The organism is Labrenzia sp. OB1 (genome assembly GCF_001624695.1).
Classification (GTDB): domain Bacteria; phylum Pseudomonadota; class Alphaproteobacteria; order Rhizobiales; family Stappiaceae; genus Roseibium.
Map to the genome: position 1 here is coordinate 170,837 of NZ_JSEP01000003.1, position 227,544 is coordinate 398,380.

219 protein-coding genes (2 of these 219 only partly in view) are annotated in these 227,544 nt (G+C 60.0%); 99 read left to right on the forward strand and 120 right to left on the reverse strand.

Annotated features, from left to right (window positions below; translation table 11 throughout):
- Positions 1–1,091 carry the 5' portion of a multicopper oxidase family protein gene (locus tag OA90_RS05270; protein WP_068408245.1) on the reverse strand. 295 nt of this gene lie to the left of the window's left edge, so the window shows 1,091 of its 1,386 coding nt (coding positions 1–1,091); the start codon lies at positions 1,089–1,091; its stop codon lies beyond the left edge, outside the window.
- 106 nt (positions 1,092–1,197) lie between these two features.
- On the reverse strand, positions 1,198–2,802 hold the full coding sequence (gene ggt, locus OA90_RS05275) for a gamma-glutamyltransferase (RefSeq protein WP_244274546.1): 1,605 nt from the start codon (positions 2,800–2,802) through the stop codon (positions 1,198–1,200).
- Between the two features lie 116 nt (positions 2,803–2,918).
- Here ggt and OA90_RS05280 point away from each other — a divergent pair, with 116 nt between their 5' ends.
- Complete coding sequence (locus OA90_RS05280) at positions 2,919–3,350, forward strand: heme-binding protein (protein ID WP_068408247.1); 432 nt, start codon at positions 2,919–2,921, stop codon at positions 3,348–3,350.
- Between the two features lie 104 nt (positions 3,351–3,454).
- On the opposite strand, the gene phaR is transcribed toward OA90_RS05280, so the two are convergent.
- Positions 3,455–4,042, reverse strand: coding sequence for a polyhydroxyalkanoate synthesis repressor PhaR (gene phaR, locus OA90_RS05285; RefSeq protein WP_068408249.1), 588 nt, complete (start codon positions 4,040–4,042; stop codon positions 3,455–3,457).
- A 297-nt stretch (positions 4,043–4,339) separates the two neighbouring features.
- Here phaR and OA90_RS05290 point away from each other — a divergent pair, with 297 nt between their 5' ends.
- From OA90_RS05290 to OA90_RS05300, 3 genes are all read left to right on the forward strand, one after another.
- Positions 4,340–5,521, forward strand: a complete 1,182-nt coding sequence (locus tag OA90_RS05290) for an acetyl-CoA C-acetyltransferase (protein ID WP_068408250.1) — start codon at positions 4,340–4,342, stop codon at positions 5,519–5,521.
- Positions 5,522–5,778: 257 nt separating this feature from the next.
- Entirely contained in the window at positions 5,779–6,507 is a 729-nt protein-coding gene (phbB, locus tag OA90_RS05295; RefSeq protein WP_068408252.1) for an acetoacetyl-CoA reductase, read from the forward strand.
- A 182-nt stretch (positions 6,508–6,689) separates the two neighbouring features.
- Entirely contained in the window at positions 6,690–7,331 is a 642-nt protein-coding gene (locus OA90_RS05300; protein WP_068408254.1) for a septation protein A, read from the forward strand.
- A 169-nt stretch (positions 7,332–7,500) separates the two neighbouring features.
- Here the strand turns inward: OA90_RS05300 and OA90_RS05305 are convergent, their stop codons facing one another.
- The 4 genes from OA90_RS05305 to OA90_RS05320 all read right to left on the reverse strand — a co-directional run bounded on the left by OA90_RS05305 (position 7,501) and on the right by OA90_RS05320 (position 10,450).
- Positions 7,501–7,923: a hypothetical protein gene (locus tag OA90_RS05305; protein WP_068408256.1), complete on the reverse strand. Its 423-nt coding sequence runs from the start codon at positions 7,921–7,923 to the stop codon at positions 7,501–7,503.
- A 211-nt stretch (positions 7,924–8,134) separates the two neighbouring features.
- Complete coding sequence (gene rpmF / locus OA90_RS05310) at positions 8,135–8,320, reverse strand: 50S ribosomal protein L32 (RefSeq protein ID WP_068408258.1); 186 nt, start codon at positions 8,318–8,320, stop codon at positions 8,135–8,137.
- 185 nt (positions 8,321–8,505) lie between these two features.
- On the reverse strand, positions 8,506–9,243 hold the full coding sequence (gene mtgA, locus OA90_RS05315; RefSeq protein WP_082836858.1) for a monofunctional biosynthetic peptidoglycan transglycosylase: 738 nt from the start codon (positions 9,241–9,243) through the stop codon (positions 8,506–8,508).
- Positions 9,230–10,450, reverse strand: a complete 1,221-nt coding sequence (locus tag OA90_RS05320; protein WP_068408743.1) for a cyclopropane-fatty-acyl-phospholipid synthase family protein — start codon at positions 10,448–10,450, stop codon at positions 9,230–9,232. Before OA90_RS05320 ends, mtgA begins: the two co-directional genes overlap by 14 nt.
- A 149-nt stretch (positions 10,451–10,599) precedes the next feature.
- Between OA90_RS05320 and OA90_RS05325 the strand changes: the two genes are divergently transcribed.
- Complete coding sequence (locus OA90_RS05325) at positions 10,600–11,505, forward strand: polyprenyl synthetase family protein (RefSeq protein WP_068408747.1); 906 nt, start codon at positions 10,600–10,602, stop codon at positions 11,503–11,505.
- Between the two features lie 264 nt (positions 11,506–11,769).
- Here OA90_RS05325 and OA90_RS05330 read toward each other — a convergent pair whose 3' ends face one another.
- The 3 genes from OA90_RS05330 to OA90_RS05340 are packed head-to-tail and all read right to left on the reverse strand — an operon-like array spanning position 11,770 to position 14,734.
- Positions 11,770–12,693 (reverse strand): prephenate/arogenate dehydrogenase family protein, encoded by a 924-nt coding sequence (locus OA90_RS05330; RefSeq protein ID WP_068408259.1) that lies wholly within the window; start codon positions 12,691–12,693, stop codon positions 11,770–11,772.
- Positions 12,694–12,710: 17 nt separating this feature from the next.
- Entirely contained in the window at positions 12,711–13,847 is a 1,137-nt protein-coding gene (locus OA90_RS05335; RefSeq protein ID WP_068408261.1) for a histidinol-phosphate transaminase, read from the reverse strand.
- Positions 13,844–14,734 (reverse strand): chorismate mutase, encoded by an 891-nt coding sequence (locus OA90_RS05340; RefSeq protein WP_068408263.1) that lies wholly within the window; start codon positions 14,732–14,734, stop codon positions 13,844–13,846. Before OA90_RS05340 ends, OA90_RS05335 begins: the two co-directional genes overlap by 4 nt.
- 197 nt (positions 14,735–14,931) lie before the next feature.
- Between OA90_RS05340 and OA90_RS05345 the strand changes: the two genes are divergently transcribed.
- Complete coding sequence (locus OA90_RS05345) at positions 14,932–16,146, forward strand: homoserine O-acetyltransferase (protein WP_068408265.1); 1,215 nt, start codon at positions 14,932–14,934, stop codon at positions 16,144–16,146.
- Positions 16,143–16,775 (forward strand): methionine biosynthesis protein MetW, encoded by a 633-nt coding sequence (gene metW, locus OA90_RS05350; protein ID WP_068408267.1) that lies wholly within the window; start codon positions 16,143–16,145, stop codon positions 16,773–16,775. Before OA90_RS05345 ends, metW begins: the two co-directional genes overlap by 4 nt.
- Before the next feature lie 13 nt (positions 16,776–16,788).
- Here the strand turns inward: metW and OA90_RS05355 are convergent, their stop codons facing one another.
- Complete coding sequence (locus tag OA90_RS05355) at positions 16,789–17,571, reverse strand: class I SAM-dependent methyltransferase (RefSeq protein WP_068408269.1); 783 nt, start codon at positions 17,569–17,571, stop codon at positions 16,789–16,791.
- Between the two features lie 150 nt (positions 17,572–17,721).
- Between OA90_RS05355 and gloB the strand changes: the two genes are divergently transcribed.
- The 3 genes from gloB to OA90_RS05370 all read left to right on the forward strand — a co-directional run bounded on the left by gloB (position 17,722) and on the right by OA90_RS05370 (position 19,325).
- Positions 17,722–18,504 (forward strand): hydroxyacylglutathione hydrolase, encoded by a 783-nt coding sequence (gene gloB, locus OA90_RS05360; RefSeq protein WP_068408270.1) that lies wholly within the window; start codon positions 17,722–17,724, stop codon positions 18,502–18,504.
- Positions 18,505–18,621: 117 nt separating this feature from the next.
- A complete protein-coding gene (locus OA90_RS05365) occupies positions 18,622–18,837 on the forward strand; it encodes a hypothetical protein (protein WP_068408272.1) in 216 nt (71 codons plus the stop codon).
- A gap of 44 nt (positions 18,838–18,881) precedes the next feature.
- Complete coding sequence (locus tag OA90_RS05370; RefSeq protein WP_068408273.1) at positions 18,882–19,325, forward strand: cupin domain-containing protein; 444 nt, start codon at positions 18,882–18,884, stop codon at positions 19,323–19,325.
- A gap of 343 nt (positions 19,326–19,668) precedes the next feature.
- Here the strand turns inward: OA90_RS05370 and ftsY are convergent, their stop codons facing one another.
- The 4 genes from ftsY to OA90_RS05390 form a co-directional block, all read right to left on the reverse strand.
- Positions 19,669–20,970 (reverse strand): signal recognition particle-docking protein FtsY, encoded by a 1,302-nt coding sequence (gene ftsY / locus OA90_RS05375; protein WP_068408275.1) that lies wholly within the window; start codon positions 20,968–20,970, stop codon positions 19,669–19,671.
- A 30-nt stretch (positions 20,971–21,000) separates the two neighbouring features.
- On the reverse strand, positions 21,001–22,269 hold the full coding sequence (gene mtaB / locus OA90_RS05380) for a tRNA (N(6)-L-threonylcarbamoyladenosine(37)-C(2))-methylthiotransferase MtaB (RefSeq protein WP_068408277.1): 1,269 nt from the start codon (positions 22,267–22,269) through the stop codon (positions 21,001–21,003).
- Complete coding sequence (gene dapF / locus OA90_RS05385; RefSeq protein WP_068408279.1) at positions 22,266–23,180, reverse strand: diaminopimelate epimerase; 915 nt, start codon at positions 23,178–23,180, stop codon at positions 22,266–22,268. Before dapF ends, mtaB begins: the two co-directional genes overlap by 4 nt.
- Before the next feature lie 157 nt (positions 23,181–23,337).
- Complete coding sequence (locus OA90_RS05390; protein ID WP_068408281.1) at positions 23,338–24,225, reverse strand: neutral zinc metallopeptidase; 888 nt, start codon at positions 24,223–24,225, stop codon at positions 23,338–23,340.
- 187 nt (positions 24,226–24,412) lie between these two features.
- On the opposite strand from OA90_RS05390, the gene OA90_RS05395 reads away from it, so the two are divergent.
- Positions 24,413–24,892 (forward strand): hypothetical protein, encoded by a 480-nt coding sequence (locus tag OA90_RS05395; RefSeq protein WP_156510396.1) that lies wholly within the window; start codon positions 24,413–24,415, stop codon positions 24,890–24,892.
- A gap of 21 nt (positions 24,893–24,913) precedes the next feature.
- Here the strand turns inward: OA90_RS05395 and OA90_RS05400 are convergent, their stop codons facing one another.
- Complete coding sequence (locus OA90_RS05400; RefSeq protein WP_068408285.1) at positions 24,914–25,453, reverse strand: L,D-transpeptidase family protein; 540 nt, start codon at positions 25,451–25,453, stop codon at positions 24,914–24,916.
- 192 nt (positions 25,454–25,645) lie between these two features.
- Between OA90_RS05400 and OA90_RS05405 the strand changes: the two genes are divergently transcribed.
- Together OA90_RS05405 and OA90_RS05410 are read left to right on the forward strand one after the other, a co-directional pair.
- Positions 25,646–26,329, forward strand: coding sequence for a response regulator transcription factor (locus OA90_RS05405; RefSeq protein ID WP_068408287.1), 684 nt, complete (start codon positions 25,646–25,648; stop codon positions 26,327–26,329).
- 25 nt (positions 26,330–26,354) lie between these two features.
- The gene (locus OA90_RS05410; protein WP_068408289.1) at positions 26,355–26,861 is read left to right on the forward strand and encodes a cyclic nucleotide-binding domain-containing protein; all 507 of its coding nucleotides are present in this window, start codon (positions 26,355–26,357) and stop codon (positions 26,859–26,861) included.
- Positions 26,862–26,870: 9 nt separating this feature from the next.
- Here OA90_RS05410 and OA90_RS05415 read toward each other — a convergent pair whose 3' ends face one another.
- From OA90_RS05415 to OA90_RS05430, 4 genes are all read right to left on the reverse strand, one after another.
- Complete coding sequence (locus OA90_RS05415) at positions 26,871–27,758, reverse strand: protein-methionine-sulfoxide reductase heme-binding subunit MsrQ (protein WP_068408291.1); 888 nt, start codon at positions 27,756–27,758, stop codon at positions 26,871–26,873.
- Between the two features lie 144 nt (positions 27,759–27,902).
- Entirely contained in the window at positions 27,903–28,508 is a 606-nt protein-coding gene (leuD, locus tag OA90_RS05420; protein WP_068408294.1) for a 3-isopropylmalate dehydratase small subunit, read from the reverse strand.
- A gap of 37 nt (positions 28,509–28,545) precedes the next feature.
- Positions 28,546–29,493, reverse strand: coding sequence for an N-acetyl-gamma-glutamyl-phosphate reductase (gene argC / locus OA90_RS05425; RefSeq protein ID WP_068408296.1), 948 nt, complete (start codon positions 29,491–29,493; stop codon positions 28,546–28,548).
- 84 nt (positions 29,494–29,577) lie between these two features.
- Entirely contained in the window at positions 29,578–30,144 is a 567-nt protein-coding gene (locus tag OA90_RS05430; protein ID WP_068408297.1) for a peroxidase-related enzyme, read from the reverse strand.
- 94 nt (positions 30,145–30,238) lie between these two features.
- On the opposite strand from OA90_RS05430, the gene OA90_RS05435 reads away from it, so the two are divergent.
- Both OA90_RS05435 and OA90_RS05440 read left to right on the forward strand, forming a co-directional pair.
- Positions 30,239–35,050, forward strand: coding sequence for an NAD-glutamate dehydrogenase (locus OA90_RS05435; protein WP_068408750.1), 4,812 nt, complete (start codon positions 30,239–30,241; stop codon positions 35,048–35,050).
- 143 nt (positions 35,051–35,193) lie between these two features.
- Positions 35,194–36,588, forward strand: coding sequence for an MFS transporter (locus OA90_RS05440; protein ID WP_068408299.1), 1,395 nt, complete (start codon positions 35,194–35,196; stop codon positions 36,586–36,588).
- 56 nt (positions 36,589–36,644) lie between these two features.
- On the opposite strand, the gene OA90_RS05445 is transcribed toward OA90_RS05440, so the two are convergent.
- The 5 genes from OA90_RS05445 to htpX form a co-directional block, all read right to left on the reverse strand.
- Entirely contained in the window at positions 36,645–38,756 is a 2,112-nt protein-coding gene (locus tag OA90_RS05445; protein ID WP_068408753.1) for a methyl-accepting chemotaxis protein, read from the reverse strand.
- Between the two features lie 181 nt (positions 38,757–38,937).
- Positions 38,938–40,554: a bifunctional phosphoribosylaminoimidazolecarboxamide formyltransferase/IMP cyclohydrolase gene (gene purH, locus OA90_RS05450; protein ID WP_068408301.1), complete on the reverse strand. Its 1,617-nt coding sequence runs from the start codon at positions 40,552–40,554 to the stop codon at positions 38,938–38,940.
- A 96-nt stretch (positions 40,555–40,650) separates the two neighbouring features.
- Positions 40,651–42,426 carry a heparinase II/III family protein gene (locus tag OA90_RS05455; RefSeq protein WP_068408755.1) on the reverse strand — a complete coding sequence of 592 codons (1,776 nt, stop codon included), beginning with the start codon at positions 42,424–42,426 and terminating at the stop codon, positions 40,651–40,653.
- 128 nt (positions 42,427–42,554) lie between these two features.
- On the reverse strand, positions 42,555–43,844 hold the full coding sequence (locus OA90_RS05460; RefSeq protein ID WP_347876831.1) for a transcription antitermination factor NusB: 1,290 nt from the start codon (positions 43,842–43,844) through the stop codon (positions 42,555–42,557).
- 258 nt (positions 43,845–44,102) lie between these two features.
- Complete coding sequence (htpX, locus tag OA90_RS05465; RefSeq protein WP_068408305.1) at positions 44,103–45,065, reverse strand: zinc metalloprotease HtpX; 963 nt, start codon at positions 45,063–45,065, stop codon at positions 44,103–44,105.
- A gap of 157 nt (positions 45,066–45,222) precedes the next feature.
- Between htpX and OA90_RS05470 the strand changes: the two genes are divergently transcribed.
- Positions 45,223–45,477 carry a DUF1674 domain-containing protein gene (locus OA90_RS05470; RefSeq protein ID WP_068408307.1) on the forward strand — a complete coding sequence of 85 codons (255 nt, stop codon included), beginning with the start codon at positions 45,223–45,225 and terminating at the stop codon, positions 45,475–45,477.
- A gap of 28 nt (positions 45,478–45,505) precedes the next feature.
- Here the strand turns inward: OA90_RS05470 and OA90_RS05475 are convergent, their stop codons facing one another.
- On the reverse strand, positions 45,506–46,162 hold the full coding sequence (locus OA90_RS05475; RefSeq protein ID WP_068408309.1) for an SGNH/GDSL hydrolase family protein: 657 nt from the start codon (positions 46,160–46,162) through the stop codon (positions 45,506–45,508).
- A gap of 176 nt (positions 46,163–46,338) precedes the next feature.
- Between OA90_RS05475 and OA90_RS05480 the strand changes: the two genes are divergently transcribed.
- The 4 genes from OA90_RS05480 to OA90_RS05495 all read left to right on the forward strand — a co-directional run bounded on the left by OA90_RS05480 (position 46,339) and on the right by OA90_RS05495 (position 52,118).
- Positions 46,339–47,562 carry an aminotransferase class I/II-fold pyridoxal phosphate-dependent enzyme gene (locus tag OA90_RS05480; RefSeq protein WP_068408310.1) on the forward strand — a complete coding sequence of 408 codons (1,224 nt, stop codon included), beginning with the start codon at positions 46,339–46,341 and terminating at the stop codon, positions 47,560–47,562.
- Positions 47,559–50,327 (forward strand): DNA translocase FtsK, encoded by a 2,769-nt coding sequence (locus OA90_RS05485; RefSeq protein ID WP_068408312.1) that lies wholly within the window; start codon positions 47,559–47,561, stop codon positions 50,325–50,327. The genes OA90_RS05480 and OA90_RS05485 overlap by 4 nt, the downstream gene beginning before the upstream one ends.
- Before the next feature lie 95 nt (positions 50,328–50,422).
- On the forward strand, positions 50,423–51,070 hold the full coding sequence (locus OA90_RS05490; RefSeq protein ID WP_068408314.1) for an outer-membrane lipoprotein carrier protein LolA: 648 nt from the start codon (positions 50,423–50,425) through the stop codon (positions 51,068–51,070).
- A 73-nt stretch (positions 51,071–51,143) separates the two neighbouring features.
- The gene (locus tag OA90_RS05495) at positions 51,144–52,118 is read left to right on the forward strand and encodes a hypothetical protein (protein ID WP_068408316.1); all 975 of its coding nucleotides are present in this window, start codon (positions 51,144–51,146) and stop codon (positions 52,116–52,118) included.
- A 151-nt stretch (positions 52,119–52,269) separates the two neighbouring features.
- Here the strand turns inward: OA90_RS05495 and hflC are convergent, their stop codons facing one another.
- From hflC to OA90_RS05525, 6 genes are all read right to left on the reverse strand, one after another.
- Entirely contained in the window at positions 52,270–53,304 is a 1,035-nt protein-coding gene (hflC, locus tag OA90_RS05500) for a protease modulator HflC (RefSeq protein ID WP_068408318.1), read from the reverse strand.
- A complete protein-coding gene (gene hflK, locus OA90_RS05505) occupies positions 53,301–54,245 on the reverse strand; it encodes an FtsH protease activity modulator HflK (RefSeq protein WP_208985979.1) in 945 nt (314 codons plus the stop codon). The genes hflC and hflK overlap by 4 nt, the downstream gene beginning before the upstream one ends.
- A 310-nt stretch (positions 54,246–54,555) precedes the next feature.
- On the reverse strand, positions 54,556–54,909 hold the full coding sequence (locus tag OA90_RS05510) for a hypothetical protein (protein ID WP_068408322.1): 354 nt from the start codon (positions 54,907–54,909) through the stop codon (positions 54,556–54,558).
- Between the two features lie 39 nt (positions 54,910–54,948).
- Positions 54,949–55,221, reverse strand: coding sequence for a hypothetical protein (locus OA90_RS05515; RefSeq protein WP_068408324.1), 273 nt, complete (start codon positions 55,219–55,221; stop codon positions 54,949–54,951).
- 275 nt (positions 55,222–55,496) lie between these two features.
- Positions 55,497–56,303: a transglutaminase family protein gene (locus tag OA90_RS05520; protein WP_068408326.1), complete on the reverse strand. Its 807-nt coding sequence runs from the start codon at positions 56,301–56,303 to the stop codon at positions 55,497–55,499.
- A 169-nt stretch (positions 56,304–56,472) separates the two neighbouring features.
- A complete protein-coding gene (locus OA90_RS05525; RefSeq protein WP_068408756.1) occupies positions 56,473–57,207 on the reverse strand; it encodes a Crp/Fnr family transcriptional regulator in 735 nt (244 codons plus the stop codon).
- 149 nt (positions 57,208–57,356) lie between these two features.
- On the opposite strand from OA90_RS05525, the gene OA90_RS05530 reads away from it, so the two are divergent.
- Positions 57,357–57,596, forward strand: coding sequence for a hypothetical protein (locus tag OA90_RS05530; protein ID WP_208985980.1), 240 nt, complete (start codon positions 57,357–57,359; stop codon positions 57,594–57,596).
- A 178-nt stretch (positions 57,597–57,774) separates the two neighbouring features.
- Here the strand turns inward: OA90_RS05530 and OA90_RS05535 are convergent, their stop codons facing one another.
- From OA90_RS05535 to OA90_RS05545, 3 genes are all read right to left on the reverse strand, one after another.
- Positions 57,775–57,978, reverse strand: a complete 204-nt coding sequence (locus OA90_RS05535; protein ID WP_068408328.1) for a DUF1737 domain-containing protein — start codon at positions 57,976–57,978, stop codon at positions 57,775–57,777.
- Positions 57,979–58,000: 22 nt separating this feature from the next.
- The gene (locus OA90_RS05540; RefSeq protein WP_068408760.1) at positions 58,001–58,885 is read right to left on the reverse strand and encodes a CoA ester lyase; all 885 of its coding nucleotides are present in this window, start codon (positions 58,883–58,885) and stop codon (positions 58,001–58,003) included.
- A 101-nt stretch (positions 58,886–58,986) separates the two neighbouring features.
- Complete coding sequence (locus tag OA90_RS05545; protein ID WP_068408330.1) at positions 58,987–59,880, reverse strand: EamA family transporter; 894 nt, start codon at positions 59,878–59,880, stop codon at positions 58,987–58,989.
- A 152-nt stretch (positions 59,881–60,032) separates the two neighbouring features.
- Here OA90_RS05545 and OA90_RS05550 point away from each other — a divergent pair, with 152 nt between their 5' ends.
- Positions 60,033–60,494: a GNAT family N-acetyltransferase gene (locus OA90_RS05550; protein ID WP_068408762.1), complete on the forward strand. Its 462-nt coding sequence runs from the start codon at positions 60,033–60,035 to the stop codon at positions 60,492–60,494.
- 66 nt (positions 60,495–60,560) lie between these two features.
- Here the strand turns inward: OA90_RS05550 and OA90_RS05555 are convergent, their stop codons facing one another.
- Positions 60,561–61,595, reverse strand: a complete 1,035-nt coding sequence (locus OA90_RS05555) for a DUF2125 domain-containing protein (protein ID WP_068408332.1) — start codon at positions 61,593–61,595, stop codon at positions 60,561–60,563.
- 186 nt (positions 61,596–61,781) lie between these two features.
- Between OA90_RS05555 and OA90_RS05560 the strand changes: the two genes are divergently transcribed.
- Positions 61,782–62,312 (forward strand): gamma-glutamylcyclotransferase, encoded by a 531-nt coding sequence (locus tag OA90_RS05560; protein ID WP_068408333.1) that lies wholly within the window; start codon positions 61,782–61,784, stop codon positions 62,310–62,312.
- 137 nt (positions 62,313–62,449) lie between these two features.
- Here the strand turns inward: OA90_RS05560 and OA90_RS05565 are convergent, their stop codons facing one another.
- From OA90_RS05565 to ftsE, 4 genes are all read right to left on the reverse strand, one after another.
- The gene (locus OA90_RS05565; RefSeq protein ID WP_068408335.1) at positions 62,450–63,244 is read right to left on the reverse strand and encodes a lysophospholipid acyltransferase family protein; all 795 of its coding nucleotides are present in this window, start codon (positions 63,242–63,244) and stop codon (positions 62,450–62,452) included.
- Positions 63,245–63,321: 77 nt separating this feature from the next.
- Positions 63,322–63,939, reverse strand: coding sequence for a YdcF family protein (locus tag OA90_RS05570; protein WP_208985981.1), 618 nt, complete (start codon positions 63,937–63,939; stop codon positions 63,322–63,324).
- Positions 63,940–64,267: 328 nt separating this feature from the next.
- On the reverse strand, positions 64,268–65,308 hold the full coding sequence (locus tag OA90_RS05575; protein WP_068408337.1) for an ABC transporter permease: 1,041 nt from the start codon (positions 65,306–65,308) through the stop codon (positions 64,268–64,270).
- Positions 65,309–65,315: 7 nt separating this feature from the next.
- Positions 65,316–65,975 carry a cell division ATP-binding protein FtsE gene (ftsE, locus tag OA90_RS05580; protein ID WP_068408339.1) on the reverse strand — a complete coding sequence of 220 codons (660 nt, stop codon included), beginning with the start codon at positions 65,973–65,975 and terminating at the stop codon, positions 65,316–65,318.
- A gap of 588 nt (positions 65,976–66,563) precedes the next feature.
- On the opposite strand from ftsE, the gene OA90_RS05590 reads away from it, so the two are divergent.
- Genes OA90_RS05590 through OA90_RS05600 form a run of 3 tightly spaced genes read left to right on the forward strand, consistent with a single transcriptional unit; the run spans position 66,564 to position 68,472 of the window.
- A complete protein-coding gene (locus OA90_RS05590) occupies positions 66,564–67,508 on the forward strand; it encodes a zinc-ribbon domain-containing protein (protein ID WP_068408343.1) in 945 nt (314 codons plus the stop codon).
- 2 nt (positions 67,509–67,510) lie between these two features.
- The gene (gene hpt, locus OA90_RS05595) at positions 67,511–68,074 is read left to right on the forward strand and encodes a hypoxanthine phosphoribosyltransferase (protein WP_068408345.1); all 564 of its coding nucleotides are present in this window, start codon (positions 67,511–67,513) and stop codon (positions 68,072–68,074) included.
- Positions 68,075–68,076: 2 nt separating this feature from the next.
- Positions 68,077–68,472: a response regulator gene (locus OA90_RS05600; protein ID WP_068408347.1), complete on the forward strand. Its 396-nt coding sequence runs from the start codon at positions 68,077–68,079 to the stop codon at positions 68,470–68,472.
- A 278-nt stretch (positions 68,473–68,750) separates the two neighbouring features.
- Here OA90_RS05600 and OA90_RS05605 read toward each other — a convergent pair whose 3' ends face one another.
- The 4 genes from OA90_RS05605 to argH all read right to left on the reverse strand — a co-directional run bounded on the left by OA90_RS05605 (position 68,751) and on the right by argH (position 74,481).
- Entirely contained in the window at positions 68,751–71,333 is a 2,583-nt protein-coding gene (locus OA90_RS05605) for a TIGR02302 family protein (protein ID WP_208985982.1), read from the reverse strand.
- A 135-nt stretch (positions 71,334–71,468) separates the two neighbouring features.
- Positions 71,469–72,743 carry a diaminopimelate decarboxylase gene (gene lysA / locus OA90_RS05610; protein WP_068408349.1) on the reverse strand — a complete coding sequence of 425 codons (1,275 nt, stop codon included), beginning with the start codon at positions 72,741–72,743 and terminating at the stop codon, positions 71,469–71,471.
- Between the two features lie 44 nt (positions 72,744–72,787).
- A complete protein-coding gene (locus OA90_RS05615) occupies positions 72,788–72,991 on the reverse strand; it encodes a lipoprotein (protein ID WP_199823619.1) in 204 nt (67 codons plus the stop codon).
- Positions 72,992–73,095: 104 nt separating this feature from the next.
- Entirely contained in the window at positions 73,096–74,481 is a 1,386-nt protein-coding gene (gene argH, locus OA90_RS05620) for an argininosuccinate lyase (protein WP_068408353.1), read from the reverse strand.
- A 41-nt stretch (positions 74,482–74,522) separates the two neighbouring features.
- On the opposite strand from argH, the gene OA90_RS05625 reads away from it, so the two are divergent.
- Positions 74,523–75,185 (forward strand): TlpA disulfide reductase family protein, encoded by a 663-nt coding sequence (locus tag OA90_RS05625; RefSeq protein ID WP_068408355.1) that lies wholly within the window; start codon positions 74,523–74,525, stop codon positions 75,183–75,185.
- Positions 75,186–75,227: 42 nt separating this feature from the next.
- Here OA90_RS05625 and OA90_RS05630 read toward each other — a convergent pair whose 3' ends face one another.
- From OA90_RS05630 to OA90_RS05685, 12 genes are all read right to left on the reverse strand, one after another.
- Positions 75,228–75,434 (reverse strand): hypothetical protein, encoded by a 207-nt coding sequence (locus OA90_RS05630; RefSeq protein WP_068408357.1) that lies wholly within the window; start codon positions 75,432–75,434, stop codon positions 75,228–75,230.
- Positions 75,435–75,520: 86 nt separating this feature from the next.
- Positions 75,521–75,781, reverse strand: coding sequence for a hypothetical protein (locus OA90_RS05635; protein WP_156510398.1), 261 nt, complete (start codon positions 75,779–75,781; stop codon positions 75,521–75,523).
- A gap of 298 nt (positions 75,782–76,079) precedes the next feature.
- Entirely contained in the window at positions 76,080–76,283 is a 204-nt protein-coding gene (locus OA90_RS05640) for a hypothetical protein (protein ID WP_068408362.1), read from the reverse strand.
- Positions 76,284–76,359: 76 nt separating this feature from the next.
- Positions 76,360–77,856 carry a class I adenylate-forming enzyme family protein gene (locus OA90_RS05645; RefSeq protein WP_068408364.1) on the reverse strand — a complete coding sequence of 499 codons (1,497 nt, stop codon included), beginning with the start codon at positions 77,854–77,856 and terminating at the stop codon, positions 76,360–76,362.
- A 6-nt stretch (positions 77,857–77,862) separates the two neighbouring features.
- The gene (locus tag OA90_RS05650) at positions 77,863–78,744 is read right to left on the reverse strand and encodes a 3-hydroxybutyryl-CoA dehydrogenase (RefSeq protein WP_068408366.1); all 882 of its coding nucleotides are present in this window, start codon (positions 78,742–78,744) and stop codon (positions 77,863–77,865) included.
- 151 nt (positions 78,745–78,895) lie between these two features.
- A complete protein-coding gene (locus OA90_RS05655; RefSeq protein WP_068408368.1) occupies positions 78,896–79,828 on the reverse strand; it encodes an electron transfer flavoprotein subunit alpha/FixB family protein in 933 nt (310 codons plus the stop codon).
- Between the two features lie 21 nt (positions 79,829–79,849).
- Positions 79,850–80,599, reverse strand: coding sequence for an electron transfer flavoprotein subunit beta/FixA family protein (locus OA90_RS05660; RefSeq protein ID WP_068408370.1), 750 nt, complete (start codon positions 80,597–80,599; stop codon positions 79,850–79,852).
- Between the two features lie 285 nt (positions 80,600–80,884).
- Positions 80,885–81,577: a rhomboid family intramembrane serine protease gene (locus OA90_RS05665; RefSeq protein ID WP_068408372.1), complete on the reverse strand. Its 693-nt coding sequence runs from the start codon at positions 81,575–81,577 to the stop codon at positions 80,885–80,887.
- 46 nt (positions 81,578–81,623) lie between these two features.
- On the reverse strand, positions 81,624–82,199 hold the full coding sequence (locus tag OA90_RS05670; RefSeq protein WP_068408374.1) for a cob(I)yrinic acid a,c-diamide adenosyltransferase: 576 nt from the start codon (positions 82,197–82,199) through the stop codon (positions 81,624–81,626).
- A gap of 37 nt (positions 82,200–82,236) precedes the next feature.
- Positions 82,237–82,431, reverse strand: a complete 195-nt coding sequence (locus OA90_RS05675; protein ID WP_068408376.1) for a twin transmembrane helix small protein — start codon at positions 82,429–82,431, stop codon at positions 82,237–82,239.
- Between the two features lie 64 nt (positions 82,432–82,495).
- A complete protein-coding gene (locus OA90_RS05680) occupies positions 82,496–83,368 on the reverse strand; it encodes an SDR family oxidoreductase (protein WP_068408378.1) in 873 nt (290 codons plus the stop codon).
- Positions 83,369–83,412: 44 nt separating this feature from the next.
- Positions 83,413–84,660 (reverse strand): ubiquinone biosynthesis hydroxylase, encoded by a 1,248-nt coding sequence (locus tag OA90_RS05685; protein WP_068408380.1) that lies wholly within the window; start codon positions 84,658–84,660, stop codon positions 83,413–83,415.
- A 132-nt stretch (positions 84,661–84,792) separates the two neighbouring features.
- On the opposite strand from OA90_RS05685, the gene tesB reads away from it, so the two are divergent.
- Positions 84,793–85,659 (forward strand): acyl-CoA thioesterase II, encoded by an 867-nt coding sequence (gene tesB, locus OA90_RS05690; protein ID WP_068408768.1) that lies wholly within the window; start codon positions 84,793–84,795, stop codon positions 85,657–85,659.
- A gap of 446 nt (positions 85,660–86,105) precedes the next feature.
- On the opposite strand, the gene OA90_RS05695 is transcribed toward tesB, so the two are convergent.
- The gene (locus OA90_RS05695) at positions 86,106–87,587 is read right to left on the reverse strand and encodes an aldo/keto reductase (RefSeq protein WP_068408381.1); all 1,482 of its coding nucleotides are present in this window, start codon (positions 87,585–87,587) and stop codon (positions 86,106–86,108) included.
- Positions 87,588–87,597: 10 nt separating this feature from the next.
- Positions 87,598–88,248 (reverse strand): GntR family transcriptional regulator, encoded by a 651-nt coding sequence (locus tag OA90_RS05700; protein ID WP_068408383.1) that lies wholly within the window; start codon positions 88,246–88,248, stop codon positions 87,598–87,600.
- A 112-nt stretch (positions 88,249–88,360) separates the two neighbouring features.
- On the opposite strand from OA90_RS05700, the gene OA90_RS05705 reads away from it, so the two are divergent.
- From OA90_RS05705 to OA90_RS05735, 7 genes are read left to right on the forward strand one after another with little or no spacing between them, the layout of a single operon-like run.
- Positions 88,361–88,771, forward strand: coding sequence for a TIGR04076 family protein (locus OA90_RS05705; RefSeq protein WP_068408385.1), 411 nt, complete (start codon positions 88,361–88,363; stop codon positions 88,769–88,771).
- A complete protein-coding gene (locus OA90_RS05710; protein ID WP_068408387.1) occupies positions 88,768–89,874 on the forward strand; it encodes an aldo/keto reductase in 1,107 nt (368 codons plus the stop codon). The genes OA90_RS05705 and OA90_RS05710 overlap by 4 nt, the downstream gene beginning before the upstream one ends.
- Complete coding sequence (locus OA90_RS05715; RefSeq protein ID WP_068408389.1) at positions 89,867–90,640, forward strand: ABC transporter ATP-binding protein; 774 nt, start codon at positions 89,867–89,869, stop codon at positions 90,638–90,640. Before OA90_RS05710 ends, OA90_RS05715 begins: the two co-directional genes overlap by 8 nt.
- Positions 90,633–91,361 carry an ABC transporter ATP-binding protein gene (locus OA90_RS05720; protein WP_068408391.1) on the forward strand — a complete coding sequence of 243 codons (729 nt, stop codon included), beginning with the start codon at positions 90,633–90,635 and terminating at the stop codon, positions 91,359–91,361. Before OA90_RS05715 ends, OA90_RS05720 begins: the two co-directional genes overlap by 8 nt.
- On the forward strand, positions 91,358–92,272 hold the full coding sequence (locus OA90_RS05725) for a branched-chain amino acid ABC transporter permease (RefSeq protein ID WP_068408393.1): 915 nt from the start codon (positions 91,358–91,360) through the stop codon (positions 92,270–92,272). Before OA90_RS05720 ends, OA90_RS05725 begins: the two co-directional genes overlap by 4 nt.
- Entirely contained in the window at positions 92,269–93,237 is a 969-nt protein-coding gene (locus tag OA90_RS05730; RefSeq protein WP_068408395.1) for a branched-chain amino acid ABC transporter permease, read from the forward strand. Before OA90_RS05725 ends, OA90_RS05730 begins: the two co-directional genes overlap by 4 nt.
- Position 93,238: 1 nt before the next feature.
- Positions 93,239–94,492, forward strand: a complete 1,254-nt coding sequence (locus tag OA90_RS05735; protein WP_068408397.1) for an ABC transporter substrate-binding protein — start codon at positions 93,239–93,241, stop codon at positions 94,490–94,492.
- 220 nt (positions 94,493–94,712) lie between these two features.
- Here OA90_RS05735 and OA90_RS05740 read toward each other — a convergent pair whose 3' ends face one another.
- From OA90_RS05740 to OA90_RS05750, 3 genes are all read right to left on the reverse strand, one after another.
- Complete coding sequence (locus OA90_RS05740; protein WP_068408399.1) at positions 94,713–95,930, reverse strand: GTP-binding protein; 1,218 nt, start codon at positions 95,928–95,930, stop codon at positions 94,713–94,715.
- A 148-nt stretch (positions 95,931–96,078) separates the two neighbouring features.
- Positions 96,079–96,378, reverse strand: coding sequence for a hypothetical protein (locus OA90_RS05745; protein WP_068408401.1), 300 nt, complete (start codon positions 96,376–96,378; stop codon positions 96,079–96,081).
- Between the two features lie 284 nt (positions 96,379–96,662).
- Positions 96,663–98,000, reverse strand: a complete 1,338-nt coding sequence (locus OA90_RS05750; protein ID WP_208985983.1) for a D-alanyl-D-alanine carboxypeptidase family protein — start codon at positions 97,998–98,000, stop codon at positions 96,663–96,665.
- A 474-nt stretch (positions 98,001–98,474) separates the two neighbouring features.
- Here OA90_RS05750 and OA90_RS05755 point away from each other — a divergent pair, with 474 nt between their 5' ends.
- The 13 genes from OA90_RS05755 (at position 98,475) to acs (ending at position 108,604) form a co-directional block, all read left to right on the forward strand.
- A complete protein-coding gene (locus OA90_RS05755) occupies positions 98,475–99,296 on the forward strand; it encodes an urease accessory protein UreD (protein WP_208985984.1) in 822 nt (273 codons plus the stop codon).
- A 34-nt stretch (positions 99,297–99,330) separates the two neighbouring features.
- The gene (locus OA90_RS05760; RefSeq protein ID WP_068408407.1) at positions 99,331–99,633 is read left to right on the forward strand and encodes an urease subunit gamma; all 303 of its coding nucleotides are present in this window, start codon (positions 99,331–99,333) and stop codon (positions 99,631–99,633) included.
- A gap of 20 nt (positions 99,634–99,653) precedes the next feature.
- Positions 99,654–99,959 carry an urease subunit beta gene (locus tag OA90_RS05765; RefSeq protein WP_068408409.1) on the forward strand — a complete coding sequence of 102 codons (306 nt, stop codon included), beginning with the start codon at positions 99,654–99,656 and terminating at the stop codon, positions 99,957–99,959.
- Positions 99,956–100,375: a lysozyme inhibitor LprI family protein gene (locus OA90_RS05770; RefSeq protein ID WP_082836863.1), complete on the forward strand. Its 420-nt coding sequence runs from the start codon at positions 99,956–99,958 to the stop codon at positions 100,373–100,375. The genes OA90_RS05765 and OA90_RS05770 overlap by 4 nt, the downstream gene beginning before the upstream one ends.
- Entirely contained in the window at positions 100,375–100,800 is a 426-nt protein-coding gene (locus OA90_RS05775) for a lysozyme inhibitor LprI family protein (RefSeq protein ID WP_068408411.1), read from the forward strand. The genes OA90_RS05770 and OA90_RS05775 overlap by 1 nt, the downstream gene beginning before the upstream one ends.
- 26 nt (positions 100,801–100,826) lie before the next feature.
- The gene (gene ureC, locus OA90_RS05780) at positions 100,827–102,539 is read left to right on the forward strand and encodes an urease subunit alpha (RefSeq protein WP_068408413.1); all 1,713 of its coding nucleotides are present in this window, start codon (positions 100,827–100,829) and stop codon (positions 102,537–102,539) included.
- A 30-nt stretch (positions 102,540–102,569) separates the two neighbouring features.
- On the forward strand, positions 102,570–103,175 hold the full coding sequence (locus tag OA90_RS05785) for a glutathione S-transferase family protein (RefSeq protein WP_068408415.1): 606 nt from the start codon (positions 102,570–102,572) through the stop codon (positions 103,173–103,175).
- On the forward strand, positions 103,172–103,750 hold the full coding sequence (locus tag OA90_RS05790; protein WP_082836864.1) for an urease accessory protein UreE: 579 nt from the start codon (positions 103,172–103,174) through the stop codon (positions 103,748–103,750). The genes OA90_RS05785 and OA90_RS05790 overlap by 4 nt, the downstream gene beginning before the upstream one ends.
- Positions 103,743–104,468, forward strand: coding sequence for an urease accessory protein UreF (locus OA90_RS05795; protein ID WP_068408417.1), 726 nt, complete (start codon positions 103,743–103,745; stop codon positions 104,466–104,468). The genes OA90_RS05790 and OA90_RS05795 overlap by 8 nt, the downstream gene beginning before the upstream one ends.
- Complete coding sequence (gene ureG, locus OA90_RS05800) at positions 104,465–105,082, forward strand: urease accessory protein UreG (protein ID WP_068408419.1); 618 nt, start codon at positions 104,465–104,467, stop codon at positions 105,080–105,082. The genes OA90_RS05795 and ureG overlap by 4 nt, the downstream gene beginning before the upstream one ends.
- A gap of 46 nt (positions 105,083–105,128) precedes the next feature.
- Positions 105,129–105,857: a hypothetical protein gene (locus tag OA90_RS05805; RefSeq protein WP_068408421.1), complete on the forward strand. Its 729-nt coding sequence runs from the start codon at positions 105,129–105,131 to the stop codon at positions 105,855–105,857.
- Between the two features lie 53 nt (positions 105,858–105,910).
- Positions 105,911–106,309: a DUF1761 domain-containing protein gene (locus OA90_RS05810; RefSeq protein ID WP_068408423.1), complete on the forward strand. Its 399-nt coding sequence runs from the start codon at positions 105,911–105,913 to the stop codon at positions 106,307–106,309.
- Between the two features lie 357 nt (positions 106,310–106,666).
- The gene (gene acs / locus OA90_RS05815) at positions 106,667–108,604 is read left to right on the forward strand and encodes an acetate--CoA ligase (protein WP_068408774.1); all 1,938 of its coding nucleotides are present in this window, start codon (positions 106,667–106,669) and stop codon (positions 108,602–108,604) included.
- Between the two features lie 51 nt (positions 108,605–108,655).
- Here acs and OA90_RS05820 read toward each other — a convergent pair whose 3' ends face one another.
- The 5 genes from OA90_RS05820 to trmD form a co-directional block, all read right to left on the reverse strand.
- Entirely contained in the window at positions 108,656–110,095 is a 1,440-nt protein-coding gene (locus tag OA90_RS05820) for a TadE/TadG family type IV pilus assembly protein (RefSeq protein WP_068408425.1), read from the reverse strand.
- Between the two features lie 243 nt (positions 110,096–110,338).
- Complete coding sequence (locus OA90_RS05825) at positions 110,339–110,896, reverse strand: HNH endonuclease (protein WP_068408426.1); 558 nt, start codon at positions 110,894–110,896, stop codon at positions 110,339–110,341.
- A gap of 391 nt (positions 110,897–111,287) precedes the next feature.
- Positions 111,288–112,700, reverse strand: coding sequence for a 3-isopropylmalate dehydratase large subunit (gene leuC / locus OA90_RS05830; RefSeq protein ID WP_068408429.1), 1,413 nt, complete (start codon positions 112,698–112,700; stop codon positions 111,288–111,290).
- Between the two features lie 265 nt (positions 112,701–112,965).
- Positions 112,966–113,436 carry a 50S ribosomal protein L19 gene (gene rplS, locus OA90_RS05835; protein ID WP_068408431.1) on the reverse strand — a complete coding sequence of 157 codons (471 nt, stop codon included), beginning with the start codon at positions 113,434–113,436 and terminating at the stop codon, positions 112,966–112,968.
- A 223-nt stretch (positions 113,437–113,659) separates the two neighbouring features.
- On the reverse strand, positions 113,660–114,370 hold the full coding sequence (gene trmD, locus OA90_RS05840) for a tRNA (guanosine(37)-N1)-methyltransferase TrmD (protein WP_068408433.1): 711 nt from the start codon (positions 114,368–114,370) through the stop codon (positions 113,660–113,662).
- A 269-nt stretch (positions 114,371–114,639) separates the two neighbouring features.
- Between trmD and OA90_RS05845 the strand changes: the two genes are divergently transcribed.
- Positions 114,640–115,161, forward strand: a complete 522-nt coding sequence (locus OA90_RS05845) for an antibiotic resistance protein VanZ (protein WP_068408435.1) — start codon at positions 114,640–114,642, stop codon at positions 115,159–115,161.
- Here OA90_RS05845 and rimM read toward each other — a convergent pair.
- The 8 genes from rimM to dctP form a co-directional block, all read right to left on the reverse strand.
- A complete protein-coding gene (gene rimM / locus OA90_RS05850; RefSeq protein WP_068408437.1) occupies positions 115,122–115,664 on the reverse strand; it encodes a ribosome maturation factor RimM in 543 nt (180 codons plus the stop codon). The genes OA90_RS05845 and rimM overlap by 40 nt on opposite strands.
- 87 nt (positions 115,665–115,751) lie before the next feature.
- On the reverse strand, positions 115,752–116,168 hold the full coding sequence (gene rpsP / locus OA90_RS05855; protein WP_068408439.1) for a 30S ribosomal protein S16: 417 nt from the start codon (positions 116,166–116,168) through the stop codon (positions 115,752–115,754).
- An 18-nt stretch (positions 116,169–116,186) separates the two neighbouring features.
- Positions 116,187–116,471 carry a chorismate mutase gene (locus tag OA90_RS05860; protein ID WP_068408777.1) on the reverse strand — a complete coding sequence of 95 codons (285 nt, stop codon included), beginning with the start codon at positions 116,469–116,471 and terminating at the stop codon, positions 116,187–116,189.
- Positions 116,472–116,512: 41 nt separating this feature from the next.
- A complete protein-coding gene (gene ffh / locus OA90_RS05865; RefSeq protein WP_068408776.1) occupies positions 116,513–118,072 on the reverse strand; it encodes a signal recognition particle protein in 1,560 nt (519 codons plus the stop codon).
- A 315-nt stretch (positions 118,073–118,387) separates the two neighbouring features.
- Complete coding sequence (locus tag OA90_RS05870; RefSeq protein WP_068408440.1) at positions 118,388–119,266, reverse strand: isocitrate lyase/PEP mutase family protein; 879 nt, start codon at positions 119,264–119,266, stop codon at positions 118,388–118,390.
- 12 nt (positions 119,267–119,278) lie between these two features.
- On the reverse strand, positions 119,279–120,550 hold the full coding sequence (locus OA90_RS05875; protein ID WP_068408442.1) for a TRAP transporter large permease: 1,272 nt from the start codon (positions 120,548–120,550) through the stop codon (positions 119,279–119,281).
- On the reverse strand, positions 120,547–121,056 hold the full coding sequence (locus OA90_RS05880) for a TRAP transporter small permease (protein ID WP_068408444.1): 510 nt from the start codon (positions 121,054–121,056) through the stop codon (positions 120,547–120,549). The genes OA90_RS05875 and OA90_RS05880 overlap by 4 nt, the downstream gene beginning before the upstream one ends.
- Before the next feature lie 117 nt (positions 121,057–121,173).
- A complete protein-coding gene (dctP, locus tag OA90_RS05885) occupies positions 121,174–122,166 on the reverse strand; it encodes a TRAP transporter substrate-binding protein DctP (RefSeq protein WP_068408446.1) in 993 nt (330 codons plus the stop codon).
- A 229-nt stretch (positions 122,167–122,395) separates the two neighbouring features.
- On the opposite strand from dctP, the gene OA90_RS05890 reads away from it, so the two are divergent.
- Positions 122,396–123,835, forward strand: a complete 1,440-nt coding sequence (locus OA90_RS05890) for a TrkH family potassium uptake protein (protein ID WP_068408448.1) — start codon at positions 122,396–122,398, stop codon at positions 123,833–123,835.
- Positions 123,836–123,930: 95 nt separating this feature from the next.
- On the opposite strand, the gene OA90_RS05895 is transcribed toward OA90_RS05890, so the two are convergent.
- A complete protein-coding gene (locus OA90_RS05895; protein WP_068408779.1) occupies positions 123,931–124,161 on the reverse strand; it encodes a hypothetical protein in 231 nt (76 codons plus the stop codon).
- Between the two features lie 310 nt (positions 124,162–124,471).
- A complete protein-coding gene (locus tag OA90_RS05900) occupies positions 124,472–125,143 on the reverse strand; it encodes a YggS family pyridoxal phosphate-dependent enzyme (RefSeq protein WP_068408450.1) in 672 nt (223 codons plus the stop codon).
- Positions 125,144–125,358: 215 nt separating this feature from the next.
- On the opposite strand from OA90_RS05900, the gene OA90_RS05905 reads away from it, so the two are divergent.
- From OA90_RS05905 to OA90_RS05925, 5 genes are all read left to right on the forward strand, one after another.
- On the forward strand, positions 125,359–126,099 hold the full coding sequence (locus OA90_RS05905) for a hypothetical protein (RefSeq protein ID WP_068408452.1): 741 nt from the start codon (positions 125,359–125,361) through the stop codon (positions 126,097–126,099).
- Between the two features lie 152 nt (positions 126,100–126,251).
- Positions 126,252–128,873 (forward strand): leucine--tRNA ligase, encoded by a 2,622-nt coding sequence (gene leuS, locus OA90_RS05910; protein ID WP_068408781.1) that lies wholly within the window; start codon positions 126,252–126,254, stop codon positions 128,871–128,873.
- Positions 128,860–129,438, forward strand: coding sequence for a hypothetical protein (locus OA90_RS05915; RefSeq protein ID WP_068408454.1), 579 nt, complete (start codon positions 128,860–128,862; stop codon positions 129,436–129,438). Before leuS ends, OA90_RS05915 begins: the two co-directional genes overlap by 14 nt.
- Positions 129,439–129,569: 131 nt before the next feature.
- A complete protein-coding gene (holA, locus tag OA90_RS05920) occupies positions 129,570–130,610 on the forward strand; it encodes a DNA polymerase III subunit delta (protein ID WP_082836867.1) in 1,041 nt (346 codons plus the stop codon).
- Positions 130,611–130,723: 113 nt separating this feature from the next.
- Positions 130,724–131,917 (forward strand): hypothetical protein, encoded by a 1,194-nt coding sequence (locus OA90_RS05925; RefSeq protein ID WP_068408458.1) that lies wholly within the window; start codon positions 130,724–130,726, stop codon positions 131,915–131,917.
- A gap of 107 nt (positions 131,918–132,024) precedes the next feature.
- On the opposite strand, the gene OA90_RS05930 is transcribed toward OA90_RS05925, so the two are convergent.
- The 9 genes from OA90_RS05930 to hemE form a co-directional block, all read right to left on the reverse strand.
- A complete protein-coding gene (locus OA90_RS05930) occupies positions 132,025–132,930 on the reverse strand; it encodes a ParB/RepB/Spo0J family partition protein (protein WP_068408461.1) in 906 nt (301 codons plus the stop codon).
- Between the two features lie 103 nt (positions 132,931–133,033).
- A complete protein-coding gene (locus OA90_RS05935; protein ID WP_068408464.1) occupies positions 133,034–133,858 on the reverse strand; it encodes a ParA family protein in 825 nt (274 codons plus the stop codon).
- A 20-nt stretch (positions 133,859–133,878) separates the two neighbouring features.
- Positions 133,879–134,535, reverse strand: coding sequence for a 16S rRNA (guanine(527)-N(7))-methyltransferase RsmG (gene rsmG / locus OA90_RS05940; protein ID WP_068408466.1), 657 nt, complete (start codon positions 134,533–134,535; stop codon positions 133,879–133,881).
- Positions 134,535–136,421, reverse strand: coding sequence for a tRNA uridine-5-carboxymethylaminomethyl(34) synthesis enzyme MnmG (gene mnmG / locus OA90_RS05945; RefSeq protein ID WP_068408468.1), 1,887 nt, complete (start codon positions 136,419–136,421; stop codon positions 134,535–134,537). The genes rsmG and mnmG overlap by 1 nt, the downstream gene beginning before the upstream one ends.
- Positions 136,422–136,717: 296 nt before the next feature.
- On the reverse strand, positions 136,718–138,067 hold the full coding sequence (gene mnmE, locus OA90_RS05950; protein WP_068408470.1) for a tRNA uridine-5-carboxymethylaminomethyl(34) synthesis GTPase MnmE: 1,350 nt from the start codon (positions 138,065–138,067) through the stop codon (positions 136,718–136,720).
- A gap of 552 nt (positions 138,068–138,619) precedes the next feature.
- Complete coding sequence (locus tag OA90_RS05955) at positions 138,620–139,240, reverse strand: GNAT family N-acetyltransferase (protein WP_208985985.1); 621 nt, start codon at positions 139,238–139,240, stop codon at positions 138,620–138,622.
- A gap of 79 nt (positions 139,241–139,319) precedes the next feature.
- On the reverse strand, positions 139,320–140,585 hold the full coding sequence (gene rho, locus OA90_RS05960) for a transcription termination factor Rho (protein ID WP_068408474.1): 1,266 nt from the start codon (positions 140,583–140,585) through the stop codon (positions 139,320–139,322).
- A gap of 301 nt (positions 140,586–140,886) precedes the next feature.
- The gene (hemJ, locus tag OA90_RS05965; RefSeq protein ID WP_068408476.1) at positions 140,887–141,315 is read right to left on the reverse strand and encodes a protoporphyrinogen oxidase HemJ; all 429 of its coding nucleotides are present in this window, start codon (positions 141,313–141,315) and stop codon (positions 140,887–140,889) included.
- A 5-nt stretch (positions 141,316–141,320) separates the two neighbouring features.
- Complete coding sequence (gene hemE, locus OA90_RS05970) at positions 141,321–142,349, reverse strand: uroporphyrinogen decarboxylase (RefSeq protein WP_068408478.1); 1,029 nt, start codon at positions 142,347–142,349, stop codon at positions 141,321–141,323.
- Between the two features lie 427 nt (positions 142,350–142,776).
- On the opposite strand from hemE, the gene OA90_RS05975 reads away from it, so the two are divergent.
- The 5 genes from OA90_RS05975 (at position 142,777) to dnaQ (ending at position 146,492) form a co-directional block, all read left to right on the forward strand.
- The gene (locus tag OA90_RS05975) at positions 142,777–143,625 is read left to right on the forward strand and encodes a pyruvate, water dikinase regulatory protein (protein ID WP_199823621.1); all 849 of its coding nucleotides are present in this window, start codon (positions 142,777–142,779) and stop codon (positions 143,623–143,625) included.
- A 38-nt stretch (positions 143,626–143,663) separates the two neighbouring features.
- Positions 143,664–144,257, forward strand: a complete 594-nt coding sequence (locus tag OA90_RS05980; RefSeq protein WP_068408480.1) for a Maf-like protein — start codon at positions 143,664–143,666, stop codon at positions 144,255–144,257.
- Positions 144,254–145,102 carry a shikimate dehydrogenase gene (locus OA90_RS05985; RefSeq protein WP_068408482.1) on the forward strand — a complete coding sequence of 283 codons (849 nt, stop codon included), beginning with the start codon at positions 144,254–144,256 and terminating at the stop codon, positions 145,100–145,102. Before OA90_RS05980 ends, OA90_RS05985 begins: the two co-directional genes overlap by 4 nt.
- Positions 145,099–145,686: a dephospho-CoA kinase gene (gene coaE / locus OA90_RS05990; RefSeq protein ID WP_068408483.1), complete on the forward strand. Its 588-nt coding sequence runs from the start codon at positions 145,099–145,101 to the stop codon at positions 145,684–145,686. The genes OA90_RS05985 and coaE overlap by 4 nt, the downstream gene beginning before the upstream one ends.
- A 92-nt stretch (positions 145,687–145,778) precedes the next feature.
- Positions 145,779–146,492, forward strand: a complete 714-nt coding sequence (gene dnaQ / locus OA90_RS05995; RefSeq protein WP_068408485.1) for a DNA polymerase III subunit epsilon — start codon at positions 145,779–145,781, stop codon at positions 146,490–146,492.
- A 122-nt stretch (positions 146,493–146,614) separates the two neighbouring features.
- On the opposite strand, the gene OA90_RS06000 is transcribed toward dnaQ, so the two are convergent.
- Positions 146,615–147,487: an aminoglycoside phosphotransferase family protein gene (locus OA90_RS06000; RefSeq protein WP_068408487.1), complete on the reverse strand. Its 873-nt coding sequence runs from the start codon at positions 147,485–147,487 to the stop codon at positions 146,615–146,617.
- 74 nt (positions 147,488–147,561) lie between these two features.
- Positions 147,562–148,548, reverse strand: coding sequence for a D-glycerate dehydrogenase (locus OA90_RS06005; RefSeq protein WP_068408489.1), 987 nt, complete (start codon positions 148,546–148,548; stop codon positions 147,562–147,564).
- A gap of 314 nt (positions 148,549–148,862) precedes the next feature.
- Between OA90_RS06005 and OA90_RS06010 the strand changes: the two genes are divergently transcribed.
- Positions 148,863–149,360 (forward strand): SH3 domain-containing protein, encoded by a 498-nt coding sequence (locus OA90_RS06010; protein WP_068408491.1) that lies wholly within the window; start codon positions 148,863–148,865, stop codon positions 149,358–149,360.
- Positions 149,361–149,445: 85 nt separating this feature from the next.
- Here the strand turns inward: OA90_RS06010 and fabI are convergent, their stop codons facing one another.
- The 3 genes from fabI to fabA all read right to left on the reverse strand — a co-directional run bounded on the left by fabI (position 149,446) and on the right by fabA (position 152,234).
- Positions 149,446–150,258 (reverse strand): enoyl-ACP reductase FabI, encoded by an 813-nt coding sequence (fabI, locus tag OA90_RS06015; protein ID WP_068408493.1) that lies wholly within the window; start codon positions 150,256–150,258, stop codon positions 149,446–149,448.
- Between the two features lie 10 nt (positions 150,259–150,268).
- Positions 150,269–151,492, reverse strand: a complete 1,224-nt coding sequence (gene fabB, locus OA90_RS06020; RefSeq protein WP_068408495.1) for a beta-ketoacyl-ACP synthase I — start codon at positions 151,490–151,492, stop codon at positions 150,269–150,271.
- 235 nt (positions 151,493–151,727) lie between these two features.
- The gene (gene fabA, locus OA90_RS06025; RefSeq protein WP_068408497.1) at positions 151,728–152,234 is read right to left on the reverse strand and encodes a 3-hydroxyacyl-[acyl-carrier-protein] dehydratase FabA; all 507 of its coding nucleotides are present in this window, start codon (positions 152,232–152,234) and stop codon (positions 151,728–151,730) included.
- 355 nt (positions 152,235–152,589) lie between these two features.
- On the opposite strand from fabA, the gene irrA reads away from it, so the two are divergent.
- Positions 152,590–153,009, forward strand: a complete 420-nt coding sequence (gene irrA, locus OA90_RS06030) for an iron response transcriptional regulator IrrA (protein ID WP_208985986.1) — start codon at positions 152,590–152,592, stop codon at positions 153,007–153,009.
- Positions 153,010–153,029: 20 nt separating this feature from the next.
- Here the strand turns inward: irrA and OA90_RS06035 are convergent, their stop codons facing one another.
- Together OA90_RS06035 and nth are read right to left on the reverse strand one after the other, a co-directional pair.
- Positions 153,030–153,578 (reverse strand): GNAT family N-acetyltransferase, encoded by a 549-nt coding sequence (locus OA90_RS06035; RefSeq protein WP_199823622.1) that lies wholly within the window; start codon positions 153,576–153,578, stop codon positions 153,030–153,032.
- A complete protein-coding gene (gene nth / locus OA90_RS06040; protein ID WP_068408501.1) occupies positions 153,575–154,384 on the reverse strand; it encodes an endonuclease III in 810 nt (269 codons plus the stop codon). Before nth ends, OA90_RS06035 begins: the two co-directional genes overlap by 4 nt.
- 22 nt (positions 154,385–154,406) lie before the next feature.
- Here nth and OA90_RS06045 point away from each other — a divergent pair, with 22 nt between their 5' ends.
- A complete protein-coding gene (locus OA90_RS06045) occupies positions 154,407–154,928 on the forward strand; it encodes a DUF2244 domain-containing protein (protein ID WP_068408503.1) in 522 nt (173 codons plus the stop codon).
- On the opposite strand, the gene OA90_RS06050 is transcribed toward OA90_RS06045, so the two are convergent.
- Positions 154,929–156,116 (reverse strand): MFS transporter, encoded by a 1,188-nt coding sequence (locus tag OA90_RS06050; protein WP_068408788.1) that lies wholly within the window; start codon positions 156,114–156,116, stop codon positions 154,929–154,931.
- A gap of 228 nt (positions 156,117–156,344) precedes the next feature.
- Positions 156,345–159,065 (reverse strand): DNA mismatch repair protein MutS, encoded by a 2,721-nt coding sequence (gene mutS / locus OA90_RS06055; protein WP_068408505.1) that lies wholly within the window; start codon positions 159,063–159,065, stop codon positions 156,345–156,347.
- A 251-nt stretch (positions 159,066–159,316) separates the two neighbouring features.
- Between mutS and OA90_RS06060 the strand changes: the two genes are divergently transcribed.
- On the forward strand, positions 159,317–161,599 hold the full coding sequence (locus OA90_RS06060; protein ID WP_068408507.1) for an NADP-dependent malic enzyme: 2,283 nt from the start codon (positions 159,317–159,319) through the stop codon (positions 161,597–161,599).
- Positions 161,600–161,661: 62 nt separating this feature from the next.
- Here OA90_RS06060 and OA90_RS06065 read toward each other — a convergent pair whose 3' ends face one another.
- Positions 161,662–162,438, reverse strand: a complete 777-nt coding sequence (locus OA90_RS06065; RefSeq protein WP_068408509.1) for an alpha/beta hydrolase — start codon at positions 162,436–162,438, stop codon at positions 161,662–161,664.
- 177 nt (positions 162,439–162,615) lie between these two features.
- Here OA90_RS06065 and OA90_RS06070 point away from each other — a divergent pair, with 177 nt between their 5' ends.
- Together OA90_RS06070 and trpB are read left to right on the forward strand one after the other, a co-directional pair.
- Positions 162,616–163,260: a phosphoribosylanthranilate isomerase gene (locus OA90_RS06070; RefSeq protein WP_068408791.1), complete on the forward strand. Its 645-nt coding sequence runs from the start codon at positions 162,616–162,618 to the stop codon at positions 163,258–163,260.
- A 47-nt stretch (positions 163,261–163,307) separates the two neighbouring features.
- Entirely contained in the window at positions 163,308–164,513 is a 1,206-nt protein-coding gene (gene trpB / locus OA90_RS06075) for a tryptophan synthase subunit beta (RefSeq protein WP_199823629.1), read from the forward strand.
- Between the two features lie 49 nt (positions 164,514–164,562).
- Here trpB and OA90_RS06080 read toward each other — a convergent pair whose 3' ends face one another.
- Positions 164,563–164,802 (reverse strand): hypothetical protein, encoded by a 240-nt coding sequence (locus tag OA90_RS06080; protein ID WP_068408512.1) that lies wholly within the window; start codon positions 164,800–164,802, stop codon positions 164,563–164,565.
- A 270-nt stretch (positions 164,803–165,072) separates the two neighbouring features.
- Between OA90_RS06080 and trpA the strand changes: the two genes are divergently transcribed.
- From trpA to OA90_RS06100, 4 genes are all read left to right on the forward strand, one after another.
- On the forward strand, positions 165,073–165,906 hold the full coding sequence (gene trpA, locus OA90_RS06085) for a tryptophan synthase subunit alpha (RefSeq protein WP_068408514.1): 834 nt from the start codon (positions 165,073–165,075) through the stop codon (positions 165,904–165,906).
- A gap of 143 nt (positions 165,907–166,049) precedes the next feature.
- Positions 166,050–167,012, forward strand: coding sequence for an acetyl-CoA carboxylase, carboxyltransferase subunit beta (accD, locus tag OA90_RS06090; RefSeq protein WP_068408516.1), 963 nt, complete (start codon positions 166,050–166,052; stop codon positions 167,010–167,012).
- Positions 167,013–167,151: 139 nt separating this feature from the next.
- Positions 167,152–168,468, forward strand: coding sequence for a folylpolyglutamate synthase/dihydrofolate synthase family protein (locus OA90_RS06095; protein WP_244274549.1), 1,317 nt, complete (start codon positions 167,152–167,154; stop codon positions 168,466–168,468).
- 52 nt (positions 168,469–168,520) lie between these two features.
- Positions 168,521–169,783, forward strand: a complete 1,263-nt coding sequence (locus OA90_RS06100; RefSeq protein WP_208985987.1) for a hypothetical protein — start codon at positions 168,521–168,523, stop codon at positions 169,781–169,783.
- Positions 169,784–169,882: 99 nt separating this feature from the next.
- Here the strand turns inward: OA90_RS06100 and OA90_RS06105 are convergent, their stop codons facing one another.
- Positions 169,883–170,800 (reverse strand): bifunctional helix-turn-helix domain-containing protein/methylated-DNA--[protein]-cysteine S-methyltransferase, encoded by a 918-nt coding sequence (locus tag OA90_RS06105; RefSeq protein ID WP_068408520.1) that lies wholly within the window; start codon positions 170,798–170,800, stop codon positions 169,883–169,885.
- 86 nt (positions 170,801–170,886) lie between these two features.
- A complete protein-coding gene (locus tag OA90_RS06110; RefSeq protein WP_068408522.1) occupies positions 170,887–171,348 on the reverse strand; it encodes an Lrp/AsnC family transcriptional regulator in 462 nt (153 codons plus the stop codon).
- A gap of 129 nt (positions 171,349–171,477) precedes the next feature.
- Between OA90_RS06110 and rocF the strand changes: the two genes are divergently transcribed.
- The 3 genes from rocF (at position 171,478) to OA90_RS06125 (ending at position 174,215) form a co-directional block, all read left to right on the forward strand.
- Positions 171,478–172,419 (forward strand): arginase, encoded by a 942-nt coding sequence (gene rocF, locus OA90_RS06115; protein WP_082836869.1) that lies wholly within the window; start codon positions 171,478–171,480, stop codon positions 172,417–172,419.
- Between the two features lie 12 nt (positions 172,420–172,431).
- Positions 172,432–173,517: an ornithine cyclodeaminase gene (locus OA90_RS06120; RefSeq protein ID WP_068408524.1), complete on the forward strand. Its 1,086-nt coding sequence runs from the start codon at positions 172,432–172,434 to the stop codon at positions 173,515–173,517.
- A 149-nt stretch (positions 173,518–173,666) separates the two neighbouring features.
- Positions 173,667–174,215, forward strand: coding sequence for a hypothetical protein (locus OA90_RS06125; protein ID WP_068408526.1), 549 nt, complete (start codon positions 173,667–173,669; stop codon positions 174,213–174,215).
- A 155-nt stretch (positions 174,216–174,370) separates the two neighbouring features.
- Here the strand turns inward: OA90_RS06125 and pyrF are convergent, their stop codons facing one another.
- Together pyrF and OA90_RS06135 are read right to left on the reverse strand one after the other, a co-directional pair.
- On the reverse strand, positions 174,371–175,111 hold the full coding sequence (gene pyrF, locus OA90_RS06130) for an orotidine-5'-phosphate decarboxylase (RefSeq protein WP_068408528.1): 741 nt from the start codon (positions 175,109–175,111) through the stop codon (positions 174,371–174,373).
- A 114-nt stretch (positions 175,112–175,225) separates the two neighbouring features.
- The gene (locus OA90_RS06135; RefSeq protein WP_068408530.1) at positions 175,226–176,074 is read right to left on the reverse strand and encodes an SDR family NAD(P)-dependent oxidoreductase; all 849 of its coding nucleotides are present in this window, start codon (positions 176,072–176,074) and stop codon (positions 175,226–175,228) included.
- Between the two features lie 140 nt (positions 176,075–176,214).
- Here OA90_RS06135 and hisB point away from each other — a divergent pair, with 140 nt between their 5' ends.
- From hisB to coaA, 8 genes are read left to right on the forward strand one after another with little or no spacing between them, the layout of a single operon-like run.
- Positions 176,215–176,808: an imidazoleglycerol-phosphate dehydratase HisB gene (gene hisB, locus OA90_RS06140; protein WP_068408532.1), complete on the forward strand. Its 594-nt coding sequence runs from the start codon at positions 176,215–176,217 to the stop codon at positions 176,806–176,808.
- A 13-nt stretch (positions 176,809–176,821) separates the two neighbouring features.
- On the forward strand, positions 176,822–177,322 hold the full coding sequence (locus tag OA90_RS06145; RefSeq protein WP_068408534.1) for a DUF2628 domain-containing protein: 501 nt from the start codon (positions 176,822–176,824) through the stop codon (positions 177,320–177,322).
- Positions 177,319–177,972: an imidazole glycerol phosphate synthase subunit HisH gene (hisH, locus tag OA90_RS06150; protein WP_068408536.1), complete on the forward strand. Its 654-nt coding sequence runs from the start codon at positions 177,319–177,321 to the stop codon at positions 177,970–177,972. The genes OA90_RS06145 and hisH overlap by 4 nt, the downstream gene beginning before the upstream one ends.
- 21 nt (positions 177,973–177,993) lie before the next feature.
- Positions 177,994–178,281: a DUF1330 domain-containing protein gene (locus OA90_RS06155; RefSeq protein ID WP_068408538.1), complete on the forward strand. Its 288-nt coding sequence runs from the start codon at positions 177,994–177,996 to the stop codon at positions 178,279–178,281.
- Between the two features lie 6 nt (positions 178,282–178,287).
- The gene (hisA, locus tag OA90_RS06160; protein ID WP_068408539.1) at positions 178,288–179,031 is read left to right on the forward strand and encodes a 1-(5-phosphoribosyl)-5-[(5-phosphoribosylamino)methylideneamino]imidazole-4-carboxamide isomerase; all 744 of its coding nucleotides are present in this window, start codon (positions 178,288–178,290) and stop codon (positions 179,029–179,031) included.
- Positions 179,028–179,807, forward strand: a complete 780-nt coding sequence (gene hisF / locus OA90_RS06165; RefSeq protein WP_068408541.1) for an imidazole glycerol phosphate synthase subunit HisF — start codon at positions 179,028–179,030, stop codon at positions 179,805–179,807. The genes hisA and hisF overlap by 4 nt, the downstream gene beginning before the upstream one ends.
- Positions 179,808–179,824: 17 nt before the next feature.
- On the forward strand, positions 179,825–180,148 hold the full coding sequence (locus tag OA90_RS06170) for a phosphoribosyl-ATP diphosphatase (protein ID WP_068408543.1): 324 nt from the start codon (positions 179,825–179,827) through the stop codon (positions 180,146–180,148).
- A 46-nt stretch (positions 180,149–180,194) separates the two neighbouring features.
- Positions 180,195–181,160 carry a type I pantothenate kinase gene (gene coaA / locus OA90_RS06175; protein ID WP_068408545.1) on the forward strand — a complete coding sequence of 322 codons (966 nt, stop codon included), beginning with the start codon at positions 180,195–180,197 and terminating at the stop codon, positions 181,158–181,160.
- An 81-nt stretch (positions 181,161–181,241) separates the two neighbouring features.
- Here coaA and OA90_RS06180 read toward each other — a convergent pair whose 3' ends face one another.
- The 5 genes from OA90_RS06180 to OA90_RS06200 all read right to left on the reverse strand — a co-directional run bounded on the left by OA90_RS06180 (position 181,242) and on the right by OA90_RS06200 (position 189,163).
- Entirely contained in the window at positions 181,242–182,933 is a 1,692-nt protein-coding gene (locus tag OA90_RS06180) for a cache domain-containing protein (RefSeq protein ID WP_068408546.1), read from the reverse strand.
- A gap of 322 nt (positions 182,934–183,255) precedes the next feature.
- Positions 183,256–184,947: a cache domain-containing protein gene (locus tag OA90_RS06185; protein ID WP_068408548.1), complete on the reverse strand. Its 1,692-nt coding sequence runs from the start codon at positions 184,945–184,947 to the stop codon at positions 183,256–183,258.
- Between the two features lie 182 nt (positions 184,948–185,129).
- Positions 185,130–186,968 carry a hypothetical protein gene (locus tag OA90_RS06190; protein ID WP_068408550.1) on the reverse strand — a complete coding sequence of 613 codons (1,839 nt, stop codon included), beginning with the start codon at positions 186,966–186,968 and terminating at the stop codon, positions 185,130–185,132.
- A gap of 225 nt (positions 186,969–187,193) precedes the next feature.
- Complete coding sequence (locus OA90_RS06195; RefSeq protein ID WP_068408552.1) at positions 187,194–187,751, reverse strand: ActR/PrrA/RegA family redox response regulator transcription factor; 558 nt, start codon at positions 187,749–187,751, stop codon at positions 187,194–187,196.
- Between the two features lie 65 nt (positions 187,752–187,816).
- Positions 187,817–189,163 (reverse strand): ActS/PrrB/RegB family redox-sensitive histidine kinase, encoded by a 1,347-nt coding sequence (locus OA90_RS06200; RefSeq protein ID WP_068408554.1) that lies wholly within the window; start codon positions 189,161–189,163, stop codon positions 187,817–187,819.
- Between the two features lie 175 nt (positions 189,164–189,338).
- On the opposite strand from OA90_RS06200, the gene secB reads away from it, so the two are divergent.
- Positions 189,339–189,839 carry a protein-export chaperone SecB gene (secB, locus tag OA90_RS06205; protein ID WP_068408556.1) on the forward strand — a complete coding sequence of 167 codons (501 nt, stop codon included), beginning with the start codon at positions 189,339–189,341 and terminating at the stop codon, positions 189,837–189,839.
- A gap of 100 nt (positions 189,840–189,939) precedes the next feature.
- Here secB and moeB read toward each other — a convergent pair whose 3' ends face one another.
- Together moeB and hrcA are read right to left on the reverse strand one after the other, a co-directional pair.
- A complete protein-coding gene (gene moeB / locus OA90_RS06210) occupies positions 189,940–190,743 on the reverse strand; it encodes a molybdopterin-synthase adenylyltransferase MoeB (protein WP_068408558.1) in 804 nt (267 codons plus the stop codon).
- A gap of 57 nt (positions 190,744–190,800) precedes the next feature.
- On the reverse strand, positions 190,801–191,889 hold the full coding sequence (gene hrcA / locus OA90_RS06215) for a heat-inducible transcriptional repressor HrcA (protein ID WP_068408560.1): 1,089 nt from the start codon (positions 191,887–191,889) through the stop codon (positions 190,801–190,803).
- 145 nt (positions 191,890–192,034) lie between these two features.
- On the opposite strand from hrcA, the gene rph reads away from it, so the two are divergent.
- The 8 genes from rph to OA90_RS06255 all read left to right on the forward strand — a co-directional run bounded on the left by rph (position 192,035) and on the right by OA90_RS06255 (position 199,554).
- Positions 192,035–192,748, forward strand: coding sequence for a ribonuclease PH (gene rph / locus OA90_RS06220; protein WP_068408562.1), 714 nt, complete (start codon positions 192,035–192,037; stop codon positions 192,746–192,748).
- Positions 192,749–192,760: 12 nt separating this feature from the next.
- Positions 192,761–193,399: an RdgB/HAM1 family non-canonical purine NTP pyrophosphatase gene (gene rdgB, locus OA90_RS06225; RefSeq protein WP_068408564.1), complete on the forward strand. Its 639-nt coding sequence runs from the start codon at positions 192,761–192,763 to the stop codon at positions 193,397–193,399.
- Positions 193,396–194,568: a radical SAM family heme chaperone HemW gene (gene hemW / locus OA90_RS06230; protein ID WP_156510400.1), complete on the forward strand. Its 1,173-nt coding sequence runs from the start codon at positions 193,396–193,398 to the stop codon at positions 194,566–194,568. Before rdgB ends, hemW begins: the two co-directional genes overlap by 4 nt.
- 369 nt (positions 194,569–194,937) lie before the next feature.
- The gene (gene phaZ / locus OA90_RS06235; protein ID WP_082836870.1) at positions 194,938–196,533 is read left to right on the forward strand and encodes a polyhydroxyalkanoate depolymerase; all 1,596 of its coding nucleotides are present in this window, start codon (positions 194,938–194,940) and stop codon (positions 196,531–196,533) included.
- A gap of 245 nt (positions 196,534–196,778) precedes the next feature.
- On the forward strand, positions 196,779–197,471 hold the full coding sequence (locus tag OA90_RS06240) for a glycosyltransferase (RefSeq protein ID WP_068408568.1): 693 nt from the start codon (positions 196,779–196,781) through the stop codon (positions 197,469–197,471).
- 164 nt (positions 197,472–197,635) lie between these two features.
- Complete coding sequence (locus OA90_RS06245) at positions 197,636–198,064, forward strand: DUF2852 domain-containing protein (RefSeq protein ID WP_082836871.1); 429 nt, start codon at positions 197,636–197,638, stop codon at positions 198,062–198,064.
- Positions 198,065–198,322: 258 nt separating this feature from the next.
- Positions 198,323–199,060 carry a SprT family zinc-dependent metalloprotease gene (locus tag OA90_RS06250; RefSeq protein ID WP_068408570.1) on the forward strand — a complete coding sequence of 246 codons (738 nt, stop codon included), beginning with the start codon at positions 198,323–198,325 and terminating at the stop codon, positions 199,058–199,060.
- Positions 199,061–199,119: 59 nt separating this feature from the next.
- Positions 199,120–199,554 (forward strand): hypothetical protein, encoded by a 435-nt coding sequence (locus OA90_RS06255; protein ID WP_156510401.1) that lies wholly within the window; start codon positions 199,120–199,122, stop codon positions 199,552–199,554.
- Positions 199,555–199,590: 36 nt separating this feature from the next.
- On the opposite strand, the gene OA90_RS06260 is transcribed toward OA90_RS06255, so the two are convergent.
- From OA90_RS06260 to OA90_RS06310, 11 genes are all read right to left on the reverse strand, one after another.
- Positions 199,591–201,858, reverse strand: coding sequence for a transglycosylase domain-containing protein (locus OA90_RS06260; protein ID WP_068408572.1), 2,268 nt, complete (start codon positions 201,856–201,858; stop codon positions 199,591–199,593).
- Positions 201,859–202,025: 167 nt separating this feature from the next.
- Positions 202,026–202,892: a GNAT family N-acetyltransferase gene (locus OA90_RS06265; RefSeq protein ID WP_068408805.1), complete on the reverse strand. Its 867-nt coding sequence runs from the start codon at positions 202,890–202,892 to the stop codon at positions 202,026–202,028.
- A 471-nt stretch (positions 202,893–203,363) separates the two neighbouring features.
- On the reverse strand, positions 203,364–205,814 hold the full coding sequence (locus OA90_RS06270) for a response regulator (RefSeq protein ID WP_068408806.1): 2,451 nt from the start codon (positions 205,812–205,814) through the stop codon (positions 203,364–203,366).
- Positions 205,815–205,942: 128 nt separating this feature from the next.
- Positions 205,943–206,332: a hypothetical protein gene (locus OA90_RS06275; protein ID WP_068408574.1), complete on the reverse strand. Its 390-nt coding sequence runs from the start codon at positions 206,330–206,332 to the stop codon at positions 205,943–205,945.
- Between the two features lie 153 nt (positions 206,333–206,485).
- Complete coding sequence (gene trpS / locus OA90_RS06280) at positions 206,486–207,565, reverse strand: tryptophan--tRNA ligase (RefSeq protein ID WP_082836872.1); 1,080 nt, start codon at positions 207,563–207,565, stop codon at positions 206,486–206,488.
- Between the two features lie 121 nt (positions 207,566–207,686).
- The gene (gene murJ / locus OA90_RS06285) at positions 207,687–209,249 is read right to left on the reverse strand and encodes a murein biosynthesis integral membrane protein MurJ (protein WP_068408578.1); all 1,563 of its coding nucleotides are present in this window, start codon (positions 209,247–209,249) and stop codon (positions 207,687–207,689) included.
- Positions 209,250–209,282: 33 nt separating this feature from the next.
- Positions 209,283–212,117 carry a [protein-PII] uridylyltransferase gene (locus OA90_RS06290; RefSeq protein WP_068408580.1) on the reverse strand — a complete coding sequence of 945 codons (2,835 nt, stop codon included), beginning with the start codon at positions 212,115–212,117 and terminating at the stop codon, positions 209,283–209,285.
- Positions 212,118–212,335: 218 nt separating this feature from the next.
- Positions 212,336–212,707: a helix-turn-helix transcriptional regulator gene (locus OA90_RS06295; protein ID WP_068408582.1), complete on the reverse strand. Its 372-nt coding sequence runs from the start codon at positions 212,705–212,707 to the stop codon at positions 212,336–212,338.
- Between the two features lie 4 nt (positions 212,708–212,711).
- Positions 212,712–213,284 (reverse strand): Smr/MutS family protein, encoded by a 573-nt coding sequence (locus OA90_RS06300; protein ID WP_068408584.1) that lies wholly within the window; start codon positions 213,282–213,284, stop codon positions 212,712–212,714.
- A 3-nt stretch (positions 213,285–213,287) separates the two neighbouring features.
- On the reverse strand, positions 213,288–214,517 hold the full coding sequence (locus tag OA90_RS06305) for an MltA domain-containing protein (RefSeq protein WP_208985990.1): 1,230 nt from the start codon (positions 214,515–214,517) through the stop codon (positions 213,288–213,290).
- 2 nt (positions 214,518–214,519) lie between these two features.
- Complete coding sequence (locus OA90_RS06310; RefSeq protein ID WP_068408586.1) at positions 214,520–215,242, reverse strand: Tim44/TimA family putative adaptor protein; 723 nt, start codon at positions 215,240–215,242, stop codon at positions 214,520–214,522.
- 236 nt (positions 215,243–215,478) lie between these two features.
- On the opposite strand from OA90_RS06310, the gene OA90_RS06315 reads away from it, so the two are divergent.
- The 3 genes from OA90_RS06315 to polA all read left to right on the forward strand — a co-directional run bounded on the left by OA90_RS06315 (position 215,479) and on the right by polA (position 220,226).
- Positions 215,479–216,000 carry an FxsA family protein gene (locus tag OA90_RS06315; RefSeq protein WP_068408588.1) on the forward strand — a complete coding sequence of 174 codons (522 nt, stop codon included), beginning with the start codon at positions 215,479–215,481 and terminating at the stop codon, positions 215,998–216,000.
- A 111-nt stretch (positions 216,001–216,111) separates the two neighbouring features.
- A complete protein-coding gene (locus tag OA90_RS06320) occupies positions 216,112–217,173 on the forward strand; it encodes an acyltransferase family protein (RefSeq protein WP_208985992.1) in 1,062 nt (353 codons plus the stop codon).
- A gap of 56 nt (positions 217,174–217,229) precedes the next feature.
- Positions 217,230–220,226 (forward strand): DNA polymerase I, encoded by a 2,997-nt coding sequence (gene polA / locus OA90_RS06325; RefSeq protein WP_068408592.1) that lies wholly within the window; start codon positions 217,230–217,232, stop codon positions 220,224–220,226.
- Between the two features lie 158 nt (positions 220,227–220,384).
- Here polA and OA90_RS06330 read toward each other — a convergent pair whose 3' ends face one another.
- Positions 220,385–221,293, reverse strand: a complete 909-nt coding sequence (locus OA90_RS06330; RefSeq protein ID WP_068408594.1) for a LysR family transcriptional regulator — start codon at positions 221,291–221,293, stop codon at positions 220,385–220,387.
- Positions 221,294–221,458: 165 nt separating this feature from the next.
- Between OA90_RS06330 and OA90_RS06335 the strand changes: the two genes are divergently transcribed.
- The 6 genes from OA90_RS06335 (at position 221,459) to OA90_RS06360 (ending at position 227,416) form a co-directional block, all read left to right on the forward strand.
- Positions 221,459–222,493 (forward strand): hypothetical protein, encoded by a 1,035-nt coding sequence (locus OA90_RS06335; protein ID WP_156510402.1) that lies wholly within the window; start codon positions 221,459–221,461, stop codon positions 222,491–222,493.
- 13 nt (positions 222,494–222,506) lie between these two features.
- Positions 222,507–223,628, forward strand: coding sequence for an MFS transporter (locus OA90_RS06340; RefSeq protein ID WP_068408598.1), 1,122 nt, complete (start codon positions 222,507–222,509; stop codon positions 223,626–223,628).
- Between the two features lie 129 nt (positions 223,629–223,757).
- Positions 223,758–223,982 (forward strand): hypothetical protein, encoded by a 225-nt coding sequence (locus OA90_RS06345; protein WP_208985994.1) that lies wholly within the window; start codon positions 223,758–223,760, stop codon positions 223,980–223,982.
- Between the two features lie 276 nt (positions 223,983–224,258).
- On the forward strand, positions 224,259–225,785 hold the full coding sequence (locus OA90_RS06350) for a YifB family Mg chelatase-like AAA ATPase (RefSeq protein WP_068408602.1): 1,527 nt from the start codon (positions 224,259–224,261) through the stop codon (positions 225,783–225,785).
- A 243-nt stretch (positions 225,786–226,028) separates the two neighbouring features.
- Complete coding sequence (locus OA90_RS06355) at positions 226,029–226,268, forward strand: BrnA antitoxin family protein (RefSeq protein WP_068408604.1); 240 nt, start codon at positions 226,029–226,031, stop codon at positions 226,266–226,268.
- A gap of 176 nt (positions 226,269–226,444) precedes the next feature.
- A complete protein-coding gene (locus OA90_RS06360; protein ID WP_156510403.1) occupies positions 226,445–227,416 on the forward strand; it encodes an agmatinase in 972 nt (323 codons plus the stop codon).
- Between the two features lie 35 nt (positions 227,417–227,451).
- Here OA90_RS06360 and cysK read toward each other — a convergent pair whose 3' ends face one another.
- Positions 227,452–227,544 carry the end of a cysteine synthase A gene (cysK, locus tag OA90_RS06365; protein ID WP_068408605.1) on the reverse strand. It continues 867 nt past the right edge of the window, so only the last 93 of its 960 coding nucleotides appear in the window; the start codon falls outside the window, past its right edge — the gene reads right to left on this strand; the stop codon is at positions 227,452–227,454.

Consider the following 227,544-nt stretch of genomic DNA (forward strand, 5'->3'; position numbering starts at 1 on the left):
AGATCGCCGGGCCAGGCAACCCGGTTGATCGACCAGAACGTATAGCCGAGCGACCCGCACAGGCTCGATTGCGGCGCATCGCCTTCCGGCGACCATCCGAAGACAAAATCCAGGACATCCGCATTTTCCAGGTCTGGTTCGGCGACAGGATTGAGCGGCAAGGCCCTCAGCTCTCGCAAATCCCGATGAAGGCTTGATCCCCCGGGTCGAAACCGAGCCAGGACCTTCGCGCCGTTCGGCCGGTTCAAGACCAGACGCACCTCCTCGCTCTCATCGTCCGGCACGCGCAAGGCGATGTCGGCGCGCTGTCCAGGCGCCAGAAGCAGGTCCGACGCAGGCAGCGGCATGGGCAGAGGATTGGAATCGAGCGCGATCACCTGCGCTTCCGCTCCATCAATTTCAAAGCTGCCCACCCGGGTAACGTCGGTTACCGCCAGCCTCAGCCGCACAAGACTGCCGGCCTCCAGGTCGTAGACCGGGTCAACCTGCCAGTTGACCGTCGACACCGTGCCGTAGGACCCGCCGCGGGCGGCGTTGCGAGGTTTGAAGAGATCGATGAACTGGCCGTCCCCACCCAATCGGAAGTCGCGGATGTTCAGGGGCAGATCGCGGTCGAACCCCGGATCCTGCTCCTCTTCCACGACAAGAACGCCCGTCAACCCGCGCGCCATCTGCTCCAGCGTGTTGCAATGGGGGTGATACCAGTACGTTCCGGCATCCGGCGGGGTGAACGCATAGCGGAACGTCTGCCCGGCCTCAATTGGGTGCTGCGTCAGATAAGGCACGCCATCCATCCGGTTGGCGATCCTCAAACCGTGCCAGTGAACAACCGAAGCTTCCTGAAGCGCGTTCGTGACGTCGATTGTCGTTTTCACGCCCTGTTTGAACCGCAAGACGGGCGGCGGTCCATCCGGGGAGAAACTCATCATTCCCCGGGTAAGCATCTCCGGCAGAATGCGATAATCGAGCCCGGCAAGGGTAAGAGCATGGTCGGCGGCCTGCGCCTGACGAGCACCGAAGCTTCCGGCGGCAAAAGCCGCAAGGCTTGCGGCGCCGCCAAGCAGAAATTCTCGCCTCGAAGGACCGAGCATCTGAAGACCTCATCTCACGCGGGCGCGTCCAGCTGCACTCAACACCCGGCAACCGGATTTCTCAAGGTTCAAATTGACGCGGCGGATGAGGACAGGGGGGGGCCGGTCAATACCCGGCCGCGTGGCCGTCCTTGCGTGGATCGGAACCGGCCGTGAGCAGGCGGCGGGGTTTGTCGATCATGATTGCCTGGCTGCCGCCGATCGCCTCAGGGGCCGAAACGACGGAATGCCCCAGCGCCTTCAAACCGTCGAGCGTCAAGGATGGTATCCGGTGTTCCGCCTCCAGCTCATGGCTGTCCATGTTGAAGAACATGCGCGGGAAATCGATTGCCGCCTGCACATCCATTCCGTAGTCGATGATGTTGGTCAGCACATGGGCGTGGCCGCAGGCCTGATACTGACCACCCATCACTCCGAAGGACAGCCAGGGAGCGCCGTCTTTCAGAGCCATGGCCGGAATGATCGTGTGCATTGGCCGTTTGCCGCCGTCTATCGAATTCGCGTGGCCGGGTTCCGCCTTGAAGGACTTCCCTCGGCAATGCAGCAGGACGCCGCTCTCCGGAGCGACAATGCCGCTGCCGAAGCTGCTGAACAGCGAATTGATGAGAGAGACCGCGAGGCCGTCCTTGTCCACCACCGTGAGATAGACGGTGTCGGTCTGCGGCGCCAGCTGCGCATGCGGCACGGAGGCCATGCGCCCGCCGGCCGAAATCTGCTTTGCGAGCCGATCGAGATAGTCTTCGCCGATCAGGTGGGAATGGCAGACATCCATGTAACCCGGGTCGGTGACGAACCTGTCGCGCACGCCATAGGCAAGTCGGGCCGCTTCCATCTCCAGGTGGAAACGTTCCGCACCGAGGGGATCCATCTTCTCCAGATCGAACCGCTCCAGAAGACCGAGCATGACCAGCGCGATGATGCCCTGCCCATTGGGCGGCAATTCGGCGATCGTGTGCCCCTTGTAGTCGCGCAGCACTGGTGAAACCGCCGTGGTGTGACAGGCTGCCAGATCGTCCCGGGTCATCAGTCCGCCCCGGGAACGAAGCGCGGTGACGATGTCGTCGGCGATGTCCCCGCCATAGAATGCGTCGGCACCGCCTTCGGCGACTTTCTCCAGCGTATCGGCCAGGCGCGGGTATTTCAGGATCGTTCCGACCTTCGGCGCTTTACCGTCAACCAGGTAGCTGGCGGCCGACAGCGGATCACCGGCGAGTTTACCGACTTCCCCCATCCAGTCGTGGGCGACACGCGGGGCGACCGGAAAACCGTCGCGGGCATAGCGAATGGCGCGGCTGAACAGGGGTTTGAAATCCCGCGTGCCATGGGCCTTAAGCAAGGTCTCCCAGGCCCGGATCGCACCGGGCACAGTAACTGCGTGCGGCGAGGTATCAGTGATTTGCGTAACGCCGAGTTCGGCCAGCTTTTGAGGCGTCGCTGCACGCGGCGCAGCCCCTGAACCGTTGAAGCCGGTCAGGCGGCCATCGGGCTCCATGACGATTGCGAAACAATCGCCACCGATACCGGTCATATGTGGTTCGACGACACACTGCACTGCAACGGCGGCTATGGCCGCATCGACGGCGTTGCCGCCACCCTGGAGAACTTCAAGCGCCGCGCTTGTCGCCAGCGGGTGCGATGTGGAGGCCATCGCTTCGCGCGCATGGACCGGAGACCGGCCCGGCATCTGGAAATCCCGATTCACTGAATGCATTCCGCCGATCTTTTCCGTTTTGCGCTAATTGCTTGTCGGCGAATACGCCTAGCCTGCAATGCGCGGTTCTGGTAGCAAACCTTCTTTGCGACAGCACCTTAAGGAGAAGCGGCGAAATGCGCAAACTCACACTTTCAATAGCAGAGACAATCACTTCCGCCGCGTTTGAAAAAGCCGCCGAGTTGAATTTGAAGCCGCTGACGGTCGCGGTTCTGGATGCCGGTGGCCACGCGATCATCGTCAAACGTCAGGACGGGTCCTCGATCATGCGCCCGCAGATCGCCACCGGCAAGGCGATCGGCGCGCTGGCGGTCGGAACCGGAACGCGATGGCTGAATGCCAATGCGGAGTCCCGGCCGCATTTCGTCAACGCCCTGAACGGCGTATCCGGCGGCGCAATCGTTCCGGTGCCCGGTGGAGTGCTGATCAGGAATGCGGATGGCGAAACGCTCGGCGCAATCGGCATCACAGGCGACACCTCGGACAATGACGAAGCCTGCGCGGTTGCCGGTGTCGAAGCGGTGAAGCTCGTTGCGGACTGCGGTTAAGGCATCTCCGGTTGAGCGCACCCGACAGGGGCGTTCAACCGGGATTCGATCAAGGCCGGAGGTATGTTCGCGTTAACGTCGGAACCCGCCGATCGCTGCACACGTCAGGGTTTGTCGGAAAGCTTGCTGATTTTCTTCTGCATTTCCTCAAGCTGACGCTTCATGTCGTCCAGGTCAGACGCCTCCGTCTTGCCGGGTTTTGCCTCGTCGGAGGAAGTTTCCGGAGACGCACCGGCTTCGCCGGTAGGAAACGGCATGAACATCTTCATTGCCCGTTCGAACATCTCGGTGTTGCGCTTGACCTGATCCTCGATGGCATCGAAGGCAGTTGCGCCGAACGCACCACTCATCTTCGCGCGCAGCTTTTCCTGTTCCTGCGTCAGTGACGTCATCGAATATTCCAGGAAACTCGGCACGATCCCCTGCATGCTGTCTCCGTAAAAACGGATCAACTGGCGCAGGAACGTCACCGGAAGCAGGTTCTGCCCCTTGCCTTCCTGCTCGAAAATGATCTGAGTCAGCACGGACCGTGTAATGTCGTCGCCGCTTTTCGCGTCGAAGACCACAAAGTCCTCTTCCCCCTTCACCATCACCGCCAGATCCTCGAGGGTCACATAGGTGCTGGTGCCCGTATTGTAGAGCCGCCGGTTGGCGTATTTCTTGATGATTGTCGGCTCGTTGGTCTTGGCCATTCGTCACTTCCGCCTGTCAGCCTTACGGCTCGTTTCCCATTTGACGACAAGGCCTTCGCCGTTCTGCCGTCACCTCCATACCTGAGACTAAGCCAATCATATCGGATCGTGCCACTCTTTTTATGGACGCCACCGAAAGGATGAGGCCGCAAATGCGAAAACAGCCTGTCGATAAGGAGTGTTACGGTTGACACGAATGCTGGTGCGGTTTCTAGTCCATGCATCGTCAAGGGTCACAAGTTTCCGCAGAGCAACCAGTCTGCTGCGGCCAATAGACCTCAAGTTCTGGAGAGTATGATGAGCGCTTCCACCGATATTGTCATTGTCAGCGCGACCCGCACGCCTGTCGGGTCCTTCAATGGAGCTTATGCAAACACACCGGCGCATGATCTGGGTGCCGCCGTCATGAAAGCCGCCCTGGAAAAGGCTGGCATTGAAGCAGGCGACATCGACGAAGTCGTCTTCGGTCAGGTGCTGACGGCAGGGCAGGGACAGAACCCGGCACGCCAGGCGGCCATCCATGCCGGCATCCCCGACAGCGCCTCGGCATGGACGCTCAACCAGGTGTGCGGCTCCGGCCTGCGCACCGTCGCAATCGCCGCGCAGCAGATCATGGCCGGCGACGCCACGATCATGATGGCCGGTGGTCAGGAAAACATGTCGATGTCCCCGCACTGCGCCCATATGCGCGCCGGTCACAAAATGGGCGACTACAAGATGATCGACACCATGATCAAGGACGGCCTCTGGGATGCCTTCAATGGCTACCACATGGGCCAGACCGCCGAGAATGTCGCCCAGAAGTGGCAGATCAACCGCGAGCAGCAGGACGAATTCGCCGTCGCATCCCAGAACAAGGCCGAAGCCGCCCAGAAGGCCGGCAAGTTCAAGGACGAGATCACGCCGGTCACCGTCACCGAACGCCGGGCCGAGCGTGTGGTCGAGGACGATGAGTACATCCGTCATGGCGTCACGCTCGAGAGTGTTGCCAAGCTCCGCCCGGCCTTCAGCAAGGAAGGATCGGTCACCGCGGGGAACGCTTCCGGCCTTAACGACGGCGCCGCTGCGCTGGTGGTCATGAGCGCGGCAGAAGCGGAAAAGCGCGGCCTTACCCCGCTCGCCCGCATCGCCTCCTGGGCAACCGCCGGCGTCGACCCTGCAATCATGGGCTCCGGCCCGATCCCGTCTTCCCGCAAAGCACTGGAAAAGGCCGGCTGGTCGGCCGCCGATCTTGATCTTGTCGAAGCCAACGAAGCCTTCGCCGCGCAGGCATGCGCCGTCAACAAGGACATGGGCTGGAACCCGGACATCGTCAACGTCAATGGCGGCGCGATCGCCATCGGCCATCCGATCGGCGCGTCCGGAGCCCGCATCCTCACAACTCTGACACACGAGATGGGCCGGCGCGACGCCAAGAAAGGTCTCGCGACCCTGTGCATCGGCGGCGGCATGGGTGTCGCCATGTGTCTGGAAAGATGATCGGCTGAAACACCGGAGGTTCAATCGGAATCGAATGAACTTTCGCTGATCGAATTGACGTGGGTCATGGCCGGGTTCCCCCGGCCATGTCTCAAGAACAGAAGTCAGGCACAACCTGGCAGTCAAGCTCTGGCAGCTATCCAGCAACGCGGACAGGTGGCTCAAGAAGGGTGAAATCGATCAATGCCACTTTCATGTGGCTTTACATGAAGGCAAGTTGGTCAGAGGGTCCGAACCGGAAGTTGAGGAGGAAGGGAATGAGCAAGGTCGCATTGGTCACTGGTGGGACACGGGGCATCGGCGAAGCTATTTCGCGTGGCCTGAAGGACGCAGGCTACACTGTGGCGGCCACCTATGCCGGCAACACCGAAAAAGCGGAGGCCTTCAAGGCCGAAACCGGCATTCACGTATACAAATGGGATGTTGGCGATCCTGAGGCCTGCGCGGCAGGCGTGGCCAAGGTGGAAGCGGATCTGGGTCCCGTCGAAGTTCTCGTCAACAATGCCGGCATCACTCGCGACGGCATGTTCCACAAGATGGATTTCGAACAGTGGCGCGCGGTTCTGTCGACCAACCTCGACAGCATGTTCACCATGACGCATCCGGTGATCAACGGCATGCGCGGCCGCAGCGCCGGACGCATCATCAACATTTCGTCCATCAACGGCCAGAAAGGCCAGATGGGCCAGACCAATTATTCCGCCGCCAAGGCGGGCGTGATAGGTTTCACCAAGGCGCTGGCACAGGAAAATGCCTTCAAGGGCATTACCGTCAACTGCATCTGCCCGGGCTACATCAACACCGACATGGTCGCGGCCATGCCGGAAAAGGTGCTTGAATCGATCGTCGCCAACATCCCGGTAGGCCGTCTTGGCCATCCGGAGGAAATCGCCCAGACGGTGGTTTACCTCGCGTCCGACGCGGCCGCCTTCATGACCGGCGCCGTCATGACCATCAACGGTGGCCAGTACATCGCCAACGGCTGAACGGTTGCGAAGACAGCTCGAAAAGGCGCCCCGTCCGGGCGCCTTTTTTATGGGCGGCAGAACCGGCGGGGCCCGTGAATAGACAGGCACCAGTCCGGATCCGGACCACAAAGCTTGACCCCGGCACATGGCATCACCTATGTCCGGTGCAGTGAAATCCAGCAACCGGATGAGACACCAAGATGGAATTTGAACACGGCCCGAACGATCCGACCCGCAAGGAAATGGCTCCGCTTCTGAAGCTGGCGCTGGAACTCGGTCCGCTCGGGGTATTCTTCCTGTTCAATGCCAGGGGCGAGCAGATCGCGGCCGCGTTTCCTGCGCTGCAAGCCATCGGCAAGCCGATTTTCCTGGCAACCGCCGCCTTCATGGTGGCGATCACAATCTCTCTCGTCGTGTCGTTGTTGTTGACCAGGCGCCTGCCGATCATGCCGCTGGTGTCCGGCGTCGTCGTGCTGGTGTTCGGAGCCCTGACGCTCTGGCTCCACGATGACCTGTTCATCAAGCTGAAGCCGACCATCGTCAATTGCCTGTTCGGCTCCATCCTCCTGGGCGGCCTGCTGTTTGGCAAAGCCCTTCTCGGTTATGTGTTCGACAGCGCCTTCCAGCTGACCGACGAGGGCTGGCGCAAGCTGACATTCCGCTGGGGCATATTCTTTTTCGTGCTGGCCGCAATCAATGAGATTGTCTGGCGCAGCTTCTCGACCGACTTCTGGGTCAGCTTCAAGGTTTTTGGCATCCTGCCGATCACCCTTCTCTTCACCCTGACCCAACTTCCGCTGATTCAGAAATACGCGCTTCCGGAGAAATCCGGCGACGCTTGAAGCGGCCGCCTTCCATACTTTTTCAATTGGGAACCCTTGACTACAACGTTCGGGTTTTAAAGCGTGTCGCGTTTAGACGGGTTCACCTATTCTGGAAAACGCCCAAGGCAGCATTTGCATTGCAAATGCGTTCGGGTGGGTTCCTGAATTCAATTTAACGCGACAGGCACTAATGCATGTCCCCATGCCCGAAGGACACGTCCCGCCGGGCACCGGTGATGGAGATGGAAAAGCCGGCGATCACGTCAATCAGGGCAATCGCCATCAGGATGAAGAACACGGATGTCGCGGCCTCCTGCACCACCAGGAACTCCACCAGATAGGCAACAAAAACCAGAACCGAGAACATGTGGTCGAGCAGAGCCGTCGTACCGATGCGCGTGGCTTTCAGAATTTCTATGAACAGAAAGAACAGGCCGGCGGTAATAAGCAGGTCGCTGGCCAGTAGCTCGAAAGTCGCGCCGGAGACCATCCCGATATTGATCACGGGCCGGGTCCAGAAGGCAGGATCGGCCGCACCCGCCGTGAAGGCGAACCCGTTGTAGATCAGAAGCGCGAACAGCGTGAAAGGAATGGCGGAGAAAAGACGCATGCGGCGGCTCCCGGAATGAATGGACCCCGATTGGGCGGAATGGCGGGAGCTGACACGATCTTGAGGGCCAATTCAAGACGTTCTGTCATTCATGGATCGGAGGGAACGCTCATCCTGAAGCGCCCCGCGCAAGAAAAAGGCCGGCCTGTCGTGCAAGCCAGCCTCAATCCTGTTGTGCCATGCGGCGATCCGGAACGAAAAAGTCGGGGCTTTACGCCTCTTCTTTCGCAGTCAGGATCTGACGGCCCCGGTACATGCCGGTCTTCAGGTCAACGTGATGCGGACGGCGAAGTTCGCCCGAATCCTTGTCCTCGACGTAAGTCGGCTGCTTCAGGGCGTCCGTGGAACGACGAAAACCGCGCTTGGAACGCGACGTTTTTCTCTTTGGAACGGCCATTTTGTTTTTCTCCGTGGTCCATAACCGCGCGGCCCGGACCGGGTTGCCCGGGGCGTGGTAGCACGCAACGTGTTGGAATGGGCGGCGTTATACAGGCAACGCCGGTGTTTTGCCACCCCAAAGACAAAAAATTCTTTTTCCCAAGCAAACAAGCCGTTTTGATGGTCGAAACCATCGCTCTATTTCTACAGGACGCACCCGAAAATCGGCCCTGCCGCGGTGACCCTGGCAAGATTGGTCGCGGCCAGCCGCCGGTGCCCGGGCGCCGGCTTAGCAGAATTCCGGGCGAGCGGATTGGGAAGCGCCGTCGCAAGCCGGGCCGCCTCCACCCGCGTGAGATCCTTTGCCGGTTTACCGAACCAGGCCTGGGCAGCCGCCTCCGCACCGAAAATACCCTCGCCCCATTCGGCAATGTTCAGATAGATTTCCAGGACACGCTTCTTGGAAAGAATGGCATTGAGCGTCAGCGCCAGCGGCAGTTCCAGAGCCTTGCGGAAATAGGAGCGGTCGCCCCAGAGAAACAGGTTTTTCGCCGTCTGCATGGTCAAAGTGCTGGCCCCGCGCGGCTTTTCTCCCTCGCTCAAGGCCTCGACCTGATCCTGCAAGGCATCCCATTCCACCCCGTGATTTTCACAAAACCCGCTGTCCTCGGAGGTAATCACGGACTTTATCAGGTTGGGTGAAATCTGGTCGAGGGGCACCCATTGCCGGTCGACCCAGAGAAACTGAATGTAGCGGCCGAGCATCAGCGTGCTCACCGGCGGCACCACCGAATAGATCACCGTCAGGACCGGCGGCAGCAGGACCAGGACGAGGAATATCTGGAGGATCCGGATGCGGAGGGATTTCCACAGACCGCGATTGCGGCCGGATCTCCGGCCAGCCCCCGATGCTCCACCTTTCGCCGGCTTAACCTTCGCCATTCAAGTCCCGTTCGTTGTCGACGATGAAATCCCGGACAACCGGCACGGCATCGCGTTCTTTTGACAGCAGAAGCTGGAAGACCATATTGGATCCGTGCAGGAAACCCAATTCGACCGCACAGAGGTAAAATTCCCACATCCGGCAGAAGGTTTCATCGTAGAGATCCGCGGCCGCCGCGCGGTTGTCCTCGAAACGCCGGCGCCAGTCACGAATGGTGTAATAGTAGTGCAGCCGCAGGATTTCCGCATCGCAGACCCATAGTCCAAGCCGCTCGGTCGATGCAAAGACTTCCGACAGGGCCGGCACGTAGCCCCCGGGAAAAATATGTTTGCGGATAAAAGGACCTGTGGTCCCCGGCGGCGTCATGCGTCCGATGGAATGCACGACCGCATAGCCGTTTTGCGTCAGACAGCCACGGATCTGGCCGAAGTAGGCGTCCAGATGACCGATGCCGACATGTTCCATCATACCGACCGAAACAATCCGGTCGAACTGGCCCTCGAATTCCCTGTAGTCCTTCAGCACGAAAGTGACACGATCCTCAAGGCCGGCCGCCCGGACGCGCTCCTCGGCGATTTTCACCTGCTCGGGAGACACGTTCAACGAAGTGACCCGCGCCCCGGCCTCGGCCATACGGATTGCCAGGGATCCCCAGCCACCACCGATCTCGAGCACCTCCATGTCAGGCTTGAGGTCGAGCTTGGCCACAAGATGGGTCAGCTTCGCCGCCTGGGCCGTCTCCAGTGAGTCATCCGGATTCGAATAATAGGCGCAGCTGTAGTTGAGCCCTTCGTCCAGGAACAGTCTGTAGAGATCGGTCGAAAGGTCATAGTGGTGCCGGGCCTGGGACTTCGCCCGCTCCACATTGTTCTTCTGCTGATGCCGTCTGAAGAGCTTCCAGCCCTTGCGCAGCATCCCCTGAACCGGATTGGCTCCGAGCGGCGCCCTGTTGATGGAGAACAGGAACATGAAGTCGTAGCAGGTGGACCCCTCCTCCATGGTAAGCGTGCCGTCCATATAGGCTTCACCGGCCGCCAGCTCCGGGTTCAGGAACAGCGATCTGTAGAGCGCCTTGTCATGCAGGCGGATCGTGACCGTCGGCCCGTCTTCCCCGGACCCGAATTCATGCACCGCACCGGCGACGTCAATCACGCGCATTTGCCCACGCTTGATGAAGGATCGCAGCAGGCTAGACAGCAATTTCATGAGAAAAATCTCCAAATAGAGTGGTTTCCAGGTGCCAAACGGACAATCAAACGGTCTTTTTCAAATTCGAGTCTTGACGATACAGGCAATTGGTCTCAGGGAAACCCGGTCCTTGCAATAGTTATCGATCGACGTTCTGGAGCACATTGGTGACATTTGACCTGAAACGGCATCTTGCAACGCGGGCCGAACGTATCGAAGCGGTTCTGGATTGCGTATTGAGCGATGCCGCCTCCGACGGGGAAACCGCCCGCCCGCCGCGGCTGGTGGCAGCGATGCGACACGGCGCTCTCAACGGCGGCAAACGCCTGCGTCCGATCCTCGTATGGGAAACAGCAGGACTGTTCGGCCGCGAAGATGACGGCGTGCTCAAGGCCGCCTGCGCCCTGGAACTCATCCATTGTTATTCGCTCGTGCATGACGATCTGCCCGCGATGGACGACGACGACCTGCGCCGCGGCCAGCCGACGGTACACAGGGCCTATGACGAGGCGACCGCCATCCTTGCCGGGGACGCACTGCTGACGCTCGCCTTCGACGTGATCGCCGAAGAGGCCGTGCATTCCGATGCCGCGATTCGCCTGCGCCTCTCCCGGGACCTGGCGCGCGCCGCCGGCATCGGCGGCATGGCCGGCGGACAGATGCTCGACCTTGAATCGGAGCACAGACAGCGGACCGACGCTGAGATCCGCCAGTTGCAATCGATGAAAACCGGTGCCCTGTTGCGCTATGCCTGCCGTGCCGGTGGACTGCTGGCGGGCGCACCGCCCGAGGATCTCGATCGCCTGACCCGCTTTGGCGAAGTCATCGGGCTGGCTTTTCAATTGGCCGACGATCTGCTCGATGTCGAGGCAAGCCCGGAGGCAACCGGCAAGGCAACCGGCAAGGACGCCGAAGCGGGCAAGGCGACGCTGGTCGGGCTGTGGGGAGCGGAACAAACACGGCAGGAACTCGGCCGTCTGCTGCAGGAAGCCGAAACCCTGCTGAAGCCCTATGGCGCAAAGGCGCAGACCCTGACGGCCATCGCCGAATTCATCGTCAACCGCACGAATTGACCAAAGGCCAACCAGGCTGCTGACCCCCCTTCAGGTCGTCATCAACTCAGTTGAATGAAGAAGAGGCTGAGCACCACTCTCGGCTGTCACCCCGGCCTAGCGCAGCGCTGAGCCGGGGCCGGCTCGTTCGCAGAGCCTCTGTTGTGTGTCTCCAAGGCCGCTTCACACACAGTCCCCGGGACAAACAATACGGCGCGCAGGCCCGAAGCAGGTAGCGGCCGCCGATGAACAATCAACTCTGTCAACATCTCGACCGACCGTCGGTCAGTCCTTAGCGTGCCGCCCGAAGTCCGGCGCGTCGGTTTCCTGACCGGCCTCGATGATCGACCGGCGGATGCCCCGGGTGCGGGTGAAGAGATCGAACAGCATTTCTCCGTCACCCCAGCGGATGGCCCTCTGCATGGCGGACAGGTCCTCGGAAAACCGCGACAGCATCTCCAGGATCGCGTCCCTGTTGTTCAGGCAGACATCCCGCCACATGGTCGGGTCGGAGGCCGCAAGACGGGTAAAGTCACGAAAGCCCGATGCGGAATATTTGATCACTTCCGATTTGGTGACGGTTTCCAGATCGTCCGCCGTGCCGACGATGTTGTAGGCGATCAGATGCGGAAGATGCGAGACGATGGCCAGCACCAGATCGTGATGCTTGGCGTCCATCTGATCGACGTCGGAGCCACATCCGCGCCAGAAGGCGGCCAGCTTCTCCAGCGCCTGCTCATTGACGCCGGCCGGCGGTGTCAGGATGCACCAGCGTTGATCGAACAGCGAGGCGAATCCGGCGTCCGGACCGGATTGTTCCGTCCCGGCGATCGGGTGCCCTGGGATGAAATGCACGCCATCGGGCACATGTGGGTTGACCTGCTCCATCACCGAACCCTTGGTCGAGCCGACATCCGTAAGGATGGCGCCCTTCTTGAGGGCCGGCGCGATCCATTTCGCTACGGCTTCATTCGCCCCCACCGGCACGCATAGAATAACCAGGTCGGCATCTTCCACCGCAACGGCGGCGTCCAGGCAGTAGATGTCCCCGAGGTTCAGTTCCTCGGCTCTCCGCAGGGTTTCAGGTGACCGTGTGGAAATCGCGATTTCCCCGACCAGGCCACGCTCGCGGGCGGCCTGCGCAAGGGAAGAACCGATCAGTCCGATCCCGATCAGGGCCATACGTTCAAAGAGGGGGGTACCGGTCATTGTGTCTCGTATTGCTTTCAGGCTGATCCCAGGAAGTCTTTCAGATGCGCGACAACGGTCCGGTTGGCGTCTTCCGATCCGACGGACATGCGCAGGGCATTCGGCAGGCCGTAGTTTCCGACAAGACGCAACACGCAGCCGCGCTCCAGGAGATAGCCATCCGCGTCCACCGCCCGCTTGCCGTCTTCGTCCGGGAAGTGGATCAGCACGAAATTGCCGACGCTCGGAGTAACCGTCAGGCCGAGCGCCTCCAGCTCCGATGTCAGCCAGGGAAGCCATTTTTCGTTATGATCCACGGCGAGTTCCACAAACTCACGATCACTGACGGCTTCAATGCCGGCAGCAATAGCCACGCCGGAGACGTTGAACGGCCCCCGGATGCGATTGAGAGCATCGATGACGTGCGCCGGGCCGAACCCCCAGCCGAGGCGCAGATTGGCAAGCCCGTAGATCTTCGAAAAGGTTCGGGTCATGAAGACGTTGTCGTCGGTCGCGGCAAGTTCGATGCCGCTTTCATAGTCGTTGCGGCGAACATACTCTCCATAGGCTGCATCCAGCACCAGCAGCACGTCGGCAGGCAGGCCTTCATGCAGGCGTCTGACTTCCGCGAAAGGCAGATAGGTGCCTGTGGGATTGTTCGGGTTGGCGATGAACACCATTCGTGTCTTTTCCGTCACCCGGGCAAGGATCGCGTCGACATCCGTCGTCAGGTTGCTTTCCGGGGCAACCACAGGGGTCGCTCCCGCGGCCCGGATGGCTATATCGTAAACCAGAAAGCCGTGTTCGCAATAAATCGCCTCATCCCCCGGCCCGAGATAACCGTAGGCGAGCATGCTAAGCACCTCATCCGATCCGGCGCCGCAGATGATCCGATCCGGATTAAGCCCGTAGACGTCGCCAATGGCCGCCCGCAGTTCGGACGCGGCTCCATCCGGGTAGAGTTCCAGATGCCGCGCAACATCCTCGATGGCCGCCCTGGCCGCTGCACTGGATCCAAGGGGTGTCTCGTTGGACGAAAGCTTGTGCACGGTTTTGCCGTGCGAACCTTTGGACTTTCCGGGCACATAGGCCGCGATATCCAGAACCCCCGCTCTCGGCCGGGGACGCCGCGTCGCCGTTTCTTCGGCTTGTGTCACTGTTGCCATGTCGTTCATTTCAGAACGCCCTCTTTCACTAATCCTGCGTCACCTTCCGGCTCGAATGTCTCGTCCGGATCGCCGTTTCCGTCGATCGGCGCAGCGTATCCGCCCACACGTCTCAAGACGTTGGGTTCAGCCCCCGCCGCGGCGCAGGCCTTGTAAACATCTTCTTCCGTCACATCCGCCGAGATCGCGATCAACGCGTCGACGCCACTGGCGGAGCGGAAGAAACTCAACACCTCGATACCCTGGTCCATCAGCTTGCCGGGCAGTAGATCCGTCCAGCGTGCGTCGTAAACGGCGATATCCGCCGTCTCGACCAGACCGTCCGCCTGAGCGAGGACCAGCGCCGGAAGATCCGCAGGTCTTTCGTCCAGAACCAGGAAAGGAAGCCGCGCCCGCACCAGGGCCCCGGCCTCGCCCAGTTCCCGCCACCAGGGTATCTCCGCGCGGTCGGTCAGCGCGACAAGGCCCAGATCGCCCTTTGAGGCGGCGACGGCACCGACAACATCGACCGCATCGCTGCCGGGAACCAGTTCAACCGAAAACCCGAAGTAGAATCGGGCCAGATCCAGCATGTCGATCAGTTCGGCGCTGCCATCCAGATGCACGGCCGCCTGCGACTGAAGATTGGTGCATGCGCAGATAATGTCACGCCACAGATGCTCCACGGTCACCAGCGGCAGATCACCCTCGTGCCGCTCCACCATCTGGCGCATCATGTCCGCTTCACGTTCGGGATGAAACAGGGCAGCGGTTCCACCTGCGGAAACAGAAGCGGCAGCGATCCCGGCTTCGGCTTGCGCGCGCTCCATCAAAGAAGCATGAATGCGCGCGTCGATAGCATCGATGCGGTTCCGCAGATCGTCCAGCGCCCGTCCGCTGTCCGGCATTTGAGACATGTGAGGCTCCGGCCTTCTTTTTCAGTTCAGCGGCGGATAGTCATAGGCATGTGATCGTTCGAACGCAAAAGAAAACATTGACTCCGGCGACTTCGCGCGGCTAGGTCGCCAGTCTGGCTGGCGCAGCCGTCAGGCCCGGATCTTTGCAATCGGTCAGGAAACCCGCCCGGAACGATAAAGAGCAAATTCAAAAAAACATGTCCGCCGACAAAGCCAATTCCGCTGCCACCGAAGATCTCAAGGCGAGCGAAGTCGAAACACCTTCCAGCAAGCTTGTGCGCTTTTCGGCGGACGAGGCGCTGGAGCTGGATTCAGGTGTCAGGCTCGGGCCCTGGCAGATCGCCTATGAGACCTATGGCGAGCTTAATGCCGACAAGACCAACGCCGTCATGGTCTGTCATGCACTGACCGGTGACCAGTATGCCGCGTCGACCAATCCGGTGACCGGCAAGCCCGGTTGGTGGAGCCTTATGGTCGGTCCCGGCCGATCGATTGACACAAACCACTATTTCGTCATCTGCGCCAACGTGCTGGGCGGCTGTCTTGGCACGACCGGCCCGGCGACCCAGAACCCGGAGACCGGCGCGCCTTACGGACTGGATCTTCCGGTGGTCACGATTCGTGACATGGTCCGTGCCCAGGCGCGGCTGCTGGATTATCTGGAAATAGACACACTGTTCGCGGCGATCGGCGGGTCCATGGGCGGCATGCAGGTGCTGCAATGGGCGGTGAGCTATCCGGAGCGGGTCTTTGCCGCCGTGCCGATTGCCGCGGCCGCCCGCCATACTTCACAGAACATCGCTTTTCACGAGGTCGGCCGTCAGGCGATCATGGCCGACCCGGACTGGCGCGCCGGCAGCTACATACGGGAAGGCGTCCGCCCGACCAAAGGCCTCGCCATCGCGCGCATGGCGGCCCACGTCACCTATATGTCCGACGAGTCCCTGCATCAGAAATTCGGCCGCAACCTGCAGGACCGGGACCACCTGACATTCGGGTTCGACGCCGATTTCCAGATCGAGAGCTACCTGCGCCATCAGGGCATGACGTTCGTCGACCGCTTTGACGCGAATTCCTATCTCTATGTGACACGCGCCATGGACTACTTCGACCTGGCCCAGGAATTCGGCGGATCGCTGGCGAATGCCTTCAAGGACACCAGGACCCGTTTCTGCGTCATGTCCTTCACGTCCGACTGGCTGTTTCCGACATCCGAAAGCCGTCAGGTCGTCAAAGCCCTGAACGCCGCCGCCGCGAACGTTTCCTTTGTCGAGATCGAAAGCGACCGCGGGCACGATTCCTTTCTTCTGGACGTGCCGGAAATGTTTCAGACCATCGGCGGCTTCATAACCGGTGCGGCCCGCGCCCGGGGCCTTCCGGCACCGGGTGAAGAGCTGGAGACACGGCCATGAACCTGTCCCCGATAAAGACCGGACCCGGCGAGATCCGCAGCGATCACAAGGTGGTGGCCTCCCTGGTGCCGCAAGGCGCCCGCGTGCTCGACATCGGGTCGGAAGACGGTGCGCTCCTCGATCTGCTTGCCCGGGAGCGGCAGGTGGACGGACGCGGCATCGAGCTTTCCCAGGAAGGCGTCAACCGCTGCGTCGCACGCGGTCTTTCTGTCATCCAGGGGGATGCGGACACGGATCTGGCCGACTATCCCGACCGGGCCTTCGATGTCGTCATTCTCAGCCAGACCCTGCAGGCGACCCGCGAACCGAAACGGGTGATGAGTGAACTTCTGCGCATCGGCAAGGAAGTGATCGTCTCGATTCCGAATTTCGCCCATTGGCGCAACCGGGCGCAGCTTCTGTTTCGCGGCAGCATGCCGGTGACCAAATATCTGCCCTACGAATGGTACGACACGCCAAACATTCATTTCTGTTCGCTCAGGGATTTCGTCGCGCTCTGCCACGAACTGGATGCCAAGGTCGACAAAGCGGTCGCCCTGAGCGGCAAGGGCAACAAGATTCCGGTCAACGCCCCCTGGTGGGTCTGGAACATCGTTGCCGAACAGGCCGTCTTTTTGCTGAAGCGCTAGGGTCTGTGGACAATTAGGATTTGGTCGCGGCCGGCTGCTGCAAGGCGCGGACGGGTTTCAGCCCGGTGGCGACGCCTTCGGGAAGGAAGACAGGCCGCAGCACCCTCAACCGGCTCTTCTTGCCGTCCGCCGGCAGGCTCTTGAACACCAGTTTTTCCGCTTCCATGATCAATATGCCACCGAAGGCGGGCCAGATGCGACGTCCGATTCCTTCCCACGTCCGCGCCGCCCGCAAAATGAACCGGGCCCTTGAAGGCGGCATGAACAGGGCTTCCCTGTCCTGCACGACATTGAACTGGCTGGTCTTCAGAAGCTCCTTGAGCTGACTGCCCGAATACGGTCGCCCGTATCCGAAGGGCGACAGCTCCGACTGCGCCCACAACCCGCGCCGATTCGGTACCACGGCAATCAGCCTCCCGCCGGGCGCGAGTACCCGCCAGGCCTCACGCAGGAGAGCCGCCGGATCCGCACAGTGATCGAGCGCATGCACCAGCATGATCCGGTCGAAGTAGGCATCGGGAAACGGCAGGGCATCGTCTTCGACGAGCACGCAGGCGCTGCTGTTTCTTTCCCGGGGCCAGGGAACGGCGCCCTGTGGCGCAGGCATCGCCGCGATCACCCGCTCGGCCTTGTCGAGATAGGGGCGCATGAACGGTCCGGCGTAACCGATGCCCAGAACGCTCTGCCCGTTCAGGTCGGGCCACATCTTGCGGATAGGCGTCCCGATCAGGCCCCGCAGCAGCCGTCCAAGAGGCAAATCGTAAAAAGCGCGCAGGTGGACGACGTCGAGATACATCAGGTCGTGGACCTATCCATGCCCTTGAGGTTACAGCCGGTCGCGATTGAACAGGGAACGAGGCAAAAGCGCAAGCTCTCTCACCTTGCCCTTCAGGCATCTCTTTGACAGTGTAGGCTTCAATACGCCAACCATTGCAGGAGCCTTCTCATGGCCGTGAACGACACCACCCAAATCCATCAGTTCACTTGCCTGGAGGCAAATTTCGGCGTGCTCCTTCATGATACGGACAGCGGCACGACCATCGCGTTCGACGTGCCCGATGCGGGCGCTTACGAAGACGCGCTTGAGGAAAAGGGCTGGAAACTCACCCATATTCTCATTACCCATCACCATTGGGATCACGTGCAGGGGCTTGGAGAACTCAAACAGAAAACCGGGGCTCGGGTGATCGGACCGGAGCGTTCCCGCCAGAAGATCGCCGAACTCGACCGCACAGTGGAGGACGGAGACGGCGTGTTGTGCGGTCCCTATGAGGTGATGGCGCTCGCGACACCCGGACACACGCTCGACCAGATTTCCTGGCATATCCCGGCCATCAGCTTCGCCCATACCGGGGACACGTTGTTTTCGCTGGGTTGCGGACGGGTCTTTGAAGGCGACATGGAGATGATGTGGTCGTCGCTGTCCAAGCTGGCCCGAAAACTGCCGGACGACACCGTCATCTATTGCGGCCATGAATATACCGAGGCCAATGCAAGATTCGCCCTGACCATCGAACCTGAAAACGCAGACCTGAAGGCACGCGCGCAGGAAGTCGCGGAACTGCGCTCCAGAAACGCCGCGACACTGCCAACCACGATAGGCCGGGAAAAAGCAACCAACCCTTTTTTGCGCGCTGCCGAGCCTTCCGTGGCTGCGGCCCTTGGCATGACAGGCAAGTCCGCCGCCGAGATCTTCGCCGAAATCCGCACCCGCAAGGACAACGCCTGATCGTCGCCGGGTTTTCTCATCCGGATCGCGCAGGCATCTTTTATGCAACCTGAGTCTTAAAACCCCGGTCTTTGCCCCCATATGCACTGTTATCGTGATCATGAAGGGGCAGATGCCATGACACTTTCGACCAGCGAAAATCATCTTTCGCGATCGGCCGAACAACGGGCAAAGGACGTGGTAAGTCGCATCGTGAACCAGGCCGAACCCATCCCGCTTCAGCAGGGCGGCGGACACAAGCTGGACATGCAGCTTATCTACGAGGAAGTGGTCGCGGCCTTGCGCGAAACCATTGACGATCTCGCCTTTTGCAGCGAAAACAAATCCAGCTGAGCGGAGCGCGACCCGAAGCCCGCTCTCCGGTTCAAGGACGCCAGATGCCCGTCAGCCCTGATTTGACCGCCGAGCAGATTGTCACCCTTCTGCGGATGCAGCCTCATCCCGAGGGCGGCTTTTATGCCGAAACCTTTCGCGACGAGGTGACCGACGAAAGCGGCCGCGCGGCCTCGACGCTGATCTACTTCCTGCTGCCGGAAGGCGTGCTCTCCCGCTGGCACAAGGTCGATGCGGTCGAGACCTGGCATTGGTACGCAGGCGCTCCCCTGGAGCTCTCCATCAGCCCGGACGGCCGGGCAAAACAGGTCCTTGCCGTCGGGAACGATCTTGCAGCCGGGCAGCGCCCGCAAGGCGTGGTTCCCCGTGACGCCTGGCAGCAGGCGCGCTCGCTCGGGTCCTGGACACTCGTTGGCTGCACCGTGGCACCGGGGTTCCAATTCGAAGGCTTTGAAATGGCTCCCGAGGGTTGGGAACCGGGCGAATAAAGCAACTTCCGGTCACATTGACCCGCTGAAATTCGCCGCTCTTCTTGTTTCGACAAAAAATCTGCAGCCGTGGGACCAATTTGCCGCTGGCACGTTCTCTTTTCGGAACATGGAGACAGAAATGCACAACGCCATCCATCTCATCGGCCTCGTTGTCGCCGTCGACGCGAACCCGTCCTTCATCGGACTGGCCTGATCGCCTACCCGTACCCGCCCCAAGATTGCCTGGCGGACTGCTAAACAAAAAATTCACCGGTTTTCTCCCAGCCGTTCAATCGGCATCCGGCCTCAAGATTTTTTCAACAAACCCCCACAAGTCTACGACGAATTCGATCCGGATTCGTCAGGCCATGCCGGCGATCGCACCGGCGAAATCCTTTGCGGAAAACGCTTCCAGATCGGCAACCCCTTCTCCGACACCGATGAAATGCACCGGCAGGCCGTGTTTGGCGGCAATCGCCACCAGGATGCCACCGCGCGCTGTGCCGTCGAGCTTGGTCATCACCAGACCTGTGACACCGGCGACCTTGCCGAAGATCTCGACCTGGTTGAGGGCGTTCTGGCCGGTCGTTGCGTCCAGGGTCAGAAGAACCGTATGCGGTGCCACCGGGTCGAGTTTGCGGATCACGCGGATGACCTTTTCCAGCTCATCCATCAGTTCGGCCCGGTTCTGCAGGCGACCGGCGGTGTCGATCAGAAGAACGTCGATATCCTTTTCCACGGCCTCCTTCATGGCATCATAGGCAAGGCCGGCCGCATCGGCGCCGGTATCGCGCGCAACAACGAGTGCGCCGGTGCGCTCCGCCCAGATCCTGAGCTGTTCAACGGCGGCCGCACGGAAGGTGTCTCCCGCCGCCATCATGACCTTCTTGCCTTCCGAGCGCAGTTTCTGCGACAGCTTGCCGATGGTGGTGGTCTTGCCCGTGCCGTTCACACCGACCATCAGCACCACATGCGGCTTCTTGCCGGAGGAAAGGTCCAGGGGCCGGGCCACCGGTTCCAGAACCTTCTCGACTTCCTCCGCGAGAACGACCCGCACCTCATCTGTCGAGATTTCCTTGTCGAACCGGCCTTGTGACAGCCGTTCCGTGATCGCCATCGCCGTATCGACACCGAGATCCGCCTGGATCAGCACATCTTCCAGTTCCTCCAGCATGGAGGCATCCAGCTTGCGCTTGGTGAAAATCGACGAAATTCCCTCCGTCAGCGACGATGAGGACCGGGAAAGGCCCTTCTTCAGCCGCTGCACCCAGGAGATTTTAGGTTCCTCCATCGCGGGGACAGGATCCGGCGCTGCTTCGCCGCCCGGCTCCTTGCCCGGTTCAGTGCCTGGCTCATTGTCTGGCGCGGCAACGGGTTCAGGTGCCAGATCGGTCGAGACCGGTTCGTCGATAGTGACCGGAACAGACGGCGGCACGTCCGGCAAATGCCCGAGAGTCGCGTCCAGATGAATCGGCCGGAAGGGGTCATTTACCGCCGCTGCCGGCCTGACGTCCATTTCCACATCGAGTTCGGGGGCATCCGCGGCGGATTCAGAAGCGTCAGTCTCAGCCGCAGCCGTTTCAGCTACCGGCGGCTCCTGGCCGTCCGCTGTCTCCTTGCCGCCGAAGAGGCGACCCAGAAACCCGCGCTTTTTCTCGCTCATGAAATCGCCTCAAGAATTCGACTCAGCCGCTCAGGCGGCTTTGGAAAGGGCTTCGCCCAAAAGATGGCGTCCGGTATGGCCGATAATCCTGGTTTCGACAATCTCTCCGGCCTGTCCAGCACTCAGTTCCACCTGGGTGAACTGCTCCGTGCGGCCGAGGCCTTCCTTTTCGATCAGCACCGGACGGATCTTGCCGACCTCGGCCGCCAGATGCCTGCCGAGCGCGTCCTCGCCCTTGGCCCTTAGACGCGCGCCACGTTCCTTGACGATGGAACGGTCAAGTTGCGGCATGCGGGCGGCCGGTGTTCCCGGACGCGGAGAGAACGGAAACACATGCAGATGCGTCAGACCGCACTCATCGACGATCTTCAGGGAATTCTCGAACATTTCCTCGGTTTCTGTCGGGAACCCGGCAATGATATCGGCTCCGAAAACCACATCCGGCCGCATGCGGCGCACATCCTCGCAGAAACGGATGGTATCGGCGCGCAGATGCCGCCGTTTCATCCGCTTCAGGATCATGTCGTCACCCGCCTGCAGTGACAGATGGAAATGCGGCATAAGGCGCTCGTCTTCCGCAATCACCCGCATCAGATCGTCATCCGCCTCGATGGAATCGATGGAGGAAAGCCGCAGCCTTTTCAACTGCGGCACCATTTTCAGGATCTTGGCACTCAATGTGCCCAGCTTCGGTGTCCCTGGCAAATCCGCGCCGTAAGAGGTGATATCGACGCCGGTCAGAACGATTTCATTGTAGCCGTTGGCGACGAGCCGCGAGATCTGGTCGATCACCACACCCATCGGCACCGAACGGGAGTTTCCGCGGCCGTAGGGAATGATGCAGAAGGTGCAGCGGTGATCGCAGCCGTTCTGCACCTGAACAAAGGCACGGGCACGCCCTGCCAGTCCGTCGATCAGATGGCCCGCCGTCTCCTCGACGCTCATGATGTCGTTGACACGCACCTTCTCGGTTTCCGAGATGCCGAAGGCGGCAACGTCCTGATAGGACTTGCGCTCCAGCTTCTCCGTGTTGCCGAGCACCAGGTCGACTTCCTCCATCGAAGAGAAAGTATCGGCCTCGGTCTGGGCGGCGCAGCCTGTCACGATCACCCTGGCCTGCGGATTGTCGCGCCGTGCCCTGCGCACAGCCTGACGCGCCTGACGCACGGCTTCGCTGGTGACCGCGCAGGTGTTGATGAGGATCGCGTCCTTGAGACCAGCCGCCTCTGCCTCGCGCTTCATGACTTCCGACTCGTAGGAATTGAGCCGGCAGCCGAATGTAACCACATCGATGCTCATGACGCGGCTCCGGCGGCTTCCGGTGTCACATCGCCCCCGGCGGTCCTGCGCCAGGACAGTGTTTCGAGGTCAACCTCGCCCTCGAATTCAACTTCCGTCGGACCGGTCATCAGGACGTGGCCGTCTGCCTCGCGCCATTCGATCAGCAGCGGTCCGCCTGGAAGATGGATCGTGCTCTTGCGGTCCGTCTTGCCGTCGCGCGTTGCGGCAACCCCGACGGCACAGGCCGCCGTGCCGCAGGCAAGTGTCAGCCCGACGCCCCGCTCCCACACTTTGACGCGGATCTCATCCTCGCCGAAGACATGCGCAAGCGAGATATTGGCCCCTTCGGGAAAGATCGGATGATGTTCCAGCAGCGGCCCTGCCCGTTCAAGGTCATAGGCCTCCACGTCGTCCACCCAGAAGATCGCATGGGGATTTCCCATATTGGCAACGGCGGGCGTATGAAGGATCGGCTCGTCGATCGGACCGATCTGCAGTTCGATCGCGCGCGTGTCGGCGAACTCCTCAGCCAGCGGAATCTGGTCCCACTCAAGGCGCGGCACACCCATGTCCACCGTGACGTTGTGCACCCCGGCAGCATCGAAGACATGTAGAAGCCCGGCACTTGTTTCGATCGTCACCACATCCTTGCCGGTTTCCGCCATCAGGAGACGGCCGATGCAGCGCGTGGCGTTGCCGCAGGCGGACACTTCTCCACCATCCCGGTTGTGGATACGCATGAACGCATCGACCCCGAGAGACGAGCGTTCCACGGTGATCATCTGGTCGAAGCCGATTCCGCTGTTCCGGTCGCCCAATCCGGCGATCGCTTCCCTGTCGAGAGGCAGCGGCTTTTCGCGCGCGTCCCAGACCACGAAATCGTTGCCGAGGCCGTTCATTTTCAAAAAGGGTCTGGTGTCCGACGCCATACCGGGTGCACTTCGTTCCTGGGTTTGTTGGATAGCGAGCCCGCTCATTGGCGGTCAATCGCCCTTATATGGCGGAAAACACCGGAAATTACCAGTGGTTCGAATTCCGGACTGCCGGGCCGCATCGCACCATGTGACGCGGGAGCTCCAGCGAAGATCAGAGGCTCTCCGCCCTGAAAGTGTCACAGGCCTCGATGCGGCCGGACTGAAAGCCCTTCTTGAACCATCTGGCGCGCTGCGCAGATGTGCCGTGGTTGAAGGTTTCCGGCACGACATACCCCTGCGACTGCCGTTGCAGCGTGTCGTCGCCGATCCGGCTTGCGGCGTTCAGCGCCTCGTCAATATCGCCTTCCTCGACGAACCCTTGCTGGCGGGCGGCGTAATGCGCCCAGATCCCGGCAAAACAGTCCGCCTGCAGCTCGACACGCACGGACAGAGCGTTGCCGTCCTCCTTGCTCATGGTCCGCTTCGCCTTGTGGAACTCCGGCAGAATGCCGAGCACGTTCTGGATATGATGACCGACCTCATGCGCCAGAACATAGGCCTGGGCGAAATCGCCCGGGGCATTCAGCTGCGAGGCAAGTTCCTGATAAAAGGACAGATCGATGTAGAGCTTGCTGTCCGCGCCGCAATAGAAGGGGCCAGTGGCCGAGCTGGCGTAGCCGCAGGCGGAAGACACCGAGCCGGAAAACAGCACCAGCGTCGGCTCCGGATAATCGGCTCCGTGCCGATCAAGCAGTTGCCCCCAGGTATTTTCCGTATCGGCAAGGACAACCGAGACGAATTGCGCCGTCTCGTCATCCGCTGCCGAGCGTGGTGCCTGAGTCTGGCTCTGCGTTGTATCGAAACCGCCGCCGTCCAGTTGCTCGAGCAGCGTCAATGGATTGATTCCCAGGAACCAGGCTATCCCGGCGACCACGACAATGCCGGTCAGGCCCAGTCCACCACCGGCGCGCGCCCGGCGGCCGGAGGGTATGCGCATGCGCCGGCCCGGGCCACGCCTGTCATCAATGTTACTGCTGCCGCGGCGTCCCTTCCAGCGCATGTCTTTTCCATTTCGTCTGACCGATCTGCCTTGTGAATAACAGACCCTGGTGACAACACCCAATGCAAAAGACGCGACGCGGCAAGGCAAACCCGCGCAAATGTGATGCCGGTTACAGCTTCCGGCCCACAACTTCAGCAGACTCGTCAAGCGCTGGCACCAACCAGACACAACAAGGATGATGCAGATGCCCGACGTTACCGAACAGCAGGCAGGTCGTTTGATCGCTTTCGCGATTCAACGAATGGGACAGGTGGAAGGAAATGGCCAGTGCTGGACGCTGGTCAACAACGGTTTTCGCAGTCTCGGGTTCCACAAGCCCTCGGCGACCTATCGCTGGGGACGCGTCGTGGACCAACTTTCCAGCGCCCGGCCAGGCGACGTTTTCCAGTTCTCCAATTTTCGAGTGACCGTCAGGACCGACAGCTCCGACGGCAGCTGGAACGAGAGCAGTCAGGCCCGGGGCGCCCCGCGTCACACCGCGATTCTGGAAAGTATCGACGCCAATGGTCTCGCCACGTTTCTGGAAAGCAATGTCAACGACAGTTTCAACGTCCAGCGCAACCGCTTTAACGTCAGAACGGCGGATATCGAAGAAGGCGGCAACCGGACGGCCATTCGTGTCAGCGGCTCCTTCACGATCTACCGGCCACAGATTTCGGAATAATATTGTTGCGCGACAGGGTTTTCAGGCGTGAATCAACATTACTGCGTCCGGTGCGATCCTGGAAAGGATCAACCGCATATGGTTCGCCGCGACGGCGACGCAGCCCTCCGTCGACCGGTAGTCCTCCCGTGCGATATGAAAGAAGATGGCGCTGCCTTTTCCCTTCACCGCAGGACCCATATTGCAATCCAGCACCACGACGATGTCGTAGAGCCTGTCCTCACGCCACATTTTCTCGTGACTGGCTGCAAAAGGCAGGTCGACCGGGCGGTTATAGCGGCCATGTCCGGGATCGTCACACCAGCCCGAGCGGGGCGTGAGCGGTTCGACCGGCAGACGCGTCGCCGGAGGCAGTTGCCTGTCCGGCCGATAATAGACGTGAAGCAGACCGAAACGGCCGGCCGGGGTTCCCCCGTCGCCTTCCTTTTTGCGGGTCAGCACCCCGGATCGGCCCAGGGCACACGGAACCGTGATCCCTCCAAGGCGCAGAATTCCCTTGCTGCGGTCGCGCGTCAAAGCCCGGACTTCAAGGCAATCCGCCGATTTTTGCTGTTTCCTCATCTTTGTCCCGTCGCATTTGCCGCTCACCGTGGAAACCATTGATAAACCGGTCCTAAACCCCGCGTGAAGAAGAATTGACGAAGCAATGCTTGTATGGCGAGTATTTCCCGCGCACATAGAGGCAGGAACACGCTTGTGTCATTCACACAAATCGACGTGATCAGTATTTAGCATTTGGCGAGGACAGCGACGATGACCGCCCGCACAATCTTGATTGTCGACGACGATACCGAACTGCGCGAGGCGCTGGTTGAACAGCTTTCCCTCTACGACGAGTTCGAAACCATTCAGGCGGATTCGGCAAGCTCGGGCATTGCCCTGGCGAAGGACGAGCATATCGACCTGCTGCTGATGGATGTCGGCCTGCCGGATATCGATGGCCGTGAGGCGGTCAAATTGTTGCGCAAGAACGGCTTCAAGTCTCCGATCATCATGTTGACCGGCCACGACGGCGACAGCGACACGATCCTCGGCCTGGAGGCGGGGGCCAACGACTATGTCACCAAGCCGTTCAAATTCGCGGTGTTGCTCGCCAGGGTCCGGGCCCATCTTCGCCAACATGAGCAGAGCGAGGACGCCACATTCGCCATCGGCCGCTATTCGTTTCGTCCGGCGGCGAAGATCATGCAAGACGATGCCGGCTCCAAGGTGCGTCTGACGGAAAAGGAAACCTCGATCCTCAAGTTCCTGTATCGCGCCGGAGAAAAGCCCGTGACACGGGATGTGCTCTTGCATGAGGTCTGGGGGTATAATTCCGGCGTCACCACCCATACGCTGGAAACCCACATTTACCGTCTCAGGCAGAAAATCGAACGCGATCCGTCCAATGCCGAGCTCCTGGTGACAGAAGCCGGTGGATATAAGCTTGTGCCGTAACAGATAATCATCGTAAATCTGGGGCATGAGCCTTGCCCAAGACATAGCGATTCTCAAACAAATCCCGATGCTTTCGGACTTCGCTGACGATCAGCTCCGCCTGCTCGCCTTCAGTGCCGAAAGCATGGATTACGGTAACGGACAGCGTTTGTTCGAGGAGGACGAGCGGGCCGATGGCGGGCTGGTGATCACCAGCGGCACCGTCAGCCTGCAAAAACGGGGCAAGGACGGGTTTTACGAAGTCAACCGCGTCGGCGAGGGAACCCTTCTGGGCGAAACCGCGCTGCTTGCCGAAAACAAGCGCCCCTGCCGCGCCGAGGCTGTTGGCCTGGTGCGCATCATCCGCATTCGCCGGGCGCTTTTCAAACGCATGATCCAGGAGTACCCCGAACTCGCCCAGCGTCTGCTCGACGTCCATGCCGCCCGCTACCGGCAGACCGTTGCTGCTCTTCGCCCGATTGGTGAGAAGATGGCGGAACTGGAACAGGTCAACGCCGAACGGCGCCGTCGCAACGACGAAACACAGTCGTAATTAACAACCTCACGCCTTTTTCAGACGCAATCTGTTGCCAGCAAGTTTACTGACGGACTGCAGGAGCGCCGCCGCACTGACCGCAAGTCCCGAGATTCCGACCCAGACAGCCGGGCGAATGCTGCCGGCGACGTTGAAATTCGCCTGGAACACCCTGTCGGCGGGAATGCCGGTCGCAAGCGCATACCACGCATATTCAATGGCTGCCGTTGCTGCCGCGCCGAGCAAGGCGCAGGCGGCCAGCACGAGAAAGTTCGACAGCGGAAAACCCGTCCTGACCGCCAGCCGGTACATCATCAACAGCGCGAAGATCCCGGCCATCAGCGTTGCCTGACCGACATCGGATTTCGACTGCAGGAAGAAATGAAAGAGGGCAAGCAGCGCAATCGGATATACCAGCAGGTGAAGTCTGTTCCAGTTGCGGCCCAGCCGGCGGACAGCGCTGTCGAAGGATGTCGCTCCCAGAAGCGCAAGTCCGGCGAGGGCGCTAAACCCGACGAGCAGATAGACCCTGATAAAGATCTCCGAAACGACCTTGGACAGGTTCCAGTGTTCCGAGGCGGCGTATAGCCCCAGATGCAGAAGCGCATAGGCAAGGACCGAGACGCCGACCATGCGCCGGAGACCGACGACCTTGTTCCAATGGAAAATCCGCCTGAGCGGCGTGACTGCGAGTGTCAGCAGCAGGAAACGTACAGCCCATGTGCCGCTCTCATGCAGCGCCAGTTCGTAAGGTTCCGGATAGACAGGCCCGAACGCCAGATCGAAAAAGATCCAGGCGGCCGGGAGCAGCAAACCAAGAAACACGCCCAGCCGAAGACCGGAGAGATTTCCCCGTCTGTCGGTCCAGGGCGCATAATGCCGAAGCATGAAGGATATCTCGGTAGCCGATGCCATGTTCCGGATCTAATACCAACTTCAATAAAAAAGAACCTGTTCGCTGAAGTTGGTATAATCCGCCGGTCCGCATCTTTCACTGCACAGCTTTTCAAGCCTGTGTGAAGAAAGGCGAACAGCCGCTCCGATCCAGGGCTGTCCGGATCACACCCAGGGACGGTTTTCGTCCAGCTTGCCTTCGTAGGTCTCGATCTGCTCCGCCTTGGCCATTGTCAGACCGATGTCGTCGAGACCGTTCATCAGGCAGTGCTTGCGGAACTGGTCGAGATCGAAGGCGATGTCGCCGCTTTCCAAGCCCTGGATCTTCTGGTTTTCCAGATCGATGGTCAACGTGAAATTGGCGCCGCGTTCCGAGGCGGTCATCAGCGTGTCCAGCTCGTCCTCGGACACCTGGATCGGCAGAATTCCGTTCTTGAAGCAGTTGTTGTAGAAAATATCGGCGAAAGACGTCGAGATCACGCAACGGATGCCGAAATCAAGAAGCGCCCAGGGTGCATGTTCGCGCGACGAGCCGCAGCCGAAGTTGTCGCCGGCGATCAGGATTCGGGCATCGCGGTAGGCCGGCTTGTTGAGCACGAAGCCCGGGTTTTCCGACCCGTCGTCATTGGTGCGCATTTCGTGAAACAGCGCGGTTCCAAGACCCGTGCGCTTGATTGTCTTCAAGAACTGCTTCGGAATTATCATGTCCGTGTCAATGTTGACGATCGGCATGGGAGCCGCGACACCGGTCAGGGTCTCGAATTTTTCCATTATGTTTCTCCTGAAAGGCCGGAAGGCGAAGATAGCCTCAGGCGGCCAGGCTCGTGGCCTGGTCAACGCCGAGCATCAGATTGAGGTTCTGGACAGCCGCCCCGGACGCCCCCTTGCCCAGGTTGTCATAGACCGCAAGGATCGCAGCCTGGGCCCGTGCGTCATTGGCGAACACATGCAGGCGCAGACGGTTGGTGTCGTTGAGCGCCTGCGGGTCGAGAAATTCGGCCCGGTCCATAGCTTCCAGCGGAGCGACATCGACAAAGCCGTCGGGGCCGGCAAAATGATCGGCCAGAGCATCGTGGATCTGTTCGCCCGTCGGCACCTTGTCCAGTCCGGCCAGATTCAGCGGCAGAACCGTGAGCATGCCCTTGTAGTAGTTGCCGACCGACGGAGCGAACAGCGGCGCGGCGTCCAGCAGCGCATATTCACCCATTTCCGGCAGATGCTTGTGATTGAAAGTAAGCCCGTAAGGTGCAAATGCGCTGGCACCCGCGCCGCGAAGCTCGTAATCGGCGATCATGGTCTTGCCACCACCGGAATAACCGGAAATGCCGTGATAGGTGAGCGGAAAGTCGGCCGGAATCAAATCGGCGGCGACAAGCGGACGGGCCGCCGCGATCAGACCCTGCGGCCAGCAGCCCGGGTTTGCGACCCGCATTGCGGCGGCGATGATATCGCCCTGATCCGCATCCATTTCCGCGAACCCGTAGGTCCAGCCTTCGGCGACCCGGTGGGCGCTGGAGGCATCGATCACCCGCGTGGTATCGTTTTCGATCAGCGCGACGCTTTCCTTTGCCGCGGCATCCGGGAGGCAGAGAATGGCGACATCGGCGGTGTTGAGATACTCCGCCCGGGCGGCCGGATCCTTCCGGCTTTCCTCCGGAATGGAGATCAGCTCCAGGTCGCGGCGCATGGCAAGGCGTTCGCGGATCTGCAGACCCGTCGTTCCGGCTTCACCATCTATGAATACGCGCGCAACCATCGCCCGCTCCTCTCCTCGTTACAAAGTTGATGCGTCATACACCCAATTCCCGGGTTTGTCACCGCTTGCGGATGTGCCGTGAGCTCAACGGGCCCTTGAATGATACTCATCATTCGGCCGCATGTCCGAGGCGGCCGCCACCCGGTTGGTCATGTTGAAAAACGCCGCCACCGAGGAGATATCCCAGATGTCCCGGTCGCCGAACCCCGCATCCCGGAGCAACTGGCGGTCGGCTTCGACGATCTCCGCGGGCGTTTGCGTCAGTTTGACGGCGAAGTCGAGCATCGCACGCTGGCGGCTGCTCAGGTCCGCAGCACGGTAGTTCATCACCATCATTTCACCCAGAATAGGATCGCCCGAAAGCTCCCGAACCGCCGCCCCGTGCGCGGCTAGGCAATAAAAACAGTGATTGACGGAAGATACCGTAACGGCAATCATTTCACGCTCAAGCTTTGTCAGCCCTGACTCCGCCAGCATGAGCTCGTTGTACATGTCGGTGAAAGCGCGCAGTTTCGTTTCGTCAAAGGAATAAGCCTTGAGCACATTGGGCACCATTCCCAGCTTTTCCTGGCAAAGATCGAAATATGCCTGCGTCTTTTCGCTGAGAGCCTCACCGGGCTTGATTTGCAGGGCCGTGACTTTACCTGTCAATTTGTTACTCCCGTTATGAAAGATTCAATGTCGCCGTAATAAACAAGACTACCATGCGACTGAGCCAACCATAAGATCGTCTAGGGGGATGATTATGCCGGACAAACACGACGTCGAGAAACTCAAGCTCATCGACGCGGTCCAAGCAGGCCTGAGTAAGGAAAACTCCGACCTCGCCGAATTCGCCCGGGCCTTTTATGACCGGGGTGCGGCGGAAGATCTTGTCACCTACAGCCCCGAGGAACTGACCGGCTTTGCACGCCATGCATGGCAGGACTTCCAGAATCACGAACTGGGCACGCACCGGGTCTCCATCTCAGACCCCTCCTTCAATGCGAAAGGTGGCAAGGCCGGCAACCTGACGGTTATCGAGATCGTCAACGACAACATGCCGTTTCTGGTCGAATCGGTGATGGACGAGCTGCAGGAAAGCAAGCTCGAGGTTCATCTGGTTCTGCATCCGATCTTCATTGTCGAGCGCGAGGACAACGGCAAGCTTTCTTCGGCGGTCGGCCGCAAGAAACCGCCGAAGCGCAAGGACCGTCAGGAAAGCCTGATCCATATTCACGTAACGCGCATTGATTCCGACAAGACACGCGAAGAGCTGAAAGCCCGCATGGACGGCGTCCTCAGCAGCGTCCGCGCCGTGGTCACCGACTTCAAGCCGATGCAGGAACGCCTCGGAGAGGCGATCGATACATACAAGACCACACAGATCCCCGGCAGCAGCGACGAATTGTGGGAGGCCATCCATTTTCTGGAGTGGATGGAGAACGACAACTTCATTTTCCTCGGCATGCGCGAATACAAGTTCGAGGGCGGTGTGGAAGAAGGAGAGTTGTCCCCGCATGAGGGAACGGGGCTCGGGCTTCTGGCGGACCCGGATGTCCGGGTGCTGCGCCGGGGCAGCGAGTTCGTCCAGATCACGCCGGAAATCCGAGAATTCCTGAAGAAACCGGAGCCGCTCATCATCGCCAAGGCGAATGTGAAGAGCAATGTGCACCGCCGGGTTCACATGGATTACGTAGGCGCCAAGCTCTACGACGATGACGGCAACATGATGGGCGAGTTGCGCATCGTCGGCCTGTTCGCCTCGACCGCGTATACCGAACCGACCAGCACCATTCCGTTCCTGCGTCGCAAGGTGGCAAGTGTGCTGGCGCGCGCCGGTTACGATTCGGAAAGCCACTCCGGGCGGGCCCTCAGAAACGTCCTGGAAGCCTATCCGCGCGACGAACTTTTCCAGATCGACCGCGACCGCCTGTTCGAGTTCTCCATTTCCATCCTGCAACTGGACGAGCGTCCGCGCATCCGCGTGCTCTCGCGGCCGGACAAATTCGACCGCTACGTCTCCATCCTCGTCTTCATACCGCGGGATCGCTATACGACGGAGGTGCGCCTGAATGTCGGCACCTATCTCGCCTCCGTCTATGAGGGCCGCGTCTCCGCCTGGTATGTAACCTACCTGGAAGGTCCGCTGGCGCGGGTCCACTACATCGTCGGCCGCGACAGGGGAGAAACGCCCACGCCGGACCAGGAGGACCTCGAAGCCGCGGTCGCTGAAATGGTTCGCACCTGGTCCGACAGCGTCCGCGACGCGCTCAAGACCCAGTTTGCACCGCCGCAGGCGCGCAAGCTCGCCGACCGCTATGCCCTCTCCTTCCACGGCGGCTACAAGGAAGTCTACAACGCGCAGAACGCGCTGTTCGATATCGTCAAGCTTGAAACGTTGTCCGAGAGCACCGAGACAACCATTACCTTCCACCGGCCCTCCGGAACAAAAGAAAACCGGCTGGCCTTGAAGGTCTATCACCGCGGCTCGCCCATTCCCCTGTCCGCCCGCGTCCCGCTTCTGGAGAATATGGGTTTCAGGGTGATCAACGAACGCACCTACCGGGTCACCCCCGCGGATGCGCCGCTCTCCTATCTTCACGAGATGACGCTTGAAACCCGCGCCGGAGAGGATTTCGACTTTTCCGACCAGCTTCAGGCGCGGCTGGAAGCCATGTTCCTGGCTGTGTGGAACGGCAGCGCGGAGGATGACGGCTATAACCGCCTCGTCCTGACGGCGGACCTCGCCTGGCGGGATGTCGCCGTGGTCCGGGCCCTGTCGAAATATCTGCGTCAGACCGGCATTCCGTTCTCCGAAGATTACATGTGGTCGACCCTCAACAACTATCCGGCCATCGCCGCCAAGCTGGTGGAGATGTTCCACCTTCGCTTCAACCCGGATGTGACCGAAAAGGATCGCGATCTTGGCACGGTGCGCCTGCAGGGCGAGCTCAACGCCGATCTGGAAGACGTCTCTAGCCTCGATGACGACCGCATTCTGCGGCGCTTCCAGAACACCATCGAATCGATCCTGCGGACGAATTTCTATCAGCTCGAAGACGACGGTCAGCCCAAAAGGACCTTTGCCTTCAAGATAGACAGCCGCCAGATCGACGACCTGCCGCAACCACGGCCGTTCCGTGAGATTTCCGTCTACAGCCCGCGTATCGAAGGCGTTCACCTGCGGTTCGGCAAAGTTGCGCGCGGCGGCCTGCGCTGGTCCGACCGTCCACAGGATTTCCGCACGGAGGTGCTCGGTCTCGTCAAGGCTCAGCAGGTCAAGAACGCCGTCATCGTCCCGGTGGGCGCAAAGGGGGGCTTTGTTCCCAAAATGCTGCCGCCCATGACCGATCGGGACGCCTGGTTCAAGGAAGGCACCGAGAGCTACAAGATTTTCATTAACGCGCTTCTGGACGTGACCGACAATCTGGACGAGGACACGGTTCTGCCTCCGGAGCGGGTGCAACGCTTCGACGGTGACGATCCCTATCTCGTCGTCGCCGCGGACAAGGGCACGGCCACGTTCTCCGATACGGCCAACGGCATTTCCGAAAGCCGCAACTTCTGGCTGGGCGACGCCTTCGCCTCAGGCGGCTCCGCCGGCTATGACCACAAAAAGATGGGCATCACGGCGCGCGGCGCCTGGGAAGCGGTCAAGCGCCACTTCCGGGAAATGAACCGGGACATCCAGAGCGAACCCTTCACGGCCGCGGGTGTCGGCGACATGTCGGGAGACGTTTTCGGCAACGGCATGCTGCTGTCGAAGACCACCCGGCTCGTTGCCGCTTTCGATCACCGGGACATCTTCATCGATCCGGATCCGGACCCGGCCACGACCTGGAAAGAGCGCAAGCGCATCTTCGATATGGGACGGTCCTCCTGGAACGACTATGACACCGGCCTTTTGTCCAAAGGCGGCGGTATTTTCTCAAGGCAGCTAAAGTCCATTCCGCTGACGCCGGAAATCAAGGCGCTCTTGAACCTTTCGAAGTCCAGCGCCACGCCGCAGGAAGTCATGACCGCTATCTTGAAGATGGAAGTGGATCTGCTCTGGTTCGGCGGGATCGGCACCTATATCCGCGCAACGGGCCAGACCGATGCCGAGGCCGGCGACCGGGCCAATGACCCGATTCGCATCACAGCCCCCGAGGTCGGCGCGAAGGTCATCGGCGAGGGGGCGAATCTCGGCCTCACCCAACTCGCCCGCATCGAGTTCAACAAGAAGGGCGGCCGTTGTAACTCCGATGCGATCGACAATTCCGCCGGGGTGAATTCCTCGGACATGGAGGTCAACATCAAGATCGCCCTTGGTGCCGCGGTCAAATCAGGCAAGCTGAATCTCAAGCAGCGCAACCAGCTGCTCGCGAAAATGACCGACGAAGTCGCTGATCTGGTTCTGAGAAACAACTACCTCCAGACGCTGGCGGTCTCCATGACCCAGCTTCGCGGCTCGGAGGATTTCGGCTACCAGGTCCGCATGATGCGCCAACTGGAACAGGCGGGACTTCTCGACCGGGCGGTGGAACAATTGCCGGATGAGGCAACACTCGCCGCGATGCGCAAGGCCGGCCAGTTGCTGACCCGCGCCGAGCTCGGCGTTCTGCTGGCTTATGCGAAGCTCACATTCTACGACGCCTTGCTGGAAAGCTCGGTTCCCGATGACGATTATCTGGCCCGGGAACTGTTCCGCTATTTCCCGGATCAGATGGCGAGCAAATACCACGAAGAGATCAACGGTCATCGGCTGCGCCGCGAAATCATCGCGACCATGCTGGCGAACTCGATGATCAACCGGGGCGGGGCGACGTTCCTGACCCGTCTGATGGACCAGACCGGGGCAACGCCGACGGATATCGCCCAGAGCTTCGTCGCCGTGCGCAACAGCTACGACCTCACCAATCTCAATTCCGAGATCGACGCACTCGATACCCGGATCGACGGTGCACTTCAGCTCGAGCTCTATCTGGAAGTGCAGACACTGCTTCTGGAAAGGGTTGTCTGGTTCAAGCGCAATGTCTCCTTCGAAAAGGGTCTGTCCGCCGTTGTCGACCGCTTCGGCTCCGGCATCACCGCCCTCAGAGACCGACTGGAAAGCCTGCTTCCGGAGGAACAGGCTGCATTCCTCAACAACACGGCTGCGGAATACGTCGCCCAGGGCGTTCCGGACACCCTTGCGAAACGTATTGCCTGGCTGCCCGCGGAACGAACCATTCCCGATATCGTCATCGTCTCGGAGGAAACCGACGCCGATCTCAATACCGCCGCCACGGCCTATTTCGAGATCGGCCACCATTTCCGCATCGGCGCAATGCACGAGCTCGCCAACGACCTCAATGTCCACGATTACTACGACGGTCTCGCCCTCGACAGGGCACGGGCCACCCTGGTCTCCGCACACCGCTCGCTTGCAATCGAAGCAGTGAAATGCGGCGGCTTTGCCATCTGGCTCGAAAGACATGAGGTCGAGGTCGGCCGCCGCCAGCGTGCGGTCACCGAGATGCTCGATGGCGGCTTGAGCGTCTCCAAGTTCTCCGTCGCGGCCAGCCTGTTGTCGGAAATCTACACGCACGCCTGAATGCGCAAAACATGATAGGGCTTGAAAAGGCCGGCAGTTCCGCTGCCGGCCTTTTCATCGACCTGTCGCTTCGGGCATAACGACGAGGAAAGTCTGGTGATTTCCGGCAGATATTAAGGCCCAACCCCTGAGATGAGCATCACATGACAGTCGTTCCGGATATGTTTCCCGAGAAAACCGACCGGCGCGCCATTCTTTCCTGGGCGCTTTTCGACTGGGCGGGGCAGCCTTTCTTCACGCTGATCACGACATTTGTCTTCGCGCCCTATTTTGCATCGACACTGGCCGCGACCCCGGCGCAAGGACAATCCCTGTGGGGATATGCGACCGCTGCTGCCGGACTGTGCATTGCGCTTCTGGCGCCAGTGCTCGGCTCCGTCGCCGACGCCAGCGGCCGCCGCAAACGCTGGATCCTTGTTTTTTCCGTTCCCTTTCTCATCTGCTGCTGGGCCATCTGGTATGCCGCTCCCGGCAACCCGCACGCGGTTGCCATCGCACTGACGGCCTTTGCCATCGGAACGCTTTGCGTCGAGATCGCAACGGTCTTCAACAACGCCATGATGCCCTCTCTCGTGCCGGCTGCCCGGATCGGGCGCCTGTCGAGCTTCGGCTGGGCCATGGGCTATGCGAGTGGGCTCGTGACTCTGGTGATAGCGCTCGGCTTTTTCGCCGCCAGCCCCGAAACCGGCAAGACGCTCCTTGGGTTCAAGCCCGTTCTGGGTCTTGATCCGGCAACCCGGGAGGGCGACCGTGTCGTCGGGCCGTTCTCCGCGCTCTGGTATCTCGTTTTCGTATTGCCGATGTTCCTGTTTGTGCCCGACATGCCACACAAGGCCAGACTGGGGCCGGCCATTCGCAAGGGGCTGAGCGATCTTGCGGACAACCTCTCCCGTGCCCGGTCCAACCGGAATATTTTCGTGTTCCTGCTTGCCAACATGATTTTCAAGGACGGCCTGGTCGCACTGTTTGCCTTTGGCGGCATCTACGCTGCGGGTCAGCTTGGCTGGGGATCGATCGAAATCGGCACATTCGGCATCATTCTCACAATCACCGGAGTGCTTGGACTTATGCTGGGCGGACCCATGGACGACCGGTTCGGAGCCCGTCCGGTCATCGTGTTTTCGCTAATCGTGCTGATGATCTGCGGCCTCGGCATGATCTCCATCGACAGGACCACGGTGTTTTTCGTCATCACGACGAAAGCCGCGCCGGAAGGCGCCCTGCTCGCGTCCCTGCCGGAACAGGTCTTCATCGGTCTCGGTGCGGCGATCGGCGCCGTATCCGGCCCCTTGCAGGCCTGCTGCCGCAGCCTGCTGGTCCGTCTCGCTCCTCATGAACACATGACACAGTATTTCGGCCTTCTGGCCCTTTCCGGCAAGGTCACCAGCTTTCTCGCCCCGCTCGCCGTCGGTGTGGTCACCGCGCTCACCGCCAGCCAGCCAGCCGGAATGTCGGTCATTCTGGTGTTTTTCGCAGTCGGACTCACGCTGCTGCTGCTGGTGAAGGAAAGACCCGGCAGTTCAGAACAACCGGCATAAAAAACGCGCCGGCGAAAACACCGGCGCGTCTGATTTTCCAGGCAGTTGCGAAACGGTCAGCCGACCTCGCGCACGTTCCCCAGGAAGCCTTCGACTTCCTGCTGCAGCCTGTTGGCTTCCGCCTGCAGAACGTTGGCCGAGGCGCTGACCTGACGGGCGGCATTGCCGGTGTCGTCGGCGGAGGCGGCAACCTTGACGATGTTCTGCGCGACATCCTGGGTGCCGTTGGAGGCCTCCTGAATGTTGCGGGCGATCTCATCCGTTGCAAGACCCTGTTGTTCGACAGAGGTCTGGATGCTCGAGGAAATCTCGTTCATTTTCTCGATGGTTTCCGAAATTCCCTTGATCGCGTCCACGGAACCGGCGGTTTCGGTCTGCACGGACTGAATCTGCTGAGAGATTTCTTCCGTCGCATTGGCGGTCTGGGTGGCGAGTTCCTTCACTTCGGCGGCAACGACCGCGAAGCCCCTGCCGGCTTCTCCGGCGCGGGCCGCCTCGATGGTCGCATTCAGCGCCAGGAGATTGGTCTGCTCGGCGATGTCGGTAATCAGCTTGACCACTTCGCTGATCCGGTTGGCCGCCATGGCCAGCCCCTCGATCTTGATGTTGGTGGCATGGGCCTGATCGACCGCATGGGCGGCGATTTCCGTGGACCGGGTCATCTGGCGGGAGATCTCGCTGACAGATGCCATGAGTTCTTCCGCCGCGGAGGCGACCGTTTCCACATTGGACGACGCTTCTTCGGAGGCGGCGGCGACCGCCGTACTTTTCTCACTTGTTTCGTCCGCACCGGCGGTCAGTGAGCCGGAAGCCGCATTCAGGTCCTGCACCTGCAACAAGACCGTCTCTGTCAGCTCCGAGATCTGTATATCAAAACTGTGGGACAATTCGCTGATGCGCTCGGCCCGGGCCGTCTGCTGATGCCGGATCTCTTCCTGCTGGGCGGACAGTTCTTCGGCCTGAAGTGCTTTTTCGCGGAAAACCTCGAGTGCCTTGCTGATCTCGCCGATTTCGTCTTCCCTGTCCGTATCCTCGATCGGCTCGTCGTATCGCCGGTCGATCAGTGCCTGGATGCTGGCAACCGCCCGCTTGAGCGGTTGGCGGACGATGCTGTTGCCGACCAGGTAGATCGACAGGGCGACAACAAGAAGCAGGACCACTCCGACACCGGCGATCATTATCGTGATCTGTCTGGAAGCCGCATTCAGAGTTTCGCTCGGAACGTTGACGACGACCGCCAGCCTCGCATCGGTGCCACCAACAGCAACCGGCATGACAATGCGATAAACATCAGCGCTGAGGGAATTCGAATAGCCCTCATAGGCAAACGGCTCCCCGTTCCGGACCGCCTTCAGCAACTGGTCCTGAACCGCCAGATCCGCTTCGGACCGCCGTTCCGACCACGCTTTGCCAAGAACCTCTGCATCGGGATGAGCGATCCACATGCCGTTTTGCGACAGGAGATGAACCGAACCGGTGTCGAGAGGTTTTTGCTGACCAAGCACTTCGGAAAGCGGCGTCAGCAGAATATCCCCGCCGGCAACTCCGATCACCTTGCCGCCGTTCCGGACCGGAATGCCGAAGGAAACACCGGTGACGGTCTTGCCGTCGGCTTCCCAGCTGTAGGGTTCGGTCATATAGTCTTTTTTCGCCACATAAGCGCCGTTGAACCACAGCTGCGATTCGTCACTCATATCGCCGACATTGATTTCATCGATTGGCCGGTAGGCAAGGCTGCCGTCCGCCTTGCGGAAATAATACGGCTGCCAGGCGCCGTTCTCTGCCCAGGTCTTGTCACCGGCGAATTCCGCATCCTTGCCGTCAAGCTGGTCGCCGATGACCGCGCCCCAGGCTCCGGACAGATCCCGGTTGGTCAGCGCCAGGTTCTCGACAACCGCGTTCCAGGCCTGCCGGTCGACGACTTCGGCTTTTTTCAAGCCGCTGAGCACGCTGGCAAGCGCCTGTGCCGATTTCAGGCCTTTTTCCAGGTTGCGCTGAACGAGCTGCGCCTGCTCGTGGGCGACTGTTTCCGCCTCCGCCCGCGCCAGATCACCCGTGATCCGCGAAGCCTGCCAGCCGATGGCACTGATACCAACCACCAAAGCCACAGTCATCGTCGCTGCACTCGCGACAATCAGCTTCGTCGTTACCTTCGCTTTCCTAAACACAGGGCAGTCTCCGCGCATTGCAAAAATGGGCAGATGGGTCATCTACCGCAACTTCACACACGCTACCCCCCGGTCGTTAACAAGACCTTCAAAACTAGGTAATTATGACAGTAATATAGTGAATTGTCACAATACTTTCATATTGGATAGCTGAATCGGTAACAGCGAAATCTAAGCGGTATCAGTGCCGGAAATGCCGCATGCCTGTCAGGACCATGGCAAGCCCGGCTTCGTCCGCCGCGGCAATGACGTCTTCGTCGCGCATGGAGCCGCCCGGCTGGATAACGGCGGTTGCCCCGGCTTCCGCCGCTGACAGAAGTCCATCCGCGAAGGGGAAGAACGCATCCGAGGCAACCACACAGCCTTTGGTGAGCGGTTCCGCAAGACCTGCGGCCTCGGTTGCGTCCAGCGCCTTGCGGGCGGCGATCCGGGCGGAATCGACCCGGCTCATCTGCCCGGCGCCGACGCCAACCGTCGCCCCGTCCTTCGCGTAGACGATGGCGTTGGACTTGACGTGCTTGGCAATCCGGAAGGCGAATTTGAGATCCGCCAGCTCCCGCTCGCTCGGCGCGCGTTTCGTGACCACCTTCAGGTCGAGATCATCAACCACGCCATTGTCACGCGACTGGACCAGAAGACCCCCTGCGACGGATTTGACGAACAGCCCCTTGGCGCGGGCATCCGCGAGACCGCCGGTGACGAGCAGCCTGAGGTTTTTCTTTGCCGCGATGATTTCGAGGGCCGCGTCATCCACGCCGGGCGCTATGATCACTTCGGTAAAGATCTTGACGATTTCTTCCGCCGCCGCCGCATCCAGCGTCCTGTTCAGGGCAACGATACCGCCGAAGGCGGAGACCGGGTCGCAGCGGAGCGCCTTCTCATAGGCGTCCTTCAGGGTCGCCCCTTCGGCGACACCGCACGGATTGGCGTGCTTGATGATGGCGACCGCACCGGTACGGGCCGGATCGAACTCGCTGACCAGCTCAAAAGCCGCATCCGTATCGTTGATGTTGTTGTAGGAAAGTGTCTTGCCCTGAAGCTGCCGCGCGGTCGCCACTCCCGGGCGTTTTTCGCCGGTCTTGTAGAAACCTGCCGTCTGGTGCGGATTCTCGCCATACCGCATGACTTCGGCCAATTCACCGCCAACTGCCCTATGGGCAGGGGTAGCCTCGTCAAGCTGGTCTGCCATCCAGTTGGAAACCGCCGCGTCGTAAGCCGCTGTGCGGGCAAAGGCCTTCAGCGCCAGTTTCTTGCGCAGAACAACCGGCGCCTGCCCGTTATTTGCGTCGAGTTCGGCGATAACGGTGACGTAATCCGCCGGATCGGTCACGACTGTCACATAGGCGTGGTTCTTCGCTGCGGCCCGCGTCATCGCCGGCCCGCCGATGTCGATGTTCTCGATGCCGGCGGCATAATCGGCACCGGAAGCGACAACCTCTTCAAAGGGATAAAGATTGCCGCAAAACAGATCGATGCCGGAAATGCCGTGCGCCGCCATGGCTGCCTGATGATCGCCATCGCCCCGGATGGCCAGGAGCCCGCCATGGACCATCGGGTGCAGCGTCTTCACCCGGCCATCCATGATTTCCGGAAATCCCGTGACTTCGGAAATGTCCAGAACCGCCAGCCCGGCGTCCTTCAGCGCCTTGTGCGACCCGCCGGTCGACACCAGTTCGACACCACGGTCCGCAAGGGCCCGGGCGAAGTCGACGAGACCGGTTTTGTCATAAACCGAAAGCAGCGCGCGCTTGACGGGAACCAGGTCGGGAACAGGAACGGCTTTGGACACAATGGCCATGAATTTGCCTCGCGATAAGGAAGATCCGGGAAGAAGGGTCGCCCTAACACGTCTTCAGGCAAATCGAAAGATCCCAGATCTTTTTCCGGCGAGATCTCAGGACGCGTCCGACTCCGGTTCTTCAAGCGGCAATTCAGCCGGTTCGTCGAAATCGCTGGTGCCGCGCCTGCTCAGCCTGGCAGCAGCCGTCTTGCGGAATTGCCAGCCAACGGACGGCTCTTCTTGCACGGAGCCCGCGATCACGATCTGCTCGGCCTTCCGGTGACCGTACACATCCGACAGATAGATGCTTTCTTCCAGAAGCGGCTCGCTTCCATGAGCGTCGAACTCCCAGGCTTCACCGTCGCGGCACACCAGCAGAATCGCCGTTCCACCGCGAATGAGCGATGCTTTCGTTCCCGGATAAAGATGAAATCGGATTGCGTAGTGGTGCTCCGGATCGATGGCTCCTACCGCGGAGAACGTGTCGATGCCGTCGAGCACCGTTCCGTCGCCCGACAGACGCAGATCCCTTTGATGCATCACTCTGAAATGCGAGGCATAGCCGTCATGTGACGCGATGATGCGGCTTCCGGCCTGGTCGTCCTCGCGTTCCACCGGAACCTTGACTGGGCCGGAGAGTATCGGCGCACCGAGCAGGTGACCGAAAGGCCTGTCAGACAGGAAATGGCAGGAGGACGTATCCTCGATGGTCGCGGTGGAATGCGCGGCGGTCGACCGGCTCACCTTGCGCCAGAGCGGATTGGACTTCGGCGACACACCACAATTCACGACGATGCGGTTCTGTCCGGAGGAAAACTCGAAGGACAGGCACCCGGCATGGGCATCGCCGGACACACCGGGTTCGGGGGCGGGGCCGGTATCGACCAGAACGACGGAGTTCCCGCCGCTCAACCTTTGATATCCGGAATGCGGAGCGTTGAGGGGCGGCGCGCCCCTTGCATCGTCATAGGCCAGGATCGTCGCCACAAGATCGTTCGGCGTGGAGCCCATGCCGTTGAAATGGGCCAGGGCGCCGTCACCATGGCGGAAGAACCGCAGCAGCGGCATCATCCTGTCCACCGACTGCAGCATGGCGGGCGGCATTTCAAGACCCTGGGCGACAAACGCCTGCCGAACAGGCAGAAGATCGGCGAGAATGTCGATAAGCGCGCGCGGATTGCGGGAGATATGCCCTCCGTCGGGGAGGATCTGCCGGTTCAGTTCATGCTCCAGACGGCGAATGCTCTGCCGGGCGAACCGGCCCTGACCCGCCATGGAGATACAGGCCGAGGAGATCGCCAAAGCCGCGTGAAGCCGTTCGACGCCGTCTTCCGTTTCGTTGATGGTCTGGCGCAGGTAACGGATCTGCCGGGCGAGAGACTTGACGAAACCGCGATAAAATTCGTGATCGCCGTCCTGAAGTATGAAAGGGGAATGCGCCAGCCACGAAAGGATGCGCCGCGTCACGACCGAGGCTTCCCAGCCGATGGGGTGCCAGCGTCCGCAGTAGCGGATCCAGTCCTCGACCAGCGCCCGGGCGTTCTGCCGGGCAATGTGGCTGTCGGCGGCCCGCAGGTCGCGCAGCCAGCCGAAGGAATGCAGTTCGCGCTGCCAGTCCTCGTGCGCGGCCTCCAGTTCGAAGGGAGACCGCCCCTGGGTTTCGATCAGATGGCCGGAAAACAGGAAACGCCCACCGTAAATGTCGGCGGCATTGGTCGCATCGGCGGTGCGCAGATCCTGCGGGGCAAGAAGCAGACGCGACGGCACGGCCGAAAACGGCTGCATGCGAAAGATCGGTCCGCCATGCATCCATTTAAGGGAACGTTGCCAAACATGCAGTGCCACAAGACGCCAGACGAGACTTCTTTCATTGAGGCTAGCGATATTCACCAAACCATCCCCGCAACTGATGGTTTATGCGTGTTTATTGGGTATCTCCGGCTTCGTAGTTTGAAAACAATGCATTAAGGTTAGCATTTCATTTAGATGAACATTGCAAGTGAACAGTTTATGCCGCGTTAAAGCCGTCTGAATCTCGCAGCGAAAAACCCGTCCATACCTTTCAGGTCCGTACCGGCGCCCGCCTCATGGCATGGAAGGCAGCGCAAATAACCGGTCTCGGTGATCAGATGGCCGAGGCCGCCGACTTCTGAAGCCTCAATCGGCTCAAGCCTGACCTGCCCCGCCCGACGCTCGGCAAACGCCGCCGCCTGCGCTTCGCCTTCTTCCGGTTCCAGCGAACAGGTGCAATAGACGATCACCCCGCCCGGCTTTACCCAGCCGACAGTCCTGTCCAGGAGATCGGACTGGATTTCACTCAGTTTTTCAATATCGTACGCCTGTTTGGTCCAGGGGAGGTCCGGATGACGGCGGATTGTCCCCGTTGCTCCGCAAGGCGCATCGAGCAGGACCGCATCGAACGGCTCATCCGGTGCGAAGTTCCTGAGGTCGGACGCGATCGTGCGTACCGTCAGGCCCAGACGGGCCATGTTCTCGGTGAGGCGCTTGAGCCGTCCCTTGGAAATATCGACCGCCGTCACCTCGGCCCCGGCCGCGGCGAGCTGCGCTGTCTTGCCTCCGGGCGCGGCGCAAAGATCGGCAGCCTTGACACCCCGGAGATCGCCGAGGAGATGCACGGGCAGCGCGGCGGCCGCGTCCTGGACCCACCATTCGCCGTCTTCAAAGCCCTCAATGGCTTCCACCGGCCCTTTTCGCGTAAGCCGCACGCTGCCGGCGCCGACAATCTGACCACCGAGCCTTTCGGCCCAGCCTTGCGGGTCCGACTTCACTGTCAGATCCAGCGCCGCTTCAGTTTGATGTGCCCTGGCGATCTCGCGCGCCGTCTCCGCTCCGTAAGCTGCCAGCCAGCTTTCCATGAGCCAGTCCGGGGTATTCACCGTGTCCGCGTCGATATCCGCCGTGACATCTTCCCGTTCCCGTCCCAGGCGCCGCAGCACTCCATTGACAAGTCCCTTGTAGGGCCGTGCCCGGCGATCCGCCCCGGCATGTTCGACCGCCAGCGAAACGGCGGCCCTGTCCGGAATGTCGAGATAAAGCATCTGCGCGATCGCCACATGCAGGATGTCCAGCACCCGGCCGGTCTTTTCCGGAATGCCCCGGTCCAGCAGCCTGTCCAGAATGATGGAAATCTCTCCGCGATGCCTCAGGGCGGCTCCCAGGATCGCTCGCACCAGCGAGCGGTCATTACCTGCGAGCGCCCGCAGGCCCGAATGACCGGAGGCGGCATCGAACTCGCCGTCCAGCGGCCGCTTTTTATAAACGACATTCCCAAGGATATCCGCTGCCACCTTGCGGGCTGCGTATCCGGGGTTTTCGGATCTCTCCTGATCCTGCTTCCCGGCGGGTCCCGGGGATCTTTTCGACGGACTTCTCAACTACCTGTCCTACTTGCGGTCCGGACAACCGGACCTGCATGAAAACCAAGCGCCGCAGACCGGTCGTCCGGCTGCGGCGCAATAAGTGCATTCTAGATCAACGTGCTTTCATGTGAAAGCGCTACATAGCAGAAAACCAGGCCTGATTGCGCACGTTACCCCGGCGGAGCCTTATCCCCACGGCCCTTTTGGCCGGGTCACGGTTGCGGAACGGGTCGTCCGTTCGGAACGGCCCCATGGTCCGGAAGAACCCGGGGCGGGCTCGCCGCTGAAGGCGGCCCGGCCACCGGTGCCCAGGCCGGCGGCCGCAAGCTTGCGCAGCTCGTCGATGCGGTTCTGGGTGTTGGGATGCGTGGAAAACAGATTGTCCATCCGCTCGCCGGACAGCGGGTTCATGATGAACATATGCGCCGTTGCCGGATTGGCCTCCGCGTCAGGATTGTGGATCCGTTCAACGCCCCCCGCGATCTTGCCGAGCGCCGAGGCAAGCCACAGAGGCTCGCCGCAGATCTGCGCACCCATCCGGTCGGCCGCATATTCCCGCGTTCGCGAAATCGCCATCTGAACGACCATCGCCGCCATGGGGGCAACGATCATCATCAGGATGACTCCGACGAGTCCAAGTGGATTGTTCCGGTTGCCGCCGAAAAAGAAAGCGAAATTGGCCAGCATGGAGATCGCACCGGCAATCGTCGCGGTGATCGTCATGATCAGCGTGTCATGGTTCTTCACATGCGCAAGTTCATGCGCCATCACCCCGGCGACTTCCTCCGGAGAAAGCATGTTCAAGAGGCCTGTCGTGGCCGCAACCGCAGCATTCTGCGGGTTTCGGCCGGTGGCGAAGGCGTTCGGCTGGGGATTGTCGATGATATAGACCTTGGGCATCGGCAGACCGGCATTGCGCGCGAGCCCCTGCACCATACGGTAATAGTCCGGTGCGCTGCGTTCATCAACCTCGCGCGCATGATGCATGCGCAGGACCATCTTGTCCGCATTCCAGTAGCTGAACAGGTTCATGGCTGCAGCCACTGCCAGGGCAATAATCATGCCCGACTGGCCACCGATCATGAAGCCTATCCCCATGAAAAGGGCGGTCATCCCCGCCAAAAGCATCGCTGTGCGAACGTAGTTCATCGCCGCTGTGATCCGTTTCCTGTTCAGGGGTCAAATATAGCCGGAGAAGAGCGCCCTGAACGCCCGCCTCAGGATTGAAGATGGGGATTGCTGCCATTCTTGGCAAGATTGACCTATATGTGTGTGACAGAAGCCTAATGTTGAAGACAATGAGCCGATGACAGATAAAACCACCTCTGCCTATACATCGACCGAAGTTCCCTCACTGAAAGCGGAAAACGAAAACGCGCCGAAAAGGAACTTCGAGGATCTGCCGCCCGCGGCCCAGAGGGCCCTGCGCGAAGCCGAGGAACGGCGCAAGCAGATCGATGCGAAACAGAAGGCCATGCCGGAAGAACTCAACGGCCGCGGCGGACTCGAGCCGACGCGCTATGACGACTGGGAAATCAAGGGTCTTACGGTGGATTTCTGAGAGCCGGGCTTCACACGGTAATACCGGCTCACGCTTCCGCCAGCTTGCGGACTTCGCAGGCAACCGCCCTGGCCAGATCCGCCTGCGGTTCGGCATCGAAGTGAATGGCGTCGATCGGACTGGCCGAAATCACGGTACCCGTATCGAAAAACGCCGCACCGTATTCCGCCGCCTTGTCCCGGTAGCAGCCGGCAAGCCGGTGGGATTCCCTGTAACTCCTGTCATCGAATTGCGCCGCGAAGGGCGTTCCCTCCAGGCGACCCAGCGGTGGCGGCGACATCAGCAGCACTTTCGGTGCCCGGCCTTCGGTGTCATCGGTCGGCCTGCGGGCGAAATCCAAAAGGCGGCCCATGGAAGCTGCGATGGTCTCCGCATTTGTCGAAAACCGCGTCTTGAGATCGTTCGTTCCCAGCATGATGATCAGGATATCGATGGGCATATGGGTCCGGCGTACGGTTCCCAGGTGCTCAAGACCGTTCCTGTCGCCCATCACAGAATCGTCGTAAACGGTGGTGCGCCCGTTGACGCCTTCTTCCAGGACGTAGAACTCGCGCCCGAGTTCACCTTGCATCCGCCGCGTCCAGCGAATGCTATGGCCGTAGCGGGACTTGTCTACCGGATTGAAGCCCCAGGTGAGGGAATCTCCGAAACAGACCACGGAAATCGGTTCATTTCCTTCCGGCATGAGAAACCTTCTTTATCGGATCAAGATGCTGCGCCGTGGAGTAGAGCGGTTCCCGGCACTTCCGTGCCCGAAATTTCATGAAAGAACCACTGACATTTATCCTTGGTTAATAAGAGATTTACCAAGGACACGCTAGGGTCGGCTCAAAGTTTTGCGTAACGACTGCCGGATCGTTCATGATTGTCAGCCAGAAAGCCTACAGGCGGGGAGCTTCCCTTCCGCATTCCAATCCTTTTCAACGCCTTGCCGCACTCCTGGACGGCGAGACGCCCGGTCGCGACCCGATCGTCATGACAATCGGTGAACCGCAGCACGCGATTCCCGCCTTCACGGCGGACGTGCTCATGGAAAACATCGACGGTTTCCGTCGCTATCCGCCGATCACCGGCACGCCGGAGTTCCGCACCGCAGTCGCCTCCTGGCTGGAACGGCGCTACACTCTGGGTGGCATGATCGATGCGGAGCACGGGGTCCTGCCGCTCAACGGCTCCCGTGAGGGCTTGTCCTTCGGCGCCATCGCCGCACGGGACCAGCTCGACAAGGGGCTGGATCATCCGGTGGTGATACTGCCCAACCCCTTCTACCAGACCTACGCCGCCGCGGCTCATGTGGCCGATGCCGAAGCCGTCCTGCTGGATGCGGTGGCCGCCAACGGTTTTCTGCCCGATCTCGACAGTCTCGATGCGGACCTCCTTGAAAGAACTGTCGCATTCTACATCGCCTCACCGACCAACCCGGAAGGCTATGTCGCCGATATCGCCTATTGGCAGCGCCTGATCGGACTGGCGCGCAAGCACCGGTTTTTCATTTTCGCCGACGAGTGTTATTCGGAAATCTACCGCGAGACCCCGCCCCCCGGCATTCTGGAAGCGGCAAAAGTGATGGGCGGCGGTTTTTCCAATGTCATTGTGCTCAATTCGTTGTCGAAACGATCCAATCTGGCCGGGCTACGCTGTGGTTTTGCAGCAGGCGACCCGGATTTTTTAACGAAATGGGCCCGCTTCCGCGGCCTGGCCGCGCCGCAGGTTCCGCTGCCGGCGCAGGCCGTTGCGGTCCGGGCCTACCAGGACGAGGACCATGTCATCGACAACCGCCGGCTCTACAACGAGAAATTCAAGGCGGCGGAGCGGCATTTGAACCCGATCCTCGGCCCCGTCACCCCGGAAGCAGGGTTCTTCCTGTGGCTCGATACCGGCAGATGGGGGGACTCCGTGACCGTGACCCGCGATCTGTGGCGAACGACCGGCGTCAAGGTCCTGCCGGGAAGTTACCTGGCATCGGATCAGCCCGATGGCAGCAATCCGGCACGAAATTACATTCGCGTCGGTCTGGTCGCACCGCTTGAGAAGACCGAAATCGCACTTGAACGCATGGCAACCTGGTTGGGAGAAAACGCATGAGACGGGCGAGCGCAGTCCGCGGAAACGGCCGCCGGTCTTCAGTGAACCTGCTGGACACCGAAAGCCCGATCAAACGCTTCCTCCGGCGCAATCTTGTCGGAGCGGCAGGTCTTGCCATCATCGCCGTCGCGGCGATGCTGGCAGCAGCGCTGGCGACATGGTCAGTCAGCGACCCGAGCCTCAATCACGCAACGGGTGGACCGGTTCGCAACGCGCTCGGCGCGCCCGGCGCGGTCCTTGCCGATATCGTCATGCAGACCATCGGTCTGGCGACCGCTGTCTTTCTGATCCCCCTGGTCCTGTGGGGGTGGCGCCTGCTCACAGGCCACGACCTGGGCATCGGCCGCAAACGCCTTTTCTACTGGCTGATCGGTTCCGGCCTTGCCGCGGGCGCTCTTGCCGCGCTGCCGGTTCCCGATAGCTGGCCGCTGCCTACTGGCCTTGGCGGCTTCTTCGGGGATATGGTCCACAAGGTTCCGGCGTTGATCACCTCCAACATGACCGGTGGCGCCGCCACCATCGTCGGCGGCCTCGGCCTGGGCGTTCCCTCCGTGCTTTTCCTGCTGGCGGCAGCCGGCTGGCTCGGCTCCGCCGGCCGCCCTGCGGAGCGCACCGAACCCTCCGCAGCGCCCAAGGGTCACGGCAAGTCGCTGGAAGAGGATCTTGGCCTCGACGACGAAGATGGCGAATCCCGCCTCAGCCTCATGGCAAGCGCCTTTGTCGGCCAGTTGGCGCACTGGGGACTGCAGTCCGTCGCCCAGCTTCGCCGTATGACGGGTTTGAAACGCTCTTCGCATCCTGAGGAAGAGATCTGGGATGAAGACGAGGACGTTGATGACGATGACGATCTTGAGGCCGACGACACACATCACGGCAGCCGTCTGAAGGCATTCCGCCGCGCCCTGACCGGCCGTCTGCTCCCCGGCGGGGACGATGACGGCCTGGACGAATTCTACCAGCGTGGGCGCTATGCCGATGGCGAGGAAATCTATGCCGATGATCCGCTCGAGGACGAAGGCGATACATTCGCGCCGGACGAACTTCTGATCGACAAGGGACCGGTTTCCGGCCGCCCGGCGGTCCCGATCGGCATTGCCGCACCTGAACCGGCCCCTAAGGCCTCCGCACCGCAGTCTACCGGACAGGCACCTCAAGCCGGCCGGGTCATCCCTCCTGCTCCGCGTCCGAAACAGAGCAAGCGCGCTATCGACGAGGCCCAGCCCTCCTTTCTCGGCGCGCCGGAGGAATACGAGCTTCCGCCTCTGCACCTTCTCTCAGAGCCGAAGGTGGGGGGCAAGGTGCCCGGGCTCTCCCCGGACGCACTGGAGCAGAATGCCCGTATCCTGGAAGGCGTGCTGGAAGATTTCGGCGTGCGCGGCGAAATCCTCGAGGTGCGCCCCGGACCCGTCGTCACCCTGTACGAACTGGAACCGGCGCCGGGTATCAAGTCTTCCCGTGTCATCGGGCTTGCGGACGACATCGCCCGTTCCATGAGCGCGATTTCCGCTCGCGTTGCGGTCATTCCGGGCAAGAACGCCATCGGCATCGAACTGCCGAACGCCCGCCGCGAGACGGTCTATCTGCGTGAATTGCTGGCGGCCCAGGACTTCGAGAAATCCAAATCGAAACTGGCGCTTGCGCTTGGCAAGACAATCAACGGAGAGAGCGTCGTCGCGGACCTGGCCCGCATGCCGCACCTGCTGGTGGCGGGGACCACCGGTTCGGGTAAATCCGTCTCGATCAACACCATGATCCTCTCCCTGCTCTACCGGCTGACCCCCGAACAGTGCAAGATGATCATGATCGACCCGAAAATGCTGGAACTGTCCATTTATGACGGCATTCCGCACCTCCTGACACCGGTCGTGACCGATCCGAAGAAAGCCGTCGTCGCCTTGAAGTGGACCGTCCGCGAGATGGAGGACCGCTACAGGAAAATGTCCAAGATGGGCGTCCGCAACATCGACGGCTTCAACACCCGCATCAAGCAGGCGCTGGAAAAGGGCGAAAGCTTCACCCGCACCGTCCAGACCGGGTTCGACCGCGACACCGGGCAACCGATTTACGAGGACGAGGACCTGCCGCTCGAGACGATGCCTTATATCGTCGTTGTGGTCGACGAGATGGCCGACCTGATGATGGTTGCCGGAAAGGACATCGAAGGCGCGATCCAGCGGCTCGCCCAGATGGCCCGTGCCGCCGGTATTCACCTGATCATGGCGACCCAGCGTCCGTCCGTGGACGTCATCACCGGCACCATCAAGGCGAACTTCCCGACCCGTATCTCCTTCCAGGTGACGTCGAAGATCGACAGCCGCACGATTCTTGGCGAGATGGGCGCCGAACAGCTGCTCGGCATGGGCGACATGCTGTTCATGGCCGGCGGTGGCCGCATCCAGCGCGTCCACGGGCCTTTCGTGGCCGACGATGAGGTCGAGGACATCGTCAAGCACCTGAAGGTTCAGGGCACACCGCAATATCTGGAAGCCGTCACCGAAGAGGACGAAGGCGGCGACAGCCCCTATGACGGCGGTGGAAGCTCGGGCGGCGGCGACGAGAGCAACGACCTCTACGACAGGGCGGTCGCCATCGTGCTCAAGGACAAGAAGGCTTCGACCTCCTATATCCAGCGACGCCTGTCGATCGGCTACAACCGCGCCGCGTCTCTCATTGAACGCATGGAGCAGGAAGGTCTGATCAGTTCCGCGAACCACGCCGGGAAACGCGAGATTCTCGTGCAAAACGGTGTTGAGGACGATTTTTAGGCCGCATTTGCCAAAGCTTCGCCACACACGGTGACTAGCTAGACTGTAGTGTTAAGATACCGGTTGGCGACGCTAACGACTTAGGGAACTGTCTCATGCTGAAACGCTTCGCTCAATGCCTGCTCAAGCCACTCCTGCGGACGGCGCTTGCCGTGATCCTGTCTGTAACGGCAATGACGGCCGCGCAAGCCCTGACCGCCGAGGAACAGGAAACCCTTCAGGACCTGAATGCCTACTTCAATTCCGTGAAGACCATGCATGGCGACTTCATCCAGTTCGGCCCTGACGGCAGCCAGTCGGACGGAAAGTTCTACATGGCCCGTCCCGGCAAGGTCCGGTTCTACTACAACAAGCCGTCGGTCCTTGACATCGTGGCGGACGGGACGTCCGTTTCCGTGCGCGACCGCAAACTGAACACCCAGGACATCTGGCCGCTGGGCCAGACCCCGCTGCGCTTCTTGCTGTCCGACGACATCAATCTTCAGAAGGACACGAACGTCACCAACGTTCTGGTTGAAGAGGATCTCGTCACCGTGACGATCTTCGACAAGACCAAGTTCAATTCCGGCACGCTGACGCTGATTTTCGATGCCAAGGACTATGCCCTCAAGCAATGGACCGTCACCGACCAGCAGGGCTATGACACCTCCGTCGCGGTCTATAACGTTGTCTCCAATGGCCCGACCAATCCGGACCTCTTCAAGATCGACTACCTGTCCAACGCCCGCCAGAACCAGAACTGACGGGCCGACATCGCCCTGGGCTCTGCGGTCCGTCGAACCGCAAACTCGCCAGCCCTGCAGGATCCTGCAAAGCATGACCGAGACACCCACAGCCCAAACCCGCTCACTGGTGTTCCGGTTGCTGGAAACCTATTGCCAACGCAACGGACTGCGCCTGACGGCCGCCGACCCGCATGGGCATGCGGGACAAGTCGAAAGTCCCGCTGGTAGGCGCTGGTTCTTCAAGGGTACGCGCTTCGATCTCAACAGCTACGGCGCGGCGGAAATCGCCAATGACAAGGCCTATGCCGCCATGTTCCTGAAGCAGGCCGGACTGGCGGTCCCGGCCGGGCAGTTCATTTCCGCCGCCGAGATCCGCGACTGCACACGCTTGCCGGACAGTGTTCTGGATTTCGCCAAACAAACCGGCTTCCCGTTGTTCGTAAAGCCGAATACCGGACGCGAAGGCAGGGACGTGATGCGAATCGACACACGTCACGCGCTTCAGAAAGCCCTGCCTATGCTGGCAAAGCGTCACGACCAGCTGCTGCTGCAGGAAGAGATCGTCGGAACGGAGCTGCGGGTGATCGTGCTGGACGGCGAGATCCTTGCCGCTGTCGAAAGGCATCCACCGAAGGTGAAAGGCGACGGCCAGCGAACCCTCGCCGAACTGATCGAGGCGGAGCCGCGCATCGATGGCGCTGACGGTCGACTTGATTTCGAGCTGTCGCAACATGGCTGGCATCCGGAAACCGTGCTGGCCCCCGGACAAACCGTCACGCTCTTGCCTGTCGCCAATCTTTCATCCGGTGGCACTGCCCGGATCGCCCCCTCGGATCTCTCTCCCGGCCTGACCACCATCGCCCGGCGCGCGGCCGAGGTTCTGAACCTGCGCTATGCCGCGGTGGACCTGATCCTGCCGGATGACAGCCACCCGGACACTCCCGCCATTATTCTTGAAGTCAACGCCGCGCCGGGCCTGAGCAACCTGTCCCGGCAGGGTGCCCAGGAAGCCGCGCTGGTTGAAAAGACTTATGAAGCGCTTTTCGCGGCGCTTTTTGTCATGTGAAGGATATTGGCGAAAAGCGGCGGAGCCCGGTTCCAGAACCCGGCGCCACGGTCGACTTCGATCCGTCTCCTCATTTCATCAGACCTCCAATCAGATTTGAATGGAGGTCTGATGAACGATTTCTACGTGACAGAGTGGAAGAACGCCTGGATCATTCTTCGGAAGCACCAACCTTGCTTGAGATTGCCGGGCTGAAAGCGGGGTGTTGATTTGGGGCATTTGAATCTTCCGGCCCCACTCCCTTCAGGAATTTGAAGAGATCGCTTTCCGTTGACAGAACAAGCGTCGTCCCCCCGGAGATCATGTCCTTGTAGGCCTGCATGGTTCGCGTGAACTCGTAGAACTCCGCTGCGCGGGGATCGATGTTGTATGCCCGCGCATAGATGTCAGCCGCCGAGGCATCGGCCACCCCCCGGATTTCCTCAACCGCCCGGTAGGCTTCGGACTGGACCTTGTTCAGATCCCGCACCCTGTTGCCGCGAATTCTCGCCGCTTCGCCATTACCCTCGGACAGGAAACGTTCGGCGATCTGGCGCCGTTCGGACACCATCCGATCATAGATCTTCGGCCGCACACTTTCGTTGTAGTTGATCCTCTTGAACCGGATATCGAGAAGGGAAATCCCGAAGACGCGGACCTTTTCCGCCGCGGCTGCAAAGATTTCCTGCTCGACGAGAGCGCGCCCTTTCTGGATCGGAAGCAACGCGCCGATATCCTGCGCGAGCTCGTCATCGGTCAGAAGCGAATCCCTCAACGGGGTTCGTCCTTTTGTGGTGCGGATGATCTCGATCAGTTCGTGCTTGGCAACCGCATTTCGTGTCTCGCTACCCAGAATGTCATCGAGACGCGACTGAGCGCTGCGTTCGTCGCGAAGACGCAGGAAGTACTGCAGTGGTTCCGTGATCTTCCAGCGCGCGAACAGATCGACGGAAATGTAGAGCTTGTCCTTGGTGGGCATGTCGGATGGATTGCCGTCCCACTCCAGAACCCGGCGATCGATCCGGTTGACGACCTGGACAAACGGCAGCTTGAACTTGAGACCTGCCGTCGTGACAGGCGCGCCGACAGGTTTGCCGAACTGGGTGATTATAGCCTGTTCGACTTCGTTGACCGTATAAGCGGCGGCAAAGGCGGTCACGACGGCAGCGGCGGCGACTACGGCAAGAATTCCCCAAACGAGCTTCATGGTTTTACCCCCTGTTGCTGGGCACCCTGTTGCCGGTCGAGGTTGAGAAGAGGCAGAATGCTTCCGGTCGATCCGTCGACAATGATCTTCGACTGAATCGAGGGCAGTACATCCTGAAGCGTCTCGATGTAGATCCGCCGCTTTGTGACCGCGGGTGCCTTGACATATTCAGCCAGAAGCGAGCTGAATCGTGCTGCATCGCCTTCAGCTTCATTGATGCGCTTCAGCCGGTAACCGTCGGCTTCGCGGATACGCTGGTCCTTTTCGCCTTCTGCCAGCGGAATGACCTTGCTGTATTCCCGACGTGCCTCGTTGATCAGACGCTCCTTCTCCTGCTGCGCCTGATTGACTTCGTTGAAGGACGCCTGGACAGGTTCAGGAGGATTGATGTTTTTAAGCTGTACCTGGTCGATGCTGATGCCCATGGCATATTTTGTCGTCAGGGTTTGCATCTTCAATAGCGCTTCGGTCTCGATTTCCTGCCGGCCGATGGTGATAACTTCATCGACAGTCCGGTCGCCAACCACTTCGCGCATCACGGACTCCGACACATATCGGAGCGTCGCACCGGGTTCGCGCACTTCGAAAAGGAACTTCAACGGCTCGGAAATCCGGTATTGCACCACCCATTCCACAAGGGCGGCGTTCAGGTCACCGGTGACCATTTCCGTCTCGCGGCGGCCGTCCGCCGGGCTTTGATAGGGATCAACCGCACCGGGTGTCGAAAAGCCGAATTCCTGCTTGAGCTGGCGCTCCACCGGAACGATTGTGGCGACGTCGATACCCATCGGGAATTTGAAATGCAGTCCTGGCGGAACTTCCGAAATGTATTTGCCGAAACGCTGGACAACCGCGACCGAATCGCTGGGAACAGTGTAATACGAAGACCATGCGGCAATCGCTGCAATGGCAATCACGCCGATTGCCAGAATTCTTTTCAAGGACGGCGGGCCCCCGGACCCCATCCCGCCAAACAGTTGCCTGCCTTGCCGGAAAAGGGCTTCGATTTCGGGCGGTGCGCGAGGGGTGGTGTTATTCCACGGTCCCTGGTTTTCCGATGCGGAATTCTGTGAAGCCAAGAGGTTTCTTCCTGCTGTTTTCGGGGAATAAGAGGCAGCGGATGGCACTTTTCGGCGCCATCTTGTCAACGTGCTCTGCAATCCGGAGTCAGGCGCGCCCGTTTGCCGCCAAACCGGATTTTTGACCCATGCGCCGCCGGCCGCGGTTTCGCGGCTGTTCAGCCAGTCCCGATTACGACTTGTCGATCTCGAGCGCCGTCAGGCAAGCCTTTGCCAAATCCCGGCTGGGAGCATCAGAACCGGGGACCGTCGCCCAACCCGTTTCCATGAGAACATCACGGCGCTTGTAGGTGGAGGCTTCGCGGATCGCGGCCAGCTTGCTGACACGTTCCGCGTCGGAACGGGAAATGTCGACACAAACGGGCACCAAAGCCGCGACAACGCTGTCTTCCGACATCGAGTTCGCCATCTTGCTCGCGCTTGCGCCGGTGACCCAGCCACCCCAGGAAAAACCGAGGATAGCGAGGGCCACCGCCCCAGCGCCTGCGCCAACAATCGCGGGTTTCAACCATTCGGGAGTATTCATTTCAAGTCCTCCTGCGGAGAAAGCGCCGCATCGCTCTTTTTAGGTATTTTCGGGAATGTCCCGGTCCTGGCTGAGCATTGTTTCCAGGTCTGTCCCGGAAACATCGAGTTTCTCCATCCTGCCGGCTTTGCCGCCCTTGCCGGCGACGAACACGTAAGTCGCCGTCTTCCGGTAGGCGAGGAAACCCCGGCCTTCCAGACGTTCTTCTTCAATAAGAACCTCGTAGTCGCCGGCGGGAATCACGTCAGGATTGCCCGCCAGTGTGAACGGGCGGAAAAAGGTCACTATCGATCTGGATGACCGTGTTTTCATCGCCGGACTCCATCAACTTGCTGTAGATTTTTCTGAAACGCCCCCACCGACATCCGCCCGCCAGATCGTCGCAGCGCATGAAGATTTCAATGAACGTATTAAGTAATCAGGCGTTTCGCCCTGATCGACGTTAGCGTCCGCCGAAATCTTTCCTGTCGATACACAGGACTGGCGGCTTCTTGCGTCGACCGGAGAGACGGTCATTGCCAATGCTGCCATGGCGAGGATCAAGGGGCGTGTGGCAATTTCACCTTGAAACAAAAACCGGATAGGCGTTATCGCGCATCTTCCGTCCACACCTTGAAATCTGTCAGTGTGTTCTGTCCGAAGGTCTGGGTCAAAGGTACATCGGAAGCATCACGTCCGTGAGCGATAAGAACCCGGGCGAACCTGGGCACATTGTTGCGCGGATCGAACATCCACCATTGACCGTCGAGATAGACCTCCATCCACGCGGCGAAATCTCCGGGAGGATGCGGCTCCGGCTCGCCGATATCGCTGAGATAACCGGTGCAGTAGCGCGCCGGAATGTTCATGCAGCGGCAGAAGCTGATCGCCAGATGCGTGAAGTCGCGGCAAACCCCGCGCCCTTCAGCGAGCGCCTGGGAGGCGGTGCGGGTGGATCGCGCATGCTCGTACCCGAAAGTGATATGACGGTGGACGTAGTCGCAGATGGCCTGAACCCGCGCCCAACCGGAGGGCGTACCTTCGAACAGTCTCCAGGCTTCATCCGACAGAAGGTCCGTATCGCAATACCGGCTTCCCAGCAGGTAGACGAGTGTCTCGAACGGTAAATCCTGAACGGTGTGCTGCTTGGCACCGGGAGATACCGGATCCTGCTGTCCAAGGTCACGGATGATGCCGTCGGTGGTCAGCGTGAAAACACCTGGCGGCGCAACCAGCCGCGTACACCAGTTCCCGAAGCCGTCGCGATAGCTTTCCAGCGGCACACTGGGGGAGGTCGTCAGATAATCCGGGCGCTCGAGGTCGCCGAAACGGGAATAATGCACGTTAAGCATCGCGATCATCGGTGTCGCTTGTGGTAACTGATAACTAAGACGGCAACCCAGACTTATTCTCATTTATCTATTCCTCACGCGGTCCGGCGCCCGAACGATCCGGCAGGCATGCCCGGGCTGGCGGTACTGAGGATAGCGTGAAACCAGCGCGCGGCATGCTGATCGGTGTTAGGGTGTGGACCCAAACAAGGTCAGAATCGGGTATGACTGCGGTTTGCCGGTTGACCGGCTTTCACAACAACAACGGCCCGGCCTGATCCAGATATGCGGGATCGAATTCGGCAAAATCGATCAGCCGGTCATAGTCATCGAATGTCACATGGCCGTTGCGGAAAGTGACCAGTCCGTCTTCCCGCAAATGCCGCAGAACCCTGTTTACATGAACCGCGCTGAGCCCCAGCGCGTCCGCAAGGTGATACTGCGTGAGCGGGCAGGCATATCCCGACTTGTCCCCCAGACCGACCAGCAGCAGCCGGGCTCCAAGCTCGAGCAGGAAATGCGCCATACGCGCGTTGGCGGGGCGGCGTCCGAGACCCACGAGATGCTCGACCACCATCGCCTCGTCTCTTGACGCCGCCCATAAAATGGCGGTCGCCAGCCGGGGGGTCTGCGCGAATGCCTCCAAAAGGTCGCCGGCCGACACTTCGGCCGCCTGAATATCCGTGATCGGCTCAAAGCTATGGTCCGAGGCCCGAAGCAAAACACTGCGCAACCCGAGAAAATCACCGGGTATCTGGAAATCAACGATCTGTCGCGTTCCATCGCGCTGGATCTTGTAGGAGCACACCCAGCCCTCCGACAGGATATACGCCGTCTGTTCGGATTGTCCCTGGTGCACGAGGTCAACTCCGACCCTGAAGGATTTGCGCCGCTCGTGCAGACGCTCCAGCACAGAGAGTTCATTCTTTGAAAGAACCACAAATGCGGCGAGCTTCCGGGTGAAGGGGCTCTCTTCATATGCGTGCAAAGGCCACTCCCAACCCGTTGAAAAACTGTCGAAGACGTCTGCACAGGGACTGCTTTCGATCAGTTCACCATACCGCACTTTCTGCGACTGTAGTGAAGTTCGTCAGGCTCCCGACCGGTCCTGAAGCTTAATTCCCAAGAGGGGCGACCATGATGCCCGACCAGAAAGACCTTTCAGGCATGGCAGCTCTCTCGATTTGCGAGGCACTGCTGCTTGCCCTGGGCGATCAAAACCTTCTTCCCGAGCACGAAATCGAGGGGGTTCTGCGTGATGCGGCCGCCACACACGAGAACGCCGTCGGTCCCGATGAGGTCAGGCAAACTCATCTGGCCGTTGCCGAACTGATCAATCGGATCATCGACAACGGAAGCTCTGTAAGGCGGCCTTAGACCGGAGCGAGCACTGCGCCTTCACCTGCGAGACATCCTGTCTGTCCCACGCCGGCCCATGCCCGGACTCCTCAAGTGTCAACCCGGCCGCTTCAGCGTCGATGCGCTTACAGAACGGCCCTGCCCGAAGCCTTTGAATTCAGGAAAACGCTTTACGGCTTCCGGAAGGCCCCGAGCTTCAGTAATCGCCGAGTTTCATGTCCCGCGAGTAGTCGCCCGGAACTTCCTTCGTCACCGCCTGACCGCAGATGGTCGCGCCCCGTGTGGCGTCATAAGTCAGCGACGGGGAACCGGAGAGATCCCAGCCCTTGTTGAGCGCCTGGGTCACACGGTGGCAGAATTCGCTGTCGTCGATGCCGGTGATGAACCGATAAAGCTTCATGGATATCTCTCGCTTCCTGCAGTCAGCCTCGGGCCACAATCGCATCGGCGATGGCAATCGCCCGGCGGCCCATTTCCGCATGTAGCCGTTCCACCATCTTGCCGTCCACCTGGATCGCACCCTTGTCGGCATTTTCCGGTTTGTCGAATTCCGCATTGATCCGGCGCGCCCAGGCGACTTCTTCTTCCGAAGGGCTGAAAGCCGCGTGGCAGGGGCCGATCTGCTTCGGGTGGATCAGAGTCTTGCCGTCCATGCCCATCTCGACACCCTGCGCGCATTCGGCCTTGAAACCTTCCTCGTCCTGAAAGGCGTTGAAGACACTGTCGAGGATGTCGATACCGCCTGCCCGCGCCGCCGCGAGGCAGGTCATAAGCCAGGGCGTCATGGCCGCCCGGCCCGGGATCAGGCGGGCACGGGTTTCCTTGGCCAGATCGTTGGTGCCCATGACAACGCAGGATAGCCGCACTTCCGGATCCTTGCCGCAGGCACCGATCGCCCCGGCGTTCAGCATCGCTTCCGGCGTTTCCATCATCGCCCAGAGTTTCAAGTCGTGAGACGCCCCGTGAACGGACAACTTGTGGGCAATGCGCTGCAAATCGGCGGGGTTGTTGACCTTCGGCACCAGGATCGCATCCGGCCCGGCCTTGACGGCCGCCGCAAGATCATCCTCTCCCCAGGGCGTACCCAGACCGTTGATCCGGACGACCACCTCGCGCTCGCCGTAACCGCCCGCACTCACCGCATCGACGATCTGCGTCCGGGCCAGTTCCTTCGCATCCGGCACAACAGCGTCTTCCAGATCCAGAATGAGACAATCGACATCCAGCGTTCTGGCCTTTTCCAGCGCACGGGCATTTGACCCCGGCATGTAAAGAGCAGAGCGGCGGGGCTTGAAAACTGCGGTCATCGTCGGGTCCTGCTGGCTGTCGAAACAGAATTCGGTCAACCTAGAGGATCATGAGACGAAGTGGAATGCTCCGAAGGGGGAAGGCCGGCATCGCCCCCGGCTCAGCGGCGCTTGTCTTGCCGCTTTCTGAAGAGCATGTCCTTCGCCGCGATGACCGCGCCGACGGTTATGGCCACGCAGGCGATGGCAACCGAAAACGTCAGCGCGCCGAACCCGAACGCGATCAGGAGAAGCGTGGACAGGAGCGGCGCCGAATAGGCTGCCGCGCCCAGAACCTGGATGTCGCCGCGCTTCACGCCGATATCCCAGGTGAAGAAGGCAAGCCCCACCGGAAAGAGGGCAAGCCCGAGCAGGGACGCCCATTCCAGCGCCCCCGAAGGCCAGACTGTCTGTTCCAGCATAACATGGCACAGCGCCGAAAGGAGCGCGGTCAGCAGACAAAAACCGGCGACGGCTTCCGTCGGCACGGCCCCGAGACGCCGAGACAGGACGGAGTAACTCGACCAGAAGAGCGAGGAGGTGACCGCGGCAGCATACCCGAGAGCCGATCCACCCGAAAACGAAAGACCTTCGCCGCCGGAGATAAGCAGAACTGCCCCTGCCAGCCCCAGGACCGTTCCGGCGATATGGTGAAGGCGCAGCCTCTCGCCCGGCAGGAAGGCAGAAAACAGAACGATCAGCAACGGCCATGTGTAGTTGATCAGGTTGGCTTCCACCGGCGGAGCGTTGCGGATTGCGGTGAAATAGAAAAAATGAAATCCGAACAGACCAAAGGTGCCAAAAGCCCAGACGCGGAGCGGCTGGCGCAGCAGCTTCAGCTTGCCTGTTGCCAGAAGCCAGACAAGCGCCAGACTTCCCGAAATTCCAAAGCACAGCGCATTGAGCAGAAAGGGCGGAACCTGGCCGGAGCCGGCACCGAAAAGACCGAGAGTCGCCCACATCAGAACGGCGCTCAATCCGATGATCGTTGCTTTCACCCGTTTTGCGTCCGTCATGGCAACCCTGCTTGATGTCCGGCCCGAGCACATCGCATGAAACTGGAAGCGGCGAAAGAGTTGACGCGAATTTTCTCGAAGTCCTTGATCCTTGCTCCGGTTTCGGGACATGGTGCGATTTGCTTCAACGATTTGTCACTTCCGGGGAATTCATGTCTAAGACGGAAATCAGGGCCCTTGGTCTGGATGATGCCCACCAGCTTGCCCCGCTTATCGCCGAAAACGCCCAGGCGCTGAAACGCGGTGCGCCGCGCCGTCCGGACGAGTATTACGCGGAGCGGATCCTTGGCGACAAGACGGCCGAGGTCGTCGGAGCCTTTGAAGGCGAAAAACTGGTCGGCTTTGCGGTTTTCTTCGATCTGCCCGAACTGATCACAGGCCTGCGGATCGGGCAGCTGGACGACATATATGTTCATCCCGATCACCGCAACCAAGGCATCGGCCGACGGATCATTGAAACCCTGGTCGTCGTAGGCCAGAGCCGTGGCTGGCTGCATTTGCGCTGGATCGTACCGGGCAAGAACACTCCCGCCGTCGCGCTATATGAAAAGATCGCCGAGCCTGATCATCGCAAGAGCTATCTCATCCCGATTGACCGTCTCGCAGGAGATTGAGCCGGGGATTTCCGGCTCCGTTATCGCGGATTGTCTTTCGGATCGGCCTCGTTTGACAGGCGGTGTCTACATGCCCGCCGGAAACAGCGCCGGGATTCGTCCAAGTGGCATGAAACCCACGCTCGCGGCGCCACGATCTATCTTCACCGGCAGAGTGATCAGGGCAACGCCATCCGCGCTTTGTGCAGTCTTCAGGCTGCCGATAAAGCTTTCCAGAAGCGCGAAGGTTTGATCCTTCGGCGGGAACAATGGCTTGAGCGACTGCAGCAAAGCCGTTGCATTGCCAAGTGTCAGCGCAACGCTGCCTGACAGCGTCCCGTCACCGTGAACCAGTATTTCGCCGCTGGACGAGACGGAACTGCTCCCCATGGACGCTTCGAGGAGATCCAGTCTTACGGGCAGGTCTTCACCGTTCATGCGGACGAGAGTGGCAAGATCCGCACCCGCCAGCAGGACGGTTCCTCCAACAATCCGGATGCTGCCGCGCAGATCGACCGTGTCCAGAAGATCCGGCAGGGACACCAGCTTCAGCGCATCAATCGAGACATAACCATCCAGTGCACCGGCCAGATCCGGTGCTTCGCGTATATGAACTTCGGCCTTCTCTGCTGAAAACACACCCGCGGAGACGGCATTTTCAATGGCAGCTTCCGGCTTCCGGACAACCGCATTGAGCTCGCCCAGCGCGTTCTCTCGAAATTTCAGGCTGGCCCGGCCAGTCTCCCATGCGATGTTACCGGAAACACCTGTCATCGGACTGATCAAAGCCGCCGGCGTCTTGGCCTCGAAGATCACGTGTCGGGGATTATAGACCAATGCAACCGCATGCAGTCCACCGAGCGATGCGGCAGTCCCGTCGCGGTCACGCGAGCGCATGTCCGTGCAACTGACTTCATAACGGAAGGGATAACCGCGTATGGCAAGATCCGCGCAGGAGACCACCAGTCCGGCTCCCGCCATCCGGGTCAATTGCAGGTCGAGTTGATCGGCCAGGACCGAACGGCCGTAAACCCAGGCGGCGGACCAGCCGGCCGTCACCAGGACAACGGCGGCCAACAGGAAAATGTAGCGGCGTTTCGTTGATTTTGTTGACTTTTTCACGGCAGACGTCACCTTTCGAGCACTCCCTGTTGCATTGGGCGGTCACGATCGATGCGCCGTATCGCGCGGTGCGCCTTGCCAAGTGAACTGTTTATCGCCATCAAATGAATCCATATTGGTGGGACATGCTCCAAAGGCTTGCGTCGATGTGACTCGATACGCCTGCGGAAACTATGACAGGACGATATGAGCGATTTTTGGGTATTTGGCTACGGATCATTGATGTGGAATCCGGGATTTGACCACCTGCGCACCGAGCAGGCGCTCCTGAGGGGAGCTCATCGGGCGCTGTGTGTTTATTCCTGGGTTCACCGCGGCACCCAGGAACGGCCTGGGCTTGTCTTCGGCCTCGACAATGGCGGTGCCTGTCATGGCAAGGCCTATCAGGTGTCCGCCGACATCTGGCCGCAAACGCTCGATTATCTGCGTGCCCGCGAGCAGGCCACGATGGTTTACAAGGAGCATTGGCATCCGGTCGAGCTCGTAAGCGGTGAAAAGGTGGAAGCACTCGTCTACATGGTCGATCACGGCCACCCGCAATATGCCGGCGCTCTGCCGCTGGAAGAGCAACTGGGCATCGTGAGCGGTGCGGTCGGACAATCCGGTGCAAATCCGGAATATGTCCTCAACACCGCCGCCCACCTTGAGAAGTTGGGCATCACGGACACCGCTCTGGCTTCCCTTGCCGCACGGCTGAACGGCAAATCGGAGACTTAAGGCGTGTCGCGTTTAGACGGATTCACCTAGTTCTGGAAAACGCTCGAGGCAGCGTTTGAATTGCAAATGCGTTCGGGTGGGTTCCTGAACTAAATTTAACGCGACAGGCACCGGCACCAAGTTCAACAAACAAGAACTTATTTGTTGAGCTCGGTACCCGTTTCGCGGGCCTGCCTGAGCTTGTCCGCCTGTTCCAGCACCGGCGACGGGGTTGCCGCCTGCCGCGCTTCCTCAAGCAGACGGTCGCTTGCCGTTTCAATGTCCGCCACAATACGCGTCTGAAAGACATCGGCCGGGAGCCCGGGCTCGATTTGCGGCAGAATTTCCACAATCACCGTTCCCGGATAGACCCTCCAGGACGATCGCGGCCAATACAGCCCTGCATTATGGGCAATCGGCACGACAGGACACTTCAGATCCCGGTAGAGATGCGCGATGCCGAACTTGTATTTGGGTTCCGCACCGGCCGGACGGCGGGTGCCTTCCGGGAAGATCAGGATCTGTCGCCCTTCCGCGATGGCCTGCTTGGCCGACAGCATCATCGCTGCCAGGGCTTCCGAACGTTTGCCGCGGTTGATGGCGATCTGTCGGTACTTCGCGGTGTACCAGCCGAAAATCGGTATCCAGCGCAACTCACGCTTGAGAATGAAGGTGGGGCTGGAAAAGAGCGGAATGAGCGCAACCGTTTCCCAGGCCGACTGGTGTTTCATGGCGGCAATAAACCCGCCCGGAGGAAGGTTCTCCCGGCCGCGCAGCTCCACCTTGATGCCTGCGACAAGGCGCATAAGAAGCTGCAAGGCTTTGGACCAGAGCGGCACGACCCACCAGCCCCATTTGCGCGGCAGCAGCAGCACGGGAGAAAACAGGATCATCAGAACCAGATTGAGAACGTAAAAAAGGATCTGGAACAGGGTGGAGCGCAGAAGAATCATGGCACCTGAATTACTGGAACAGTCAGCTCACGGCAAGATGTCCCCGGGACCGAGTCAGGCCATCGTCCCGACGGCTGTCAGTTCACGCCCTGCAGGGTCAACCGGAGTCGGGCGACGCTATACTTCACATACTCGCGCATGAGAAGCCAGATCGTTGCCGGTTCCCTGTACCATTCCTCCAGTTTCAGGTCCTTGGAGAAGACGGGATAGGCAATGAGTTCGACTTTCGGCAGGGCACCGGACAGTTCCACCCTGGCCCGTGGCAGGTGATAGGCGCTGGTAACGACCAGAAGCGAGGAAAATCCGTTTTTGCGGACCCAGCTTGCCGTTTCCGTTGCATTTCCGGCGGTATTGAGCGCAACCCTGTCGAGCTCAACGGTGCTTTTTTTCAGCGGCATGCGCGAGGAAGTGACGGCGGCAAGCTGCTCCCGGGTCGTCCCCGGATGAACGCCGGAGATCAGCAGCCGGTTCGCCCTGCCTTCTTCCAGAAGACGCACAGCTTCGTTAACCCGGGCGTGTCCGCCCGTCAGAACGACGATTGCATCGGCGTTTGCCGTATGAGGAACCTGAACCCCTGCGATCCTGTTGGCAAAAAGCACGAAATGGACGACAGTCCCGGCCAGCAAAGCCGTCACCAGAGTGACAGCCAACACGCGCAGCCCGAACCGTCTCTTGCGCCTTTCCCCAGACTGCATCTCGGTCCTGCTGTCCGAAACCGCAGCCTGCGATGCGGACGCACGACGTTCCGCAGCGATGGAAACACCATCGTCCAAAGCGGGGTCTATGGCTGTGTCGGCATGTATCATCACGCAACTATGATAAGTGATTCGGCCAATTTCGCGGCATAGGTCGGTATTGATGTATCAGCGATTCGCCTCGTGCAAGTAGCGACCGATCCCGAACCGGACGAACGCGCAAGCAATGTTGGCCGGTTTTCCAGCGCAATGGAAGCGTTGAGGACTACCAAACCCGCAATTCAATCGGGATTTCCGGACGATACCCGTTTTTTTCCGCCCCGCAGGGTCAGTCCACTTTGGCCAGATGCGCCTTCACGGCCAGGCCGGAAGTGAGCGCGGTTAAAATGGCCACGAGAAAAACAACACCGAAGACGCCGAAGTACCCCGGCAGGCTGACGGATATGCCACCGAAGAGCGCCGACATCTGGTCGGAACCGGCCTGACCCGACCCTTGCCGGGTGAGCATGTCCATGATGACGAAACTGACGATCGCGGCGACACCTCCCGACACGCCTCCCTTCAGCCCGAGCATCAGGAAATGCCGTTGAAACTCTCGTGCGATGAAGCCGTCTTCCGCACCGACGAAATGCAGCACAGAAACAACATCCTTGTTGCCCGCCATGGCCGACTGAGTGGCGAAGACGACGCTGAGCACCATGGAGCTGAGGACGAGGATCATGATGGCGATACCGGCGGCGACCACCGCGCCCGCCATGGCTGAAAGACGTGAGGTCCAGATCGAATGATCGTCGACACTCGCACCGGTCACATTCCGGCTCACCGTTTGCTTGAGCTGTTCCAGGTTCAACTCTGCCGGGTCGCCGACGTTGATCTGGATAAGCCGGGGGACCGGAAGTCCGTCGAGTTGCAGACCTTCTCCCAGCCAGGGCTCCAGAAGTGCCTTGGTTTCCGCATCCGACAGGGCGCGAACCGAATCGATGCCCGGAAACTCCTGGGCCAGGGCGACCGCCTTGTCGATCTCGCGCAGCATGTCGACGCCTTCTGTCGGACGGATCTGGATGGTGATTTCGCGCACCAGATCGTTCTGCCAGGCATCGGCGGCGTCCCAGACGACGGACACCCCGCCGACGGTCAGGCAGGCAAGAAAGCTCATGATGGCGACGACAAGGGTCAACGCCCGCCCGGCGACCGATTGCGGCGGAACGATTGCGGCGGCCGGGCGAAGCCGGGCGTCGTCGCTCCCATCCGGATCCTTCGGTCTCGGTGACGCCTTGCGCTTCGGACGTTTCGGCCGCTCCTTGCGGCGCGGCGACTTGACGTCCGCAGCGCTCGCCCGGCGCTTTTTTGTATCGTCCGGCTGTGCCATTTCCTGCCTAGTCAAAGATCGCGAGACGCCCGTCCGTGAGAACCATGCGTCTGGCATCAACCTGTTCCAGAAGAGTGATGTCGTGCGTCGCTATCACCACGGAAGTGCCGAGTTTGTTCAATTCGATGAAAAGACGCAACAACCGTCGCGCCAGCGGTGGATCGACATTTCCCGTGGGCTCATCCGCCAGCAACACCTCGGGCCGGGTAATCAGTGCGCGGGCGATCGCCGCACGCTGCTTTTCGCCCCCGGACAGAACCGGCGGCAGGACGTGCATGCGCTCACCCAGGCCCACCCACTTGAGGAGGTCGATCACGTCCGACCGGTATTCGCTCTCCTCCTTGCCACCCACCCGCAGCGGCAGGGCGACATTTTCGTAGGTCGTCAGATGGTTGAGCAGGCGGAAATCCTGGAAAACCACCCCGATCTTGCGCCGCAGCGCCGGCAGTTCCTGCTTCTCGATGATACTCAGGTCGCGGTTGAAAACCTTGATCAGGCCGCGTGTCGGCCGCAGCGACATGAACAGAAGTCTGATCAGGCTGGTTTTTCCGGCCCCGGAAGGACCGGTCAGGAACTGAAACGACTGCTGTTCGATCTGAAATGTCAGATCCTGCAGGATCTCGGGACCCATCCCATATCTCAATCCGACATTTTCGAAGCGGATCACAAGTGCGACTCCTGTTGATGGACCGACGCTACGACCTGGGCGTTAACGCTGCATTAATCATATAAAGGTCCATTGGACAGCTGAAACCCCGTCACGGGATTTGCCGGTCTTTGTCCAGTATTTCCTGCCGAAAGGCGACCTTCGCCGGCCGGACCGCCCTGACAAGACCGCCCTGACAAGACGAGGGAGAGCGCACCGCATGAAACAGAATCTGTTTGAGGAGCGCGCGGAAAAACCATGCAAGCGATAGATCAAGTTGCGCAGCCCGTGAAGCGTCAAGTCGCCTGCCGCGCTTTCGAACCGGCGAGGGAACCGTGGGGTCGTTCAGCACGCTTTCGCCGTTCCGGCGCGATACCATCGTGGAAAACACCGGGAAGCAGCCGCACTTTCCTGTGCTTTTCTTCAATTGAAGACCGATCCGCGGCGCAATCATGATAACCGTTAACCTGACTTGGTTGCGATCTGGTGGACAATGGCAGGGTGTTCCCGCACTTGAGAGCGATCGATCTGCTTTCCCGTGAATTGCATGAAGCATGTGATGTTGATGAACGAACCGTTTGAGCAAGCCATGACGAAAGGTCTTCGCCGATGAAGATCACCTGTCCGGACTGCAGTACGTCCTACGAGATCAAGGCGGAAGCGGTCGGCCCGGAAGGCCGCAGCGTGAAATGCGCCAAATGCGGAAATCGCTGGTTTGTCTCTTCCGAAGACGAAGAAGGCACAATAGACTTCGAAGCTGCGGACGAGCCCGTTGAAGCTGCCGCACCGGAGGACGCTGGCGAAGCCGCCGAGGAAGCGGACTGGACAGCCGACGCCGAAGAGGATTCCGGCGCCTCTGCTCTTGAGGAAGAACCGGCCGATCCCGACATGGGGGGAGAAGATCCTCCCGATATCACATCGCCTTCACCGGTCGCCATGTCACCCGCCACATCCGACGAAGGCAAGTTCGCCGAGGACCTGCGGGAGGAAGAAGGGGCCGGAGACGATATTGAATCGCTTGCCAAGCGTCCCAAGATTATCGTCAACCCGAACAAGTTTCGCCGCGACCACATAAGCACGGTGATCAACTGGCTCTTCCGGCGCAATTTCCGACGACTGGGTGGATTCACCCTGTTCGGCTTCGCGCTGGTCGCCTGCCTCCTGCTCGTGCTGATGCGGGACAATATTGTCAAGCAATCGCCGGATCTGGCCAGCCTGTTCCAGATGATCGGCTTCGACGTCAACCTGCGCGGTCTGGAATTCAGGAACCTCAGGACCTTTACCGAAGTCGAAGACGGTAATCGTGTGCTTGTCGTCGAGGGTTCGATCCGTAACATTCTCGAAGAGACCAACGTGGTTCCCGCGATCCGGCTCGCCATTCGCAGCGACGATATGCAGGAAGTTTACGCCTGGACCGTGGAGCCCCGCACCAGATCCCTTAACGCCCTTGATGAAACAAGGTTCAGAACCATCCTTTCCGATCCGCCCACAGGGGCGACCGATATACAGGTCCGGTTCGTGGACCGCGGCAACAAGCAAATAGTTCTCGAGTGACCATGACAACCGATATTCTCACTTTGTTCGATGAAGACGCCATCGCCGTGCGGGTCGCCTCGCTGGCGGAGGAAATCGCCGAAGGGCACGCGAAGGATCTGCTGGTCGTAGCCGTGCTCAAGGGCAGCTTCATCTTTGCGGCCGATCTTGTCCGCGCCATGCACCGGGCGGGCCTGGAGCCGGAAATGGAATTCATCCATCTGTCGTCCTACGGCGCCGGAACGGAAGGCTCGGAGGCCATCCGGGTCCTGCGCGATGTCGAAAGTGATGTTAACGACCGCGATATCATTTTGGTGGATGATATTCTCGAATCAGGCCGCACGCTCGCTTTTGCCAAGGAACGGCTCATGAGCCGCGGCGCCCGCTCGGTTAAAATAGCGGCGTTACTCGACAAACCCGAGCGCCGCAAAGCTGCCATATCTGCAGACTATGTCGGTTTTGCTTGTCCAGATAAGTTCGTCGTCGGATATGGCATGGATATGGGTCACGCTTGGCGGCAGTTGCCCTATATTGGATACGTCGTTGCCTCGGACGAGGCGTCAGCAGACGGAAAGACAGGAGAGTGAGCATGGCTCGCATTCTTCTTACGGAAGACGATGAGGCGGTCCGCAGCTTCGTGAAGCGTGCCCTGGAACTTGACGGGCATAGCGTCGAAGCGGCTGAAGACGGTGGAGAAGCGGTGGAAATCCTGACCCGCAACAAGGGCGGTTACGATCTCCTGCTATCCGACATCAAGATGCCCGTCATGGACGGCATCGCGCTCGCACTTCAGGCCGCGCGCGACTATCCGCGCATGCCTATCCTGCTGATGACCGGTTTCGCCGACCAGAGGGAACGGGCAAACGGCCTGGACGCACTGGTGCATGACGTGGTCACCAAGCCGTTTTCGCTCGCCGATATCCGCAGGGCGGTGCGCAACGCCATCGCGGGAGAGACGATACGGGAGACCCGTCGCTACGCTTGAGGTCCGGACAGGTCTGCCAATAGAAATTGATCCCGCCTGAACAATCTATTCCGGCGGGTTTTTTCTATTGTGAAAGCGTTGCACGTTTGCGAAGTCTCGCGCTCAAACGCATTCAAGGTTCAGGATAATTCCCGAGACAGCGTTTGCCTTGCGAATGCCGTCGGACGATCTCCTGGGTTCGCCTTTTGACGCAACATGCCCAAGAGCGAGCTACCGGGCGGTTTTCACAACCCCGCGAACGTCCGGCAATGCAGGTACCAGAGACACTCCGGACCCGGTCAGTACCGCTTCAACAGCCGCTCCAGATAATCCAGTTCCAGCTTCGGCCGCGATGGATCTGAAAAGCGGCGGCGGAGTTCCTCGAGGATCCGTCTGGCCCGCTGGACGTCGATTTCATCGGGAATGCGCACCCGATTGTTGAAATCCGGACCTTCGGTGCGGCGCGGACGGCCGAGCGGGTCTTCGTCAAGCGGCGAGGGGCCGTTGGGAGAGCCCATCCCTTCGCCTTGCCCCATCATCTGTTCGCTCAGGCTCTGCGCCCCGCGCCGCAATGCATCCAGGGCATTGCCCTGCTCGCCGACAGCCTGCTGGCCCTGACCCTGTCCGAGCGAATCTTGCGCCTCGCCCATGGACTCCCCGGCCTGGCCCAGCGCCTCATTCTGACCCATGCCGTTCTGGCCAAGCTGCTCCATGAGCTGTTCAAGCTGCTGAGCGAGGTCGCCCTGGCCCTGCTGAAGCTGCTGCAGCATCTGCTCCAGCTGTTCCATGGTCAGTTGCTGCCCCTGGCCCTGTTGACCCTCTCCCTGCTGACCAGGCTGCTGCTGCCCTTGCTGTTGCTGATCCTGATTGAACTTGTGCGTCTCATCCATCAGCTGTTGCTGCCGCTGGATCATCTCGCCGAGCTGGTTCAGCATTTCCATCATTTCGCTCGACATGGCGTTCGGCGTCATCTGCGGCCGGCCGGCCTGAAGGTTTTCCAGCATCCGCTGCATCTCCGCCAGCAGTTCACGGGCCGCATCCCGCGATCCCGTGCGTGCCAGTTCCTCGATCCTGTCCAGCAATTCGCTCAGATCGTTCTGACTGAGTGTTTGCTGGTTGCTCTCGAAGTTCTGCATGGCCTGAGGGTTCTGACGCATCTGTTCGGCCAGCGCCTGCATGAATTCCTGAAGGGCTTCGCGAACGTCCTGGGTCAGCTTGGCGATCTCCTCGTCACTCGCCCCCTCTTCAAGAGCCTTGCGCAAGGCCTCTTGCGCGTCCCTCAGCTTGCGTTCGGCCTCGGACAGGTCTCCATCCTCGATCGACAGTGCAAGGTCCCACAGAAGCGGCAAAAGCGCTTTCAGCTCTTCATCCGTGCGCGCGCTTGTCAGCTCGCCATAGGCATACCGCATGCCGAGATAGTCGCGCGCCTTGTAATCGAAGGTTTCCGGCGCGAGCAGCAGTGCGTCGAAAGCGGTGATGATCTGCGGATGATTTTGCGCGTCGAGCGCCAGATTGCGGCGCTGCTCGACAACCGCCCGTGCCAGCGGCTTGCCGAAACGGCGCTGGGGCAGGGTTATCCTGTAGGCGGGAGACAATCCCTCCTGCTCCGCCTGGTCCCGTGCCATCAGCGTCAGGTCAACCTCGGCGCCGGCCCACGGATGCGATGTCAGGTCGCGGATGGTTTCCGCCGTCTTGGCGGTGCCCGCGCGCGCAGGTAGCGACAAGGGGAAGACCGGAGCCTCGACCAGCGGCCGCGCAACCCGGTTTTCGTGCTCGAGATCCGGCAACGGCGAAATGCGTCCCTCCGCAGCCACCACCCCGTAATCGTCCTTGACCAGATAGGAAAACTTCAGCGCACCGCTGAGCTGTTCTTCCGGGTCGTCCGTCAGACGGATTTCCGGCGCATGATCCGGACGGACCGCGAATACAAAGCCCATGATCGGCTCGTCGCCGTTCAAAAGCTCGACAATCCCCGTGGTTTCGAGTTCGAGGCGCCGCTCGACCGGCAGGAGTTCGCTGAGGGCCGGTTCCCCGGTTACACCTGTCTCTTCCGGTTCTATGACACGCGGTTCCGTGTCATCAGCCCCGGCGAATGTCATCGACAGCTGGCGCGCGCCCTGTGACCTGACCACGAGAACCGACCCTTCCGGAACGGACACGGGCGCGCCGGGCTCGCGGAGCTGCGCGCTCTCCCCGGTAAGATAGATCGGTGCTTCGCTGGTATACAGGGGAGGGGTCACCCAGGCGTCGAGGCGGCTCGGCGCTTCAACCGTGTTGAAAGGATTTTGAAAAGCGGACCCAAGACGGGACAGGCGGTCGCCGCTCGCGGTGGAAAATCCGATGATGAGCAGGCTCGCCGCCAGCACGCGGAACGCCCAGGGGTCCTTGCGGTAGGCTTGGGGATCCGGCGCCCGTGAGCGGATGGCTGCGACCGCTTCCGCCGTACGGCGCAGATGCAGCGCCCACATAGCCTGGCTTTCCGGGTTTCCCGACCCGACCGAAAGATCATCCTCGAGAGTGGTCAGGGGCCGGTGCGCATAGCCGGAGGATGTCTCGACCCGGGACAGCGCCTCGTCGCGCGTCGGCCAGGCAAGCCTGAACAAGCCCCTTGCCGCCCGGATCGCTGCAATCGCAAAAAGGATTACGCCCACCGGTCCCGCCCAGACGGGCAATATCAGCCACAGACCAAGCCATGAGAGACCTACGAAGATACCGGCGACCACCAGCACCGGCAGCAGCGCACGCCAGAAACGTTCCAGGAACAGGGCCCGCCGGCTGAAGCGGACAAGTTTCTCCAGACGGGTCGTGATGAAACTCCGGCGCTCATTCGTCCCGGGCGTTACCGGACGCTTGATATCCTGCTGGCTGTCATTCGGGCTCAAGAGCACCTCCGGTTCATATCCCGCAAATGCCGTTCCCCTGAAAGGCGCAGCGCAGGACCTGCCCACCTGATACAAGGTGAGGCAAAGGAGCCTTGGCGGCAACCTGTACAATCAACTAATTGTCGGAAGTATCGGTCACGAACCCTTGAACCAGTCGGGAATTCGGTCAAGGCCGAGCAGGTCCTCGTAAGTGGTTCTGGGTCGAACGACCGCAAATTCATCAGCGTTTACGAGGACTTCCGGCACAAGCAATCGGGAATTGTAGGTGCTGGACTGCACTGCACCGTAAGCGCCGGCGGAATAGACCGCCAACATATCCCCAGCATTCACCCTCGCCATGTCCCGGTTCTGGGCAAGAAAATCACCCGTTTCGCATACGGGACCGACGATATCCGCCTTGATTCGGCCGCTTTCAGCCGCGTTTTCGCGGACCGGGCGGACCTCGTGATAGGCCTCATAAAGGGTCGGGCGGATGAGATCGTTCATCGCACCGTCAACGATCACGAACGTCTTGTCCGCGCCTTCCTTCACATAGATGACGCTGGTCACCAGGATGCCCGCGTTGCCCGCGATCATGCGGCCGGGTTCGAACATCACCCGGCAATCCAGTTCCCGCACGTGCTTCTTGACCACCTGTGCATAGGCACCCGGGTCCGGTGGCGGATCGTTGTCCGTGACATAGGGAATGCCGAGCCCACCGCCGAGATCGACATGATCGATCTGGTGGCCTTCCGCCCGCAAGCCGGAAATCAGGTCGCCCAGCCGGGCGAACGCCTGGTCGAACGGTTCCAGCTCCGTGATCTGCGAGCCGATGTGCATATCGATGCCGGTGACCCTCAAACCGGGCAGATCGGCGGCTTCCGCATAAACCTCATGCGCCCTCTGCCAGGGAATACCGAACTTGTTTTCCGCCTTGCCGGTTGCGATCTTGGCATGTGTTCTTGCATCCACATCCGGATTGATGCGCACCGAAATACGCGCGGTTTTCCCCATTTCGCTGGCGACCCGTGAAAGTTGCCGCAATTCAGGTTCGGATTCGACATTGAAGCAGAGAATGTCCTCTTCAAGCGCAAGAGCCTGCTCCGCCTCGGTCTTGCCGACCCCTGAAAAAACGATCTTGTCGGCCGGCACACCCGCCGCTCGTGCACGGCGCAGCTCGCCTTCGGACACAACGTCCATGCCTGCGCCGAGGTCAGCCAGCGTCTTCAGCACCGCCTGGTTCGAATTGGCCTTCATGGCATAGCAGACCAGCGAGGGAATATCGTCGAATGCGGATGCAAAGACCTGATAATGCCGGGTCAAAGTCGCCGTGGAGTAGCAATAGAACGGCGTGCCGACCTCACGGGCGATCTCCTCGATCGCCACGTCTTCGGCAAACAGTTCTCCGTTTTTATAGGCGAAGTGATGCAAGTCGTGCCCTCATGCGGGTGAACGCGCTGAAAGTGCAGGCGTCCTTAGTTGATCAGAAAGTCCAGAAAGAACGGTTCGTCGCTTTCCGGTTCCTGCGACTGCACGGCAGCGACGGCCGGATCGGCCGCAGCACCTTGCTGCGCCGGGGGAGCTCCCGGGTCGTCCAGCGCGCCCTTCCGTCCACAACCGGTCAGGGTCAGGCCCAGGCAAAGACCGAGCAACGTCAGAATTTTTATTCGGGATTTCATGACCATCCGTGCCCTTTTCGCAAAACCCTTGTCGGTCTTCTCCTCGCATGACAGACCGAATTCGGCAAGCTCACACCGCCTTGTCATGCCAAGATTGAACGCCTTCACCCTCTGGACAGCTCTTTCAGCCAGCGGCGCGCCTGTTTGCGCACGTTCACAGGCGAGGTTCCGCCGTAGCTTGTACGGCTGCGGACCGACTTGTCGACGGACAGCACCGAGAAGATTTCCGCACTGATCTTCGGCTCTACCGATTGCATGTCTTCCAGCGGAATCTTGTGCAGCTCGACATTCCGCTCAACAGCCAGGGCAACGATCCGGCCGGTTACATGATGCGCATCCCTGAAGGGCAGACCGAGCACCCTTACAAGCCAGTCGGCCAGGTCCGTTGCGGTGGAATAGCCGGACCCGGCAGCCTTTTTCATGACTTTCGTCACCGGCTCCAGATCCCGCACCATGCCGGTCATGGCCGCAAGCGCCAGGGAAATGCTGGCAAGTCCGTCGAATGCCTGTTCCTTGTCTTCCTGCATGTCCTTGGAATAAGCGAGCGGCAGACCCTTCATCATCACCAGAAGCGCCTGAAGAGAGCCGTAGATCCTGCCGGTCTTGGCGCGCACGAGCTCCGCAGCGTCCGGATTCTTCTTCTGCGGCATGATCGAAGAGCCCGTTGAGAACTTGTCCGACAGCTTGACGAACCCGAACTGCGCGGAGCACCAGATGACGATCTCTTCAGCAAGGCGGGAAAGATGCATTGCGGCAAGGGACGCCGCAGCAAGTGCCTCAATGACGAAGTCCCGGTCGGAAACCGCGTCCAGCGAATTTGCCGCCGGCCGGTCGAACCCGAGGGCTTCGGCCGTCATCTTCCGGTCGATCGGGAAAGACGTCCCGGCCAGAGCGGCCGCACCCAGCGGGCTTTCGTTCATGCGCCTGCGCGCATCGCGTACGCGGCCCCGGTCACGGGAGAACATCTCCACATAGGCAAGCAGATGATGCCCGAAGGTAACCGGCTGGGCAGATTGCAGATGCGTGAACCCGGGCATGACATCGCCCGCATGGATTTCCGCCTTTTCGGCGAGCACCTGCATCAGTTCACTGAGCTGGTTGTCCAGAGTGTCCAGGGTGTCCCGCACCCAGAGGCGGAAGTCTGTGGCGACCTGGTCGTTTCTGGAACGCGCGGTGTGCAGGCGTCCGGCGGCAGGTCCGACCAGTTCGGCCAGCCGGGACTCTATGTTCATGTGGATGTCTTCCAGCGCCCGCGAAAAGACAAACTCGCCGCTTTCGATCTCTGACAGAATTGTGTCTAGACCTTGAACGATCTTGTCTGCATCGTCCTGCGTGACAATGTCTTTCTCGGCGAGCATGCGCACATGGGCTTTCGAGCCGTCGATGTCTTGCTTATAAAGTTTCCGGTCATAGTCGATGGAGGCGTTGATCTCCTCCATGATGGCGTCCGGTCCTTCTGCGAACCGGCCTCCCCACATGCGATTGCTCATGTCCTGTCCCTTAAGAGGCGCCTCTTGCGAGGTGTGAACGAATGACGAAGCCAACCGAACCCGCAAAACGCTCCGGACGCGGCCTTGTGGCCGCCGGGCTTGCAGGCACCGTAGCTGCTGTAGCGGCTCTATACGTGATCGCCGGACCCGATGGCAACATTGCAGGCGCTGAAACCTGCTCGGCCACCCTGGAGACGGCGGCGGAGGCGAAACCCCACGCCACCGGCGAAGTAGCCGCATTCCTGCCCGCGAGCCAGCCGCTTGATCTCAAGGACCTGACCTTCATGGGACCGGACGGGGCGCAGGTCAGCATCGCCGACTTCGGCGACAGGACTGTTCTTCTCAATCTATGGGCAACATGGTGCGCGCCTTGCCGAAAGGAGATGCCGGCACTTGACCGGCTTCAGGCCGATATGGGCGACGAAAACTTCGAAGTGGTCGCGGTCAACCTGGATCGCGGCGGGCCGGACAAACCCAGGGCCTTTCTTGAGGATATCGGCGTCAGCCACCTGACCTACTACCAGGACAGCTCGAACGGGCTCCTGAAAGACCTGAGAAAAGTCGCCCGCGCGACGGGTCTGCCGACAACCATTCTGGTGAGTCCGGAAGGCTGCGAGATCGGAACCATGTACGGCCCCGCCGAATGGGCTTCGGGCGAGGCGAAGGAGCTGGTTCGAAGCGCAGTCAAAAAACCGGCGGGCTGAGCGCACGCCGGAATATCGATCTGCAAAAGTTGCAAATAAAATTCAGACAGAGATATCGACCGCTTCGCCGAGGCCCGGAATCTTGCGGGCTTCGCGGCGCGTTTGTTCCGTTTCCTGCGCCTCGTCAAGCCGGCTGGCTACCTGGCGTTCCTGTTCATTCTGATCGCGAATGGCATTGGCCGCAAGCTGGCTGCGCGTGTCGGCAGCGCTGTAGGCGGCGGAAGAAGACGTTTCGGATATACTCGACATAAACCGTACTCCTTGGACGCGGTGAAAAAGTCTCACCGGATTTGGCTTGCCGAGAGCCACCTGCTCTCAGCTGTAACCAGAATTCTTTAGACCGTGATATCGACCTGACCGCCGAGCCCTTTTCCGGGATCCTGCGATTGCACGCGATTCTCCATCTGTTCGGCCTGCCGCGACAGGACCTCAGCCCGGTTCGAACTGAAATTGGCCTGACGTTTGACCGTTTCGGCCACAGCTTCGGACTGCCGGATCTTGGCCGCTTCCGCCTGAGCCGCAGCCTTTTCCGTTCGCGCCGAACTCAGCGAGGGTTGATAAGCCTGAGATGTTCCAGTCCCTATTGAAGCGGGCATGGCCATTCCAATCCATGAAATTATTCAAAGGCTATTTTGCATCAGACAACCGGATTTAAAGGTAAATTTAAAAATGAAACGCTTCGGTTGATTGAAGATATCTTCATAGACAAAAGAAGTTTTTTCTAAATTTTTAATCACTGTCGAACAATGTCTTGAAGTTACTCAACATCCAGGAAAACGTGCAGCCGTTCCTTATCGGTCATTCACCACCCGAACGAGATGCCTGAACGCAAGAAACCGCCTTCCGAAGGGCTCGGAACACGGCTGCTGTTAAGAACTTGAAGAAGGAAAGGTATCAGGCGGTGACGTCGACCTGGGTCCCCAGACCCTCGGCAGGAGCTGCCTGGACCGCCTGAAGATTGTCAGCGCCTTCCTGCAGGAGAGCAACCAGGCTGGCGTCCTGCTCGGCCGCCATTTTCATCATGGCGGACTGCAACTGCTGACCCGTCTGGGCTTGAGTCATGGCAACATAGGTGTTGGCAATTCCAGCGCTGTCCATAGCGAACGGGTTCCCCTGATTGAAACCGCACCGTAACTTTCAGCCCTTAAACAAGCGTTAACAAACGCTTACCCTGTCAATTCCCGTCTTTGCCGAGCGCTTTCCGGCGTATCTTGCCGGACGGTGTGCGCGGCAACTGGTCGACAACCCGGTAGACCTTGGGGCGCTTGTAGTCGGCAAGGGCGGACATGGCGTGGCCGGCAAGGCGATCCGTATCGAAACTGTCGCGATCTCGAGGGACGACAAATGCCGTGATCAGGCTAACGCCTGCACTTGCCGCCACCGATTTGACGGCCACTTCCAGCACCTGCGGATCCGCCGCCAGAACCCGTTCCACCTCCTCCGGCGCGACGCGGTAGCCGAAGGCATTCATCAGATCGTCGCAACGCCCTTCATACCAGTAGTAGCCATCCTCATCCCTGCGGGCCCGGTCTCCCGTCAAAAACCAGTCACCATTGAACGCCGCCGCCGTTTCCTCCGGGCGGTTCCAGTATCCCAGCATCAAACCGGGCTCGTCGCGGTGAATGGCCAGAAGACCGGTTTCCCCCGCCACCACGAACTCCGTGTCTGCGGACGGGTCCTCGTTCACAATCGCCACCTTGCGTCCGGCCTGTGGCTTTCCCGGCGATCCCGGTTTCACCGGCACATCGGGGCCGCTGGAAAGATAGGTCGAAATCTCGCTCATGCCGAGGGCTTCATAAAGTTCGCGGCCCGACCGCTCCCTCCAGTCGCGATAAAGCCCGGCCGAAAGCGCCTCCCCGGCAGTCAATCCGTGACGCAGCGCCGGAAAGGCAGCAGCCGAGACGTCTCCGTATTTCAGGATCCGCCGGTAGAGGCTCGGAACGGCGGCGAAAAGGCTGGCGTGGCTGGCCTCCAGAATCAGCGGCCAGATCTCCGGGTCGCGGGGACCATCATAGACAATACTGGTCGCGCCATTTGCCCAGGGGTCCATCAGTCCGACACCAAGCGTGTAGGTCCAGTTGAAGGCACCCGCATGCAACAGCCGGTCTGTGCGGGAGATGCCATACCAGCCACGATACATCGGCGCACGGGCCGCAGCCGCCCGATGTGCGTGCCGAACGCCCTTCGGTGCACCGCTCGTTCCGGAGGTGTAGATCAGAAAAGCCGGATCATCCCGGCCGGTATCCGCGAAATCGGCAGCGGAGAAACGTTTCAACGCGTCGACGTCCTCGGGACCCAGGAAAGGAACTTCCGCGCTCATCGGCAGTGTAGTCTTGCCGTCATGCAGCACCATCGACGCGCCGCTATCTTTCAGGATCGCCTCTGTCTCAAAGGACGTCAGCAGCGTGGATGTCGGCACCGGAACGAAGCCACCGGCGATCGCGCCGAAAAACAGCAGCGGAAAATCGCTCGAATGCCCAATGCGCAGTAAAACCCTGTCTCCGGCCTGAAGACCGGCGGCCGCAAGTCCTCCCGCGACGGACAGAACCGATTGCGTGATCGCTTCGAATGTGTGGACTTCCAGAAGTTCCCCGCCTGACCCGACCACTTCCAGCGCCGTCTTGCCCGGGTCGGCGCCCGCCCCGGTCAGACAGTACCGTGCGAGATTCATCGGGACCTATCGCGTCGGGACAGGTGTCTCGCCACGATAATCGTAAAATCCGCGCTGGGTCTTGCGGCCGAGCCAGCCGGCCTCGACATATTTCACCAGCAGCGGACACGGGCGGTATTTGGTATCCGCCAGGCCCTCATAGAGCACCTGCATGATCGACAGACAGGTGTCCAGGCCGATGAAATCCGCCAGTTGCAGCGGACCCATCGGGTGGTTCGCACCCAGACGCATGGCCTTGTCGATCGACTCGACCGAACCGACGCCTTCGTAGAGCGTATAGATCGCTTCGTTGATCATCGGCAGAAGGATCCGGTTGACCATGAAGCCCGGGAAATCCTCGGCGACCGCAACCTGTTTGCCGAGACGGTCGCAGAACTCCCTTGAGGCGTCGAAGGTTTCGTCCTCGGTGGCGATGCCGCGCACCAGCTCCACGAGCTCCATCAAGGGAACCGGGTTCATGAAGTGGATGCCGATGAAGCGTTCCGGACGATCGGTTGTCGCGGCAAGGCGGGTGATGGAAATCGACGACGTGTTTGTCGCCAGAATGGCTTCCGGTTTCAGGATCGGGCAAAGCTGCGAAAATATCTTCCGCTTGACCTGCTCGTTTTCGACCGCGGATTCAATCACCAGATCGGCATCGCTGACGAGGTCGAGGTCCTCGGCGGGCTTGATCCGGTCGAGCGCCGCCTTTCTGACTTCTTCGGTGATAAGCGATTTGGAAACCTGGCGCGCCATGTTGCCGTTGATCGAAGCCAGCCCCGACTCTATCCGCTCCATGGAAATGTCGCTCAAGGCGACATCATAGCCGGCGAGCGCGCACACATGCGCAATACCGCTGCCCATTTGACCCGAGCCAATAATGCCGACTTTTTTGATTTCGACAGCCATCCTGAGATTCCGATCTTTAAAAAAAATACCCTGATCGCCGGCCCGATCACCGTGTTGAGGCTATTTTTGGCAAGTCTTGCGCCGAACAGCAAGGACCCCGAAGCGAAAACTGTCAATCGCAACGGGGTCCGTGTTGAATTTGCCGCAGGCGTTACTCAACGGCAGCTTTCAATTCGGGCAGCACATCGAACAGATCGGCGACGAGACCGTAGTCGGCTACCTGGAAGATCGGCGCTTCTTCATCCTTGTTGATCGCGACGATCACCTTGGAATCCTTCATGCCTGCCAGATGCTGGATCGCTCCGGAAATACCGCAGGCAATGTAGAGATCCGGTGCGACGACCTTGCCGGTCTGACCCACCTGCCAGTCGTTCGGAGCATAGCCGGCATCGACCGCGGCACGGGAAGCGCCGACGGCTGCGCCGAGCGCATCGGCCACCGGCATGATGACTTCCTGGAACTTTTCTTCCGATCCAAGGGCGCGGCCACCGGAAATGATGATCTTCGCGGAGGTCAGTTCCGGACGATCGGATTTGGAAAGTTCCTCTCCGACGAATTCCGACAATCCGTCCGATGCTGTACCCGCAATGGCTTCAATGGCCGCCGAACCGCCGTCTTCCGCTGCCGCGAAAGTGGAGGTCCGCACCGTGATGACCTTTTTCGGGTCCCCGGACTTGACGGTCTGAAGGGCGTTGCCGGCATAGATCGGACGCTCGAATGTGTCCGCATCGACAACGGCGGTGATGTCGGAGATCTGCATCACGTCCAGAAGAGCGGCGACGCGCGGCAGCGTGTTTTTGCCGTTGGCGGTCGCCGGCGCGACGATGGCGTCGTAATCGCCCGCCAGTCCGACAATCAGGTCAGCGGTCGGCTCGGCAAGCTGGTGCTCCAGAGCGTCGTCTTCGGCGACGAGCACCTTGGCAGCGCCGGAAAGTTTCGCGGCGGCTTCCGCGACACTTTGAACGCCTTTGCCGACCACAAGAATATGGACATCGGAGCCCAGCGCAACGGCCGCCGTCAGCGCCTTGGCCGTCATATCGTTCAGTGCGCCGCCGGCGTGTTCAGCCACAAGAAGTGTTGTCATTTTGATTCTCCTGCAACGCCCTTAAAGGACACCGGCCTCGTTCTTGAGTTTCTCGACGAGTTCGCTGACGGATCCGACCTTGATACCGGCCTGACGCGCAGGCGGTTCGGTTGTGGAGACAACAGTCAGCCGCGGCGAAATGTCGACGCCGAAATCGTCCGGAGATTTCTCGTCGATCGGCTTCTTCTTCGCCTTCATGATGTTCGGCAGCGACGCGTAACGCGGTTCATTGAGACGCAGGTCCGTGGTGACGATTGCCGGGAGCTTCAGTTTGACGGTCTGCAGGCCGCCATCCACTTCGCGGGTCACATCGACGGTGCCGTCGCCGAGATCGACCTTCGACGCGAAGGTGCCCTGGCTCCAGCCGAGCAGGGCCGCAAGCATCTGGCCGGTCTGGTTGCAGTCGTCGTCGATCGCCTGCTTGCCGAGGATCACGAGCCCAGGCTCCTCGGCTTCCACGATCGCCTTGAGGATTTTTGCCACGGCCAGAGGCTCGGTGGTGGCATCCGTCTTCACGAGAATGCCCCGGTCGGCGCCCATGGCAAGGCCGGTTCTGAGCGTTTCGGTGGCCTGCTGCGGACCGACGGACACAACGATCACCTCGGTCGCCTTACCGGCTTCTTTCAGCCGCAGGGCTTCTTCGACGGAAATTTCGTCGAACGGATTCATAGACATCTTGACGTTCGCAAGATCGACACCCGAACCATCCGCCTTGACACGGACTTTCACGTTGTAATCGATCACCCGCTTGACGGGTACGAGGATTTTCATCTGGTCTCAACCTCTTGCTGGGCCGGCTTTCACCGCACCGCATTCTCAGGCTCTCCGCCCCGAGGTGACCAAAGGTCACAAACGGCGGAATTGAGCCAATCGTAGCGCATGGCGGGGGACCGTACTGACCAGCACGGCACCTGTCAATTGGGCTAATCGGTTTAACGCAGCAAATTGCCGCGCCTGGAAAATCAAGCGTCGCAAAGATGACAGTTCGGCCCTGCTTCGGGTCCATCCGCCACGGGACCGTGGAAGGCCCGGTACCCGCCGCAATCCGGAAAATCCTCAGGCAGTGTTCCTGTCGAACAGCTGCACACCCTTGCGCCGGAAGAAGACGACCAGAATAGCCCCCGCAACCAATCCGCCGACATGCGCGATGAAAGCCACCTGGCCTCCTTCCACAACGAGAGCGTTGACGATCTGGTAGAGAATCCAGGCGCCCAGCAACCAGTTGGCCGTCAGCCGCAGCGGAATCCGGCCGAGCGCCAGCACCCAGATCTTCACGCGCGGATGCAGCATCAGATAGGCGGCGACCACACCCGATACGGCGCCTGACGCCCCGATCAGCGGCACTTCCGAATTCATGTCGAGAACCGCATAGGCATAACCGCCCGCTGCCGCGCAGATCAGGTAGAAAGCCAGGTAGCGGACATGCCCCATGGCATCTTCGACATTGTCACCGAACACCCACAGGAACAGCATGTTGCCGATGAGGTGCATATACCCGCCGTGCAGGAAGGCATAGGTGACGATCGACATCCACTCCGGCAGCAATTGCAGGTGCGGCGAGAGTTCGCGAACATCGAAAAACACCGCTGGTATCAGCCCGAAGGAATACGAGGAGGCGCCGACAGCCTGCTGATTGCCCGCGCCCTGGTACAGCAGGAAGATCAACACATTCGCAGCGATGATCGTCAGGTTCACATAAGGGTGGGGGACATGGACCCGCCGGTTATGATCGTAAAGTGGAATAAACATCTGCCCTCCGGGCCCTCGTCCTGCCGCGCCCGTTGCCTGTTACCGGTTACCGGTTCTGGCCCGGCACCCAGAGAACATCCTGTCCGCCCTTGTCGTTCAGATAACGGGACGCGACAAAAAAATAGTCCGACAGGCGGTTCATGTAGCGCACGGCGGCCGGATTGACCTTCTCTCTGCCTGCAAGTTCCACAATCAGCCGTTCCGCGCGCCGCGAGACCGTCCGGGCAAGATGCAGATGCGCTGATGCCGAACTCCCGCCAGGCAGCACGAAAGACCGCAAGGTCGACAGATCCGCATTCAGCACATCAATCGCCTGCTCGATGGCTTCCACCTGGGCATCGGTGACGCGCAGCGGCTCGTAGCCGAGGTCCTCGTCCGTCTCCGGTGTGGCGAGATCGGCTCCGAGATCGAACAGATCGTTCTGGACAGAACCGAGAAAGGCATCGACCTCCGGCACGGTTTCACCCGTATGCAGCCTGACCAGCCCGACAACCGCATTGGTTTCGTCCACCGTGCCGTAGGCCTCGACCCTCAGATCGTTCTTCGGCCGGCGTTCGCCGGAACCCAGCGCGGTGGTGCCGTCATCCCCGGTCTTTGTGTAGATCTTGTTCAGAATAACCATTGCTCGCCGTCCCCCAAATTTCCGTCAACGATATCCGTCAGCGGTTGCCGAAGAAATAGAGCCCGCCCATCACCAGGACAATGACCAGAAACTGCAGCCCGACCCGCCAGCGCATGAGCATCTGCGAACGGTTCGCCGGTCCGTTGCGGAACATGTTCCAGATGCCGAGCAGCAGGACGATAGCCACGGCCGCCAGCCCGATCGGAATAAGAGTGTTGATGATGTCAGCCATTTTTTATCCTTTTCAGCCCCGCGCCGCACCCGGCCTGCGTTTCATGAACCCGCGGTCCGGGGAGCTATTTTCCGCCGTCGGCGGCCCAAATGCAGAAACGGTCGAGAAGACCTGTCGGCAACAGCCGTTTTGCCACAGCCATGACGGTTGTCGGAACAGTGACATGATAGCGCGCCCTGGGCCGCTTCGCCTCCACTGCATGAATGAGCTTTTTGACGACCGCCTCCGGGCGCAGCTTGAACGGCCCCGGCTCTCCCGCTTCCATGCGTTGGCGCTGTTTTTCGTAGGTTTCCCGATGGACCGAGGACTTCGATCCGTCCTCACCGATCCAGCGGTCGAAATTCGCCAGGGCATTTTCGGTGAACTTCGTTGCGATCGGTCCCGGCTCGATAAGCGACACATGCAGACCCGTCCCGGCCAGTTCCTGCCGCAGCGTGTCCGAATAGGCCTCCAGGGCAAATTTCGAGGCATTATAGGCGCCGCGGTATTTCAACGCCACCAGCCCAAGCACCGACGAACACTGCACGATGCGTCCGGACCCGTTGGCCCGCATGGCAGGCAGGAGCTGCCTCGTCAGATCGTGCCAGCCGAAGAAATTCGCTTCGAAAAGGGCCCGCAGCGCTGCTGTCGGAAGATCTTCCACCGCGCCGGGCACAGCAAAGGCGCCATTGTTGAAAACCGCATTGAGCTTGCCGTCCGTCCTCTCGAGCACGGCATCGGCCGTCGCACGGATACTGTCGGTATCCTCATAATCCAGACGGTAGGCCTCGAACCCTCCGTCCTTCAGCCGGTCCACATCCTGCTGGGACCGGGCGGAAGCAAACACCCGCCAGTCGCGCCCTCGCAGTATGCGGCATGCCGCGGCACCGATGCCGGAGGAACACCCCGTTATCAGTATGGATTTCGGTTCGGGAAAACTGTCGGGGTAGCCACTCATTCAGGAAGAATCCGGTGGTGAAATATTTCGGTCCCGAACTCCTATCAGATTGGTTCACCTGAAAGCAATTTAGGAACCGGCCCCGCAAAGCCGGCGGCTTCCCGGATAAACTGTGTCTTGATGCCCGGCATGCGATCAACGAGACCGAGACCGAAGTCCCGCACGGCGCGCAGAAAATCGTTGTCGTTCGAAAAAAGCCTGTTGAGGACATCCGTAACCACGCCCATCTGGAACGTGTCGAACCGGCGCCAGCGCTGATAGCGCTCCAGAACGTCGAGACCGCCCAGGTCCTGCCCGAGGCGGCGCGCGTCCACCAGCACCTCGGCAAGCGCCGCGACATCCTTGAAACCGAGATTGAGACCCTGTCCGGCAATCGGATGAATGCCGTGAGCTGCATCGCCGATCAGGGCGAAGCGCGGCTTCACGAAATCCCGCGCCAGTTTCAGCCCCAGCGGGTAGGCCCGGCGCGGGCCTTCCAGCTTGAGCGCACCGAGGTGATGGCCGAACCGGCGCTCCAGCTCCAGCTCGAAAGTAAAATCGTCGGAGCGCACCAAACGGTCCGCATCGGCCGTCTTTTCCGTCCAGACAAGCGAAGACCGGTTGCCGGGCAGGGGCAGAATGGCGAATGGGCCTGCGGGCAGAAAATGCTCTTCCGCCCGGCCTTCATGCGGGCGCTCATGCGCGACCGTCGTCACGATGCCGGACTGGCCGTAGTCCCAGTTGACAGTGCGGATACCCGCCAGATCGCGGAGCCTGGAGCGCACACCGTCCGCCGCGACCAGCAGCCGGCTCTTCAGCAGGGAGCCATCTTCAAGCGTAATTTCCGCATGGTCCGGAAGTGTGCGGAAACCATCGGCCGTCGCGGGCGCGAAGAAGGATACACCGAGTTTCTTGGCCGCCTTGTAGAGCGCCGGCATCATGATGCCGTTGGGCATCATATGGGCAAAGGCCTCCCCTTCGGTCGCCTCCCCGTCGAAGGTCAGGAAAACCGGACGCACGGCATCGCGCAGCCGACTGTCGGTCACGATCATTTCGTTGATCGGCTGGGATTCGGCCTCGATCTGCTGCCAGATGCCCAGCTGTGTCAGCATGCGCGAAGCGGCAGCCGCGATGGCTGACGCCCTCGGGTCCTTGTGGAGCTGATCCATCGGCTTGGGATCGACCACCGCGCATGCCAGACCGGCATCGCCCTGCTTCAGGGCTACGGCCAGCGAAAGGCCCACATAGCCACCGCCAACGATCACGACATCGAACATGTCCGACGAACCGCTTGTCTTTGCCTTCTTGGCCATCGTCTCTATCTCCTTGCCGCCACCTTCCCGAACGACATCTTGACTTTAACGTCAGGTGACGTTCAAGAGTGCACGTAAGGCCGGTTGACCCGGCTTCAATATCCGGCACTCTATCTAACAGGGATCGCGCCGATGAACAGGGCCATCGACAACCTTCTGCAGATACTCGACCTGGAACCGCTGGAGCGCAACCTGTTCCGTGGTCGCAGCCCCCAGGCCGGCTGGCAACGTGTCTTCGGCGGCCAGGTCATCGGCCAGGCGCTTGTCGCGGCGTCCCGGACGGTGGTGGAGGACAGGCACGTTCATTCCCTCCACGGTTATTTCATGCGCCCCGGCGATCCGGAGGTGCCGATCATCTACGAGGTCGACCGGATTCGCGACGGCGGCAGCTTCACCACACGACGGGTCGTCGCAATTCAGCACGGCGAGGCGATCTTTTCCATGTCCGCGTCTTTCCAGGTAATCGAGGAAGGCCTCGAACACCAGAGCGACATGCCGGATGTGCCGGCGCCCGAAGACCTGCCGAGCGAACAGGAGCTTAAGGACAAGTTCCTGACCATGGCGCCGGAAAACATCCGCCGCTACTGGGAACGGGAACGGCCGATCGAGATGCGCCCGGTCGACATGACCCATTATTTCAGCAAGAAACCCCTGCCCCCGCAGCAGTATGTCTGGGTCCGCGCCAGCGGGCCGCTGCCGGACGACGAACGCATCCACCAGTGCGTCCTCGCCTATGCCTCCGACATGACACTGCTGGATACCTCGCTGTTTCCCCACGGCACATCCGTCTTCAGCCCGAAGATCCAGGCCGCCAGCCTCGACCATGCCATGTGGTTCCACCGCCCGTTCCGCGCGGACGACTGGCTGCTCTACGCAACCGACAGCATGTCTTCCTCCGGATCGCGCGGCATGAACCGCGGCGCGCTTTACACCAGAGACGGCACCCTCATCGCCTCCACCGCACAGGAAGGCCTGATCCGGCTGCGCCGGAAGGAGTGAAAGGCAAGGGCGATCAGGAACCGGAACATCCGGCGCGATTCGTCAGGCCGATACGGACGTTCGCCGCTTTGAAGCCTGAGCCCGCAAGCAGGCATTCATTTTACACACAGCAGATTTACAGGATGGCCGGTGGCGAGCGGACTTTCGCAGCGATGCAACTATTTAGAAATCGTGGCCATCTTGCGTAACACTCGTCCTTGTCGAGAGTGCGAAGGTCGCACCGCGTTTTCGGCGATACGCTTGATCTCACTGAGAAGTCGTTCCATTGCCGTTGCTGACAACGCTGTTCGCGGCTGCGACAGGTAACAAGCGTGCTGCGCAGCAAAGCCGAACAGTGCGTCAAGACTGGTCTGGAAGTGTCTGCGGAGGTTCCAGCGAAAGTCGATCCCGCTTCAAATACGCATAGAGATGCTTGTCCTGTCTTCACAGGCACTTACGCCCGCCTACTAGTCCCGTTTCGCCGCGCCATCGTGTAAAAGGGCTTCCGCTTCAATCTCGACCTTGTGATCACCAATCAATCCTGCCACGACAACCAGCGTATTTGCAGGCTTGATCTGCGAAAAGACGCGGCCGTGCGCGCGGGAAATATCGAGCACATCGTTCTCGTCCGTGATGAAGATACGGGTCCGCACGACATCCTTGGCCGTTGCGCCAAGTGCCGAGAGCGCGGCGAGGATCTTGTCGAGAATGAATGTTGTCTGGGCTGCCGCATCACCGGGGGCAACGGCCCTGGAGGCACCAGCGACAGCCGTCGTGCCGGAGACAATAATCCGGTTGCCGATCCGGTGCGCGCGGCAATATCCGGCGATCTCCTCCCAATCGGATCCCGTCAAGACCTGTGTTGCATCCGGCCGGTGCGGGGCGGGGGCCGCCTCATGGGCCCGCAGCATTCCAGACAGGTGATGGCTGAGATCTCCGGAGGCCGTCAAGAAAGGCGGGCGGCGGTATTCATCACCGCAGTCGCCCGGTACCGGGCATGTTTTTGAAAAACTGTCATCAAGAAGTGCGAGATCGTCGTCATCCAGCGCGAAGGAAAACAGTTTGGCGTTGTCTGCCATATGCTCGCTCTCGCCGAGCCGGGCGCCGACAATCACCCCCGCGACCGCGGGCTGTTCCATCACCCAGCGGGTCGCCACGTTGGCAAGCGATACGGCGTGTTTCTGTGCGATGGAACTCGCTGCTTGAAGAACGGTCTGGAAACCGTCCCAACCGCCCGCCGCATCGATGAAACGCTTGTATTTCATCTTCGACCAGTCGGCGATCTCGGCAGGTTCTGCCTTGCCGAGCCAGCGGTCCGACAGAAATCCGCCACACAAGGTGCCGTAGCCGAGCAGGCGAACGCCTCTTTCGGCACAAAGGCTGGACAAGGGCCCGAGCGCACGGCGATCGATCATGGAAAAGGACACCTGGTTGCTGATGAGCGGAATCCCGTCGGAAAGGGCAAGGCGCAGATGTGCGGCGTCAAAGTTGGTGACGCCGAGGGCCTTGATCAGCCCTTCGTTCTTGAGTTTCGTTATTTCGTGAAGCGCGTCCAACCAGGCCGGATGTTCAAAGCTCCACCAATGGAACTGCAAAAGATCAATGCAGCCGGTGCCCAGCCGATCAAGCCGCTCCTGGACGCCCGCGCGCACCACTTCGGCGGTCATCGGGCCCGGTTCCGGGCACCATTTGGTGAAAACCTGAGGGCGGTTTTCTCCCTTGTGCCGAGCAAGCAACCGGCCGGAGATGATTTCCGCGCTACCATAGTGATCGGCCATGTCGAAGGTCGTGAAACCGGCGTTCAGATAGGCTTCCAGGTGATCCGCACCAGTCTCAGGATCGAGTTGCGGTCCGTTCTTCTCGATGTCGGCCACCTGCCAAAGACCCGTCAGGATTCGGCTGATTTCCAGGCCATTGGCAAGGATCTGGCGAGGCGGATGGATGGTCATCGGCAATCCTTCAGGTTTCGGGCAGGAGCAGCTTGAAACTGCGCTCAATGTCCTGGGCAAGTGCTTTTTGCGCGGCCGCGCGGTCCTTGACCCTTAGGGCTGCGATGATTTCTTCGTGGTGAATGTGTTCCGGAGTTTCCAGAGCGGCCTTTTCCTGAACGACGAGGTTCAGAAACGCGCCATATTGCAGCCAAAGCGCCTCGACGAGGGGCAGAATGACCTGGGATCGGGATTGCCGGTAAAGATTGAAATGAAATTCGTAATTTTGCGTCAGATCCGGCAGCTCACCTTCGATTCGAGGCCGCGCAATGATTGCTGCGAGTGCATTGATCGCAGCAGCATCGATGTGGTCCATCGCTTCATTCAGCAAAATGGCTTCCAGGGCCAGGCGGGCAGATTTCAGCTCGCGCATACGGTCTGCGTCAAAGGGCGGCACTTCCAGGGTCCGGCTGGGCGTGTCGACAAGCGCACCTTCCGCCACAAGACGGCGGACAGCCTCACGCACCGGCGTCATTGAGGTGCCCAGCTGATCGGCCAGCGTGCGCAGGCTGACACTTTCACCCGGCGCAAATGCACCGCGCGTGAACGCATCGCGCAAGGCGTCATAGACGCTTTCTCTCAGTTTCGACTGATCGATCCTGGCAATCTTTGGCTCGTTCATCCCTCAACCTTTGGCCGCGTTTGCTTCTTTTCTTGACAACTTGGCTTTTAGATATTGTATAAAATATCACAGATCACAAGCAAGGCGCGAAAACAAAAAAGTGGGGAGCGCAGTGGCGGAAGATGCGGACGGGACAGAACGTGACTCAGCGGCCGAGGCCGGCGATGGATTCTGGCTCTATGACCTGAAGGTCGAGACGGTCCTTGATGGCCGCACTCCGGTGTGCCGGCACATTGAAGGCGAGAGCTTTGCCGTTGAGGGGGAGGCTCTCGTCTTCGGCAAGGGGCAGCGAATTTCAATGTACGCCCTGGCTGCCGTTTTGCCCCTGCTTCCCGCCAAGCAGCGCCTGACAAGCCCGAATGACTGGATCAGCACGGACGCGGAAGTTGCCTGTCCGGATCCACATTGTGGAGGCCGGTTCCGCATCACACGGACAAAAAAACGCTGGTTCAGCCATTCCGAGACCACAGGTCTTCCGGATCAGCGCAGCACGCCCTACTGGCTGAAGGAGGGTGGGCAATGAGTACCGAAACGGCGGACCTCAGGCCCGGTTGCGCGATCTCACGCGTCATCAAAGGCGGTTGGCAGCTCGCAGGCGACCATGGTCCGGTCGATCCGGCCGCAGCGATTGCCGATATGGAGGCCTTTCTCGACGCCGGGATCACCTCTTTCGACTGCGCGGATATTTATACCGGCGTTGAGGAGATGATCGGGGCTTTCATTGCCGATGTCCGGAGACGGCGGGGACCGGAAACGGCGAACCGCGTCCAGGTGCACACCAAGCTGGTGCCGGACCTGGAAAGGCTTTCCGATCTCAAGGCGGAGGACGTGGAGGAGATTGTAGACCGCTCCTTGCAGCGTCTTCAAATCGAGCGCCTGCATCTGGTTCAGTTCTACTGGTGGGATACGGCCATCGGGGCGCCCGTAACGGCAATGGAAGCACTCAAACGCTGCCAGGAAAAGGGCAAAATAGCGCATCTGGGGGTCACCAATTGGGACGTAAGCGAAACGGCGCCCTATCTGGACGCGGGGATCGATCTGGTATCGACACAGGTTCAGTATTCGGTTCTTGATCGCCGAGCCGCCACGGCGCTTGTGCCATGGGCGGCGGACCATGATGTCCAACTGTTGTGCTACGGCACACTTGCCGGGGGATTTCTCACCGAAAACTGGCTGGGCAAAGCAGATCCGGGCTTTGAATTCGAAAACCGGTCCCTGATCAAGTACCGCTTGATCATCGACGAGTTCGGGTCCTGGAGCACCTTCCAGACCTTGCTGGGGCTGTTGAAAGAAATTGGCGGTCGCCATGGTGTATCGCTCAGCTCGGTCGCGACACGATGGGTGCTGCAGCAGCCCCAGGTCGCGGCCGCGATTGTGGGCGCCCGCTATGCCCGTCATTTGCCAAAAACCCTGGAAGTCTTCCGGTTCAAACTGGATGCAGACGATCTTGCCCGCATCGATGCGTTGCTTGAAACCGCGCCGGGCCCGCAAGGAGACGTGTTCGGTCTGGAGCGCGATCGGACCGGACGCCACGGCCGGATCATGAAATACAATCTCAACACCCGCCCGGACGATGTGGTTCTTGGGGCGGGTCTGGGGGCGGGCCCCGGGGCAGTCAATGGGTGAGCCGATCCTCAAGCTAAAGGGTGTGTCGCGGTCTTTCGGCGATTTCGTCGCAGTTGACCGGGTCTCGCTGAATATCCGGAGCGGGTCGATCACCGGCCTGATCGGCCCGAATGGTGCCGGCAAGTCGACGCTTTTCAATGTTATTGCCGGGGATCTCGCGCCAAGTGCCGGCCGGGTGGTGTTTGATGAACAGGACATCTCCGGTTTCGCCTCCGAGCGGCGTTTTGCGGCTGGACTGGGCCGGACCTTTCAAATCCCGCGGCCCTTCAAGCGCATGAGCGTGTTGGAAAACGTGATGCTCGCGCCTCTGGATCAAGATGGCGAAGGCTTGCTCGCAGCGGTATTGGGCCGGGCGAGGATCCGCGCGCAGGAAGCCGCAATCCGCAAGCGCGCGCTCGAGGTGCTCGATTTTGTCACACTTCACCCACTGGCCGATCAGCCAGCGGGCAAGATTTCGGGGGGCCAAATGAAACTTCTGGAACTGGCCCGCGTCCTGATGGGCGACCCGAAACTGATCCTCCTGGACGAACCGGCCGCCGGTGTGAATCCGGCCCTCACGGAAGTGTTGATCGGCAAGATCGAAGAGCTCAATCGCGACGGCAAGACTTTCCTGATCATCGAGCATGACATGGATTTTGTCATGCGGCATTGCGATCCGGTGATCGCGCTTGCCGAAGGATGTGTCATCTTTGAAGGCACAGCAGCTGAGGCCCAGTCCAATCCGGTATTGTTGGATGTTTATCTGGGAGCGCCGGTCGATGCCTGATGCCGTGCTTACCGTGGACGCTGTGACGGCCGGTTACGTTCCGGACCTGCCAATCCTGCGCAGTGTTACTCTAACGGCCGAACGAGGCAAACTGACAGTCATTATCGGACCGAATGGAGCTGGAAAGTCGACCTTGATCAAGGCTGTTTACGGACTGGTGCCGATCAGCGACGGCATAATAACGGCTGATGGCAAAGGCATTCTGGGCCTTTCGCCCGACCGCATGACAAGCGTCGGCATTGCCTATGTGCCGCAGTCGGATAATGTCTTCAGAACGCTGACAATCCGCCAGAACCTTGACCTCGCTCTTCAAAAACACGCTCGTGCCGATGAAAAACTCTCCGAGCTCTACGCCCGCTTTCCGGTTCTTGCGGACAAACAGCGAGACAGGGCAGGATCCCTGTCAGGCGGGCAGCGGCAGTTCCTGGCCGTTGCCATGGCCCTTGCCGCAGATCCAGGCCTGATCTTAATGGATGAGCCGTCGGCCGGCTTGTCGCCAAAGGCCGCTGAAGAAGTGCTTGATCATGCCAAACAGCTGACCGGGCAGGGCGTGACCATCCTGTTGGTCGAACAGAACGTCAAACAGGCTCTCAAGCGGGCCGATCATTGTTACGTCCTTGCGGAAGGCCGCAACCAGATTGATGGGCCAGCGGCAGATCTCCTTCAGGATCCTGCCCTTGGCCGGATCTATCTGGGCAGGGAAAGGCGGGCGCAAGCATGATCCAGCATCTCGTCGACGGTATCCTGGTCGGATCATTCCTGTCGCTCGGCGCGATCGGTCTCACGATGGCCATGCATATCCTCCGCTTTGCGAATTTTTCGCATGCGGAGCTGTTGTCGATCGGCGCTTATTGCGCCCTGGTTTTCGACAAGGTTTTCGAGAGCCTGTCGCCGGTGCTGGCGACAAAAATCGGGCCGCTCTCCATGACTGGAGCGCTCGCCATTTCGATTATCCTGTCGATGGCTGCGACCGGACTCTCCGCAGTCTTGATAGATCGTTTCATTTTCCAGCGTGTGCGCCAGAAAGGCGAAGAGCTGTCAATGGTGTTTGCGTCCTTCGGCATGGCGCTCATCATCCGGAATGTGATCGGCCTGATTTTCGGTTTGTCGGGTGAGCTTTATTCCAACGAGATTGCCTTTGCGATGGTCTTGTCGCGGGATCCCTTGCTTCTGGTGAAGCCGGATCAGGTTTTCGTTCTGATCGCCGCGCTTGTTCTGATGTTCGCGCTTCATGTGGTTTTGTCACGCACGACCTTTGGTTATTCCCTTCGGGCGGTTGCTGAAAATCCCAGACTTGCGCAGGTTCATGGCATCAACCTGAAACGTATGATCGCTGCTGTCTGGGTCATCGGCGGCGGGCTCGGAGCGGTCGCCGGAATCTTCTATGGCCTCAGCTTTCAGATCACCCCGGTCATGGGGCGCGATCTCGTTCTGCCGATCTTTGCCGCGACCATCGTCGGCGGCATAGGCAGCGTCTATGGTGCAGTGCTTGGCGGCTTTATTGTCGGCATTGCCTCGAACCTCGCTCTGGTGATCCTGCCATCCGGTTACAGCCCGTCGGTTCCGTTCCTTATGATCCTCGCCGTCCTTCTGGTGCGCCCCAATGGCCTGTTCGGGGAGGCGCGGGCATGATCGGCTTTATTTCCTATCTGGTATTTTTTTCAACCGTTGCCGCGATCCTCGCGATCGCCGTTCTGGGTTTGAACCTTCAGTGGGGCAATACAGGTCTTTTCAACGGCGGGATTGTCGCCTCGTTCGGAGCGGGCGCCTACGGAACATTGATCCTTGGCGGCACACCGCAGGACGGACACCTTGGCGGTTTCGAACTGTTTTATCCGCTAGCCCTGGCCGGGGGCATGGCTTTCGCCGGCGGACTTGCCTGGGTGGTCGGCAGGCTCACGCTTCGCCTCAGGCATGACTATCTGGCGATTGCGACGTTCGGAGTTGCCGTTGCCTTTGAGAACGTCATGCGCAACGCAACCGGCGTAACTGGCGGGGCACAGGGCATCCGGGGCTTCGAGCGCCCGCTCCAGAACCTTCTTGGCAGCGGATTTAGCTACAATCTGGTGTTTCTGGTCGCTGTTCTGGCTTTTCTCGCCCTTGTGTACGTCTTTCTGGAACGACTGACCGTTTCGCCTTTCGGGCGGTTGTTGCGGGCAATCCGCGAGGATGAAACCGCCGCACGGTCACTTGGAAAATCACCGGACAGGGTCCGTCTGGCTGCCTTTGTCACCGGTTCGGTGATCATCGGTCTCGCCGGCGGACTATATGGCACTTTTTATGCCTTTGTCAGTCCGCAGGATGTTCTGCCGATCCTCACCTTTCAGATCTGGGCGATGCTGATTGTTGGTGGAGCCGGCAACAACAGGGGCGCTATGGCGGGGGCTTTTCTGATCTGGGGAGCCTGGACGTTTTCCGGCTGGGCCCTGTCCCGCTTCGCGCCTGTCGAAGCCCAACTTTATACCGGTTCGATCCAGTTTGTTCTGATCGGAATGGTGATCGTCGGCATGCTGCTTTGGAGACCACAGGGTCTTTTCCCCGAGCGGCTGGTCGTTTCGCAACCCGGGGTGGACACCGGGAACAAGCAGAGGGACTAACATGAAAAAAACACTTGTTTTTGCCGCGGTTGCCGCGGGTATGACTGCTCTGAGCACCGGTGTTCAGGCACAGGATTGTACAACCAAAATCGGAGCGGCGCTGCCGACGTCGGTTGATTGGGGGCGACCGATAGCGGAGGTTGCCCAGTTTGCCGTAGACCAGGTCAATGAAGCGGGCGGAGTGGGAGGCTGCGCTATTGAGATGGTTTTGCGCGATACCCAGGTTGATCCGAAGGTCGGTGTTGATGCGGCCAAGGCCCTGGTCGATCTGGAAGGGGTCAAGGTGCTCCTTGGTGCGGTCTCCTCCGGGGTCTCGATGCCTATCCTGTCATCTGTGACAGTGCCGAGCGGTGTGATGCAGATGTCGTGCTGCTCCTCATCGACAGCCTTCACCCGACTTGCGGAAGAGGGCAAAACCAAGGGCCTGTGGTTCCGCACCTTTGCAACGACGGCAGTTCAATCGGCGATGGGCGCGAAAGTCGCCGCAGACAAGGGCTGGAAATCGGTCGCTATCCTCTACAAGAACGACGACTGGGGCCAGGACATGGCCAAGCTGATCGCGGCAGATTTTGCAGCCGCCGGGGTTGAAGTGACGGTGTCAGTTGCGATCAACGACGCCCAGCCGTCTTATCGCGCTGAAGTCACCGAAGCGCTCGGCAGCCAGCCGGAAGCGCTTTATCTGGCGCTTTATCCGACGGAAGGCACCTCCGCAGTCCGCGAATGGCTGTCGCTTGGCGGCACACAAAACATGATCCTGGCAAACTCCTTAAAGTCCGACGAGTTTCGGGACAATGTCGGCCTGCAATATCTGGGTGGTGCTTTGGGAACAGACACGGCCTCGCCGCGCGTAGAGAGCGCGGATGCGTTCAAGGCGGCTTATCAGGCAAAGTTCGGCTCCGAGCCAAATGGCCCGGGCCTGGCGAACAGCTATGACGCGGCAATCATTGCTTTGCTTGCCATGGAAGCGGCCGGCAAGGATGCTTCCGGCGCTGATATTGCGGCCGCAGTATCAAAGGTTACGGACCCGAACGGGACAGCCGTTACTGCTGATGCGGCCGGTTTCAAATCGGCGAAAACCACGCTCGCTGAGGGCGGAACGGTGATGTATCAGGGCGCGACCGGAAATGTTCGATTTGATGTCAACGGCGATGTGTCCGCACCGGCCGTTGTCTGGAAGTTCACCGATAGCGGCACGGAAGAGGTCGAATACCTGTCGCTGACCGAGGTGGACGCCTTCATCGCGTCCCTGAAATAGTCCCGGTTCTGTACCTGGATCGGCCGGGGCGCATCGCCCCGGTCACCTCACGCAGCTGTTCAGCGCGTTATTGAAATTATCAAGGCATTCGATTTGGTTAGCTGCGTGAATTGATCTCGGGAGAGGTTGCTGCCGGCACGGCAGACCGTTTTTACCCGCCATTCCTCAAACCGCAACCAACCTTCGCGTCCCACCCAGATCCACATAAACAAGTCGCTGCTCAGCGGATCGGGCTGGTAAACCCCGAGATCGCCAGCGGATTGTCCGTCATTACCTTGGAATCCGGTGTGTCGGGCAGCAAGGCACCGGAAAACGCCTCGAACATCTTGCGCACGAACCCCTCTGGCAGGTCCTTGGTGATGAAGACCATGCGTGTGCGATGATCGTCGTCCGGCCAGGCCTCCAGCGTCGCCGGCGGGTGAAAGACGTGCTGGACGCCGTGGATGACCACGGGCCTGTCCGGGTCCTCCGCCAGTTTGACAATCCCCTTCACCCTGAGCAGCTTCGGACCGTGGGCGGAGCGCAGCAGGTCGAGAAACATTTCCAGGGCCGATGCGGAAACCGGCCGGTCCGTTGACAGCGTGAAGGCACGGATGGAGTCGTCGTGCCGGTTCACGTCGTGCCCATGTCCGTGGTCATGTCCGTGTCGGTGGTCATGGTCATGCCCGTGATCATGATGATGGTGTGCATGTCCATGATGCCTGGGGGTTTCATAAGCTTCCGCGTTCAGCCACGCCGCCACGTCGGGGATCTTGGACTGCGGATTGTAGAGCCCGGCATTGAACAGCTTTTCGGTAACGGCCTCACCGGCGGATGCATCCAGACGCTGCGCGCCCGGGTTCAACTCCGCGAGGCGCTGTTGGAGATCCGCGAAGGCCGTGCGCTCCGCTTCGGACGTCAGCAGATCGGTCTTGGTGAAGACCAGCCGATCCGCAACCGCCGCCTGCTTGCGCGCTTCTTCGTGATTTTCCAGTGTCGACAGACCGTTGACCGCATCCACGAGCGTGATCACGCTGTCGAGCCGGTAACGCATTACCAGATAGGGATGCAGCATGACGGTGTGCAGGATCGGCGCCGGATCCGCAAGCCCGGTGGTTTCGATCACAACCCGGTTCAGCTTCTCCATCCGGCCGTTGTCCAGCCGGCGCAGAAGGTTCTCCAGCGTCGTCACCAGATCGCCCCGGATCGTGCAGCACAGGCAGCCGGAGGACAGTTCCACGATGCCGTCGCCGGCCTGATCCACAAACAGGTGATCGAGCCCGATTTCACCGAATTCGTTGATGATGACGGCGGTGTCTGCCATCGCCGGATCTTTCAGCAGCCGGTTCAGCAGCGTGGTCTTGCCCGAGCCCAGGAAACCGGTGAGGACGGAAAGCGGTATGGGTGGCTTCGGCCCTTTGCGGACCGTGTCTTCGGAGGCCGGTGCCGGGGAAGCCATGAAGCGTGTCTCCAGATCGGGCCGCCACGCGGAACGCGATGATGTCCGTTCTGTCTGCTGGCGCAGAAACGGAAAAGTGGCGGCGCAGTAAGCCGCACCGCTAACATTGTTTTCAGGGAAAGGTCAAAAGGATTACTGCCGCCCAGGATCAACCCGCGTTCAGAACCGTCACTTCTGCTGTCTTTGGTTCCGCGTCGTTCACGGATTTTTCCTCTTCGCCTTCTTTGGTGGAAAGTTCCATCGGCGTGAGGTCCTGCGCAACATCGGTGTCTTCACCGATCTGCTCCGCTTCGTCTCCGGTATCTACAACGGTCCGCACAGCTTCCGCCGCCTTTCGCAGGGTCGCGATGACCTCTTCGACCGAAACCCCTTCTTCGAGCTGATTTGCGGAAAGTTCCGCCAGACTCGCGAGAGCACGGATAGTGGCGTTGGATTTCGGTTCCATCATGTGCGATCTCTCGATCTGTCTTGCCGGCATATTCTGTGCCGCAAATATCCCCTGGGGGCCTTACAGCGTTTCACCGCGCAGGAGGGTCCTGTGGAAGTGGAATGCTTACCTCAGTCTTAAGGAACAGCGTAAATAAAGGGTTAACCTCGTCAATAACACCCATCCGTTTATCGTTCGTTCTCTTCGGCCCTGCAAGGACACACCTGACGCCAGACCCTCGCTGCGGCAGGAAAGCCGGCAGGAAAGCTGTTTGATACCGGGCGACTCCGGAACAACAATACAGTCTATTGCTTGCGTGGACTTGGAGCGGGCACGGGTACCGCGAAACCCAGCCCCTTTCGAAAGATCGAACCTGGCGCAGCCGTTGAAACGTCAGTTGCGGAGCCCGGACGCGCCTGGGTGGTTTTTTCGGTTATGGCAGCCGCTGAAGTGGCCGCGGCGGCGGTTTTCTGCAATTTGCCGCGAATTTCGATTTGCGCGCGGCGCACGGGGTTGGCGGCCGGCAACGGGATCTCTTCCACGCTCAGGCTCAAAGGGGCACCGGACGCCGACACGGCTGCCGCGGGCGTTCCTGACGGCTTTCCGAGGCCGACCTGAATGGGACGATAGGCAACCTGACGCGGGCCAAGGGTCCGGTCGAGGATTTTCGCCCAGTCCGGTTTGCCGTTTGAAAGCATGAACCCGCTTTCATCGACCTCAGCTTCTTTCTTGCCGCCACCGGCGTCGGCAAAAAACAGGAAGCCGCCACGGGTTTTGTTTTCCGTGTCGAAGCGCGCCATATAGCCCTTCGCACCCGGGCTCTTGTTGCGCCGGCAGTAGCCGTCAGCCGGCGGCGCGCCGGAAGACCCGGAGAGGCTGGTAACCTTCTGGCCGCGTCCGTTCTTGCGGAATCCCTCGTCGAAGAGCTGCCGCGCGAATGCCGTGCGCTCCAGCCCGGACCCGGCACCCAGGATAATGGCGATCAAGGTGCGGCCGCGCCGGGTAACGGACGCGGCGACATTGTAACCGGAATTGCAGATATACCCGGTTTTCATGCCGTTCGCACCGGAAACGCGCAACAGGAACTCCCGGTTGGCGGATCTGAGCGCCTTCTTGCCGAATCGGATGCCCGGATGTTTGTAGTAGTCGCGGGATTCGGGAAAATCTTGCCTGAGGGCCATCGCGAGGATCGCCAGATCCCGAGCGGTCGTCACCTGTGCGTTGTCCGGCAGTCCGTGCGGATTGGTGAACCGCGTATTGGTCATGCCGAGACGCCGGGCTTCCGCATTCATCATCGCAATGAAATTCGCTTCCGACCCGCCGATCGCTTCTCCCAGCGCGACGGCGACATCATTGGCCGACTTGATCAGGATGATCTTCAGCGCCGTATCGACCGTGAAGCGCGTGCCCACCTTGAACCCCATCTTGCTGGGCGGCTCGGAGATCGAGTTCTTCGACTGCACCACCGCTGAATTCAGGGAAGCACGGCCCTCCCGGATCGCCTTGAAGGTCACATAGGCGGTCATCATCTTGGTCAGCGAGGCCGGGTACCATTTGCGGGTGGCGTTCTTCTGTTCGAGCACCGCGCCTGTCCTTGCGTCCACAAGGATATAGGCGCCGATATCCGCCTGTGCCGGGCGCATTGCCAGGCTCAGGAAGAGGACCGGAACAACTAAGGTCAGGCAAATAGACGCCAAGCGGCCAAAAGGACTAGAGAACATTCGGTTATCCCGCAAACGACGGTCCCGCAAGGCGGGTCAAGGCAACCATATAATATGGTGATCCTTAAAGAACCGGATCGCGCCCCCGAGGGCAACCCCTTCCGCACAACTCTTCATTGCCAATCTTTTTTGCATTTGCCGATTTATAAGGCAATTTTACCGGACCGGCAGTTGCAAGCTCCGGAAAGACCTGTGATTTTTGACCGAACCCGTAGCCTCTGCAAAATATCTCTTCCTTGGCCCGGCTCTTGCTAAGATTGCCGCGACCAACTTCTTTCTTGCATCCAGGACAAAGCCCACAACATGCTTGCAAGACCGGTCCGATAAAAACGACGTACCGGGAACCCGGGGAGCGGAACACTCATGTATGATGCTGGGGTGGCATCGGATTCTGGTTTGAATACCATTGCCATGCAGCGCGTGGACGGTTCTGCGCGCGTGGCATTTGCCGTATCCGGTGGCGCGACCCGGCTCACCGATCTCTATCAGCGCGGCGCCGCGAAAGTCCGCTTGCCCAAGGTCTATGATCTGCCGCAGACAGCCGTTCTCCTCAACACCGCGGGCGGCCTGACCGGCGGCGACCGTCTGTCTTATGAGGTCGGTCTGGCGGAAGGTGCACACGCTATTGTGACCACCCAAACCGCTGAGCGCGCTTACGAGAGCGCCGGCGGCTCGGCAAAAGTGACATGTCTTCTGACCGTTGGCGACAACGCGGTTCTCGAATGGCTGCCCCAGGAAACGATTCTCTTCAACCGGTCCGCCTTGTCGCGGTCGATCCGGGCAGACCTCGACTCAAACGCACGACTATTGATGCTGGAAACAATCGTATTTGGCCGCATGGCCATGGGCGAACGGGTCAATTCGGTGTTTTTCAGGGACAGCTGGCGTATCCGCCGCGACGGCAGGCTCGTCTTTGCCGACGAGGTCCGTCTCAAAGGCGATGCGGAACAGATCCTGGCCGGACCGGCAACCGCCAGGGAAGGGCAGGCGGTGGCAACCCTCGTCGACTGTACCCCAGATGCCCAGGACCGTCTTGAGCTGGCCCGCTCCTGTCTCGACAATCTCACCTCAGGCACCGTGCAGGCCGCCGCCAGCGCATGGAACGGCTTGCTCACGGTCCGGCTCGTGTCCGATGATAGCCGCGATCTGCGCAACGCCCTGATCACCTTTTTGACCGGATATCGCTCGGCGGATTTGCCGCGTGTCTGGCATTGTTAGGTCACGGGCCCATGAACAAGGAGGATATCCACCGATGAACCTGACCCCGCGCGAAAAGGACAAGCTGCTGATCTCCATGGCCGCGATGGTTTCCCGGCGCCGCCTGGAACGCGGCGTGAAGCTGAACCATCCCGAAGCCGTCGCGCTGATCACCGATTTCATCGTCGAAGGCGCAAGGGACGGCCGCACCGTGGCCGATCTGATGGCCGCCGGCGGCAAGGTTCTGACAAGGGACCAGGTCATGGACGGTGTTGCCGACATGATCCACGACGTCCAGGTGGAAGCGACCTTTCCGGACGGCACCAAACTCGTCACGGTCCACGAACCCATCCGCTGAACCTTTTTAAGGAGATAAAGATGATCCCCGGAGAACTTTTCCCCGCCGAAGGTGAGATCGAGCTGAATGCCGGGCTGGAGACGGTGACGCTGGATGTCTCCAACACCGGCGACCGGCCCATTCAGGTGGGCAGCCACTACCATTTCTTCGAGACAAACGAAGGCCTTGCGTTCGACCGCGACAGGACCAGGGGCATGCGCCTCGACATTCCGGCCGGAACCGCCGTGCGTTTCGAGCCCGGCCAGACACGCTCGGTGACGCTTGTGCCTTTCGGCGGCGAGCGCACGGTTTACGGCTTCAACCAGAAGATCATGGGAAAGCTATGACCCTGCCGGGGAAAAAGACGATGCGCTTGCTCAAGGTTGCCTTGATCGCTGCTTTCTCATCCTTGCCGTTGGCAGGCGCTTCGGCGCAACAGACGGCTGAGAACGCATGCGAAAACGCACAGACCCAGCTGGAGCTGAACGAATGCTCCGCCCGGGCCTACCAGAGCGCCGACTCAGCGCTGAACGAGGCCTACAAGGCTGCAATGGACGTGGTGAAGGACTGGTCGCCCGAGTCTCAGGAGAAACTCCGCAGCGCCCAGCGCAGCTGGATCGGCTACCGGGACAAGGCCTGTCTGGTCTATCAATATCCTGAAAGTGGTTCGATCACGCCACTGCTGATCAACGACTGTCTGCGCAAGATCACCACCGACCGGACCGACGATCTCAAGGCGTTGGCGCAAGGGTTGGGCAACTGATGCTTTTCGCGCACCGCAAGCTGACGCTTTCCACCGGGCTCCTGGCGAGTGTGCTCATGGCTGTCGCGGCTGAGGCCCAGGAGAACGTCGATTGCGGCTATCCGCTCACCAATTCCGAACGCACCTACTGCGCGGAGAAGGCCTTGAGCGAGACTGAAGCGGACATGCGAAAGGCTTATGACCGGCTGCACGCCAGACTGGTCGAAATGGACGCTGAACTGCCGGAGCATCTCAAGGGAAGTCCCGGTGCGCTGGAAGAGGCGCAAGCGGCCTGGAAGGCCTACAGCGACAAGGACTGCGCCGCCTACAGTTTCCCTTTTCGAGGGGGAACCCAGGGCAGTGAACTCTACCGGAACTGCATCATCGTCCTGACCCTGAAGCGGACGGAGGATCTCAATGCCACCGTCGAGGATTACGGCAACTGACTTTCTGATCATTGATTGGAGATAAAATGGCTTACAAAATGTCCCGCGCCGCCTATGCGGACATGTTCGGACCGACCACTGGCGACAGGCTGCGCCTGGCCGATACCGATCTTGTTATCGAGGTCGAAAAGGATTTCACCACCTATGGCGATGAGGTGAAATTCGGCGGCGGCAAGGTTATCCGCGACGGCATGGGCCAGTCCCAGGCCCCCAGAACCGCCGGTGCCGTCGATACGGTCATCACCAACGCGCTGATCGTCGACCACTGGGGCATCGTCAAGGCCGATGTGGGTCTGAAGGACGGCCGTATCGTCGGGATCGGCAAGGCCGGCAATCCGGATGTCCAGCCCGGCGTTGATATCGTCGTCGGCCCGGGCACCGAGGTGATCGCCGGCGAGGGCAGGATCCTCACCGCCGGCGCGCTCGACGTTCATATCCACTTCATCTGCCCGCAGCAGATCGAGGAAGCCCTGATGTCGGGCGTCACAACCATGCTTGGCGGTGGCACCGGTCCGGCGACGGGCACCAACGCAACGACCTGCACTCCAGGTCCCTGGCACATCACCCGGATGCTGCAGGCAGCCGACAGTTTCCCGATGAACCTGGGGTTCGCCGGCAAGGGCAACGCCTCTCTTCCGGCCGCCCTGGAAGAGCAGATCCTGGCCGGTGCCTGCGCACTGAAACTGCATGAGGATTGGGGGACCACGCCGGCCGCCATCGACAATTGCCTGTCGGTCGCCGACGAATACGACATTCAGGTGATGATCCACACAGACACGCTGAACGAATCCGGCTTTGTGGAAAATACGACGGCCGCCTTCGGAAACCGCACCATCCACGCCTTCCATACGGAAGGTGCCGGCGGCGGCCACGCGCCGGACATCATCAAGGTCTGCGGCGAGTTGAACGTGCTTCCGTCCTCGACCAATCCGACGCGGCCCTACACGGTCAACACGCTTGAAGAGCATCTCGACATGCTCATGGTCTGCCATCACCTGGACAAATCGATTCCCGAGGATGTGGCCTTCGCCGAAAGCCGTATCCGCAAGGAAACCATCGCGGCGGAAGACATTCTCCACGACATGGGCGCCTTTTCGATCATTGCCTCCGACAGCCAGGCCATGGGCCGGGTCGGCGAGGTAATCATCCGTACGCTGCAGACCGCGCACAAGATGAAGGTCCAGCGTGGACGGCTGTCCAAGGAAGCCGGCGAGAACGACAATTTTCGCGTCAAACGCTATATGTCCAAGATCACCATCAACCCGGCCATCGCCCACGGCCTCGACGAACACATCGGCTCCGTCGAGGTCGGCAAGCTGGCCGACCTGGTGCTCTGGGATCCGAAGTTTTTCGGAGTGAAGCCTGACATGGTGCTCAAACTCGGCACCATAGCCGCGGCCCCAATGGGCGACCCGAATGCGTCCATTCCCACGCCGCAACCGGTTCACTACCGGCCCATGTTCGGCGCCTTCGGCAAGGCAATGACGCGGAGCCGGGTGACCTTCGTCTCACAGGCGGCCTATGACAACGGCGTCAAGGACAAGGCCGGTATCGACAGCCTTGTTCTGCCGGTGAAAAACACCCGTGGCGGCATTTCCAAGACATCGATGATCCTCAACGACGCCATGCCAGAGGTCGAAGTCAATCCGGAGACCTATGAAGTGCGCGCCGACGGTGAACTGCTCACCTGCGAACCGGCTGACGTCCTGCCGATGGCGCAGCGTTATTTCCTGTTCTAAGGTCCCGGAAAAACCGCTCCGGGAGGACAAATGTACAAGATCATCGGATTTCCACGCACCCGCGCCATTCGGGTGATCTGGCTGCTGGAGGAACTGGGAGAGCCATATGAGCTCGAACTCGCGCCGCCACAGTCCGAAGCCGTCACCGCCGTCAGTCCGGATGGCAAGCTCCCGGTTCTGATCGACGGGGATATGGCGATCCCGGATTCGGTCGCGATCTGCACTTATCTCGCCGACAGGCACGGCAAGTGCACCTTTCCCGCCGGAACCCTGGAACGCGCCCGGCGGGACAGCTTCACCCAGTTCGCTGTCGACGTGCTGGACGGAGCCCTTTGGACCGCGGCCAAGAACAGCTTCGTTCTGCCGGAGGACATGCGGGCGCCCGCCGTCAAGAACGCCTGCCGGTTCGAGTTTGCCAAGGGTTTGAAAACCCTGGAGACCCGTCTTGGCGACGGGCCTTTCGTGATGGGAGCCACCTTCACGGTTCCCGACATCATCATCGGCCATTGCACGGGCTGGGCCGTCACTGCGAAATTCGAGCTGCCCGGAGAGGGACCGTTGCACACCTATTTCAAACGCCTCAGGGACCGGCCGGCATACCAGTCCATGAAAGCGAAGTTCGCAGAGGCTACATGATCCGCGTTCGCAAGATCCATTCGGCAGGCAATTGGCCCAAGGACTACCCGCAAGACCGCCCCGTCGACCGGATCATCCTCGACCGGGAGGACCGGCATCGCAGACGCGCGGTCATGAGCGGGGAAAGCGGCCTGTCCTTTCTGCTCGATGAAGCTGACGCCGTCTTTCTGCATCATGGCGACGGGCTGGAGCTGGAAGATGGCAGGATTGTCGAAGTGCTGGCCGAACCGGAGGATCTGGTCGAAATCACCGCGCGCGACACGGCCCATCTCATCAAGATCGCCTGGCATCTCGGCAACAGGCATCTGCCAACGCAATTGCTGGGCGAAACGCTCAGGATCCGCCGCGATCACGTGATCGAGGACATGGTTTCCAGGCTTGGCGGTGGCCTGACACCGATCACCGCGCCGTTCGATCCGGAAGGCGGGGCCTACGGGCACGGCCGCACACATGGTCACAGCCACGATCACGGGCATGGGCATGGGCATGGGCATGGGCACGATCATGGCCACGGGCACGAACATTCCAACAGCCATTCCGGCGGGCATCACGATCACGGTCCCGCGCATGAATGACGCCGTCTCCCTGCCGGCGCTTTACCGGCTCCTGACCTTTCTTTCCCCAGCCTTTCCCATCGGCGCCTTCACCTACAGCCACGGGCTGGAACAGGTGATCGACCGGGGAGGGGTGGCCGACGCCGGAGATCTCCAGGCCTGGCTGGAAGATATCCTGCGCTTCGGCGCAGGACGCAGCGACGCGATCCTGTTGAAAGAAACGTTTCAGGCCGCCGGCCGTGGTGACGGAGAGACCGTCCAGGAGCTTCGCGAACTTGCGCTTGCGCTGCAACCGTCAAAGGAAAGGCATCTGGAATCGATCGCACAGGGAACGGCCTTCCTGCAAGCGGTCACCAGAAGCTGGATGCCCACGAGCGACACACCCGCAAGCGGGCTGCTTGCAGGCGTGGCGGCAACCGATGCCGGAGACAACCGGGAGCCGTGGCCCTATCCGGTGGTTCTGGGTCTCGTCTGCGCCGCCCATGACCTTCCCGAAGCAGCGGCCCTGACATCCTTCCTGCACGCCTTCACCGCCAATCTCATTTCGGTGGCCGTGCGGGTGGTTCCCCTTGGCCAGAGCGACGGTCAGAAGGTTCTGGCCGCGCTCGAACCGGTCATTGCCGCGACTGCGGAAGAGGCCGCCACGTGCGGCCTTGACGATCTCGGCACATCCACTTTTCTCGCGGACATCGCCTCCATGGCGCATGAAACCCAATATTCGAGGCTGTTCCGGTCATGAGTTCAAAAAACGGTCCCCTGCGCGTCGGCATCGGCGGTCCGGTCGGTTCCGGCAAGACCACCCTTACCGACCGTCTGTGCAAGGCCATGCGCGACACCTGGTCGCTCGCCGTCATCACCAACGACATCTACACCAGCGAGGATGCCGAAGCGCTGATGCGCTCCCAGGCGCTGTCCAGCGACCGCATCCGTGGCGTCGAAACCGGCGGCTGCCCGCATACCGCCATCCGCGAGGATGCCTCGATCAACCTGGCCGCCGTGCATGACCTCACCCGCTCCATTCCGGACCTGGACCTGATCCTGATCGAATCCGGCGGGGACAATCTGGCGGCAACTTTTTCGCCCGAACTTGCCGATCTGACCCTCTACGTCATCGATGTTGCCGCCGGCGAGGAAATCCCGCGCAAGGGCGGACCCGGCATCACCCGGTCCGACCTTCTCATCATCAACAAGACCGATCTGGCGCCCTACGTCGGCGCCAATCTGGAAGTGATGGACAGGGACGCCAGAAAGATGCGCAAGGAACGGCCCTTCGTCTTCGCCAACACAAAGCTCGGCGATGGTGTCGAATCCGTGGTAAGCTTCATCATCGAAAAAGGTGGACTCAACGCCTGAGTTTTCCTGACGCAAACAGACCGGCACCGACCCCGAGTTGACTTGAATGAATACTGAAAGACAGGACGCCTGCGCGCGAAACAACGCGCTCTGGTGCGATGCCGTTTTGAAATCTGCCGGTGCGGCGACACGGTTTCAGTCGGGCTTCTGGCAGGCGGAAGGCACCGCGCTGCCACTCTATCCCAACATCGTCACACTGACCTCCAAGCAGAGCGGTGATTTCTATGCCGCCCTGGAAGCCCTCCCGTTGAACGCAGCCGTGAAGGACAGTTACGATTGCCTGGACCTGGCGCCTGCCGGCTTTCGCAAGATGTTCGCCGCGACCTGGCTGTTCCGCCCCGAAGAAGCTGCCCGGAAACCGCCCGTCAGCCCCGGCTGGCACAAGGTCACCCAGCCGGACGGTCTGAAAAAATGGGCGGCCGCCTGGAACGGCGACGAAACGCTACATCGCCTGTTTTCTCCGGCTTTGCTTGACAACAGGTCCATCGATTTCGCCGCGATCCTGAAGAATGGCTCCCCCCATGCGGGAGCGGTTTTCAACAGCGGTCCAAGACTGAATGGCAAGGATCTGCTGGGCCTCAGCAACATCTTCTGCCGCAAGAACTGGCTCTACAGTGCCCTGCACGACCTTCTGGAGCCCTTTCCGCACAGACCGGTCTGCACCTATGAAAGCAAGCCCGATCTGCTGCAGGTCTATCGCCAACTCGGGTTTCTTGAGTGCGGATCTCTCGGTGTCTGGCAGAAAATCAGACCTGAGACGGCGACAGATGCTTGATCTTTCTCCAGTTTGCTTCCAACGTGATCCGTAGTAATACGGAGAAGACAGATATGTTTGACGGTATCAATCTGGTCGCGGTCGCTGCCGCCGCGATTGCATCCTTTATTTTCGGCTCGATCTGGTATGGCCTGCTCGGCAAGGCGTGGATGAAGGCGGCCGAAATCGGCAAGGAGCAGGCACGACCGACTCCCGCTGTCCTTGGCACCGCCTTCTTTTGTCAGGTAATCATGGCCTTTGTCTTCGCCGGGATTATCTTCCATAGCGGCGAAACCAACATCCGCAACGGCATCATTTCCGCGCTGCTGGTCTGGATCGGCATCGTCATGACCACGCAGATCGTCAATCATCGTTTCCAGGGAAAACAATGGATGCTGACTTTGATCGACGGTGGCCACTGGCTCGGCGTTTTTCTGGTGCAGGGCATTCTGATCGGCTGGCTGAGTTACTGAACTTGCAGAGCCTTCTAGCTTGGCATACGGATCTACAAGCTACACTTTCAGGCACAACGGAAAGTATCAGGAAACTCCTGCGGCTTCCGATGTGCCGATGGAAGCTTTTTCAACTGCCGACGGCTGCAATTTGATTTACAGCATTTTGCATACAGTTGAATACAGATAGGATGTCTTCACTGTCCAAGATCTTTTTTCGGGGTCCGAATCCTAGACCAAAGACTCGCCGACTAAAGTACCAATTCTTGGTTCTGGACGCTTTATAGGGCCATACGCATAATGGCCGCCGACAAACAGGTCAGCGTTGAAGGCATCCGCCCGTCGCTGATCCCATTGTGGTTTCTGGGAGGTTCTCACATGTCAGACTCAGTTTTTCCCGTTCCAGCGGAGGTTGCTGCACGGGCGCATGTAGACAATGCCAAATATCTTGAGATGTACCAGCGCTCCGAGAAAGATCCGGACGGCTTCTGGGGCGAACACGGCAAGCGGATCGACTGGATCAAACCCTATACCAGGGTGAAAAACACCTCCTACGATTACCACGATGTGTCGATCAAATGGTACGAGGACGGCACGCTGAACGTGTCCGCCAATTGTGTCGACCGGCATCTGGAAAAACGCGGCGACCAGCCGGCCATTATCTGGGAAGGCGATGATCCGACCGAAAGCAAGGTCATCACCTACAAGCAGCTTCATCACGAGGTGAACAAATTCGCCAACGTCCTGCATGGCCAGGGCGTCAAGAAAGGCGACCGCGTCACCATCTATCTGCCGATGATCCCCGAAGCGGCCTACGCCATGCTGGCTTGCGCCCGCATCGGCGCTGTTCATTCCATCGTCTTCGGCGGCTTTTCCCCGGACAGCCTTGCCCAGCGCATCGAGGGCTGCAAATCCGAGTGTGTCATCACAGCCGACGAAGGCCTGCGCGGCGGCCGCAAGGTGCCGCTCAAGACCAATGTCGACAAGGCAGTGGAAAAAGCTCCGGTCAAAAGCGTGATTGTTGTCAAGCGCACAGGTGGTGACGTCACCATGAAGGGCGGCCGCGACGTCTGGTACCACGAAGAGGCCGAACGGGTTTCCGATCACTGCGCCCCTGTCGAGATGAATGCCGAGGATCCGCTGTTCATCCTCTATACGTCCGGCTCCACTGGCCAACCCAAAGGCGTGGTGCACACCTCCGGCGGATACCTCGTCTACGCGTCCATGACCCACGAATATGTCTTCGACTACCATGAAGGCGATGTCTATTGGTGCACGGCTGATGTGGGCTGGGTCACGGGACACAGCTACATTGTCTACGGTCCGCTCGCCAATGGCGCGACGACCCTGATGTTCGAGGGCGTTCCGACCTATCCCGGACCGGGCCGCTTCTGGGAAGTATGCGACAAGCACAACGTCAACATCTTCTACACCGCACCGACCGCCATCCGCGCTTTGATGGGTGCGGGCGACGAACACGTCAACGGCACCTCGCGCAAGTCGCTTCGTCTGCTGGGGTCCGTCGGTGAACCGATCAACCCCGAGGCCTGGAACTGGTACTACAACATCGTTGGCGAAAAACGCTGCCCGATTGTCGATACCTGGTGGCAGACCGAAACCGGCGGCATCCTGATCACCCCGCTGCCGGGCGCGACCGACCTGAAACCGGGATCCGCCACCCGACCGTTCTTTGGCGTGCAGCCGGCAATCGTCGATGCGGAAGGCAAGTTTCTGGAAGGCGCCGTCGAGGGCAATCTGGTGATCAAGGACAGCTGGCCCGGCCAGATGCGCACGGTCTACGGTGACCACGAGCGGTTCGTCCAGACCTATTTCGCCACCTACAAGGGGCTGTACTTCACCGGAGACGGCTGCCGACGCGACGAGGACGGCTATTACTGGATTACCGGACGTGTCGATGACGTGATCAATGTTTCCGGTCACAGGATGGGCACGGCGGAAGTGGAAAGCGCGCTGGTCGCACATCCGAAAGTGTCCGAAGCCGCGGTGGTCGGTTATCCGCACGACATCAAGGGGCAGGGCATCTACGCCTATGTCACCCTGATGGAGGGGGAAGAGCCGACGGACGAACTGAAAAAAGAACTGGTGAAGCACGTACGCGCCGAAATCGGCCCGATCGCCTCACCTGACCTGATCCAGTTCTCTCCCGGTCTGCCGAAAACCCGATCCGGCAAGATCATGCGCCGTATCCTGCGCAAGATCGCGGAAGACAGTTTCGACAATCTCGGTGACACATCGACCCTTGCGGATCCGGCTGTCGTCGACGACCTGATCGGCAACCGGCAGAACCGCGCCTGAGCAGCACAATTGCCATGGCCCGTCATCTCGACGGGCCATTTCCTGTTCGGACTATTTCGATAGGTAGATTGACTGGATTTTCTTGGCGATGTTGCTGAAGGCATCGATCAGCTCCGAGGAGGACGTCGCCTGATAGTAGTTGCCGTCACTGGCACATGAAGCCATGTTCTTGGCGCCGGTTGAGCTGTTGCTGTTGCCGAAATAGACGCCGAAAATCTCGATCCCCGAAGTCTTCATGGCCTCGCAGAGCGCACGGGATGATGTGGAAGATTCGTTGCCGTAGTATTCGCTTTCCGATTTTTCGTCCCACTCATATGCTGCAACTTCTTCCCATTTACATTTTTTCTTTTTCTTGCCGTTTTTCTTGATCTTAGTCCAGCAGACTTGTTCCCAGGCAGTCGTTTCATCAATCGCGTAGTACCGATTGTTGTCGCCGTCCGTCATGATGACCGCGAATTTCAGAACGTCTTCGTTGTCATAGGCTTCCGGTGCGCTTGCCGCTGGCCAGACGTCCTTGTAGTTGGGAGACAGGCTGTTCCATCCCCATGTAATTCCGGTCTGGCCGGCGGTGCCGCCATTGTCATCCAGCGCCTCGATGGCGTCGATCAGCTCTTCCCTGTCGGGCGTCAGCGGAATCATTTCGGAGTCCGACGAGCAGTTCCAGCTGCCGCCGCCGTAAAAGACATTCATGGGCGGCGGATCGGTTTCATCGTAATAATCGTAGGAGTCATCGGTGTATTTGACGTCATATTCTTCGGACCCGTCATCGTAGTCCTCGCGCTCGGTGACACAGACGCTTCCATCCGAATACCCGTATGCGCCCCCCTTCACCTGATCGGCATAGTCTCCGAGATTGACACCCTGACTATAGGGAACCAGGGAAATGCGGACCTTGCTGTCTTCTTCGTCGAGATCTTCCGGAATGAGAATATTGACAAGGCTGGCAGACGCCGTTCGAAGCGTGTCCATGTCGGATCGCATCGAACCCGTCACATCCACCACCAGCGCCAGTTCCACGTCAAACCTGGAAAATGTGACCTGGGCACTGGTGCTGAAGGCAAAGAACGAAGGGCCGAGGCTCTCTTTCATATACCCGCCGAGGTCGACGAAATAATTGTCCAGGGTCGCTGACGAAGTCGCGGTTACGAGTCCATTGTCCGTGTCGACAACAAAATCGAGATTTTCAATCGCCTCTTCCAGGAATCCCTCACCGTCCAGATTGGCTCTGAACGAATCGGTCAGGGCAGCCTGTATTTCGTCATTATCCATGAAGGAGGTGGAGAGCTCCGCAGCTAAGGACAGCGCAGCTGAATCGAGGGCGTAAGACAGTTTTTCCCTGGCACTAACGGACCGGGAGACATCGACGGCTGCGCCCATTATCACAATCATGAGGATGACCATGATACCGAAGAGCGGCAACACGGCACCGTCCCGATCCGCGCCGAAGCGCTTCAGGAGGTTCCGGACCAAATTGATAGTGTCGTTGTACATATCTGCCTCACGGTGAGAAGAGACAGTTATTACAAAAAGGTACCTATTGTATTAAGCTGAAGTTAGATAAAATATTAACAAAAAGTTAAATTAAGCAAGAAGTATCCATAAGACTCCAGAGTTTCCCTTGAAAATATACTGAAATCAAGATCCGTACAGTGCAGAGCGTACCGGAAAAATGCGGATAGTCATCGGGTCAGGGCCCGCACGGGTTCGACCATCAATTGGTCGCTTCCCGACGGTTCACGGCTCCAGTTCGGTATCCCAATAGAGAAAATCGAGCCAGCTTTCGTGAAGATAGTTTGGCGGAAAACCACGGCCGTTGTTATGCAGGTCCTGAATGGTCGGCTGAAACGGCATATGCATCGGCCACATGTTCAGTTCCTTGCACGACTTGTTGGACTTGCGCAGGTTGCAGGGCGAGCATGCGGTGATGACATTGTCCCAGGTGGTCAGCCCGCCTTTTGAGCGTGGAACAAGATGGTCAAAGGTCAGCTCGTCCTTGGAGCTGCAATACTGACACTGGAATTTATCGCGAAGGAAGACATTGAAGCGGGTAAAGGCAGGATATCGGCTGGGCTTGACGAAGGTTTTGAGCGAGACGACGCTGGGCAATCGGAATTCGAAGCTCGGACTTCGGACCGCGACGTCATATTCAGAAACGATGTTCACCCGATCCAGAAACACCGCCTTTATGGTGTCCTGCCAGGACCACAAAGACAATGGATAGTAACTCAAAGGCCGGTAATCCGCATTGAGCACCAACGCCGGATGAGCTCCCGACGAAACCGCTATCGTCACCTTCCGCTCCTCAAACCCTGAGCACCCGCATTCGCATGAATACGATCCGGATACTTTCACACCTCATGCTCGATCAACGCAGTCTTTCCAGTGGTCCCACCTGAAAACCGGGTCGATCTTGCCGGAATTTCCGTCGTCCGGTCAATTGGACAGCGGAATATGTCCTTTTGTGACGGGAGTATTGTAGTGCCGAGGTGACAGTCTTGTGAAGCCCGGTAGAATCATTTCTGACGTCAACTGCGGAAGAGGAGAGGACGGCAATAGTATTTTGGTAAAGCTCTGAATCGCTTAACCTAATTGGACAGTCCCGGCAGCAGGGTGACGAAATTGCGGGCACAAAGCAAAAGGGCGCCCGCAGGCGCCCTTTCGAAATTCCGGTTGCCGTCCCGAATCAGTTGACGGTCCAGCCGCGGATGTCGACGAAGTGACCCGCGATCGCCGCCGCCGCCGCCATGGCAGGAGAAACAAGGTGGGTACGGCCCTTGTGGCCCTGCCGGCCCTCAAAATTCCGGTTGGAGGTCGAGGCGCAGCGCTCACCGGGCTTCAGCTTGTCGGCATTCATCGCCAGACACATGGAACAGCCCGGCTCACGCCATTCGAAACCGGCATTCTTGAAGATGACGTCCAGGCCTTCTTCTTCGGCCTGTTCCTTCACCAGTCCGGAGCCGGGCACCACCATGGCGCTCACACCCGCCGCGACCTTGTGATCGCCGATCACGGCAGCCGCCGCTCGCAGGTCTTCAATACGTCCATTGGTGCACGAGCCGATGAACGCCCGGTCGATCCGGATATCGGTGATCTTCGTGCCTGGCTCGAGACCCATGTATTCCAGTGCCCGTTTCTTGGACTGACGGCGGTTCTCATCCTCGATAGCATCCGGGTCCGGCACGACGCCTTCCACGGAAACAACGTCTTCCGGGGAGGAACCCCAAGAAACGATCGGCGGCAGCTTGGCCGCATCGAGTTCCACAACCTTGTCGAAATAGGCACCTTCATCCGTATTCAGGCTCTTCCAGTAGGCCAGCGCCATATCCAGGGCTTCGCCCTTGGGAGCTTTTGGACGGCCCGTGATATAGTCGAATGTGACTTCGTCCGGTGCGATGAGGCCCGCGCGGGCACCGGCTTCGATGGACATGTTGCAGACCGTCATCCGGCCTTCCATCGACAGGGACCGGATGGCTTCTCCGGCATATTCGATGACATAACCGGTTCCGCCGGCCGTTCCGATCTCGCCGATGATCGCCAGAACGATGTCCTTGGCGGTCACGCCGTCCGGGACCTGCCCGTCGACCTTCACAAGCATATTCTTCGCTTTTTTCTGGATCAGCGTCTGCGTGGCCAGCACATGTTCGACTTCAGACGTGCCGATACCATGGGCGAGGGAGCCGAAAGCCCCGTGAGTCGAGGTGTGACTGTCGCCGCACACGATGGTCATGCCGGGCAGGGTGAAGCCCTGTTCCGGCCCAATGATATGAACCACGCCCTGACGCATATCGAGTTCGGAGTAATATTCGACGCCGAATTCAGCCGCATTCCTGGCCAGGGTTTCCACCTGCAGCGCGGATTCCGGATCATCGATACCGTGGCTGCGGTCCGTGGTCGGAACGTTGTGATCGACAACCGCCAGGGTTTTCAGCGGCTGCCGCACCTTCCGGCCGGTCATGCGCAGACCTTCGAAAGCCTGCGGACTGGTGACTTCATGCACCAGGTGGCGATCAATATAAAGCAGACCGGTGCCGTCCGGCTGCATGTCGACCACGTGGTCGTCCCAGATTTTGTCGTAAAGCGTCCGTGCCTTGACCATGGGTCTCTCCTCACTCCGTCCGGTTCGGCCGCGCCGTTTGTCACAGCGATCGCATTCGGCCTGCACGCCTGCCTCCATCGGGGACGGCAGAACGGCATCTTGTAGAATTCAGATAGTGAATGACGCAGCTCCGCATCAAGGTCAAGCATTGCGAGTTGAGCTGAATTCAACTGGGATTGACCCGTCCGCTGCGTCTGTCATGCCGGCGGATATCAAAAAGGCGGCCCTTGAGGCCGCCTTTCGAAACCGGAATTGCCACGTGGGCTTATTCGGCTGCGGTCTCCGCAGCTTCCTGCTCGGCCTTTTTCGCTTCGGCTTTGGCTGCCTTTGCAGCGGTGGCTTCGGCGCGGACTTCATCGTTGAGCCGCTTGGAGCGCACATTGGTGTTCTCCACGATACGTGCGGACTTACCGCGACGGTCGCGCAGGTAGTAGAGTTTCGCACGACGGACCTTACCGCGGCGAACGACCTCAACACCTTCCAGCATCGGTGAGAAGATCGGAAACACACGTTCCACGCCTTCACCGTAGGAAATCTTGCGAACCGTGAAACTTTCGTTGATGCCGCCGCCGGAGCGGGCGATGCACACCCCTTCGTAAGCCTGGGTACGGGTACGGGTACCTTCGGTGACCTTCACATTGACGCGAACGGTGTCACCCGGCGAAAATTCCGGCAGCTTGCGCTGCTCTTCGATTTTCGCCATTTCGTCGGCATTCAGTTGCTCGATGATATTCATGGCATGTTTCCCTTTTCATTTACAAAGCGGTCAGAGCGTTCTCCGAAAGTCAGGGAACGAATTCACCAGCTCTGGGCCATGTTGCATATCCGCCGGATTTTCATGAGATTTCCGGAAACCCCGGAGCTCATTGTCGAAAAGCAGGTCCCCCGAAAGGAGACATACCTTCGCCCAGCTTCCGCGGGCGTATACAGGAGTTATCCGCGAATGTCATGCGGATTCTTCAATCCACGTCGTCCTCGTCCGCCATATAGGCTTCCCACAGATCCGGCCGCCGTTCGCGCGTGAGGCTTTCGGCTTCCGCCATACGCCACTCGTGGATCTTCCGGTGATTGCCGGACGTCAGCACCTGCGGAATGGACAGGCCCTCGAAGTCAGCCGGGCGGGTATAGTGCGGGTGTTCCAGCAATCCCGTCTCGAAGCTCTCCGTCTCGGCACTTTCCATGTTGCCCATCACCCCCGGGATCAGCCGGACGACCGCGTCGAGCAAGGTAAACGCGGCAATTTCGCCTCCGGAAAGAATGTAGTCGCCGATGGAAACCTCCTCCAGGCCGCGCGCATCGATGACCCGCTGGTCGACCCCCTCGAACCGGCCGCAGATGATGATCGCGCCGGGTCCCTCCGCAAGCTCATGCGCCCGCGCCTGCGTGAACGGCCTCCCGCGAGGGCTCATCAGCAGTCTCGGACGCGGATCCCCGGCTGGGGAGGCGGCATCGATCGCCTTTGCCAGTATGTCCGCCCTGAGAACCATCCCGGCTCCTCCACCGGACGGAGTATCGTCCACGGAACGGTGCCTGTCCGTTGCGAAATCGCGGATCTGGCTAGCCTCCAGCCGCCACAGGTCCTTCTCAAGCGCCCGCCCGGAGAGACTGTGTCCGAGCGGCCCCGGAAACATCTCCGGATAAAGCGTCAGAACTGATGCTGAGAAGGTCATGAGTGTCCCTGCCGATAATCGCGCGCCGGTACTTTAGACCACTCCTGAACCTGATTCTTGAGCGTCTTGTGCCCGCTCATCGCACGCTTCCTAACGGGGTTTCGCCATTTCCCATGCCATTTCAACTTCATTTATGAGTTTACGCCCTAGGAAACTGTTAACCAGACCGACAAAAGAAATCCGGTCAACGGGTTATTTTATCCAGGAGAAAGTTCTGGTTAAGGGTCCGTATGCGATCGTTGAGAATTAAGTCAACCGGATATTCCACAGTGCCCAAATTCCCTTCATTGCGAGTGAAGATCCCCGCGTTTTTACAGGACAGGATCGACCGGCACTATCTGGATATTTCCTTCAGCCGCGTCGCACCGCTGGCCGTATTGATAATTTTCGGCGTCCTGGCGGGGCTGGTGTTCAACACCGGCGTCGGGCACCCTTACGACAAGGTCATCCATATTGGATTTTTTGCCCTTTTGACCCTGAGCATCCATGCCCTTTTCTGCTGCCGCTTGCGCATTTCCGCGGTGCTGGCCTTCGGCCTGGGAATCGCTGGTGAAATTGTCCAAGGGCTTCTGCCACATCACGAAATGTCGCTGTCCGACACTGTCGCCAACGGCGTTGGGGTAGCGCTGATCGTTGCGCTGATCGCGCTTATCCGCTCGGAGAGCAGGCAGGCCGTTCAGGATGAGCAGCCGGAAGAACTGAACCTGGGTCAGATGGGGCTTGAACCGGTGCCGACACGCTATTTCTCCGGTCAGCCTTCGGAAGGTTCCGGCTCGCCTTCGGAAAAATAGTTTTCCGGCAGGTCTACATTCAGGCGCTTTTCCGCAAGACTGACTTCCGGCACGAATTCCCTGGTGAACGGGATGTAGAATGTCCCGCCCCGCCTGGGACGGATTTCCAGGAGATCCCCGGCGCCGAAGTCCTGCACCGAAATGACTTTCCCAAGCGTCTCACCGGACTGGTCGATGACCGCGAGACCATTCAGGTCCGAATAGTAGAATTCGTCTTCCCCGGCCTCAGGCAGTTGATCCCGGCGGATATATAGCTCAACGCCGTTCAGCTCTTCCGCCTGGTTCCGGTCAGCGATCCCCTTGAATTTGGTGATCACGACCGTCTTCTTCGCGCGCGCGCTTTCAACTTCGAATGAGCGTGTGCCGTCCTTCGTCGTCAGGACGCCGTAATCGGTAAAGGAAAGCGGGTCGTCACCGAACGGTTTGACCCGGACTTCGCCACGAATGCCATGGGCCGCGCCGATCAGGGCCATCAGAACTCTTTGATCGTCCGATATGCTCATCTCAGCTGATCCCGAACCCTGCCGCGCCCTCACGGGCGCGGACCGGTTGCTCTTGTGAACAGGTCAATTCGACCATGATCGCTGCGCTTATTCAGCAGCGGCTTCTTCAGCTGCAGGTGCCTCGGGAGCAGCTTCTTCCGCAGGCGCTGCGGCAGCTTCTGCTGCTGCCTCATCGGCAAGACGCTTGGCTTCCAGGCGCTCTTTCGCCTTTGCACCCGGCTCGGCTTTCTTCGGATTGTTGCGCGCGTCACGCTTCAGGAGGCCAGCGGCATCCAGGAAACGGTGAACACGGTCGGTCGGCTTGGCGCCGGTGCCGAGCCAATACTGAATGCGCTCCACATCGAGCTTGACGCGGTCTTCGGAATCCTTCGGCAGCATCGGGTCGTAGGAACCGACCTTTTCGATGAAGCGGCCATCACGCGGAGCGCGGATGTCTGCAATAACGATGCGGTAATACGGGCGCTTCTTGGAACCACCACGTGCCAGGCGAATTTTTGTAGCCATGTTATTTTCTCCAGTTTTTCAGTTGCCGGCTTCAGCGGCAATGGCTTCATGATGCCGGATCACTTCGCGAACGATGAAGTTCAGGAATTTCTCGGCAAAATCAGGATCGAGGTTGGCGTCGGAGGCAAGCTGCCGCAGCCGCTCGATCTGAATCTTTTCCCGCGCCGGGTCGGCCGGCGGCAGGTCGTTGGTTGCTTTCAGGACGCCGACTTTCTGGGTACATCTGAACCGTTCGGCCAGCATGTGGATCAGCGCCGCGTCGATATTGTCGATGGACGCCCTGAGCGCTTTCAGTTCTTCCATGGCCGGGCTTTCACCCAGCTGCGTTTCGGCTTCGCTCGTGCTCATCGTTTCTTGCCCTTGCCCATACCCGGCAGGCCGGGCAGTTTCGGACCGCCAAGGCCCGGAAGACCCGGCATGCCAGGCGGCAGCCCGGCGCCGCCCAGTCCACCGGGCAACCCTCCAGCCATGCCGCCCGGCAGACCTTTCGGCAATTCCATGCCACCCGGCAACTGGCCGGATTTGGCCATTTCCTCAAGCTCTTTCGGATCGACATCCGGCATGCCGCCGCCCATGCCGCCCATCAGCTTGCCGAGCATGCCTTTTTTCTTGCCCATGGACTTCATCATGTCGGCCATCTGGCGATGCATTTTCAGAAGCTTGTTGACTTCGGCCACCTGAACACCGGATCCGGCAGCAATACGCTTCTTGCGGCTCGCCTTCAGAATATCGGGCTTGCGGCGCTCAACAGCCGTCATCGACTGAATAATCGCGACCTGGCGCTTGAACACCTTGTCGTCGATATTGGATGCCTCGATCTGCTTTTTCATTTTGCCGACGCCCGGCAGCATGCCCATCATGCCGGCCATGCCGCCAAGTTTTTCCATCTGCTTGAGCTGCTCGGCGAGATCGTCCAGGTCGAATTGACCCTTCTGCATCTTTTTCGCCATCTTCGCGGCCTGCTCCGCATCGATGGCTTCAGCCGCCTTTTCAACCAGCGAAACGATGTCGCCCATTCCCAGGATACGGTCGGCGATCCGCTTGGGATGGAAGTCTTCCAGCGCGTCGGATTTTTCACCCGTCCCGATCAGCTTGACCGGCTTGCCCGTCACCGCCTGCATGGAAAGGGCGGCGCCACCGCGGCCGTCGCCATCCATACGGGTGAGGGCGATGCCGGTGATGCCGACACGCTCGTCGAAGCTCTTGGCAAGATTGACGGCGTCCTGACCGGTCAGCGAATCAGCGACCAGCAAAATTTCATGAGGCTGGGCGGCGGTCTTGACGTCGGCCATCTCCACCATCAGCGGCTCATCGATATGGATGCGGCCGGCGGTATCCAGCATCACCACATCGTAGCCGCCGAGCTTGGCGGCGGACATCGACCGTTTGGCGATCTCGACAGGTCCCTGACCCTCGATGATCGGCAGCGTATCGATGCCGTTCTGTTCACCCAGCACCTTCAACTGTTCCTGGGCCGCCGGACGGCGGGTGTCCAGCGACGCCATCAGCACCTTGCGCTTGTCGCGCTGGGTAAGACGCCGTGCGAGCTTGGCGGTTGTGGTCGTCTTGCCCGAGCCTTGCAGGCCGACCATCATGATCGCCACCGGCGCCGGCGCGTTCAGGTCGATCGGCTGAGCTTCTTCACCGAGCATCTCGACAAGCTGATCGTGAACGATTTTCACGACCATCTGGCCCGGTGTCACGGATTTGACGACTTCCGCACCAACTGCCCGGTTGCGGACCTTGTCGGTGAAGGACCTTACGATCGGAAGGGCAACGTCAGCCTCGATCAGCGCGCGGCGGATCTCGCGCAGCGCTTCGTTGACGTCATTTTCCGAAAGCGCACCACGGCCGGTGAGCTTGTCGAAAATACCACTTAGTCGATCGGACAGGCTTTCAAACATCAATAGGTCCTTGAGCGTCGTCGGTTTCGGGAAGTCTCCCGAACCATATGGGCAGCCGTCCATCATTTCCAACCGGATCGAACTGCGCAAAGCAGTTTGACACCCGAGGGCGCATCGCGCTGTCGGGTGTTGACCTCCGGGAACTCTTTAAACCTGTGCGGGTCCCGGTCGGCGGATCGAATTTTTGCTCACTCATATGGAGTTGGAGGGTCTATGCCTGAAAGCATATGGAGAGTCAAGGAAGACGGCCCATTGTCCAGGACCGGCGCGACTTGTGTCCTATGGATCCGGGATAACCGTCTATGTCATCCCGGATTATTTCAGATCCCGCCGCGACGTCTCGTAGTGCGCGGACGCTTCGTAATAGTCGTTGAAGCCGATCCTCTGCCGAAGCTCCTTGAAATCCATAAGATCAGGCGTGCGGTCCTGATCCGTCTTCAGTTTCTCCAGCGTCGTCACCATCGCCTTCATGGCGCTGGCCATCAAGGTCAGCGGATAGGCGGCGATCGCATAGCCGATGTCCTGAAGTTCCCGGTGCGACAGGTCCGGCGTCTCGCCGCCCTCTACAATATTCGCCATTTTCGGACCCGGCAGCTCGCGGCAGATTTCCGACATTTCATCGACGGTTTTCGGCGCTTCGACGAAGAGGATATCCGCGCCGAGTTCCCTGAATTTCGCGGCCCGGGTGATCGCCTCGCCAAGACCGTGGTCGTGACGGGCGTCGGTGCGTGCAAGGATCAGTATATCGGCGCCCGCCTCCTTGGCATCCTGCGCCGCCCGGATCCGGTCGAAAGCCTCCTCCCGGCTCACCACCGCCTTGCCGGGCGTATGACCGCATCTTTTCGGCGCGGCCTGATCCTCGATCATCACCGCCGCCGCGCCGGCCTTTGCCATTCCGGCAACCGTCCGGCGCACATTCATGGCATTGCCGTAGCCCGTATCGCCATCGGCCAGCAGCGGGATCCGCACGGCGTCGGTGATATTCCGTGCCTGATCGAGCACCTCACCATAGGACATCAGCCCGAGATCCGGCTCTCCGATACGCGATGCCGAGGCGGCAAACCCGGACATGAAAGTCAGATCGAAACCCGCCTGTTCGATCAGCTTCGCCGACAGCGCGTCATAGCAGCACGGCATGACATGAAGCGTGTCTTGCGCCAGCAGGGCGCGGAGAGTTTCGGCCGGAGACGGCATGATCAGAAAACCTCAGAGTTTGAAGGGGATATACAGCGCAAGGTCGGTCCATACGTAAAGAATGGCCGCCGAGAGCAGCATTATCAGCAGGAACGGCAGCACACCGCGTGAAACATCCGTCAGGCTGGCCTTGGCAACCGACTGAATGACATAGAGATTAAGCCCGACCGGCGGTGTGATCAGCGCGCATTCCACCATCACCACCATGAAGACGCCGAACCAGATCGGGTCGAAACCGAGCAGCATCGCAGCGGGCAACAGCACGGGCGTCATGATCAGAACCATGGACAGTGCCTCGAACACAAGCCCCATGATCAGGAGCACGACCGAAACCACCAGGATAAAGGCAAGCTGCGTATCAATGTTCTGGCCGATGAAGACCGAAATCTCCTGCGGAATCCGATAGAGCGTGATTGCCTTGCCGAACACCTTTGCACCGGCGACGATCAGAAGAATGGCCACCGTCGTTGCCATGCTCTCGAAGATCGCCTCGCGGAAACCGGTCCAGCTCAGGCGTCGCATCGCCAGCGTGATCACCAGTGCACCGGCAAGACCCAGCGCGGCTGCCTCCGTCGGCGTCGCGGCACCGGTATAGATCACCCCGATGACATATGCCGCCAGCAGGACAGCCGGCAGGGCCCTGAGCGTCGCCCGCAAACGTTCGGGCCATTCCGCCGCCGGCTCCGGCGTAAATCCGCCGAACCAGCGCGCATAGATCATTGAAAAGGCAATGAACAGCACCACCAGTAAGATCCCCGGCCCTATTCCGGCCAGGAACAGGTCCAGCACCGACTGCTCGGTCACGAAAGCATAGACGATCATCGGGATGGAAGGCGGGATCAGAATGCCGAGAGTACCGCCGGCCGCCAGCAGCCCGTAGACGAACCGCCGCTGATAGCCGCGGCCGATCATCTCAGGTATCGCCACGGTGCCGATTGTCGCGGCCGTGGCGACGGAGGATCCTGAAATCGCGGCAAAGATACCGCAGGAGATGATCGTGGCGACCGCAAGGCCGCCCGGCCAGTGGCCGACCCAGGCGTGAACAGCCGCGAACAGGTCCCGGCCGACACCCCCTTTCAGCAGAATGTTAGACATCAGCAGAAACAGCGGTACGGCCAGCAGGATGAAGCCGTCGAGGGTCGACAGGATCGCCTGTGGCGCCATCAGGGGCGAAAATCCGCCGAGCATCAGCAACGCCAGGCCAAGCCCGCCCAGCGCAAACGCCACCGGCACCCGGATCAGCAACAGCGCGAACAGCGCTACGAGGATAAGCACGACTGTCATGCGGAAACCTCGCCGTCCCGTTTGGTTTCAACGTCGCCATGTCCACCCGGCGTCCGCATGAGTTCGATCAGCGCCTGCAGGAACAACAGCGAAAAACCGACCGGGATCGCCAGTTCCGATACCCAGGTCGGCATATCCAGCATCGAACCGGTGGTTCGGCCGCGCTCGAAGGACTCAAGGAAGATGCCGCCACCCTTCCAGGCGACGACGGCGCTGAGAAGCGCGACGACGGCCATTGACAGCAACCGGCAGACAGTTTTCGCCAGTGGACCCATCCGGTCGGTCATGACATCCACGGCGATGTGACGGTTGGCCTGAAGCAGCCAGGGCATGGCGATCATGGTTCCCCAGATGAGGCAGAGCTGGGACAATTCCGCGGCCCAGATGGTCGGGGCCACGAACAGATATCGCGCCGTGACCTCGTAGGTCAGCATGCCTCCGGCGGCGAAAAACAGCAGCGCCGCGATCCAGGCAAGCGCCTTCAACAGATGCGAAAAGGTTTTCATGGCATTCCCCGGCACCGGGAGCTGCAGCCACCGGAGGGTTCAAATTCGAATATAGTGTCGGAAGCTGGCGGCAGCCGGCAGAACATCCGGCCGCCGCCAAAAGGTGGTGTTTCCGCGTCAGAGTTTTTTTGCCGCGTCCATCACTGTCTTGCCGAGATCGCCGGACTTTTCGACATAGGCGTCGTAAACTGGCTGGCTGACCGCTTTCCAGGCTTCGAGCTCATCCTGCGTCGGCGCATAGATGGTCATGCCGTTTTTCTCGGCCTCCGCATAAGCCTCGGCCTCGATTTTGGACATCCGGTCGCGCACATCCGCCTCTGCCTTAAGCGCCGCGGCTTCGATGATTGCCCTGTGCTCTTCCGGCAGCCCGTTCCAGAAATCCGTGTTCACCACAACGATGAACTCGATATCGGCATGGTTGGTGACGGTGATCGTATCCATCACCTCCCACAGCTTGCGGGATTTGACACCGGAGACGCCTGTCATGCCGATATCCACCGTGCCGCGCTGATAGGCAAGATATTGTTCTGAGCCGGAAATCAGCGTCGGTGCACCTTCGGCAGCCGTAACGAAGTCGCCGAGCGTCTTGCCGAAGACCCGCACTTTCTTGCCCTTCATGTCGGCCGGAGTTTTGACCGGACCGTCTTTGGAAAGCATGATCGCTCCGCCATAGGCCTGCCACCACAACACGGTGGAACCGGTTTCCGCGATGGCTTCGTCGAGAGGGCCGCGTACCGGCGAGCCGGGTGCTACAGCCGCGCGTACCTTCTCTTCCGTGTCGAAGAGAAACGGCTGATAGAAGATGTCGACCGCGGATACGTCGCCGACATAACGCGTCAGCGAAGCGACCCCCATCTCGATAGCGCCGGAGCCGACCGCAGCCGGGACTTCCTTGTCCTTGTAGAGCTGCGCGGAATCATAGATTTCAACGGCAATATCGCCGTTCGAGGTCTTTTCAACCTCCTCCTTGAAGAGCTGAAGATTCTGGCCCAGATGGCTCGTCAGCGGCAATTGCAGCGAAATACGCAGCGTCGTATCGGCAGCCTGCGCCGAACCGGCCGACAGGCCGAGTGCCACTGCGGCGCCCAGCGCCCAGGATAATACTTTCATCTTGTTCCTCCCAAAAAAGCCTTTCGCTTCAGATACGAAAGGACTCGGCAGCCACTCTTGCAAAAGCACATTTCATGGTCAATACGGCTGGAAGGCTTCCTGCGAGAATGCGCCTGCCGCCACCCGGGGATCCGCTTCCTTGCATTTTGCGATGCACGAGCAGATAAGAACCTTATCTGAAACCGCACGACTGCCCTGCAGACAGCCGTCCATTCCGGATGCTCGGTAAATGAATTTTCGAGCCATAGCCTTACCTATCGGCCGTTTGCTCATTCTGATTTCCCTGTTGATGATCGTCCCCGCAATTGCCGACGCATTTGCAGCGCATCCGGATTGGCGAGTCTTTCTCGTGTCCGGTCTGGTTCTGGGAACGGCCGGTCTGCTGATGACAATGGCTTTTCGGGGAGAAAAACCGCCGACCCATTTTCGCGAGGCGATTGTGTTCGTAAACGCCTCCTGGTTCGCTTTTTCCTTCGCCGGAGCCGTTCCCTTCTATTTCAGCGGTCTGGGAATCAGCTTTACGGACGCGTTTTTTGAAGCCGCCTCGGGACTGACCACAACCGGTTCGACGGTGCTGACCGGCCTTGACGAATTTCCACCCGGCATCCTGCTGTGGCGCGCCCTGCTGCAATGGGTCGGGGGAATTGGGGTCATCGCTCTCGGAATCTGGCTGCTGCCCGGGCTGAGGGTCGGCGGCAGCCAACTCTTTGCGCTGGAATCGTCGGAAAAAACCAGCAAGCCTTACGGCAAGATCGCGCCGTTCGTCTATCGGCTGCTCCTGCTTTACGGCAGCCTGACCCTCGGGTGCCTGATTCTCTACCGACTTTGCGGCATGAGCATATTCAACGCCATCGTCCATTCCATGACAACAGTCTCGACGGGAGGCTTCTCCACCTCCGACCGGTCCTTTTCGCAGTTTTCCGGTACAGCGGTCTATTGGGTCGCAAGCCTGTTCATGCTCTTGTCCAGCCTGCCGTTTCTCTATCTGATCAGGAGCCTGGAACGCAGACATTTCGACAGGAACGTTCAGATCGGTCTTTTGCTTTTCTTCGTGACCGCGGCCTCCTTCAGCGTCTTTTACTTCGAACGTTTCATCGTCCATGACACACCGTTCCACATGTTCACGCTGGCGGTGTTCAATGTTGTCTCCGTCATCACGACGACCGGCTACGCCGCCAATGATTATCTGCAGTTCGGACCGGCCGTGATCGCTATCTTTTTCGTCCTGACCTTCTTCGGAGGCTGCAGCGGCTCGACTGCCGGCGGCTTCAAAATGTTCCGTATCGCGATCCTGAACAGCTATGTGCACTCTCTGTTGCGCAGGATCGTACGCCCGCACCGGATTGTGGAGCCGCACTATCAGGGACATGCGGTCTCCGGCAACGTTCTGGAGGGAGTTCTGGTTTTTGCTGTTCTTTACGCCGGTGCCTTCGCGGCATTTTCCGTGATCTACATGATGCTGGATCTCGATCTGGAGACCGCATTGAGCGCATCGATCACGGCTTTGGCGAATGTCGGCCCCGGTGTCGGCAATATCATCGGCCCGTCAGGAACATTTCAGACGTTGCCGGATACCGCCAAGTGGTTCCTGGCGGTGGAAATGATTATCGGTCGGCTTGAGATCATAGCCGCAATTCTGTTGCTGACGCCGGACTTCTGGCTCGACTGACCGCACAGAAAACCACTGCCGGGATATTCTTCCCGGCAGTGGTCAGGTTATCCGGCTGCGGGCACAGCGGAAGGTGTAACTGCCCGAAACCGGAATTACGGCTGGACGGCTGCGAATTCGTCCGGATCGAGAAGGCTGTCCTGGTTCATGTCGGCGGCAATGAAGTCGTCCTGGGACAGGCTCGGCACTGCGGCCGAAATTTCTTCGAAGGTTACGAACCCGTTCTGATCGCTGTCGACAGCATCAAACGACATGCCCTGTGCGAGCGCTGCGGTGGAAACTGTGAAAGCACCGATAAGAAGAGCAGCTGTAAGACGTTTGGACATGAAATGACCTCCAAGGGTTTGGTTTTCAGGCTTGTCCGCGCCGGTGAGCATCTATCGGCCCAAGCTGGCAAGCCTTGCGTTCCGTCCATCCACCGAGCCCCTGCGACCCGCTGAACCGGAACACCCAGACACTGCTTGCAGATCCCGGCTGCCGAAGGGCTGCTCTTGGGAAAGGTCACGGCATTGTTGTGACTGACAATGCCAATTCAGCCATCGGCCGGTCGAAATCATGTCACTTTCGACGGTTTCAGGCGGATGTACGGCCGCAAATTACAATCAACGCGTTTGTTCCCGCTATCCGGCCGGGCACTCAGGCATAATCCCGCGCGCCGAAAATCGCCGAACCAACACGAACACAGGTCGCACCGAAGCCGATGGCGGTCTTGTAATCTGAGGACATGCCCATGGAGAGCTGGTTCAAGCCGTTGCGCCCGGCGACCTTTTGAAGAAGCGCGAAATGCTCTCCCGGCGCTTCATCCACGGGCGGAATGCACATCAGCCCGACGATATTCAGGCCAACCTCTTCCCGGCAATCCTTGACGAAAGCATCGACATCCCTGGGAGCGATGCCCGCCTTTTGAGCCTCTTCGCCTGTATTCACCTGAATGAAACAGGGCAGATCCCTTCCCTGCCTGTCCATTTCCGCTTTCAGGGCCCTGGCGATTTTCGGCCGGTCAATCGTCTGAATGACGTCGAAGGTCGCCACGGCCTCCTTCGCCTTGTTTGATTGCAGCGGCCCGATCAGATGCAGCTCGATCCCGTCAAATTCTTCACGCAGCGCCGGCCATTTGCCCATAGCCTCCTGGACCCGGTTTTCACCAAAGATACGCTGTCCAGCCGCCAGAACAGGGCGGATGACATCCGCGTCATAGGTTTTCGAAACCGCGATCAGGGTAACCGCCCCCTCCTTGCTGCCATATACGGTCTCGGAGCTGCGGATATCGGCCTTGACCTCTTCCAGACGTTCGGTTGCAGACACCATGAAATGCTCCAGTTGGACGGCAGTTTTGAATGGGAGACGGTACCGGCAAGGGGACGAGACGCCGGTCGCCATCCTGTCACCTCTTAGCAGATTCATGAAAATCCCTTCAAACTCTTCTTGTTGTTCCTCTCATTTGCAGGCCGGTCTTACGCTTTTATTCATTTCTTTTGCCCACCATCCGCCACCATGAACCAGCATCATTCCCGGAACAGCGAATGACCCCGGTTGGCGTTCGCGCATTTGCAGTGTTCTTCGCGCTCGTTCTCCAGAGCACCGCCGCGAAGTCGGAAACCTTCACCTTTGCAATCGGCGACTGGCCACCCTTCACGTCACGCGACGCGCCCGGCTATGGACTGCACGCACGAAAGGTCACCGAAACCTTCCGGGCTGCCGGACACGATGTTCACTACGAGTTCTTCCCATGGCTCCGCTCGTTGGAAATGACACGACACGGCAGCATGCCCGCGACTTTTTCCTGGATCTACAAAAAGGAAAGGACGGAAGACTTCATCTACCCGGAAACTCCCATAGATCTGGCCAGATATGTCTATTTTTACCGCGAGGACCGGTTCCCGGACGGCCTTGAAAACCTGACCTTCGAGGAAATCAAGTCACGCGGGCTGACGGTTGTCGGCATTCCCGGCTACTGGTACCAGGCACCACTCGAAAAAGCCGGTGTCCTCTTTCAGTCGGTACCTCAGGAAAAACAGGCGTGGAACATGCTCGCCCACGGCCGGGCGGACCTTTATATCGAAATCGACCGGGTTGGCCTGGCACACAGCCGCGCCGTGCTGACAGACGAATCGGAATCCATAGCAATGTCGGAACCGATCCGTATCTTTCCGCTTTACATTCTTTTCAGCAAAGCTCACCCGGAAGGTGCCCGGATGAAGGACATCTGGGACACATATGCTGCTCAGGCAGGTATTTCTCCTCCCGGATCTGCGATCCGATAGCTTTACGAATGCGGCATTGCGACATAAACAGGCAACAGCGAGATCAATCTCTTCTCACATGTTGACCCCGGACCTGATATCTGGTGACAGTCCGGCAGTCACTCTTTCAGGAATTCCGCCGGTTCAGGCGGCAGGAACAGACGGCGCATTTGATGGCAACGGAACGGTACAACGCGCGCGAAGTGGAAGCGCGCTGGCAGAAGATCTGGAACGACAAGGACGTCTTCGTCACTCACAACGACGATCCCCGCGAAAAATATTATGTCCTTGAAATGTTCCCCTATCCGTCCGGGCGCATTCACATGGGCCATGTGCGCAACTATGCCATGGGCGATGTCGTCGCCCGCTACAAGCGCGCCAGGGGCTTCAACGTTCTTCACCCGATGGGCTGGGACGCTTTCGGTATGCCGGCGGAAAACGCCGCCATGCAGAACAAGGTTCACCCCAAGGACTGGACCTACGAAAATATCGCCGCCATGCGCGACCAGCTCAAGATCATGGGTCTGTCCCTCGACTGGAGCCGCGAGTTCGCGACCTGCGATGTCGGTTACTACACCCAACAGCAGCGGCTCTTCCTGCAATTCCTCGAGGCCGGTCTGGTTTACCGCAAGAACGCCAAGGTCAACTGGGACCCGGTCGACATGACCGTGCTGGCGAACGAACAGGTGATTGACGGCCGCGGCTGGCGGTCGGGTGCGCTTGTCGAGCAGCGTGAACTGACCCAATGGTTTTTCCGCATTTCCGATTATTCGGAGGAACTGCTGGAGGCGATTGACGATCTGGACCGCTGGCCGGACAAAGTACGCCTGATGCAGAAGAACTGGATCGGCCGGTCGGAGGGCCTCCGCGTTCGTTTCGAATTCACGAATGCCGCACCGACGGGTGACAAGACCCTGGAGATCTTCACGACACGCCCGGACACCCTGTTCGGCGCGTCTTTCATGGGTCTCTCCCCCGATCATCCGATCTCGGTCAGACTTGCGGAGAACAATCCGGAGCTCAAGTCCTTCATCGAGGAATGCCGAAGGGTCGGCACCTCAGAAGAAGCGATCGAAAAAGCAGAGAAGAAGGGTATCGACACCGGTCTCCGCGTCAAGCATCCCCTCGACAACTCTGTCGAGCTGCCGGTCTATGTCGCCAACTTCATCCTGATGGACTACGGAACGGGTGCCATTTTCGCCTGCCCCGCTCATGATCAGCGCGACCTCGATTTCGCCCGCAAATACGGCTTGCCGGTCAACCCTGTCGTCCTGCCGAACGGGGCCGATCCGGCTTCCTTCGAGATCGGCGATGAAGCCTTTACCGATGAGGGCATCATCTTCAATTCGGACTTCATGAACGGACTGTCCATTCCCGACGCGAAGGAAGCCATTGCAGCCAGACTGGAGACAGTCACGGTTGACAGTGCTCCTCAGGCCGCGCGCCAGGTGAATTACCGCTTGCGCGACTGGGGAATCTCGCGCCAGCGCTACTGGGGATGCCCGATCCCGGTCATTCACTGCGATGACTGCGGTGTTGTTCCGGAAAAGGATGAGAACCTGCCGGTTGAACTGCCGGAAGATATCAATTTCGACAAGCCCGGCAATCCTCTCGACCGCCATCCGACCTGGCGCGAGACCACTTGTCCGAAATGCGGCAAGCCGGCGAGACGCGAAACCGATACCATGGACACCTTTGTGGATTCCTCTTGGTATTTCGCCCGCTTCACCGCTCCGGACTGCGACCAGCCGACCGATCCCGCGGCCGCCAACGGCTGGCTCCCGGTCGATCAGTATATCGGCGGCATCGAGCATGCGATTCTGCACCTGCTCTATTCACGCTTCTTCACAAGAGCGATGCAGAAGGTCGGTGCCCTGGACCTCAAGGAACCCTTCAAGGGTCTTTTCACCCAGGGAATGGTGACCCATGAAACCTATCGGCTTGGAGAGGGCGCCAACGGAAGCTGGGTCTCCCCTGCCGAAATCCGTATTGAGGACAACAACGGCAGCCGGCGGGCGGTTCTGCTGGAAACCGGTGACGAAGTCTCCATCGGCTCGATTGAAAAAATGTCGAAGTCGAAAAAGAACACAGTCGATCCGACAGACATTATCGACACCTACGGCGCGGATACCGCGCGCTGGTTCATGCTGTCCGACAGCCCCCCGGAACGCGACGTCATCTGGACCGAGGACGGTGTTCAGGGCGCCTGGCGGTTCGTGCAGCGCGTCTGGCGCCTGATCGGCGACATCTCGGAAAAGACCGAGCCGCGCGGCGGCAACGCCCCGGAAGTGTCCGGCAAGGCACTGGAGCTGCGCCGCGCCAGCCACAAGACCCTGGCCGCGGTTTCCAACGATCTGGAGAACCTTGGTTTCAACCGCGCGGTCGCGCGGCTCTATGAGTTCGTCAACACGATCGGCAAGGCTCTGAACGAAAACCTGGATGATACCTCGATGGAATATGCGGTCCGCGAGGCCGCGGATTTTCTGGTGCATATGATGGCGCCGATGATGCCGCATCTGGCGGAAGAATGCTGGTCCGCGATCGGTCACGACAACCTGATTTCCGAAGCCGGATGGCCGCAAACGGATGAAGCTCTTCTCGTCGAGGCGTCCGTCACCTACCCGATCCAGATCAACGGCAAGCGGCGCGGTGAACTGACCATTGCAAAAGAGGCTTCCAAAGAGGAGGTCGAAGCTGCTACCTTGGCGCTGGACATCGTTCAGAAGGCGTTGGCTGGAAGTTCGCCGAAAAAGCTCATCGTGGTACCGCAAAGGATCGTGAATGTCGTTGTTTGACAACATCTTCAGGAGCAGCAACATGCTTCGGCGCATTACCCTTTGCGCCGCCCTTGGCGTGGTCATGACGTTGAGCGCCTGTCAGGTACGCCCCCTTTACGGCACAAGCACCGGGGAATTCGGTGGTGGCACCTCACCTGTCACCGCGGAAATGGCGGCAATCGATCTTGATTCCATTCCCAGTCAGTTCGCGAACGACGATGCCTCACGGGTGCTCTATAACGAGCTTATCTACAGGTTTGAACGGGGTGCCGGTTCACCGGAGAAGAAGAGATACCGCCTGAAAGTGTTGATGGATGTCGGCAGCTCGGAAGTTGGTGTGGAACGGTTTGCGGACGTTCCCTCCGCCTACACGACAACGATGAACTCGACGTTCGTGCTCAGCGACCTCAACACAGACGAAACACTCCTGACCGGCCGGGCCTTCAAATCCGCGTCCTATGACTTTTCGAGTCAGCGCTTTGCCAACACACGGGCTTATCGGAATGCGCAGGAACGGGTGGCGAAGGCCGTTGCCGACGATATTTCAGCCCGGATTGCCGGATATTTCGCCAGCCGGTCCTGAGGTAGGAACCTGCAATCGGAAGCGATTGAGGCCTCACTGTTGACCCGTATGGACGTTCCGGAGCATTCTCCCAGCGGTCATCCGCACACGGGATGCTCTGGACAATAGCTAATCGTGGGAGCCCACCGGTCTTGACCGTCCTGAAAGCCGGAGAAATTGACCGTTATGTCTCCAACCCGCCAGCAGATGGCGGAGTCGTTCTGATTTTCGGACCCGATACCGGCCTCGTCTCCGAACGGGCAGCGCGTCTCGTCAAAAAGGCGTCGGAAGGCGAAGACGATCCGTTCAATCTCATCAAGATCGACGCATCCGACATCAGCTCGGATCCGGATCGATTGATCGACGAAGTACTGACCGTGCCCCTCTTTGGCGGGCGGCGGATCGTTTGGGTGAAGGACGCAAGCGGTAAAAATCTCAATCCCGCCCTGGAACCGGTCCTCAACCTGGCAGATTGGCAGACTCTTGTCGTTCTGGAAGCCGGCGACATCAAGAAAGGCGTCGGCCTCCGCAAACTCGTCGAAACCCACAAGCGCGCCGTCGCACTGCCCTGTTACGCAGACAACGATCGCGGCATAGATCAGCTGATCGACGACGAGACAAGGGAAGCCGGACTGACCATCACCCGCGAGGCCCGTTCCGCGCTGCACAGCCTTCTGGGTGGCGATCGCATGGCCAGCCGTGGTGAGCTCAAGAAACTCTGCCTTTATGCCCTCGGCAAGGGGAGGATCGAGAGCGAGGACATCGAAGCCATTATCGGCGACGCTTCGGCATTTGAGACCTCCGAGCTGATCGACGCCGCCGCATCCGGCAATCTTGGCCTGCTCGATCACGGTCTTGAACGGCTGTCGGAAGCCGGCTCCAAGGCCTCGGTGATCGCAAATCAGGCGCTGAAGCATTTCCAGCATTTGCACCGGATGCGAATCGATATCGACAGCGGCAGGAATGCGCAACAGGTCGTCGACAGCCAACGGCCTCCGATATTTTTCGCCCGCAAGGCGGGGTTCACGCAGCAGCTGCGCATATGGTCGCTGAAGGATCTCGAACGCGCGATGGGCATTCTCAGCGAAGCAACCCGAATTTCGCGGCTGAACGACGCGCTTGGGGTACCGGTTCTGTCCGAAGCGTTGCTGACGGTGGGCCGTGCCGCAAGAGCCCGCAACCAGCGGCGCTGATTCCCGTCGGGACCCGGCCGCCGATACCTTCGCCAGAGGGGGAACATCGCTCTCTTGTGCAACGAAATCAGACTGAATAGTATTCCGGAAATACCTATTAACAGGCGGTCGGCATGCTCGGTACCTGGCTTGATTTTACTTATGTTTTTCGAGATTCGGCATCGGTTCTCATCATTGGGACACCCGAACAGTTCGACTATGTTCTGAAGTTTCCGGGTATTGCCCGTCTTATCGTCAGAGACGGCGACGATTTTCTCGCACGCTTCAACAAACACCTTCTCATGATGACGGATGCGGAGATCCAGAAATTCAAATTCGCAACTTTGGAAGATGGCCCTTTATGCGTTCTGGAAGATGATCCAAAAGAGACAGTCGGGCGTGTCGCCAGGAAGATCGGACTCAAGTTCTGGGCGATCGAGCTGTCGCAGGATCTGTTTGACTATCTGAATCACCAATATTCTTTGGATGCGGAAGCTGAAAAAGAAAGACTGACTACGCTGGACGCAGGCACCGGTGCTGCTGCGGGCAGGGAAGATGTAGGCATTTTCAGCCTAGAGGAATTCGGAATCCTGGCGCTGGAAAAACTCAAGTCCAGTGCACAAGGCGAAGGCCCGCTTCCCAGCCTTGCCGATACTGTCGCAGCCCTGAAAAGTGAAGCAGACAGACAGGATTTCTTTTCCAAACTGGGCGTCGGTCAAAAAGCAAAGGTCAAGCTGGTCAACGGCAAGCTGTATGTCGTGATCACGGGCAGAGCCGGGTTGAGACCCCTCCTTCCGGGCATCAAGTTCCTGCCATCCAACCCCAAGGTGGCGGAGTTGGGCCTGGCATTGCAGGATCAGGTCAAAAATCTGAAATACGGGTTCAAACTCAACATAATCTTCACCGTCCCCATGGAACTGATATCGACATTTTTCGACGATGAACGGCAATGGAGAGACTTGCTCGGAACTTTTGCCACCACGGGAATCATTACGGTGATCACCCAGCTCATCATGTGGGCTATCGGCCTGACAACGGGACTCGTGATCGGCACGGGACTGGTTGCCTCGAGCAGCCTGATCGTGGGGGCGTTGGTTATTTCAGGAGCACTTGCCTATATTGCCAACGAATTGGGCCTGGACAGGAAAATAAACGACGCGCTTCAGCGCATTCCATCTCTCATAAACAAAGGCTGGGTCAAACTGGGTGAGAAGATCGAAGAGGCGATTATGTCGAAGAGCGATGTTCCGGACAGAAAACTGACCTTGCAGCTCATTGAAGATTCCCTGAAATACAACTTTTTCCCGGACATGCTGAAATACAGGTAGACCTGCCACGAACTGGAAAGCAGCCCGGCGAAACACCGCAGGTCTTTCCAGGCACCCACCGCATGGCAGGGACCTGGAAACGAAATTCTAAGAGATATTAGAATGGCTTAGCGGTTTTCGACCCCGAGTTTACGGCACAGTTCGTCGAGCTGTTCCAGAGACGTGTACTTGATTTTTAGGTCGCCGGTTTCCTTGCCCGGTTTGTGTCCGACGCTTACTTTCAGGCCCAGCGTGTCGCTGAGACGCTTCTCCAAAGCCTTGGTATCGGCATCCTTTTGCGGCTTTTCGCCGGGTGCCTTGTCGCCCTTCATTCTGGCGAGCGCATCCGGGTCCTGAGAGATCTTCTCGGCATCGCGAACCGTCAGGCCCTTTTCCACGATCAGTTCGGCCAGCGCCGCGGGATCGTCAACGGTTATCAGGGCGCGCGCATGCCCGGCCGTCAGCAATCCTTCGGCCAGATAATCCTTCACCGAATTGGGAAGCTTCAGGAGCCGCATCGTGTTGGCGACATGGCTGCGGCTCTTGCCGATGACCTTCGCCAGTTCGCCCTGGCTGTAGCTGAACTCGGCGGTGAGCTGCTCATAGCCCATCGCCTCCTCGATCGGATTGAGATCGGCACGCTGAACGTTTTCGATGATGGCAAGCTCAAGCGCTTCCTGGTCAGTCACATCGCGAATGATGATCGGAGCTTCGTGCAAACCGGCGCGCTGCGCCGCCCGCCAGCGGCGTTCCCCCGCGATGATCTCGAAACGGTCGGTTTTGCCAGCGGCAGGCCGGACCAGAATCGGCTGAACGATGCCCTTGGACTTCAGGGATTCAGAGAGATCGCCAAGGTCTTTGTCGGTAAAGGTTTTACGCGGATTGCGCGGATTGGGCTCAATATGTTCGATCGGCACCTTGCGCGTGTCGCGAAAGAATTTTTCCGGCTCCGCCGCCGCTTCAGGAGCCGAATCCCCGATCAGGGCCGCCAGGCCACGGCCCAAACGCTTGCTCTTGACGTCTCTTTCCGCCATACCGCACCTTTCTTCTTATATTTCAACGTATTAGGACGGGACAGCTGCGCCTCGAATGCTGTCACGCGCGTTATTCATCGGTTCGCACCCGATTCGAACCGGCTCAGGCAGCCACGCGCCGCAATTCGCGCTCACGCTGGATGATTTCCGAAGCGAGTCGCAGATAGGCCTGGCTGCCGGCGCATTTCAGATCGTAAAGGAGCACAGGCTTGCCGTAGGACGGCGCTTCCGAAATACGAACGTTGCGCGGGATGACGGTGTCGTAAACGGCGTCGCCCATGGTCTCGCGCACATCCGCAACCACCTGACTGGAGAGATTGTTGCGGCTGTCGTACATGGTCAGCACGATACCGTGAATGCTGAGCTCCGGATTGAGAGCATTCTTCACCTGCTCAACAGTGCTGAGCAACTGGCTGAGACCTTCCAGCGCAAAGAATTCGCATTGCAGAGGAACCAGAATGGAATGCGAGGCGGAAAGGGCGTTGATGGTCAGGAGGTTGAGCGACGGCGGACAATCGACAAGAACATAAGTGAAGCCGATTTCCTGAAACAGCCGCGACTTGCTCAGCGCTTCGATCGCGGCCCGCAACCGGAATGCCCGGTCGGTGGTCGATGCGATCTCAAGTTCCAGACCGAGCAGATCCATGGTTGAGGGCGCGACCCACAACCGCTGCACAGTCGTTTCGCGCACGGCTTCCGCCAGCGAGCAGTCGCCGCTCAGGACCTCATAGGTCGACAGGCCGCGGTCCCGGCGTTCGATCCCCAGGCCGGTTGACGCGTTGCCCTGAGGATCGAGATCGATCACCAGAACCTTTTCCCCGATGGCAGCCAGAGCCGTCCCGAGATTGATGGCCGTCGTGGTTTTACCCACTCCGCCTTTTTGGTTTGCAAGCGCGAGAACGCGCGGCGACTCGGGAAGCATGTTCATTGCCACCAGACCTTCCTGGGCTACTCAGACCGGGCTGAAATTTCTGAAAAAAGAAGCATCCGGCTCGTTGGATCTACAACACTGACCTTTTCTACCAGATCGAAGTCCCAACGGGCAGAGGCTTCGTTAACTTCTCTCTGAAAATCCTGACCTTTGTGGAAAACAGCTTTCCCCCCCTCCCTCGTGAAAGGTTCGGAAAGCTGAAAAAGCGTTTCCAACGGCGCCAATGCACGGGCCGAGACAGCATCCACCTTTCCCGAGGACCAGTCTTTCGCAACCGATTCAATTCTGCCTGGATGAACCGTGCCGCTCGAACCCGTCTCCCGAAGCGCCGTTCTCAGAAAGGCGGCCTTGCGTTGATTGCTCTCGATCATATGCACATGAGCTTCGGGATCGTCAGCCAGGAGGATCGCCGTGACCACTCCGGGAAATCCGGCACCGCTGCCGATATCCACCCAGGTCCTTGCCTCTGGATAACTCCAGAGAGTCTGGAGACTATCGACTACATGCCGGGTCCAGATATCCGGGATTGTCGACGGCGCGATCAGGTTTTGCGCGGGCTGCCACTTGAGAACAAGGTCCACATAGACCTGAAGACGCTCTAGAGTTTCACGTGAAACATCCCCAAACTTATGCACAATCTGTCCAGAGGAACTCAACACCTCGTGTTTGCGCATCACGCGGCTCCCCGTTCACCGTTCCGCTTCAGATACGACAGGATCAACGTGAGCGCCACAGGCGTCATTCCATCCATACGCGAGGCCTGACCGAGGGTTGCCGGACGGACATCCAACAGCTTCTGCCGGACTTCATTTGAAAGGCTTGAAATTGCTTCGTAATCGAAACCATCGGGGATCTTCAAGGCTTCATCGCGCTTGAGAGCTTCGATATCGGCCATCTGCCTGTCGAGATAAACCGCATACAGCGCGTCCGTCGCCACCTGTTCGGCAATCGACGGATCTATGTCCTTCAGTTCCGGCCAGATGAGTGTTAGCCCGTCATAAGTCACATTCGGATAGGAAAGCAGATCAAAGGCGGATCGGCGGATACCATCCTGATTGACCGGAAGCCCTCTCTTCTGCGCCTCGGACGGCGTCACCACAAGGCGCGTCAGAAGCGCCCGCGCCTCTTCCAGACACGCAAGCTTTGTCTCGAAGGCCTCCCGCCGGTTTGGAGATACACAGCCAATCGCAATGCCCAGCGGTGTCAGCCGCTGATCGGCATTGTCGGCGCGAAGCGACAAACGGTATTCTGCTCTGGAGGTGAACATCCTGTAGGGTTCGGTGATGCCTCTGGTAACCAGGTCATCGATCATCACACCGATATAGCCCTGAGACCGGTCTACGATGAACGGCGGCTTTTCAGCAACCCGCAAGGCGGCGTTGAGCCCTGCAACGAGACCCTGGGCTCCCGCTTCCTCATAGCCGGTCGTACCGTTGATCTGGCCGGCGAGATAAAGTCCCGGGCAGCGTTTGGCTTCCAGCGTCTGCCGCAACTCGCGCGGATCGACATGATCGTATTCGATCGCGTAGCCAGGCTGCAGGACAACCACATCTTCAAGACCCGGGATCGTTTTCAGAAAAGCGATCTGCGCGTCTTCGGGCAACGAGGTCGAGATACCGTTCGGATAGACCGTATGATCATCGAGGCCTTCCGGCTCGAGGAAGATCTGATGCCCGTCCCGATCCCCGAACCGGACGATCTTGTCTTCGATCGACGGGCAGTAGCGTGGCCCCCGGCCCTTTATCTCGCCGGAATACATCGCTGAACGGGATAGGTTTTCCCGGATGATCCGATGAGTCTCCGGGGTCGTGCGGGTAATGTGGCACGGGATCTGCGGTGTCGTGATCCTGTCCGTCAACGTGGAAAACGGTACGGGATCGTCATCACCAGGCTGTTCCTCCAGCCGGTCCCAATGGATCTTCCGTCCATCCAACCGGGCCGGAGTTCCGGTTTTCAGACGGCCGAGGTCGAAGCCGATCTCCTCTAGAGAAGCAGACAGCCCCATGGCGGGAGCTTCGCCGGAGCGTCCTGCAGGGATCTTCTTGTCACCGATATGGATCAGGCCGCGCAGAAAGGTGCCGCTGGTGAGAACGATTGCCTTGCAGGAAACGATCCGGCCATCGCTCAGATCGATACCGGAAACGGTCCGGTCGTCTCCGGCACCATCGAACCGTAATCCATGCGCCTCGCCTTCAACCACAGTCAGATTATCAATCGCCGAAATTTCGCGCTGCATGGCTTCGCGGTAAAGCTTCCGGTCGGCCTGGGCCCTCGGGCCGCGCACGGCAGGCCCCTTGCGGCGATTGAGCATCCGGAACTGGATACCCCCCTGATCGGCCACACGACCCATCAGTCCGTCGAGCGCATCGATTTCGCGAACCAGATGCCCCTTCCCCAGGCCGCCGATTGCCGGGTTGCAGGACATCACTCCGATAGTGTCGGACCTGTGAGTGACGAGGGCCGTTGACACACCGAGCCGGGCAGCGGCGGCGGCAGCTTCACAGCCGGCGTGCCCACCGCCAATAACCACGACATCGAATTTCTTGTCCAGCTCACTCATTATCTCTACCGCCTGCAAGGCACTTCGGCGACCTTGAGCCGCTCACATTATCCAGATCGATTTTGGGATCGTGCTCCGGCGTCTCACGCCAGACTATCACATGCAGGATATCCGGCACATGTTTGCGAAGCTTATACGGCGCACGCCCTGCTACGTCAAAGTAGAATTACCGCGGGCGATCGCGCCGCATCGCGGGTACCCCGCTTCAGCTTGCAACAATCGTGTCGGATTCACGTGAAACATGTTCCGGACCTGAACCGACTCGCAGCCAGGCTGAATGATTCACGTGAAACAGGTCACTTGCCGATACAGAAATCCCGAAAGATCACATCGAGCAGATCCTCCACATCGATGCGCCCGGTAATGCGTCCAAGGGCATCCGCTGCCCTGCGCAGGTCTTCCGCCCGCAATTCCGAAGGAAGATGCTGCGCTTCCACGGCTGTCTGAAGACCGGACAGGCAGGCACCGAGATAATGTCGATGCCTGTCCCGGGTGGCGAGTGGCGCTTCACCCACGGAAATCATTTCTTCTGCAAAATGGGTTAAGCGGCTCAACAGCGGGACGAGTCCGTTCGCATTCCTGATAGAACAAGGAATCTCCTCGCTCGTTCCGGAAGAGTCTTGTTTCGGAAGAGTCTCAAGATCTGCCTTTGTGTGCACGGTCCAGACCGGGATGACCGCACGGAGATCTACCGGTAATCCCGCTTCAGGGTCGTCCGCCGGAACACCGTCCGGCTCTACGGCCCAAAGAATCAGATCGGCTTCCCGACCTTTCTGCTCCGCACGGCGGATACCCTCCCGCTCCACAATTCCGTCGGTTGCCCGAAGGCCTGCCGTATCGGCGAGTGTTACGGGATAGCCACCGAGATCCAGGTGCACCTCGATGACATCCCGCGTTGTGCCCGCTTCCTCCGTAACAATGGCGACGTCCCGCCCCGCGATCCCGTTAAGGAGACTGGACTTTCCGGCATTCGGCGCTCCCATGAGCACCACCTGGAGACCGGAGCGCAGACGCTCCCCGCTTCTGGAACGCGCCAGATGATCGGTGATCTCTTCATGAAGCTCGGCGGCACCTGCCCAGACCTCGTCGGCAACACTGCCGGGAACATCCTCCTCATCGGCGAAATCGAAATCGGCCTCGATCATCGCGCGCATATGGATAAGCCTCTTGCGCCATCCCTCATAGAGACTGCCGAGCGCACCGCCCATCTGGCGCAGGGCCTGCTTGCGCTGTCCATCCGTTTCCGCAGCAATAAGATCGGCCAGGCCCTCCACTTCCGTCAGATCCATACGGCCATGATGGAACGCTCTTCGGGTGAATTCACCCGGCTCCGCCGGCCGGCAGGTTTCGAAGGAACCAAGAACACCCAGCAGCCTGCTCACGACGGCGCGCCCACCATGGCACTGGAATTCCGCAACATCCTCGCCGGTGAAGCTCGCCGGCCCCTTGAAATAAAGCACCAGCGCTTCATCAAGAATATCCTGTGTCTTCGGGTCCCGAAGCCTGGCAAGCATCGCCTTGCGCGGCTCAGGCACACGCCCGCAAAGGGCGTCGACAATTTCGCCTGTCATCAGCCCAGACACACGGATCACGGCGACACCGGACGGCACAGCTCCGCTGGAAAGCGCATAGATTGTCTCAGCCATAAAAACCCTTCCGATGAATCCCGGTGTCTTGAATTGCCACCCGGCCAGTCCGCATACGCATTGCCTCTTTATCAACAATGCCCACAGACCGAAAGGCACCCACCCTTTCCGTTCCGCGAGCGAATCAATTCAGCGGGGTTGGAGAGAGATCTAGCTCCGGCCAAGCGCAGGCACCCCGCGCATGGCGCATCCAAGCGTCCTCAGCCATAGGACATGGAGAGCTAAAAGCTCTTATCGGAAGCGACTCCCTGCTGCGGTGACCCGCGACCCTCGCCTCACACTTGTTTCACGTGAATCAGTCAGACGGCCTGTCGCCAAGAAACTCGAGGTACAGCAACAGGGGCAAACCCGGCCGGCTCCACTCAAAACCGTTCTAACTGACTGCCGAAAGCCAAAGGATCGGTCGCGGCTCCATTACGGAAAAGAATCGGAATACTCCAAGGCTGGCCTGGTTCTCGCCAGAACATCTCGGACCGGAACCGATTCAATCGGAGGCTCTTCGGAGGTAACGCCAGGTGGGGGTCGTACCGACCTGTTTCACGTGAATCGAGATCAGATGCCTTCAACCGCGCCCAGACCCTGCCGCCAGTCGCTTCGGGACAGCCGATAAAGAACATGAGGTGCGAACGGATGATCAGGAGACAGACTGGGATGAAGAAAATCGCCATCATGATCCCGCTTCATGCCGATACGCCGCATGACTTTCTGCGAAGGTGCATTGTCGGGAATCGTGAAAGCAACGATGTCCTCAAGCCCGATAGTTTCAAAACCGAATCTAAGCCAGGCCCTGGCAGCTTCGCTGGCATAGCCTTTTCCCCATGCCGATTGCATCAGTCTCCACCCTATCTCCACGCAGGGATCGAAAGGCAGCGGTGCGTCGTAGGCCGGGCGGCTCAAGCCAACAAAACCCAGGAATTCTCCGGTCCCCTTCAACTCCACAGGTGTCACGCTGAATCCGTGCTTCTCCTGCTTTTGGCGGCAAACAGAAATCAGGTATTCACTCTTTACCCGAGGCAGAGTTTCAGGGAAATAGCGCATGACACATGGGTCGGCGCACATATCTGCGAAGGGATCGATATCCTCTTCCCGCCACGCCCGCAAAAGCAATCGCTCTGTCTCCAGGAATACAGGCTCTGTCATGAGTACGGCTCCGAATCGAAACGGCTGATTCACGTGAAACAAATCTTAACAAAAAGTAAAGGCGCGACCCTCCCCGGGCCGCGCCTTTCGCATTGAACCTGATCTCTGGATATCAGGTGTTCATGCTGTCGAAGAATTCGTCGTTCGACTTGGTCTGCTTCAGCTTGTCGAGCAGGAACTCGACCGCATCGACCGTGCCCATAGGGTTGAGGATACGGCGCAGAACAAACGTTTTCTTGAGGCGTTCGTGCCGAACCAGAAGCTCTTCCTTCCGGGTGCCGGAGCGCTGAATATCGATCGCCGGATAGACACGCTTGTCGGAAATCTTCCGGTCCAGGATGATTTCGGAGTTACCCGTACCCTTGAATTCTTCGAAGATAACCTCGTCCATTCGGCTACCGGTATCGATCAGCGCGGTCGCGATGATCGTCAGCGAACCACCCTCTTCGATGTTTCGGGCGGCACCGAAGAAACGCTTTGGACGCTGCAGCGCGTTGGCGTCCACACCACCGGTCAGGACCTTGCCAGAAGACGGCACGACCGTGTTGTAGGCCCGGCCGAGGCGAGTGATGGAATCGAGCAGAATGACAACATCCCGCCCATGTTCCGTCAGGCGCTTCGCCTTTTCGATCACCATCTCGGCAACCTGCACATGTCGGGAAGCCGGTTCGTCGAAAGTGGACGACACCACTTCCCCGTCAACCGTACGCTGCATGTCCGTCACTTCCTCGGGACGCTCATCGATCAGAAGAACGATCAGGTAGCATTCCGGGTGATTATGGGTGATGGACTTTGCAATGTTCTGCAGAAAAACTGTCTTACCCGTTCGTGGCGGCGCGGTGATCAACGCACGCTGCCCCTTGCCGAGCGGGGCCACCAGATCGATGATCCGGGAGGACAGATCCTTGTTGGTCGGATCCTCGAGTTCCATCCGGAAACGTTCGTCCGGATAAAGAGGCGTCAGGTTATCGAAATGAACCTTGTGCCGGGCTTTGTCGGGATCTTCGAAATTGATCGTGCTGACCTTGAGAAGGGCGAAATACCGCTCACCTTCTTTCGGACTGCGAATCTGGCCTTCGACGGTATCCCCAGTCCGCAACGAGAAGCGGCGGATCTGCGAGGGAGAGACGTAGATATCGTCCGGTCCCGGCAGATAATTGGCATCGGGAGACCTGAGGAACCCGAACCCGTCCTGCAGAACTTCGACGACACCTTCGCCGATGATGTCTACGTCCTGGGCAGCCAGATTTTTCAGGATGGCGAACATCAGCTCCTGCTTGCGCATGGTACTGGCGTTTTCGACTTCGAGCTCTTCAGCAGTTTGAAGCAGCTCTGTCGGCGTTTTTGCTTTTAGATCTTTAAGTTTCATTTCCCGCATCGAATTGGGGTCTTTAATGTTGTTATGGAGATTTGGTTTGGAAGGTCGTTCTGAACCGCAAGGGATGGGTCGGCCAGGATGTATCTGAAAGACTTCTAGGCATGTCCAGATTACACGGCGGTTGCTGAGTGACTTAAAACAAACACAGCGCCGTTTGGAAGTGGCCGGAAGATACGTTTTTTTGAAACGAATCGCAAGCCCGGAATTCTGCCGATTTTAGAGGCATAAATATGCCTTTTTCAAACATGTCCCGAGCAGCCGCTGAAAGACGGCTGAGCCCGCTTGGCAGAAGGGCTGGATGTCAAAAAGGCTTGCCGATCACAAGGATCACGATCCCGATCATCAGCACCGTCGGCACCTCGTTCAACACACGGTAAAACCGGGCCGTCCGGGTGTTCTCGTCTTTGGCGAACGTTTTCACGCAACGGCTCAAATAGCCGTGAAGCCCGGACATGACGATGACCAGGGTCAGCTTGGCATGGAACCAGCCATCCCGCCAGGCGTCCAGCTCATAGGCCATCCAGAGTCCCAATATCCAGGCCACTGTCATGGACGGATTGATGATCGCCTTGAGCAACCGGCGCTCCATCACCTTGAAGGTCTCGGATTGCGGGGAGCCGACTTCCGATTCAGCATGATAGACGAACAACCGCGGCAGATAGAGCATTCCCGCCATCCAGGCGATGATCGCGATGACATGCAGGGATTTGATCCAGAGAAACAGATCCATTTGCCCTAACCCTTCTTCACCAGCTCGACCATGCGCGCCACATTTTCGGGATCCGCATCCGGCGTCACGCCATGACCCAGATTAAAAACCAGCGGGCCCTTGTTGAATGTCCTGAGAATATGTTCGACGCCTTCCTCGAGCGCCTGCCCACCGGCAACCAGCCGCATCGGATCAAGGTTACCCTGGATGGGAATTCGTTTTTGAATATCCAGCGCGAGATCGTCCGGAGCCGTCCAGTCCAGTCCGACCGCATCGACGCCTGTCCCCGCAATATAGGACGTCATTCGCGCCGAGGACGCTTTCGGAAATCCGATGATCTTCGCATCCGGCCGCACCGCCTTCACACCGGATACGATCCGGGCTGTCGGTTCGATCGACCAGCGCCGGAAGCCTGCATCGTCCAGCACCCCGGCCCATGTATCGAAGATCTGCACCGCATCCGCGCCCGCATCGAGTTGACGGATGAGGTAGCGAATGGACGCAGTGACCAGCTGATCAACGAACCGCTGCATAAGATCCGGATCGCGGTAGGCTCCCACCCGGGCGGCGACCTGATCCTGCGTCGTGTGCCCGGCAACAGAATAGCAGGCAACCGTCCAGGGCGCCCCGCAGAAGCCCAGCAGCGTCGTTTCCTCGGGCAGTTCCGCTCGAAGACGGGAAACCGTCTCTATCACCGGTTTGAGATGATCCTCCGCACGGTCCTGTTCGAGCTGGTCGACGAGGTAGGATGTCAAAGGTTCCAGAACCGGACCACGCCCTTCTTCAAAACGAACCGGATAACCGATGGCGTCCGGAACGACGAAGATGTCTGAAAACAGAATGCTTGCATCAAAACCATAACGGCGGATCGGCTGGAGAGTGACTTCAGTGGCCAGATCCGGAGAATAGCAGAACTCCAAAAAGTTGGGGGCTTTGGCCCGGACCTTCCGGTATTCGGGAAGATAGCGTCCGGCCTGACGCATCATCCAGATGGGGGGCGGCCAGATCTTCTCTCCCTTGAGAACCCTCATAACGGATCTGTCTTCAGACTTCATGAGGTCGCACCTTTCCCACTTTTCAAATCTAATAAAGAGTCTTTATTTGAATCTGTTTCTTTTGTTTAAGCGTGGATTACAGGGATCAATTTATATCCACAATCCGCCCGCCTGATTTTCTCGCCGGGACAAATCCGGTCCCTTGTTTAGCTGAATCGCTCCCCAGGAGTCGATAAAAGCATTACAGTCGATATTACAAACACTTATTTGGGTGTTAACCTTTCGTTAGGAAATTGGGCGGTAGTGGACAATCTGTCGATATGTCACAGCGCTCTTGTGAATCCACACCCATGCACAACCGTTTCGGGATCGGTTTCCCGGCATTTAGGTTTTGTTAACAAATCATGCTGAGCGGGCATAAACTTCGTGCTAGGCAGAGGCGATATGGGTTTAGTCCCAATCCATCAACAGCCCTGGGGATGACAGCGTGAACAAGTCGAGACACTACTTTCATCTGCATCTGGTGTCCGACTCGACCGGCGAAACGCTCATGACCGTGGCGCGCGCGGCGACGGTCCAGTACGAAAATGTCCAGGAGATCGAGCATGTCTATCCGCTCGTCCGCTCCCAGAAGCAGCTCGACAGGGTTATCAGCGAAATCGAAAAAGCACCCGGTATCGTGCTCTACACGCTCGTTGACGTGGACATCGCCAAACGGCTGGAACTGAAATGCCGCGAACTGGGTGTTCCCTTCGTCAATATTCTGGATCCGGTCTTCGCAGTCTTCCAGTCCTATCTGAATGTCACGCAAACACATCGCATCGGTGGCCAGCATGAACTCGATGCGGAATATTTCCAGCGCATGGAGGCGCTCAACTACACCATGCTGCACGATGACGGTCAGATCTGGGACGACCTGGAATCCGCGGATATAGTGCTGATCGGCATATCGAGAACCTCTAAGACTCCAACCTGCATTTATCTCGCCAATAGGGGCATCAAGGCTGCGAATGTTCCGCTTGTTCCCGGTATTCCTTTGCCGGAACATGTGAAAAAGCTGAAATCGCCGATGATCATCGGTCTGATCGCCTCTGTCGAACGCATCCAGCAGATTCGCCGGAATCGCGTCTTGTCGCTGAACTCGGATGGTTATAACGACACTTATGTCGATCGAAAGGAAATCTCTCAGGAGATCAACATGACCCGCAGGCTGTGTACCGAGAACGACTGGCCGCTGATTGACGTCACCCGGCGTTCGGTCGAGGAAACGGCCGCTGAAATCATGACCCTTTTCAAGGCTCACCGGACCGAGCAGGAAGACAGCCGCGGAAATTGATCGGCACATTTTGAAGACGCATCTAGAAAAGGACGTTCATGACACTTGTACTTGCGAGCGGCAGCAGCATCCGAGCCGAACTCCTCAAAAACGCCGGTCTCGTGATTGAGGTCGATCCCGCCGACGTCGATGAACGGGCGGTGGAGGCCCCTCTTCTGGAAGCGGGGTTTCCGCCTGAAGACCTGGCTGCCATCCTTGCGGAGGCGAAGGCCAACGACGTCAGCAGCCGGCGTCACGGGGACCTCGTGATCGGGGCCGATCAGATTCTCGCCTTCGAGGGCGAACGCCGCACGAAACCTGACGACATGGAAGCCGCCCGCCGCCAGTTGCTGGCTTTTTCCGGAAAGACCCACGAATTGTTGTCCGCAGTGGTGATTTCCCGCAACGGCGAAGCTATCTGGAGCCATGTGTCCACTTCCCGTCTTACCATGCGGGATCTGACGCCGGAGTTTGTCGGTCGCTACTTGGCTGCTGCCGGCGATGACGTGCTGTCAAGTGTCGGCGCCTATCAGCTTGAAGGCATCGGCGTGCAGCTTTTCGAGAAGATTGACGGCGACTATTTCACCATCCTCGGTTTGCCGATGCTGCCTCTTCTGGATCATTTGCGCACGCTCGGAGCCATCGAAACATGACTGCGGCGGTAAAAAAAGCCGTGGTGACCGGCCATCCGGTCGCCCATTCCCGCTCGCCGCTCATCCATGGCTACTGGCTGAAAAAATTCGGCGTCGATGGCGAATACGGATGTCTCGATGTGGCGCCGGAAGATGCAGACCGGTTTTTCCGGGACTTTTCCGAAAGTGGGCTGACCGGTGCGAATGTCACCGTGCCCCACAAGGAAATTGCGGCCGCGGCATGCGGCTGGCTGGATGAAGCGGCAAAAGTCATGGGAGCCGTCAACACCATCTGGCTGGACGATGACGGTCGATTATGCGGCGCGAATACGGACTGGACCGGATTTCTGGGCAATCTCGACCAACGTGCCTCGGGCTGGGACGATGACGCCGGAACAGCGATCGTCCTGGGTGCGGGCGGAGCCGCGCGGGCAATCGTATTCGCGCTGCTCTCGCGAAAATTCAAGGCTGTGCACATCGTCAACCGGACACCGGGAAAGGCTTCCAGGATCGCCGAGGAGTTCGGACCCAGAACATTCGCACACAGTTGGGACAACCTGGGGACATTGCTTGAAGAAGCCGATCTTCTGGTGAACACCACTTCCCTGGGTATGACCAGCAAACCGTCCCTCGAGATCGATCTTTCTTCTCTTCCGGAAAGCGCGTTGGTAACCGATGCGGTGTATGTTCCCTTGCAAACCGGTCTGTTGAAACAGGCCGACCAGCGGGGCAATCGCACGGTTGACGGTCTCGGTATGCTTCTTCATCAGGCGGTGCCGGGTTTTGAGCGCTGGTTCGGTGTGCGCCCGGAGGTGGATGACGATCTGCGTGCGCTGATCGTCAGGGATCTCGGAGGAGCGACGTGATCCGGATTGGCCTGACAGGTTCCATCGGCATGGGAAAGTCGACCACCGCGAAAATGTTTGCCGCCGAGGGTGTGCCTGTTCACGACGCCGATGCCACCGTTCACGCTCTCTACAGCGGCCGTGCTGCTCCCTTGATCGAATCCGCCTTTCCCGGAACGGTGATTGACGGCAAGGTCGATCGCGCGTTGTTGTCACCCCATGTGCTCGGCAAGCCGGACGCCATGAAACGGCTGGAAGCGATCGTCCATCCGCTGGTGCGGGAGGAAGAACTGCAGTTTCTGGAGAAGGCGCAGGCCGCCGGGCGGCGCATTGTCATGATGGATATTCCCCTGTTGTTCGAAACCGGAGGCAATCGCCGGGTCGATGTGTCCGTGGTCGTGACTGCCGATGCGCAAATTCAGCGGGAGCGGGTCCTGTCCCGCGCAGGCATGAACGAAGACCGGTTCCGGTCGATTTTGCAGAAGCAGATGCCCGATGCGGACAAACGGCGGCGGGCGCATTTTCTGATCGATACAGGCCTCGGCATGGAGCCGGCGCGGCGCTGTGTCCGGGCGATCCTGAAAGCACTGGCGGGCTGCGGCTGAAGCCCGCAGAACACCGGGGAAAACCGGGCCGCCTTCTTGGCTTCAACGGGCTCAGCCTTCACACTGCTTTCAAAGATAAGGCAGGTACTACCATGCGCGAAATATCCTTCGACACGGAAACCACGGGTCTTAATCCGCGAGACGGGGACCGGCTGGTGGAAATCGGCGGCGTGGAGCTGATCAATCATATTCCGACAGGCAATGCCTATCACGTCTATATCAATCCGCAGCGGGACATGCCGGAGGGAGCCTTCCGCGTGCATGGCCTGTCGGCGGAATTCCTTTCGGACAAGCCATTGTTCGCCCAGATCGCCGATGAGTTCCTTGAATTTGTCGGTGACGGCACGCTGGTCATCCACAATGCGGCCTTCGACATGGGTTTCATCAATGTGGAGCTGGAGCGTGCCGGCCGCAGAACGATCCCAAACAGCCAGGTGATCGACACGCTGGAGATCGCCCGGCGCAAACATCCAAGCGGACCGAATTCACTCGACGCGCTTTGCTCGCGCTATGGCATCGACAATTCCAGACGCGTCAAGCACGGCGCGTTGCTCGATGCGGAAATCCTCGCGGAAGTCTATCTCGAACTGATCGGTGGACGTCAGAGGGCACTCGGACTTGTACCGGAGGAAGAAGTGTCCTCCTCCTCCAATTCGGTCATGGAACCGGGTGAACTCGGTAACTTCAACGCCGCCCGCCGTCCCGCGCCACTTCCCTCGCTCCTCTCGGAAGCAGAGCATGAAGCTCACAAAGCCTTTGTCGAAGGCATGGGAAACGATGCGATCTGGTCGAAATACGGCGGCTGATATAGCCGGGAATCAGAACAGCGTTGAGTTGACTTCTGGGGGGCACCCAAATGCTTTTTGCGAAGCAAACGCTGCTTCCTGCGTCTTCCTGAAATCAGAAATCCGCTTAAACGTGAAACGGTCTAATCCAGAAGCCAGCGCGTGGTCTCGAAATGGCGTTCGGACCAGGGGCTGCTGAACGCCCAGGCCATCGTCTGTCCGATTGTCCATAGCCTCGCCCTCTCCCGGTCGATGTCCAGCTCCTCCGACAACCGGTCCAGGCGGTAGAGCGCCGCTGACTTCGAATGGCCGAACTCGAAACTTCTCACGATAGGGCTGAGGCAGAACGCCGGGTCGCCGACCAGAGGTTTTGGATCGATCGCCAGCCAGGGTTCGCGGTCGCTCGACAGGATATTGTGACCGTGAAGGTCCTGATGGAGAAGGACCTGGGCAGTATTTTGCTCCGAAAGACCGGATAGCGCCGCCACGGCGGTATCCATGAGGCGTTTCTCGCAGGGTTTTCCGGCGTTCAGCCAGTCCTTTTCCATGGACCGGCACCATATCGCGGCTTCGTCCGTCAGCGAGTTGAACGGTTTTCCGGCCGGCACCAGCAGCTTTCGAAGAATATGCGCCAGGACCGCGAGCTTGTCGGCGGACGGGTCGTCCGCAAGGAAGTGTCCCGGCCGGCAGCGTTCCAGCACGAGAATTCCAGCCTCCGGTGCGTGGTCCAGCAGCCGGATAGCACCCTTGCCGTTCCAGGCCTTGAGCGCGTCGGCTTCATAGCGGGATTCTCGGCCCGGGAACTGGAGCTTCAGAACTGCTGCCACGCCAGCCCGTTCGGCAGGCACGACATAGGAAACGTTGCCTCCGGAAAAGGGAGAACCGGCGAGTTTCAGCTCGAAGCGGTCGCAGGCTTCGGTCAACAGATCCGGAAGCGACGCCAGCCAGTCGCGACCCGCTTCCGTCCGATTCAGCCAGGACAGGCTTTCTGGTGCCGAAACAACGAGATCAGGCATAAAGGTGTCTCAACAATACAGTCTCAGGGACGAGTGCTGGAGAGCTGGAATTCTCGCGAATGCCCACGAATGTTTCAAAGCATGGAAGGCAGGACGCGGTCCGGCGGGCGGTGTCCGTCCATGAAGGTTCGGATATTGATGATCACCTTCTCGCCCATTTCAATCCGACCCTCAATTGTCGCTGATCCCATGTGCGGCAGAAGCAGGACATTTTCCATTTTCGCCAACTTGGGATTGACTGCCGGTTCATGTTCGAAGACATCCAGCCCCGCACCGGCGAGATCGCCTGATTCCAGCATCCGGATCAGGGCGTTTTCATCAATGACTTCGCCACGCGCCGTATTGACCACATAGGCGTCCTTTTTAAGGAGCTTCAGACGCCGGGCGGACAGGAGATGGAAAGTCCCCGGCGTATGCGGGCAGTGGATCGAAACCACATCCATGCGCGCCAGCATCTGGTCGAGGCTGTCCCAGTAGGTCGCCTCCAGCTCGTCCTCGATGGTCTCGGAAAGACGGCGGCGATTGTGATAATGGATCGACATGCCGAAGGCTTTCGCCCGACGGGCGACCGCCTGGCCGATCCGGCCCATGCCGATAATGCCGAGCCGTTTCCCCCAGATCCGGTGACCGAGCATCCAGGTCGGCGACCAGCCGGCCCAGTCTCCGGCTTCCAGTGCCTTGATGCCTGTGGCAAGACGACGCGGTACGGCAAGCATCAGCGCCATGGTCATGTCGGCGGTGTCTTCGGTCAGAACTCCGGGGGTGTTGGTAACATTGATTCCCCGGTTGTTAGCGGTCACGACATCGATGTTGTCGACACCATTGCCGAAATTGGCGATCAGCTTCAGGTTTTCCCCTGCCTGGGACAGGATCGAGGAATCGATTCGATCGGTCACCGTCGGAACCAGCACATCCGCGGTGCGGACCGCTTCCACCAGTTCCGCCTGGCTAAAAGGCCTGTCATTGTCATTCAGACGCGTCTCGAAGAGCTCCCGCATCCGTGTTTCAACGACGTCCGGAAGTTTCCGAGTGACAACGACGACAGGCTTCTTTTTTACCATAGCAATTTGCCTTTCGCGCTTCGTTGAGGAATTGTTAACCTCAACGGTTCCACCTTGACGCTGCGCGGAGCGCGAGCGGATAAGACCTTACCCTTTTCCTTACCAGATGGTCCGCCAGAAACAAGGGATCGGCTTCATTCACCGCGCATTGCAGACAAGCCGGAGCCGGCCCGCTGGTTTTCGCGACGAATTTTCGGTAAAGGTTTGCCACAAGTTAACAATCAATAACAATTGGACTACCGGACAATATGGCTCGTTCGATCTCAGGTGCCCGAATTTCTCTCAGGTTTGTCGCAAGGTTTGTTCTTTGCGGGATGATCCTTTTCGCCGGACTGAGCAACACAGCCCTTCCTGTCGCGGCCCAGGGCACATCGACCGGCTCAACAGGGCTTCCCGTGCCGCGCTTCGTCAGTCTGAAATCCGATAGGGTGAATGTCCGGGTCGGGCCCTCGCGGGATCATGATATCGCCTGGACATTCGTTCAGTCGGGCCTGCCGGTTGAAATCATTCAGGAATTTGAGAATTGGCGCCGGATTCGCGACTGGGAGGGCAAGCAGGGCTGGGTCTTTCATTCGCTTCTGTCCGGCCGTCGAACCGCGCTCGTCACTCCGTGGGAAAAGAGCGATCTCACACCGTTGCGCGCCCGGTCCCGTTCGGACGCCGACATTGTCGCCGAGCTTGAACCCTTTGTGCTGACGTCGGTGACGGAATGCGCCGGAGGCTGGTGCCGCGTCAATGGCGAGAGTTATGACGGCTGGCTGGACCAGACGAGGCTTTTCGGCGTCTATCCGAATGAGAGTATCGAGGACTGACCAGGGTTCTTCGAAAGAGATGGATGATAAGGAAAAAAGGCGGCCGATTGGCCGCCTTTTGTATTCTGTCGAAGTCGTGGAAACTCTAGTCAGCCTTGACTTCCTGAACCTTGAGTTCATTCAACCGCGGCATGGACATGATGTTGTAGCCGCTGTCGACGAAATGCACTTCGCCGGTGACCCCGCCCGAAAGACCGGACAGCAGGTAAAGGCCGGTGCCACCGATTTCTTCCAGCGAAACCGTCCGGCACATTGGCGAGTTGCGTTTCTGGAAATTGAACATCAGCCGCGCGTCGGATACTCCGGAGCCGGCGAGTGTGCGTACGGGTCCGGCGGAGATCGCGTTGACGCGGATATTCTGTTCGCCGTAGTCAACCGCGAGGTAGCGGACGGAGGACTCCAGAGCTGCTTTTGCAACGCCCATGACATTGTAGTTCGGCATCACCTTGGTGGAGCCGCCATAGGTCAGGGTCACCATGGAGCCACCATTCGGCATGATGGCGGCCGCGCGTTTGGCGATTTCCGTGAAGGAAAAGCACGAAATCAGCATCGTGCGGGAGAAGTTTTCCCGGGTCGTGTCGGCGTATTTTCCGCGCAGTTCGGACTTGTCGGAAAATGCAATGGCATGCACCAGGAAATCGATGCTGCCCCATTCTTCCTTTAGGGTGTTGAAGACACTGTCGACGGAGCCGATATCTTCCACATCGCAGGGCAGCAGCAGCTTCGAGCCGACTGATTCCGCGAGCGGTTTTGTACGTTTCCCGAAGGCTTCGCCCTGATAGGTAAAGGCAAGCTCCGCGCCGTGCTCAGAAAGAGTCTTGGCGATGCCCCAGGCTATGGAATGGTCATTGGCAACGCCCATTATCAGGCCGCGTTTGCCCTTCATCAGTTCGGTCATGAAAATATCCTCAGCCGTGGTAGCGCGACAGCGCAAGGGAGGCATTGGTGCCGCCGAAGCCGAAGCTGTTGGAGAGCACGGTATCAAGCCCGGCGTCGTCGACACGGTCCATGACGATCTCGCCTTCCTTGAGCGCAGGATCGAGCTGGGTGATGTTTGCGGATGCCGTGATGAAATCGTTCTGGAGCATGAGCAGGCAGTAAATTGCCTCTTGCACGCCCGTCGCACCGAGGCTGTGCCCGGTCAGGGATTTTGTCGAAGAGACCGGGGGCTGGTTTTCGCCAAAGACCCGTCGGACGGCTTCGATCTCGCCGATATCGCCCACCGGGGTCGATGTACCATGCGAGTTGATATAGTCCACCTTGCGGTCACCCAGGGTTTCGATGGCAAGGCGCATGCAGCGCTCGCCGCCTTCACCGCTTGGAGCGACCATGTCATATCCGTCGGAATTGGCGGCATAACCGGTTACTTCGGCGTAGATCTTGGCGCCGCGCGCCTTGGCGTGTTCCAGCTCCTCCAGAACGACGACCCCACCGCCACCGGCGATGACGAAACCGTCACGGGTCGCGTCATAGGCGCGTGCTGCCGTCTGGGGTGTGTCGTTGTATTTGGAGGACATGGCGCCCATGGCGTCGAACAGACAGGACAGGGTCCAGTCCAGTTCCTCGCCGCCGCCGGCGAACATCACATCCTGCTTGCCGAACTGGATCTGCTCCGTCGCCGCGCCGATGCAATGGGCCGACGTGGAACAGGCCGAGGTGATGGAATAGTTGATGCCCTTGATCTTGAAAGGCGTGGCGAGGCAGGCCGAGTTGGTGGAACTCATGCCACGGGTCACCATGAACGGGCCCATGCGCTTCGGCGCGCCCTTTTCCAGAACGATCTGATGCGCCTGGAACAGGTTTTTGGTGGACGGGCCGCCCGAACCCATGATCAGGCCGGTGCGCACGTTGGAGACATCCGTCTCCTCGAGGCCGCTGTCGGCGATGGCCTGCTGCATGGCAATGAAATTGTAGGCCGCACCGTCGCCCATGAAGCGAAGCTGGCGCTTGTCGACCAGCGAGGGGATGTCGATATCCGGTTTTCCGTGCACCTGGCTGCGGAAACCGTGTTCCGCATAGTCGGGGGCAAAACTGATGCCGGACTTGCCTTCGCGCAGGCTCGACAGCACTTCTTCGACGTTCGATCCGATGGACGAAACGATTCCCATACCGGTGACGACAACGCGTCTCATTGCGGTCTCCTACCTTTTTGCTCTGGATCGGCCTGCATTCGCATGATGGCACGCGAAGCCGGTACGCCAATCGGAATTGGTGTGCCGGGGTCACCGGCGCGATAGACTAGATCAACCCGCCTTGCCTTCATTCTTCCACTCGAAGGCGATCGGGTTGATCGGGATAATGCGCAAACCGGCGCTTCCAAGAACAAAGAAGCACCGGTTTGTAAGTAAACCTGCAAATTGAAGGCAATCAGGACTTTGCCAGGCCCACGCGCAGGTCGGTCGCCTTGTAGATCAATTCGCCGTCGGCCTTCAGCCAGCCGTCAGCGGTGCCAAGCACCAGGCGGCCCTTCATGATGCGTTTGAAATCGATACCGTATTCAACCAGCTTCACGTCGGGAGTGACCATGCCCTTGAACTTGATTTCACCGGTCGAAAGCGCCATGCCCTTGCCCTCCAGACCCAGCCAGCCGAGGAAAAATCCGGTCAGCTGCCACATGGCGTCGAGACCGAGGCAGCCCGGCATGATCGGATTGCCCTGGAAATGGCAGGGAAAGAACCAGAGGTCCGGCTTGATGTCGAACTCGGCGCGGGCATATCCCTTGTCGAACTCGCCGCCGGTTTCGGAAATTTCCGTAATCCGGTCGAACATCAGCATCGGCGGCAGCGGCAGTTGCGCATTGCCCGGGCCAAACAGTTCGCCTCGGCCACAGGCAAGAAGGTCTTCGTATTCGTAGCTGGAGCGGCGCTCGGTCATACAAGGTCCGTTATTTTGTTTCCTGCCCTGGGACCTCCCGAAGGCGGAACGGGTTTGTTTTTTGTCGTTTGAGGCGCCTTCCTAACACAGGGGAACCCCGACCGAAAGATGTCACTTGGCGGAACTTGCTGGCTTTTCCGGGACATATTTTAAGATTTTTGTCTCATAACAGAGCAGATGGGAATACAGGTTCGTATTTCAACGCGGTGTTTAAAACTTGCATCTCAAGTGCAAGAAATGGCAGATATAGGGTGATGTCCGACAAGTCAGCGGTTTGAACGGTCGACGCAGGCCTTGAAATTGCTGCTTACAAACGCGACCTTGAATGTGGATGTATAGAGGAATGGCGACGCATATGGCGACGGAAACTGCCGCGAAGAACGTGACCGACATCCTGCGGACCGCAGGTCTGCGGCCGACGCGCCAGCGTGTTTCCCTGGCTGAGCTGCTCTATTCCAAGGGCGACCGGCACATCTCCGCGGAACTTCTGCATGAGGAAGCCGTCGAGGCGAGTGTTCCCGTTTCCCTGGCCACCGTCTACAACACCCTGCACCAGTTCACCGAGGCTGGCCTCCTGCGTGAAGTCGCGATCGACGGCAACAAGACCTATTTCGACACCAATGTATCCGAACATCACCACTTCTTCATCGAAGGCGAAAACCGGGTGATCGATATACCGGGCGAAGGTGTCGGCATTGGTCGTCTTCCCGAAGCGCCGGCAGGCATGGAAGTCGTGCGGGTCGATGTGGTCGTGCGGGTTCGCGAGAAGCAATAGTCCGGAGACGGTCTCCAGTACTATCCAAGCCCGTTTTCGACGTATCTTAATTTCCAGATATAGTAATCCGACGTCTCGCCAATCTCGCTGAGATGACGCTGGCCGTCCGCCTCAAAGCCGATTTTGAGCAGCAGATTTGCGGAACGCGCGTTTTCCGGATGGGTAATGGCGCATAGGGTCCGCAGTTTCAGCTCATTCTGCGAGAAATCGAGCACCGCCTGACCGGCTTCCTGCCCGAAACCCTGGCCGCGAAACGCCTCGTGGAGCGCAAACCCGAGGTCCGGATACTTGAGTTCTTTGCGCACGACGAGGCCGCAAACCCCGATCGGCTGACCCGTTTCCTTCAGCTCCACCAGCCAGAGCCCGACCCCGTGGGCGGCGAAGCGGGCGAGAGATTTGCCCTTGATATACTGCACCGCCTGGTCGGTCGTCCGAATGCCCGCATCCGATATGAACCGGATGTAATCCGGCTGATTCATGAGGTTCAGATAAAACTCGGCGTCGTTGGTGGACGGCAGCCGGAAGCGCAGCCGTTCGCTCGTCGGAAAGGGCCCCAGGAGAAAGCTCAAGCGGCGGTATCCTTGTCGATCTGCGCCTTCGCGCGCAGGGCGATCTCGGGAATCGCATCGAATTTTTCTTTTTCGGTGCTCTTGCACAGATCGTAAATGACGCAGCGTCGGCATTCTGGCTTGCGGGCCTTGCAGATGTAGCGCCCATGCAGAATCAGCCAGTGATGAGCATGCAACGCGAAGTCCGGCGGAACCACTTTTTCCAGCGCTTTTTCGACATCGAGCGGCGTCTTTCCCGGCGCGATGCCGATCCGGTTGCCAAGGCGGAACAGATGCGTGTCGACGGCAATCGTCGGATGGCCGAAATAGATGTTCAGGACGACATTCGCTGTTTTGCGGCCGACGCCTGGCAGCTTTTCCAGAGCCTCGCGGTCGTCGGGCACTTCGCTGCCATGATCGCGGATAAGCTGTTGGGAAAGAAGAATGACATTCTTGGCCTTGGTCTTGTACAGACCGATCGACTTGATCTCCTCGCGCAAGAGGTCCTCGCCCAGGGCCAGCATCTTTTCCGGCGTGTCCGCGATTTCGAACAGATGCCTGGTCGCTCTGTTCACGCCGACATCGGTCGCCTGGGCGGACAGAACGACAGCCACCAGCAGCGTGAAGGCGTTGACGTAATTCAGCTCACCTTTCGGCTCGGGATTGTCAGCGTGGAACCTCTGGAAGATCGCATATGTCGCGGCCCTGTTGTAGCGGGACCGCTTCAGCACCCTGCCGGGATTGTCGACAGAGGGTGAGCGGGACTTGATGGATTTGGCGGAACGCCTGGTTCCCTTTCCGGAGATCGTGCTCTTTGCTTGCGTCATAATCACTCTATAATCTGAGCGCATGAGCGAGAACAATCTGAAACCCGAGAAAAATGACGATTTGTCCGTGACGGACAAGCCGTTCTTTACTGCGGTGCTCACGCCCTACCGGTCCCTGGGTTCGAACGGCTTTCTGGTCCTGATGCTTTGTTTCGGGCTCATCAGTTTCGTGTCCGGCATTCTGTTCTGGCGCATTGGTGCCTGGCCCGTATTCGGCTTTTTCGGTCTGGACGTGGCGATTCTCTGGTTCGCCTTCCAGATGAACTACCGTTCCGCCCGGATCTTCGAGGAAGTCGCGCTCTCCCGCCACGAAATTTCCATCCGCAAGGTCGGGCCCGGCAAAAACTACCAGGAATATTGCTTCAACCCGGTCTGGGTCCGTCTCACTGTCAAACGGATCGAAGATGAAGGTGTCGTGAAAATCTGCCTAACGAGCCGCGGGGAATCCGTGGATCTCGGTAATTTCCTGAACCCGGACGACCGGACCAGTTTCGCCGGAGCCATGGCGAACGCCCTAGCGGTGGCAAAAGCGGGCGGGGCCTGACTAACTTTCTGGCCCGGTATCCTGTGGGCGGACCTTGAGGGTTGCAAGCAACACGACCAGGGCTGCGAAGGAAGTTAATGCCGCCACGTAGAGAACGGTCTGGAAGTCGGTGGCGCTGGCAATGAAACCCATCGAAACGCTGCCGATCATGCCTCCGAGAAACAGGCTGTTCATGTAGATCGCGGTTGCACGCCCGGGCCTGTCCGGTGCGAAACTTTGCACGAAACTGATCGCCACGCCGGCAAACAACCCGTAGTACATGCCCTCGAGCACGGAAACCGTCAGGGCCTGCCAGAGCGCCGTGACCTGGGTGAACAGGAGCATGCTTGCGGCCGCAAGACAGGCAGCGAGCATGAGAACCTGACGGATACCGATGCGTTCCGCCAGCCGGACGGAGCCGAATATGACGAACACCTCCACAAGGCATTTGACGGAAAGCGACAGGCCGGGGGTCGCGCCGGGCAACCCGGTTTCCCTTACGAAGAACAGCGGCATGGCGGAAACGAACAGGGAGTTGGTGATCACGAAGCCCATGCAGATAAACCCGGCGATCAGAAGTCCCCAATTGACGGGATCGCCGTTGCGGTTGGTCTTTCGTTCCTTCTCCGATTTGAACCCCCTCGGCACGGCGATATGCCAGAGCGCCAGATGGATCAGACCGATCGCGAGGGCACAGATGAATGCGGTCCGGAAACCGAACTGCGCGACCAGCGCGAAGGAAACCGCCGGGCCGATCATCCACGCCAGGGAAACGGTCATGCGCTGCCAGGAATTGATGTGGGTGATGTCCAGGTTCCGTCTTTCGGCATTCAGACGTCCGAATGTGAAAATGATGCCGGCCCCCATGTTGGCAACGCCCATCAGTGGAGCGACAGTCAGGACAAGCATGAAAAAGCTGGACGTCTGTGTCAGCAACGTCGCCGCTGCCACAAAAGCGCCGACAGACAACAAGAGCAGGGTCCTGACCGGAAAACCATGATCCAGGCGCTCTCCGGCCCAGCGATTCGCGACGAGCGTCAGAGACAGGACCAGACCAGTGTAAAATCCGATCTGCCAGGGTTCGGCACCGAGTCCTTCCACGATGAAGAAGCTCATCATCGGTATGAGCGCGGAGGTTCCGAGGCTGTTCGTGAACTGCAGCAAAAGGATCAGGATTTCCTGACGGCGCAGTTGGGCGAATGAAAACATGAAGAAATGAGCCAGATGAACAGGGAGCAGGCCGAATACATCCGGCCTTGGGTGGGGATCGGGTCTTGTCGAAGGGCAGGGCAAAGAGCCGTTCGCGGAAGCAAACGGATGGAAGCGCAAACCGGAAACGAAGTTCGGGAACAGTCTGCAGGGAATACTGCCAGTTGAATGAAATTGCCGTCAAGAGGCAACAGTGGCGGCGTTATTCACACCGCGAGAGCTCATCGCTCAGGTTGGTTTCTTTCCGCTGAGAGCCTTCAGTCTGTACAGAGCTTCCAGGGCTTCCCTTGGTGTCATGTCATCAGGATCGATGTCGCGGAGGGAGTCCAGAACGGGGTCAGGTTCGGCGGAAGCAGCGGCAGCGGCTACTGGTGCCAGATTGGCGAACAGGGGCAATTCGTCGATCAGGCTTTCGGCGGGAGATCCCCGGTCCTGCTCTTCCAGCTGGCTCAGAACCTGTCTGGACCGTTCGACCACCATCGCGGGAAGACCGGCGAGTTTGGCGACCTGAATGCCGTAGGATCTGTCGGCGGCGCCCGGTACGATTTCGTGCAGGAAGATAACGTCGCCGTCCCATTCTTTCACCGAAACGGTGGCATTCGACAGCCGCGCAAGTCTGGCTGAAAGGGCCGTAAGCTCGTGATAATGAGTTGCGAACAGGGCGCGGGATCTGTTGACCTCGTGCAGGTGCTCGATGGTGGCCCAGGCGATGGACAGGCCGTCGAATGTCGCCGTTCCCCGGCCGATCTCGTCCAGAATGACCAGCGACCGGTCGCCGGCCTGATTGAGAATTGCGGCCGTCTCGACCATTTCCACCATGAAGGTGGAGCGGCCGCGGGCAAGATCGTCGGCGGCCCCGACACGGGAGAAGAGCCGGTCCACGACGCCGATATGCGCATCGGCGGCCGGAACGAACGCTCCTATCTGGGCCATCACGGCAATCAGTGCGTTCTGGCGCAGAAAGGTTGATTTACCGGCCATGTTCGGACCGGTTATCAGCCAGATATGGCCGGTGTCCCCGTCCTTGTCGGGACCGAGACTGGCGTCATTGGCGACAAAGCTGTCGCCACCGGTTTTTTTCAGGGCCCGTTCCACGACGGGGTGGCGCCCGCCCTTGATCTCGAACGCCCTGCTGTCATCGACGGCCGGGCGGACATGGTTTTCTTCCTGTGCGAGCTTTGCCAGCGCTGCCGACACATCCAGGATGCTAAGACCCTGCGCGGCAGCCTTGATCGTCTCGCTCGCGCTGATGATTGCCTGGGCCAGACGGTCGAAAATCTCAAGCTCGATGGCAAGCGAGCGTTCACCGGCGCTGGCGATCTTCGATTCCAGTTCGGCCAGTTCCGTCGTCGTGAAACGCATCGCGCCGGCCATGGTCTGGCGGTGAATGAACCGCCCGGTATCCGCCGTCATTTTTTCGGTTTGTGCCGAGGGAGCTTCGATGAACCAGCCGAGCACATTGTTATGCTTGATCTTCAGGGATCTGAGGCCGAGTTCTTCCGCGTAACTGGCCTGGAGCCTGGCGATAACCTTGCGGCTTTCATCGCGCAGGGCGCGCAGTTCATCGAGATCGGCATTGAAGCCGGTGGCGATGAAATTGCCGTCCCGTTTCAAAAGAGGGGGGTCTTCCCGGATCGCGGAAACCAGCTCGGCACCCAAATCATGCGGTGCGCGCTCCAGGCTGGCGCGGGCTGCGGCGATTTCCGCCGGGATGATATCAGCAACCGCGCCTGTCTGAGTGAGAACCACGCGGGTCGCCTCCAGTCCCTGGGCAATGGCGAGAATGTCGCGTGGCCCGCCCCGGTTCAGCGCGATGCGGGAAAGCGCCCGGGCCATGTCAGGCGCGCCCTTCAGCGTCCGGCGCAGATCTTCGCGCATGATTTCGTTGTCGAGGAAGAAGGCGACAGCGTCGTGACGGCGGTTTATGGCGTCCACATTGACCAGCGGCCCGGCAAGACGGCTGGCGAGAAGCCGCGACCCGCCACCGGTGACGGTGCGATCGATCGTGGCAAGCAGGGAACCCTGCTTCTCTCCGGAAAGCGTGCGTGAAAGTTCGAGATTCGCGCGTGTCGCCGGATCGATGAGCATGCGGCCCGCACCCGCCTCGCGCACCGGCGGGTCGAGAGGCGGCCGCTCTCCAAGCTGTGTTTTTTCGATATAGGCCAGAATGCCGGCGGCGGCCGAGAGCTCGGCCCGGCTGAAGGTGCCGAACCCGTCCAGCGTCTTGACACCGAAATACTGCCCCAGTCGGTCGGTGGCGGTCGCACTGTCGAAAAAGGCGCGTGGCACGGGCGACAAGGCGCCGCCCGGCTGTTCGGCGATCAGGCGAAGCTCGGGTTCCTGCAGCAGATTGTCCGGCAGCACAAGCTCGCGCGGCGACACCTGCGCCAGATCGGCGGCAAGGCGCTGGTGATCGGTTTCAGAGACCTGGAACGAGCCTGTCGACATGTCGATCCAGGCAAGGCCGTAAACCGCATCGCCTTCCAGCGAGCCGCCCTTCAGGCGGGTCAGCGCCATCAGGTAGTTGTTGGCGCCCGCATCGAGCAGACGTTCTTCGGTCAAGGTGCCGGGCGTCACCAGCCGCACCACGTCCCGCCGGACCACGGATTTTGATCCGCGCTTTTTGGCCTCCGCCGGGTTTTCGGTCTGCTCGCAAACCGACACCCTGTGACCCTTCGCGATCAGTTTCTGCAGGTAATCGTCGGCAGCGTGAACCGGCACGCCACACATGGGGATGTCCTCGCCCTGATGCTTGCCGCGTTTGGTGAGCGTGATGCCCAGCGACTGCGATGCGATCTCGGCATCTTCGAAGAACAGCTCGTAAAAATCCCCCATCCGGTAGAACAGCAGGCTGTCCGGATTGGCGGTCTTGATCTCGATGTACTGGGCCATCATCGGCGTGACCTTGGCGTCCGCCGGGGCCGCTTGTTGCGCGCTCCGTCCACTCATGCCTGATACCTAAATCAACAGGCTTTCAAGGGAAAGCGCCTCGAGGCGGTTAACGTCATCGATCCAAAGGAGAAAGCGCTCTGTGTCCGTTTTCGGCACAGGCCTGTGTCGTTTCGGCGTGCACAGCACTCCTTATGCGAACACCATTAAGCTAAGAGGCTACCGCGTCGCGGGTTGAGGGTTCAATTTTCAGCGGATAAGGTCAGGCGCCCGCCACCAAGAGCGGGTTTTCTAGAGGAACCGCCCGCACAATGTCCGCCGATAAGAATTCATCCAAAACATCCGTCAGCTTCACCGATCAGGAAGCGTTGCAATTCCACCAGGAAGGCCGGCCCGGAAAACTGGAAATTTCGCCGACCAAACCGATGGCCACGCAGCGCGATCTGTCGCTTGCCTATTCCCCCGGCGTGGCGGTTCCGGTGCGGGCCATCGCCGACGACCCGAGCCGCGCCTACGATTACACCACCAAGGGCAATCTCGTGGCGGTGATTTCCAACGGGTCCGCGATTCTCGGAATGGGCAATCTCGGCGCGTTGGCATCCAAGCCGGTGATGGAAGGAAAGGCGGTTCTTTTCAAACGTTTCGCCGATGTCGATTCCATCGATCTGGAAATCGACACCCAGGACGTCGAGGAATTCATCAATTCCGTCCGCTATCTCGGTCCGTCCTTCGGCGGTATCAACCTGGAGGACATCAAGGCGCCCGACTGCTTCATCATCGAGCAGCGCCTGCGCGAACTGATGGACATTCCGGTCTTTCACGACGACCAGCACGGTACGGCGATCATCGCCGCCGCCGGTCTCATCAACGCCCTCTATATGACCGGCCGGGACATGAAAGACGCCAAAATCGTCTGCAACGGCGCGGGCGCGGCCGGAATTGCCTGTATCGAACTCATCAAGGCGATGGGCGTTCCCCACCAGAACGTCACCCTCTGCGATACCAAGGGCGTGATCTACAAGGGCCGCGAGGAGGGTATGAACCAGTGGAAATCCGCGCATGCCATCGAGACGCAGGCCCGCTCGCTCTATGATGCATTGAAAGGCGCGGATGTCTTTTTCGGTGTGTCAGTGAAAGGGGCGCTCACGCCGGACATGTTGCGCGTCATGGCGCCGAATCCGGTAATTTTCGCTATGGCGAACCCGGATCCGGAAATCACGCCGGAAGAGGCCGCCGAAGTCCGCGACGACGCCATCGTCGCCACGGGCCGGTCGGATTATCCCAATCAGGTCAATAACGTCCTTGGCTTTCCCTATATCTTCCGCGGCGCGCTGGATGTTCACGCGACCACCATCAATGAGGCCATGAAAGTCGCCTGCGCCCATGCGCTGGCCGAGCTCGCCCGAGAGGAAGTTCCGGATGAGGTCGCGGCCGCCTATCGCGGCAACAGGCCGAAATTCGGTCCCGAATACATCATTCCGGTGCCCTTCGACCCGCGGCTGATCCATGCAATTCCGCCCGCCGTTGCCCAGGCTGCGATGGATTCTGGCGTCGCCCGCCGTCCGATCGTCGACATGGAAGCCTACAAGCACCAGCTGTCCGCCCGGCGCGATCCCGTGGCCGGCACCTTGCAGCGGATCTTCTCCAAGGTCCGCCAGCAGCCCAAACGGGTGGTTTTCGCGGAAGGCGAAGAGGAACCGGTGATCCGTGCGGCCACCAGCTTCGTGTCGCAGGGGCTTGGCGACGCCATTCTCATCGGCCGTGAGGACGAAATCAAATCCATGGCCGATCGGGCCGGGATAGATATTGAACGTCCCGGGATTTCCATCCAGAACGCCCGGCTTTCCGACCGCAATGCCGACTACGCGCAATATCTTTTCGGCCGTTTGCAGCGCAAGGGGTATCTCCTGCGCGACTGCCAGCGCATGGTCAACAACGACCGCAACTACTGGGGCGCAATCATGGTTGCCCGCGGCGATGCGGATGCAATGGTCACCGGCCTCACCCGGAACTATTCCGTTGCGCTCGACACGGTGAAAGACTGCATCGATCCGAAGCCGGGCCATCGTGTGATCGGCGTCTCTCTGGCTCTGGCGCGCGGCCGCACGGTGCTGATCGCCGATACGGCAGTGATCGACATGCCGACCTCGGAGGAACTTGCCGACATCGCCGAGGAAGCGGCCCATGTCGCCCGCAAGCTGGGTTATGAACCACGCGTCGCCATGCTGGCCTACTCCACTTTCGGACATCCGAAGGGCGAACGCTCCGAAAAGGTTCAGGAAGCGGTGAAGATCCTCGACCGGCGCAGGGTGGATTTCGAATACGACGGCGACATGGCCGCCGATGTCGCTCTCAACATGGACCGCATGGCCGCCTATCCCTTCTGCCGCCTCACCGCGCCCGCCAACGTTCTGGTCATGCCGGCGTTCCACTCCGCATCCATCTCCACGAAGATGCTCCAGGAACTTGGCGGCGCCACCGTCATCGGCCCTCTGCTCGTCGGGTTCGACAAACCCGTCCAGATCGTGCCCCTCGGTGCCAAGGATAGCGACATCGTCAACATGGCCGTGATCGCGGCATTCGACGTGACGTGATGCCGGGCGACATGGGGTCTCCGGCTGTCGTCGCCTGCCGGCGCCCCGTGTCCGTCCCGGATTTACGCCCCGGACACGCTGGCAAGGCGCTCTGGCAGGGTTTCCTGCCGGATCCATGCTTTCAGCGTGGCGGCGAACAGGTCCGGGTCTCTGGCGAGCCAGCCGTGGCCGAGACCTGCAACCTGGCGTGCCATGCAGTTCGGCATCCTGTCCTGAAAGACAGGCAGGGACGCGCTGATCGCGGAGTGTTCCTTTTCACCGGCAATCACAAGCGTCCGGGCCGGGACGTCCGGCAAGTGCACCCGGACGTCGAACGCCAGCGCGTTGGCTCCGATTTTTCGCATGGTTGCGGCGGAGGCGTTCGCTCTCCTGTCCGGCTGGCTGATCAGCCGGACATCCATGACGCCCATGGAGCGCGCCATCTTCTCGCGCGAACGCCGCGACACCATCATCCAGGAAGACACATGCATCATGGCGCGCAGAAATGCCGAGGACGGAATGGGATCGCATTGAAATCCGCTCAGAACGGCGCTCCGGACAAGGCCGGGGTGCCGTGCCATGAGCTGGAAGCCGATGTAAGACCCCATCGAAAGACCGGCGATATTGACGGGAGCGCCGCCGAGAGTCCCGATGATTTCGGCGACGGCATCACCGGCCTTTGCGAAATCGGTGACCTCCACCGCCTTGCTCTTTCCGTGACCCGGCAGGTCGATGCAGACGCAATTGAAATCCGGAAGGCGTTCGACCGCGGCGCTCCACATGCGCCGGTCAAATCCGGCGGCATGCAGAAAGACGATCGTGGGATCGTCTGCTGACCTGGTTTGACTGAAATGCAACATTCTTCTTGACCGCCGTTATCCCTCGTTCTGTCGGGTCAGGCTTGTACCGCATTTTCGACCGGCCCTGCCGGAAATCCGCGCGGGGTTCGAAGTTTTTTTCGAAGCCGAGCGGGTGACGGCGCGGGAAAGTCCGTTCTGCTTTGACAATTGTGTTTCAAGCGGCGATACCTCGAAACCATGTCTGATATTCAAGTCAAGATCTGCGGTCTGTCGACCGAAGCAACCATGGAAGCCGCGCTCGATGCGGGGGCGGATATGGTCGGGCTGATGTTTTACCCGAAAAGCCCGCGTCATGTGTCCCTCACACAGGCCTGCAAGCTGGCTGACATGGCGCGCGGCAGGGCGGAGATTGTGGCGGTCACGGTCAATATGGACCTGGACGGACTGTCGCGGATCAATGAACTGGTTGCGCCCGACACGTTCCAGTTTCACGGCAGTGAAACTCCGGAAGCCTGCGCAGCGGTTAAGGTGATGCAGGGAACCAAGATCATGAAAGCCGTAGCGGTTTCGGAAAAGGCCGATCTGGAAGAGGCGCAATACTACGCCATCGTCGCGGACCGGATCCTGTTTGATGCCAAGCCGCCTGAAGGATCGGATCTGCCTGGCGGCAACGGCGTTGCCTTCGACTGGACGCTTCTGAAAGATCTTGACCTGAAGAAGCCCTATATGCTTTCCGGGGGGCTGACTGCGGCAAATGTCGCGGAGGCCATCCGCTTGAGCGGGGCAAGGGCGATCGATGCTTCCTCCGCTGTCGAGCGGGAACGTGGCGTCAAGGACAACGACCTGATCCGCGCTTTTATTGCGGCAGCCAAAAACGCCTGATATCCGGAAGAAACCTGCCTGCGGCAAGGAGTTTACGCGTGAACGAGATGGCAAACAGCATTCGGACCGGCCCGGACGATCGCGGTCACTTCGGCATCTTCGGGGGCCGCTATGTCGCCGAGACCCTTATGCCGCTGATCCTGGATCTGGAACAGCACTACAAGGATGCCAAGAACGATCCGGCTTTCCATGCCGAGATCGAGGACCTGAACAAGAACTATACCGGCCGCCCCTCGCCGCTCTATTTCGCCGAGCGCCTGACGGAAGAGCTCGGCGGTGCCAAGATCTATTTCAAGCGTGACGAGCTGAACCATACCGGGTCGCACAAGATCAACAACTGCCTGGGCCAGATCCTTCTGGCCAAGCGCATGGGCAAGACCCGCATCATCGCGGAAACAGGCGCCGGTCAGCATGGCGTCGCCACCGCAACTGTCTGCGCCCGCTTCGGTCTGCCCTGCGTCGTCTACATGGGCAAGACCGACGTGGAGCGGCAGAAACCCAACGTCTTCCGCATGAAGCTTCTGGGTGCCGAGATCGTTCCGGTGACCGCCGGGGCCGGGACCCTGAAGGATGCCATGAACGAGGCGTTGCGGGACTGGGTCACCAATGTCGACGACACCTATTACCTGATCGGCACGGCGGCGGGCCCCCACCCCTACCCGGAAATGGTGCGCGATTTCCAGTCGGTGATCGGCAAGGAACTGCGCGACCAGATGACGGAAGCCGAGGGCCGTCTGCCGGATGCGCTGGTGGCTGCTGTCGGCGGCGGCTCCAATGCCATCGGTCTGTTCCATCCGTTCCTGGATGACAAGAACGTAAAGATCTACGGCGTGGAAGCCGGTGGTCGCGGTCTGCAGGGCGAAGAACATTGCGCCTCCTTGACAGCCGGCAAGCCCGGGGTTCTCCATGGAAACCGAACCTACCTGCTGCAGGATGACGATGGTCAGATTCTGGAAGGCCACTCGATTTCCGCCGGTCTCGACTATCCGGGCATCGGTCCGGAACATTCCTGGCTGAAGGAAATCGGCCGCGTGGAATACGTGCCGGTAATGGACACCGAAGCTCTGGAGGCTTTCCAGATGCTCACCCGTGTCGAAGGCATCATTCCGGCGCTGGAGCCGGCCCATGCGCTGGCTCATGTGGTCAAGCTGGCACCGCAGATGGACAAGGATCAGATCCTTGTCATGAACCTCTGCGGCCGTGGCGACAAGGACGTCTTTGCGGTCGGCGAGATGCTGGGCTTCGACCTTTAGATCGGGGCTGCCTGGCTACGATTGACGAGATTGTATAGGCCGTGCGTTTTCAGGACGCGCGGCCTTTCTTTGCAAGGATCGGACGGGCGGCAAGCGCGGATTCCAGAAGCTGCTGCTGACCGCGCGCATCCAGATGCTCCTCCTGCTGCGGCGGTTCGGACACCGCAGGCCGCACCGAGCCAAGCGGTTGCCTTTGGCTGGCGTGAAAGCCGATATTGAATCTCTTCATGCTCCGCCAAAGCTTTTCGCCGAGAGGTCTGGGGGCCGGTTCGAAGAGGGAATGGGCCATTTTCAGCTCCTTGTTGTCGTTTGCGGGGTTGAGACTGATCTTAGAATAGGCGCACTTAGTGCATTCTTCCAGTCAGAATTTACGGGTTTCCCGAATTGCTGCCATGCACAAACAGTGGAGCTGAGCTATGGCTCCGGGCCATCCCGCGTACAGTCCCGGTAGGTCCGTTTGTGCATTGTTGGATTGACAGGGTGCCTGCGGCCCCCGTACATCGCAGGAACGAAAAAGGCCTGCGGGGATGTGAAGCAGGCGCAGGAAGGGTAGCAGTGCATGACGCAAACGCGCATCGACCGCCGTTTTAAGGCCTGTGCGGACGCAGGCCGACCGGCTCTCGTCACGTTTATTACCGCAGGCGATCCGGATCTCGAAACGTCTCAGGCCGTATTGGACGCTCTACCGGCGGCTGGTGCCGACATCATCGAACTCGGCATGCCCTTCTCCGATCCGATGGCCGAAGGCATTCCGATCCAGCTCGCCAACCAGCGCGCCCTGGCTGCGGGCCAGACCATGGAAAAGACTCTCGACATGGTCCGCAGGTTCCGCATGAAAGATCAGGAAACGCCGATCATCCTGATGGGCTACTTCAATCCCATTTATGTGCGCGAACCGGTGAAATTCGTCCAGGTCGCCAAAGACGCCGGTGTCGACGGCTTCATCATTGTCGATATTCCGGCGGAAGCCGACGACGAGTTGTGTATTCCGGCGATGGACGCCGGGCTGAACTTCATCCGTCTGGCGACGCCCACGACGGACGACAAGAGGCTGCCCGCCGTTCTGGCCAATACCTCCGGTTTCGTCTATTACGTATCCGTCACAGGCATAACCGGCGCCGATATCGCCGATACCGGCCGGGTTACCGACGCCGTCAACCGGATCAAGGGCCATACCGATTTGCCCGTGGCCGTCGGTTTCGGCGTCAAGACCGCCGAGCAGGCGGCCGTTATCGGCAAGGATGCGGACGGTGTGGTGGTCGGCTCGGTTCTGGTCAATGCCATTCGCGACAGCCTGGATGAAACAGGCAAGGCGACGGACAGAACGGTACAGGCGGTTTGTGATGTGGTGACCGGACTGGCCGGCGGCTGCGCCCGATCCCGTAAGTCCTGATCTCGCCCCATTTGGCAATTGTATTGGCGGGAAGTGTGGCGGACCCCATATTCCCGCCTGTCGGTAACCGGAGCACTTGCGGGAAAGCTGGTCAAACGGCTTTACATATCCTCAAACAGCTCAAAGCAACGGACACGTGAAACGTGAACTGGATCAATTCTATCGTACGCCCCAAGATCCGGGATCTTTGGAAAAAGCGTGAAGTTCCGGAAAATCTCTGGATCAAGTGTCCGGAAACGGGGGAGATGGTGTTCCACCGGGACCTGGAGGCAAATCTCTGGGTTATCCCGAATTCCGGGCATCACATGCGCATGCCGGCGCGCCGGCGGCTGGAATCCTTTTTCGACGGCGGCCAGTACACCCGTGTCGCAACGCCAGAGGTTCATGCCGACCCGCTCAAGTTCCGCGACAGCAAGCGCTATAATGACCGCCTGAAGGATGCCCGCTCCAAGACCGGCGACGACGAGGCCATCCATGTCGCCCAGGGCAAGGTCAACGGCATGGATATCACCACGGCCATTCAGGACTTCACCTTTATCGGCGGCTCTCTCGGCATGGCCGTCGGAGAGGCCATCCTTGCCGGCATGTTGAAGGCCGTTGAGGACAAGACCCCCTTCGTCATGTTCGTTGCCTCTGGCGGTGCCAGAATGCAGGAAGGCATCCTGTCGCTGATGCAGATGCCCCGCACCACAGTCGGCGTGCAGATGCTGCGCGAAGCGGGACTGCCCTATATCGTTGTTCTGACCAACCCGACGACGGGCGGCGTTTCAGCGTCTTACGCGATGCTGGGCGATGTCCAGATCGCCGAACCCGGCGCCCAGATCGGCTTTGCTGGCCGGCGCGTGATCGAACAGACGGTCCGCGAAAAACTACCGGACGATTTCCAGACGGCCGAATACCTTCTCGAACACGGCATGATCGACATGGTGGTGCCGCGCCAGCAGATGAAGGACACGGTCGCCCGGATCTGCGGCATTCTCATGAAACGGGAAGTCCAGTTGCCGCAAATGGCGCTTGAAGCTCCGAAAGAAGCGGAACCCGAGGCCAATTCTGAAGCTGACGCTCCGGTGGAAGCAAAGGCCAAAGAGACCGAAGCCGCCAAATAAGCATTCAGGTTTACCCTGAATTGTCGCGAAAACGGCATGAGAGAACAAATTTGGCCTCGCCGCTTGTCAGGCGGCCGGCCATCTCGTAAACGCGTATCTCATGCTGAACACGGGACCAAAGGGGCCCGCGGAGGGCGCATTGGATCAAATTATCAAAATCCTCGACCGCCTGCTGGCCCTGCACCCCAAGGAGATAGATCTCTCGCTTGGGCGCATGCACCGGCTGCTGGTGGCGCTTGGCCACCCGGAAAGGCATCTGCCGCCGGTCATTCATATCGCCGGTACCAACGGTAAGGGCTCCGTGACCGCCACAATGCGGGCGGTGCTGGAAGCGTCCGGAAAACGCTGCCACGTCTACACCTCGCCGCATCTGGTCTCCTTCAACGAACGCATCCGGCTCGGCACGGACGGTAAATTCGTCTCCGACGCCATGCTTCAGGATGCGTTACAGCGCTGTGAGGAAGCCAATGCCGGCGAGGAAATCACGTTTTTCGAAATCACCACCGCCGCGGCCTTCCTGCTGTTTGCAGACAACCCTGCCGACATTTTGCTTCTGGAAGTAGGACTCGGGGGGCGTCTGGACGCGACCAACGTCGTCGACCGGCCGCTTGCAACGGTCATAACGCCGGTCTCCATGGATCACGAGAAATTCCTCGGCGATGACGTCGCGGATATTGCCGCGGAAAAGGCAGGGATTATCAAGCAGGGTGTTCCGGTCGTTTGCGCGGCTCAGGAAGACGCCGCCCTTAAGGTGATCGGCCGCCAGGCAGCCCGAAACCGGTCCTCTGTCGAAGTCTTCGGTCAGGATTTTGTGGCCCTGGAGGATCAGGGCCGGATGATCTTTCAGGACGACGATGAGCTGATCGATCTGCCCTTGCCGGTGTTGAACGGCCGCCATCAGGTCGCCAATGCCGGTCTGGCGCTGGCAACGCTGAAGTCAGCCGGGCTTCTGCCGGAAGAGGCCGTCATTGCCGATGGCCTGAAGTCGGTCAACTGGCCGGGACGCCTTCAGCCGGTCACGCACGGGCCGCTCCATGACCTGTGCCCGGACGATGCGGAAGTCTGGGTCGATGGCGGCCACAATCCCGGTGCTGGTGTTTCCATCGCCGAGTTCATGGGGGAGCAGGAGGAGCGCGCTCCCCGGCCGCTCTATCTGGTGTCCGGTATGCTGACCACCAAGGACCCGGTCGGATTCTTTCGGCCTTTTCACGGTCTGGTCCGCCATGTCGGCACCGTGCCGATCTCCTCGACAAACACTGCCAGAACGCCGGAAGATCTCGCGGATCTCGCCCGTTGCGCCGGTCTGGAGGCAACACCGTTCCAGTCTCTGGACGCAGCGCTTGCCGATGTGGCAGTCTGTGCCGCGAAGGATGGCGAGCCACCGAGAATCCTGATTTGCGGATCGCTTTATCTGGCTGGTGAGGCTTTGGCGCGCAACGGCACGGCGCCGCGATAGGCCGGACGATTCATAATGCCATAGCGATCTTTGGCGACAGGGAGAGAAGCTGATGCATCCGATGTTCAAGGTGTCGGTTCGGTTTGCCGGTCTTCTCGCGGGCACCGTCGCGGTTGCGGCCACCGCATTTGCGCTCTCCGGCCAGTTTGAAACGCCTCCGGAACAGGACCCGGCCACCGTTCTGGCGGGAAAGGAACTCGGCCCGGGCTATGCCGTTCTTGCGCCGGTCCGCGGCGACGGTTTCCTGCGTATTTACCAGCTCCAGACGGATCTTGGCGTTGAGAGGATCGAAGGCGACGGCCTTCTGAAACTCCGATTGTCGGAAATTGCGGTCGTGATCGGTCTGGAGGGTCTCAAGAACGATGCGAACTTTGTCGACGGTCTCAAGCAGGCCGCAATGAAACCGGTCGAATTCGTCGAGAGCACGGTCACCGACCCGGTCGGCACGGCCAAAAGCACGGCGACGGGTGTCGGACGCATGTTCGGGCGCCTGACCAAAGGCGTCGAAGCCGTAGTGAGCGGCAAGGGCGGTTCCCCGGCGGAGCTCGCCAGGTCGATTACCGGTCAGGCCCGCGCCCGGCGTGAACTTGCTGTGGAACTCGGCGTCGATCCTTATACATTCTACCGGCCGCTTTCGGAAAAACTCGATGAAACCGCCAGCGTCACCACGGCGGGCAACTGGACGATAACGGCGATTACCAGCCTTCTCCCGGGGGGCCTGATCGTCAACACGGCCCGCACGGCGAACAATTTCCGCACGATGATCGTCGACAGCTCTCCCGCCGAGTTGGAAGAGCGCACGGCGGAAACATTTCGCAAGGCCGGCGTGTCGGAGGCGACAATTACGAAAATCGCAGCCAATCCGTTCTTTACCGAAGGGGAAAAGGCGGTCATCGCCTATCAGCTGCTGGCTATGCCCGGGGTTCAGGATCTTGACCTCGTCGCGGCCAAGGCCGCCGAGGCCGACAGCCGTGACATTGCCTATTTCCAGCTGCGCCGGGTCGTCCTTCTGGAAACCTACAACCGGACCGTCTCCGGCCTCAGTCAGATAAAGCTGGTCTCCGGCATTCCCGTCGCCATCCGGCGCGACGGGCAAGCGGCCATTGTCATGCCGCTCGACATGGTGGCCTGGACCCAGACTGTCGCGCAGACCTTTTCCGCCATGCATGAAGGCCTCGGCAGCCTGCCGTTTCCTCTCACCGGCGTGGACTTCCTGATCACCGGCGACTTCACCCCCATGGCAGCGGAACGCCTCGCCTCCTTCGGCTGGTCGATCACCGGCAGCTACCCCCTGCCGCCGGGCCCTGTGCATTGAGTAGGTGAGCCGGTACGGCGCGCTCTCGGATATCAGGTGAATGCAGGGCCTGTAACCTTCCTCCGGAACCGATGTTTTCCGTTCCAACCGGCAAAGGCTTCAAACACATTCCAGCACGGGTCCGGACAATCCACTTTCCCAGCCGAGAATGGCGCGCTTGCGGGTAAGGCCCCAGTGATAGCCACCGAGTTTACCGCCCTTGGCGAGTACCCTGTGGCAGGGAACCACGAAGGAAATCGGGTTGCGGCCGACCGCCGTTCCGACGGCCCGTGACGCCTTGGGGCTGCCGATGCGCGCGGCGACGTCGGAATAGGTGGTGACCTGGCCCATGGGAATGTTCAGGAGCGTCTGCCAGACCCGGATTTCGAAATCCGTACCGATCATGACGATATTCAGGGGCTGGTCCTGCTGCCATTTTTCCGGATCGAATACGCGTTCGGCATAGCCGGACGTTGCCTCCAGATCCTGAACATACCGCGCCGCCGGCCAGCGGCCGCTCATGTCTTCCAGGGCCGCTTGCTCCTCGCCCGGGTCGGCGAAGCCGAGGCCGGCGAGGCCCTTGTCGGTGGCCATGACGAGCACCTGGCCGAACGGCGAGGGATGAAAGCCATAGGCAATTGCCAGCCCGCCGCCCCGGTTCCGGTAATCGCCCGGGGTCATGGCTTCGTGCGTGACGAAGAGATCGTGCAAACGGGATGAGCCGGACAGGCCGACTTCATAGGAGGCATCCAGAACGCTCGCGGAGTCCCGCAGGAGTGCCTTGGCGTGGTCGAGCGTGATTGCCTGCAAAAACTGTTTCGGGGTCAGTCCGGCCCAGCGCGAGAACACTCTTTGCAGCTGGATCGGTTGCAATCCCGCCTCCCGCGCCAGTTGTTCCAGTGACGGTTGATCGCGCCAGTCGCTGGTGATCCGCTCAAGTGTCCGGCGGACCACGGCATAATGCTCGGCGGCTTCCTCGCCGACCGAAATCGGCGTGGGGTCCGGCGCAAGGCCGGCAAGATCGATGACTTTGGTCATGGCGATTGCCTCATTTCCTCATGTCCGGTCCGATCCTAGCGGCCGCCGGGAGCAGGGGCGACCCGATTTGCGAGAGAGCCAGCCAGTTACCCCGCCTCCTGCTTGAATTCGTTCGCGGAGACCGCAGGTCCCTTGCGTGTGGTCAGAAGCAGGTTGGTTTCCGTTGCCGCGATGCCGTCGATCAGCCGGATCCTGTTCAGCGCATCGTCGAAAGCGGACAGGTCCCGCGTCGCGACATCGAGGACAAGATCCCATTTGCCATTGGTGGAATGAATCGCCCGGACCTCGGCCATCGCGCTCAGGGCGCGGATCGCGGGGTCGGTGTTTCGACCCTCCACCACGACGAGGGTGACGGCACGGATCGGCAGGTCCCGCCAGTCATCGCGCAGGACCGCCGTGAAGCCGAGGATTTCGCCGGTCTCCACCAGCTTTTCCATCCGCGCGCGAACCGTTGCGCGTGTGACTTTCAATTCACTCGCCAAATCGGACACCGATCTCCGGCCATCGTGACGTAGCAAAGCTATCAATCGCAGATCCAGATCGTCCATATTATCACTTTGATCAATTATACATATCAGAATGATAGATCTGATTGCGCAATTGATCAAGTGAGTGGATTTACTCCGCCGCCATGTTTCCGCAGAATTGAAACATTCGGAGACGGGCGGAGGAACAAGGTGAACGTTGCCAGGAAAGACATTGTGCTGGTCGGCGCGCCCGTTGACGAAGGCGCGGGACAGCGAGGCTGTCTCATGGGTCCGGACGCCTATCGCACCGCCGGGCTTGCCGGCATGCTTGAGGCGCTGGGTCACACGGTCATCGATCACGGCAACCTGGCACCCGCCGAAATCGGTCCCCTACGCGTTCCCAATCCCATCCTTAAGAACTACAGGGCCTATGTCGGCTGGACGCGGGCGCTTCATGACAAGGCAGCCGATCTTGGCGCCGCACCCGTCTTTCCGATCTATCTGGGCGGTGATCACGCCATGGCCGCGGGTTCGGTCTCCGGCCAGGCCAGGGCCGCGGCCGCGCAGAACCGTCCGCTCTTCGTGCTATGGCTCGACGCCCACTCGGATTTTCATACTCTGGAGAGCACTGCCAGCGGCAATCTGCACGGCACGCCGCTCGCCTTCCTGTGTGGCCTGCCCGGTTTTGACGATCTGCTCGGATCGCCGCTTCAGCACACCCTGAGGCCGGAAAACGTCGAAATACTCGGGGTCCGCTCCATCGACGCGCAAGAGCGCGACATGCTGCGCAGTCTCGGCGTCGGTGTCAGCGATATGCGCCGGATCGACGAGCAAGGCATCGGACCGCTGCTGAAGCCGTTTCTGGAGCGGGTGCGGGCCGCAAACGGCTTGCTGCATGTTTCCCTGGACGTCGATTTCCTCGACCCGGAAATCGCCCCGGCCGTGGGAACCACCGTTCCGGGCGGGGCCTCCTTCCGCGAGGCTCATCTGGTCATGGAAATGCTGCACGACAGCAGCCTGGTGACCTCCCTCGATCTCGTCGAACTCAACCCATTCCTGGATGAACGCGGAAGAACCGCGCGCCTGATGGTCGAACTCGCGGGCAGCCTTTTCGGTCGTCGCGTCTTCGACCGGCCGACAAGAAGCTTTTGAAGGATCAATCCCATGCAACGTGCAGCCGCCGATCTGAAACCGTCCGATCTCGCCTACGTGCCTTTCGTCAGTGTCGATAACATGATGCGCATTGTGCGCGCCGTTGGTGTCGGGACCTTCCTGCGCGGCCTCGCGGACTACATTGAAGAGGATTTTCTCCGGTGGGAAAGTTTCGACAAGAAACCGCGCATTCCCGCACATGCGCCCCAGGGCGTCATCGAGCTGATGCCGACCAGCGACGGCAAGACCTTCGGCTTCAAATATGTCAACGGCCACCCGGGCAACACAAACGACGGCCTGCAGACGGTGACGGGGTTTGGCGTTCTCGCCAACCTGAAGACCGGTTATCCGGTTCTTTTCAGTGAAATGACCATCCTGACAGCCCTGCGCACCGCCGCGAACTCGGCACTGGCCGCGAAATATCTGGCCCCGAAGCGCGCGACCACCATGGCCGTGATCGGCAACGGCGCCCAGTCCGATTTCCAGTGCCTGGCTTTCAAGGAACTGCTCGGCATTACCGAAATTCGCGCCTTCGACATCGAAAAGGCGGCCAGCCTGCGCCTCGCCCGCAACCTGCTGGATTCCGGCCTGAACGTGACCATCTGCAAGACGCCGGAAGATGCCATCGAAGGTGCGCAGATCATCACGACGGTGACGGCCGACAAGAAGAACGCGACCATCCTGACGGACAACATGGTCGGGGCAGGTGTTCATATCAACGCGGTCGGGGGCGACTGTCCGGGCAAGACCGAGCTGCACAGGGACATCCTTCTGCGCTCCGACATCTTTGTCGAGTTTCCCGACCAGACCCATATCGAGGGCGAATTCCAGCAACTCGACAGGGACCACCCGGTCACCGAACTCTGGCAGGTTTACTCCGGCAAGGTTCCCGGCCGCACGTCCGACGACCAGATCACGCTCTTCGACAGCGTCGGCTTCGCTATCGAGGATTTCGCCGCCCTGCGCTATGTGCGCGATCTGCTGCCGAAAACCGGTCACTTCGAAAAGCTGGATCTCCTGGCCGACCCGGACGACCCCCGCGATCTCTACGGCATGGTGCTGCGCTCCGCCGCCTGCGATGACGACAAGGCGGCTTGAGCCGGTCCTTGCGGTCCCGGTGCGGTGATGGACAGCTTGCTTCGTCCCGGAGCGATGAAGATAAAATCTTCCAGGCAGAGTGCTTTAAATCTTAAGAATATCCATGTTGAAAGAACGCTCTTCAACGTCAGGTCACTTAAGGATATTCCATGAATTTCAGATTTTTTGCTCTCCTGAGCCTTGCCTGCTGCACGGCCTCGGTCGCCCAGGCCAGCGACCAGTATTTTACCTACAAGGACTGGACCGTCCTGGTTGAAACGGTGGATACGGGGGAAGATTTGCGAACCACATGCCGGATGTGGACGGGCGGTGATGGCGATCCGACGGTTGGTTTTTCCATCTCGAACGGCGACGCGCTTCCGCCCGGCTATTTTCCGGGCGTCCAGCTCTCCGAACATGCCTTCCGCGGTCAGGCAACCGTTTTGCAGAACGATCAGAAGGTGAATTTCGTCTTCGATGACGGCGACAGCGCGCAGGCGACGGTCTTTGCCGGTTTCGACGAAGACGGATTTGCCTTCGCGGAGACAAATTTTCCCTATGAGGACAATCAGCGCGTCCTGCAGGCGATGCAGCGCAACGGCCAGATTGACATCGTCGCGCCGGGCGGTCTTTTCTACACCGCCTCGCTGAACGGCTTTACCGCATCCTACCGCAAGGTTGCCGAGCAATGCGGTTTCACGGTCGAAGGCGTGCTCTAGTATCAACCCTTTCAAACAGGGTCTTGTTTGTTGAGGTTGGTGCAGGGCCTGTCGCGTTTAAGCGGATTCATCGATTCAGGAAGACGGCCCGGGTCAGCGTTTGTATTGCGAATGCGCTTGGCGACTTCCTGAATTCAATTTGAAGCGACAGCCTGCTAGGCCGGAACAGCGTCCAGCGCTCCGTCGATCTCCGCAACGACTGCTTCGGCAGCCGCACCGGGGTCGGCGGCCTGGCTGATCGGCCTGCCGACGACCAGATAGTCGCTGCCGGCGCGCATGGCCTCGGCCGGGGTCATGATACGGCGTTGGTCGCTGGCCGCACTGCCCGCCGGGCGGATGCCGGGGGTCACAATGACCAATTCGTCGCCGAGGATCGGCCGCAATCTCCGGGATTCTGTCGCGGCACAGACGATCCCGCCCATGCCGGCGGCTTTCGCGTCCCTGGCGCGTGCCTCCACCACGTCTGTGAGCGGGCCGCGATATCCGGCCGCATGCAGGTCCGCCTCATCCATGGAGGTCAGGACGGTCACGCCTAGCAGGCACAGATTAGGATTGCCGTCTTCCGCCAGTCCCCTCACCGCTGCCCGCATTGTCTTGGGATAGGCATGCAGTGTCACGAAGGTGACCCCCATCCTGGCGACGTTGCGCACCGCCTTGGTGATGGTCATGTCGATGTCGTGGAGTTTGACATCGAGGAAAATTTTCCGGCCTTCCGCCGCCAGATCGCGCGCGAATTCCAGACCGCCCGCGAACTGTAGTTCCATGCCGATCTTGTAGACGCCGACCTTGCCGTCGGTCCGCCTGACCAGATCTTCCGCTTCAGCGACAGTCGGAACGTCCAGTGCAAACATCAGGCGGTCGCGCGAGTTTTCGGGTGCGAAGCGGCTGTTCGGCATGATTCGGGTTCCTTTCTGCGGCTGGGGAATGGCCTGATCCTACCATTTCGCACACAGCCGCGCCAGAAGCGGACCACGGTTCGAAGTCGTCCGCCAACAGATACGAAGGCCTGATCAGCTTTCGCACGGTCTTTCAAACGCGGCATAGGCGTCCTTGTAGTCCGGATGCCAGCGCGAGAGCGGCGGGCGGTTCTCGATGATGTCGCCGATGGCCCATCTGGCCCGCAGCCGGTCCCGGGCACTGTCTACGTCATTGTCCGGGCACAGGATGTAGAAATCGCCCGCGGCCATGCGCTCGATGAAATAATCGACTGTTTGCTCACTGGTCCAGGCGGCCGCAGGTTTTTCCTTATGATTGCCCGCGGTTATGCCCGTGAAGGTAAAACCCGGCACGAAGAGATGCACCGAAATCGGCGCGCCCGCCTGCCGCAGTTCATGCGCGAGCTGCTCGCTGAGCACCTTGACCGCCGCTTTCGTGACATTGTAGCCCGGATTGCCCGGCGGTGTGGTGATCCCCTGTTTGGAGCCGGTGTTGATGATCGCCGCCGGGCGGCCGGCATCGATCATGCGTTGCGTGAACGCCTGAACCCCGCGCAAGACACCGAAGAAATTGACGTCGATCAGCTTCGACCAGTTGTCGGCCTCTCCCCACGCCGTGGTCGGCAGGCTGATGCCCGCATTGTTCATCAGAACGGCAACCGGCCCACTTGCGAAGGCCTTTGCGGCCAAAGCCTCGACCTGGGTCGTGTCGGCGACATCTGTGGCAACGGCAAGCACCACGGCATCCGGTTGCGCGGCGGCGCGCACCGTCCGGGTTGCCGCCTCGAGGGCAGCGCCCGGCAGATCGGCCAGGATGACGCCCAGCCCAGCCTCGGCGAATCGGATGGCGGCTGCCAGTCCAACACCGCTCGCAGCACCGGTCACAACGGCAAGGCCGCCTTCTGAAACTGCTTTTGTGTACATGGTCGGTCTCTCCTGCATTCGGGTTGGAACAGGGCGGTCAGGGAACCGCCGGAACTTTCGCGTCGAAGTCTCTATTTCATTGGGCGGTTCAGGCTGCTACAACACCGCCGGTTCGTCACCCTGAACGAGGACAACAGCTTATGCGCACAGCGAGTGTATCGCGCGATACGAAAGAAACCCGCATTTCGGTAGAAATCAACCTGGACGGCACGGGCGCGTATGACGTCCAGACCGGCGTCGGGTTCTTCGATCATATGCTGGAGCAGCTTTCGCGCCATTCGCTGATTGATATCAAGGTCCGCGCGGACGGTGACACCCACATTGATTTTCACCACACGGTCGAGGACACCGGCATCGCGCTGGGCCAGGCGATTCGCGAGGCCTTGGGCGATCTGGCGGGCATCAACCGTTATGCCGACACGCACCTTGCCATGGACGAGGCCCTGACCCGCTGCGCGCTCGACGTGTCCGGACGGCCATTCCTGGTCTGGGACGTGACCTTCGACCGGGACAAGATCGGTGAATTCGATACGGAGCTGTTCGAGGAGTTCTTCCGCGCCTTCGCGATGAATTCCGGCATCACCCTTCATATCGCCAATCTTTACGGGTCCAATTGCCACCATATCGCGGAAACCTGCTTCAAGGCCGTTGCCCGCACGTTGCGCAAGGCGGTTGAAATCGATCCCCGGCAGGCGGATCGGGTTCCGACCACCAAGGGCCGGCTTGGCAGCTGAAACGGATTGGCGCATGAGCACTTACATCGTCATGGCTCCGCCGGAATTTGAAGATCTGGCGGGAGATCCCCGCCAGACCGACCGGCTTGCCTTTGTGCCGGACGGGTTCTCTTTCCTTGCCTTTTTCTTTTCACCCATCTGGCTGCTGTTTCACCGCATGTGGCTGGTTCTGCTCGGATATCTTGCGGTGACACTCGTGATCGAATTGCTGGCACAGTCTTTCGACAGCGGCACCATCGGACTTGCCGCCATGATTGGCTCGATCCTGTTCGCACTGGAAGCGCAGGCGCTGCGCCGCTGGTCTCTGGGACGCAAGGGCTGGCGTGTGGTCTGTATCATCGAGGGCAAAGGTGTGGCTGAAGCCGAGCTGCGCTTTCTGCACAAGCCCGGCCAGATCCCGGCTTCTCCCGAAGCAGGCAAGGATCGGCAGCGTCCCGCTCCGGCAGCAATCATCCCGAGGGTGGGCAGCGAGCAGGTCGTCGGCCTGACGCTTGGTCCGGAGACCCGTCAATGACAATTGCGATTATCGACTACGGCTCGGGCAATCTGCGCTCGGCGGAAAAGGCATTCGAGCGCGCGGCCCGCGCTCATGCCCATACGCCGAATGTGATCGTGACCGCCGACCCGGAGCGGGTTCTCAAGGCCGACTATGTGGTGTTGCCGGGCGTCGGCGCCTTCGCAGACTGCAAGCGCGGCCTGTGGGCGGTCGACGGCATGCCGGAAGCGTTGGAAGAGACAGTTCGCGTCCGGGGCAAGCCGTTTTTCGGCATTTGCGTCGGCATGCAGCTCATGGCCGGCCGCGGTCTTGAATTCGAGACGGTCGAAGGCCTGGGCTGGATCGAGGGCGACGTGACGGCCATGAAACCGTCCGATCCGTCCCTGAAGATCCCGCATATGGGCTGGAACACCATCGACGTCCGGCCTGACGGTCATCCGGTGTTCAAGGGCATCGAAACGGGCCCGGACGGCCTGCATGCGTATTTCGTCCACTCCTATCACCTTGAATGTGCCCGTGAGGACGACCGGCTGGCGACCTTCGACTATGCCGGCACTTTCACGGCGATGGCGGCGAAGGACAATATGATCGGAACCCAGTTCCACCCGGAAAAAAGCCAGCGGCTCGGACTTGAGCTGATCGCCAATTTTCTGGACTGGACGCCCTAAAAATCAATTCGGGAGACAGACATGACGAAAGCCTATTGGATCGCGCGGGTTGATGTGAACGATCAGGACGGATATCCGCTATACGTCGAGACGGCGAAACCGGCCTTTCAGAGGTTCGGAGCGGTCTTTCTGGCACGCGGTGGCAAGACCAATGCCGTCGAGGGGCCGGGCCGGGCTCGCAACGTCATTATCGAGTTTCCCAGCTTTCAGGACGCTGTCGATTGCTATAACTCGCCGGAATATCAGCAGGCGGTGAAAGTCCGTCAGAAAGTTGCCGATGGCGAAATCGTCATCGTTGAAGGAATTTAGGAAAACATGATTCTCTTTCCCGCCATCGATCTGAAGGATGGCCAGTGCGTGCGCCTGAAACTTGGCGACATGGATCAGGCGACCGTCTTCAACGACAACCCCGGAGCCCAGGCGAAAGCCTTCGAGGACCAGGGTTTCGAATGGCTTCATGTGGTCGACCTGAATGGGGCTTTCGCCGGTGAAACCGTCAATGGCGCGGCGGTTGACGCCATTCTGTCGGCGACGAACAATCCGGTGCAGCTCGGCGGCGGGATCAGGACCCTGGATCATATCGAGACCTGGCTGGCAAAGGGCATCACCCGTGTCATTCTCGGAACGGTCGCTGTGCGCGATCCGGATCTGGTGAAAGAGGCCTGCCGCAGGTTTCCCGGCAAGATCGCCGTCGGCATTGACGCCAGGGGTGGCCGTGTCGCCGTTGAAGGCTGGGCGGAAACCTCCGAGCTCACCGCCGTGGACCTTGCCAGACGCTTCGAGGACGCGGGTGTTTCTGCGATCATCTACACCGATATCGACAGGGACGGCGTTCTCAAGGGCCTCAATATCCCCTCCACGCTCGAACTGGCCCGTTCCGTCTCCATTCCGGTGATCGCCTCGGGCGGTCTGGCCTCCATAGATGACATTCACCGGCTGCTGGAGCCGGATTGCAATATTCTCGAAGGGGCGATTTCCGGAAGAGCCCTCTATGACGGGCGGCTCGACCCGAAAGAGGCGATGGAGCTGATCGCGGCGGAGCGGAGCAGCGCATCATGACTTTGAAGGCTCGTGTCATTCCCTGCCTTGACGTGAAGGACGGCCGTGTCGTCAAGGGCGTCAATTTTGTCGATCTCGTGGATGCCGGCGACCCGGTGGAGGCTGCCAAGGCCTATGATGCCGCTGGAGCCGACGAGCTGTGCTTTCTCGATATCACCGCCAGTCACGAGGGCCGCGACACGATCTACGACGTGGTGCGCCGGACCGCCGAGGCCTGCTTCATGCCGGTGACGGTTGGCGGCGGCGTGCGCACGGTCGAGGATATCCGCAAGCTCCTCATCGCCGGTGCGGACAAGGTGTCCATCAACACCGCCGCGGTGATAAATCCCGACTTCGTCCGCGCGGCGGCCGAAAAGTTCGGGGCGCAATGCATTGTGGTGTCGATTGACGCCAAACAGGTCAACGCACCGGGTGAACCTGAAAAATTCGAGATCTTCACCCATGGTGGGCGCAATCCGACAGGCATCGACGCGGTGGAATTCGCCAAAAAGGTCGTCGAACTCGGCGCAGGTGAGCTGCTGGTCACCTCCATGGACAGAGACGGCACCAAATCCGGCTACAATATCGCGCTGACACGGGCGATCGCCGACGCGGTGCCGGTTCCCGTCATCGCTTCCGGTGGCGTCGGCACTCTGGACCATATGGTTGAAGGTATCCGGGATGGTCACGCCACCGCGGTTCTGGCGGCTTCGATCTTTCATTTCGGCGAGTTCACCATCCAGGATGCCAAGAGGCACATGGACTCCGATGGTGTGCCGATGCGCCTTTATGCCTGACTGAAGGACCTAGCCAAATGACCAAGTTCACTCTGGACGATCTGGACGCCATAGTGGCCGCGCGTGCGAAGAGCAGCGACGAGACGTCCTATACGCGCAAGCTTGTCGGCAAGGGCGTGGCCAAATGCGCGCAGAAACTCGGAGAGGAAGCGGTTGAAGCGGCGATTGCCGCCGTCAGGCAGGACCGCGCGGAATTGACGGCGGAAGCCGCCGATGTGCTTTATCATTTGCTGGTGGTTCTGAACGTGTCCAATGTTCCGCTAGGGGATGTCATGATGGAACTCGGCAAACGTACGGGACAGACCGGACTTGAAGAAAAGGCGTCCCGGCCGCAGGAATAGTAACCGTTTCCCGCGGTCAGCCGCAGCAGCAGGGACTGCGATAGAGATGGATCAGAAAGTCTCAACGGCCCTGGACATGGATCTGTCCCCCTACCGGGTGTTCACCGAGCGCCAGTGGGCCCGCTTGCGGGCCGACACGCCAATGACCTTGTCGGGTCATGAGGTCTCGCAATTGCAGGGACTGAACGCGCCGATGTCCATTGAGCAGGTCGAGACGATCTATCTGCCATTGTCCCGGCTGCTCGCCTTTTATGCGGAAGCCACGGTGACCATCCATCAGGCAACGCAGAACTTTCTCCAGACCAGCGACGGCAAGACCCCCTTCATCATCGGCGTCGCGGGCTCCGTGTCCGTGGGAAAATCGACCACCTCCCGCGTTTTGCGCGAGCTGCTTGCCCGCTGGCCGGCCAGTCCCAAGGTTGATCTGATCACCACGGACGGATTTCTATACCCGAATGCGATCCTGGAAGCCGAGGGATTGATGTCCAAGAAAGGCTTTCCGGAGAGCTTCGACCGGCCTCAGCTGCTGAAATTCCTGTCCGACATAAAGGCCGGCAAGCGTCATGTCAGAGCGCCGGTCTATTCGCACTTCTATTATGATGTCATGCCCGGCCACACGATCACCGTCGACAGGCCGGACATCCTGATCGTCGAGGGTCTTAACGTCCTTCAGACGCGGGAGCTGCCCAAGGACGGACGCGCGGTGCCGTTCGTCTCGGATTTCTTCGATTTCTCGGTCTACATCGATGCCAGCGAGAAGTTGCTGCTGAAATGGTATGTCGACCGGTTCATGCAATTGAGGGAAACGGCTTTCCGCGATCCCGGGTCTTACTTCCACAAGTATTCGCGCATTTCGGACGAGGAAGCTCAGGAGACCGCGCACAGGATCTGGACCGAGATCAATCTGGTGAACCTGCGCGAGAACATCCTGCCGACGCGGCCGAGAGCCGATCTCATCCTGTCGAAAAACGCCAGCCACCGGATTTCCAAGGTCGCGCTGCGCAAGATCTGAGGCACTTCGGATCGTCGATCCAACGCAAAACGCCCGCGCCTCTTGAAAGGCGCGAGCGTTTTTTCATGTCGCGGTACTTGTTCAGGCTGCGGAGCGGTTGCGCACTTCCTGCAGGAAGTTGGCCACCTGGTTGCGCAGCATGGAAGCGTTTTCCTTCAGCTGCTGCGCGGAGGAGTCCACCTTGTCCGCGGTGTCGCGGGTGTTCTCGGCAGCTTGCGAAACGGATTCGATGTTTGTCGTCACCTCGACGGTGCTGCGCGACGCCTCGGTCGCATTGCTGGCGATTTCCTGCGTTGCGACCCCCTGCTCCTCGACGGAGGAAGCGATGGAAGAGGCGATTTCGTTCATGTTGTTGATGATCTCGGTCACCGACGAGATCGCGCTCGCCGCATGGCCGGTCTCTTCCTGGATCGCGGTGATCTGGCTGGAGATGTCCTCGGTCGCCTTCGAGGTCTGCGTCGCGAGCTCCTTCACCTCGGAGGCAACAACCGCGAAGCCTCTGCCGGCCTCGCCGGCACGGGCGGCCTCGATGGTCGCGTTGAGCGCCAGCAGGTTGGTCTGCTCGGCAATCGCCTGAATGAGGGTGACCACTTCACCGATCCGGGTGGCGGCGTCCGACAGACCGTTCATGCGCTGGTTTGTCGACTGGGCTTCCCCTGCGGCGCGGGAGGCGATTTCGCTGGAAGCCTGGACCTGTCTGCGGATCTCGTTGACCGATGCGGAGAGTTCTTCCGCGGCCGCTGCAACCGTTTCCACGTTGTGGGACGCCTGGGAGGAGGCGTTGGAGACGACGCCGCTCTGCTCGGTTGTCTGGGCGGCAACGCCTGTCATGTCGCTGGAGGCGGCTTGCAGGTTTTGCACCGAGCTGTCGATGATGCTCATCATTTCGGTGATCTGGCGGTCGAAATCACCACTGAGCTGCTGGATTTCCTCACCTCTGCGCGCGGCGTCTTCCTGAGCGTTGGTCTGCCGGTCTTCCAGCTCGCGCCGCTCGGTCTCGTTGCGCACGAAGATTTCCATCGCAGACGCCATCTGACCGATCTCGTCACCACGGTCCACGCCCATGATTTCAATATCGGTATTGCCGTCTGCAAGGGAACTCATGTCCGCTGTCAAAGCGCGAATGGGCCGGACGAGGCTGCGGATCGCGAAATAGGCGATCGAGCCAGCCAGCAGGGCGCCGATGAGCGTAAGGGCGATGATCATGATCGCCTGGTTCCAGAACGCGGCTTCCAGGTCGTCGATGTAAACGCCGGTGCCGATCATCCACTGCCAGGGTTCGAATGTTTTGGCGTGACCCCATTTTTCGATCGGCACATCGTCGCCGGAACGTGGCCAAAGGTACAGCAGGTTTCCTCCGCCGCTGCGTCCCAGTTTGACGAGTTCAGGAATGATCTTGACGCCGTTGGCGTCCTCGAGACCCGATAGGTCCGAACCGATGAGAGAGGCTTTTGCATGGGAAATGGTTATGGAGTCATAGTTGAAAACGAAGATATAGTTCTCTCCGTTTTCGAACCGCATTGCCGAAATCGCTTCGACCGCGCGTTGCTGCGCTTCCTCTTTCGAAAGGCCGCCCGACGTCTCCAGTTCGTGATAGCGCTCTGCAATCTTCGTCGCGGTATCGGTGATGTCGGCGATCTTGACCAGACGCTCCTCAAGCATGGCATCCTTGAGTGAGTTCAGTGAAATGCCCGCGAGCGCAATTGAGAAAATGGCGATTGCGAGGACTGGAGTAGAGATTTTCCAAGCCAATGGCCAACGTGCGAATGACATGCCAGGTTTTTCCTCTTGATATGCTTTAACTAAGAGAAGTCGGCGAAATACATGACTAAAGATTTAAAAGTCGACGTTCAGCCAATTTAAATTTGGATAATTGTCAAAAATGACAATAATGAAAATATCAATTCTAGTCATTTAAAAGGTGAGTTCTTCCCATAATTGCTTTTTTCTCGGCGGGCGAAGAAAACCTCCCCGATGTCCGAACGCGACCCGTTTTGCACTGCGCAAGATCTGAGGCATTTCGGATCGTCGATCCAACGCAAAACGCCCGCGCCTCTTGAAAGGCGCGGGCGTTTTTTCATGTCGCGGTACTTGTTCAGGCTGCGGAGCGGTTGCGCACTTCCTGCAGGAAGTTGGCCACCTGGTTGCGCAGCATGGAAGCGTTTTCCTTCAGCTGCTGCGCGGAGGAGTCCACCTTGTCCGCGGTGTCGCGGGTGTTCTCGGCAGCTTGCGAAACGGATTCGATGTTTGTCGTCACCTCGACCGTGCTGCGCGACGCCTCGGTCGCATTGCTGGCGATTTCCTGCGTTGCGACCCCCTGCTCCTCGACGGAGGAAGCGATGGAAGAGGCGATTTCGTTCATGTTGTTGATGATCTCGGTCACCGACGAGATCGCGCTCGCCGCATGGCCGGTCTCTTCCTGGATCGCGGTGATCTGGCTGGAGATGTCCTCGGTTGCCTTCGAGGTCTGCGTCGCGAGTTCCTTCACCTCGGATGCCACGACCGCGAAGCCTCTGCCGGCCTCGCCGGCACGGGCGGCCTCGATGGTCGCGTTGAGCGCCAGCAGGTTGGTCTGCTCGGCAATCGCCTGAATGAGGGTGACCACTTCACCGATCCGGGTGGCGGCGTCCGACAGACCGTTCATGCGCTGGTTTGTCGACTGGGCTTCCCCTGCGGCGCGGGAGGCGATTTCGCTGGAAGCCTGGACCTGTCTGCGGATCTCGTTGACCGACGCGGAGAGTTCTTCCGCGGCCGCTGCAACCGTTTCCACGTTGTGGGACGCCTGGGAGGAGGCGTTGGAGACGACGCCGCTCTGCTCGGTTGTCTGGGCGGCAACGCCTGTCATGTCGCTGGAGGCGGCTTGCAGGTTTTGCACCGAGCTGTCGATGATGCTCATCATTTCGGTGATCTGGCGGTCGAAATCACCACTGAGCTGCTGGATTTCCTCACCCCTGCGCGCGGCGTCCTCCTGAGCGTTGGTCTGCCGGTCTTCCAGCTCGCGCCGCTCGGTTTCGTTGCGCACGAAGATTTCCATCGCAGACGCCATCTGACCGACTTCGTCACCACGGTCCACGCCCATGATTTCAATATCGGTATCGCCTTCGGCAAGTTTGATCATGCTGCGGGTAAGAGACCGCAAGGGTCCGACGACACTCCTGAACGACAGGAATGCGATTGCGCCCGCGGCCAGGGAGCCTGCAACCGCGAGAGAAATGATGATCAAGGCCTGGCTCAAGTAGGCACTTCTCAGGTCTTCGATGTAGACACCTGTTGAAATGCTCCATTGCCAGGGTTCGAAGCCCTTGGCATAGGCCCACTTCTCGATGGCGGTTTCCTCGCCTTTCCGTGGCCAGTGATAAGAGACGAAGCCGCCACCTGCACGAGCCGCACTCATCAACGTTGCGTTTATGTCAACGCCGTTGACGTCCTTCAGGCCGGATTGATTTGTGCCGACGAGCTTCGCGAGCGGGTGGTACACCATGACCGCGTCATAACTGATGACGGCCATGTAGTTGGAACCGCCTTCATAGCGCATCGCGCCAAGCGCCTCGATCGCGCGCTCCTGAGCCTCCTCTGTCGTGAGAGCTCCGGATTTCTCATGTTCGTGATATCGGGCAACAATGGATTCCGCAGTTTCGGTGATGTCCTGGATCTTCGCCAGGCGTTCTTCCAGCATCGCAGTGTTCAGCGAATTGAGCGACACGACGCAAAGCGCGACGGCGAACACAGCGACGACGGCGACTGGAGCGAAGATTTTCCAGGCCAGGGGCAAACGTGAAAAGGACATGATTTTCTTCCGTTAGGTAATTTGAAGCAAGACCTAACGTAAAAAGTTGACTAAATAGATAATAGAGGCGATATCAACAGTAGAAAGAACGATATATTGTCACAATAATCAATAGTATAAGTGCGAAAGCTCCCGGAACGGACGACTATCCTGGGTGATTGCTGATAGCGATTTCCCCCGGATCACCGGCGGGCGCAGAAAACATCCCTGAGGCCCGGGCGTGACCAGGTCGCATTGTGTAGCTGGCCCTTCAGAACATGGCCCTGCGACTCGAAATAAAAGGTGTTGGCGCCACCCGCCCGCTGCAGGGTTACGGCTCCGTATCCCATCTCCGCAACCGTTGCGCTCTGACCGTCCGGAGAAAAGACCACATTCAGATCGATACCTGCGGTGCACAGATAGTCGGCGACATTCGCCCGTGCGGTCTGCTGGCCGAATTCGGGTCGAATCGCGCCGCCGACATCGCCGGGTGGTACTGGTCCTGTCGGGAAGCCGTTGTTCTGCGGAGCATTCGGGAATCCGCCCTGCCCGCCGAAGGGATTGTTGACATTGCCGCCGCCGCCCGGATTGAAATTCGCGGGCCCGTTGATGACAACTTCCCGATAGGGGGTCTTCGTCACATAGACACCTCGGCATTCGCCGTTTGCACCGCGGACGGACCAGGCATGCGACACATAAGTCTGCTGCTCGAGAATCTGCCCCGGCTCAAGCCGGGCATAAGGCCGTTCTCCGCCCCGGTAATCGATCCAGTGTACCTCAATCGGCTGGCGGCTGGCATTGCGGAAGATGATCTGTCCGGGACGCACGGCCTCCATGGACCGGATACGGCCAAGCTCGGCACAGGAAACGTCGGAGCCGGCCTCCTGGCCCGGAACGCCGAAGGCTTCGTCTGAAACGATCTGCTGCGGAAGGGCGCAGGTGGCAACGAACAGGCGCACCGGATTGGCGCTTCCGCGCAAGGAAACCGCGTAGACGGGCAGGCCTTCCACGGCGATCGACAGTTCGGTCTGCCGGATCATCTCTTCCCAGAGAGGATCGCTCATTTCAATATTGAGTTCCGGCAGGGACTGGCCTGCCTCGTTGGCCGCCGAAGAGCCAAATGCGTTGTAGGTGGCTTCGAAGTCACCCGCGCTGATTCGCACCGCCTGCGGCATCCCTTCCAGAAGCCCTGCCGGCGCCTGCTGGAACGTCAGCCTCGCAAAGCCGGACTGGGTGCTGCATTCGGCTCGGAAATCCCTGTCATCCGTCTGCTCCACCGTATGCTGCAGAAAGGTAAGGGACCCTGGTTGGCTGCCCGGTTCGGCGAACCATTGCCGGTCTTCTCGCGGAGTAACGAGCACCGGTTGGGCATTCCCGCTTCCGCCATTTGAAAGCCTGTCACGGACAATCGTCTCCAGGTCACCGGACAAACGGGCCGTCTCGGATGCTTCCTGGTCTGGGGTGGAGATAGGCGTGTCCACCCGTTCAAGGGGCTCCAGACCGCCTGGCTCTGCAGGAGGCCTGACTTCGGTGATGGTGGCGTTGCTGTCATCCACCGGCTCGCCAGAAGAAGACGTTTGCGTTTGCGGTCGGCTCTCCGCCTGGGGTGAGGTCGCGGATACGGGTCCGGCAGCTGTGCCCGAGCTGGTGCCGACCACGCGCGCCGCGGCGCCGGGTTTACCGTCGCTGGAGACATCCACCACCAGTGTGTTGCCACCGCAGATATCTGCGTCGCGGTGCAGGACGCGGCTGTTTTCAAGAGTGACTTCCAGCTTTACGTCACAGGGCGGCAATTTATTATCGCTACCCATCGTATCGATGACGACGCCCTTGCCGTCCCGGCTGATGATCGGCCGGTACTTCTTGTTCACGGTGATTGATCGGATGCCGGGTTCCGGCGGCTCCACATTTATGCGCACGGTTTCGGGAACGGACTGCGCACGGGCGACCTGACCGGAAAAAGGCAGGATGAGGCTGCTGGCCGCGAGAAGGCCGGATGCCAACACGGGTGCGAAACGGGCATGAGCAGCATTATGCCGCATGTGCGATCTCCATCGGAGCGCTGGATCGGCCTGCTTTCATTCACATGAAGGACGGCAAGTCGATCAGTCTGAATTGATTGGACCATCTTATCCGTAACAACCGGATTACAGGATGTTCCATGGAACCTTCGAACGGAATTACTTAGGCAAAGTGGCGCGGAAAGGGCAAGCCTGCAACCGGCGAACACCGGTCTTGGCCTGCACTGTCCTCAAAAAACCCGGATTTCAGCGCGGCGCGCGCTTTGCGAGGATCCGCTGCAGCGTGCGCCGGTGCATGTTGAGCCGCCGTGCGGTTTCCGAAACGTTGCGGTCGCAGAGCTCATAGACCCGCTGAATGTGTTCCCAGCGCACCCGGTCGGCCGACATGGGATTTTCAGGCGGTTGCGCCTTGTCTTCGGGCTTGCGGGCAAGAGCGGCAAGGATGTCTTCTGGATCCGCGGGTTTGGCCAGATAGTCGATGGCGCCGAGTTTCACTGCGGTCACCGCCGTGGCGATATTACCGTATCCGGTCAGGACGATAGCTCGGGCATCTGGCCGTTTCTGGTGGATCTTTTCAATCACATCCAGGCCGTTTCCGTCCTCCAGCCGCATATCGACAATCGCGTAGGCCGGGGCATGCTGGGCGATCTTGATCGCCGCATCCTGAACGCCGTCCGCCGTTTCCGTTTCAAAGCCGCGCTTTTCCATGGCGCGGGCAAGACGTTGCTGAAACGGCTTGTCATCGTCCACGATGAGCAGGCTCATGTCTTCCGTGGCGGGAAAGGACGTATTCTGATCCGTCATGTCGCGTTACCGTTTTATTCTTGCCGTGTGCCGTGAACCGGTCTGGATCTGAGGCACATCATGTGTCAGTTGCTGCTGTTATGGTGCGAAAAGGGTGGTTCGTCCACTCTGCCATCATGCTCGAACACATCGCGCGGCCAACTCACGCGGACATGGGCCCCTGTTTGAGGAGGAGCCTGGTTGTCAAGGCTGAGCTTGGCGCCTGTGCGTTCCAGCAGGGTTTTGGCAATGAAGATGCCGAGGCCAAGCCCGCCGCCGGTTCCGTTTTGCGGCGTTTTACCGCTGCGTATCGAAACATACGGATCGCCGATCTTGCCGAGAATATCGACGGAGAATCCCGGACCGTCATCCCGGATCGAGATCGACAGCGTCTTGTTGTCCCAGCTGGCAGAAACATCGACGTGGGTGTCCGCGAAATCAAGGGCATTTTCGACAAGGTTGGCGAGACCATAGCGGATTGCGGCATTTCGTGTTCCGACGGGCTCGTCCCCTTTGCCCTCGTGAGTGCATTGGATGGCGATCCCCGTTCCCCGGTGCGGATCGATGACATCCTCGAGAAGCTGGGACACGGGCATACGCTGGTAGGTTCGGTCCTGTTCACTCGACAGGCTGGTGAGTTGCCGCAGGATTCCCCGGCAGCGTTCCGATTGCGAACGGATCAGCGCCACATCCTCCGCGCGGCTGTCGGTGGCATCGAATTCGTCGGAAAGTTCCTTGGCAACCAGATAGATGGTCGCCAACGGGGTTCCCAGTTCATGCGCGGCGGCCGTCGCCAGTCCGTCCAGGGCGTTAAGGTGCTGCTCGCGGGCGAGGACCAGTTCTGTCGCGGCCAATGCGTCAGCAAGCTGCCGCGCCTCCTCGGCGACCCTGAAGGCATAGATCGCCATGAAGCCGAGGGTCGAAACGAGAGCAATCCAGATCCCGACCGAATAGACCACCGGCAGCCGGAACACCTCGTCCTCCGGCCAGGGCAACGGCAGGTGAAAAAACGCCAGCAAAGTGGCGCAGCCTGTCGCCAGAACTCCCAGCACGAACGTGTGCCGGATCGACAGGCCCGTCGCCGAGACCATGACCGGCGCCATCAGCAGGAAAGCGAACGGATTGCCCAGCCCGCCGGTCAACAGCAACAGACCGCTCATCTGCAGGATGTCGTAGGCAAGTTGCAGGGTAACGGCGCGTTCCGACAGACGCATGGCCGAAGGCCAGCGGATCTTCAGAAAGATGTTCAGCCAGGCCGACAACGCCACCATGGCGAAGGCGGGACCCGCGGGCAGGGGATAGCCGAGCCCCACGTGCACCACCAGCAGCGCGGCCGTCTGCCCGCCAACGGCGAGCCAGCGCAGGCGCACCAGCGTGTCGAGTTTCAGCCGTCTGTGCGGCAGGGTAATATAGGAGGCGGGTTGATCGGGCATATGTTTCTTTTGAAGCTGAATCGGAACGCTGGCAAGGCCGTGGTACTTGTGCCGACCCGGCGTAGATGGTAGCCAGCCGCTGACAGGGTTGCCCGGTTGGCGCGGGCCGGCGGCCGGCTGGAGGTTTTTCCGGCTCACTATTTCAGATTCTCAGCGCGAAACGGAATGAGACACGATGACCGATACCAATGACGGCGGCGCACAGCCGCAGGCGGAAGGCGGCGCAGCGCCGGGCATGAACATCCTTGGCCAGTACATCAAGGACCTGTCTTTCGAAAACCCCAATGCCCCCCGTTCGCTGGCCCAGGGCGAACAGCCGAAACTCGACATCAACGTGAATGTCGGCGCACAGCAGATGGGAGACGACCAGTTCGAGGTCGTCCTGACCCTGACCGCCAAGGCCGAGCGCCCGGACATGGTCATGTTCAACGTCGAGCTTGTCTATGCCGGCATTTTCAAGATCACCGGCGTTCCGAAGGAGCACATGCACCCGTTCGTCATGATCGAATGCCCGCGCATGATCTTCCCGTTCGCCCGCAACATCCTGTCCGAAGCCACGCGCAACGGCGGTTTCCCACCGCTGATGCTCGATCCGATCGACTTCGCCCAGCTTTACCGCCAGAACATGGCGCAGCAGGCCGCGACCCAGCAGGCCGGCGACCAGAAGCCGAACTGAAGACTTTCGATCTGATGAAGTTTCAGACCCGCGCCGGCGAACGCCCGCGCGGGTTTTTTTATATGCCGAGCTTCAAGACGCCGGACAAATAGCCCGCGCCTCACGCCTCTTCCAGCATCTCCGCCCAGCTTTTCGGGTTGTCGCCGTTCAGCGGGTTCTTGGGGGACTGCCTGTAGCGGATCGTTTCCATGCGGAAGCTTCGCGCGTCGAACATCATCAACCGGCGGACGAGCCCCTCGCCTGTCCCGGTCAGCTCCTTGATTGCTTCCATGGCCTGCATCGCGCCGATGATGCCGGGCAGTGCGCCGAGAACGCCGGCCTCCTCGCAGGTCGGCAGCAGGCCGTCGCGCGGTTTTTGCGGAAACAGACAGCGATAGGTCGGGTTGGGGGTGCCGTCCGGCCCTGTTTCGAACGGTCTCAACGTCGTGATGGACCCGTCGAATTGACCGATGGCGGCCGTCACCAGCGGCTTTTTCGTGAAATAGCAGGCATCGGAAACCAGATAGCGCGTGTTGAAATTGTCCGTTCCGTCGATCACCAGATCGTAGTCCGAAATCACCGAGATCGCATTGTGCCCGGCAAGGCGGACCGGATGCGGGATGACCTTCACATTCGGATTGAGCCGGGCAATCGCCTCCGCGGCGCTGGCGACCTTGGGCTCGCCCAGTTGGGTGGTGTCATGGATCACCTGGCGCTGCAGGTTGGAAAGCGACACCGTATCGTCGTCGACGATCCCCAGCGTGCCAATGCCGGCGGCCGCCAGATACTGCAGGACCGGAGCACCGAGACCTCCTGCTCCGACCACCAGAACCCGCGCATTCCTGAGCGTCTGCTGCCCGCCGCCACCAATCTCCCGCATGACGATGTGACGGGCATAACGTTCAAGTTCGGCTGGGGAAAGCATTTCCGGTCCTGGTCAAATTGAAAGATTTCAAACGGTGAAGATCGCGGTCGAGGCTTCCTACCTCAATATCTTGCTCACCAGCCGGGCGGTGTAATCCACCATCGGGATCACTCGTGCATAGTTCAGCCGGGTGGGGCCGATAATGCCCAGAACGCCGACGATGCGCTGGTTGCTGTCCCGATAGGGCGATACCACCAGGGAGGAACCGGACAGGGAAAACAGATTGTTCTCCGAGCCGATGAAAATACGCACTCCGTCGCCCTTTTCGGCGAGGCCGAGCAGCTGGATGAGATCTTTCTTGTTTTCCAGATCGTCAAAAAGAAGCCGAATGCGTTCCAGATCCTCAACGGCGTCCAGGTCCGTCAGCAGATTGGAGCGGCCGCGCACGATCAGCGTGCCGGGATCATCGCCGCTTTCGCCGCCCCACACCGCCAGTCCGGCGTTGATGACCTTCTGGCTGAGCTGATCGAGTTCAGCCTGGTCCACGTCCCGGACCCGCTCCAGCTCGGTGCGGATCTGGGCGATGGTGCGGCCCTGGATCTGGGCATTCAGATAGTTGGCCGCTTCCACAAGAGCCGATGACGGCAGGCCGGCCGGCAGGTCGATCACCCGGTTTTCCACCGAGCCGTCCTCGCTGACCAGAATGACCAGGGCCTTCAGCGGCTCGATGCGCACGAATTCGATATGCTTCAGCCGCATGTCGGTCTTGTGGGTCAGCACGACACCGGCACCCATGGAAAGACCCGACAGCATCTGGCTGGCTTCCGTCAGCACCTGTTCGGCGGAATTCGTTCTTTGCGATGCCTTGACCTGAACGTCGATGGCGCGGCGCTCGTCCTGGGTCAGATCGCCGACCTCCAGAAGCGCGTCGACGAAAAATCTCAGGCCGACTTCCGTCGGCAGGCGGCCGGCACTGGTATGGGGCGAGTGCAACAGTCCCAGATGTTCCAGATCGGTCATTACGTTGCGGACGGAAGCCGGCGACAGGGACATCGACAGGCTGCGGGAAACATTGCGCGATCCGACCGGTTCCCCGGTTTCCAGATAGGTTTCCACGATCGAGCGGAAAATTTCGCGGGATCTTTTGTCGAGCTCACTGAGACTCAAGGCATGTTCTCCGACTGATTGACCCGGTTTCTGGATCAAAAAACGTCATTCTCACATGATATAGGCGCAAAATGGGCTCCACGTGAAGCTGGGCCTTTACGGCGGATCAAGTTGGGGTCTACAAGGCCGGTAAGATTGGGAGGAAACAGCCGTTTCCATCGAGACTAGGTTGAAAGGAATATTCATGCGTCCGTCCAAACGCGCTGCCGATGAACTGCGTGCCGTCACTCTGGAGCGCAACGTCTCCAAACATGCTGAAGGCTCCTGCCTGATCAAATTCGGAGACACGCATGTGCTGTGCACCGCCAGTCTGGAAGAGCGTGTTCCGCCCTGGCTGCGCGGTCAGAACCGGGGTTGGGTCACGGCTGAATACGGCATGCTGCCGCGCGCGACCGGTGACCGGATGCGCCGTGAGGCAAGTGCCGGCAAACAGTCCGGACGGACCCAGGAAATCCAGCGGCTCATCGGCCGCTCGCTGCGCGCCGTCGTCGATCTCGAAGCGCTGGGCGAAGCGCAGATCACGGTCGATTGCGACGTCATCCAGGCCGATGGCGGCACGCGTACGGCGTCCATCACCGGCGCATGGGTCGCGCTCCGGGATTGCGTGGAGTGGATGAAGTCCCGCGAAATGGTTTCCAAAGAGGTTCTCAAGGATTACATCGCGGCCATTTCCTGTGGCATCTATGCAGGTGCTCCGGTGCTCGATCTTGATTATGCCGAGGACAGCACCGCGGAAACGGATGCGAATTTTGTCATGACCGGATCCGGCGGCATCGTCGAAATCCAGGGCACCGCGGAAGGCGCGCCTTTTTCCGAAGATGAATTCGGGCAGTTGCTGGGCCTGGCGAAGTCAGGCATCGGCAGGCTCGTCGACCTTCAGAAAATGGCGATACTTTAAGGATCTGAGGGAATGAGCCACCGGAAACTCGAGCCCGGCAAGCTGGTTGTTGCAAGTCACAACGCCGGCAAGGTCCGCGAAATAAACGAGCTGCTTCAGCCTTACGGGTTCGATGTGGTGTCAGCAGCCGAACTGGACCTTCCGGAACCGGAGGAAACCGGGTTGACGTTCGAGGCGAATGCCGCGCTCAAGGCGCAGGCGGCTGCGCAGGCCTCGGGGCTTCCCTCCCTGGCCGATGACAGCGGCTTTTGCGTGCAGGCGCTGAACGGCGATCCCGGCATCTATTCCGCGCGCTGGGCCGGTCCGGACAAGGACTTCGCAATGGCGATGCGCACGATCGAGGAAAAGCTGCACTCCCTCGGCGCGACCGCGCCGGAGCAGCGGCGCGGATCCTTTGTCGCCGTTCTGTGTCTGGCCTGGCCGGACGGGCATGAGGAGTATTTCCGCGGCGAAGTGGACGGCGAGGTGGTCTGGCCGCCGCGCGGCACGCAGGGATTCGGCTACGATCCGGTGTTCCTGCCCGATGGGCGGGACAGGACTTTCGGTGAAATGACGTCCGAGGAAAAGCACGGCTGGTCGAAAGACACGCCCGCGCTTTCCCATCGCGCCCGCGCGTTTCAGCTGTTTGCGCAGGGCTGTCTGGAAGGGTGAGCAATTTGGCGCAGCCAGGAACAAATGACGGCGGGTTCGGCATCTATGTGCATTGGCCGTTCTGCGCCGCCAAATGCCCCTACTGTGATTTCAACTCCCATGTTCGCCACCAGCCGGTTGACCAGGCCCGCTTTACTGCGGCCTTCGAACGCGAATTGGCGCATTTCGCAGACCTGACGAAAGGCAGAACCGTCCAGTCGGTCTTTCTTGGCGGGGGCACCCCTTCCCTGATGGATCCGGCGACGGTCGAACGCATCCTGACCGCGATATCCGGCCACTGGGCTTTGGATCCGGAGGTGGAAATCTCCATGGAGGCCAATCCCTCATCGGTGGAGGCCGAACGGTTCAGGGGGTACCGGGCCGCAGGCGTCAACCGTGTTTCCCTCGGTGTGCAGTCGCTGATCGACACGGACCTGAAACTCCTGGGCCGCCTCCACGATGCGCAGACGGCGCGCAAGGCCATCGAGACCGCCCGGGCCACCTTTCCGCGGTTGTCCTTCGACCTCATCTATGCCCGCCCGGGCCAGACGCTGGACGGCTGGCGACGGGAGCTTCAGAACGCCATCGCACTCGCCGCCGACCATCTGTCGCTTTATCAGCTGACGATCGAGGAAGGTACGCGCTTCCACACGCTCTATCATGCCGGCAAACTCAAAATGCCGGATCCCGAACTCGGCGCGGAATTCTATGAACTTACGCAGGATGTGACGGATGGGGCCGGATTGCCGGCTTATGAAGTGTCCAACCACGCCCGGCCTGGCGCTGAATGCCGTCACAATCTGGTCTACTGGCGTTATGGGGAATACGTCGGCGTCGGGCCGGGAGCGCACGGACGATTGACGGTCGGCGCCAGCCGTCTTGCCACGGCAACGGAGCTTCATCCGGAGACCTGGCTGGAAAATGTCGAGCACAATGGCCACGGCATGATCGAAAATGCGGGCCTCGGTGAGGAAGAACAGGGCGACGAATTTCTGCTGATGGGGTTGCGGCTCACCGAAGGCATCGATCTTGGCCGTTACGAGAAATTCTCCCATAGATCCATCGATCCCGACCGCCTGAACGCGCTTCTGGAACACGGAATGGTTGAGGAATTGGGGGAAAACCGTATCAGAGCGACGCGGGAAGGTTTTTTTGTGCTCGATGCGGTGGTCGCGGATCTAGCCTCGTAGGACCTGGCGGGCGGTTCGGCAATTTAAGCTACCAAACTGATTTAAATGTCCTATCTCTGTTTGCAGTGCACAGAAGTTGCCGGTGAAAACGAGTTCCTTCGCAAAATTGAGCGCTTAGGGGTGTGTTTACATAACAAATAGCAGTATTGCGGGCGGCAGCCGGCAAAGCTATCCTGCTGCGATGCAACAGATCGGCGACCGTCCAATCGGAACGGATTGGTCACCCGGGAGTTGATCTGTTCAAAAGCGTTCGAGCATCCGGCGTTCAATTGATCGCGGGATGCGACGTGAGCTGCGATAACAGGCAGGCCGTTTTCAAAAATCGCCAATGGGGCTGGCGGCGGCTTAGAACTCAAAGGAGACGCGCCGTTGCCGTTTTATCACCTTTACGAGATGAACCATGCGGTTATGGCGCCGTTCAGAGCTATGGCCGACATGACCAGGCTCTATTTTCAGAACCCACTCAATCCATTGAGTCACACTGAGTACGGCCGTTCGGTTGCGGCGGGCTGCGAGGTGATGGAACGCACCACCCGGCGCTACGGCAAGCCGGCATTCGGCATCAAGGAAACGCCGGTCAGCGGCGTGCGTGTTCCGGTACATGAAAACACCGTCTGGAGCCGGCCGTTCTGCGACCTCATCCATTTCGAACGCGGGGTGACCACGCGGCGCAACGATCCGAAAATCCTGATTGTCGCGCCGATGTCGGGCCACTACGCGACGCTGTTGCGCGGTACCGTCGAGGCGCTGCTGCCGAATGCCGATGTCTACATCACCGACTGGATCGACGCCCGCATGGTTCCGGTCCAGGACGGCAAGTTCGATCTCGATGATTATATCGATTATATCATTTCGATGCTGCACTATCTCGGGCCGGATGCCCATGTGCTCGGCGTGTGCCAGCCCTCCGTTCCGGTTCTGGCCGCCGTTGCGGTGATGGAGGACCGGGAAGACCCGTATGTTCCTTCAACCATGACACTGATGGGCGGACCGATCGACACGCGCGTCGCACCGACCGCCGTCAACGATCTCGCGGTTTCCAAGGGCATCGAATGGTTCAAGAACAACGTCATCATGAAGGTGCCCTTCCCGCATCCGGGCTTCATGCGAGACGTCTATCCGGGCTTCCTGCAGCTTTCCGGGTTCATGAGCATGAACCTGGACAGGCATGTCACCGCGCATCGCGACTTCTTCCAGCACCTCATCGAAGGGGACGGCGACAGCGCGGAAAAGCACCGTGATTTTTACGACGAATATCTGGCGGTGATGGATCTGACGGCGGAATTCTATCTGCAGACCGTCGAATCCGTTTTCATCGACCATTCCCTGCCGAACGGCACCATGACGCATAACGGCCGTCTGGTTGATTGCACAAAGATCCGGCGGACGGCGTTGCTGACAGTGGAAGGTGAGAAAGACGACATCACAGGCCGTGGCCAGACGAAGGCGGCGATCGATCTTTGCACCAGCCTGCCTGCTGATATGAAAGCGCATTACGAGCAGCCGAATGTGGGTCACTACGGCGTCTTCAACGGCTCCCGCTGGCGTGCAGAAATTGCTCCACGGGTGATGGACTTTATCCGCTCCAACCGGGCAGGTACTGTGAAAAAGACACCGGCCGCGCCGACTGCTGCCAAAAAGCCGGCCACGGCGGCAAACGCCAAAAAAACCGTCAAAAAACCGGTGCTGGCCACGAAGAAGAAAGCCGCGCCCAAGGGCGGTCCGCTGGAGAAAATCCTGCTCGTCAAGCCGGATGGTGTGGCCGACGATCTGAAAGCGATCAGCGGTGTCGGCCCGAAGTTGCAATCAGCCCTGAACGAGGCCGGGATCTTCCATTACTGGCAAATCGCCTCGCTGACGTCGGAGCAGATCGACGCGCTCGACAGCAAGCTTGATTTTCGCGGCCGCATTGCCCGCGACAGGTGGATCGATCAAGCCCGAGAGTTGTCTGAAAAGGTGAGCTGACTTTGGCAGACACCGCTCACGGACACCGAATGACCTCCGACCGCAAATGGTTGAGGTCCGTCGGCGGGTGTTTGAAGCGCGGTCTGCCTCTTTGAAACACCCCGGTATTCTCCGATGGCCTAGGGGAATGCATGTAACTTTCGACCGAAACAGGTGTTTTCGTCCTATACATTTCGTCCTCTATTGATTCTGCCGTTGCTGCCAAATACAAGTCCGGTCACACAGCGTGGCCGGAGGTTTTAATCGTGCTCAATATTTTTATCGGTTTCGATACGCGGGAAGCGGTCGCCTATCATGTTTGCGTCAACAGTCTGACGCGTCTGTCGAGCGACGTTCTGGCAATTACGCCCCTCTCTCTCGGCAATTTGAAGACTTATGAGGAGACCCATTCGGATGGCTCCAATCATTTCATCTACAGCCGTTTCCTGATCCCTCACCTGATGAATTACAACGGCTGGGCGCTGTTCATGGACGGCGATATGATCGTGCGGGATGACATTGCCAAGCTGTTCGCCATGCGCGACGAAAGCAAGGCAGTGATGTGCGTCCATCACGATTACAAGACCCGGCAGACCACCAAGTATCTCGGCTCGAAGAATGAAAACTATCCGCGCAAGAACTGGTCGAGTGTCGTCCTGTGGAACTGCGGTCACCCGGCGAACCGGTTGGTGACGCCCGAATTCGTGACCAACGCCACCGGCGCCCAGCTGCACCGTTTTACCTGGCTAGAGGACGATCTTGTCGGCGAACTGCCGATCGAGTGGAACTGGCTGCCGGATGAGTTTGGCGCCAATCCGGATGCAAAGCTTCTCCATTTCACGCTCGGTACGCCGTGTTTTCATGAATACGCCAACGCGCCGATGGCTGCGGAATGGCACCGCGAAAAGCTTCTGGCGAATTATTCGTCCCAGCATGTGATCGACGGCCCTTTCGACTGAGGGAGCGCTTTCCGTCAAAAAATACAATGCGTTAAGCTCGGATGGAAGGTTGTTCCGCCGGGCTTTTCCGTATGCGGCGGCGAAGTTCATCCAGTCACGAATCCTTGAAGCTTCGAAGGTTAATCCCCACCTGAAGGCCGTGGATGTCATAAATGGATAGGACAATGACAACAACCAAAAGCTGCATGATCAAGCCTGCCTGGACGCCGGCGACCATCGGTCTGATGGTGCTGGGGTTCGTGGTGTTCTGGCCTCTTGGCCTTGCCATGCTCGCCTATATTCTCTGGGGTGACCGCTTCGAGGGGATGTTCCGTGATGCAAAGGATCAGTGGCGGGGCAGCCCGCTGAAGGGAGCATTTGATCAGATGTCAAATACGACTGGCTATGCCCGTACCGGCAACGTTGCGTTCGACGACTATCGCGAGCGTGAATTCAAGCGCCTTGAGGAAGAACGCGCGAAGCTCGACGCAATGCGCGCCGATTTCGACGAATTCCTCCGGGAGCTGCGCCGGGCACGCGATCAGGAAGAGTTCGACCGCTTCATGTCCAACCATGGCCGCAAGGCAGGTGGAACGGACGCTGCACCGGTCTGATCCTCTTCCCCAATTCCGGCTCACTCTCCTCCCAAGCCGGCATGACCGAGAGCGGTGCCCCGAAAGGCGCCGCTCTCGTCCGTTTATAGACCGGGTATTTTCCACTGGAGTGTGAGGTGGTTTTGCGGATTCATGGGCTCAGGAAGACGCTCGGGGCAGCGTTTGCATTGCAAAGGCGTTCGGGTGATTTCCTGAATTCAATTTGACGCAACATGCTCTAGAGTTATTTGACTTGATTCGTTCGGACACCTGGTTTTCATGCTGTTACGCTCCGGCAGAAACAAACTGCCAGATCACATCGAAATTGAGACGGACACCAGTGCGGTGCGTATCCGGCTGCGGGCCAATCCGAGGGCGCAGCGGTATCTGCTCCGCTTGCCTGCAGACAGGTCAGGACCTGTTCTCACCGTACCGCGAGGTGGCAATCTGGCGCGCGCGGAACGCTTTGCCCGCCAGCATATCGACTGGCTGATCGAGCGCCTGCAGGATCGGTCGGACCATGTGTCTTTCCTTCCGGGCGACATCGTGCCTCTGCGCGGTGAAGGCCATGTGATTGTCCCGACGGGAAAGTTGAGGGGGCTGATTGCGACCGGACGCACGGAAGGCGGAGACCCGGCCCTGTTTGTGCCCGGCGCGGACGATCACATTCCACGCAAGGTGACCGCCTGGCTCAAGGCACAGGCGCGCGCGGACCTGACCCTTCGCGCCGGGTTCCATGCAGGAACGATCGGCAGCAGGATTGCCGCGATCAGCATCCGCGATACGAAGAGCCGCTGGGGCTCCTGTGCCTCCAACGGACGGCTTTCCTTTTCGTGGCGGCTTATTCTCGCCCCTCCCGACATTCTGGACTATGTCGCTGCCCACGAGGTGGCGCACCTGAAGGAAATGAACCATTCCGACCGGTTCTGGCGGCTCTGCGAACAATTGGCGCCGCAGACGCCGCAGGCCCGGGTCTGGCTGAAGGAAAACGGCCTCCATCTGCACGGATACGGCTGAAGAGCGGTTACAAACTCCGTCAAATGTGCTTCGTTTCCACGACGGGAATGAGGACAATCATGCGAATCTTCAAAAAATCCGGTGTCAGAAGACTAATCCTGCCGCTTCTGGCGGGACTGGCGATATTGCCTGCGGGCACCGCAATCGCGGACAGCTGCTGGAACCACAACGGTTCGATCATGCGCCTGCAGGCCCAGGGAAACCAGCGCTGGCTGTCCTATGAAATTCCGAGAAATGTTCTGCGCAATGCCGGTGTGCGGCCCGGCACGCTGCTGTTCAACGGAGTCAAGCAGGGCAACTGGTACTCCGGTACGGCGCGGGTGTTTTCCAAATTCTGCCCGGGCAATCCGCTCGAATATTTCGTCGAGGGCCCGGTGCGCGGCGATCAGCTTCAGGTGACGGTAACCGGGACGCGCGAAGTCTTCCAGCAGTGCCGTCCAACCGGGCGCTACGTCACCGACACGCTGGTCTTCACCTACAGCCACGACTGCTGACACGCTCCAAGGCGCTTCCGCCTAAACCGCGTTGCTTTATCCGCCGCCGAAGAGATTGCGCAGCAGGTTGAGGGGACCCTTGCGCTCGTTGTTCTCCCCACCGCCGACCGGTGATGGCGGGATCGGTTCGCTTCCGGATCCGACGGACCGGGACGGCACCGGCTTTTGCGGAACAGCAACGGTTGCCGGCAAGTTGGGAACACCGGGAAGGTCGGCAACGGGAAGACCCTGATGGGCCACATCCATCACTTCTTTCCAGACACCGGCAGGGAGGCCGCCGCCGGTGGCCTTTTTCGTCGGGGAATTGTTGTCGTTGCCGAACCAGACTGCGGTGGTAAGGTTGCCCGTATAGCCGATGAACCAGGCATCGCGGAAATCCTGCGTGGTACCGGTCTTTCCGCCGGCGGGCCGCCCGCTGTCCAGCCGGGCCTTGCGGCCGGTGCCTGTCAGCAGCGTTTCCGAAAGCATCAGGTTCATGTTGCCGACCATCTGACGATCGACCACCCGGCCGCGGCCGTCACCGGAGCGCGAATAGAGCGTCTCGCCGTCGATGCTTTTGATCCGCCGGATGATATGCGGCAGCACGCCGTAGCCGCCATTCGAGAACGGTACATAGGCGGCTGCGATTTCCAGCGGAGTAACCTCGGAGGTTCCCAGCGCCAGGGACAGGTTCCTGTTCATATCCGACTCGATGCCGAGCCGCCGGGCGGTTTTCGCAACGGTCCCCGCCCCCACTTCATGGGCGAGTTGCACCGCGACCGTGTTCAGCGAGAGGCTCAGCGCGCGGGTAAGCGTTACCGGGCCATAGTGTTCCTTGGTGTAATTTTTCGGCGACCAGCCGCCGATGGTGATCGGCTGGTCCTGGCGGACCGTCTGCGGGGCCATGCCGGTCTCGAGCGCCGCCAGATAGACGAATGGCTTGAAGGCCGAGCCGGGCTGGCGCTTGGCATAGACCGCGCGGTTGAACTGGCTCTTGGAATAGTCGGCGCCACCGACCAGGGCCTTGACGGCCCCGGCCGTATCCAGCGTGACCACCGCGCCCTGGGTGACGGCATAGGCTTCCCTGTTTTCCTTGAGCGCGGCGCGCAGCGCCTTCTCCGCGGCCTGTTGCATGACCGGGTCGATGGTGGTGTCGACGACGATGTCGGTTTCTATCGAGCCGATGAAATGCGGCAGGACGTCCATGACCCAGTCAGCGGCGTAGTTCTCGCTGGCCGTGGTGTAGCGGCGCACGACCTTGGCCGGGGCCGCAATGGCGTTCTTCGCCTCGTCGGAATTGATATAACCTTCCTCGTGCATCGCCGCCAGAACGAGCTGGGCGCGGTCTTCGGCAAGATCCGGATTGCGCGCCGGGGAGTACCGGGATGGCGCCTTCAGCAGGCCGGCGATGGTGGCTGCCTCCGCGATTGTCAGCAAGCGCGCCGATTTCCCGAAATAGCGCCGGGCCGCCGCGTCGACGCCATAGGCGCCCGAACCGAGGTAGACCCGGTTCAGATACATCTCCAGGATTTCGTCCTTGGAATATTCCGCCTCCAGCCAGAAGGCGAGCACCAGTTCCTGGATCTTCCGCCTCATGGTGCGGTCCGGTTCAAGGAACAGGTTCTTTGCGAGCTGCTGGGTGAGCGTCGATCCGCCCTGTGACAGCCGCCTTGCCGTCAGATTGGTGTAGACCGCGCGCATCAGGCCAATCGGATCGACACCGAAATGCGACCGGAACCGCCGGTCCTCGATCGAGATGACGGCATTCGGCAGGTAAGGCGGCAACTGTTCCAGACGGACCGCTTCACCGCCCGTGTCACCCCGGTTGGCGATGAGCTGACCGTTTGCCGCTACGATTTTCACGTTCGGCGGGCGGGCGGGCACCTGCCATTCGGACGTCGGCGGAAGATAGGCGGCGTAATAGCCGACGATGCAAACGGCGGCGACAACGCCCCAGATGCCCAGAACCGCGCTCCAGTAGAGGCCGCGTTTGACCAGTCTGCCGAGTGCGGCCGGGATGAAAACGCGGCTTTTCCGTTTCTGGCTGCGCCGTTTTGCACCGGACCGGCTTCCCTTGCGGGCGCGGGGCGCGCTTTTCGTCTTTGTGGACTTCGGCTTGGTCGGCTTTTTGGTGGCCGGTCTTTTGGCTGCAGGTTTTTTCGCACCGCCGGATCCGGCGGCTTTGCGGGGCTTTCTCTTGGATGTTGACTTTGCCGCAGGCGCAGCCGGTCTGTCCTGCGGGCTGAGGCGCAGGTCCAGCAGGCTACTGCCAGAGTCTCCAAATGTCGGTTCAATCCGCGCCTGGCGTTTCGCCCGTTGCGCCATAGATCATCCGTCCCGTACTTGTCCGGCAAATTGCCGGGTTCCCCGGGACGATCCTAGAGTAGACCACTTTAAGGGGGTGTTAAGGCTATTGCGCTTTGGCGCCCCCGCCTTGCCATTTTGAAAAATTTCTGCGGCCGGACATCTTATTGCCCCATCGAGGGGGAGCGTTAGCTGGAATAGCGGCCTGCGTCTGCGCCGTAGTAGTTGACATAGCGCGTATTAAGTTCGGAGACGGGCATGATGATCAACACGTCGGTGGTGCCGAACTGGTGGTCCACCACCGCGCCATCTCCGATAAAGGCACCGAGGCGCAGGTAGCCTTTCACCAGCGGTGGCAGGGCGCGGAGTGCGTCCTTCGCGTTTATGGCATCGGCGGGCAGGCGGTTCATGTCCACATGCCTGTCTTCCACCGCACGCACGCGCCATTCTTCCGGAGCGCGGGCATTGTGATGCAGGAAGGAGAGTTGACCGGCAATCGCATCCGGATTGGTGCCCTCTATGGAAGCGCAGCCGAGCATCACGTCGATCTTGTGGCGCAGCACATAGGACCAGATGCCGTGCCACAGAAGTTCAACGGTTTTCTTGTTGCGGTAGGGCTTGAGAACGCATGAACGCCCCAGCTCCATGAAGCGCTTGCCGGGGTTGGCGTCGATCAGGGCCTGAATATTGTATTCGCCGGCAGTATAAAACCCGCCGTGCCGGTCCGCGATTTCCTGACGCAGAATGCGGTACGTGCCGACGATTTCCGGCTGTAGACGGCCGAGCTTGTTGCGTTTCATCGAGGCATGGTCGACGACCAGCAGATGATCGCAATAGGCATCGTAGGGATCGGCGTCCCGGCGTGACGCCTGGGTATGCGCGTCCGCGATGGCCGACATTTCCTCGTAGAAAACATCGTAGCGGAGGCGCTGGGCCTTTTTGACTTCCTTGAAGTTGCGCGCCATGCGGACTTCCAGGCTGCCGATGCGGCCAAGGGTTTCACCTGTCTTGACGGGTGTGCGGATGGGATGAACCGGACGCGCCACATTCACCATGGCCGCACCGGACCGCGTGACCGGTGTAAACCTGCGGACCAGATTCCTTGGAGAAAACAGCCCTTGCCGCATAATGGACATTCCACCCTCTTGATTCTTATAGGCATATTGTCAGATGTCACAGACGAGTGTCTGATCAAACTGACATATTACCTTCGTCGGAATATTGGCTCCGCTCTCGGTAAGTGTACGTTGATTCCGCCGTAGAACACAGTAATCCGACAACTGGATGACAATCGTCACGATAGCCTTGAACTCTCCACCGGCGGAACGGCGCGAGCTTAGCTTAGTCTATTGTGTTTGTGAAACGTGTCATGGGGATATATGCCAGCAGATCAGCAGATCATCAGATCCCGCAGCCCGGTCCTGCGGGTGAGGAGCGACGCGGAAAAAACCAGGCAGGCGGCAAGACACCGCAAAGCTGCGCCGCCGCTAGGCGCATTTTTTCCAATGCCGTGCGCACCGAGCCATTCACCTTGTGGCAGGGGTCGCCTGGTTCCGGCCGATCTCCGCAAGCGCGTCCGAGATCGCCTCTATGGAAAGTGGTTTCGTCAGATAACCTGCCGCGCCGACTTCTGCGGCCTCGTCGCGGGCGTCCTTCATGACGTCGGCGGTGACGATGACGATCGGCACGGGCGCTCGTCCGCTTGCCCGTTCTTCGTCGCGGATCTTCCGAATCGCCTGAAAGCCGTCCAGACCGGGCATGTGAAGATCCATCAGGACCGCGTCGAAGGCACCGCTCATGGCTTCTTCTACTGCCTTCTCGCCGTCGGCAACCATGACCGGGACGTGGCCGAGCTTGCGCAGCATGGCTTCGCTCAGAAGCCGGTTGATATCGTTGTCCTCGGCGACCAGAAGACGCAAGGGGCGGGTGGACGCCCGGTTGCGGCTTGCAAGGAAGCCGTTGGCGACCGGTTCCGCGCTGACGTCCCATGCATGATCGATGCCGTCACCGCTCAGAAGCCCGGAGAAGATCTGGATGAGGGTTTCGATCCTGACGGGCCGGATGAGATAGGCCGCGTAACCGGCCTGGCGCAGGTTATCCAGCCGTTCGCGCTCGGGCGGCGAGATCATGATGATCGCCGGTGCTCTGCATCCTGTCAGGCGGGCGGTGGCAAGCCAGCCACCGCTGTCGGAAAGGGCGGCATTGTCGACGACCAGCAGATCGGCGGAGGACAGGGTTTCGTCGAGATCGGCCTTGCCCGGAGCCAGTAAACAGACCTCGGCCGAATGACGTTCCAGACGCGTTGCGAGCAGCGGGCATTCGATCCGGCTGTTGGTCACAAAGACGATCCTGCCGCCTTCAAGCCCGGCAAGGCGCGGGTCCGGATTGGGGGCGAGCGTCTCGGGAATGGGAAGCGAGACGCGGAACCGGGCGCCCCCCGTCTCTGCGGATTCTGCGGAGATTGCGCCGCCCATCAGCCCCGCGAGACGTTGCGCGATGGCAAGTCCGAGACCGGTTCCGCCGAATTTTCGGGCCGGGCCGTGATCGACCTGCTCGAATTCCCGGAACAAGCGCTCCGCCTCCCCCTTGTGGAAGCCGATGCCGGTGTCGCGCACGGCGATATCCAGGAAACTGCCGCCTTCCGGATTGGGCCGGCCGTTCAACTCCACGGCCACACCGCCCTCGTCGGTGAACTTCACGCCGTTGCCGATCAGGTTGAACAGGATCTGCCGCACCCTTGTGGCATCGAGCGTCACTTCCTCCGGTAGATCGGGATCGAGCATGACGCCGATTTCGAGATTTTTGGAATGCGCCCTGGGCGCGAGCAGTTCCACGACGTTTTCCGCAAGCGCTCCGATCCGGACGGGCACGGCCTGGATATCCAGTTTGCCGGCTTCGACCTTGGAGAAATCCAGAACCTCGTCGATCAGCAGAAGCAATGTTTCGCCGGAGGTTTCCAGAGCTTCGATATAGGCGCTCTGCTCCTTGGTGAGGCGTGTGTCGCGCAATAGCGCCGCCATCCCAAGGACGCCGTTGAGCGGCGTGCGGATCTCGTGGCTGACCGTCGCCAGGAACCGTGATTTCGCTTCGTTGGAACTCTCCGCCGAGTGACGGGCGGCAAGCAGCTCCTCCTCGATGAGACGGCGCTCGGTGACATCCCTGAGGACGGTCTGCACGAGTTGCCGGTCGTTTGCCGGGTCGCGCACGGGAATATCGATACGCGAGAACCAGCGCCGTCCCTGCGCCGTCGCCATGAGAAGATCCCTGAACCCCATGCCTTCCGTTTCGCTGTCGGACAAGCCGTCCCGGGAACCGCCCTGCCCCTTGCGCTCAACCAGCGGCAGGGTCATCGGTTTGCCCGGGACCAGAGGATGGTCCGGACCGAACACATCTTCGGCCGCCGAATTCACGTAGGTGATGATGCTGTCCTGGTCGCGCCGAACGACGACGTCGCCAAGCGTCGACAGAATGCTGGCATGGCGTTCGTCTGATTCGCCGAGTTCCCAGGCCCGGTCTTCCAGCTCCTCGCATCGGGCCATCAGACGCCGGATCTTGTCATCCTTGATCTGCAGGCCGATGACGGAACGGTGCATGTCGTCCGCAAAAAGCCGCCATACAGCCAGTCCGCCCGCGAAAAACGCAAGACCGACACCCAAAAAGCGATTGATGCCATCGGTGCTCACCAGCAGCAAGGCAGCCCCAAGCCCGAGAACCAGCCCGGCGACGGCGAGATGCTGAAGTGTTCTGGCCGGAGCCGAAACCGGGGTGTCGGTGGCACGCCGTCCCGGTCTGTCGGGTCCCGAAGCGGCCTCCCGGCCGGCTCCATCGGATTCCGCGCTCCCGGAGGTCTCGAAGGATGAAGAGGAGGCGTCACCGTCCGGCCCGGAACGGGCGGAGTGCGCGGACACGCGTTTGCGCCGATCTTCTTCGGCTTCCGGCGCGGTGTCTCCGGCACGTTCACGGTTCTGACTGACCAAGATCACTACTCTCTACAAGATCCAGTTGGAGAGAGTGTGCAGCTTAAACTTTTAGAAACCGTTTCCTTTGCCCAACTGTTGACGGCACGCGGTTGCCGTGGCCGTGCTGGATAGCCCCGCCCGGACGCTCAGACGCTGGTCTCGTCAAACCAGCTCTGCAGGTAAGTTTCCACGTCGGGTGTTCCCAAATCGTCGGTTACCGGCATCATCGTCTTCTGCCAGACGGTCCGTTCATGGTTGATCAGGGCCAGCTCCCAGATGCATCCGACCACATGGGGCCGAATGCCGGCGATCGGGTCTTCTCCATGATAGGGAAGGCGAAGAAGATCCTGACACAGGATGCACCCTTCAACCCACCAGTGGCTGGCGAGTGTCATTCCCTCGCCTCCCATATGGACAATCACGAAGCCGGGATATTCCTGTCCCGGTGCGACCTCGATATCCGCGACCCGCGCGGCGATCAGAGCCTGCGCTTCTGCAACGTCATCGCCGCCGAGAGCACGTCCCTGGTCGCTCAATCCGTATACCTTGAAAGTGAACGGCGGAACTGGCCAGAGACCTAGCGGAACCACTGTCCGCGGATGATATCGCGCGATTGTAATTTCGCGTCCGGGCAAAGACATGGGTCCGGTCCAATCCGTTTGTTGTGCTGGACCGGACCCTGTCCGATGTCAGCGGACGTCTAGGAAACCGATGATCCTGCGGACATCTTTCAGAACGGGCGCGGCGATGGCGGAGGCCTTTTCCGCGCCTTCCTTCAGGACGGCATCGATCTGCGTCCTGTCGTCCATAAGCCGGCGCATTTCGTCGGTCATCGGCGACAGTTTGGCGACCGCCAGATCGGACAGCGCCGGTTTGAAGGCGGAGAATTGCTGGCCGCCGAATTCCGCGAGGACGGCCTCCTTTGTGGTTCCGCTCAAGGCCGCATAGATCCCGACTAGATTGTCCGCTTCGGGCCGTCCGTCCAGTCCGTCCGTTTCGCCCGGCAGGGCGTCGGGGTCGGTCTTGGCCTTTTTCACCTTCCGGGCGATTGTGTCCGCATCGTCCGTCAGGTTGATGCGCGACAGGTCTGACGGATCGGATTTGGACATCTTCTTGGTGCCGTCGCGCAGCGACATGATCCGTGTCGCCGGTCCGGCGATCATCGGTTCGGTCATTGGAAAATAGAGTTCTTCCGGCAGTTCCGGCGACGGATCGGGGTTCGGCACGCCGATTCCCAGGTCCTTGATCCGGTCCCCGAAATCATTGTTGAATTTCGCGGCGATGTCGCGGGTCAGTTCCAGATGCTGTTTCTGGTCGTCACCGACCGGCACATGGGTCGCGCGGTAGGCGAGAATGTCGGCCGCCATCAGGTTCGGATAGGCGAACAGGCCGACGGAGGCGTTTTCCCTGTTCTTGCCAGCCTTTTCCTTGAACTGGGTCATGCGGCTGAGCCAGCCCATCCGCGCCACGCAGTTGAAGATCCAGGCCAGTTCCGTGTGTTCGCGAACCTGCGACTGGTTGAATATGATGGATTTCTTCGGATCGATGCCGGCGGCCATATAGGCGGCGGTCACTTCGCGCGTTGCGTTGGTCAGTTCGCTCGGATCCGGAAAGCCGGCGGTAATGGCATGGGAGTCGACGACACAGAAGATGGTCGGCATCTGATCCTGCAGCGGCACCCAGCGCGAGACGGCGCCGAGGTAGTTTCCGAGATGCAGGTTGCCTGTCGGCTGGACGCCGGAAAAGACACGGGGCTGGAACTCCGTCATCACTAATCCCTTTATTGGTGCGGCCGGTTGGAAGGGCGCTGTGAACATTTGGGCGCGCCGGGTGTAAGCCGCGGACAGTCGCTATGCAAGCAACAATGGGCTGCTGCCGGGCGTTTCGCTGTCAGGTGTTGCGCCGTGTCAACGCTTTCAGCATTCCGGCAAGGTCCGCGCCGCCGCTGAGCTGGGTGAAGAGCGCGAAGGTGACCATGCCGAGCAGGATCAGCAGCGCGAGGCTCGCCGCCCGTATGATCAACCAGCCGTCAGTGAGGTAAGGCGCAAGATAAAGTGCTGCGAAGTGAAGGATCGCGCCCATGAACAGGCTCGCCAGCAGGACCAGAACGAGTCTGCGGAGCAACTTGAAGTCCGGTGCGAAATGGCCGCGCCGGGCCAGAACGTAGATGAGCAGTCCCGTGTTCACCCATCCGGCGATGGATGTCGCAAGGGCGATGCCGACATGTTGCAGGAACGGAAACAGGGCAATGGACAATGCGACATTCACCACCATGCCTATCGCGGCGAAGATCATCGGTGTCTTGGTGTCCTCCCGGGAGAAATAGCCGGGCGAGAACACCTTGTTGAGCACGAAAGCCGGCAGTCCGAAGGAAAAGGCGGTGAGCGCGGCGGCGGTTCCCTCAACGGCGGCAGCATCGAACCGCACCCGCTGAAACAGCACCGAGACGATCTCCTGGGGAAGCACGGCAAGCGCCACGGCGGCAGGCAGGGTCAGGACGAGGGAAAATTCCAGCGCCCGGTTCAGGCTGTGCTGATAGGCGACCATATGGCCGGAGCGCAACTGCCTGGTCAGGCTCGGCAGAAGCACCACGCCGATGGCGATGCCGATCACGCCCAGCGGTAGCTGGTAAAGCCGGTCGGCGTAATAGAGCAGGGCATTCGCGCCTTCCTGCAGCGAGGCGATGATCTGTCCGACAGCGATATTGATCTGCGTGACACCGCCTGCGACGACCCCGGGGATGCCGAGCGTCAGCAGGCGTTTCGCCGATTTGGTGTAGCGGGGACGAAAGACCGGAATGCGGAATCCGAGCCGTTTGAGGTCGGCGATCACCACAACAAGCTGCACGATGCCGCCCACCGTCACGCCGACCGCCAGAATGATGCCGAGTGTCATGCTGTCCTCGATCCCCACCATCAGAACCGTTCCGAGCACGGCGCTCATCACCACGTTGAGCATGACCGGTGCGAAGGCAGCCGCCGCGAAGCGTTGATAGGTGTTCAGGATTCCGCCGATAAAGGCCAGCAGGGAGATGAAGATCAGATAGGGAAACGCGATCCGGGACATCAGGACAGTCAGATCGAATTTCTCTGCGTCTCCGGCAAATCCCGGCGCCAGGGCCCAGACCACGAATGGCATGAAGATCTGCGCGAGTGCAGTCAGGGCAAGCAGGCAGAAGAGCAGCGCCGCGCCGATCTCGCCGGCAAATTTTCGGGCGCTTTCATCGCCCTCTTCCTCAACCGTCCTTCCGAAAAGCGGTATGAAGGCCGAGTTGAAAGCCCCTTCGGCCAGCAGTCGGCGGAAGAGGTTCGGCAGACGGAATGCCACCACGAAGGCATCGGCCACCGGTCCGGCGCCAACGGCCGCCGCCAGCAGCACGTCGCGCACGAACCCGAGCAGACGGCTCAGAAGCGTTGCGCCACCCACCGTGGCGAAGTTGCGGACAAGGCTCATGCCAGTAGGGCTCCGGTTGGAGGTTTGAACGGTTCAGGAAGCCTGGCGCTGACCTTTGCGGGCGACCGGCGCAGCCGGATCCAGTTCCACCTGACCTTCGACCGCATTGACCAGCCGTTCGCGAATGATTTCCTGACGGCCGATATTAGCGATCTTTTGTCCGGTGAGGTCGGTGACGTAAATAACATCGACGACTTTCTCGCCGAATGTCGAGATATGGGCGGAGCCGATATTGAGGTTGAGCGTGGCAATGCACCGGGTCAGGTCGTAGAGCAGGCCGGGCCGATCCAGACCGGTAATTTCCAGAACGGTATAGACGTCGGAAAGAGAATTGTTGATCAGCACTTCCGAGGCGACCTTGAATGCCTTCATCCGGCCTTTCACGGTGCCCTTTTTGGTCACCGGCTCGGGCAGACGCTCTTCGCCGCGCAGGGCGGTTTCGATGAGCCGGGTGATCCGCTCACCGCGCCGGAGCTCATCCTCGTCATCGGGCAGTTCCCGCCCGATGAAGACCGTATCGAGCGCGAAACCGTCGGTGGTCGTGTCGATCTGCGCATCGACGATGTTGGCGCCGGTGGAATAGCACGAGCCCGCGATGATGGAGAGCAGACGAGGATGGTCGGGTGCGACGATCGTCAGTTCGGTGACCCCTTCGAACGCGCGCGGTGTGACCTGGAAGGCCAGGTGCCGGTTTTCCAGATCCGCCTTGTGAAACAGTTCGGCGTGCGCCGCGAGGCGTTCGGCTTCCGTCCTCAGCCAGTAGGCCGGATAATGGCGATTGAGATAGGCCTTTTTTTCCTTGTCCTTCCAGTGGCCGATCTTGCCGGAGAGCTCATCCTTGGCGTCGCGGATCGTCTGGCTGTGGGACAATTTCGTGTGGCCACCGGACAAGTGCGGTTCGGTGGCGTAGTAGAGAGTTCTGAGCAGCTGGCCTTTCCAGCCGTTGAACACACCCGGCCCGACGGCGCGAATGTCCGCCACCGTCAGGATCAGCAGCAGTTTCAGCCGTTCCAGGGATTGTACGGTCTGCGCGAAATCGGTGATGGTCTTGCGGTCCGAGAGATCGCGCGACTGGGCAATCATGCTCATGTCCAGATGATGCTCGATAAGCCAGGCAACCGTTCCCGTCTCCGCTTCGTTCAGCCCGAAGCGGGGGCACAGTTTGCGGGCGACCCTGGCGCCGGCGATGGAATGGTCTTCCGGGCGGCCCTTGGCGATATCGTGCAGGAACATGGCCACATAAAGCAGCTTGCGGTTCTGCAGCGTGCGGATCAGATCCGTGGCCAGGGGATGATCGTCACCGGAGTTGCCCCGTTCGATGTCCGCCAGAACGCCTATCGACCGGATCAGATGCTCATCGACCGTATAGTGATGGTACATGCTGAACTGCATCATCGCGACGACCTTGCCGAATTCCGGCACGAACCGGCCGAGAACGCCGGTTTCATTCATCTTCCGGATCGTTCTCTCCGGATAGTTGCGCGATGTCAGCACCGAAAGGAACAGGCGGTTGGCTTCCGGATCGTTCCGGAGTTTGGAATCCACGAGTTTCAGAGACTGCTGTATCAGCCGGGTGAGCCGCGGATGCATGTTGTAATTATTCTTGCCCGAGATCTGGAACACCCGCAGGAGATTGGTCGGATCGGTTTCAAATATCGATTCGCTCGCGGCATTGAGGCGGTTGTGTTCAACCACGAATCCCGGGGCGCCCTCTACCGGTTTGGACGCATATGACCCCCGGCTGCCACGCAGCCGCCGCACCATGCCGGAGATGCCCTTGCCCTCCGGCTCCTTGACATGTTCTTCCTCGAGCGCGGCGCAGATGATGCGGGTCAGGTCACCCACCTCCTTGGCAACCAGGAAGTAGTGCTTCATGAAGCGTTCCACATCCTTCATGCCGGGATGCTGGGTGTAGCCAAGACGGATCGCGATTTCACGCTGCACGTCGAAGGACAGGCGTTCCTCCGGCCTGCCGGCCAGGAAATGAAGGTGGCACCGTACCGCCCACAGGAAATCTTCGGTCTTCTTGAACCGCAGATATTCGGAACGGGTCAGGACGCCCTTCTTTACGAGTTCCGACTGCCTGTTGACCCGGTAATGATATTTGGCGATCCAGAACAGCGTATTGAGGTCGCGCAAGCCGCCCTTGCCCTCCTTGATGTTCGGCTCGACAAGGTAACGGGACATGCCCTGGCGCTTGTGGCGTTCGTCCCTTTCCTCAAGTTTCGCGGCGATGAATTCCGAGCTCGTGCCCTCCACCACTTCGGTGTCGAAGCGTTTCACCAGCTCTTCGTAGAGCGGTTCGTCACCCCAGATATAGCGGGCTTCGAGAACCGCTGTCCGGATGGTCATGTCGGAACGCGCCAGCCGGATGCATTCGTCGATATTTCGCGTGGCGTGACCCACCTTGAAGCCGAGATCCCAGAGCATGTAGAGGATGTATTCCACCACCTGCTCGCCCCAGGGCGTCTGCTTGTAGGGAAGGATGAACAGAAGGTCGATGTCCGATCCCGGCGCCAGTGTCCCGCGCCCGTACCCGCCGACCGCCGCGACGGCCATGCGCTCGGCGGCAGAAGGGTTCTTGACGCGGTAGACATGGTGAAGGGCGAAATCGTAGATCACGCGGATCAGTTCATCCTGAAGGAACGACAGCCGCCGCGCGCAGGACAACCCGCCGCCATCCTCGTTCAGCAGCGTTTGAACCTTGTCACGCCCGGTCTTCACGGTTGTTTTCAGTTCGGCCAGAACAGCCGCCCGGACCTTGCTGTCGGAGCCGTCCCCGTCACTGTCCGACGTCAGTGCCGTCAGACGGGCCCGCAGGGCCGCCGAGTCGAAAATTCCGGCGATTTCTTCCTGGGAAAGTTTCATACTGATCTAGAATTCCATACCACAGACGCAAGTCAGTTGCCGTTTATATAGATGCGGCAGGATAAGGACACGTAAATCTGTTTCATGAGTGCACGGTGGCGCGGTCCCGGGCCCTGCCGGTCCGTAGGTTGATACGCCGGGGCAGGGAGTAAAAGATCAGGTCCGGCCCCGACCGGAAAAGAACAGTTGCCGACCCCGGAGACAGCGACGCAACACCCTCAGATATCGTCCTTAGCCGCAGCGACCCGCAATTGATGCAGAAGCGCCGCGAGCGAGTCATCCGACAACCCGCCAATCTTCTTTGCAAGCTGGTTGGCCAGTTCGGTGGCCTTCGGGCTCAGTCCCGCCGTATCGATGGTGACGCGAGGGTCGGACAACTCGGCGAGCCGCTGAATTTCTTCCGCTTCGTCCCAGATGACATTGAAATAGGTGATGATCCGCTGCACCAGGAACCAGGTGGGCTTGCCGCGCTTGCCGTGTTCCAGTGCGGACAGATAGGCGCTGGAGACGGAGAGTGCCGCGGCCATTTCCTTCAGCGAAACGCCTCGTTTCGTCCTGAGTTCCCGGATTTTCGCGCCAAGCGGTGTCACTGTCCTACCTTTTTCTTCGAACGCGGACGTACAGAGCGCCAGCTCCGCCATGGCTGGCATGCGCTTCCTCGTATCCGATTACGACGGAACGCAGGTCTGGCAGGGAAAGCCACTGGGGGACCATTCTGCGCAAAATTCCCCGTTCGTCCATATAGGCCCGTTCCGGGCCTCCCCCTTTTCCGGTAATCACCAGAACGACTTTATGCTGGCGGGCCTGCGCCTGATACAAAAATCCGCGCAGCCGCTCATGAGCCTGGTGCTGGGTGAGACCGTGAAGGTCGATCCGGGAATCGATGGCCTGAACGCCCCGGACGATTTTCCTGCGGAAGCGGTGTTCCAGCTGGTGCAGGGGCTGTGGCGGAGCCGGTTGCTTTTCCGCAGGTGGCGGCTTGATCGCCGTGGCGGTTTTCGCTGTCTTGCCGCTGCCGGACGCTGCCGCGGCCTCAAGGGATTTTGCCAGTTCTTTTTCAAGCTCGGAGGCGCGCTCGGGATGCATGGGTGTCAGCGTGCGGGTAACCTTGCCCCACAGGTCCCGGTCCTCCGGCGAAAGTGTCCCCTTTTTGCCGCGCTTCGACATCCTTCAGTCCGTCGCCGCCGTGCCGCCGGACAGCATTGAATTGGGCACCAATACCGTGAATTCAGCCTTGTGACGGATAGCGCCGGCTATTTGTCCGGCAGTATCGCCCGAACCGGTAAAGAGGTCGCCGCGCGCCCTTCCCCTGATCGCGGAGCCTGTGTCGTCAGCCACCACGAGCCGCGCGAAGTCCTTGCCAGGCCTGAGAGGGTCTTCAAATCCGGATGCAACGAACACCAGTGCGCCGTAAGCAAAGTGTTCGGGATCGATCGCCAGGCTGCGACCGGCCACCAGGGGAAGACCCGTGGCCCCGACCGGACCTTGATCCGGCCCGGCTTCCGTCACTTCCCGGAAGAAGACGTAGGAACGGTTCTCCCGGAAGAGGTCATCGCGCCGGTCCGGATGGTCCGCCAGCCAGGCGCGCAGGCCGGCCATGGTGAAATCTTCCGGCGTGCCCTCGCCGCGCGTTACCAGAAGGCGTCCGATGCCGGTGTAGGGATGGCCGGTCTTTCCGGCGTATCCGACCCGCATCACCGTTCCGTCGGTCATGCGCAGGCGGGCGGATCCCTGCACGTGAATGAAATACGCATCGACCGGATCCGCCAGCCAAACCAGCTCCAGCTGCTCGTCATCGAGGGCGCCGTCCATGATCGCGCCCCGGTCTGGCAGTTCGCTCAGCGTTTCTCCCGTGCGGCGGCCGTGGCTCAGATGCGCCGGCCAGTTTCCCGGCCGGGTTTCCTCCAAGACAGGCTCAAGGCCGGCGGGTTTCTTGTGCAGCGGTACGGAAAACGTCTTGGTTCTGTGGCGGGATGCGGCGACTTCCGGCTCATAATATCCAGTGACAAAGCCGGGTTCGGTGATACGAAACGGGGTGAAGCGGCTTTCGAAAAACTGCCGTGCCGAAGCGGTGGATCCGTCGTAGGCGATCCGTGCGGCCGAACATAGCCGGGTCAGATCGTCCGGCTGTGGCCGAAGGAATTGCGGGCCTGCCGGGAGGGTGACGGCTGGATCGCAGAACCGCAGGAAACTGACCAGGGCCGCCGAATGATCGTCCTGTTGCCAATCGGGAAGGCGGGCGAAGGAGATTTCCTGGAAATGTTCCGGCAAATGCGGGCCTGGCTGCATGGCTGTGGCCGCTCCTGCAAACGAAAGCGGCGCGGTCAGGACCGCGCCAGTCAAAAAAACGGCGAGCAGGGGAGCCAGCGGCGGCCGCATGGTCCATCCCCTGCGCGTCATGATTACTCTGCGGATTCGGTCGCGACCAGTTTCCAGTTCGGATCGCGGGTAGCGGTGTCCCGCGCGAAAGTCCAGATATCGACCACTTCGGTCACCTTGGCGGGATCGCCGTCCACGACTTCTCCCGCCTTGTCCCGTGTTGCGGAGATCAACTGGCTGTGGATTTTCACGGTGACCTGAGCCGTCGAACCCTTGAGGGCCGCTTCGACGATCTCTGCCTTGTCGATACCGACAAAGGTTGATTCGATGGTTTCACCGCGTTTCTCGCGGTCGTCTATCGCGGATACGAAACCTTCGTAGACATCGCCCGAAAGCAGGTTCTTGAGGGCTTTCTTGTCACCGTCGGCGAAGGCCATGACGATCATTTCATACGCGGCGCGCGCGCCCTGCAGAAATGGTTCAGGCTCGAAACTGCGGTCGGCGGACAGAATCTGCTTCAGCGCGCTGTTGAGCGCCGTTCCGGCGGGCGCCATCTTGTCGATGACAACATCCCCGCCCGGGCCTTCCGCTTCCAGGCCTTCCGGCTGGTCGGACGTCTGGTTCGGCAGCGGGATCACGTTATCCGGGCCGTTTGGCTGGCCTTTGGGCTGTTCCGGCTTCGAATAGGGATCGAAGGGAGGACGTTCATTGCCCGTGCGCTTGCCCAAAACCGAGCGCAGCTTGAACAGAATGAAAACCGCTAGTCCCATGAGGAGGAGCGTTACTGGATCAAATATCTCATTCATTTTTTTGTTCCGGCTACCCTTCTAAGGCCTAGAAGCCGCCCCTTGTTTGATCAGGTGAGCGCCGCCCAACGCTCATTGCCTACTGTGTTCATAATTTAGGGGCCGTTGAACCAGCATCCAGACCCAAGAGCAAGACTGAATCTGGCTAAGATCGTCTTTCCTGGAACGCCTGCTCGCATTTTTGTGACCGAATGTCTACCTTAAGGACTAACAGACTATCAGAGGATGGAGGTCCCGTGGGACTTTATATCATTGCCGGCATACTTCTTCTGCCGTTGATCGAGATTGCGGTCTTTATCTGGGTGGGCGGCCTGATCGGCGTTCTCCCGACGATTTTGCTGACGGTAATCACCGCCGTGGCCGGAACTCTTATGCTGCGCCAGCAAGGGTTGTCGCTGCTCATGCGCATGCAGAAGGAGCTCGACGCCGGTCGCTCGCCCGGAAGCGAGGTGATGCAGGGCGCAATGATTGTCGTGGCGAGTATTTTGCTTCTGATTCCGGGCTTTGTGACCGATGCCATAGGCCTTCTGCTGTTTATTCCGCCGATTCGCGAGGCACTCGTCCGCTTCATTCTCTCACGGTCGAACGTCGTCATCGTTCAGGGCGGCACGGTCGCCCGCAGGCCGGGCGACGGTATCGTCGACCTGGACGCTGAGGACTGGTCGGAAAAGAATGGCGGCGGGCCCGAAGGTGCCGCGGGATCCGGCCCGCCGAGGATCAGCCCGTGGAAAGACGACCCGGGCAAGCCCGGATCCTGAAGATTCCTGCCCATCCGGTCACCAAATCGTGACCGGACCTGTATGCGTAATTTTAACCGCCGCAGTTTACATCCTGCGCGAGCGGCATGCATCCGACCTGAATCGCATGGCATGCCCCGGTTAAAACAGGGCAGCGAGAAGATGGGCACAAGTCGCGTTGACTGGGTCGATACGGCCAAGGGCATCTGCATCATCTTCGTGGTGATGATGCATTCGGTGCTCGGTGTGGAGGCCGCCGCCGGCGAGACCGGCTGGATGCACGCCGTCGTCGCTTTCGCCGCGCCGTTCCGCATGCCGGATTTCTTCCTGATTTCCGGCCTCTTTCTCGCCAATGTCATCGCAAGAGACTGGAAGCTCTATCTCGACCGCAAGGTCGTTCATTTCGCTTACTTTTACGTGCTCTGGATGACGATCCAGTTCGCTGTCAAGGCGCCGGTCTTTGTCGGTGACATGGGCGCTGGCGGCACACTGGAGTTTTATCTGCTCAGTTTCATCCAGCCGTTCGGCACCTTGTGGTTCATCTACATGCTGCCGGTCTTCTTCGTCGTCTCAAAACTTGCCCATGACTGGCGTGTGCCCTGGCAGGTGATGCTCGCCGCCGGCGCGCTGTTGCAGATAGCTCCCATCCACACCGATTGGCTTCTCATCGATGAATTCGCTTCGCGTTTCGTCTTCTTTTACGCTGGCTATATTTTCGCACCGCAGATTTTTGCTCTTGCCGCCTGGGCGCGGGAGCGGATCGGGGTCAGCCTCGGTTATCTGCTGATCTGGGGGCTCGTGAACGGCGGTCTGGTTGCGCTCGGCTGGTCGGAAAAGCCCGGGGTTGCGCTGGCCCTCGGTGCGGCAGGTGCCGGCGCCATCATTCTTACCAGTGCACTGCTGGTAAAGGCGGCCCGGCTCGATATCCTGCGCCATTGCGGCGAGAACTCCATCGTCATCTATCTTGCGTTCTTCTTCCCGATGGGTGTCACCAGGGTGATTCTCCTCAAACTCGGCCTTCTGGATATCGGCACCACCTCGCTGATCGTGACGGCGGTGGCCACCGTCAGCCCGATGGTTCTCTTCTGGCTGATCCGCAGAACGAACATGGGCTGGTTCCTGTTCCGGCGGCCCGAATGGGCCTATCTGAACGGGACTTTCGGCAAGAAATCTCAGGCCCAGGCGGCGGAGTGAAGGAGCCGGTGCGGAAATTTTCTCTTTAGGACTTTTCTCATGCTCCGGGTGCGGGCATGATCCGCGCCATGTCGACCCAAGAATCCTCCCCCGCCCTCACCGCTGACGACCATCTCATTCTGGTCGACGGTTCCACCTTCATTTTCCGCGCCTACCACGCGCTGCCACCGCTGACACGCAAGCCGGACGGCCTGCCGGTTGGCGCCGTCTCCGGGTTCTGCAACATGCTGTGGAAGCTGCTGCAGGAGGGCCCTTCTCCGGAAAAAGGTGATGAGCCGACGCATTTCGCGGTGATCTTCGATCATTCCGCAAAAACGTTCCGCAATGACATCTACCCGGAATACAAGGCGCACCGTCCCGATCCGCCCGAGGATCTGGTGCCGCAATTCGGCCTGATCCGCGAGGCGACCCGCGCCTTTTCCGTGCATTGCGTCGAGCAGGAAGGCTTTGAGGCCGACGACCTGATTGCGACTTATGCCCGTCAGGCTGCCAACATGGGCGCGCGGGTAACAATCGTGTCCGGCGACAAGGACCTGATGCAGCTGATCGGGCCGCATGTGAGCATGATCGACACGATGAAGAACAAGACCTTCGGCGAGGTGGAAGTCTTTGAAAAATTCGGGGTCGGTCCGGACAAGGTCATCGAGGTCCAGTCCCTGGCCGGCGACAGTGTCGACAACGTTCCCGGTGTGCCCGGCATCGGTCTCAAGACCGCTGCGCTGCTGATCAACGAGTTCGGCGATCTGGAAACCCTGCTGGCGGAAGCGGGAACCATCAAGCAGAACAAGCGCCGGGAAAACCTCATCGAATTCGCAGATCAGGCCCGCGTCTCGCGGCAGCTCGTCACGCTGAAGCAGGATGTGCCGGTGGAAGTGCCGGTGACCGATCTTTCCGTGACCGCGCTGGATGGACCGAAGGCTGTCGGTTTTCTGAAAGCCATGGGTTTCACCACACTGACAAGGCGTGTCGCGGAGACCGCCGGAGCGGAAGCGGAGACCGTTGAGGCGGCGGCGTTCGAGGTGCCCGGCTGGGATGTTCCGGACCACAAGGGCCGCATTCTGGAACGCAGCGCCTCAAGTGCCGGCACAGCGGCAGTTGGACCTGGAGGAACCGGTGCGGACAAGGCCGGAGCGGGACCCGACGGCATGATGGTGCCGCAGACACTCGTTGAAACCCGCGCCCATGGCATCAGGGCGATCCCGGTCGATTCCAGCACCTATGAGACTGTCACAAGCCTCGACCGGCTGAAGGAATGGTGCGCGGCTGCCTATGAGAAGGGCTATGTGGCCTTCGACACGGAAACCACATCCCTTGACGCCATGCAGGCGGAGCTCGTTGGCCTGTCGCTGGCGACCGAACCGGGCAAGGCCTGTTACGTGCCGCTCGCCCATGTGGACGGCGAGGGCGATCTTCTCGGCGGCGGCGGCCTGCTTCCCGGTCAGATCCCGCTGAAAGAAGCGCTGGAGGTTCTCAAGCCGATGCTGGAGGACCGATCTGTCCTCAAGATCGCGCAGAACCTGAAATACGACTGGCTGGTGATGACCCGTTACGGCATCGACATCGCCCCCTATGACGACACGATGCTGTTGTCCTATACGGTCGATGCGGGCAAGGGTGGCAACGGCATGGACGAGCTGTCCGAGCGCTGGCTCGGTCACAAGCCGATCCCCTTCAAGGAGGTCTGCGGCTCCGGCAAGTCGATGATCACCTTCGACAAGGTTCCCATCGACAAGGCGTCCGCCTATGCGGCGGAGGATGCCGACGTGACCCTGCGCCTGTGGCTGATCCTCAAGCCGCGCCTTGCCGCCGATCACATGGCGACCGTTTATGAAACGCTGGAACGGCCCATGGTGCCTGTGCTGGCGCGCATGGAAAAGCGCGGTATTTCCGTCGACCGGCAGATGTTGTCGCGGCTTTCCGGCGATTTCGCCCAAGGGATGGCGGCACTGGAGGCTGAAATCCATGAGCTTGCCGGCCAGAGCTTCAATATCGGTTCGCCCAAGCAGCTCGGCGACATTCTCTTCGGCAAGATGAACCTGCCGGGAGGCAAGAAGACCAAGACCGGCGCCTGGTCGACATCCGTTCAGGTGTTGGATGACCTGGCCGCCGAAGGTCACGAACTGCCGTCGAAGATTGTCGCCTGGCGCCAGCTTTCCAAGCTGAAATCAACCTATTCCGACGCCCTGCCCGGATATATCAACCCGGAAACCAACCGGGTTCATACGTCCTACGCACTGGCGGCGACCACGACGGGCCGCCTGTCGTCCTCCGAACCGAACCTGCAGAATATTCCCGTCAGGACGGAAGAGGGCCGCAAGATCCGCAAGGCGTTCATCGCCGAAAAGGGGCACAAGCTGGTTTCGGCCGACTACAGCCAGATCGAGCTCAGGGTGCTGGCGCATATGGCTGACATCCCGCAGTTGAAGAAGGCGTTCGATGACGGCCTCGACATTCACGCCATGACGGCCAGCGAAATGTTCGGCACACCGATCGAGGGCATGGACCCGATGGTCCGCCGACGGGCGAAGGCGATCAATTTCGGCATCATCTACGGAATTTCCGCTTTCGGCCTTGCCAACCAGCTCGGCATCGGCCGCGGCGAGGCGGGGGACTATATCAAGACCTATTTCGAACGCTTCCCGGGCATCAAGGAGTATATGGAGGCGATCAAGAAACAGGTTCATGCGGACGGTTTCGTCACCACGATCTTCGGCCGCAAGGCCCACTATCCGGAGGTCAACACCAACAACCCCAACCATCGCGCCTTTTACGAAAGGGCCGCTATCAACGCACCGATCCAGGGCTCGGCCGCCGACATCCTGCGCCGCGCCATGGTGCGCATGGAGGAGAGGCTGGACAACTCGAAGCTGAACGCGCAGATGCTGCTGCAGGTGCATGACGAATTGATCTTCGAAGTGCCCGACGACGAAGTGGATACCGCCATCCCTGTGATCCGGGAGGTTATGGAAAACGCCTGCGAGCCGGTGCTGAAACTCTCCGTCCCGCTTCAGGTCGATGCCCGCGCTGCCCTTAACTGGGACGAGGCGCATTAGGCGGCAGGCAGGTTGTTGCGCTGATCATATGGATGCAGTCGCGGGAAGTTGGCATCTGGCCGGATTCAGCCTGGGAAAACCCGGTTGACGGATCGTATCTTCAATGCGCCCGGGAGCCGGGTGGGTGTTGCTGCCGCTGATCGGCAGCCGCAGGAAGACTACACCACCCGCAGGTCCGGCTGTAGTTTGCCGGCCAGTGGCGAGCGCGGTGCAATCGCGTTTTCCAGCAGCTCGTTGAGGTGCTTCTCGAGATAGTCGACGATGGGCGATTGTGTTTTCGACTGGGTGTAGATCGCCAGTTCCGTCGAGGGCAGGCTCGGGAAGCCGTTGTGTTCCTTGAGAATCTTGAACCCGTCGAGAATGGCTCCCGAGGGCAGGCAGCTGATGCCGGCTCCCGACAGCACGGCCACCTGGGCGGCGGCGACACTTGTTGTCGTGATCCGCTCGTACCATTGCTTGCCGGTACGGGCGAGAGCGGTGAACACCAGCTCACGGAAAGGACATGGCTCGGGGAACAGGATCAGCGGCAGCGGGTCTGTCAGTGAACAGGATTCGCCCACCGCCCAATGCAGGGGCTCCTCGACGACACCACCGGGTCTGGCTCTGGATGGCGAAACCAGCGCGATTGCGAGATTGATCTCGTTGTTGGCAAGCATTTCATGCAGCGTCGCGCTGTCGGCGACCGTCATTTCCAGCTTCACATTCGGGTGGATCTTCACGAAATTGCAGAATATCGATTGCAGTTGACCGGTCGCGTACCACTCCGGCAAACCGACATGGACGGTTCCTGTCAATTCGGGCGCCGACAGGCGCAGACGAGCCTCGTCGTGGGATTTGAGAATGTCTGTCGCGTGCTGATACAGGATTCGTCCGGCCGCAGTCAGATTCATGGTGCGGGCGTTGCGTTCGATCAACGGTTTGCCCACTCGTTCTTCCAGACGTCTGAGCTGGGTGCTGACACAGGGCTGCGTTCGGTTGAGCTTGGAGCCGGCATGGGTGACATTGCCGGCCTCGGCAACGGCGACAAAAGCTTCCAGCAACTCGATACTAAATCGGCCGGTGGTCATGGTTCAGTGTCTCCGTTTCGACGAAAAACCGCAGTTTGGCTGAACTCTGCAATCCAAGTAAGTTTAAGCATAACGTTCTATTATGGGGCGCTGCAATTATAAATTTATATCTCGAAAAAAAATCCCGTAATCCGGGAGTCCCTTTCGTCAATGTGGGTATTCGATATGACTCTAGCGCTTTCAGCCGGCCAAACGGACTATCGGGAAGCAACCGAACCCCTCCTGTCGCTGCAGCAAAGAGTGCATCGAACGATTGCCTGTCACACGGAGTTCAGCCTCGACCGCATCGTTACTCAGGACAACAGGGTGAAATACACCAATGCCGGCCGGCGGGAGAGCGCCACCGATCATCTTGACGAAGTCTTCAGGCTCATGCGGGAACTGAACCTGACCGGCGTCGGCTCCCCGACACTGGGCTGCCTGAGCGAAGACGGCACGTCCTTCCGGGAAGCTCTCCTGCAGATCTGCGCGCAAATCGCCGGGACGGTCGGCTCGGGACCGCTGGTCTATGTCGAACTTGGACCGGAACCGGTGAAGACCGGCTTCATACTCAGGACACTCATGGAACTGGGCGTCGTCATAGACCGGTACATCGCGGTCGACATCAACCCGATGTCGGTGTCGCATATGCGGCCGGCGCTGCAGGAAATTCTGCCCGAAACGCCTCTGGAATTCATCACGACAAGCTTTGACGCCTTCCGGCTGAGCGATGCCGTCGAGGCCAGTGGCCCAGCCGCACTTGTTACCATGCTGGGCTTTCAGGAAGGCAACGACGATCCCTACACGGTGAACGGCTGGCTGCGCGACATCGTGCGTCCGGGCGATTTACTCCTGTCGGAAAGCCAGCTTCATGCCGCTCCGCAGATCGGGAAGATACCGGAATTCTACGCCCATCCGGCCATGCAGCGGTTCTCGCGCATCGCCTTTGAACAGGCTATCGACGCCACGTCTCCGACCTTGAACAGGTTCTTTCTGCTGCCGGTTGCCTTCCAGGATGGCCAGACAGCCAAGGTCGCCATCCTCGGCGAAGAATTTTCCAGCGCAATCAATGGAAGAAACTTGCACGTTTCCAACTTCTGCCTGAAACTCACACTCGAGCAGTATCGCTATTACAGGCGGCACGGCGGATATTTCGAGATTGTCGGCGAGACCCTGACTGATGACGAAACACTTCATTTTCAGCTCTCGCGCCGGAAATAACGGGGACGCCGCAATGACCCGCAGTGTAACCGCCGCGGGTCTCGCGATGGTGGCCGTGACATACGGTCTGGCGCGCTATTGCTTCGGACTTTTCCTTCCGGAAATTCGACTGGAATTCGGCCTGTCTCCGGAGATGATCGGGCTGATCGCCGGTGCGTCCTACATGGGGTACCTGGCCGCGACCTTTGCCGGATCCTGGTTGTCCACTGCCGTCGGACCCCGTTTACCCATCCTTCTGGGCGGCTTTGCCGCAGCTTCAGGCATGGCGATCATCGGCGTTGCTCCGGACCCCTGGACCCTCGCGCTCGGCGTCTTCATCGCCGGAACCAGCCCGGGTCTCTCCTACCCGCCCTTCTCGGATGTCATCGTCCGTTACACCGAGCAGCGCCGGCAGAACTCCGTCTATGCCTGGATCAATTCCGGCACCGGTTTCGGTGTGGCCTTTGCCGGGCCGCTGGCGCTCTACGCGGGCGAAAACTGGCGTCTGGCCTGGCTGATCTTCGCCGCCGTTGCGCTGGCCGTCACCTTCTGGAACATGGCCACGCTGCCGAAGCGCACCATCTTGCCGGGAAAGACGGCGATGAGGGGATCGCTCGCCTTTCTGTTTCACAGGGCCGCCAGACCGCTGTTTGTCGCGGCGCTTCTTTTCGGGGTCATCACGGCGGTTTTCTGGACCTATGCCGTCGAACTGTTATGGACTCTCACCGGCAACCCCCGCGACTCGGTCCTGTTCTGGATCGTGCTCGGGATTGCCGGTGTGACAGGCTGTTTTGCCGGTGGGTTCGTCGACAGATGGGGGCTGCGCCGCACTTTTCTGGTGTTGGCGCTGGCGGTCGGAGCGGCCATCGGAGCATTGCCACTGCTGATCGGCACCAGGCTTGGGATTTATCTGTCGGCGGCCAGCTTCGGCACCGGCTTCATTGTGATGACCGCTCTGTTTGGCATGTGGAGCATGCGGATATTCCGGGAAACCCCGTCCATCGGCTTCGGCTTCACCTTCTTCCTGCTGTCTCTTGGCCAGGGGGTCGGTCCGGTCGTCGGCGGTTTCATGATACCGGTGATCGGTCATTCGGCGCTCTTCGTGGCGGCCGGTGCGCTGTGTTGCGGATTGACACTGTTCAAAATACCGGAATAAGCAGAAAGTAGGGCATAACACCGCATTATGGTGGCGACCATCCGTATAACCGCTATTTGCTGGCATTCCTGATGATTGTAGGGTTCATTCAGGCACGCAATGATTGATAAGGAAGTCACGGTTGAACCCATGATCGTATCCTCTAAGAGAAAAAAAGACGTTCAACTCGACATGGCGCTTTGCCGCGCGATGTTCGAAAAGGACCCGGACAGGATGATCGAACTTGTTTCTGAATGGTTGGAAGTCAATCGGCTCACCACAAGCGACAGATTCTGCGTTCCCCGGTATCTGGAAGACGTGCTTGCTCGCGCCAATGGCTACACAGGAAACTGGCGCCGCAATCTGGCGTCCTGAAGACAGCGCAAAACAGGTGGCTGGCTTTCTTTGAAGGCCTGCTGAACTGTCGGACCTATGCAATGCCTCGAGCGCCGGTGAGGACGCATATCGGGCACCAGCTATGGTGCCCGTAGCCCAAACGGACAGGCCACGTTTCCGGCGGTGCGCGGTGCCGCTGCCGGAGGCTCAAACCTCCCTGAAAATTCATTCGTTCCACATTTGTTCTTGCGCCTTTTGTCCTTGTGTGCTTGTTTTGGATACACTTTCAAGTAGAGCGTGTTGAAGAACCCACACATGGTCAGCAAGGTAACAACGGTCGCGTTTCAGGGAATTGAGGCAGTGCCTGTGGATGTACAGGTGCATGTCGGTCCGGGCATGGTGGCCTTCACCATTGTCGGCCTGCCGGACAAGGCGGTGGCCGAAAGCCGCGAACGTGTTCGTGCCGCCCTGTCAGCTTCCGGCCTGGCGCTGCCGGCCAAACGGGTGACGGTCAATCTGGCTCCTGCCGACCTGCCCAAGGAAGGCTCGCATTACGACCTGCCGATCGCGCTGGGCGTCATGGCGGCTATCGGTGCGATCCCGGCGGAGTTCCTGACTGGCTTCGTTGTGCTCGGGGAACTCGGCCTCGATGGCACGCTGGCGCCCGTCGCCGGCGTTCTGCCCGCCGCCATGGGCGCAAATGGGCTCGGCAAGGGCCTGATCTGTCCCGAGGCGAGCGGTGGTGAGGCCGCCTGGGCCGATCCCGATATGGATATTCTGGCACCCCGCTCTCTCATTCAGCTCGCCAACCATTTCAAGGGCACGCAGGTCCTTTCCCGCCCCGCGGCGAAACTTCAGGGACGCGCGGGCGACATGCCGGATCTCGCCGAGGTGAGGGGACAGGAAAGCGCCCGCCGGGCTTTGGAAATCGCCGCTTCCGGTGGCCACAATCTTTTGATGACCGGTCCTCCGGGCTCCGGCAAGTCGATGCTGGCCAGCAGATTGCCTTCGATCCTTCCGCCGCTGACCCCGCGCGAGCTTCTGGAAGTCTCGATGATCGCCTCGCTGGCCGGAGAGTTGGCCGAAGGCAAGCTGACCGACCGCAGGCCGTTCCGCGCACCGCATCATTCCGCCTCCATGGCGGCCCTTGTCGGCGGCGGTCTGAAGGCCCGGCCGGGGGAAGTCTCGCTCGCCCATAATGGCGTGCTGTTTCTGGACGAATTGCCGGAGTTCAATCCGCAGGTGCTCGACAGCCTGCGCCAGCCGCTGGAATCCGGCGAGGCGGTGATCGCCCGCGCCAATCACCGGGTCACCTACCCGGCGCGGATCCAGCTGATTGCCGCGATGAACCCCTGCCGCTGCGGCCATGCCGGTGAACCCGGCCATCAGTGCCGCCGGGGCGAGCGCTGCGTGACCGACTATCAGACCCGCGTTTCCGGGCCGTTCCTCGACCGGGTAGACCTGAGGATAGACGTCCCGGCCGTGACTGCCGCCGATCTGATCGGTCCGGCGGAGGCCGAGCCTTCCGCCGTGGTTGCGCAGCGTGTTGCCGAGGCGCGCAAGATTCAGGAACAGCGCTTTCTGGAATTCGGTGTTTCCTGCCGGACCAATGCCCAGGCCCCGGCTGCCATCGTCGAGACCATGGCAAAGACCGACGATCAGGGCCTCGTCTTTCTGCGCCAGGCCGCCGAAACGCTGCAGCTCAGCGCCCGAGGCTATCATCGCGTTCTGAAACTGGCCCGCACCCTGGCCGATCTCGACGGCCAGGACAGCGTCAGCCGCATCCATCTTGCCGAAGCAATGAGTTTTCGCGGCCAGGATTTGTCACGCCGGGCGGCATAGGCGGTCCTGTCAGGCGCTTTCTTTTTCTGGATCATGTAGCGTTTAACGGGATTCATGGTTTCAGCAAGTTGCTCGCGGCAGCGTTTGCGCCGCAAATGCGTTCGGGCGACGTCCTGGGCCCAGTTTCATGCGACATGCTCTGACGGCAGGACCACCACGGCCCAGTGACAGCATATTAGAGTCCGTGCCCGTGATTTTTCCGGCTATGCTGGGCGCCACTCCCTCAAGCATTGGAACCACATCATGGCTCATCCGCCCCGCCGTCATACCAGCGCCATCGAAAGGGCCGAATCCCTTTTCAAGTCGGCGACGACAAAGCCGGTCGCGGAAGCGCCGAAAGCCGCCGGAACGGCATTGCCCGTGGGAAAGGAAACCGTGTCCCTGCGTCTCGACCGGGATGTCCTGGCCCATTTTCAGGAAGACGGCCCCGGCTGGCAGGACCGTATCAACGCAGCCCTCAGAAAAGCCGCAGGTCTGAACTAGGGCGTGTCGCGTTCAGGCGGGTTCCTGAACTCAGTTTACCGCGACATGTTCTGGAAAGGTGGGCTGCGGACGAGCACGCATGCGGCATCCGCGCCGGTTTGAACGGAGCCGCACTTTCCCGCGCGGCGGATCGGTGCTGTAGTGGCGCTTCGATTCAAGTCAGGAAAGTGCGCGGTATGTCTTCGGATGGAGTGTCTCACGGCTATGAGGGCGGGCGGCTGAATCTGCCCTTTGTCGGCATATGCACCTTTGGAAAATACCCTTATCAACCGGATTGGGATGCCATTGATGCGGATGTCGCGGTGATGGGGGCGCCTTTCGATATGGGCACCCAGTGGCGTTCCGGCGCCCGTATGGGGCCGAGGGCCATCCGCGAAGCCTCGACGCTGTTTTCCTTCGGCCATGGTGGCGCTTACGATTTCGAGGACGACATCACCTATCTGCCCGCGGAAACAACGCGCATCGTCGATATCGGCGACGCGGACATCGTCCACACCGACACGGTGGAAAGCCACAGGCGGATCGAATTCGGTGTCCGCAAGATCCTGGAGGCCGGCGCCCTGCCGGTGGTCCTGGGTGGCGATCACTCGGTGAACATTCCCTGCATCAACGCCTTCGACGGGCAGGAACCCGTGCATGTGGTGCAGATCGACGCGCATCTGGACTTTGTCGACGAGCGCCACGGCGTGCGTTACGGCCACGGCAATCCCATGCGCCGCGCGGCGGAAAAAACCTATGTGACCGGGCTTTCCCAGATCGGCATCCGCAACGTTTCGTCAACGGCGCGAGAAGGCTATGAGGATGCCCGCCGCATGGGGTCCGACATCAAGTCGGTGCGCCACGTGCGCAAGCTCGGGATCGAAGGGATGCTGGCCCGTATTCCGGAAGGTGCCCGCTACTACCTGACCATCGATATCGACGCCTTCGATCCCTCCATAGCCCCGGGCACGGGAACGCCCAGTCATGGAGGGTTCCTGTATTACGAGGTGCTGGAACTGATCGACGGTCTTGCCAGACGCGGAACGATCGCGGGCCTGGATCTGGTGGAGGTCGCGCCGGATTACGATCCGACCGGCTCCACCAGCACCCTTGCGGCGCAACTGCTCATGAACACCATCGGAAGGGTTCTGCACCATCGGCAAGGATAACCGGCTGACGTCGTCCCCGCTCCGGTCCGCCTGCTCTACAGCCCTTCGAACAGCGCCGTCGACAGATAGCGTTCTGCGAAGGAAGGGATGATCACGACGATATTCTTGCCGGCCATCTCGTCCCGCTG

Bases quoted from the DNA above. Each gene is read 5' to 3' on its own strand.
- OA90_RS06070 (WP_068408791.1), top strand. From the start codon at position 162,616: ATGTCTGATATTCAAGTCAAGATCTGCGGTCTGTCGACCGAAGCAACC.
- OA90_RS06050 (WP_068408788.1), bottom strand. From the start codon at position 156,116: ATGTTTTCATTCGCCCAACTGCGCCGTCAGGAAATCCTGATCCTTTTG.
- OA90_RS05655 (WP_068408368.1), bottom strand. From the start codon at position 79,828: ATGACAACACTTCTTGTGGCTGAACACGCCGGCGGCGCACTGAACGAT.
- OA90_RS06185 (WP_068408548.1), bottom strand. From the start codon at position 184,947: ATGTCCTTTTCACGTTTGCCCCTGGCCTGGAAAATCTTCGCTCCAGTC.
- OA90_RS06000 (WP_068408487.1), bottom strand. From the start codon at position 147,487: ATGCCTGATCTCGTTGTTTCGGCACCAGAAAGCCTGTCCTGGCTGAAT.
- OA90_RS06065 (WP_068408509.1), bottom strand. From the start codon at position 162,438: ATGTTGCATTTCAGTCAAACCAGGTCAGCAGACGATCCCACGATCGTC.
- OA90_RS06350 (WP_068408602.1), top strand. From the start codon at position 224,259: ATGGTCAGCAAGGTAACAACGGTCGCGTTTCAGGGAATTGAGGCAGTG.
- OA90_RS06105 (WP_068408520.1), bottom strand. From the start codon at position 170,800: ATGACCAAAGTCATCGATCTTGCCGGCCTTGCGCCGGACCCCACGCCG.
- leuC (WP_068408429.1), bottom strand. From the start codon at position 112,700: ATGGTCAAGGCACGGACGCTTTACGACAAAATCTGGGACGACCACGTG.
- rpmF (WP_068408258.1), bottom strand. From the start codon at position 8,320: ATGGCCGTTCCAAAGAGAAAAACGTCGCGTTCCAAGCGCGGTTTTCGT.
- OA90_RS06120 (WP_068408524.1), top strand. From the start codon at position 172,432: ATGCAACGTGCAGCCGCCGATCTGAAACCGTCCGATCTCGCCTACGTG.
- htpX (WP_068408305.1), bottom strand. From the start codon at position 45,065: ATGAACTACGTTCGCACAGCGATGCTTTTGGCGGGGATGACCGCCCTT.
- OA90_RS05370 (WP_068408273.1), top strand. From the start codon at position 18,882: ATGCCCGTCAGCCCTGATTTGACCGCCGAGCAGATTGTCACCCTTCTG.
- OA90_RS06335 (WP_156510402.1), top strand. From the start codon at position 221,459: ATGACTCTAGCGCTTTCAGCCGGCCAAACGGACTATCGGGAAGCAACC.
- secB (WP_068408556.1), top strand. From the start codon at position 189,339: ATGACCGATACCAATGACGGCGGCGCACAGCCGCAGGCGGAAGGCGGC.
- ggt (WP_244274546.1), bottom strand. From the start codon at position 2,802: ATGCATTCAGTGAATCGGGATTTCCAGATGCCGGGCCGGTCTCCGGTC.
- OA90_RS06195 (WP_068408552.1), bottom strand. From the start codon at position 187,751: ATGACGGATCAGAATACGTCCTTTCCCGCCACGGAAGACATGAGCCTG.
- coaA (WP_068408545.1), top strand. From the start codon at position 180,195: ATGGATCAGAAAGTCTCAACGGCCCTGGACATGGATCTGTCCCCCTAC.
- OA90_RS06170 (WP_068408543.1), top strand. From the start codon at position 179,825: ATGACCAAGTTCACTCTGGACGATCTGGACGCCATAGTGGCCGCGCGT.
- OA90_RS05470 (WP_068408307.1), top strand. From the start codon at position 45,223: ATGACAGATAAAACCACCTCTGCCTATACATCGACCGAAGTTCCCTCA.
- OA90_RS06125 (WP_068408526.1), top strand. From the start codon at position 173,667: ATGAATTTCAGATTTTTTGCTCTCCTGAGCCTTGCCTGCTGCACGGCC.
- OA90_RS05760 (WP_068408407.1), top strand. From the start codon at position 99,331: ATGAACCTGACCCCGCGCGAAAAGGACAAGCTGCTGATCTCCATGGCC.
- OA90_RS06005 (WP_068408489.1), bottom strand. From the start codon at position 148,548: ATGGTAAAAAAGAAGCCTGTCGTCGTTGTCACTCGGAAACTTCCGGAC.
- OA90_RS05820 (WP_068408425.1), bottom strand. From the start codon at position 110,095: ATGTACAACGACACTATCAATTTGGTCCGGAACCTCCTGAAGCGCTTC.
- OA90_RS05710 (WP_068408387.1), top strand. From the start codon at position 88,768: ATGAGTACCGAAACGGCGGACCTCAGGCCCGGTTGCGCGATCTCACGC.
- OA90_RS05545 (WP_068408330.1), bottom strand. From the start codon at position 59,880: ATGACGGACGCAAAACGGGTGAAAGCAACGATCATCGGATTGAGCGCC.
- irrA (WP_208985986.1), top strand. From the start codon at position 152,590: ATGGCGACGGAAACTGCCGCGAAGAACGTGACCGACATCCTGCGGACC.
- OA90_RS06190 (WP_068408550.1), bottom strand. From the start codon at position 186,968: ATGCGGCATAATGCTGCTCATGCCCGTTTCGCACCCGTGTTGGCATCC.
- dnaQ (WP_068408485.1), top strand. From the start codon at position 145,779: ATGCGCGAAATATCCTTCGACACGGAAACCACGGGTCTTAATCCGCGA.
- mtgA (WP_082836858.1), bottom strand. From the start codon at position 9,243: ATGGCGAAGGTTAAGCCGGCGAAAGGTGGAGCATCGGGGGCTGGCCGG.
- OA90_RS05365 (WP_068408272.1), top strand. From the start codon at position 18,622: ATGACACTTTCGACCAGCGAAAATCATCTTTCGCGATCGGCCGAACAA.
- OA90_RS05540 (WP_068408760.1), bottom strand. From the start codon at position 58,885: ATGACCGCAGTTTTCAAGCCCCGCCGCTCTGCTCTTTACATGCCGGGG.
- leuS (WP_068408781.1), top strand. From the start codon at position 126,252: ATGGCAACGGAACGGTACAACGCGCGCGAAGTGGAAGCGCGCTGGCAG.
- OA90_RS06145 (WP_068408534.1), top strand. From the start codon at position 176,822: ATGAGCACTTACATCGTCATGGCTCCGCCGGAATTTGAAGATCTGGCG.
- OA90_RS06155 (WP_068408538.1), top strand. From the start codon at position 177,994: ATGACGAAAGCCTATTGGATCGCGCGGGTTGATGTGAACGATCAGGAC.
- rplS (WP_068408431.1), bottom strand. From the start codon at position 113,436: ATGAATATCATCGAGCAACTGAATGCCGACGAAATGGCGAAAATCGAA.
- OA90_RS05875 (WP_068408442.1), bottom strand. From the start codon at position 120,550: ATGACAGTCGTGCTTATCCTCGTAGCGCTGTTCGCGCTGTTGCTGATC.
- argC (WP_068408296.1), bottom strand. From the start codon at position 29,493: ATGGTTGCGCGCGTATTCATAGATGGTGAAGCCGGAACGACGGGTCTG.
- OA90_RS05795 (WP_068408417.1), top strand. From the start codon at position 103,743: ATGAATGACGCCGTCTCCCTGCCGGCGCTTTACCGGCTCCTGACCTTT.
- OA90_RS06250 (WP_068408570.1), top strand. From the start codon at position 198,323: ATGCTGTTACGCTCCGGCAGAAACAAACTGCCAGATCACATCGAAATT.
- OA90_RS05905 (WP_068408452.1), top strand. From the start codon at position 125,359: ATGACCCCGGTTGGCGTTCGCGCATTTGCAGTGTTCTTCGCGCTCGTT.
- OA90_RS06340 (WP_068408598.1), top strand. From the start codon at position 222,507: ATGACCCGCAGTGTAACCGCCGCGGGTCTCGCGATGGTGGCCGTGACA.
- OA90_RS05935 (WP_068408464.1), bottom strand. From the start codon at position 133,858: ATGAACATGCTTCCCGAGTCGCCGCGCGTTCTCGCGCTTGCAAACCAA.
- OA90_RS05550 (WP_068408762.1), top strand. From the start codon at position 60,033: ATGTCTAAGACGGAAATCAGGGCCCTTGGTCTGGATGATGCCCACCAG.
- rsmG (WP_068408466.1), bottom strand. From the start codon at position 134,535: ATGCGCAAACACGAGGTGTTGAGTTCCTCTGGACAGATTGTGCATAAG.
- hemJ (WP_068408476.1), bottom strand. From the start codon at position 141,315: ATGGATCTGTTTCTCTGGATCAAATCCCTGCATGTCATCGCGATCATC.
- gloB (WP_068408270.1), top strand. From the start codon at position 17,722: ATGGCCGTGAACGACACCACCCAAATCCATCAGTTCACTTGCCTGGAG.
- OA90_RS05590 (WP_068408343.1), top strand. From the start codon at position 66,564: ATGAAGATCACCTGTCCGGACTGCAGTACGTCCTACGAGATCAAGGCG.
- hpt (WP_068408345.1), top strand. From the start codon at position 67,511: ATGACAACCGATATTCTCACTTTGTTCGATGAAGACGCCATCGCCGTG.
- mnmE (WP_068408470.1), bottom strand. From the start codon at position 138,067: ATGGCTGAGACAATCTATGCGCTTTCCAGCGGAGCTGTGCCGTCCGGT.
- OA90_RS06100 (WP_208985987.1), top strand. From the start codon at position 168,521: ATGCATCCGATGTTCAAGGTGTCGGTTCGGTTTGCCGGTCTTCTCGCG.
- OA90_RS05790 (WP_082836864.1), top strand. From the start codon at position 103,172: ATGATCCGCGTTCGCAAGATCCATTCGGCAGGCAATTGGCCCAAGGAC.
- OA90_RS05715 (WP_068408389.1), top strand. From the start codon at position 89,867: ATGGGTGAGCCGATCCTCAAGCTAAAGGGTGTGTCGCGGTCTTTCGGC.
- rph (WP_068408562.1), top strand. From the start codon at position 192,035: ATGCGTCCGTCCAAACGCGCTGCCGATGAACTGCGTGCCGTCACTCTG.
- fabB (WP_068408495.1), bottom strand. From the start codon at position 151,492: ATGAGACGCGTTGTCGTCACCGGTATGGGAATCGTTTCGTCCATCGGA.
- moeB (WP_068408558.1), bottom strand. From the start codon at position 190,743: ATGCTTTCCCCAGCCGAACTTGAACGTTATGCCCGTCACATCGTCATG.
- OA90_RS05775 (WP_068408411.1), top strand. From the start codon at position 100,375: ATGCTTTTCGCGCACCGCAAGCTGACGCTTTCCACCGGGCTCCTGGCG.
- hflC (WP_068408318.1), bottom strand. From the start codon at position 53,304: ATGAAGCTCGTTTGGGGAATTCTTGCCGTAGTCGCCGCCGCTGCCGTC.
- OA90_RS06305 (WP_208985990.1), bottom strand. From the start codon at position 214,517: ATGACGCGCAGGGGATGGACCATGCGGCCGCCGCTGGCTCCCCTGCTC.
- OA90_RS05320 (WP_068408743.1), bottom strand. From the start codon at position 10,450: ATGAAATTGCTGTCTAGCCTGCTGCGATCCTTCATCAAGCGTGGGCAA.
- OA90_RS05725 (WP_068408393.1), top strand. From the start codon at position 91,358: ATGATCCAGCATCTCGTCGACGGTATCCTGGTCGGATCATTCCTGTCG.
- hisF (WP_068408541.1), top strand. From the start codon at position 179,028: ATGACTTTGAAGGCTCGTGTCATTCCCTGCCTTGACGTGAAGGACGGC.
- OA90_RS05575 (WP_068408337.1), bottom strand. From the start codon at position 65,308: ATGGCACAGCCGGACGATACAAAAAAGCGCCGGGCGAGCGCTGCGGAC.
- OA90_RS05530 (WP_208985980.1), top strand. From the start codon at position 57,357: ATGATGCCCGACCAGAAAGACCTTTCAGGCATGGCAGCTCTCTCGATT.
- trpB (WP_199823629.1), top strand. From the start codon at position 163,308: ATGGCAAACAGCATTCGGACCGGCCCGGACGATCGCGGTCACTTCGGC.
- OA90_RS06060 (WP_068408507.1), top strand. From the start codon at position 159,317: ATGTCCGCCGATAAGAATTCATCCAAAACATCCGTCAGCTTCACCGAT.
- OA90_RS05535 (WP_068408328.1), bottom strand. From the start codon at position 57,978: ATGAAGCTTTATCGGTTCATCACCGGCATCGACGACAGCGAATTCTGC.
- OA90_RS05980 (WP_068408480.1), top strand. From the start codon at position 143,664: ATGACACTTGTACTTGCGAGCGGCAGCAGCATCCGAGCCGAACTCCTC.
- OA90_RS05930 (WP_068408461.1), bottom strand. From the start codon at position 132,930: ATGGCGGAAAGAGACGTCAAGAGCAAGCGTTTGGGCCGTGGCCTGGCG.
- OA90_RS05415 (WP_068408291.1), bottom strand. From the start codon at position 27,758: ATGGCATCGGCTACCGAGATATCCTTCATGCTTCGGCATTATGCGCCC.
- OA90_RS05660 (WP_068408370.1), bottom strand. From the start codon at position 80,599: ATGAAAATCCTCGTACCCGTCAAGCGGGTGATCGATTACAACGTGAAA.
- OA90_RS05985 (WP_068408482.1), top strand. From the start codon at position 144,254: ATGACTGCGGCGGTAAAAAAAGCCGTGGTGACCGGCCATCCGGTCGCC.
- OA90_RS06180 (WP_068408546.1), bottom strand. From the start codon at position 182,933: ATGTCATTCGCACGTTGGCCATTGGCTTGGAAAATCTCTACTCCAGTC.
- OA90_RS05565 (WP_068408335.1), bottom strand. From the start codon at position 63,244: ATGATTCTTCTGCGCTCCACCCTGTTCCAGATCCTTTTTTACGTTCTC.
- hisB (WP_068408532.1), top strand. From the start codon at position 176,215: ATGCGCACAGCGAGTGTATCGCGCGATACGAAAGAAACCCGCATTTCG.
- OA90_RS06080 (WP_068408512.1), bottom strand. From the start codon at position 164,802: ATGGCCCATTCCCTCTTCGAACCGGCCCCCAGACCTCTCGGCGAAAAG.
- OA90_RS05805 (WP_068408421.1), top strand. From the start codon at position 105,129: ATGAATACTGAAAGACAGGACGCCTGCGCGCGAAACAACGCGCTCTGG.
- OA90_RS05675 (WP_068408376.1), bottom strand. From the start codon at position 82,431: ATGGCTGACATCATCAACACTCTTATTCCGATCGGGCTGGCGGCCGTG.
- leuD (WP_068408294.1), bottom strand. From the start codon at position 28,508: ATGGAAAAATTCGAGACCCTGACCGGTGTCGCGGCTCCCATGCCGATC.
- purH (WP_068408301.1), bottom strand. From the start codon at position 40,554: ATGGCCATTGTGTCCAAAGCCGTTCCTGTTCCCGACCTGGTTCCCGTC.
- ffh (WP_068408776.1), bottom strand. From the start codon at position 118,072: ATGTTTGAAAGCCTGTCCGATCGACTAAGTGGTATTTTCGACAAGCTC.
- dctP (WP_068408446.1), bottom strand. From the start codon at position 122,166: ATGAAAGTATTATCCTGGGCGCTGGGCGCCGCAGTGGCACTCGGCCTG.
- OA90_RS05495 (WP_068408316.1), top strand. From the start codon at position 51,144: ATGACCGAGACACCCACAGCCCAAACCCGCTCACTGGTGTTCCGGTTG.
- OA90_RS05810 (WP_068408423.1), top strand. From the start codon at position 105,911: ATGTTTGACGGTATCAATCTGGTCGCGGTCGCTGCCGCCGCGATTGCA.
- hemE (WP_068408478.1), bottom strand. From the start codon at position 142,349: ATGAAGTCTGAAGACAGATCCGTTATGAGGGTTCTCAAGGGAGAGAAG.
- mutS (WP_068408505.1), bottom strand. From the start codon at position 159,065: ATGAGTGGACGGAGCGCGCAACAAGCGGCCCCGGCGGACGCCAAGGTC.
- OA90_RS05300 (WP_068408254.1), top strand. From the start codon at position 6,690: ATGGAATTTGAACACGGCCCGAACGATCCGACCCGCAAGGAAATGGCT.
- nth (WP_068408501.1), bottom strand. From the start codon at position 154,384: ATGACGCAAGCAAAGAGCACGATCTCCGGAAAGGGAACCAGGCGTTCC.
- OA90_RS05600 (WP_068408347.1), top strand. From the start codon at position 68,077: ATGGCTCGCATTCTTCTTACGGAAGACGATGAGGCGGTCCGCAGCTTC.
- OA90_RS06260 (WP_068408572.1), bottom strand. From the start codon at position 201,858: ATGGCGCAACGGGCGAAACGCCAGGCGCGGATTGAACCGACATTTGGA.
- OA90_RS05665 (WP_068408372.1), bottom strand. From the start codon at position 81,577: ATGTTTATTCCACTTTACGATCATAACCGGCGGGTCCATGTCCCCCAC.
- polA (WP_068408592.1), top strand. From the start codon at position 217,230: ATGATCCGCGCCATGTCGACCCAAGAATCCTCCCCCGCCCTCACCGCT.
- OA90_RS05630 (WP_068408357.1), bottom strand. From the start codon at position 75,434: ATGTCGAGTATATCCGAAACGTCTTCTTCCGCCGCCTACAGCGCTGCC.
- OA90_RS05750 (WP_208985983.1), bottom strand. From the start codon at position 98,000: ATGCGCCCGGCACAGGCGGATATCGGCGCCTATATCCTTGTGGACGCA.
- pyrF (WP_068408528.1), bottom strand. From the start codon at position 175,111: ATGCCGAACAGCCGCTTCGCACCCGAAAACTCGCGCGACCGCCTGATG.
- OA90_RS06265 (WP_068408805.1), bottom strand. From the start codon at position 202,892: ATGGTGAATGTGGCGCGTCCGGTTCATCCCATCCGCACACCCGTCAAG.
- OA90_RS05695 (WP_068408381.1), bottom strand. From the start codon at position 87,587: ATGACCATCCATCCGCCTCGCCAGATCCTTGCCAATGGCCTGGAAATC.
- OA90_RS05680 (WP_068408378.1), bottom strand. From the start codon at position 83,368: ATGAGTGGCTACCCCGACAGTTTTCCCGAACCGAAATCCATACTGATA.
- OA90_RS05335 (WP_068408261.1), bottom strand. From the start codon at position 13,847: ATGAACGACATGGCAACAGTGACACAAGCCGAAGAAACGGCGACGCGG.
- OA90_RS05490 (WP_068408314.1), top strand. From the start codon at position 50,423: ATGCTGAAACGCTTCGCTCAATGCCTGCTCAAGCCACTCCTGCGGACG.
- OA90_RS05480 (WP_068408310.1), top strand. From the start codon at position 46,339: ATGATTGTCAGCCAGAAAGCCTACAGGCGGGGAGCTTCCCTTCCGCAT.
- OA90_RS05475 (WP_068408309.1), bottom strand. From the start codon at position 46,162: ATGCCGGAAGGAAATGAACCGATTTCCGTGGTCTGTTTCGGAGATTCC.
- OA90_RS06135 (WP_068408530.1), bottom strand. From the start codon at position 176,074: ATGTACACAAAAGCAGTTTCAGAAGGCGGCCTTGCCGTTGTGACCGGT.
- OA90_RS06345 (WP_208985994.1), top strand. From the start codon at position 223,758: ATGATCGTATCCTCTAAGAGAAAAAAAGACGTTCAACTCGACATGGCG.
- metW (WP_068408267.1), top strand. From the start codon at position 16,143: ATGAACCTGTCCCCGATAAAGACCGGACCCGGCGAGATCCGCAGCGAT.
- trmD (WP_068408433.1), bottom strand. From the start codon at position 114,370: ATGACCTTCTCAGCATCAGTTCTGACGCTTTATCCGGAGATGTTTCCG.
- OA90_RS05895 (WP_068408779.1), bottom strand. From the start codon at position 124,161: ATGTCCAAACGTCTTACAGCTGCTCTTCTTATCGGTGCTTTCACAGTT.
- rimM (WP_068408437.1), bottom strand. From the start codon at position 115,664: ATGAGCATATCGGACGATCAAAGAGTTCTGATGGCCCTGATCGGCGCG.
- OA90_RS06355 (WP_068408604.1), top strand. From the start codon at position 226,029: ATGGCTCATCCGCCCCGCCGTCATACCAGCGCCATCGAAAGGGCCGAA.
- mtaB (WP_068408277.1), bottom strand. From the start codon at position 22,269: ATGAGCATCGATGTGGTTACATTCGGCTGCCGGCTCAATTCCTACGAG.
- OA90_RS05925 (WP_068408458.1), top strand. From the start codon at position 130,724: ATGCTCGGTACCTGGCTTGATTTTACTTATGTTTTTCGAGATTCGGCA.
- phbB (WP_068408252.1), top strand. From the start codon at position 5,779: ATGAGCAAGGTCGCATTGGTCACTGGTGGGACACGGGGCATCGGCGAA.
- OA90_RS05305 (WP_068408256.1), bottom strand. From the start codon at position 7,923: ATGCGTCTTTTCTCCGCCATTCCTTTCACGCTGTTCGCGCTTCTGATC.
- OA90_RS05570 (WP_208985981.1), bottom strand. From the start codon at position 63,939: ATGCAGTCTGGGGAAAGGCGCAAGAGACGGTTCGGGCTGCGCGTGTTG.
- hisA (WP_068408539.1), top strand. From the start codon at position 178,288: ATGATTCTCTTTCCCGCCATCGATCTGAAGGATGGCCAGTGCGTGCGC.
- OA90_RS06245 (WP_082836871.1), top strand. From the start codon at position 197,636: ATGACAACAACCAAAAGCTGCATGATCAAGCCTGCCTGGACGCCGGCG.
- mnmG (WP_068408468.1), bottom strand. From the start codon at position 136,421: ATGAGTGAGCTGGACAAGAAATTCGATGTCGTGGTTATTGGCGGTGGG.
- hisH (WP_068408536.1), top strand. From the start codon at position 177,319: ATGACAATTGCGATTATCGACTACGGCTCGGGCAATCTGCGCTCGGCG.
- acs (WP_068408774.1), top strand. From the start codon at position 106,667: ATGTCAGACTCAGTTTTTCCCGTTCCAGCGGAGGTTGCTGCACGGGCG.
- OA90_RS05440 (WP_068408299.1), top strand. From the start codon at position 35,194: ATGACAGTCGTTCCGGATATGTTTCCCGAGAAAACCGACCGGCGCGCC.
- OA90_RS05730 (WP_068408395.1), top strand. From the start codon at position 92,269: ATGATCGGCTTTATTTCCTATCTGGTATTTTTTTCAACCGTTGCCGCG.
- OA90_RS06045 (WP_068408503.1), top strand. From the start codon at position 154,407: ATGAGCGAGAACAATCTGAAACCCGAGAAAAATGACGATTTGTCCGTG.
- trpS (WP_082836872.1), bottom strand. From the start codon at position 207,565: ATGACGGAGTTCCAGCCCCGTGTCTTTTCCGGCGTCCAGCCGACAGGC.
- OA90_RS06110 (WP_068408522.1), bottom strand. From the start codon at position 171,348: ATGGACGATCTGGATCTGCGATTGATAGCTTTGCTACGTCACGATGGC.
- OA90_RS05765 (WP_068408409.1), top strand. From the start codon at position 99,654: ATGATCCCCGGAGAACTTTTCCCCGCCGAAGGTGAGATCGAGCTGAAT.
- OA90_RS06320 (WP_208985992.1), top strand. From the start codon at position 216,112: ATGCCCCGGTTAAAACAGGGCAGCGAGAAGATGGGCACAAGTCGCGTT.
- rho (WP_068408474.1), bottom strand. From the start codon at position 140,585: ATGCGGGAAATGAAACTTAAAGATCTAAAAGCAAAAACGCCGACAGAG.
- OA90_RS06300 (WP_068408584.1), bottom strand. From the start codon at position 213,284: ATGTCGAAGCGCGGCAAAAAGGGGACACTTTCGCCGGAGGACCGGGAC.
- OA90_RS05635 (WP_156510398.1), bottom strand. From the start codon at position 75,781: ATGCCCGCTTCAATAGGGACTGGAACATCTCAGGCTTATCAACCCTCG.
- OA90_RS05330 (WP_068408259.1), bottom strand. From the start codon at position 12,693: ATGACCGGTACCCCCCTCTTTGAACGTATGGCCCTGATCGGGATCGGA.
- OA90_RS05520 (WP_068408326.1), bottom strand. From the start codon at position 56,303: ATGAGAATAAGTCTGGGTTGCCGTCTTAGTTATCAGTTACCACAAGCG.
- OA90_RS05745 (WP_068408401.1), bottom strand. From the start codon at position 96,378: ATGATGGAACCGAAATCCAACGCCACTATCCGTGCTCTCGCGAGTCTG.
- OA90_RS05720 (WP_068408391.1), top strand. From the start codon at position 90,633: ATGCCTGATGCCGTGCTTACCGTGGACGCTGTGACGGCCGGTTACGTT.
- OA90_RS06330 (WP_068408594.1), bottom strand. From the start codon at position 221,293: ATGACCACCGGCCGATTTAGTATCGAGTTGCTGGAAGCTTTTGTCGCC.
- OA90_RS05870 (WP_068408440.1), bottom strand. From the start codon at position 119,266: ATGCCGTCTCCGGCCGAAACTCTCCGCGCCCTGCTGGCGCAAGACACG.
- ftsY (WP_068408275.1), bottom strand. From the start codon at position 20,970: ATGAGCGAGAAAAAGCGCGGGTTTCTGGGTCGCCTCTTCGGCGGCAAG.
- OA90_RS05395 (WP_156510396.1), top strand. From the start codon at position 24,413: ATGCCCGACGTTACCGAACAGCAGGCAGGTCGTTTGATCGCTTTCGCG.
- OA90_RS05435 (WP_068408750.1), top strand. From the start codon at position 30,239: ATGCCGGACAAACACGACGTCGAGAAACTCAAGCTCATCGACGCGGTC.
- OA90_RS05770 (WP_082836863.1), top strand. From the start codon at position 99,956: ATGACCCTGCCGGGGAAAAAGACGATGCGCTTGCTCAAGGTTGCCTTG.
- rpsP (WP_068408439.1), bottom strand. From the start codon at position 116,168: ATGGCTACAAAAATTCGCCTGGCACGTGGTGGTTCCAAGAAGCGCCCG.
- OA90_RS05880 (WP_068408444.1), bottom strand. From the start codon at position 121,056: ATGAAAACCTTTTCGCATCTGTTGAAGGCGCTTGCCTGGATCGCGGCG.
- OA90_RS05890 (WP_068408448.1), top strand. From the start codon at position 122,396: ATGAATTTTCGAGCCATAGCCTTACCTATCGGCCGTTTGCTCATTCTG.
- OA90_RS05860 (WP_068408777.1), bottom strand. From the start codon at position 116,471: ATGGAAGAACTGAAAGCGCTCAGGGCGTCCATCGACAATATCGACGCG.
- OA90_RS05735 (WP_068408397.1), top strand. From the start codon at position 93,239: ATGAAAAAAACACTTGTTTTTGCCGCGGTTGCCGCGGGTATGACTGCT.
- OA90_RS06310 (WP_068408586.1), bottom strand. From the start codon at position 215,242: ATGAATGAGATATTTGATCCAGTAACGCTCCTCCTCATGGGACTAGCG.
- OA90_RS05560 (WP_068408333.1), top strand. From the start codon at position 61,782: ATGAGCGATTTTTGGGTATTTGGCTACGGATCATTGATGTGGAATCCG.
- OA90_RS05510 (WP_068408322.1), bottom strand. From the start codon at position 54,909: ATGAATACTCCCGAATGGTTGAAACCCGCGATTGTTGGCGCAGGCGCT.
- OA90_RS05900 (WP_068408450.1), bottom strand. From the start codon at position 125,143: ATGGTGTCTGCAACCGAACGTCTGGAAGAGGTCAAGGCCGATATCCGC.
- OA90_RS05915 (WP_068408454.1), top strand. From the start codon at position 128,860: ATGTCGTTGTTTGACAACATCTTCAGGAGCAGCAACATGCTTCGGCGC.
- OA90_RS05390 (WP_068408281.1), bottom strand. From the start codon at position 24,225: ATGCGCTGGAAGGGACGCCGCGGCAGCAGTAACATTGATGACAGGCGT.
- OA90_RS05615 (WP_199823619.1), bottom strand. From the start codon at position 72,991: ATGAAATCCCGAATAAAAATTCTGACGTTGCTCGGTCTTTGCCTGGGC.
- OA90_RS05625 (WP_068408355.1), top strand. From the start codon at position 74,523: ATGACGAAGCCAACCGAACCCGCAAAACGCTCCGGACGCGGCCTTGTG.
- OA90_RS05650 (WP_068408366.1), bottom strand. From the start codon at position 78,744: ATGGCTGTCGAAATCAAAAAAGTCGGCATTATTGGCTCGGGTCAAATG.
- OA90_RS05405 (WP_068408287.1), top strand. From the start codon at position 25,646: ATGACCGCCCGCACAATCTTGATTGTCGACGACGATACCGAACTGCGC.
- OA90_RS06290 (WP_068408580.1), bottom strand. From the start codon at position 212,117: ATGAAACTTTCCCAGGAAGAAATCGCCGGAATTTTCGACTCGGCGGCC.
- OA90_RS06360 (WP_156510403.1), top strand. From the start codon at position 226,445: ATGTCTTCGGATGGAGTGTCTCACGGCTATGAGGGCGGGCGGCTGAAT.
- OA90_RS05485 (WP_068408312.1), top strand. From the start codon at position 47,559: ATGAGACGGGCGAGCGCAGTCCGCGGAAACGGCCGCCGGTCTTCAGTG.
- OA90_RS05640 (WP_068408362.1), bottom strand. From the start codon at position 76,283: ATGGACAGCGCTGGAATTGCCAACACCTATGTTGCCATGACTCAAGCC.
- ureG (WP_068408419.1), top strand. From the start codon at position 104,465: ATGAGTTCAAAAAACGGTCCCCTGCGCGTCGGCATCGGCGGTCCGGTC.
- ureC (WP_068408413.1), top strand. From the start codon at position 100,827: ATGGCTTACAAAATGTCCCGCGCCGCCTATGCGGACATGTTCGGACCG.
- OA90_RS05410 (WP_068408289.1), top strand. From the start codon at position 26,355: ATGAGCCTTGCCCAAGACATAGCGATTCTCAAACAAATCCCGATGCTT.
- rdgB (WP_068408564.1), top strand. From the start codon at position 192,761: ATGAGCCACCGGAAACTCGAGCCCGGCAAGCTGGTTGTTGCAAGTCAC.
- OA90_RS05400 (WP_068408285.1), bottom strand. From the start codon at position 25,453: ATGAGGAAACAGCAAAAATCGGCGGATTGCCTTGAAGTCCGGGCTTTG.
- OA90_RS05685 (WP_068408380.1), bottom strand. From the start codon at position 84,660: ATGGCCAAGAAGGCAAAGACAAGCGGTTCGTCGGACATGTTCGATGTC.
- OA90_RS05700 (WP_068408383.1), bottom strand. From the start codon at position 88,248: ATGAACGAGCCAAAGATTGCCAGGATCGATCAGTCGAAACTGAGAGAA.
- OA90_RS05280 (WP_068408247.1), top strand. From the start codon at position 2,919: ATGCGCAAACTCACACTTTCAATAGCAGAGACAATCACTTCCGCCGCG.
- OA90_RS05340 (WP_068408263.1), bottom strand. From the start codon at position 14,734: ATGTCTCAAATGCCGGACAGCGGACGGGCGCTGGACGATCTGCGGAAC.
- OA90_RS05290 (WP_068408250.1), top strand. From the start codon at position 4,340: ATGAGCGCTTCCACCGATATTGTCATTGTCAGCGCGACCCGCACGCCT.
- murJ (WP_068408578.1), bottom strand. From the start codon at position 209,249: ATGAGCCTTGTCCGCAACTTCGCCACGGTGGGTGGCGCAACGCTTCTG.
- fabA (WP_068408497.1), bottom strand. From the start codon at position 152,234: ATGACCGAGCGCCGCTCCAGCTACGAATACGAAGACCTTCTTGCCTGT.
- OA90_RS05645 (WP_068408364.1), bottom strand. From the start codon at position 77,856: ATGAATCTCGCACGGTACTGTCTGACCGGGGCGGGCGCCGACCCGGGC.
- OA90_RS05355 (WP_068408269.1), bottom strand. From the start codon at position 17,571: ATGTATCTCGACGTCGTCCACCTGCGCGCTTTTTACGATTTGCCTCTT.
- OA90_RS05515 (WP_068408324.1), bottom strand. From the start codon at position 55,221: ATGAAAACACGGTCATCCAGATCGATAGTGACCTTTTTCCGCCCGTTC.
- OA90_RS06010 (WP_068408491.1), top strand. From the start codon at position 148,863: ATGATCCTTTTCGCCGGACTGAGCAACACAGCCCTTCCTGTCGCGGCC.
- fabI (WP_068408493.1), bottom strand. From the start codon at position 150,258: ATGACCGAACTGATGAAGGGCAAACGCGGCCTGATAATGGGCGTTGCC.
- phaR (WP_068408249.1), bottom strand. From the start codon at position 4,042: ATGGCCAAGACCAACGAGCCGACAATCATCAAGAAATACGCCAACCGG.
- argH (WP_068408353.1), bottom strand. From the start codon at position 74,481: ATGAGCAATCGCATGTGGGGAGGCCGGTTCGCAGAAGGACCGGACGCC.
- OA90_RS05740 (WP_068408399.1), bottom strand. From the start codon at position 95,930: ATGGCTTCCCCGGCACCGGCCTCCGAAGACACGGTCCGCAAAGGGCCG.
- OA90_RS06200 (WP_068408554.1), bottom strand. From the start codon at position 189,163: ATGCCCGATCAACCCGCCTCCTATATTACCCTGCCGCACAGACGGCTG.
- trpA (WP_068408514.1), top strand. From the start codon at position 165,073: ATGACGCAAACGCGCATCGACCGCCGTTTTAAGGCCTGTGCGGACGCA.
- dapF (WP_068408279.1), bottom strand. From the start codon at position 23,180: ATGGCGTCGGACACCAGACCCTTTTTGAAAATGAACGGCCTCGGCAAC.
- OA90_RS05785 (WP_068408415.1), top strand. From the start codon at position 102,570: ATGTACAAGATCATCGGATTTCCACGCACCCGCGCCATTCGGGTGATC.
- OA90_RS06255 (WP_156510401.1), top strand. From the start codon at position 199,120: ATGCGAATCTTCAAAAAATCCGGTGTCAGAAGACTAATCCTGCCGCTT.
- tesB (WP_068408768.1), top strand. From the start codon at position 84,793: ATGAACAGGGCCATCGACAACCTTCTGCAGATACTCGACCTGGAACCG.
- OA90_RS05345 (WP_068408265.1), top strand. From the start codon at position 14,932: ATGTCCGCCGACAAAGCCAATTCCGCTGCCACCGAAGATCTCAAGGCG.
- OA90_RS05670 (WP_068408374.1), bottom strand. From the start codon at position 82,199: ATGGTTATTCTGAACAAGATCTACACAAAGACCGGGGATGACGGCACC.